This window comes from Ruegeria sp. L11 (assembly GCF_056531755.1).
Window position 1 is genome coordinate 1 of record NZ_JBQFMI010000003.1, and the last position, 226778, is coordinate 226778.

A 226778-nucleotide genomic window follows, 5' to 3' on the forward strand; every position below is an offset into this window, starting at 1 on the left:
AACCTCAACCTCAGATGCCCACCGTCTCTCCGGTGCGTCTCAACCGTCTTTCCAGTCCGTCAGGCCAACCTCAGTTGCGCCGGTGAAGGGGTATTTACGGATTAGGCTTCCGACCTGCAACCCCCATTTTGAAAAAACTTCACATTTCTCACAACGAATTTAATTAAATACAATAAATCAGTTACTTAGTGGTTGTTTCGCGATTTTCGTCGGCCATTTCAGGTGAGGGCTCATCAGAAGAAGAGGGTGAAATCTGCACTTTGGCTGGAATCGTCGACCCCGACAGCAAACGACGACATCGATATCTATCTTGAGTCTTTCGATCGGCGCGGGCGCACCCTTTCGCTGAATGTCGAAGATCACATGAAAACTGACTTCAGGTCACAATTGTTTTTTCACTCAATTGACGCAGTCTCAGGAAAGCCTGGCTCGGATGGCGAACAGCGGACCGGCGCAAAATGGTTCTGATAGTAGGAAAGCCAGCATGCAGTTCGACTATATCATCGTGGGCGGCGGGTCGGCAGGATCCGTTCTTGCAAACCGCCTTACCGAGAACCCGGCTTCACGCGTTTGCCTACTCGAAGCTGGTGGGAACGGAAACGGTCTGACAGTCAGGGTGCCGGCAGCTGTCGTGGCAGCCCTTCCGGGACGACCCAAAATCAACAACTGGGCTTTTGAAACCATACCGCAACGCGGGTTGAACGGACGCCGGGGATATCAACCCCGCGGTAAAGCACTGGGTGGTTCGAGCGCGATCAACGCGATGCTTTATGTCCGGGGTCAACGGCAGGATTACGATGGGTGGGCCGATCAGGGCTGCGACGGCTGGGATTGGGACAGTGTATTGCCGTATTTCAAACGGTCCGAGAATAATGAGCTTGGCGCGGACAGCTGGCATGGTGATAAGGGCCCGTTACAGGTGTCACAGCAAAAAGAACCTCGCCCGATCACCCGCGCGTTCATTGAAGCCGCGCAGCAACTCCAACATCGCCACACTGAAGATTTCAACCGAGGCGATAACGAAGGTGTCGGGCTGTATCAGGTAACGCAGTTCCATGATCCGGCAAAGAATGGAGAGCGGTGCTCGGCGGCTGCGGGCTACCTGTTCCCGATTGCCAACCGCCCGAACCTGACGGTCATTACACATACCCATGCGAAAAGGCTGGTCTTTCAGGGTAAGCGCGCAACCGGCGTTGTTTGTACGGTCCAAGGCAAAGAGGCAGACACAACCGTTACTGCCACGCGCGAAATTCTGCTATGCGCGGGCGCTTTGAAAACACCGCAACTGCTGCAAGTCTCAGGGGTTGGAGCAAGCGCTGATCTAGAACCGCACGGGATCGCTGTTCTCAACGAACTACCGGGTGTGGGGCGGAATCTGCAGGACCACCTCGACTTTACACTGACCTACCGGACCAAAGACACGAACAACTTTGGGATCGGCGCAACAGCGGCAGTGCGACTGCTGAAGCACATCCATCAGTGGCGCAAGACCGGTGTGTCAATGGCGGCCACTCCGTTTGCCGAAGGCGCGGCGTTTCTGAAAACCTCACCCGAGCTGGAGCGCCCGGATATCCAGCTGCATTTCACCATCGCAATGGTCGATGATCACGCCCGCAAACTGCATTACGGTTACGGGTACAGCTGTCATATCTGCAAGCTTCGCCCGGAAAGCCGGGGAACCGTTGGCCTGAGCAGCGCCGACCCAATGGCAATGCCTGTCATCGACCCGGGATTTCTTGCAGATGCACGCGATCTGGACACCATGATCAAAGGCGCGCGAATGACGCGAGACATCCTGCAAGCGCCAGCTTTGGCCAAATATCGGCATAAAGAGATGTTCGGAACCGATACGGCCAAATCTGACGCCGATTGGGAGGGGCATATCCGCGCCCGCGCCGATACGATCTATCACCCGGTCGGCACCTGCAAGATGGGTACCGACGATCTGGCGGTTGTGGATCCCGAACTTCGGGTGCGGGGGATTGAGGGGCTGCGTGTAGTTGATGCGTCGGTGATGCCAACGCTGGTGTCGGGAAACACAAACGCGCCAACAATAATGATCGCGGAAAAAGCCTCGGACATGATTAAGGCAGCCGCGCAGTAAAGAACCTACCGGTCCTTCATCAGCGCCTCCAACCCCACCCGGTAGTTCGGGTAGATCAATTCGACACCCAACTCATCCTTGATCCGGTCGTTTCGGACGCGTTTGTTCTCGTTATAAAAACTGCGCGCCATCGGTGTCAGATCGGCCTCGTCAAATGAAACCGCCGGGGGCAGAGGAAGCCCCTGCAACTCGGCGGCATACCCGATGACATCCTGTGGCGGGACAGGCTCATCGTCGCAGACATTGTAAACACTGCCCGGATTCGGCCTTGTCATCGAGGCTTGCAGAACCTGCGCAATGTCATCCACGTGGATACGCGAAAACACTTGCCCCGGCTTGATGATACGCCGCAGCCCACCGCGTGTGAGCTTAGAGAACGGCCCACGGCCCGGGCCGTAAATCCCTGCCAGACGGAAGATGTGAACAGGCAGGCCCGGCACAGCCGCCCATTGCTCTTCAGCCAGCATGCGCCACTTTCCACGCTTGGCGGTCGGTGTTGGCGGGGTGTCTTCGTCAACCCAGGCGCCCTGGTGATCGCCATAAACAGCCGTTGTCGATAAATAACCCACCCAAGTGAACTGACTTGCTCGTTTTCGGATCTCGTCGCCCAGCGCCGCCAGTACCGGATCGCCCGCCTCGCCCGGTGCCGTTGAGATCAGCAAATGCGTCACCCGATCCAGATTTGGAACCTCACCGGGCCAGATCAGCGGGTCCGCGCCAGAGGCACGTATCGCATCTGTGCCTTCGCCATCTCGTGTGGTGCCAAAAATCTGCCAGCCTTTCGGGGCAAGAATTCGGGAAAGGGCCTGCGCAGAATAGCCGTGGCCAAATGAGAAGAGTGTCTTGGTCATGCACCGTTGATGGGCTTCAGCGCATCGGGATGCAAGCGCCGCATGGACGCACTTGAATCGAATCTTCTGATGCGCCTTTCTGTGGATATGAGCAAAAAGAAACCAGACCTGCATTCTGCCTACGCGCTGAGCTCTCCGGACGATAACAAACGCCTTTATGCGGAATGGGCCGGGGACTATGACGACAGCTTTGCCGCGCGTGAGGATTATCAGCTTCATACCCATACCGCGCGGGCGTTTGTGGGCGCGGGCGGTCAGGGGCCGGTTCTGGATGTCGGAGCGGGAACGGGCCTGTGCGGCGCGGTGTTGTCTGGGCTTGGTGTTGGCCCGATTGATGCCACGGATATCAGTTCAGAGATGCTGGAACAGGCTATGCGCAAGGATATCTACCGGGACGCGATCGAGGCTGACCTGACCCATGGCATCCCGGTTCCGCCAGACAGCTATTCCGGCATCGTGTCATCTGGCACGTTCACACATGGCCACCTGGGTCCCGAAGTGTTGCCTGCGCTGCTTCGCGTCGCACGATCAGGCGCTACGTTCGCCCTGTCAATAAACGCCCGCCATTTCGAAAAGATGGGCTTCAAGGGCAAGCTGCACGAACTGGAACAGGACCAGATCCGCAACCTGACCCTGCCCGAGGTTCGCATCTATGGCGATCTTGCCGCAGGACCCAATAAGGATGACACGGCCTTCATTGCATTGTTCGAGCGGGTTTAGTCCCCGGACAGAACCAGCCGCGTCAAGTGTACATCTGCTTTTTGTAGGCCCTCGTGCGTGTCGTCGCCTCGGCTGAGCCATCGTGATAGGTGCCAAACCACTTGTCGAACGGAATTTCGGATGTGCCGTAGTTGCACTCGAAATACCTGTGGTGGAGCTGATGAAAAAAGTCGCCCGCCCGCGCGGCTTCGGTCTCACCGGCCTTTAGCTTCTCGAACCCAGAATGGGACAGTATCGGGCTGACCTGCTGGAACGAGCTGTGAAACAACACATGCAGCGGATGGGAAGGCACGATCAGGTGGATGAAATACGTCGTGAAATACAGCATGTTTTCATACCAGTGATTCGAAATCCCTGACCATGGCCCGGTATTGACATTGCGGTGATGGACCGCGTGCACATGTTTATAAAGCCTGGGATGATGTTCCAGCCGGTGCACCCAGTAAAAATGCAGACCGGACCACATGGGAATAAACAACATCCAAACCACGAACCACACCGGCGAGCTGGCCCAGGTAATCGTCGGAACCCAGCCATTTGCCATCGCCCAGAAGATGACCCACTGGTAAATGGTCGCCACCGTCATGGCGCTGCCCAGCGTCCACCAGATGTTATCCCAGACCTGATTGCGGAATGTGAATGTTCCGTTGTCCCGTGTCAGGTCCCTGCGATCAAACTTTTTGTACATCCCCTGCCCTTTGCGCATGTACAGCCACCAGTGCAGGCTTCCTGCCACCAGAGTTTGCGGCACCATGTTCAGCAACCAGATCCGAAACATCCATCCGGGCGCAAAGCTTTTCATCGTCTCTAACGCAGGAAAAAAGAACGCATAGGCGATGACGGCCAAGGTCATGCACAGGGTCAGGGCGGTGATTTGCAACCACGCTCCGCTGTACCATTTCAGCACGGCCGCCGGACGTGGTGGCCAACTGAACAGCGGGTTGAGACCCACTGGCCCGTCGGGGTGGTAATGCCAGCGGGCAGCTTCAGGGTCCTGCGTGGAATCTCGCATGTCGGTCACTCTGTCTTGCATTCAGGTTGCGTAATCCGAGCCTTCTGCATCGAGTATTGCCTTGATCTCTCGCAGATGCGCTTCGGCTTGACCGGGGTAGTCGTCCAGTTCCTGTGCTGTTTTCTCGGCAATTTCATCCGACAGCACCCGCAGGGGCAGGCCTGTTTGCAGTGCCCGGATGTATGTTTCGGCAGCGCGCTCGAAATAGTAGAGCCTGTTAAAGGTATCTGCAGGGTCGCTGCCAGTGATCAGAACCCCGTGGTTGCCCATGATCATGACTTTCTTCTTCGGATCAGCCAACATCCCGGCGCACCGCTCGCCTTCGCTTTCAAAAGCCAATCCGCCAAATTCTTCGTCAACAACGTAGCGGTTGTAGAAGGTCGCGGTGTTCTGGTCGATTGGCGGAAGTGTACTGTCGGCCAGTGACGCCAGAACAGTTGCGAAAATCGAATGCACATGCATGACGCAACGCGCGTGCGGGCAGTGGCGATGGATCGAGCCGTGCAGGCCCCAGGCCGTGGGATCAGGTGCGCCGGGCTGGGACATCACATCCGGATCGTTGGCGTTCAACAGCAACAGATCAGACGCGCGAATACGCGAGAAATGCGCCTGATTGGGGTTCATCAGGAACTGCGTCCCGTCTGCGTTCACAGCAAGACTGAAGTGGTTGGCAACGGCTTCGTGCATGTTCAGCCGGGCCGTCCAACGAAAGGTTGCGGCCATGTCCACACGTTCTGACCAATGATCGATGTTGGGACGAAGGTTGGTGAGACTCATGTGACGCGTCCTTTGGTATCTGCGAATGACCAAAGCCTGCATTTGGTCCGGCAATTTGACCAACGAAAAAAACGCAACTATTCCATTAGCTAAACTTATGCCGGAGTTATGTCGATGCAAAACAGGCTTCCCCCGCTTGGCTGGCTGCGCACATTCGAAGCCGCAGCCCGCCATCTGTCATTCACCGGTGCGGCGCGGGATCTGAACATGACGCAAAGTGCGGTCAGTCAGCAGATCAAATCGCTGGAAGGCCATCTGGGTCAGCCACTGTTCCTGCGACGCCCGAAGGCGCTTGAGCTGACAGAGGCCGGAATCACCTATTTGCCGGTGGTGCGCGAGGCGTTTCGGACACTGATACGGGGCACTCAGGCGGTAACTGGCGCGCAACAGAATGCGGTCCAGGTGCAGTGCAACATCAGTTTCGCCGTGAACTGGCTGGCCCCGCGTCTGCCATTATTTCAGGCTGAACACCCGGATGTTCAGCTGAACATCTTCACCGAGTTGTGGGAACCGCGCGAGATGGCTGAAGGCGCAGCAGTCGAGATCCGGTTTTCCCTTCGACCCTCAGATACAACCCGGACAGAGGTGCTGCGCTCTGAATATTACTATCCCGTCTGCGCGCCGGGATATCAGGTGTGCCTGCAAGACCTTCAGGAAAAACCTCTGTTCGACTGTTCCAACCTGTTGACCAACTGGGCGACGTGGGCTGAAGATCAGGCTCTGAATTGGCAGAATCCGCCTATTACCTACGCGACAACCTATCTGGTTTGTTTGTCAGCTGCGATGGCCGGAGGTGGCCTGTGCCTGGCCCATGACACCATCGCAGGTCATTTGATCGATCAGGGACGACTAGTCGCACCATTTGAGCATCGCGCCCCGATGCCCGAGGCGTATTATCTGCTGCTCTCCCCTCAGGCCGAGGACACGCCCGGAGCGGTTACCTTTGCGAACTGGATACGACGAGAATTCGGGTCCGAAACGTAAACCCGGACGGGTTCCTGCGCGCTGTCGGCACCTATGTCAGCTTTCGATGACTGAGTCGGGCAGATTTGCAGAATTGTGATCCGTCGGCAGTAGTAAAGAACCGGGGTTGCGCCCACGCGCGCATTCGTGAAAGTTGAGCCATGGAAAACACACCCTTCCCAACTTGGCCCGATGTCGCCCCCCGATTGATCGCAGTTGCTGCCGGACGTGAGGCAGCAGATATGGTAATAAAGGGTGGGACTTGGGTAAATGTGCACAGCCGCGAACTGCTGCCGAACCATTCAGTTGCAATCGCTGCAGGCCGTATTGCATTTGTCGGTCCCGACGCCTCGCATTGTACCGGACCAGAGACACAGGTTATCGACGCGCAAGGCCGCTTTATCCTGCCCGGCTTATGCGACGCGCATATGCACATCGAATCGGGGATGCTGACCCCTGCCGAGTTTGCCCGCGCAGTTATCCCCCATGGCACAACCAGTATGTTCACCGACCCGCACGAGATCGCCAATGTGTTGGGGCTGGACGGTGTGCGCATGATGCATGACGAAGCAATGATGCAGCCGGTCAACATCTTCACTCAGATGCCGTCCTGCGCGCCCTCTGCACCGGGGTTAGAGACGACAGGCTATGAAATCACCCCCGAAGACGTGGCCGAGGCGATGAATTGGCCCGGGATCATCGGCTTGGGGGAAATGATGAACTTCCCCGGCGTGATTCACGGAGATCCCAAAATGCTGGCCGAGATTGCGGCCACGCAGCGGGCAGGCAAGGTCGTCGGCGGACATTACGCATCCCCTGATTTAGGGCCTGATTTCGCGGCTTATGTGGCTGGTGGACCTGCCGATGACCACGAAGGCACCTGCGAAGCGGATGCCATCGCACGGGTCCGTCAGGGAATGCGGTCGATGATGCGGTTGGGTTCGGCCTGGTATGACATTGAAAGCCAGATTACCGCGGTCACCGAAAAAGGTCTGGATGCGCGCAATTTCATCCTGTGCACGGATGACTGCCACTCTGCCACGCTGGTCAATGATGGGCATATGAACCGCGTCGTGCGCCACGCGATTGCCTGCGGCTGTGACCCGCTTGTGGCCGTGCAGATGGCGACGATCAACACCGCCACGCATTTCGGTCTGGAACGCGAGATCGGATCGGTCACGCCGGGACGACGGGCAGACATCATCCTCAGCTCTGACCTGACCGAATTGCCGGTCGAACTGGTCATAGCGCGCGGGAAGGTTGTTGCGGAAAACGGGGTGATCAAGGTTGATTGCCCCCACCTGAACTGGCCCGACAAGGCACGTCGCACCGTTCATCTGAAGCAGGAACTGGCCGCGTCCGATTTTGAGATCGCGGCGCCGAAGGGTGCAAACAAGGTAAGGGCCAACGTCATTGGCGTGGTAGAAAACCAGGCCCCCACTAAAGCCCTGAAAGCCGAATTGCCGATAATCGGCGGGCTTGTTGAAGGTGAGGGTGACGTATGCCAGATATCACTGGTCGAACGACACCGGGCGACAGGGGGCGTCACCAACGCCTTTGTCTCGGGGTTTGGATATCAGGGAAAAATGGCCATGGCCTCAACCGTGGCGCATGACAGTCACCACATGATCGTCGTCGGCACCGACCGTGAACAGATGGCGCTGGCCGCGAACCGACTGGCCGAAGCGGGTGGCGGCATCACGATCTTCCGGGACGGCCAGGAACTGGCGATGGTCGAACTTCCCATTGCCGGTCTGATGTCCGACAGCCCGGCCGCTGAAGTTGCGGCCAAGGCGGACAGGATGGTTCAGGCTATGCAGGAATGTGGCTGCAATCTGAACAACGCGTATATGCAACATTCGCTACTGGCGTTGGTCGTCATACCGGAACTCAGGATCTCTGATCTCGGGCTGGTTGACGTGCGCACATTCGAAAAAATTGATCTTCTGGAACCCTTGGCATGACGACACTCCTGACACCTGAAGCCCTTTCACCAGAACAGTTCACCGATCCCGCAGCCGCAGTTGCGCGACTGGAGGAGCTTTACACTCAAGCAACGGAATTTCTGTGCGACAGCTTCTCGAAGGTACTGCAAGATGGTGCGCCAACTGCCAGATACAGAGCCTATTACCCAGAGATTCGCATAAAGACATCGACCTATGCACAAGTCGACAGCCGCCTGAGTTTTGGGCATGTGTCAGAGCCCGGCGTTCACGCTACAACCGTGACGCGCCCGGATTTGTTCCGATCCTACCTGACCCAGCAGATTGCCCTTTTGATCAAGAATCACGACCAACCGGTGACGATTGCAGCGTCGGATACACCGATTCCGGTGCACTTTGCCGTGGCAAATACGTCGGATCTGGTTGTGCCGCATCAGGGTGCGGCTGCTTTCACCCTGCGTGACGTGTTTGACGTGCCGGATCTGACCACCACGAATGACGACATCGTCAACGGTGTCCATGAAAATGAAGACGCCGTCGGGCCTTTGTCATTGTTTACTGCCCAGCGGGTCGATTATTCACTTGCGCGGCTGGCACATTACACAGCGACGGATGCCCGGCATTTTCAGAATCACGTTCTGTTCACGAACTATCAGTTCTATGTTTCGGAATTCGAAAACTACGCCCGCGAACAGTTGGCTGATCCCAGCAGCGGGTATACCAGTTTTATCTCGACCGGGAATGTCGAGATCACGCAGCCGGACGCAGAAATCGAGCAACCGCTGAAACTGCCGCAAATGCCAACCTATCATCTGAAGCGTGAAGATGGTTCGGGTCTTACTTTGGTGAACATCGGTGTCGGCCCGTCGAATGCGAAAACAGCGACCGACCATATCGCGGTTCTGCGCCCGCACGCGTGGCTGATGGTTGGCCATTGCGCCGGGTTGCGCAACACGCAGGCATTGGGTGATTTCGTTCTGGCCCATGCATATCTACGGGATGACAAGGTTCTGGATGATGACCTGCCGGTCTGGGTGCCCATCCCGCCCCTGGCCGAGGTTCAGGTCGCGCTGGAACGCGCCGTGGCCGAGGTGACAGAGCTGGAAGGGTATGAACTGAAGCGGATCATGCGGACGGGAACAGTTGCATCGGTCGACAATCGCAACTGGGAACTGCGCGATCAATCCGGACCGGTTCAGCGCCTCAGCCAGTCGCGGGCCATCGCGTTGGATATGGAAAGCGCCACAATCGCCGCGAACGGCTATCGCTTTCGCGTTCCTTACGGCACTTTGCTGTGCGTGTCGGACAAGCCCCTGCACGGCGAACTGAAACTACCGGGCATGGCGTCGTCCTTTTATACCACCCAGGTCAGCCGTCATTTGATGATCGGGATACGCGCCATGGAACACCTGCGCGGCATGCCGTTAGAGCGTCTGCACAGCCGGAAATTGCGTTCCTTCGACGAAACTGCCTTCCTCTGACGCAAAAAAGCAACGTTTTCCCCATATTTTTAGGGGTTTTTACGCTACTACTCGTTGTGTTTGATCACAATATCCCGTTACAGTTACGCGGTGAGGCCCTATAGATCGGGCACGTTAAGGAGACCAAGAAATGGCAAAACCTATGACAAAGACTCAGCTGGTTGCTGCTCTCGCTGAGGAAATGGGAACCGATAAGAAATCCGCGAACTCTGCGCTTGAGGCCATCACCGGCCTGATCACACGCGAAGTTTCCGCAGGTGGTGCAGTGACCCTGCCTGGCGTCGGCAAAATCTACTGCCGCGAACGCCCCGAGCGTCAGGTCCGCAACCCGGCAACCGGTGAAACCTTCACCAAAGAAGCCGACAAGGTTGTGAAAATGACCATCGCGAAAGCACTGAAAGACAGCGTGAACGGCTGATCTCAAGCGCTTGGAACCATGTAAAGGGGTGGCGGTTACGCGGCCCCTTTTTTGTGCCTGAGCTTCACATTTTAAAGCCTGCGCACATGTGTCCTAAGGCATCAGAGTTCTTATTCAGACTGTAAATATGGGCTACAATCCAACACCGGTTGTCCTTGGCACGTTTTTTACGGACAACCCTTTGATTTCCTGCTTGGCCCGCTAAATCCCAGTTCTATGGAACAGGATATAACCTTCACGCGACTGCCCCTCGTCTCGGCACCTGAGATACTGGCGCATATGAGAAATCCAATTCTTGCCGAACACATGCCTCTCCTGACGCAGGATTGGGATGAGGAAACAGTCGCCGGTTTCATTCACGCGAAAGAGTCGTGTTGGGCGCGGGACGGCCTAGGTCATTGGGCAATTCTGCACCGCGGACATTATGTGGGATGGGGCGGATTTCAAAAAGAAGGTGAAGAGTGGGATTTCGGGTTGGTCTTGAAGCCCGGTGCATTTGGACTGGGTGCAAAGATAGCACGTCAGGCCATCGCATTCGCAAAGCAGGACAATCGTATTCCGTTCGTGACATTCTTGCTGCCGCCTTCACGCACGAAACTGCGCGCAATGACCAAACTCGGCGCTTATTTTGTTGGGCAAGTAGACTACGCTGGCCACAGTTTCCTCAAATATCGTCTCGACACGAACTGAAGTGAACGACAAGGAATGAGGGCCGGATCGGGCAGTGCCCAAAAACGGCTGCGGGCCCCAATGTCGAGGCCCGCTTTTGGTTTGGTAGGTTCGAAACAATCAGTGAATCGTCTCAACCTTGTGGAAGTCCAGATCGCGATCTTCCGGCATGGCATCGATACTCATCACCTCTTTGCGCTTGGTGACCAGGATATAGACCACGCAAGCCAGGTAAAGACCGACTACGACGGCTCCGATCCACTGGATTTGCAACCACTGACTCTGGAACAGCAGCGTTAGCACAAACAGCAGCGCGACGTTGCCAGCGACATAGGTCGCCTTGCCAAACCGCTCGGCGGTCATGTTCAGGTTGTCCGTATAGAGCCTAATCAGCGAGTCCAGCGAGTTGATCACAAAGGTCACGCCCACGATTACCATCGCGATATTGGTGATGCCTGCGGTGCTGATGCCGTTCAGGTGATAGTAGTAGAGAACGGTGAACCAGATCCCCAGCGGGATCGACGGGAAGATCAACAACGCCGCCAGCAGCTGCCAGGTTTTCAAACCGCCCACAAAGCGCGAAGTAAACTGGCCAATCATGATTGACCACGCAAACCACCAGAACAAGTAGAAGGCATGATAATCGGTCAGCGGCAGGACAAATTTGTGCACATTGGTGAAATAGGCACCAATGTTACTGCCGGTTTCGATAAACCCGGTCATTCCCATGCCAGCGGCCGCCCACATACCCAGAATCAGTGCAAGGAACAGAAAGGTCGAACCGACCGACAGGATGCGCACATATTTCAAATCGGTCGACGAGTATGCTGCCGCCAGAATGACCACAAACACGATGACGTAGAAGGTGGTAACGACAGATTCTCCATCTCCGACCTCTGGCAGGTAGCCAGGCAGGTAGATCAGGAACAGGCTGGCGGTAAAGGCGCAGGTGCCGATAATGACGATGTTGTTGATCAGCTTGACCAGCGGAATCTCAAAGAAGTTCACGCGGGGTTCGATCACGCAGAAATAGAAGGCTGTCAGGAAGTAAAACGCCCAGATCAGAAATCCCCAGAAACCGAACTCGATCGCCAGTGGATTGGCAAAGGCATAGGCCGGATCTTCGGCATAGCCACCAAATTCTGTCAGCGGGAACATGATCAGGCCAACATCCAGACCGGACGTAAACAGGATCGCGATGAACGTGAAAAGGTGGACAGGTGTAACGCCAACGCAGCGCAGGTTCCACCACTTCACGACGAAGAACGCGACCAGGCCCAACGCCAGCAGAACGCCAAAAGAAAGAATGTATTCCAGAAGCACCGACAACCCTCCCTTGATATGTCAGATCCCGGAGCCGATAACTTTAATTGTTCAGTCAATCAATAAAAACATCCTCGTGACTTTCGTTGCATCACGGATGTGTCTTTTTTGACGCGCAGCGCTTGCGACCCATCGGAAAATCGGGGAAAGTCCGCGCAAAGTGACAGGGGGTCTCCATGGATCTGCGCGCCATAGCCATGGGGCTTACTTTTGCCCTGATCTGGTCGTCTGCCTTTACCTCGGCGCGGATCATCGTGGCAGACGCCTCTCCCTTGTTTTCGCTGGCTCTGCGGTTTTTGATCTCAGGGGGTCTGGGGGTTCTGATTGCCCGGGCGATGGGGCAAAGCTGGCACCTGACCCGGAACCAATGGCGGGCGACAATTCTGTTCGGTATCTGCCAAAATGCCCTGTATTTGGGTCTGAATTTCTACGCTATGCAAACGGTCGAGGCTTCGGTTGCGGCGATTATCGCGTCCACAATGCCCTTGTTGGTGGCGCTGGCAGGGTGGCTGATTTTCGGCGAGAAACTGCGCCCTCTCGGGATTTTGGGATTGTTTGCCGGATTCACCGGCGTCGCCCTGATCATGAGCAGCCGGATCAGTTCTGGTGTCGACATGTTCGGCATCGCGTTGTGCGGCATCGGAGCTTTGGCGCTGACCTTTGCCACCCTCGCGGTCCGCGGTGCGACTTCGGGCGGTAATTTCATGATGGTCGTCGGTCTACAGATGCTTGTAGGTTCAGCCATGTTGTTCGTGGCTGCTCCGATCTTTGAGGCCATCTACATCCACCCGACGCTGCCATTGGCCTTGGCGTTCACCTACACAACCCTGTTTCCTGGGCTGCTGGCCACGCTGATCTGGTTCCTTCTTCTGGATCGCATCGGCGCGATCCGCGCAGCCACGTTCCACTTCTTGAATCCGGTATTCGGTGTCACGATTGCGGCCATACTGTTGGGCGAGAAACTGGGCGCGATGGACGCAATTGGCGTTACAATCACGACATTGGGTATTCTTGCTGTACAGCTTTCACGCCAACCTGCCAGCAAAACGACTTCGGCCTAACACAAGGACCTCAGTGTATGCGTCTGACCGACCGCACGACTGTGAGAGCGCTTTGAAATATCGCTTTGCTTTCTGTACGGCAGCCCCCAGATAATGGCACAAACGTCAAATCAGCCGGAGGATCCATGACACGCTACACCAAAGACCCCACGGTTATTGCGGCGCTTTCGCCCGAAGAATTTCACGTCACCCAACGCAACGGCACCGAACGGCCGGGGACAGGCAAGTATTTGGGGAACAAGGAACCGGGTATCTACGTGGACATCGTGTCAGGCGAACCGCTGTTTGCTTCGACCCACAAATACGAATCCGGATGTGGCTGGCCCAGCTTTACCAAGCCGATCATCCATGAGCATGTGGAAGAGTTTCGCGACACGACACATGGTATGATCCGGACCGAGGTTCGCTCGAAACACGGCGACAGCCATCTGGGGCATGTCTTCCCCGACGGCCCGCGAGAACATGGCGGCCTGCGATATTGCATCAACTCGGCCTCGCTCAGGTTCATCCATCGGGATGAGATGGAGGCTGAAGGTTACGCCGAATTCCTGATCCACGTGGAGGAAATCCAATGACTGAACAACGTGCTGTACTGGCCGGAGGCTGCTTTTGGGGTATGCAGGACCTGATCCGCAAGCTGCCAGGCGTCTTGCGTACCCGGGTGGGCTACACCGGAGGCGATGTGCCCAACGCCACCTATCGCAACCACGGCACCCACGCCGAAGGGATCGAAATCTGGTTTGACCCATCGCTAATCAGTTACCGCGACCTGCTGGAATTTTTCTTCCAGATTCACGACCCGACCACGGTGAATCGACAAGGCAACGACCGAGGCATGAGCTATCGTTCCGCGATTTACCACGTCGATGAAGCCCAAAGAGCAACCGCCCTGGATACAATCGCAGACGTGAATGCCAGCGGCTTGTGGCCGGGAAAAGTCGTAACCGAAGTCGAACCCGTCGGCGATTTCTGGGAGGCCGAACCCGAGCATCAGGATTATCTTGAGCGTATCCCGAACGGATATACCTGCCACTTCCCGCGCCAGGACTGGGTTCTTCCCAAACGTGCCAGCGCCGCAGAATAATGCACCACCTGCCCGGCCCCTCTGAACGAGTCAGAGGGGCTAGCCCGCCGCAACCCGCGGTCGCCCGCTCGCCTCGACCGTGATCATTGCTTCGACAAACACATCATTGGCCTCGACCCGCGCGGTTTTGATGTCGCGATCCACGATCACCCGGATATCTTCTGCACCGGCTTCGCGCACCGCGCCTTCAGCTTCCGACCTCAGAACATTTTCCAGCAAAGCCAGCGCATCTTCTGATGCGGAAAAATCCTTGGGCCCGCCCTCGAGATGTACACGATACCGCCCTTCGGCAGGACTTGTCACCGTGCCCGTTCGCCGTAAGGTCAACCGCCCCACGACAGCGCCAATCGCATTGGCTACGCCCGCATGTTCCGGCAGTATCATCCGGCAGTGAAGCCGTTCACCAACCGCCGGGTAATAGCTGGGGGCAGATGCCCCAAGTCCCACAACATCAACGTTCAGGGCTGCGGTCAGCGACAACAAACCGCGATGCTGCGCCAATCCGCGCTGTGTCAGGATATGCCGCGCCAGCTCCTGTGGCGAAAGCCCGAAACTGTCTGGTTCCTCATCAAAAGCAGCCTCTAACAAGGTCAAACTGGTCTGTTCTGTCAATTGGTCCACGATCATCTGCGCCAGCGCTTCGGCGGAATTTGCCAACATATCTCCGGACCCGACCCGTTTGCGCGCGACCAGTTCAAGTGCCTTACGGGCGGCGTCCGCATCCCAGGCATCCACCCGCCCCAGTACATGGCTGGCATCCGACGGCGTCACGCCCGAGATCTGAATGATCCCGCGGTCCACCAACCGGGTCAATGCGCCGCTCTCCATTCGGGACCGAAGCAAGGAACCGATCGGCAGAACCTGATCTCCCAACCGCTCCAACAGGGCTTCTTCTCGCACATCTATACCGTCGTCACGTATTCCCGGCACGCGACGGGCAAAGCGCGTATCGTGCTCACCCACCGTCGTGGCCCGCAATTGCTCGTCCAGAACGGCATGGACGATCTCGGGCGCTTCCGAGGCGATCAGGGACACCGGAAGAACGCGGCGCGGCCCCAGAAAAACACCGCCCTGCAACCCCTCGGTCACGACATGCACCTGACTGTCACCTCCAAGGCCATGGGTGCGCATCGCAACTGCCTCGACCATTGTGCGGAACCCGCCCACCTGTGCCCCGGCCGAGTCTATCGCGGGCTTACCGTCACGGATCAACGCCACGTCAGTTGTCGTGCCGCCAATATCCGACACCAACGCAATCTCTGCGCCGGTCAACCAGCGCGCGCCTACAATTGACGCGGCTGGTCCGCTCAGGATCGTTTCAATGGGGCGTTCACGCGCCTGTTCAGCACTCATCAACGCCCCATCACCGCGCACGACCATCATCGGGGCCATTATCCCCAACTCGCGCAGCTGGTCCTGCGCACGCCCGATCAAACGATCGATCATCCCGATCAGCCGCGCATTCAACACGGCCGTCACGGCGCGTTTCGGCCCATTCAGCTTTGCCGACAAGTGATGCGAACATGTTACCGGAGCCCCGGTTCTTTCCGTAACGATCCGTGCGGCTTCCAGTTCATGCGCGGGATTACGGGTGGCAAACTGAGCGGCTATGGCAAAGCCAGAAATCCCTTTATGAGAGTCTAAAAACTGCTCCAGCGCGGCAACGTCCAATGGCGCAGCTTCGCTGCCAGAATGAGAATGCCCACCAGACATAACCAGGGACGGGTCCCCTTTTAACGCGTCCTTCAAACCGTGCTTTTCAAGGTCGCTGTCTTTGAATCCGATATAGATCAACGCAACGCGCCCGCCCTGCCCTTCGACCAAGGCATTAGTCGCCAATGTTGTGGACAAAGACGCCATTGAAATCTGATCCGGCGCAACTTTCGCCTGCTCCAGAACGGCAGAAATCGCCTTGCCCACACCAATTGCCAAATCCGCGCGTGTGGTCAGGGACTTGGCCGAGGCTATCACCTCTTTTTCATCCCGGATCAGTACCGCATCGGTATAGGTTCCACCCGTATCCACCCCCAAAGCCAGCGCCATCGGGTTCTCCTTACTGTTCGCTGCAGATTGGTGTAGCGATTGGGGCCGACACGTCCAGCCTGTTTGCGGCAATTATGAAAGTTGTTCCACCGCCCAACACGCTGCGTCGGCCACGGTTTCATCCGGGTCATCTGTCAATCTCTGGGCCGCAGCCCTCAGTTTCGACTGCCCCGAGTTTCCAATGGCATAAAGCACGTTGCGCACAAACCGGTCGCGCCCAATCCGTTTGATGGGTGAGCCAGAGAACTTCGCTCGGAACGAGGTATCATCAAGTGCCACCAGCTCTTCCAACGCAGGCGCTGCCAGATCTTCACGCGCGGCATAGCGTATGTCACTTGCGGCAACCGCAAACTTGTTCCACGGGCAAGCTGCCAGGCAATCATCACAGCCGTAGATTCGATTGCCCAGCTTTCCGCGAAGTTCAGGCTCTACAGGGCCTTTATGTTCGATGGTCAGATAGGAGATGCACCGCCGTGCATCCAATTGATACGGGCCTGGAAAGGCGTCCGTGGGGCAGCTGTCCAAACAGGCCCGACAAGACCCGCAGCGATCAATCTCAGCAGAATCAGCGGGTATATCCAATGTTGAAAAAACAGACCCTATAAAGGCCCAATTACCCCATTCCCGACTGACAAGATTTGTGTGTTTCCCCTGCCAGCCCAACCCGGCGGCCTGCCCCAAGGCTTTCTCTGGCACGGGTGCAGTGTCAACAAACACCTTAACCTCGCCGCCCGCCTCGGCAATCAGCCACCGCGCCAGACGCTTCAGTCGCTTTTTGACCAGATCATGATAGTCTTTGTTCTGCGCATAGACAGAAATCGCCCCGTGGCCGCGTTGCTTCAAGACGTCTGTCGGGTCATGTTCCGGCGTGTAACTCTCGGCCAGCATGATCACTGATCGCGCCTCGGGCCAAAGGGCTGCAGGATCACCGCGCCAATGCGTTCGTTCGGCCATCCATCCCATCTGCCCATGATACCCGGCACCCAGGTACGCGGCCAAACGCTCGGGAACTTCTGGAACATCCCACGGGCGGCAGACACGGCACGCAACAAACCCTTCTTCAAGGGCCTGTTGTACCAGCTTTTCCTTCAAATCAGATCCGCTCTTCATCTGGCCAAAAATATCCTCGGGGGGAATCGCGCATCTGCGCGATGGGGGGCAGACAGCCCCCCTGGCGCACCCTATCAGAAATCCAGATCAGCGTAATGGGGCGGCGGCCGGAAACCCGGCACCTGATCCGCCAGAATAGAGCGAAACGCAGGGCGTGATTTGATTTTCGCATACCAATCCTTGACCACCTGACTGCGGTTCCAATCCACGTCCGAGATATAGTCCAGCGAAGACAGATGCGCCGCTGCTGCGAAATCAGCCAATGTCATCTGGTCACCGGCCAACCACCGGCGGTGATCCAGCAGCCATGCCATATAATCCAGGTGGTACTTGATGGCCTTGGCACCCTGTTTGACGTTCTTGCTGTCCGGATAGCCCTGACCCGTCACTTTTTTGTTTACCCGTTCGTACAGCAGCTTCGACGTCACCTCATGGTGGAATTTGTCGTCAAACCAACCAACAAGGCGCCGCACTTCGTATCGGGCTTCGGGGCTTTTTGGCATCAATGGCGGTTCGGGACGGGTTTCTTCGATGTATTCGCAGATCGCTGCGCTTTCCGACATCATTTGTCCGTCCAGACGCAATACTGGTACTTTACCCGCGGGGTTACGGCGCAAAAAGTCGGGGTCCTGTTCCCAGTATCGCTCTTCGACAAGCTCAACCTCGATCTTCTTTTCCGCCAGAGACAGCCGAACCTTGCGGCAATATGGAGAGAGGGGAACATGAAACAGACGCGCCATGGGCTTCCAATCGAACCAGTGAGTACCCGACAGATTTAGCCTTGGCAGGCGACGGGTTTCAATCCTCGAAACAATCTGCGCGACCATCTGCGCGGATGGTGGCCGCCCCATCCAGAATAGATGCCGCCCGCCTGCGCGTTTGCGCCGTCGGGTCAGTGACCGATCTGTTGCGCGGTGACGGCAGAATGGCGGCAATCCGCGCCGCCTGAACTGGGGTCAGTTTTGAGGCGCTGGTGTTGAAATACCGTTGCGCGGCAGCCTCGACCCCAAAAACACCATTCCCGGTTTCGGCAACGTTCAGATAGACCTCGAGAATTCGCTGCTTGCTCCAGAAAATCTCGACCACAGGTGTGATCGAAGTTTCCAACACCTTGCGTATCCAACTGCGCCCTTGCCAAAGAAATACGTTCTTCACAACTTGCTGTGTAATCGTCGAGGCGCCGCGATTCCCGCCATCCTCAAGCGCATCGCGAATGGCCTCTACGTCAAATCCCCAGTGCAGGCAGAAATTTGCATCCTCTGCTGCCACGACCGAACGCGCCATGATCGGAGCCATGTCCTCGATCGGCACCCATTCGCGCTCAACCTTTCCCAAACGGCGCCATTCCGACCAGATCGTATGGGTTACGGGTGGGTTCACAACCGAATACAACAGGATTATCGCAAGCAAAGCTCCGGCAATTGCCGCAACCGCACGAGTCAGCCAACGGCGAATCTGACGCACCGTAGGTGTTTTTCTGCTGGATGCCTTGTTTTTCTTACCGCTTGATTTGCGGGCTGCTTTCTTCGCCATGCCTCAGCTATACGACGCGCGGTCCGGGTTTGAAACGGCCTAAATCGCGAAAGCGCGCGCTTCGCGCGGGTGAACAACCGGTCGTGCGGTTTCTACCGACATCGGATCATGACCTGCCAGTTCAGGGAACAAGTGCAGGACCTCGCTCTGCGTTTCGCGGTCCGAGGCCGACAACGCGTGCCCCGGATAATAGCTTTCGCTTTTGGCGCCATTGGCGATGACGATCTCGTGCTGCTTGAACAAAAGGTGGAAATACTCCACCTCGCCGCCTTCCACCCGGGTCACCGTTTTTCCATTGACCAGAGCATGTGCCGGAATCAGCGCTTCAGCGTGCCCAGACAAGTACGAGGCCCGCCAGTCTTCAACCAGCATCCGATGCTGAGGCGAAACAAGCAGCGGACGATCCAGGTCAAACACTCCGGCCTCAAACCGGATCGGGGCCAGCTTTCCTTCGGCCGCCACCACTGTACGCCCAACCCAGATCAAAGGCTGGGGGCCATGATCCACGGTCGTGACCAGATCGCCGACTTCAAGATCTTCTACCGCACGTTCGCCTTCCGGGGTCGCTATCATGGTGCCCGGCGTGAAACAGGGCGGACCCAGATTGCCGACATTCAGCGGCCCCTGTGTGTTGACGAAGGTGGCTGAAACAAATGTTCCCGGCTGCAGGACCTGGCCGTCTGTCGGTGTGAAAACCCGAGATCCGTCAGCCAGATAAAACGTGGTGCCGGTATAGGTTACGTTCCCGACGCCCGCCACGTTGATGGTAACAGTGTCCCCTGGCCAGGAATTCGTGACGTCCTGACCGTTGACGGTATCGCCGCTCGGTGCATCGATTTCGTTGTCATCATCTGCATCGATCAAAGTGAAGCTGCTAACAGTGACTGCCGTTCCCGCAGGTGGCGGGTTTGCTGGATCGAAAGTATAAAACTGATCCTGATACGGTGTTGGCATCCGGTTGCCCCTGTTTGCTTATCATCTGGCGCCTAGATCGGCCCATGATTGTCGCCTGAGTGTGAAGAAAGATTGGCGATTTTCGGATAAACGGGCAAGACCTGCACTGAAACGTCGTTAACATACGAACCCCGCGTGGTGCAAATGACACGCGGGGCTTTTAGAGACAATAGGTTTCGGCTTATTCCGCCGGAACTGCTTTGGCTTCAACACTCAGCGGGTGGCTGAGCTTGTTCAGCATCTCCTTCGGGCAAACCTGCAGGAAGTTGCCTTTTTCCACTTCCCAGTGCTGAAGAATGTCAGTGGCCTTGCGGCTTTGCGATTCAGCAGCATGGCGCATGATGAGCGATTTCAACTGCTCTTCCCAGTGATCCACAGTGACCGGGCAAGTGACCAGCGTTTCCCTATTCATCAGCGCCTCAGCCTTGCCTTCGGGATCATACAGATAGGCCATGCCGCCTGTCATGCCCGCGCCAAAGTTGGCTCCGATCGTTCCAAGGATAACGGCGACACCGCCGGTCATGTATTCACACCCGTTGGAACCGCACCCCTCGACAACAACCTTGGCACCAGAGTTCCGGACCGCGAACCGTTCACCGGCGCGACCGGCCGCGAACAGATACCCGTCGGTGGCGCCATAGAGCACCGTATTGCCAATGATCGTGTTGTCATCTGCTTTCAGCGGGCTGACCTGCGGTGGACGCACGACGATCATGCCACCGGACAGGCCCTTACCGACATAGTCATTGGCATCGCCCGACACTTCCAGCTTCAGACCGGGGGCCGCAAAAGCTCCCAGCGATTGCCCGGCCGAGCCTTGCAGTTTCACATGCAGATGGTCGTCCTGAAAAGTGTTCCGCATCCCGAAATTCCGCACAATATGGCTGGACACTCGGGTTCCAACGGTCCGGTGTGTGTTCTGCACGGCATAAGACAGCTGCATCTTCTCACCATCCTTCAGGAACCGGGCCGCATCACGAACGATTTCGGCGTCCAGCGTATCCGGCACCGCGTTGCGCTCTTTGTCGCGGTTGTAGACGATGTTATGTGCCCCATCGACAGTGATCAGCAGCGGGTTGAGGTCCAGATCGTCCAGATGAGCCGATCCCCGGCTGACCTGAGCCAACAGGTCGGCTCGGCCGATGATCTCATCGATTGAACGCGCGCCGAGGCTGGCCAGCAGCTCGCGCACTTCCTGCGCATAAAAGGTGATCAGGTTTACCACCTTGTCCGCATTACCGGTGAACTTGGCGCGCAGGGAGTCATCCTGCGTACACACGCCCACCGGACAGGTGTTCGACTGACACTGACGCACCATGATACATCCCATTGCGATCAGTGCGGCGGTACCGATGCCGTATTCCTCGGCCCCCATCATCGCGGCCATGACAATGTCGCGCCCGGTGCGCAGACCACCGTCGGTCCGCAGGGTGACGCGGTCGCGCAGGTTGTTCATCGCCAGAACCTGATGCGCCTCGGTCAGGCCCATCTCCCACGGCAGACCAGCGTATTTGATCGAGGTCGCAGGCGACGCGCCTGTACCGCCATTGTGACCCGAAATAAGGATAATATCCGCTTTCGCCTTGGCCACACCGGCAGCAATCGTGCCGACGCCCGAGGACGCAACCAGCTTGACCGTCACCTTGCAGCGCGGGTTGATCTGCTTCAGATCGTAGATCAGCTGCGCCAGATCCTCGATCGAATAGATATCGTGGTGTGGCGGCGGCGAGATCAGTGTCACGCCCTTGGTCGAATGACGCAGGCGCGCGATAAGGTCAGTAACCTTCATACCCGGCAACTGGCCACCCTCACCGGGTTTTGCACCCTGAGCGACCTTGATCTCAAGCTCCTCACACTGGTTGAGGTATTCAGCGGTCACGCCAAACCGGCCTGAAGCCACCTGTTTGATCTTGGCCGAAGGGTTGTCGCCATTGGGTTCAGGCACGAAATGTGCCGGGTCTTCGCCACCTTCGCCACTGTCGGATTTCGCACCGATCCGGTTCATCGCCACGTTCAGTGTCTTATGCGCTTCGGGCGACAATGCGCCCAGCGACATACCTGGTGTGACAAAGCGTTTGCGGATTGAGGTGATCGATTCCACCTCTTCGATCGGCACCGGCTTGCCCAGTGGTTTGAAATCCATCAGGTCGCGCAGATGGATCGGCGGGTTCGATTGCATCTTGGCAGAATACTGTTTCCACAGCTCATACGAGGCCTTGTTGCAGGCCATCTGCATCATGTGCATCGAGGTCGCTTCCCACGCGTGGGTCTCGCCCGATTTACGCGCCTTGTAGAAACCACCGATGGGCAGCACATCCAGCCCGCTGCTCCAGCCCTTGGCATGGATTTCCTCGGCCTTGGCCTGAATACCTTTGATGCCTATGCCCGAGATACGGCTGGTCATACCGGGGAAATACTCGGCCACCATGGCACGGCTGAGGCCAACGGCCTCAAAGTTCAGACCACCGCGATAAGACGAAATGACCGAGATGCCCATCTTGGCCATGATCTTCAGCAAGCCCTGATCGATCGCCTCGCGATAGCGCGCGACGTTCTCTGTCAGGGTTCCGTCCAACAAACCGCGGTCGATACGGTCAGCCAAAGAATCCTCGGCCAGATAGGCGTTCACCACAGTCGCGCCACAGCCGATCAGAACGGCAAAGTAATGCGGATCCACACATTCAGCCGAACGGACGTTCAATGAACAGAAGGTCCGCAAACCCTGACGCGTCAAATGAGAATGCACAGCGCTGGTCGCGAGGATCATCGGTATCGCAATCCGATCCTCGCCCGACCGCATATCAGACAAGACGATATGCCCGGCACCGGATCGCACCGCCTCTTCGGATTCGGCTCTGATACGGGTCAAAGCCGCGCTTAATGCGCCTTGACCAGCCTCGAAGGTACAGTCGATTTCCGCCAGCGGCGCATCAAAGTTCTCAACCAGCTTGTCCCATTGCGCGTTACCGACAAAGGGGCTTTCCAGAACCACGATCTCGGTCTGGCTGCTGTCTTCATCCAGCACGTTCTTGAGGTTGGCAAACCGGGTTTTCAGCGACATCACGCGGTATTCACGCAAGCTGTCGATCGGCGGGTTGGTCACTTGGCTGAAGTTCTGACGGAAAAAATGGCTGAGCGGGCGGTATTGTTTTGACAAAACAGCCGAGGGCGTATCATCACCCATCGATGCCAAGGCTTCCTTGCCGTCTTCCGCCATCGGAGCAAGGATTTGTTCCAGCTCTTCCACCGAGTATCCCGCAGCAATCTGGCGCTTTCGCAACTCGCCACCCGCAAAGATCGGCGCTTCGGCCACACCCGCAAGCGTTTCGTCCAGATCGTTTATCTTGCCAACCCATTCGCCAAATGGCAGCGCGCGGGCCAGTTTGTTCTTGATTTGGGTATCGCGGTACAGCTTGCCCTTTTTCATGTCGACCGCCAGCATTTGACCCGGCCCCAACGCGCCTTTTTCGGTCACTGTGGCTTCGTTGATCGGCACCATTCCGGCCTCGGATCCTGCGATGACAAGGCCATCGCCAGTCACAACGTACCGCATGGGGCGCAGTCCGTTCCGGTCCAGGCCGGCGCAAACCCAGCGTCCATCGGTCATCGCCAGCGCGGCCGGGCCATCCCATGGCTCCATCACCGAGTTGCAGTAGGAATACATGTCGCGCCACGCTTGCGGCAGCTCGACCGCCTGCTTGGACCAGCTTTCCGGAACCAACATGGTTTTCGCCATCGGGGCCGAACGTCCCGCGCGCACCAGCACCTCGAAAACCGAGTCTAATGCAGCAGAATCTGACGAACCACCCGCGATGATTGGCTTGATATCTTCAGCATAGTCACCAAAGGTTCCGCTGGCCATCCGGATCTCATGGCTTTTCATCCAGTTGACGTTGCCCTTGAGGGTGTTGATCTCGCCGTTGTGGGCCAGCATGCGGAATGGCTGCGCCAGCCACCATTGCGGAAACGTGTTGGTCGAATAACGCTGGTGGTAAATCGCGAATGCCGATTCAAAGCGTTCGTCCATGAGATCGGGATAGAATACAGCGACCTGTTCGGCCAGCATCATACCCTTGTAGATGATCGACCGGCAGGACAGCGACGCAAGATAAAGACCAGAGATACCCGACACCAAAGCCGCTTTTTCGATGCGGCGACGGATGACATAGAGCTCGCGCTCGAAAGTTTCTTCGTCCACACCCTTGGAGTTCGAGATCAGGATCTGCTCAATCTCGGGGCGGGTTGCGTTGGCCTTTTCCCCAAGGCAAGTCACATCGACCGGCACGTGTCGCCAGCCATAGATGTAGTAACCCATACGCAGAACTTCGCTTTCGACGATGGTCCGGCACCGCTCCTGCGCGCCGAAATCGGTGCGGGGCAGGAAAACCTGACCAACAGCAATCAGCTCATTCAGCTTGGGTTCATGACCCGTGCGGCGAACCTGATCATAGAAGAAGGGAACCGGAATCTGCACATGGATGCCTGCGCCATCGCCGGTCTTGCCATCCGCGTCCACGGCTCCACGATGCCAGATCGCTTTCAGGGCATCGATCCCGGCATCCACCACCTTGCGCGACCGTTTGCCATCCACGGACACAACAAGGCCCACACCGCACGAAGAATGCTCTTCTGCCTCGGAATAGAGACCATTTTCGGCCATCCACTTGCGTTTTGCTTCTTCTGCCCGCACCCAATCGGCATCATATTTGGTCATTGGCTGTCTCCTTCGTCAGAGGGGGAATACATGGCTTCGACCTCGGCTTTGGTCATTTGCCGACGTTCACCTGCGAACGCGTATCCCTCGGGCTTTTTGTCGATATAAAGTTCAAGTTTCAGCGGGTTACCTGTCGCATTTTCAAACAGGCCAGCCGCCATTTGTGTCTGTCCGTGCATCTCACCCGGCAGCGTGATCCGATACCAGAGCGAGGATCCGCAATCGCCGCAAAAAGCACGTTCTGCCCAGTCGGACGAGGTAAATGTCTTGACCGGGCCCAGCGCGGCATAGCCTTCTTTCGCCTGAAAGGTCACCAGCATCGAACTGGTCCACCGACGGCATTGATCACAGTGACACGCCCCCAGAGCATCCCGTACAGGGGTGGCGGTGACTGTGACCGCACCACACATGCATTGGCCTTGAAGTTCCGACATTTCGAACCCTCCTGAAAACTGGGGTTATTCCGCCGCCACGGCAGTTTTGGCGTTGAACCGGTCGATGATCGCGTCAGCGCAGTCGCGCCCGTCACGGATCGCCCATACGACCAGTGAGGCACCGCGCACGATGTCCCCGATCGCGTACACACCTTCCATTTCGGTTTCCCCGGTCTGGAATGCTGCCCTGACCGTTCCCCATCGGGTGACAGGCAAGTCGGGCTGCCCGAACAAGGTGGGCAGGTCTTCAGGTTCAAAACCCAATGCCTTGATCACCAGATCGGCGTCCTCGACATAATCCGCGCCTTCGATCACTTCGGGGGCCTGGCGACCAGATGCATCGGGCTGACCCAGACGCATCTTCTGCACCATCACGCCGGAAACCTTGTCGTCGCCCGTGAATCCCTTCGGTGCACTGAGCCATTCGAATACCACGCCTTCTTCCTCGGCGTTCTGTGTCTCGCGCTGCGAACCCGGCATGTTTGTCCGGTCACGACGGTACAGGCATTTGACCGATGTCGCGCCCTGACGGATCGACGTACGCACACAATCCATCGCGGTGTCACCACCACCGATCACGACAACCTTCTTGCCCTCGGCATTCAGCCGTCCGTTGTCGAAATCCTCAACAGTGTCACCAAAGCTTTTACGGTTTGATGCGGTCAGGAAATCGATTGCCTTCTCGATCCCGGCAAGACCACTGCCCGGCATGGACAGATCCCTCGACTTGTAAACGCCCGTTGCGATGATGATGGCGTCATGCTTTGCGTGAATTTCAGCGAATTTTGCGGCGTCCACGTCGCAGTTCAATACGAACTCGACACCGCCGTCCGCCAACAGGTCGTTACGCCGCTGGACGACTTCTTTTTCCAGCTTGAAGCCCGGAATGCCATACATCAGCAGACCACCCGCACGGTCGTAGCGGTCATAGACCGTGACCTGAACACCGGCCCGACGCAGCATGTCCGCCGCGGCAAGACCACCCGGCCCGCCACCGATAATGCCGACGCTTTCACGGCGCTCTGTCGCAGGGACCACTGGTTTGACCCAGCCTTTGTCCCACGCCGTGTCGGTAATGTACTTTTCGATCGTGCCGATGGTGACCGTTCCGTGGCCGGATTGTTCGATCACGCAATTTCCTTCGCACAAACGGTCTTGCGGGCAGATGCGGCCGCAAATCTCGGGGAAGGTGTTTGTCGCCTGGCTGGTTTCGTAAGCCTCTTCCAGCCGTCCGGTTGCAGTCAGCCGCAACCAGTCGGGAATGTTGTTATGCAGCGGGCAGTGCGATTGACAGTAGGGCACACCGCATTGACTGCAACGGCTGGCCTGTTCTGCTGCTTTCTCGGCAGCGAACTCGGCATAAATTTCGTTAAAGTCTTCTCTGCGGTCATTGGCGGCACGCTTTTCCGGCATGACGCGGTCGATCTGCACAAATTTCAGCATCGGTTGCTTGGCCACGGGTCAGACTCCATGAATTGGCTTGGTTGGATTTCTTTATGCGATGCGCAAACGGATGAAAAGTCATATATGCTGACCTATTGTGAGAATTTTTCACCCCCCCACTCGAAATCTGTGAATTCTTAAAGGAATTTTAGGTACGATTCGGACCTATATGAAGACTTTCCTTTTCCCCACCACCCTTATAGCCATACACCACATAAAAAACGTGGCGGCAGCACGGCAGGGCAGATGAGTCTTTTCCACCTGATTCTCGTGGCAATCATTCAGGGAATAACTGAGTTTTTGCCCATTTCGTCTTCGGGTCACCTGATCCTGCTGCCGAACTTGTCGGGCCTTCAGGATCAGGGTCAGGCCATAGACATCGCGGTGCACGTGGGAACCCTTGGAGCGGTCGTTCTGTATTTCTGGGCGGATGTGAAGCAGGCTCTTGCCGGGGTGCCGCGCGCCCTGACCGGCCGGACAGATACGCCGCAGGCCCGTTTGGCTCTTGGTCTGATCATTGCGACACTTCCAACCGTGATTGCAGGTCTGATTCTGCATCTGACCGGGTTAAGCGAGGCCATGCGTTCGATCGCTGTAATCGGGTGGACGATGCTGGGCTTTGGCCTGCTGCTTTATTGGATTGACCAGAAAGGCCCCCAAAAGAAAGAGGCGTCTGATTGGGGTATTCGCGATGCTTTCGTCATGGGGCTGTGGCAGGTTCTTGCGCTGATCCCCGGAACATCGCGGTCCGGGATCACCATTACAGGGGCACGTCAACTGGGCTATACCAGAGAAGACGGCGCGCGGATTGCCATGCTGATGTCAATCCCAACCATTCTGGCCTCTGGCACACTGCTTGCACTGGATGTGATACGCGACGCTGATGCGCAACTGGCCCGGGATGGGGCCATTGCCGCGGCATTTGCTTTTGTCTCAGCACTATTGGCGCTTAGCCTTATGATGCGACTGCTGCGCAGTGTCAGCTTTACGCCCTATGTGATCTACCGCGTCATTCTGGGCGCGGTATTGTTGTTCATGGCCTACAGCTGATCAGATACGCAGGTTTTTCGCCGAGTTCTGAATGTCGTCGTACTGCCCCGATGGGCGGAATTTCCAAAGATATTCCGGCAGCACCGATTCCAGAGTGGTCGGCGCAATGCCTAGGTCCGCAAAGGACTTGGCCCCGTCAGATACCACGTTGTCATGACGCAGATTCCTGACCTGATCGCGGGTCAGAATGTTGTTCGAGAACAGCTGGAAGCTGACGAATTTCGCAATATCCAGCACGCCCGCCATAATCCGGGCAGCAAAAAACGGCAGACCGACAATGATGCGCCGCCGGTGGATCACTTCAAGCATCTGCTGCATCAGGGCGCGGAAGGTTTTCACTTCCGGCCCGCCAAGCTCGTACACGCCCGGCTCTGCCTGCCCCAGAATACCTTTGACCGCTGCCTGGGCCACGTCGTCCACGTAGACGGGTTGGAATTTGGTCTCGGCACCAACCACTGGCAGGAACGGACCCATGCGGGTCATCCCGGCAAATCGGTTATAGAACTGATCCTCGGTACCGAAGATTACAGATGGGCGAAGGATCACCGCATCCTGTATGTGCTTCAGCACACCTGCCTCGCCCAGCGCTTTGGTCCGGGCATAATCGCTGGCCGCGTTTGCATCCGCACCGATGGCCGAAATATGCACCATTCGACCAATGCCCTGCTGTGCGGCCAGGCGTGCAATACGCTCGGCCCCTTCGGCCTGAACGACATCAAACGCGTTCTTGCCCAGTTCATTCAGCACACCTACGCAGTTCACCACGACATCGGCGCTCTGCATCGCCAGCGCGACCGAGGCGTCATCGCGGATATTGCACAGCACAGGCTCAACCTGTCCCACGACGCCATAGGGTTTCACGAACATGGCTTCGTTCGGGCGTCGTACAGCCACCCGCACACGCCACCCCTCACTCGCCATGCGTCGCGCGATGTAGCGACCGACAAATCCCGATCCGCCATAAATCGTCACCAGTTTCGACATGAGAGGGCTCCTGCTGAGAAATTGCGCTCTAGAACTAACGCTCGCAGGCCAGCCAAACAAGGCACTAATTCGCCGCGCCGGTCATGAAATACTCAGGCCAAAATCTCAGTTCGAAAACCGAATTCAAAAAACTTTCAAAATTCATTCAGAATCCGGTTGACGCCCCCCGCCAGTCAGCTTAAACGCCGCTCCACGACACCTGCCCAGGTGGCGGAATTGGTAGACGCGCTAGCTTCAGGTGCTAGTGTCCGTATGGACGTGGAGGTTCGAGTCCTCTCCTGGGCACCATTACTTCCCCAAAAATATATAAATTCCAAGAACTTAGCGGAAATTTCAGACCTGTAAAGGTGACACAAGAGGTGACGCAATGCCTCTAATCATCTTTGAAGCAGAAGCGATTCTGCTCATGGCTAGATACACTGAACAAAAGAACTCCAATGGTGTTTGGAAATTTCGTAGGCGTGTTCCCCAAGACGTTCGAAAGCACTACCCCAAGCTAAGCAAGCGAAACAAACTCAATTTTGCTCTCCAAACGAAAGACCCCAAGGAAGCGACTGTTCTGGCTCAGAGAAAAGTCACCGAACAAAATGGGTTCTGGAAAAGTGTCAGAAGGGCCGAAAGAGTATTTCAGGTTGATGGGAAAAGACCCAGAAAGCAGGCAGGAAATGGTCGCGCTCGAATAGTCTGCCTGACGTCAGACAGAGGTTGAAAATGCCCAGTCCGAGAACAAAAGGAGCACCATCATGGCGATGGCCGCGGGATTATCGATAAGGGCGGATATTTCTTTGGTGGCAAAAAGCGGCAACTTTCTTCTCCGTTGTTTTGCGACGGAAAAGTGTGCTCCTCAGCAACAGGTACTTTTGAGCACTGTCGTTGGAATGAATGCATACCCGGCAACATTGCAGATCGTTCAGACCTGAGTGGGTAACGCAGAGGTTCGAAATCTGGCAGGCGGTTGCCCGATCTCTTTCTTGAATGCGCGACTGAACGCTGCTTCCGAGGAATACCCACTCAGATCCGCGGCCTCGGCAACACTGACACCTTTCTCTACCAACGCGCTGCGGGCAATCTGCATACGCCATGCAGTCACATATTGCATCGGTGTGATCCCAAGCTTCTCGGAAAACCGCATTGCGAAACTTGTCCGAGACAATGCCGCCCTGTTGGCCAAAGAATCGACACTCCACTGCGCTGTCGGGTCGTTATGGAACGCCGTCAATGCGCGGGTAAGATGAACATCGGCGAAACCAGCGAGTTTTCCCCCTGTTCTGGCGGTATCTTCGATATGGCACCGGATAGCCTGCGCAAAAATCGCCTCTGACATCTTCAGCGCTATCAAATCACCTCCAAAACGGCCGAACCCTGCCTCGGACCCTATCACGCGCAACGTCGCTTCCAGCCAATCGCTGGCCTCGGCGCCATAATCCCGGATGACAATGCTTGGCGGCAATCGGTCAAGCAACAGATGCCTTGATCCTTCGGCTAGTGAAAAATGACCACAAATCAGCTGGTTCTCCATGTTGGGGTCGTTGCCGCCATACACCAGAACACCCTTACCATCATAGCCGGACCTTTCCAGCACGTCATCCAGCGGCAAGGCGTCTTCCGGGCCCGAAACACGACAATTCAACGTATGCGCCGCCCCGTGTGGAACCAGGACAAGATCGCCTTTGGTAAGGCGTAGCGCCCGATCTTCTCCCGCGACGCGCACCACGCACTCACCGCGATGTACATAGTGGAACCGGGCCACGTTCTGAAACGCCGGCACCTGGATCCCCCAGGGCTGTTCGCTAAGGCTGGTGCGGAAATACAGTGTCCCCTTGAGCGACAGGCGGGTCAGAATATCACTTAGCAGATCAAGCATGATTGCCGATATTACCAAGAGTTCGATATCTGTCTACATGTTCGAACGATAGGGCATGTCTTCTGGACGGCAGGTAATTCAAAGACAAGGCAAACTGTACGCATATCAGGGCTTCAATCAACTTTGGAGATTCCAGATGAAAACCGCTTTCCTTTCTGCTGCTCTTGTCGTCGTCGGCTATGCTGCTGTTGCAGATGAGAACAAGATGAACGATCTTGAGATCGCGCATACAGCGTACACTGCCGGTGAAATCGACATCCGCTATGCGCATCTTGCTCTTGCTGTGTCCGACAATAACGACGTTCGGGATTTTGCAAACACAATGATCCGTGATCATGCGGCCGTGAACCAAGCTGCTGGGGCGTTGATCCAACAACTGAATGTAACGCCCCAGGACAACGCCCTTAGCCAGGCCCTGGTTAAAGGTTCGGTCGAGAAACGCGATGAGCTGAGCGGGCTGCGCGGCAAAGCCTTTGATTGCGCCTACGCTCAGAATGAGCTCGCCTATCATCAGATCGTGAACAAAACGGTTGAGGACGAGTTCATCCCCAACACCACCGTTGAGCCGCTCACCAACCTGCTGCAGGATGCTCTTGCCACATTCAAACAGCATGAAGGCCACGCCGAACAGATGGTGTCTGGGCTGGATTGCGGCTGATGGCTGTACTGTCACGCAGAAAGTTTGGTGCCGTACTGGGTGCGGCACCGCTTACTCTTCTGGCTGGCGCACAGGTTGCGTCCGCCGGGGCAACCAGCCATCAGGTTTCCATTCGCAAATTCAAGTTCGCGCCTGAGAAACTCGAAGTTTCGGTCGGTGATGAGGTGATCTGGACCAATCTGGACATCGCGCCTCACACCGCAACGGAACAAAAGATGCAAGACTGGGACACCGGACCGCTAGAGCGGAACGAAAAGGCAGCCGTGGTATTCGACAAACCCGGGGTTTATACCTATTTCTGCGTGTTTCACCCGCATATGAAGGGGACTATCATAGTGAAAGATTAATCAGCGGCTAAACGCGGGGAACTGAGCGTCGCCGTGTTTTGATTTCTTCATCAGAGTCACCTCATTCACCCGTAAAAAACCTACGTCCAAACGCCCCAATTATTCGGTGAGATTTCCACCCGGCGCGTTTGGTAATACGATTACAGCAACATCAGACCACACTCATCACTCAGCAATCAGACACCCGCAGACGCGTGCCAGGCAAATGAGTATTCCAATGGCTTTACACCCGGCGTGCCTGTTCAACCCGCGGCCGAAGAATACGAAAAGCACACCTGCAAGAACGAGGGAGTGTCAGAGGCAGAGTATACGCGCGAAGTTGTCGTGATATTCGGTGGCGGACCAATTCCATTCCTATGATCCTGCTGTTTTGTCACGTTTTCCTTTTGGATTGAAATAACGCGTCGCACCCGAAGAAATCGCACGCCATTATGCGCGGCGCCTTCAGATGCACTGGTTGGTCACCGCAGGGTTATTGTGTTGAATTCGGGCCTTCAGGATGCTTTCTGCTTTGGCCTTCTTAAGAGGATTACGGGTCGATTTCCCCACGATCAGCTGGTGGGTGCGGTCTCTCAAATCACAGATTTGAATCGATGTTTCTGGATGCGATTTTGGGAAAAACGACTAAAAGTTCACGGTTGTTTACTCCACCAGCTTGGAATGCGTTGCCGACTTTGGCCCCAAGATTGTGGCCGGAAATTGGAGTAAATTTGGTTTATGTCTGCGTTTATGCCTCAATTTTGGCGACGGAGAGCGGCCGCTATTCAACTTATTGTTATATTGAAGAAAAATGTCGATCACAAAGGCGTTATACTCCGATTTCCGTGGCGGAACCCTTGGTACCCTACGCCCTGTTCAGTGATGTGAATTGTGGCGCGGCTTTGAAACCCAAGCCGTCTATGGCATTTGCCAAGCGAATCCCTACGCCGCCCGCATTCCGAGGCGTGATGGTGTTCGCAAAAGGGCCATTACGGTTCAGTCGCCGCTGTTACGACAGATGGGCCATGAATGCCTCGACCACACGCTCATACACATCGCGCTTGAAGGGCACGATTTCCGCGATCAGCTGGTCGGGCTCTTGCCATTTCCAACGGGTAAATTCCGGGTGATCAGTTTCAATGTTGATCTGATCGTCGGCGCCGGTGAAGCGCAGCAGGAACCATTTCTGTTCCTGCCCGCGATAGCGACCTTTCCAAATGTGGGGCACGATGTCATGGGGCAGGTCATAGGGCAGCCAGCCCTCGGTTTCGGCGATGATTTCGACCAGATCAGCCGTGACCCCGGTTTCCTCCCACAGCTCTCGCAGGGCTGCGTCGCGGGGATCTTCGCCCTTGTCCACACCGCCCTGCGGCATTTGCCAGGCGTCTTGTGGGCCGTCGTTTCGCATACCCACAAAAACCCTCCCCTCGGCATTCATCAGCATCAGCCCGACGCAGGGGCGATAGGGCAGTTTGGCGATTTCTTCGGGGGTCATGCGCGGCCTCATCGGGTTGTTCCGCCCACCTCTAGCAATCACCGGCGCCACAGCAAAGAGGGTGACGTGGGGTTTCGCGTGACAAAGTTGACGCGAACGTCAATCTAGCGGGCAAATTCTGGAGGGAGAGTTCCGCCATGACTGCGTACCCGAATATGCTGGCCCCGCTGGATCTGGGCTTTACCACGTTGAAAAACCGCGTGCTGATGGGCTCGATGCATACGGGGCTTGAGGAGACCGGCGACTGGAACCGGGTGGCCGAGTTCTATGCCGACCGGGCGCGGGGCGGCGTGGCCCTGATGGTGACGGGCGGGATTGGTCCGAACCTTGAAGGCTCGGTCCTGCCGGGGGCTTCGATGATGGTGAGCGACAAGGATGTGGCGCACCATTCCATCGTGACGCAGCGCGTCCATGAAGCGGGCGGCAAGATCGCAATGCAGATCCTGCATGCGGGGCGCTATGCCTATGGGCCGAAATGCGTGGCCCCCAGCCCGGTGAAATCGCCGATCTCTCCGTTCCCGCCCACTGAGCTGGATGAAGAGGGCATCGAGAAGCAGATCAGCGATATCGTCAACGCCGCCGCACTGGCGCAAAAGGCGGGTTATGACGGGGTCGAGATCATGGGGTCGGAAGGGTACTTCCTGAACCAGTTCCTTGTGACCCATACCAACAAGCGCACCGACCGCTGGGGCGGGTCTTATGAGAACCGGATGCGTCTGCCGATCGAGGTCGTGCGCCGCACGCGCGAGGCGGTGGGCACCGACTTCATCATCATCTACCGGCTGTCGATGATCGATCTGGTACCCAACGGCTCGACCCATGACGAGGTGGTGCAACTGGCGCAGGAGATCGAAAAGGCCGGGGCCACGATCATCAATACCGGGATCGGCTGGCACGAGGCGCGGATCCCTACCATCGCCACCAGCGTGCCGCGCGCGGCCTTTGCCTGGGTGACCAAGAAGCTGATGGGCAAGGTGGGGATACCGGTGATCACATCGAACCGGATCAACACGCCCGAGGTGGCCGAAGAGGTTCTTTCGACCGGCTGCGCCGACATGGTCTCGCTGGCCCGCCCGATGCTGGCGGATGCGGATTTCGTGGCCAAGGCGATTGCGGGTGAGGCCGCAAAGATCGCGCCTTGCATTGCCTGCAATCAGGCCTGTCTGGATCACACGTTCAGCGGCAAGCTGACCTCGTGCCTCGTGAACCCGCGCGCCTGTCATGAGACGGAGCTGGTGATTGAACCGGCTAAAACGCGCAAATCCATTGCCATTGTGGGGGCAGGCCCTGCCGGTCTGTCGACCGCAATGATCGCGGCCCAGCGCGGCCACGATGTTACCCTGTTCGACCGCGCTGATGAGGTCGGCGGGCAGCTGAACATGGCCAAGCAGGTGCCGGGGAAAGAAGAATTCTGGGGTCTTGTCGACTGGTACCGCACCATGATGGATGAACTGGGCGTGAAAGTGGAACTGAACCGCGAGGTAGGCGCAGATGACCTGACCGGCTTTGACGAGGTGGTCATCGCCACCGGTGTCAGCCCGCGTGATCCGCAGATACCGGGGCAGGATCGGGACAACGTGCTGAGTTACATCGACGTGCTGCGCGGCAAGGCTGAGGTTGGCAAGTCTGCTGCCGTGATCGGGGCCGGTGGCATCGGCTTTGATGTGTCCGAGTTCCTGCTGGAAGAGGGTCACAGCGCCACGACCGACCTGCCGCTATGGATGAAGGAATGGGGCGTGACGGACCCGGCTGAGCACCGTGCAGGGTTGGCGCCCGAGGGGCCGCAACCCAGCGCCCCCGCACGTCAGGTCACCCTGTTGCAGCGCAAGAAACAGGCGCATGGCAAGGGTTTGGGCAAAACCACTGGCTGGATTCACCGGGCAACGCTGAAGATGAAGAACGTCAATTTCGTGGGCGGCGTGAATTATGAACGCATCGACGATGACGGTCTGCATGTCAGCTTTGGCGAAGAGCGCGCAGACCCGACGGTGATCGCGGCCGATACCATTGTGTTATGTGCCGGTCAGGTGTCCGAACGGTCACTGGCGGACGCGCTGATCGAGCGGGGCATCACCCCCCATGTGATCGGGGGTGCGGATGTCGCCGCCGAGCTGGACGCCAAGCGCGCGATCAATCAGGGCACGCGGCTGGCGGCGAAGTTCTGATCGCCCCGGTTTAGCGTTTCCTAGTCGGACAGCGCGAGTTTTGCACCCAGTGCGCCAAAGGCCGTTGCAAAACTCCGCCTGATCCACTTCATCACCGTTGGACGGCGGATCACATAGTCGCGGGCCAGTGCTGCGCAGCCCCCGTATCCGACGAAGACAACAAAGGTCATGCCCATAAAGGCCAGTGCCAGCTGGATCAGCGCACCCCCTGCGTTCGCCGTGTCGGCTGGCAGGAACTGCGGCAGAAACGCCAGAAAGAACAGCGACAGCTTGGGGTTCAGCACGTTGATGAGCGTTCCCGTGATGGCAATCTTAAAACTGCTTTTCGCGGTCTTGTCGGCGGTGACATCCAAGGCGCCGCCACTCTTGAGGATGCCCCACGCCATGTAGAAAAGGTAAATGACACCAAGGTATTTCACGAGCTGAAACGCCACGGCACTGGTGTGCAGCAATGCGGCAAGCCCGACGATACTGGCCACGGCAGCGGGAACGATTCCCACTGTGCATCCGACCGCGGCAGCAACGCTGGCCCGGAAACCGCGGCCAAGGCCAACGGCCAGTGTGTAGATGACACCGGTGCCCGGCAGCAGCACGACGATCATGGAAGTGATGAAGAATTCCAGTGACATTCAAACCCCCTGCAAATGCGCGCAGGGTCGCGAACATCCGCAAAGATGTAAATACCGATCGGTCAGGGAACAGGGGTTACGGCCCGGTGTTGCCGTCGGACGGGGTGGTGAAACTTGGCTTTGCAAAGGGTTTTCGGGGTTCCGCGCCCCCGGCCAAAAGACCGACAAGGACGGAGACGGAGAAAACGGATTTCCTGACCCCTTCTGTGGTCACAAAAATGCCATTCTAAGATGAACAGAAACGAAGGATTGCGCGGAAAATGCAGTATCGCAGGGTTCGGGGCCGGTTTGGAAACCACTGTTTCTGCGTTTCTGATACGCAAACGATCCGATTCAAATCCCTGATATTATCCCATGTATGCCCCGATTCCGCCCAGATTCAGAGCGATAGTCGGGTTGGAAATCAAGATCTGGGGAACGAGAATGGACCGACTGACCGAAATGGAAGCCTTCGCCAATGTGGTGGACCAGGGTGGCTTCACCGATGCGGCCAAGAAGATGGGCATCTCCAAATCGGCCGTGTCCAAACACGTCTCGAGCCTCGAAGCGCGTCTGGGAGCCCGGCTGCTGAACCGCACCACGCGCCGGGTGTCGCCGACGGAAATCGGCCTGGCCTATTATGACCGCGCGCGTCGCGTTCTGAATGATGCGGGTGAAGCGGATTCGCTGGTCACATCGATGCAATCGGCTCCGTCCGGTCTGCTGCGCATCAGCGTTGCCACGGATTTCGGCGTAAATCACCTGTCGCCGGTCCTGTCCGATTTCCTGGCCGTCTACCCCGACATCACCGTGAACATGGTTCTGAACAACCGCTATGTCGAACTGATTTCCGAGGGATTTGACGTGGCCGTGCGCATCGGAGAGCTGGAAGACAGCACGTTGCGCGCCCGCAAGCTGACCGAAACGGTCAAACGCATGGTTGCCGCGCCCAGCTATATCGAACGGTTCGGGCGCCCGCAGAAGATCGACGATCTGAACGAACACAAGCTGCTGCACTATTCCAGCCAGTCGTCAGGCAATGTCTGGAAGCTGACCGCACCGTCCGGTGAAAAGCGTCAGGTGCGCACCGCGGGCTGGCTGAGCGTGAATGACGGCCAGTCGCTGCTGAACGCGGCCATCTCGGGGCTGGGGATCGCGTATCTGCCCAGCTATCTTTATGCCGAAGCGTTGAAGTCGGGGCGGGTTGTCGATGCCATGCCGTCCCTGCCGGACGAGGTACAGGGCATTTACGCCGTTTATCCGCCCGGCCGCTTCACACAACCCAAAGTACGGGCCTTCATCGATTTTCTGGTCGATGCATTCGAAGACAAAAGCCCGATGGATTGGTAGTTTCTCCCTGAAGACCAACCTTTGGCCCGCATGTCAAAGTGCGGGCCTTTTTTATGAACCGATCACCGTCAGGCCGATGGATCGCGCGGAAGAGCGTAGGCTTTCCATCAATACGTTCTGGCCCGGCGGCGGCGTTTCGGCATTGCGCGCCAGCAATGCGATATCGCGATTGGCATTGGGAATGGACAGCGGGCGCAGCCGTACTTCGTCGCGGTAAATGCCCTGTCTGCGGGCAAACAGATCCGGCAGTACCGCAACCCCAACCCCCGAGGCCGCCATCAAGACAATGGAATCAAGCGTTGTGCCTTCATATTCGTCCGAAACCACGCCACCGCACTCGGCTGCCAGCGCATAGACGATACGCGACAGGCGGTGGCTTTGGTCAAGGGTCAGGAACAGCCGGTTCTGCAAGTCGGCCGCTCTGACGCCCTGTGGGTCTTGTGCCAGAACGTCGTCAACGGCCACCGCGACCCAGAGGGGTTCGTTGAACAAACGGTGCTGCACGGTATTGGGGTGATCTTCGGGCGTTGACAGGATCAGATCAAACCGACCGGATTTCAGACCCTGTTCCAGATCGCGGGTGTTTTCCTCGCGCACGACAATGCGCAACCCCGGGCGCAGGCGGTGCACCTCTTTGATGGCTTGCGGCAGCAGGTACGGCCCGATCGAAGGCAAAACGCCCAGTCGCAACCTTCCTCCGACAGGCATATCGTTGGTCATGGCGTGGCGCAGGTCCTTGACCTCGGCAAGGATCTTTTGCGCGCGCGAGATGAACTCTTCCCCCTTTGTCGTCACCTGAATTCCGCCGCGGTTGCGGTCAAAGATCCGAACGCCAAGCTCTTGTTCTACGGTCGCAATTTGCGCTGACAGGCTGGGTTGGCTGACATTCAGCACCTCGGCGGCCAAACTGAACCGCCCGAGGCGGCTGACCGTGACGATGTATTCCAATTGGCGCAAGGTTGGACGCATTTCATAGCCTGAAACTATGTTAAACTTAAAAAGATAGTATTTGGCGAAATCAATTTTGCAAGGCACCTAGCCCTGAAACGAGGGATCAGGAGTCAAGTATGCCCGGAGTGATCGAGACGCTGTCCAGCAATCTGCTGGTGCCCACCATTTTGTTTTTTGCCCTAGGGCTTCTGGCGGCTTTTGTGCGCAGTGATTTGTCTATCCCGGCGGGCGCGGCCAAGTTCATGTCGCTTTACCTGCTGCTGGCCATCGGGTTCAAAGGCGGTGCCAGCCTGGCCGCGCATGGCATCCACCTGCAACTGTTCCTGACCCTGCTGGGCGGCGTGGCCCTGTCCTTTACCATCCCCTTCGTGGCCTTTGCCCTGCTGAGGGTTATGACACGGCTGGATGCGTTGAATGCAGCGGCGGTCGCAGGGCATTACGGCTCGATTTCGATTGTCACCTTTGTCACCGCCACCAGCCTGTTGGATCTGGTAGGTCTTGCCCATGACGGGTTCATGGTGGCGGTTGCGGCAGCGATGGAGGTGCCGGCCATTCTGTCGGCGCTGTGGCTGGCGCACAAGACCAGCGGCAATGGCGTCAAGGATGACAAGCTGTGGCGTGATCTGCTGGCCAATGGATCGATTGTGCTGCTGACCGGGGCGTTCCTGATCGGAGCCATAACCGGGGGTGAAGGCATGCAGATGATCGCGCCTTTCATCGTAACGCCTTTCACTGGCATCCTGTGCCTGTTCCTGCTGGATATGGGGCTTTCGGCTGGGCGCAGCCTGATCAGCAATCGCGACAAACTGTCGGTTGGCCTGTTCGCCTTTGGCGTATTGATGCCCCTGATCGGCGCGCTGATGGCCTGGGCCGTCGGTGCGGTGATCGGATTGCCGCAAGGCAGCCTGTTCCTATTCATGGTGCTGTCGGCCTCGGCGTCTTATATCGCGGTTCCGGCCGCCATGAAAATCGCACTGCCAAAGGCCGAGGCCGGGATTTATCTGACCCTGTCGCTGGGGGTGTCCTTTCCGTTCAACATCACGGTCGGACTGCCGCTCTACCTGTGGTGGGTCAGTTGACGAGCAAGACCGCCTCGACCCGGCGGTTCAGCTCGCGCCCTTCGGGGGTTGCGTTCGAGGTGAGCGGGGACAGATAGCCGACGCCCTGCGCCTCGATCCGGTCGGCGGCCACACCATGCGCATCAATCAGACGGGTGCGGACCGACTCGGCCCGGCTTTTGCTGACCGCGATATTGGCCTGCAACGCGCCGGTGTCATCGGTGTGCCCCACCAGCGCTAGGCGCATCTTGGGGTTTTCGGCCAGATACCCGGCCAGCAGGGTCAGAGAGGCGTATGTCCCTTCGCCCAACGCAACCTCACCGGTTGGGAAATGCAGATCGTCCAGTATCACGTGACCCGATGTTGCCAGCGCCTCAATCAGCCCGCCCGACCCCTCGACTGCCTGTTCGATCACGACCGGAACAGGGTCCGGTGCATTCTGGGGTGTGACGCGGATCATCTGGACATACCCGTCCGGGGGGTTGCGGCTGACCAACAGGCTGAGGGCAACAGGCCCCTTGGTGGCCGACAGGAAACGGTAATCCTGAATGGCGACATACATGTCCGGGGTCGGAACGACCTCGGTGCCAAAGCGGAAATCGAACCCGCCACAGGCGCGGGCATCACATTCGAACAGAATCTTGTAGCCCTGCGCCTCGATCTGGTCGCGCAGCGGGGTCAGAAGCTGAAGGGTTGTGCTTGAGCCCGCCTGAAGCCGCCACGTGTAGCGTTCAACCCGGCCTTCGAGGGTGTCAGCAGGCACCGCGCCATTCGCATAAGGCCCCGTTGGCAGGTCATAGCTGTCCAGCGGCGAGGTACGGTCGCTGATCTGGCGGGCGCTGGCTGGCAGGGTCAGGTCCTGCGCCAGAACCGGCCCCGCCAGCAGCGTGGCGATAAGGGCGGCTGATCGGATCATCGAAACTGCGCGTGATACTCGGGGTTGGGTACCATTGCCGTGGCACTGGCCACCCGGTTGGACATGTTGAAGAACCCGGCAACATTGGCGATGTCCCAGATGTCGCGGTCGGTAAAGCCTGCATCGCGCAGTTTCTGGCGGTCGGGCTCTTCGATCTCGGCGCTGGCGGTTGTCATTTTGGCGGCAAAGTCCAGCATCGCGCGCTGCCGGGGCTCGATCGGTGCAACACGGTAATTCATCACCAGCATCTCACCCAGTTGCGGGTTGCCCGAAAGCTGCCGGACCGCCGCGCCGTGTGCGACCAGACAGTAGAAGCACTTGTTGATCGACGATACGACCACGGCAATCATCTCGCGCTCCAGCTTGGACAGGCCGCTGTTGGCCAGCATCAGATCGTTATACATCGCCGTGAACGTGTTCAGCTTGTCGATATCGAAGGCGTTTGCCTTAAGCACATTCGGCACCATGCCCAGCTTTTCGACACAGATATCAAAATATTTCTGCGTTTCCGGCGGCAGCGGATCGACCATGGGCAGGTTCAGCGCGGTGGGCATGTCTTTCTGTGTCATGGCGACCCCTTTTGTTCAGACAAGGTGACGGTAATGGTATTCACTGGCGATCTCCATCCCGAGGGCGCAATAGAGACCATTGGCACCTTCATTGGCCTTGGTGCAGATCACACTGAAGGTTTGAGCGCCGTTGTCACCTGCCCAAATCGCCGCGGCGCGCATGGTCCACTGACCCAGCCCCTGACGGCGGTGCGCGGGCAGGATTTCAAGCGCATGCAGCATCGCGACATCGCCATGCATCGCCACGAAGGCTGCGCCGCTGGGTTGGTCGTTGTGGCGCAGCAGCAGACCGGTTTTGGGACCCTTCGCGCGCTCCATCACCGCCAGACGTTCGGGCCCGATCCCACCAGCTGCCCAGATTTCGCGCATGATTTCAAGCGGCTCCCAGACCGAAAACACCATGACCGGAGGGATCGGCTGATCGGTGAGGTGAGAGACGGGGCACGTATAGATGTTGACCGGATCAAGGATGTCATATCCCCGTTGCGCCAGCTTTGCATCCAGCGCCTCATCCCCCGGGCGCAGGCAGAAGATGGATTTCTGCCCCATGGCCTGCATCGCGGCCTCGGCCGCGTCGATATCTGCATCGCTGGCCCGGGCCAGCGCATTGGCCGCAGAAACACGCGAGCCGCCGCCCTGCCCTTCGCGCAGCTGAAACGGCCCCAGCCTGCGATACCGCGCGGCAGGCCATGTGCCGTCGACGATGTCCGCCCAGTCGCCTCTCAAAGCGCAAGCTCTTTCGCCAGACGGGTCATGGCCGCGTCAATCCGACTGCCATCGGTGCCGCGTACCACCACGTTGGCCCCAAAGGCCCCGTTGATCTGAAACGGATAGCAGCCGATGGACAGATCGCTGAAATCCTCGGCCAGCGCAGACAGGTTGGCGGCGATATCGCCTTCGCCCCGGTCCACGCGCAGGGTTTGCGACAGCAGGGGGCTGCCACCGGTCAGTGTGGGCAGGACGCTGGCGACCATGGCCTGAAACACCAGCGGCACCCCGGCCATCACATGCACGTTCTTCAGGGTGAAACCGGGCGCGGTCGAGACCGGATTGTCGATCAATGTCGCGCCATCCGGGATACGCGCCATCCGCAGGCGGGCGGCGTTCAGTTCCAGCCCGGATTTGTCGTAATGCGCCTGCAACAGCGCGCGCGCGTCGTCGCGAACGTCAATCGGGGTGTCAAAGGCGCGCGCAATGCAATCGGCGGTAATATCGTCATGGGTCGGGCCGATGCCGCCGCTGGTAAAGACGGTGTCGTGGCTGTCAGACAGCGCTTTGACCGCCGCTTCGATGGCGGGGGCGTCATCGCTGACGATGCGGACCTCTTTCAGATCGATGCCGTGTTTTGCCAGCTCCTGCGCCAGATAATGCATGTTTGCATCGCGGGTGCGGCCCGACAGGATTTCATCCCCGATCACCAGCATTGCTGCGGTTGGATTGGCCATGGCGCGGACTCCTCTTGATCGTCTTCAGGGGCAGGTATAGGCCGTGAGACATGCGTTTTGGAACCCCTCTTGTCCCCGCCCGCCTGATCCGTCGCTACAAACGCTTTCTGGCCGATTGCCGTTTGGAAGACGGGCACGAAGTGACTGCCCATTGCGCCAATCCGGGATCCATGATGGGGCTGGCCGAACCGGGCCAGTTGATCTGGCTTGAGCCCAATGACGACCCGAAGAAAAAGCTGAAATTCGGCTGGCGGCTGGTGGATCACGAAAACGGGCATTTCTCCGGGGTCGATACTTCCGTCCCGAACCGCGCCCTGCGGGCAGCGCTTGAGGCGCGCGAGATCCCCGAGTTGGCCGCTTATGACACCGTCCGGCCCGAGGTGAAATACGGGCAAAACAGCCGTATCGATTTCCTGCTGAGCGGCCCCGGCCTGCCAGATGCCTATATCGAGGTCAAAAGCGTGACGCTGTCCCGCCAGCCCGGTCTGGCCGAGTTCCCCGACAGCGTCACCGCCCGCGGCACCAAACATCTGGGCGAGCTGGCACAGACGGCAGCGCAGGGGCACCGGGCGATCATGCTGTACCTGGTGCAACGCACCGATTGCAACCGGTTCGCGCTGGCCGCGGATATCGACCCGGTCTATGCAGCGGCCTTTGAGGCGGCACAGGCGATGGGGGTAGAGCGGATGATTTGCGGGACGCGGATTTCGCCGGATGGAATCTGGTTGGCATCATCAATCATTCGTTGTGAAGAATTATAAGCTGCACCAAGCATTTGAATCCCACACAAAGGTATTTTCAAAGGACAGATCGATGTCGGCTCAATCTAACACCGAGAGTGAAAAGTTGGAAAAACTGGTTCGAACAACTTCGCTGACACTCATAGCCTTAGGCGGCGCTCCTGTCTTGACTCGATTTATTGGTGTACCTTTTGTTCCTTCTCCAACTTGGGTTTCTTGGACCTTTTGGCCAGCATGTGTAGTCGGCGCGCTTTCGGCGGCAATCGCACTTTGGGCAGTTCATCTCAGCCTGTCTGAAGGCATCCAGTTTTCGGCTTCATTGACAACATTCTTGGCCATATTGTTCATGCCAGTTGTCGGAGCATTTACGGGATTCTTAATTGTCGCGGCCACGACCCCGATGCTTTTATCTCTTCCATCCTTTCGAACAGTCGAAATAACCTTTGTTGTGAGCGATCCGGATATGGGGGGTCATCGACGTTGCCCCAGACCCGTCGCGCTAAAAGACACGGCGCGAGCGATTAATGTCATTTGTGATGTCCCAAAAGGTGTTCGCAGTAGACTGAGAACCGGAAGGCAAATTGTTCTGGTCGGTCCTGGCACCGATTTCGGCGTCTTTCCAACTCAGTATCACCTGCCTTGAAAGCCATGCTAAGCTTGGCAAGCATCCCCGTAAGAGCAAGTCCAAGAGTTTCTAACCCGAAACTCAGCGCCCTCTGGTACTTTCTGCACAAGCAGCGTAAAAGAAGTGCCGCGCGTAACATTTGGAGCTTTGCGTCGATGAAAGAGCATCGTGGCCGCCTGACCAAGGACGGTATCCGCATCTATGAACAGGGTGATTTTGCCGGGATGCACGCGGCGGGCGCTCTGGCGGCGCGGATTCTGGATGACATTGCCGCGCATGTCTTTCCCGGTCAGACTACGGGTGCGCTTGACGGGCTGATCACGCAGATGGTCGAGGATGCGGGCGCGACCTCGGCCACGATCGGCTATAAGGGGTATGAACACGCCAGCTGCATCAGTGTGAACCATGTGGTCTGCCACGGTATTCCCGGTGACAAGAAGCTGAAGGATGGCGATATCCTGAACATCGATGTGACCGTCATCGTGGATGGCTGGTTCGGTGACACCTCGCGCATGTATGTGGCGGGCAAGCTGCCGCGCAAGGCCGAGCGTCTGATCCAGGTAACCCATGACGCGCTGTTCAAGGGCATCGAGATGGTCAAACCGGGCAACACGTTCGGCGATATCGGCCATGCCATTCAGGCCTATGTCGAAGCGCACCGGATGAGTGTTGTTCGCGACTTTTGCGGGCACGGTCTGGGCCGCGTGTTCCACGCACCGCCGAATGTGCTGCATTATGGCCGCCCCGGCACAGGCGCGGTTCTTGAGGAAGGCATGTTCTTTACCATCGAGCCGATGGTCAATCTGGGCCGCCCCGAAACCAAGACGCTGGCCGATGACTGGACCGCTGTGACCCGCGACAAGTCGCTGTCGGCACAGTTCGAGCATTCGGTGGGCGTAACGGCAAATGGGGTCGATATCTTTACCCTGTCACCGGGCGGCAAGTTTCACCCGACCTATTCGTCCTGATCGGCGACCTGTTCGCGCAGGAGTTTCAGCAGCATCGTCTCAGCCCCCCAAGGGGTAACCGCATCGTGGATGAACACCGGCGCGCGCAGGGGGTTGGGGTCAGGTTTCGTCGTAACCTCGGCGTCGCGGGAGACTGTCCAGACAAAGGGTGTCAGAGCATGGTCCATGGCTGCACCCTAGCACAGTTGGGGGTCAGAGTCCCAACAGCGGGTGCGCCTGTGACATATCCGTGATCACCTCGGCCCCAAGATCGGCCAGCCTGTCACCACCGCCATGCGGCGCGTAGGCCAGACAGCGCATATTGGCCCGGATTGCGGCCGTAACGCCATTGTGGCTGTCTTCGATGACCACAGGGGCCTGTGCGCCAAAATTCTCGGCCGCCAGTTGGAACATCTTTGGATCAGGCTTGCCGGTGCCAAGCACATGGGCCGAGAACATCACATCTTTGAACCGGTCCCAAAGCCCGTTCTGGCCCAGCGTGATCTGCATCTTGTCCGGACTGCCGTTTGAGGCCACGCAATAGGGGATGCCCCGCTGATCCAGCGCCGCAAGCAGGTCCGCGACACCAGATACCAAAGGCACACCGGCGCGCAGGCGGTCGTAGGTTTCGGCATAGACCTGATCAATCCAGTCTTCGGGAAGATCAGCGCCCATCGCACGCGCCTTGTCGCGCACCCCGACCATGGTTCCGCCCACAAACAGGGACATGCATTCGGGCAAGGTCAGGTGCAGGCCATAGCCCGCCAGATTGTCCGCCAGCACCTGGTTCGAGATCACCTCGCTGTCGACCAGAACGCCATCGCAATCGAAAATGACCAGATCATGCACTTTGATCACCGTTCCGCATCAATGAAATATACGTGTCGCCATATTTGCGGCTTTCGTGCAACGTGAACCCGGCCGGAGCCTGCATCCGTGAGTTTTCTTCCCAAACCAGCAGCGCATCATCCGCGATCCAGCCATTGGACAGCGCGGCAATGGCTTTCTGACCCATGGCCTTGCCATAGGGCGGGTCCAGAAAGATCAGATCGTAGGGTGCGCCCGGATTTTCGCCCAACCGGGTTGCATCCCGGCGGATCAGGTCGGTGCGCCCGGCACTGCGGGTCAGGTCGATATTCTTGCGGATCAAACCCTGCGCCACGCGCCCGTCATCGACGAAGGTGACATGCGCCGCGCCGCGTGACAGTGCTTCGAGCCCGAGCGCCCCGGTGCCAGCAAACAGGTCCAACACGCGCAGGCCGTCGAAATCGATCTGATGGACCAGCACGTTGAACAGGCTTTCGCGCACCCGGTCGGTGGTCGGGCGCAGATGTGCGCCCGCATCGCCCTTGCCGATGGGGGTCAGGGCGCGACCGCGGAACTCTCCGGCGATGATCCTCATGCCTTGAGCAGCGGTTTAAGGTCTGCATCCGGGTCAGCCACGACGGCCGGGTCTGCCGTTTTTCCCATCTCGATCAGGCGCTTGCCAACCATATAGGCGCGCGGATCGTTCATCGCGTCGACCGCAATCAGCTTGTCACCGTTGTAATACCAGAAGGATACGGTCTGCCCTTCGCCCTGCCGCGTCACCACGCGGTCATATCCGGTGTTCAGGCCCGCGATCTGAAGCTTGACGTCGTATTGATCCGACCAGAACCACGGGGTTGCCACATAATCCTTGGCCGCGCCCAGCATGTTCTGGGCCACGATCTCGGCCTGATCAATGGCGTTGGGGACGCTTTCCAGACGGATGCGGCCTTCGCCATGCGGAAAAGAGGCGCAATCGCCAGCCGCCCAGATCGACGGGTCGGACGTGCGGCCATGGGCGTCGGTCCTGATGCCGTTATCCAGTTCCAGCCCGGCCATCTCGGCCAGCTGGGTCGCGGGTGCAATGCCGACGCCAACCACTACAAAATCAACGTCCAACTTTGTGCCGTCGGTCAGAACCGCGCCGGTGACCTTGCCGTTTTCGCCGATCAGACGATCCAGCCCGACACCCTCGCGGATGTCAGCGCCGTATGCACTGTGCAACGCGCGGAAATAATCGCTGGTCTCGGGCGCTGCGACCCGTTGCAGGATACGGTCGGCCATTTCAATCAGAGTGACCTTGACGCCGCGCTTGGCGCAGACAGCGGCAGCTTCGAGCCCGATATACCCGCCGCCCACGATCAGCGCGCGGGCGCCTTCGGTCACTTTGGGCTCCATCTCGTCGATATGGGCCAGATCGCGCACCACATGCACACCGTCCAGATCGCCACCAATCGCGGCAGGCAGGCGGCGCGGGTCCGATCCGGTGGTCAGCGCCAGTTCGTCGTAAGAGATAACCTCATCCCCCAGCGTGACCGTTTTGGCCTTGGGGTCGATACCGGTGACGCGCTGACCCAGACGCAGGGTGATGTTGTTTTCCGTATAAAAACTTTCAGGCCGCAGGAACAGACGCTCAAGCTCCATCTCGCCCAGCAGATAGGCTTTGGACAGGGGCGGGCGCTGATAAGGCAGATGCGGCTCGGCCCCGATCAGAGTGATTTCACCCTCAAACCCGTCCTTGCGCAGACGGGCCACCAAAGACGCGCCTGCCTGCCCCGCGCCGATCACGACAATATGGCTCATGCTTTGCCTACCCCGCAGTTTTCAAGTGGTCACCGTGTTCAGACCACCTATATTGCGGCTAAGCCCAATTCTGCAAATCCAAACGACAGGAGCTGAATAATGATTTCAACAGGAGATACCCTGCCCGAAGCAACGCTGATCCAGATGGGTGCGAACGGGCCGGAAGAGGTGCGGATTTCAGACAAGACCAAAGGCCGCAAGGTGGTGATCTTTGCCGTGCCGGGGGCCTATACCGGCACCTGCACGACCGCCCATGTGCCCAGTTTCATCCGCACAAAGAAACAGTTTGACGCCAAGGGCGTGGACGAGATCCTGTGCCTTTCGGTCAATGATCCGTTTGTGATGCAGGCGTGGGGGCAATCCACGGGCGCGACCGAGGCGGGACTGACCATGGTATCGGACGCGGCGGCAGAGTTCACCAAGGCCATCGGCATGGATTTCGATGCGCCGCCAGTGGGGCTTTTCGCGCGGTCCAAGCGATATGCAATGCTGGTCGAGGATGGCAAGGTCACGGTGCTGAATATGGAAGAAAACCCCGGTGCCTGCGAAATTTCCGCCGGAGAAGGCCTGCTGGATGTGATCTGATTTTGATCGGCCCCGGTCCGACCGGGGCCTTTCGCCGCCAATTTAACTTGAAGCACCGCCCCAGAGCGCGAATACTTGGCGTATTCATACGGGGAGTTTTTTCATGAAACTTAACGCGTTCTACCTATTACTGTCCGGCGCAGCCCTTTTGGCGGCCTGTGGACCGGCCCCAACCCCGCAACAGCAAGCTGCACGCCAGCACGAAATTGCCTGTCTGGGCGGAACGTTGGGCGGGGCGCTGATCGGGGGCGCAATCGGCAACCAGTTTGGTGGCGGATCGGGCAAGACGATCCTGACCGCAGCGGGCGCTGCCGCTGGCGGCATCGAAGGTCAGAGATTCGCGTGCTGAGGAGGTCGATATGAAACAGTTAAGCCTGGTGATATTCATGGTGGCTTTGGCCGGTTCGGGTCACGCCGAAAGCGTGGCTGAACTGCACGAAAACGAGTTGAAGGCCATCGACGCCAACAATGACGGGTTCCTGTCCAAAGACGAGTTCGATGTTTTCTCGGATTATGCCTTTCAGACGATGGACGAAGACAGGAACGGTACTCTGGGTCAGGCCGAGGCCAAGCCGTTCATGGACATCAAACTGTTCCGCAACGCTGACCGAAACGGCGACAACGTAATCTCAAGACCTGAATTTGACACTCAGATGGGCGCGGATTTCCAGTCCGCCGATCAGGACGGGAATGGTCAGCTTGATTAATGGCAGGAGCATGAGATGAACAAATGGCTCGGTTTGACAGCGCTGGCGCTGGTTGCGGCCTGTGACGTGCCGCAGGCCCCGTTGGTGACAGGCCCGGACGGGCAGGCCCGCATTCAGATCAACCTGTCTGGCCTGACCTGCTATGAAACCAAGTGTCTGGATATCAACCCGGCCGCGCGCAGTGTGCGCCAGATCGGAAACAAGACCACGGGTATTCCAAGAGCGATTGACGTCAGCGACGGCACTGTCACGCCTGCCGAGTTCCGGCAGATGGGCACTGCCGCATCGCTGGCTGGCGGTGAAGGGTCAGGCCGCAACGACCGCTAGCACAGACTGTCCATCTTTCGGGCCAGTTTGGCATCCAGCGAGGACAGGCCGCCCACATCATGGGTCGACAAGACAACCTCGACCGTGCGGTAGACATTGAACCATTCGGGATGATGGTTCCACTTCTCGGCCCAGATTGCCACCTGTGTCATCCAGCCGAAGGCATGGACGAAATTGTCGAAAATGAAAGTCTTGGTGATCGCATCGCGGCCTTCAACCATGGTCCAACCGTTTTTGAACAGCGGATCCAGCAGCGGGCCACGGGTTTCGGTCGACAAGAGTTCGGTCATTGCTGTTCCTCCGGGTTCGATTTCCTGAACGGGCCGTAATCCGTCAGAATCTCGATCTCTTCTTCCACTGCGTGGCCTTCGGCGTCCAGATATTTCTTGACCGCATCAGCAAAACCCGGATCGCCGACCCAATGCAAGCTATGCGTGCGTGTTGGCAGGTACCCTCGCGCCAGCTTGTGTTCGCCCTGTGCGCCTGCCTCGACCCGGGCCAGACCGTGAGCAATGGCAAAGTCGATTGCCCTATAATAGCACAGTTCGAAATGCAGGCAGGGATGATGTTCGATGCAGCCCCAATAGCGCCCAAAAAGGGTTTCCCGGCCGATAAAGTTCAACGCACCCGCAATGGGAAAGCCATTCCGTTCTGCCATCACAAGGGCCATGTCATCTGCCATCGTGTCCTGAGCAATATCAAAGAACTGCCGCGTCAGGTAGGGTGAGCCCCATTTGCGCGATCCGGTGTCCTGATAGAACCGCCAGAACGCGTCCCAGTGTTCGGGGCGCAGCTGGTCACCGGTCAGAGTGCGGATCCCGCCGCCAAACCCACAGGCCTGCGCGCGTTCTTTCCGGATAGTTTTGCGCTTGCGCGACGACAGCGCGCTCAGGAAGTCGTCGAAATCTGAATAGTTATCGTTCCGCCAGTGAAACTGCTGCGATCGGCGCAGCATCAGGCCCATCTGTTCACCAGCAAGGGCTTCGTCTTCGGTACAGAAGGTCACGTGAAGGGACGAAACCCGGTTGTCAGCCGCAAGCTGCACCGCCCCCTGAACCAGCGCCGACATGCCGATCCGTTCATAGCCCGGACGCACCAGAAACCGCCGCCCGGTTGCCGGGGTGAACGGCACCGCGATTTGCAGTTTGGGGTAATACCGCCCGCCCGCGCTTTCATAGGCATGGGCCCAGCTGTGATCGAAGATATATTCACCCTGGCTGTGCGATTTGGCATACATCGGGGCCGCCGCGATCAACATCCCGTCATGATAGGCGGTCAGGTATTGCGGCTGCCAGCCGGTGCCACGCCCGACCGAGCCGCTGTCCTCCAGCGCCAGCAAAAAGCGATGTGTGGTAAAGGGACCAAGCGGCCGCCCGCCATCGGCAGCTTCGGGGCAGGCGCAGGCATCCCACTCTGCCTCTGAAATCTGCGACAGAGCGCCCAGTACCTGAATCTCGATCTGTGCCTGATCCATATGTCCTCCGCGCCTGTCCTTTATCTGTGACCGCACGGAGGGGGTTCAAGTCGAATGCGCGGCCAAATAGCCTTCGAAGGTCACATTGTCGGCAACCTTGCGGGCTTCTGCCTCTTGTTCGGGCGACCGGATTGTCCAACACAGGATCGGCACGCCCCGCGCCTTGAGTTCCGCCACGCGGGGGCGCGACAGGTCTGCGGCTTCGTGGCTGATGAAACTGGCGCCGACACGGTCGAAATCCGGGATATCGCGCAAGTGATCGCAGACGCTTTGCGGCAAAAGCTCGACACTGGGCTCATACGCGCAGGTCGTGATCCCGCGCGGCAGATGCGGGGCCAGCCGCGCCAGTTCAGCGACCGAGTTGGGATTGAAGGACATCAGGGCCACCGGGCCTTTGTAGCCCTGCAACGCGCGTACGGTGTCGCGTTCAAGCGCGCCCACCTTCGTGCCCATCGCCCCGTCCTGATCCTTTAATTCGATCAGCAACGGCACCCGGCCCGCGACAATTTCCAGCACATCATCCAGTGTCGGAATGCCGTCATCCCCATGCAGAAGCGGCGTGCCAGAGGCGGCCAGTGCCGTGACCTGCTGAATGGGGCCCGACTGCCCGGTCAGACGGGTCATGTCATAATCGTGAAAGACCATTGCCTGGTCGTCCGATGTCAGTTGAAGATCGATCTCGATCCCGTAGCCAGCTTCAATCGCGGCACGAATTGCCGCCCGGCTGTTTTCCGGGCGGTTCTTGGTAATGTCGTGCAGCGCCCGATGCGCAATCGGGGCCTGCAAAAACACATCTGGTAGGGGCGGCGTCATTCGATTTCGAAAATGCCTTCGATCTCGACCGCGACACCCAGCGGAAGCGACGCCGCGCTGACGGCGGAACGCGAATGGCGACCGGCATCGCCCAGCACCTCGACCAGAAAATCGGACGCGCCGTTGATCACCTGCGGCTGTGCCGTGAATTCAGCGGTCGAGTTCACGAATCCGGTCAGCTTGATCACGCGGACCAGCTTTTCGATATCGCCGCCGCAAGCCGCCTTGACCTGTGCCAGCAGGTTGATCGCGCAGACACGCGCCGCCGCAGCCCCGGCTTCGACATCCAAGTCATCGCCCAGTTTTCCGGTGATCAGCTTATCAGTCTTCGAGATCTGGCCAGATACATAAAGGATGTTGCCGACACGCACGAAAGGCACATAGTTGGCCGCAGGCGCGGGCGCGTCTTCCAGCGTTACACCGAGGCTTTCCAGTTTGGCAGCGATGCTCATTGCGAGGGTCCTTCCCTAAATTCAACTCTGCGGGACGCTAACCGGGAAGCACGGATTGGGAAAGACGGAAACCGGTAAATTTCGGCCTTCCTGCGATCTGAGCGTATCTTTACTGAAAATTCACTGTTGATCGACGGTCACTTTACCCCACCGTGATGAACAGGTTACACGCAAGGTGTTTCATTTAAGACCTGAAACGACTATGTGACTGCAACTTGTGCCGCTCCGGCACGTGGATTTTGGTGGATTATTGATTGAATGTCCGGCAGGCGCATATGCCGGGCCATTTAGGAGAGACAAAGATCGTGTCGAGCAGATTTCGCCTGAAACACCTTGTTTTACTGTCGCTCATGGCCGTTGTGTCCGCCTGTGCAACCACGCCGCCCGAGGGTGCCTCGCGCAGTGACGTGTTTGACCCGTATGAAAATGCGAACCGGGGAATTCACAAGTTCAATCTGGGTGTTGACCGGTTTCTGTTCCGGCCGGCCTCGAAAGGCTATGTCAAAATCGTTCCTGACCCGATGGTCACCAGTTTCAGCACTTTTGCCGAAAACATCTCGCTGCCCGGTCAGGCTGTTGACTACCTGCTTCAGGGCAACCCGAAACAGATGGGCAACGCCCTGCTGCGCTTTGTGATCAACATGACCGTTGGTGGCTTTGGCCTGTCTTCGCCCGCTGATGAGCTGAACCTGCCACCGGTGGACACGGATTTCGGTGAGACCCTGCATGTCTGGGGAGTGGGTGAAGGCGCTTATATCGAGCTGCCATTCTATGGCCCGTCGACCCAAAGGGATGCGATTGGGGTTGTGGTCAACCTGTTCTCGAACCCGATCAATTTCAGCCCGACCCGCCCCACCGACAACCTTGGCGTCTACGCCGAGATCGTACGGCGCATGGGAGATCGGGGCCGGTTCTCGGACACTGTCGATTCCATTCTTTACGAAAGTGCTGACAGCTATGCGCAGGCCCGCCTGATCTATTTGCAAAACCGCCGCTTCGAACTGGCAAGAGATGACGAAGACGCCTATCTGGACTTGTATTCTGACCCCTATGCCGAAACCGGAACGGACCCGGTCAGGGACCCCTATCTTGACCCCTACGAGGACCCCTATGCCGAATAACGCGTTGAACCGCCGTCATTTTATCGCAGCCGGGCTGGCGCTGGCAGTGCTACCCGTACCTGCCTTTTCCCAGACCGAGGCCGCCGCCAAGGCGCTTGTGACCAGCGTGGTTACCGACATCAACCGGGTGATCGAGTCGGGCAAGTCCGAAAAAGCGATGCTGCGCGATTTCGAAAAGATCTTCGCTCAATATGCCGACGTGCCGATCATGGCGCGCTATGCGCTGGGTGCGGATGCCCGCTCAGCCAGCCCGACCCAGCTGAAACAGTTCACCGCTGCATTTCAGGGTTATATCTCGCGCAAATACGGCCGCCGTTTCCGCGAGTTCATCGGCGGTGAGGTCGATGTTCGCAATGCCCGCAGGATCAAGGCCGGGTTCGAGGTTCGCACGATGGTCAAGCTGCGCGGATCAGCCCCGTTCGATGTGACGTTCCTTGTTTCCGACAAATCCGGCCGCGACAAGTTCTACAACATGTTCATCGAAGGCGTGAATCTGTTGCTGACCGAACGCACCGAGATTGGCGCTATGCTCGATGCCCGCAAAGGCAACCTGAATCAGCTGATCACGGACCTGAAAAAGACGGGTTAAGCCGGTTCCGGCGCAAATGAGCGCCGGAAAACGCGTTTTCTGTGCAATTCTGAAGGGCCAGGCTTGTCTGGCCCTTTTTCGTGAGGGTCCCCTTGGGCAAATCTAGGGCATGTAGCTGCGCACCAGCGCGCCTGCGACCAAACCCCACCCGTCAGCGATCACGAAAAACGCCAGCTTGAACGGCAAAGACACAATAGCAGGTGGCACCATCATCATGCCCATCGACATCAATACCGCCGCAACCACAAGATCGATGATCAGAAAGGGAAGGAAGATCAGGAACCCGATCTGAAAGGCGCGCGCGATCTCGGACAGCATGAAAGAGGGCATCAACACCGATAAGGGGGCCTGGGCAGACAGTTCGATCGCGTCACCGCCGGGGCGCAGGGCCGCCATTGCGTAAAACGTATCGGAATCCAGCCGGTTGGCCATGAAGACGCGAAACGGCTCTAACGCGCGTTCCAGCGCGGGCTCAACCGCCATGGTTTCTTCCATCATCGGGCGTATGCCCGCGGTCCAGGCCTCGGTGAACACCGGGTCCATGATGAAATAGGTCAGAAACAGCGCAAGACTGACCAAAAGCATATTCGGCGGTGATTGCTGCAGGCCAACGCCCTGCCGCAGGATCGACAGCACGGTGATCAGAAACGGGAAACAGGTGATCATGATCGCCAGACCCGGAGCAACGCTGAGCACCGTGATCAACAGGATCAACTGGATGGTGCGGGCCGAGATCGAACCGCCTTCGCCCAGCGACAGGGTCACATCCTGAGCCGCCGCCATTGACGGCAAGGTCACCACCACAGCCAGACCCAGCCAGATCACATAGCGCATCAGCCGATTCCGTTTTGCAGATCTGCAATCTCGGTCAGGCGCACGGCCAGTTGCCCCGCCTGATCGCCCTCCATCTCCTCAAGCACCCCGCGTGCCACCAGCTGATCCCCGACATACAGGTCGACCGGGTCCTCGATCCGCTTGTCCAGGGTCAGCACCGCGTTCTCACCCATGTTCAGCAAATCCCGGATCAACGGGCGGGCGCGGCCAACCGAAACGGTCACTTCAATCGGAACCGTTTCGAAAGGATTGGGTTTTTCGGTTTTCGGGAACTGGGTGTCATTCATTGGACAAAGCCTTTCTTGCCTCAAAGACGTATGCGTCAAATGCCTGTGCAATGGTGGACAGCAGGGCCGCGCAATCAATCTCGCGCCGGCTTGTGCCGACCTGCAATCGCGCCTGTCCAGGCGCCAGGCCAGGGTCTTCGATGACTCGCGGTGCGGAGTGCAGGGTCTGCGGCAGCAGGGATTGCACGGCTTGCGCGCACCCTTCCGGCACCATAATTTGCATCGGTTGTTCGATTTCGACGCGCGCCATCTCGCAAAGTTGTTCGACGATCCGGGCGGCCAGCCCGCGTTCGACCATGTCAGGCAATACGGTCTGAACCAGGCTTTCGAACATCGGTTCCAGAGACAATGTCATCCGGTTAAGCGCCTCGTGATAGGTGAAGGACATATCCTCAAGCGAACCCGCCAGTTCAGCTGAAACGCGGCCGCGGTTCTGTTCCTGCGCCTGCGCGGCATCCTCCCAACCGGCGCCGTACCCGCTTTCGAACGCGGCAAGGCGTTGTTCCTCAAGCGCTTCCTCGTCCAGATACAGAACTGCTCCGGCGCTGGTTCGGGTGGTGAAATCCTCAAGCAGATGAGCGATGGACATCACACGCGCTCCTCACCTTCTTCAAGCCAACTGCGCAGGATCTCGACCGTTTCTTCCTGTTTGTCGCCGATCATTGCGCGCAACCGATCAACCGGGTCCCCGATGGCACTGACCCCAAGCACGGGAACGGTCCCTTGTTGGGGCAGTGGCGTGAACTCTGCCGTTCCGTCCGCCGCGATTTCACCGGTCAGGACCGACGGGGGCGGAGCCCCCCCCTCCGCAGCTGGCAACATCGCCGGGACCATCGCAGGTTTCATCAGGATCGGACGGATCACGAACAACGCCAGCACCAGCGACACCAGCGCCAACGCTGCCATCTGGATCAGTGACATGGCGTCCAGATGGATGTTTTGCCAAAGCGAAGAGGAAACCAGCGTGCCTTGTGGCGCGACCGTCGGTAAATCCAGCGATTTCAGAGTGATGACATCCCCGCGCGCGGCGTCAAATCCCACAGCCGAGGCCACCAGCTCTTCAAGTGCGTCGAGTTCCGTCTGCGGCAGCGGTGTGAAGGATTCAGCGCCCGAGGCATCCACCGCCCGCGTTCCGTTGACCAGAACGGCAACCGTCAGGCGTTTGATCGCACCGGGGGCGGTGTGCACCTCCAGCTCGGTTTCGGAAACCTCGTAATTCACCCTCTCCCGTGTCTGGGTCGCGGTCGAATTCGATTCGTCCCCCCCCGCGCCATCGCCGTCGGGCAGATTTGAGGCCACGGTGACATCGGCTGACTGGTTGCGCGCGCTGTCGGAGCGTTCCTCGACATCTGTACTGATCGCCACCCTGCCCTTGGGGTCAAAGCGCCGCTCACGCAGGGATTCTGTCCTGGTTTCAGTATCGACAGAAACCTCGACAACGGCATTTCCCGTACCAACGCGTGCTTCGACCAGACGCAGAACCCGTTCCCGCAGCTGCCGCGCCTTGTCATCTGCCGTGTCAGCGGCCACGGCGGTGTCCTGCCCGCCAATCACGGACCCGTTCGAATCGATCACAGTCACGCTTTCAGGCGACAGACCACTAACGGCCGAGGCGACAAGAAACCGGATGGCCTTGGCCTGATCACCGGTGATATCGCCCCCCGAGGGCACCAGATAGACCGAAGCTGTCGGTGCGACGCTGCGCTGAAACGGATTGGCAGAGCCATTGGCGATATGAACGCGGGCCTGGCTGACATGCGGGCTGCCCACGATCGTGCGCGCCAGTTCCCCCTCTTTCGCGCGCCAGTAGGCGGCATCAAACATCTGGGATGTGGTGCCGAAGCCGTTCAGCGAATCCAGTAATTCATAGCCCTTGTTGCCGTTGGCCGGCAGACCTTCGCTGGCCAAAGTCATCCGCAGCTCGTCCCGCTGTGCGCCAGAGACGTAAATTGATCCGCCCCGAATCTCGTAGGCCACGCCACGCTGATCCAGCGCACGCACGATATCCCCGGCGGCCCCGCTTTCCAGACCCGCGTAAAGCAGGGTCATCGACGGCGCTGTCGCAAGGCGCGACATTCCGAGGATCCCGAGAAACACCAGCACAACCGCACCGGCAACGACGATTTGTTTACGCCTGTCCAAACTTGCCCAGACAGTTCCGATCTGCTGCACGCTCACCTCCGACTCGCCGACATTCTGCCCGGCGCGTCCTCTGTTTGGACGATTGCCCTTAACAATCGGTTAGTCCCTGCAAGGTTATGACAGGGCAGATCACAGGAATGAGGACGTCATGACAGACGCAGCGGCTGAACAGGCGGAAACCCCGGAAAAGAAGGGGAAAAAAGGAATGATCGTCGGGGTGATTCTGGCCATCGCCGGTGCCGCCGGTGGGTATTTCCTGACCTCGTCCGGGCTGCTGCCGCTGGGAAACAAGGCCGAGAAGGCGGAAAGCCATGAAGTGGACAAGGATGAACCGGCCAAGGCGTTGGCGGATGTTGCCTTTATCGATTTGCCGCCGGTGATCGTTTCGGTGAATTCCGGCGGCGCGCGGCATCTGAAGTTTCACGCACAGCTTGAGGTTAACGCCCCGTACATGACTGACGTGGAAAAAATGCGGCCGCGAATCATGGATGTCCTGAACGGGTACCTGCGGGCCGTCGAATTGAAAGATCTTGAAGATTCACTGGCGTTGATGCGCATCCGGGGCCACCTGCTGCGCCGCATCGAGATTGTCGTTGGCGAAGGTCGCGTGCGCGACGTGCTGGTGATGGAATTTGTTCTGAACTAGGAGGCGAAATTGGAGCTGATTGCGGATATTTTGCTGGTCGCCGGCGCTATGGGTGCGGGTCTGTATTGTTTTGTGCTGTCGCGCCGTCTCAAGCGTTTTGCCGATCTTGAAAAGGGCGTCGGCGGCGCGGTGGCGGTGCTGTCGACCCAGGCGGAAGAGCTGCGGAGATCACTGGATGATGCGCGCAATGCCTCTGATCAGTCGGGCGATCAGCTTAGGGCACTGACGGCGCGCGCCGAAACGGTGGCACAGCGGCTGGAACTCATGATGGCGTCAATGCATGATGTTGTGCCTGAAAAAGACACTGATCCCCAACCCGAGGCAGAGGTTTCCGCGACAAACACCACCGCCGAAGTGCCGGAGGACGTGAAGCACGAAGACAAGCCCGAGCCGCAGACCAGCGAAGCCGCTGCGCCCGAAGAAAAGACACGCGTACCTGAGGGGCTGATGTTCTTTCGGCATGACCGCAAGCAAGGCGAGGCGCAGATATGAGCCGTCCGCGGATCAACACTCCCAACGCACGGCCCCGCGGAGGTGTACTTGCCGTGATCTCATTGCTGATGATCGGCTCGGCTGCCATCCGCATCGGGCTGGAAGCCGGACCCGCCTTTGCCAAACCTGCGAAACCTGAAGCGGAACACGATGAACCCGCCCCGTCCGACACCCGTGACATGCAGGTTCTGCTGACCGAGCTTCTGCGCCGGGAAGAACGTGTCAAACAAAAGGAAGACACGCTGCGCGAGCGGGAAAACGCTCTGGAAATCGCGGGTCAGGCTATCGAGATGCGCATGGCCGCGCTTGAGGAGGCCGAGGAGTCGTTGCGCACCACTCTGGCGCTGGCGGACAGGGCGGCGGAAAACGACCTGACGCGCCTGACCGATGTCTATCAGAACATGAAGCCGAAAGACGCGGCCGCGCTGTTCGAAACCATGGACCCGACCTTTGCCGCCGGGTTTCTGTCACGCATGTCACCGGATGCGGCAGCCGGGGTTCTGGCGGGGCTCAGCCCGGAAGCGGCCTATACGATCAGCGTTGTCATGGCGGGCCGAAACGCCTCGGCCCCGCAGGAATAGCCGCCAGTTTTTGCCGCGGTTGCAACACACATAGCCGGAGATCTCAGATGATTGGAATTGTTGGAATTGTCGTCATTTTCGTGATGGTCTTCGGCGGCTATCTGGCCGCTGGCGGCAAGATGACCATCATTCTGAAATCGCTTCCGTTTGAAATGATGATGATCGGTGGTGCCGCGGTTGGTGCCTTTTTGATCAGCAACGACATCGGTGGCGTGAAACACACGATCAAGGACATGGGGAAGGTCTTTAAAGGCCCGAAATGGAAGCCCGAGGATTACCGCGACCTGTTGTGTCTGCTGTTTTCCCTCATCCGCATTGCCCGCGCCAATCCGGTAGAGGTGGAACAGCATATCGAAGACCCCGGCAGTTCTGACCTGTTTTCGTCCTACCCCAGAATTCAAGCCGACAAGGAAGCGGTTGATCTGATTTGCGACACGATGCGATCGGCAGCAATGAATTACGACGATCCGCATCAGGTCGAAGAGGTTTTGGAAAAGCGGATGGAAGCGAATTTCCACCATGCCCTGCATTCGAGCCACGCCTTGCAAACCGTGGCCGACGGCCTGCCCGCGCTTGGAATTGTCGCCGCCGTTCTGGGGGTAATCAAGACAATGGGGTCCATTGATCAGCCACCGGAAGTACTGGGCAAACTGATCGGCGGTGCCCTTGTGGGTACCTTTCTGGGTGTCTTTCTGGCCTACGGTCTGGTTGGTCCCTTTGCGGCCAAGCTGAAATCCGTGGTCGAGGAAGACAACCACTTCTATCAGCTGATCAAGGAAGTTCTGGTTGCAAACCTGCACAACCACAATGCCGCCATGTGCATTGAGGTCGGACGCCAGAACACACCAACGCATAACCGCCCCGGTTTCTCTGAGCTTGAGGATGCGTTGAAAGAGCTTAAACGGACCGCAGCATGAGGCAAATCGGGATACTGGTTGCAGCATTGATCACGCTTGCAACGGCCGCAACCTCTGAAGAGGTGACTGTGCGGTCCGGTGAACATGAGGGCTACACCCGGCTGGTTTTCAACGTTCCACCGGATACGGGCTGGGTTCTGAGCCAGCGCAAGAACGGTGCCGAGCTGGCAATTGACCTGAAGGGTGTCACATTTCAGACGGGTTCGGTGTTCGGGCGGTTGACATCGGATCGGCTGGCCGCGCTGTCGCAAGCGCAACCCGGCGGGGCGCTGGAGCTGGAATTCGGGTGCAACTGCACCGCGTCGGCGTTCCTGTTTCGAAGCTCGATGATCGTTCTGGACATTGCGCCAGCTATAGCTCTGCCGCCCTTGCTTGCGGATATCCCTCCGCCGACCCGAAAAAATCCGGCAGCGCCGAAACCTGCCCGCCCGGAACACAAGCTTCTTTCCCAGCTGGACCTGCCGCTTTTGACCGGGAAGACGCAAGGGATCAGGGATCAGTTGTCGACCCGTCTGGTGCAAGGGGCGGATCGTGAGCTGCTGGACCTGAATCTGGCACCTGTCGGACCGCGCCGTTCTGCCTCGTCCGAGGCCGTGACGCTGTTACCCGGATTGACATCGAACATCCGCGTGACCTCGGTTCTGGATGATCTGCAGGACATTCTGAACTCTGGTTTGCAGCAGATCGACAACAACCCGGTTTGTATCTCAACGGCTGAACTGGGGTTCACGACATGGTCCGGGACGCGCCCGTTTCCAGAGCAGGTGTCCGCCTTGCGCACCGCCCTGTACAAAGAGTTCGACCGTCTTGACGCGGAAAGTGCGCTGAAATTGGCAAAGCTCTATGCCTATAACGGCTTTGGGGCCGAGGCGCTGAAGGTTTTGCAGTTATTGACCCCCCCACCGGATGAGGCTGGCCGTGTTGAAGGGATTGCACGGCTGGTGGATGAGCGGCCAGCACAGGTGCCAAATCCGTTCAGGGGCCAGCAACGGTGCAACAGCGACGTCGCACTTTGGGCCGTGCTGTCCGAAGGTCAACTGGCACCTGACGCACCTCTTGAAGCCATCGAACACAGCCTTGCAAAGCTGCCTGAGCATCTTCGCCGCCACCTTGGCGCGCGGCTTTCGGACATCCTGACAAACTCGCAGGAACTGGAGGCCGCGCGCAGGATCATGCGTTCGGTCGACCGGGTTGAACAGAACCCGTCCCCGAACGCCACGCTGGCCCGGGCTGGCGTCGCCGAAGCCGAAGGCGACAGCGCCCTTGAAGAGGCGCTGCTGACCAAGGTCACGACCTCGGCCGGGGCCAAGAGCGAAGCGCCGGTGGCTTTGGCGCGGCTGGTGGAAAAGCGGTGGTTCGACCGCAAGACCGTGTCCTCCAAGGAACTTGAACTGGCCGCGTCTTACGCGATCGAATTCCGGCGATCCGATCTGGGCCCGATGATGAACCGCACCTATGCGATTGCTCTGGGTCTGAGCCAGGATTTCGACAGCGCATTCGATGTGATCCAATCTTTGCCAGACGGCCCGGACAGCAACAGCGCCATCAATCGTCACCTGCAATTGCTGGCGGAGCGATCCGACGACCTTACCTTTTTGCGTCAGGTTACGCTGGTGCAGCAGTCAGGTCACATGGCGGCGCTATCCACGGATACCGCGATTGTACTGGCCGAACGCCTGGCCGTGCTTGGCTTTGCCGACCAGGCCGTTGCGCTGACAAACAGGCCTGAAGATCAGGCCCGGCGGTCAGAGCGTGCCCGTCTGCGCGCCCGCGCGGCCTTGCTGTCGGACCGCCCGCAACAGGCCATGCTTGAGCTGGCCAATGATACCTCGGACGAGGCGCTCGTCCTGCAGGCGCAGGCGTTGGACAAGGTGCAGGACTATGCGGCGGTGGCCGAACTCATGCAGAACCGCGGGCAACAGGAAGAAGCAAACCGATACCTATGGCTGGCCGGGTTACCGGAGGAAAGGATTGGGCCCTCTGACGGAAAGTACGCAAGCCTCAACCAAACCTCCGAGGCCCTTTTGGCCCCGCCGGTTCGCGTGTCAGGCAAGCCGTTGGCGGATGCGGGAAGCCTGCTGGAGGACAGTCTGGCAACGCGTCAGAGGATCGTCGAAATGCTGAACACGGTCAGGGGGGAGTAAGGTTTCCCAGCCGACCAGACCAGTTGCACGGATCGATGCAGGCGGGACGGGGCGCGGTTCACGGTTCTGGTGAATCAAAAATCAGCGGTGTCAGGTCTGCATACCGCGCGCTTTTGTCCGGCCAGCCAAGTATCACTTGACGGATGCGGTCGGCACGATCCTGTCCAAGCACGGGGGCCGCAAACTGCGTATACTTGGCGATGACATCGTCCCGTGACATGGGGGCCTCGGGGCCGCCGCGGGCATGAATATCCCCGGATTTCAGAACACGGCCACCCGTTGTCGTGATCGTGACGTCTGCCCAGCGCCCTTCGGGAAACCGGACGCTGTGGTGTTCGCTTTCCGCGACCGTGATACGGGACATCAGATTGGCGACCGCAGGATCAGACAGGCCAGACCCTGAGATATGTTCAACGCCGATGCGCCCGTAAACAGCCTGAACTGCCACGGCAAATGGCAGGGAATACTGCGCTTGCGAGGTTGTTTCGGGCAGCCCCGCAAAAAGGCAGGCCGCCTGATGAAAGCTGTTGATATGCAACGCTTCGATCTGCGCGCTGGTCAGGTCATGCGCGATCATGACAGCGCGCACGCCATCAATCGCGGCATGGGCCCAGCGACAGATCGGATAGGGTTTCACGTATTGATGTTCGACCTGCCAAAAGGTGCCCAGATCATTCCAGTAGGGTGTGACCTCTTCCGCCTCGATGGTGATGGCGGGCGCACCGGTAAAGCCGCGTTCGGCCAGAACAGCGGCGGAAAGCCCTACCATCGCGCCCCAGCCCGACCCGTCATGCAGCATTGTGGGGTTGGCAATCTCGCGCATCATCTGGCTGCGTGGACCGTGATATTCGGCAATTCCCATCGCCTGCCGCATCTGGTCGACAGAAAATCCGCGCAGGCGCGCCGCCATCGCAACCACGCCAAGCGCGTTCCAGGCACCGGATGTGTGGTAATCGCTGACACTGGCGTGCAGCGATAGGCCCGCGCGCCCGGCCACCTCGTACCCGGTAACGACCGCCGCCAAAGCCTCGGGTCCGGTCAGGTTCGGGCAATGTTCGGCCAGTGCGGTCAGCGTTGGCAACACAACCACCCCGATATGGCCCTTGGTTGGGTTGTATCCATCGTGACCATCCAGATTGTCGGTCTGCGTGGCGGCGGCATAGGCGGCACCCGCCATGCTGACGGTACGGCCATCGAATAGCATCCGTGCGCCATATGCAGGATCCGTGCTGGCATAAAGCAATGCCGCCGTGTCCCGCGCGATCACGCCTGCCTGCATCGGGCCGGATGCGATCAGGATCCCCATCGTGTCGAGCATCATCAGCGCCGCAGCCTCTAGTGCGCTTTCAGGCATGTCCGAGACCGCGCGGGTCAGCGTGAAATCGGCAACCCTGGAAAATGTATTTGTCTGCGGGTTATGCGTCATGAGAGCTCTCCTGTCGGGCGGGGCCGGTACAGGAAAGTCAGCCACAGGTAAGGGCGGGCTGGTACTCTGTTCCCGACGCCAAATGTCGGGAACAGAGGAAAACGAACGAAGAAGAGGCCCTAGTAAGGGGCTTCGACGACATTCATGGAAACGTAGACCGTTTTCATTTCCGAAAAATGGTTGATCGCCAGCTTCGAATTCTCGCGTCCGACACCCGACATTTTCGATCCGCCGAACGGGGCTTCGACCGGGGCAAGGTTATAGGTGTTGATATAACAGGTTCCCGCCTCGAACCCGGCCACAACACGGTGCGCGCGGGTCAGGTCATTGGTGAAGACGCCTGCGGCCAGACCAAATTCGGTGTCATTGGCACGGGCCATGACCTCGGATTCCGTGTCGAAATCCAGCACCGACATGACGGGGCCAAAGATTTCCTCGCGCGCGATGGTCATGTCATCGGTCACATCAGCAAAAACGGTTGGCTGCATGTAGAAACCGCCGCCTTCGATCCGGTTGCCGCCAAAGACTAGCCTTGCGCCCTCGGCCCTGGCTTTGTCGACGTAGCTCAGCGCGATGTTCAACTGGTTTTCGCTGACCATCGGACCAAAGCTGACGTCCTCGTCCAACGGATCGCCGATTTTGGCATTGGCCAGACGTTCGGACAGGCGTTTCAGGAAGGCATCCTTGATCCCTTTTTGCACAAAGACGCGGGTACCGTTGGAACAGACCTGGCCCGATGAATAGAAGTTGCCAAGGATCGCGCCGGACACCGCGTTTTCGATGTCGGCATCGTCAAAGACGATCATCGGAGATTTGCCGCCCAGTTCCATGGTCACGTGCTTCATACCGTCAGCCGCCGCGGCATAAACCTTGCGGCCTGTCGGCACCGATCCGGTCAGCGAGACCTTGGCTGCACGCGGATCGGTGACCAGTGCGGCCCCCACGTCGCCATAGCCCTGAATCACGTTGTAGACACCCTTGGGTGCACCTGCCTCGACCAGAATTTCGGCCACTTTCAATGCTGAAAGGGGCGTGGTTTCCGAAGGCTTGAAGACCATTGTGTTGCCGCAGGCCAGCGCCGGGGCACCTTTCCAGCAGGCAATCTGCGTGGGATAGTTCCACGCCCCGATGCCGACGCAAACACCCAGCGCCTGACGGATGGTGTAGACGAAATCGCCACCGCCCAGCGGAATATGCTCGCCGGTCAGAGAGGCGGCCAACCCGCCGAAATATTCCAGCGCATCTGCACCCGATGTGGCATCTGCCACCGTGGTTTCCTGAATCGGTTTGCCGGTGTCATGGGTTTCCAGAACCGACAGGTCGTAGTTGCGGTCGCGCATAATGTCGGCCGCGCGGCGCAGAATGCGGCCGCGTTCTGTTCCGGTCAGTGCGGCCCAAGCTGCCTGAGCGGTTTTCGCGCTGTTCAGAGCCTTTTCTACAATCGCCGGTGTCGCCGAATGCAGACGGGCAATCACCTCGCCGGTAGCGGGGTAGATCACGTCAATGGCCGCGCCATCGGTATCCTCGACATAGGTGCCGTCGATGAAATGGCTGGCCTTGGGCTGAAACTTCATACCGTGTCCTTTTCGCTCGACCCCGTCCGGGCGGGGCATTTGGTCATTTTGAATCGGCCCTAATGGTTATTGACTGGCCAGTCAATAAAATCATCCAAGCGGCAAGGTCACGCCTGCCACCGCGCACAAATCTTGAAATTCTTTGGTTAATGTTCTATATATGTTCCACACAGTCAGAGGACAAACCGATGACCCAGCACATGCGCCACGCGGCCCTGAACGGGCCAAACAATGACTACCACCTGCTTCCGGTAACAGACCGGCAGATGCGATATGCGCGCGCCATTGCCGAGAAATCAGCGCTTGAGATCCCGGTCGAAGTTCAACGTGACAGGCGATTGTTGTCCGACTGGATTTCGGCCCACAAATCATGTGGCACCTCGCAATTCGACAATTACCCGACGGGCAAGCAGGTGGCGTTCGCTGAACGGATTTCACGCAGCAAGCGTCGCCCGATCCCGTCCGAGTGTTTTCGAGACAAGAAAATGATGTCCCGCTGGATTGACCACAACAGATAACCCTTATTTAGGGTCTTCTGGCGCATGATTGCGGGTATATAGCGCAACCGCAGCCGCAACAAACATTCCCAGCAGAATGTAACCGGTCACAGCCTCGGACACGGCAAGCCCGCGGCACAGGCCGGTCGGGGACATGTCGCCATACCCGACCGTGGTGAAGGTGACATATGAGAAATACAGGACATCCCCCGGACCCTGCGCCCCGACCACACAATTATCGTTGTACCCAAAAGCTCCGTAGACGGCGGCGAACAGGAACGGGACGACCTGGATGAATGACACACCCATCAGGAACAAAAGCCGTCGCGGCGATGTAACCTGGGTCATGTAATACCAGGATTGCGACACCAGCCAGATCAGCAGGCCAACCGACGCGATTGTTCCGATCATGTCACCCGCAGCGGTTTCGTTAAGACGCGATAGCCCGAACCAGGCAAGAAAACTTGTCAGAACCAGCCCCAATGCAGCAATCAGGGTCGATTTCCATTCTTCCAGAGTTGTGGGTTTGCGGTGCATGAACGCCCTCTCAGCCTAGTCTGACGGTGATCATCCGACCTAAAGCAAGGGCCTGCAACCCGCTTTCAGTCCTGCCGCAAATGCGGCTCGCCCCGCTTGCGCGCAAGCACTATCTGCTTTTGCCGTTCACGAAAGCGCATCTTGTCAGCCTCGGAGGTCTCGTCGATGCATTGGTGACAGGACACGCCATGTTCATATTCGGGGCGTTTCATATCCTCGGGCAGGATCGGGCGACGGCAGCCATGGCACAGCTTGTGCGGCCCTTCAACAAGGCCGTGGCCAACCGAGACGCGGTTGTCGAACACAAAACATTCACCCTGCCACGAGCTGTCTTCGGATGGCATCTCTTCAAGATAGCGCAGGATGCCACCTTTGAGGTGATAGACATCATCTACCCCCTGCCCCAGCAAATAATTGGTGGACTTCTCGCACCGGATGCCGCCGGTGCAGAACATGGCAACGCGTTTGTTGTGAAAGCGGTCCTTGTTCGCCTCCCACCAGGCAGGAAATTCGCGGAAGCTGGCTGTTTCAGGGTCTATTGCGCCTTCAAACGTGCCGATCGCCACTTCGTAGTCATTGCGGGTATCGATCACCACGACATCGTCCGAACGGATCAGATCATTCCAGTCCTGCGGATCGACATAGTTGCCGACACGGGCGCGCGGATCGACATCCGGCTGACCCATGGTCACGATCTCTTTCTTCAGGCGCACCTTCATCTTGCCGAAAGGCGGATGGTCCGAGGTCGCCTCTTTCCACTCCAGATCCGAGCAACCGGGCAAGGCCCGGATATGTGCCAATACCGCATCGATCCCGGCGCGTGGACCTGCGATGGTGCCGTTGATACCTTCCTGCGCCAGCAACAGCGTTCCCGTGACGGACTGCGCGCGGCACAGATCAAGCAACGGTTCGCGCAGTGTGACGGGGTCTGGGAATCGGGTAAAGTGATAGAGGGCAGCGATCGTGTACATATGCGCGATCTACCCCCGCAAACCCGGAGTCGCAAGGGATTGCATTGACGCCCCGGCCCCTGCCCCCTACCGATAAGGCAGTTATACGGAGGCCGCCATGACCCATGCCCTGCTTGTCATCGATGTCCAGAACGATTTCTGCCCGGGCGGTGCCTTGGCAGTGGCCGGAGGAGACGAAATCGTCGCGTCTATCAATACCATGATGGAGGAGTTCGACGCCGTGATCCTGACGCAGGACTGGCATCCGGCGGGGCATTCTTCCTTTGCCAGCTCGCACAAAGGCAAAAACCCGTTCGAGCTGATCGACATGCCTTATGGCCCGCAGGTGCTGTGGCCGGACCATTGCGTTCAGGGCTCAAACGGTGCTGCGTTTCACCCCGAGTTGCGCACTGATGGTGATTTGATCCTGCGCAAGGGGTTCCGCAGTGGCATCGACAGCTACTCCGCGTTCTTCGAAAATGACCATCAGACGCCAACAGGCCTGAAAGGCTATCTTGAGACCCGAGGCATCACCCGTTTGACACTGGTTGGATTGGCGACCGATTTCTGCGTTCACTATTCGGCTGTAGACGCTGCCCGGTTGGGATTCGATGTCACAGTCCGGATGGATGCCTGCCGCGCGATTGACATGGACGGATCACTGGCTGCCGCCGAGCAGGCCATGCGCGACGCCGGTGTTACGCTGACCTAAGGGGTCGCCCCGGCAGCCGCCAGCAGTTTGATCGTCACAAACAAAACAACGGCCAGCCCAAACGCCAGCCCGATACGCCCCGAAATAGAACGCCGACGGTCCGAAACAGGCTGCTGTGGCTGTGGCGGTGGTTTGCGCACCTGACGCGTGCGCACGATCCCGGCCATGGGCTGCGCCATCCGAATGTAATTCAGAAAATCCCACAGGTTGAACTCGCCGCAATATTCCCCCTGAACGCCGCGCGATTTTATGTTCTCAAACAGAGAACGCAGAATCCTGACCCGGTCCACCTGATCTTCGGCCGGAAACACACCGGGCACGATGCCGCTGTTCCGCGACTCGAGGCTGAACCCGGCATCCAGGAAAATCTTGCGGATTTTCGGCGATGTTCCCCGTAGCGCATCTGCTGTTCTGATGTCGCGAAACACCGCACACACCTGGCGTTCCACGTCAGAGTCTGACCCCAGCTTTTCCGGGTCAATTTCGTTCAGTGCTACATTAACAATATCAAAATCGTACTCGAGACCCATTCACAAACTCAGTTTCGTCTTTCCATCCCCTTCTCTCACTAACCGGCGAAAACAATGCACAATATGCCCGTATTGTGACGTCATGCTGGCATTGTCACCAAATCAGCGACTCTTGCCATTCCCGTTGTCGATTGATCTAACTACGGAAATCGCAGGAGTTCCCCATGGTCGACATCGCGACCCGCGTCTACAATCATAAATGGAAGATTGACCCGATTGTCCGGTCTTTAATCGACACAGACTTCTACAAACTGCTGATGTGCCAGTCAGTGTTTCGAAACAAGCCCCAAACAAATGTGGTGTTTTCCCTGATCAACCGGTCGAATCACGTGCCTTTGGCCCGTTTGATCGATGAAGGCGAGCTGCGGGAACAGCTGGATCATATCCGCTCGCTTAGTCTCAGCCGGGGGGAAAGCACCTGGCTACGGGGCAACATGTTCTATGGAAAACGCCAGATGTTCCGTTCCGATTTCATGGAATGGTTCGAGAATATGCGCCTGCCACCCTACCACCTTGAACGCAAAGGCGATCAGTATGAACTGACCTTCGAAGGCAAATGGCACGAGGTCATGTTGTGGGAAATTCCGGCGCTGGCGGTGCTGATGGAACTGCGCTCGCGTGCGGTGTTGAACGACATGCGCCGGTTTGCGCTACAGGTGCTATATGCCCGCGCGATGACCCGCGTATGGGAAAAGATCGAAAAGCTGAGCACGATCAACGGTCTGGGTATCGCCGATTTCGGCACACGACGACGGCATTCCTTCCTGTGGCAGGATTGGTGCGTGCAGGCGATGATCGAAGGGCTTGGCCCCGCGTTTACCGGAACCTCAAACTGCCTGATCGCGATGCGGCGTGAGGTTGAGGCCATCGGCACCAACGCGCATGAGCTGCCGATGGTCTATTCCGCGCTGGCCGACACCGATGCCGAACTGGCGCAGGCCCCTTATGACGTTCTCAGCGATTGGCATGACGAACATGACGGCAATCTGCGCATCATTCTGCCCGATACCTACGGCACCAAGGGCTTTCTGGACAACGCGCCCGACTGGCTGGCGGGCTGGACCGGTATTCGCATCGACAGCGGTGATCCGGCCACCGCCGCCGAGGTGGCCATCGACTGGTGGAAAGCGCGCGGTGAAGACCCGACCCAGAAACGGATCATTTTCTCGGACGGGTTGGATGTGGACAAAATCCAGGAATTGCATGCGCAGTTTGCTGACCGCACCAAAGTATCCTTTGGCTGGGGCACCTTGCTGACCAACGATTTCCGCGGTCTGGTTCCAAATGACGCGCTGGCACCGTTCTCATTGGTCTGCAAAGCCGTATCCGCCAATGGACGCCCGACGGTAAAGCTGTCGGACAACCCGGAAAAGGCGATGGGCCCGAAGGACCAGATCAAACGCTATAAGCGGGTGTTTGGCGTTGGCGCTCAGGAGGCGATCGAGGTGATTGTCTAAGCCAAGGCACAATATCAAACACTTAACCTCAATTCATATGATGCCGGGACTAAACGACTACAGACTGGCGTCGGCGGGATCGGCGATATGGTTTTCGAGGTATTGCAGCACGATGTTTTCGGTGATGGCGCCGTTGGTGGTTGAGAAATACCCCCTGCCCCAGAACCGGCGTCCACAGTAGCGACTGCGCAGCGCGGGAACTTCCCGTTGCACTTTGTGAGACGAACGGCCCTTCATCTTGCGCACCAGACCCGAGATGGCAATCTTCGGCGGCACCGACACGAACAAATGCACGGGGTCGCTCAACAACACCCCGCGCAAGATGTCGACCTCGTTCTCGTGGCAGACCTGACGGACGATGGCGCGCACCCGCAGGCGCACCGCACCGGTCAGCACCTTATAGCGATACTTGGTCGACCAGACGATATGGTACGGTGATAGAAAACGCAGTGCTTGCCAATATCATAACACGATTCTCCGCACTGAATCGGGCCCGACCGGAAGTCGAAGGGTTTGCGTCAAAGCGTGGATACTGAAACTTGTGGTGCCGCTGAAGGGACTCGAACCCCCGACCCCATCATTACGAATGACGTGCTCTACCAGCTGAGCTACAGCGGCGCCTTGAGTCATCCGGATCTGGTCTCTGCCGGATGAGATGGCTCATTTAAACTGTCAGCCTGAAGCCTGCAAGACCAGTTGTGTCCGTTCGGGCCTTTCCTCTCTCTTCACCAGATGTTGTCGTCGAGGTATTGGGCCAATGATAAATCCAATGAGGCGAGCTTCCAGTTTGTGAAATTTTTGTAACGACGCAAAAGGCGTTTTGACTTCATACCTATAATTCCATATTTCATGAAATATGGCAGAAAAGATAACCGACCAGCTGGCCATCCTTGGCCACCCACAACGTATCACTGTGTTTCGCATGTTGATGCGAAGGTACCCTGACACTGTTCCGGCGGGGGAAATGGCGTCGGAATTGGGGATCAAACCCAGCACCTTATCGAACTATCTCAATGCGTTGCAGCGGTCTGGGCTGGTCAAGCAGGAACGCTCCGGGACGTCACTGCTCTATTCGATTGAGATGAAGAACGTGCAGCACATGTTCGATTTCCTGCTCGTGGATTGCTGTCGCGGTCGACCCGATCTTAGCGTGCCCTTGGCCAAAGGACGCGAGCCCATGGCCGACCGAAAGTTCAATGTGTTGTTCATTTGCGTGGGTAATTCTGCCCGGTCGATCTTTGCCGAATCCCTTTTGCGGGATATCGGCGGGGATCGGTTCAATGTGTATTCGGCCGGCATACGACCGTTTTCCGAACTCAACCCGTTTGCAATTCGGGTTCTGCAAGACAAGGGGCACGATACTTCGGCGCTCCGCTCAAAGAATGTATCCGAGTTCTCGGGGTCGGGCGCGCCTGAAATGGATTTCGTCTTTACGGTCTGCAATCAAGCTGCGAACGAAGAATGCCCCGCCTGGGAAGGCCAGCCGATCAGCGGTCACTGGGGCATGGCGGATCCAGTCAAGACAGAAGGCTCCGATGCCGAGAAAAGCCTGGCCTTTCAAAACGTGTACGGCGCGCTGAAGCGTCGGATTCAAGCCTTTACATCGCTGCCGATTGAAAGCCTGGACCGGATCGCACTGCAATCCGCCGTTGATGAAATCGCGCGATCGCCACTTGAGGATGCACCATGACGACTTACGCTTTGAACGGCCTTGGCCGAATGGGGAAACTGGCCCTGAAGCCACTCTTGGAACAGGGGGCAAAGATTGCCTGGATCAACGATGCCGTCGGCGACCCCCAGATGCACGCGCATCTGTTGGAGTTCGACACCGTGCATGGGCGATGGGAAGCAGAATTCAGCTTTGATGCCGACAGCATCACTGTGAATGGAACCCGCCTGCCGTTCATCGGCACGAAAGACCTGAACACCCTACCGCTGGATGGCGTCGACGTCGTGATCGACTGTACGGGCGTGTTCAAGACCGAGGCCAAGCTGGCCCCGTATTTTGATGCCGGGGTGAAGAAGGTCGTCGTCTCGGCCCCGGTCAAAGACGGCCCGACGGCCAATATCGTTGTCGGTGTGAATGACGGCACATACGACCCCGCGACTCATAAAATTGTGACAGCGGCCTCGTGCACAACGAATTGCCTGGCGCCGGTGGTCAAGGTGATCCACGAGAATCTAGGGATTCGCCACGGGTCGATGACCACGATCCATGACGTGACCAACACGCAAACGATCGTTGATCGGCCCGCAAAAGACTTGCGGCGCGCACGGTCGGCCCTCAACTCACTGATCCCGACCACGACCGGCTCGGCCACGGCCATCACTCTGATCTATCCGGAACTCAAAGGTCGTTTGAACGGCCATGCGGTTCGGGTGCCGTTGCTGAACGCCTCGCTCACCGATTGTGTGTTCGAGGTTGAGCGTGAAACCACAGTGGAAGAGGTCAACACTTTCTTCAAAGCCGCTGCCGAGGGCGAACTGAAGGGCATTCTGGGTTATGAGACCCGCCCACTGGTATCCACCGATTACACCAATGACAAACGCTCCTCGATTGTCGATGCGCCCTCGACCATGGTGATAAACGGGACGCAGGTGAAAATCTATGCGTGGTACGACAATGAGATGGGCTATGCGCATCGCTTGGTGGATGTGGCGCTGATGGTCGGGTCCTCGCTGTGACCCAGCGGCCCGAAGGACTGTCGGCTTATGTCGCGGTCACGGCGGCCTATTGGGCCTTCATGCTGACTGACGGGGCGCTCAGGATGTTGGTGCTGCTGCACTTTCACACCATGGGCTTCACGCCGGTTCAGCTGGCCTATCTGTTTGTGCTTTACGAGATTGCTGGGATCGTCACAAACCTGGCCGCAGGCTGGATTGCCGCCCGGTTCGGGTTAACTTCCACCCTTTATGCGGGATTGGGGCTGCAGGTGGTGGCGTTGCTTGCCATGACGCAGCTTGATCCGCACTGGACCGTTACCGCCTCGGTCAGCTTTGTGATGATGGTGCAGGGGGCAAGCGGAGTGGCCAAGGATCTGGCCAAGATGTCGTCGAAATCTTCTGTTAAGCTGCTGGCCCCGGCCGAGGGCGGAGGGCTGTTTCGGTGGGTCGCGGTGCTGACCGGATCAAAAAACGCCGTCAAAGGGCTGGGTTTCCTGTTGGGCGCGGCCATGCTGGCCACGTTGGGATTCATGACGGCAATTCTGGCCATGGCGGCGGTTCTGGCACTGATCCTGTTCGCAGTTATTCTGTTCATGCCAGCGGGCCTGCCGAAGGGGCGAAAAGGGGCGAAATTCTCGGAAATATTATCAAAATCCGCCAATGTGAACTGGCTATCCGCAGCGCGCGTCTTTCTGTTCGGCGCCCGCGATGTCTGGTTCGTGGTCGGCATCCCGATCTATTTCTACGCCGTCCTGTCGGATGGCACCGACGACGGCAACCGTTCCGCGTTCTTCATGATCGGAACATTCATGGCGCTGTGGGTCATCCTCTATGGCGCAGTGCAGGCCTACGCGCCAAAGATCCTTCGTGCGGCGGATCGAACCGAAGGCGATTTGATCCGCGCGGCACGTAATTGGGCGATTGTCCTTTTCTGCGTTCCTGCGGCTCTAACATTGGCCGTATCGCTGTCAAATGGGCCTGAAACCTGGCAGACCATAACGCTTGTGGCTGGGCTGCTGATCTTCGGAGCAATATTTGCGGTGAATTCATCGCTGCATTCCTATCTGATCCTGGCTTTCACCCGGTCCGAACGCGTGACAATGGATGTCGGATTTTATTACATGGCAAATGCAACAGGCCGGCTGATCGGCACGGTTCTGTCCGGCCTGACTTATCAGATCGGAGGATTGCCAATGGTCCTCGGCACCGCGTCCGTAATGTTGGCCCTTGCTGCGCTGACTTCAGGCCAACTGACAGACCAAACCTCCGACGCACTGACGTGACCGTTTTTGAACGATACCTCACAGACTGAATCGCCCTCGCCATGATTGGTGGCGATCTGATCGGCGGGGCTGCGCAAGGTTATAGAAAATCGAACGGCGCGAATTTTACATGTTTCGGCATATGCCTTCGCAATGTTCAGTAAACCATGACGACACCGCTGGCCGCTGAATCCCGGTATCCGATATATTATCCTGTATTTTTGGTGACCCCGGCAGGATTCGAACCTGCAACCTGCCCCTTAGGAGGGAGTTATTCATCTTTGATTTCCTTCTTTGTTTTCCGTTTCTTAAGTGATTTTGGCTTTGCCGCTTGTACAGGCTTCGTACGAAAACGCGCCCTGATGGCGGCTTCGTCGGTCTCTGCATGGGCATAGATACGCATCGGCAGATTGGGATCTTACCACCGCCCTGCCCTGGCTGCTGTCACTGGGTCAACGCCCTGCCGGACCACCAGTTCTGTGAAAAACCCATGCCTCCCGGCGGGGTGCGCCGAAAGGTATGGAATGCCCGCACGCTTGCAGATCGTCTTCCAGCGGTTGTTAGAGCCGGTCGAGCTGCCGTAACCAAAAACACGGGGAGACAGGAGCTGTCCGGTTTTCAGGTTCTTGGGCCGCTTCGGCTGCAAGGCCTCAAGCTCAGCCATCATTTCGGGAGAAACTGCAATCCAGCTTTCGGCATGGCCTTTCTGAGCCTTGATACGAACCTCGCAGGTTTCGGGTCTCAGATCGTCCGGCTCAATTGAAATCGCCTGGTCAATGCGCGCTGCCGTCTCAAACATGAAGCGCGCCATCGCGGCATTGTAGGGATCGGCCGCCGCGCAAAACGCCTCGATCCATTCGCGCGTTGCCGGGATGCGCTCAACTCGGCTGGTTTTCTGCCTGCGCTGATCTTGGGCAATCCGCTCGAACTTGTCATACCGTTTAACCCGCAGGAGTGGCGTCCCCTTGAATTCGTGCGCGTTGTTGATGACCGCGCGCGCCGGAGTCACGATCTCGCGCCACCAAGTATCTGTGCAAGCCTTCGGTTTCAGTTTGGGTCCAAGGCTCTTGAGTAGCGCCCCCGTGATCGCACCGAGAGGCAAGTCCCCGATTTCTTCCAGTATCGGCAGGAGCTGCTTCGCCGTTTGGGGCGACTGGAGATAAATCTCAACGGCGTCAGCAAATCGCAAGGTGTGTTCTTCGCCGATGACATGCTTACGGATCTGAAGTTCCGTTTCATCCCTTATCCAGTCCCTTGCGCCAGCCTCAGTAGTCGCTCGCGTGCTTTTGCGATATGGACCAGCGATCGGTCGACCGTTGTATTCGATCCAGCCCTTGACCCAGTAGACCGATCCGCGTTGGTAGGGTTCGAGCGGCATCCTTGGCTCTCCATCAAAATTCTGTCGAGTTGCGATGGGGTGATAATCATCGCATTTCCAATCTTGAATCGTGCACCCAGCCGATTTGCCTTCTCTCGCAGCGTTCGTTCGGTAATCCGGATCCCACGGCTGACCAACACCTCGACCCACTGGTCCGGTGTCTTGCCCGTTGCCAGTATTTCCGAACCGAAAGAGGAGCCGGGCGCACAATTCATCTTTATTGGCCCGTCGCTTTTTGTGACGACTTGATCAGCGCTTCGAGGTGCTCGGGTGTCAGCAACATCAAACGACCGATCTTGTAGAAGTTCCCGGTCCTGTGCGCCTTTTCCCGGATAAGCCGGGGCGAAGCATGCACGCCGTGTTCGCGCAAGCTCACGCTCCACGCCTCTGGTGTCTGACTCTGCGTTAGAAGCTCCGACATTTCTCCACCTGCAATCTTCGTAAACTCTTGCAAGAAGTTGCAGGCCATAGGTAAGAAGTCACGCGACAGTACAAATATTCTACATTTTCGGAACATATGTTCCGAAATCAGGAGTGCCATGCCGTTTGTTCCGCAGAAACCGCCTACACCTGAAGAAGAAGAGCAGGCCAAACGCGAGCGAATGAAGCAAGATTTGCTCGATTACAGGCGGGCATATCATTCCCCTGTGTCGCCTCTGCACGAAAACTTGCGAACCCTTCGAATCAACCGACAGCTAAAGAAACAGGATATGGCTGATCTGATGGGGATCACGCCGCGCACATATTATACCTATGAAAGTGGCGCGCGGCCTGTTCCTTCAGACTCACTTGCTAGGCTCGCAACCATGATCGACGTCGATCTGGATATGCTCCTAATGGGACGTTCTCTCAAGCCGACACCACAGATCATTGAGAGTGCAATCGACGACCTCATGAAAATCCTTGAGTTTCTGGATCGCGAGTATCCAACCATGGATTGGAAGACCCGGATGAAAGTTGCTCGACATGCCGTCATGGCTGATACAGGTGACTGGCCCCGCGTGGATCCCGAGATGATCCGTGGATCAGTTAAAGTCCTTACCAGGTACAAATTTCATCCGGAAAATCTCCCCCAACCACCTAATCCTGACGACTACGGCGATGATGATCGACCGCACGGTTATGAACGGGACATGGCTGCCTGGCAGGCCATTGTTGATCAAGATCTTGGAGACGACACCTAAGGCTTCAGCAGCGTCCAAGCCTCAACGCCGAACCCCTCGGCCACCCGATACAGGTTGTCGATCGAGATGTTCTGTTCCGAGCGCTCGACCGCGCTGAGATAGGTTCGGTTCAGCCCGGCCTCGTTCGCCAGATACTCCTGCGACCAGCCACGCTCGGCGCGCAGCTTGCGCATATTGCGCGCGACGATGTCTCGCAGGGGGCTCTTGGGCGTCGTTTTCATGCACAATGCTATTGTGCTTTGACGCTTTTAACTCTACCTGTTTTAACATACATTCGACGAGTTGGAGAGTACCCATGCCCCAATGCCCCCACTGTATGACCGAGATCCACGAAGAGGCACGGGTTTGCCCGTCCTGCGGCGCAAAGAAGGGCGTTCTGGGCGCGGGGTTCACTGGGCGCGACCTGAAGGTTCGGGCTGGTATCGTGGCGGCGATTGGCCTGCTGCCGCTCCTCGTCGGGCTTGGCTTTCTTGTCACAGGCGACGTCATTGGCTTCATGCTGCTGGGTGGGCTTGCCGCCATACCTTTCGCCATCGCTGCCGGAATCTTTGTCGCATCGGAGGGGCGCGAAAAATGGTATCGCTGAACCTTCACGATCCGGACGGCGTGCAGCGCCGCTTGCTGGCCTTTCTTGTCCAGTTCACCGCGCCACAATGGGTTACGCAGACCCAGACCAACGCCACGATTGAGGATCAGGAACGCGCCGCAGGGATGCTGGACCTCGTTCTGGATATCCTGCTCGATGCGCAGCTCGGGCTGGAGGCCGATCTGGTTCCTGCCGATCAAGAGCAATTCTGGCACAGCCCGCGCTGTATGCACGCGCCGGAAACGGGGGCGCAATTCGATATCCGCGTGGGTGCGCGCGGCGGCTATGGTCTGCGCGTCACGGCGGGCAACGCTGTGTTCACCGATGACGCAATAAGCTTTGAGGCCCTGACCATGGCACTGCGCAGCTTCGCTGCCCTGCACCGCGAGGCCACCGCATGAGCGAGCAGAAGCACACCTCTTTCTACATCAGCGCCGAGGGCTACAAGGCTCTGCGGCTGGAGGCGATCAAACGCGGCCTGTCGATGAGCCAACTCATCGCCCGCGCGCTGGCCGATGCGGGGTCGATATTCCGGCAGAGGATTTGAAGAAATGAAAACGCTGTTCACCGCCGCGCTGATCGCGCTCGCCAGCCCTGTCATGGCCGGGGGCTTATATTTCGAGGCATCACTGGAAGGCGGGGCCGAATTCTGGACCTTCACCAATGCGACGGGCGATGTCAGCCCGCGCCGCCAGACGGGGGATGAAATCTGGCTCATACGCTCGGACGAGGTGAGCGAGCTGGGGCCGGACGGGGCCTGCACCTTTGACAACTGCGCCGTGAAGGTGCTGCCAGGCGGGCAAGTTCCAGAAGCGCGGGAACGGGTGCAGCTCACCTTCTCGAACGGCGAGATGCTGGACTTCGAGGCGCGCGGCGGCGAGATTCTGTTCGACAACTATTCCGCCGCAGGCATGGGCGCGACCGCGCTGTTCGTCGAAAACATCCGCGCGGCGGAATGGGCCGAAGTCGGCTTTGGCGGGCTGGCGCACAGGTTCAGCCTTGCCGGATCGGCTAAGGCGCTGGATGCAATCAGGGTGTATCTGCAATAGGCGTGCGATGGAGATATAGGGCGATAGCACTATCACACGATCAAATGAGGGCGCGGTATGGCGCGGTTTCTGGTCTGGAGCGACCTGCATGACGAATTTTGGGGCGGCTTCGACCTGCCTGACCTGTCCGCGCCGGTAGACGGGGTTCTGATCGCGGGCGACACGCACACGCGGGGACGGCATCTGCAAATCCCCGCAAGGGCGGCACGGAAGTATGGCTGCCCGGTCGTGGTGATCTGGGGCAATCATGAACCCTATGGCTCGGTCTGGGCGGAACTGTTGACCGAGGAGGAGCGCCAGCTTACCGAACTGCGCGCCGAAGGCCTCGACGTCCGCGTTCTGCATGGGGCCGAGACCGAAATCGCGGGCGTCCGTATCATCGGCGCGGCGCTCTGGACGAATCCGCAACTCTATCCAGAGTTCGACGACCTCGCGCGGATCATGGTCTCGGCCTACATGCAGGACTACCATGCCATTCACACCGCGCCCGATACCCGCTTTACCATCGACGACATGCTGGAACGTCATGCGCAGGACAAAGCTGCAATCCTCGCCGCCCTGCGTGCCCCATATGATGGCCCGACCGTAGTTATGACCCACCACCTGCCGCTGCGCGAACTGACCACCCCGTGGCGCACCATCGGCGGCCACGAGAAGCGCGCGATGAACAACGGGTTTGCCTGCGACCTCTGGGACGAGATCCGGGGCTTCGACATCGACACATGGATTTGGGGGCACAGCCACGAGGGAGAGAGCCGGAGATTCGAAAGCGACCACGGACCGATCCGCTTTGTCACGAACCAGCGGGGATATCCAGGTGAGGAGGTGGCGTTCGATCCGGCCTTTGTGCTGGAGGTCTGAGAGTGTCAGGATAGGGCGATAGCGCTATCCCGCTGCCGCATGATCGCTTCGAGCCTATTTTGTCGGATGCTGCGTCGTGCATGAATGTCTGGCTCCAATGCAAGCAGGATGCGTTGCTCTCCGCAAAAAAGTTGCGAACGGTAGTCTTGGGCTTTCTTTACCAATTGTGAATAGAACATTTCCGGCACGCTTTCGGAGATTCCATGCAACACAGTTTCAGCCACTTCTTAAGGCACGGCGGTGATGGCAAGTACGAGATCGCGCAGCGACACGGTCATCTGATTGGCCGCCGCGTAGGATTATCGCTCAAGTCGACATTTCCTAACTACACAGCTCTACGGGCCGATTTCAGCGAACGCCTCGACCAGGTGATCTCCGAAAACACTCGGATGCTTCTGAACGCGCTGACCCCGCCTGACACAGTGCCAATTGTCTCCGAAGCTGAATTGCGGGATGTGTCAGATGCAAAGTCAGAAGCGCTCGACGCCTGGGACTCGCGCCTTGAGATAATTTTCGGCGAATACCAAAACCATCCGCAACGGTTGCGGCCACTGCGCACAGACATGGAAGAACGTCTCGTTCGGGCTTTTGCGGGAGTAATAAATCGGCTTCGGCAGGAAAGCTTGGGGATTCAGCAATACATCTGGCGCTCGCGAGATGATGCCAAGGTGCGCGACAGCCATGCGGCCTATGACGACCGCGTTTTCCGCTGGAACAATCCACCGGAGGGCGGGTATCCCGGCGAGGCACACAATTGCAGGTGCTATGCCGAGCCAGTGTTGCCGGGCGTTCAGAGCAATGTGGTACTCGCTGACTTTGCACCCACGGCAAATGGTGTCCCCGCTCTCGATCTGACGGAGGCGATGCGTGGCTTGCGCGCTCTGACGGGCGTCGGCGCGGCGCTTCTTGCGTCTGATGCGCTGCAAAACTGGACGCAAGCCATGCGTGATAGGCGCGTGGACGATGCTGGCGCGCGACTGGGGGTCGATGTAACAACTGTAGAAGGTCGCCTGGCGGCGACAGCCTATGCCCTCGTGCAGGAAGGGATTAGCACCGGCGAGTATCCGGTCCTGCCCAAGACCCCCGAATTCGCACGAATAGGGGCCGAAGCGGCAGCGCTTTATGAGTTGCTAAATCCCGGCACCATTCTTGATACGGGCGTTGGCGGTGATCCCGCGAAACAGCGCGCTTTGCAGGATTTCATCGCAGCCGCCGGGGCAGCGTTCGCGCGCGGTGAACTGCGGCTTCAGGATGGGGAACTGGCGCAAGGCTGGGTCGAAGTCTTTCCTGAGCTTGCGGAGGATGAACGCCGCTTGGGGCAACTGCCGGGCTTCACTCCGGAACGGGTCGAGCAATGGCTTGAAACCTATCCGATTGAAGAGCTTGGCCTGCCGAACCACACCGGATCGCCAATTCCTGATGATCCGACCGACAACATTGTCTCAACGCCGATCCCGGAAGAGGCGGGGCCGAATATTGTCGAAGCCCGACCTGGGGCCACAACGACACCTGGCGGCAACAGAATTCTGCCCCACGGTGGCAAAGGGGGCGGGCGAGAATATATTGGCCTCAAAGGCCACGATGTTGAGCAAATTGACGAGATCATCGCCAATCCTCGTCCAGATCTGAGTGGTATCGTTGAAGGGCGCGGCAGATACAAAGGGCAGGATATGACCCTGTTGACAGGCCAGGATGGCCATTGGGTTCTTCTTGACCCCGATGGTAACGTCTTCGCTGTAAGCAATCGTAATCTGCCGCTTGGGCACAAAGAGAACCAACCGGACGACATCATCCGTCCTCTGGAGGAGCAATGAATACACGGTTTGAAGACCTGATAGAGCAGGCACAAACAGGGGCAGGCACTGAATGGATTTCCGAAGCCGAGCTTCTGGACTTCAACGAATATCTTGCCACGCGCGGCTTTGGCATTTCAAGAATGGAGGTCGCACAGGCAGCCGGTGGGACCGTCAAGCGAAATTTCGGCTACGGCATCTTGCCTGCCCCAATCGGCGACGACTCCGAACACTGGCTCAATCATTTCGATCCCCAACGTTCCGCCGCATATGTTCGCGAAACTGTTCAGTTTGCCAAAGAAGACGGCGCCCTGTTCGACTACAAGGTTTGGGCCGAGCAGCCTTAAATCACCGAGAAGCTTGGTCAAAAAACATACGTTTCTGCCCTGCCAACCCTGAGCCGCCATTGGTGCGATCGCAGAGAAACGAGGCTTTGTCTGCATTTCTGCCGTCTAACACTTCTAGCTGGGCTGATCTTTGAAGCTGCACTTCCGCCAACTGAACTGCCACTATGATGCTTTTGGGGACAAGCGCTGACGCCCGCCAGAAACCCCACAATCGCTCGATCCTTGGCGTCTCGCTCATGTAGATTTTCCGGCTCCCGTTGCACACACCGGCCCTGCCTGACATCGCCCCCCACATGGCAGGGATAGCGACTGCCGCCCCGTAGGGGTATGGGCTTAAGCGGAGCACTCAAGTTCGCCTGTCCGCAAACAAAGCCACCTGATTTCGTCGTTTGTTCTTGATTAAGGTGACTCATGTAGACATTGTGTCAGAAAAATTCCCAGAGGGGCGATGACACATGCAGGCTGACTTTTCGACTCTACTGGCGCAGGCCGGATACACTGTGCCAGAGGCCGCGCGCGTGCTTGGCTATTCTGAAGGCCACATCTATCGCTGGAAGCGCGGTGAGGAAATCCCCCGTGAAAGCGTGATCCGCCTGCTGAACATGGAGATCGAGCGGCGGCGCGATACGGGCGATGCGGAAAAGACCTTTACCTTCATTGATCTCTTCGCCGGGATCGGCGGGCTGCGGCGGGCTATGGAGAGTGCGGGCGGGCGCTGCATCTTCACCTCTGAATGGGACAAGTACGCCCAGCAGACCTATATGGCGAACTTTCCCGACAACCGGCTTCCGGTGGGCGATATCCGGGAAGTCGACGCCGAAGACATCCCCCGGCATGACGTTCTGGCTGCGGGCTTTCCCTGCCAGCCCTTCTCGATCGCCGGTGTGTCCAAAAAGAATGCGCTCGGCCGCGCGCATGGCTTTGAGGATGAAACCCAGGGAACGCTCTTCTTCGATGTGCTGCGCATCCTGATGCATCACCGCCCTGCGGGTTTCATGCTGGAAAACGTCAAGAACCTGAAAAGCCACGACAAGGGCCGGACCTTCGAGGTGATCCGCCGCAAGCTGACCGAGGAGCTGGGTTACACGCTGGAGACCCGGATCATTGATGCCGGGCATTTCGTGCCGCAGCACCGCGAGCGGATTGTGATGGTCGGCTTCCGTGAAGCGACCGGGTTCAGCTTTGATGACGTGCAACTTCCGACTTACGGCACCAAACGGATGCGCCATATTCTGCATCCCGAGAATGGCACGGAACAGCCAGAGGGCCATTTCACCGTTGGGTCGGATGCGGTGGTCAGCGACAAATACACCCTGACCGACAAGCTCTGGGCCTATCTGCAAGGCTATGCCGCAAAGCATAAGGCCAAGGGAAACGGTTTCGGCTTTGGCATGGTGGACGGGGACAGCATCTCGCGTACGCTTTCGGCCCGCTATTACAAGGACGGCTCTGAAATTTTGGTCAGCCGGGGTGAAGGCAACAACCCGCGCCGCCTGACGCCACGCGAATGTGCGCGCCTGATGGGCTACCCGGATGACTTCCGGATCCCGGTCTCGGATACGCAGGCCTACAAACAGTTCGGCAACTCGGTCGCGGTGCCTGTCTTTGCCGAGGTGGCAAAGGTGATGGCTCCGCACATCCTCGCGCTGACGAGAGCTGAACCGCTCAAAAAAGTTGGCTGACGTTCACGACAACAAGACCCGCAGCCGGAATATGGTGGCGATCCGTGGCGCTGATACCAAGCCTGAAATGCTGATTAGGCGCGGGCTTTATGCCCGTGGTTTTCGTTATCGGCTCCATGATCGAAAACTGCCGGGTAAGCCGGACATCGTGCTGCCAAAGCACCGTGCCCTGATCTTTGTGAATGGCTGCTTCTGGCATGGCCACGACTGCCCGCTCTTTCGATGGCCCGCAACGCGGAAGGAGTTCTGGCGCACGAAGATCACCGGCAACATCGAGCGGGACGCCCGGAATATCGACATGCTGATCGCGTCAGGCTGGCGTATCGCGATTGTCTGGGAATGTGCGCTGAAGGGACGTGGCAGGTTGTCGCCGGAGGTGGTGATTGACTCCCTGGCCCGATGGATATGTTCTGGTGACCAAAGGCTGACTCTTGAAGGCCTGAACACGAAAACAGGCGATTTGAGTTGAGCGAGCAAGGTATTTTCGATTTTGAGGGTGAAGGCGGCGGGCAGGCTGGGCTTCTGACGGACCTTCTGAGCCGGGCCGAACGGGTTCTGGTCAAGAAGCTTTCGAACAATGACCGGGACTGGGCGCGCTATGCCAACAAGCACCAGGCTGGGGTCTATATCCCGGCGGAACAGCGCGAGGGCGGGTTCTTTCCGCCGCTGGAGGTCAAGGCGCGCAAAGACCCGGATGCGGCCCCGATCCGGGAGGCCTGGTTCGAAACGCTCTGGCCGCAGGCTTCGGGCGATGCGCAGGCCAAACGCACCCGGATTGTGCATTACACGAGCAAGGGCCCTGAGACGCATATGACGCGCCTGCCGAAAGAGTGCTTTGAGCAGCTTTCGCCAGCCTCTTTCCTCGTGATGGGGCGGTATCGGCAGGGTGAAAACACCGTCTATGAATGCCTGACCATCGATTCCGCCAGCGATGAAGCCGACCTGCTACTGATGCATCTCGATATCACGCCGGATTTTCTGATCGGTGAGTTTGAGCCCGCCGTGATCCGGGCACGGGAACAAGACCGCGTTCTGGACTTCGCGGAAGAGCTGATCGCGGCCTGGAAGGCCGGTACGATCGTCGAATTCGGCCGCTCTCGTGCGACCATGCCTAAACCCCTGGAACTGGCCGGGCTGGCGCGCGCCCGTTACCTGGAAATCCACGGTCTGGACTGCCTAGATCCTTTTGCCATCGAGCGCCCCGGTGATGCGCTCCGTGAAATCAGCCGCAGCATCGAGTGGGATATGTTCCGCGACTTCCAGCGCCGCGAGCGGGCTGTCGAGCTGGTGCGCATCGTCTTGGGTGACAAGCCACGCGACATGACCGTCGCAGAGATCATCCGGCAGCTGATCAATGAACTGCCCCGGATTGACGCGCTGATGCTGTCTGCCAGCCAGCAGCGGAAATCACGGGCGGGCTATTCCTATGAACACCATATCGAGGCGATGCTGAGCGGCGGGAAGATCCCCTTCGAAAAGCAGGTGGTCATCGAAGCGAAGAAGCGCCCCGACTTCATTCTTCCCTCGCTGGCCTTCATCAGCAGCGGTGAAGTCCTCGCCGCGACAGGCCTGATACTGAGCGCCAAAACCACCCTGCGCGAACGCTGGAAACAGGTCGAGCGTGAGAAGGGTGAACGCAGGCTGTATCTCACCACGGTCGATGAGAATATCGCGGGCAACGCCATTCAGGACATGGCGGGCATCGGCGTCCAGCTCGTAATCCCCGAGAGCCTGATGGACGCCAAAGAAACCGAATATGCCGGGCACGCGAATGTGCTGACCTTCCGGCGGTTCTGCGATGAAGTGGTGCAGCCGAACTTGGCGGTTTGGGCGTAGTGCGATGGCCGGTTGTTTAGGCATGAAGGGCGGGAAGACGTCAATCGCTGCAAACGCATGAGAGCCGGTAGGCATCCAAGGGCACGGCACTCTGGAGGACGGGCCAGGATCAAAACTAGGCACCAAGGCCTCCGAGGTTGCATCTCAAGGCAAGTGAACGGCCCACCACCCACTATTTAATTTCCAACGCCCACTGTGAATTCATAAAGCGAATAGTCAGACATGTGAAGACTGACAGGGCCCTTGGCGGTTGAGCGCGGCTACCCACCCGCATGACAAGCATATATACAGACACCAGCGCAGCAATTCCTGCGCGGGAGAAACCGATATAATGAAACTTACACGCATTGAAATCTTCAATTTTCGCAAGTTGCGGCGCGCCCGTCTGGACCTTTCGGACAAGCAGACGCTGCTCGTCGGGGCCAACAACAGCGGCAAGACATCGGCCATGAAGGCGCTGCGCAATTTCCTCAAGGATCGCGGCGGTATCGACTCGCGTGATGTTACAGCCTCCAACTGGGCCGCGATCGAACAAACCGCTAGCGCCTGGACAGAGGAGGCTGAGGCGGATCTCAGCCCGCTCCTGGCTCAGCTTCCGTTCCTCGACGTCTGGCTCCATGCTGACACGTCAGAGTTGCACCATGTCGCGCATTTGATCCCAACACTTACCTGGACTGGCGGTCTGCTGGGCGTGCGCCTGCGCATGGAGCCAAAGAAGGGGGCGGACATCAAGGCGCAGTACCTGGCTGCGCGAGAGGCCGCTCAGACGCTACGACCCGGCGGCGCAACGGCCGACGGCTTCGCGCTTTGGCCACGCGACTTTCGGGAATTTCTGGACAAGCGCCTGAAGGACCTGTTCGAGCTCAACGCCCATATTTTGGACCCTGCGAGCTTCACCACGACAGGGCCGGTGGAGCCAAATCCCCTGCCGCCCTTGTCGGAGGGGATCGGTGCGAACCCATTTGCTGGCCTCATCCACATTCGTGAGATCAACGCGCAACGCGGTTTCGCAGATGCAGGAGACAGTAAGGGCGACGACGATGAGCCGAGGAACGCAACCAGCCGGAAGATCGCCAGCCAGATACAGCCTTATTTTCGCAAACATATCGACCCCGAAACAGACCCCACGCCGAACGACATCAAAGCGCTCAAAGCCATCCATGATGCCGAAACCACCTTCAATGCCCGTCTCAAGGATGGTTTCGCCGATGCCATCAAGGAACTGGAAAATCTTGGCTACCCCGGCGGACTTAACAATCCGAAACTCTCCATTGCCACGCAGATCAAACCCGTTGACGGACTCGATCACCCGGCGGCCGTGCAATACGATATCTCTGGCAACGCATCTGGGGTGAAACTGCCTGAAAGCTACAACGGCTTGGGCTTCCAGAACCTGATCTCCATGGTTTTTCAGCTCATGCGTTTCCGGGATGACTGGATGCAGGTGGGCAAGTTCAAATCACAGGTGGTGACCCCGGACGACAGGGGCATCGAACCCCTGCAACTGGTGCTGATTGAGGAGCCGGAGGCGCATCTGCATGTTCAGGTGCAGCAGGTCTTCATGGCTAGGGCACATAAGGTGCTGCGCAACCATGAGGATCTGGAGAGGGAGGACTCGGCTTTTACCACGCAACTGGTGGTGAGCACCCATTCGGGCCACATTGCGCACGCCGCTGCGTTTGATGAGTTGCGCTATTTCAAGCGCGAGCTACCCGGTAACGGAGTTGTGCCTACGGCCAGTGTGGCGAATATGACGGGGCTCTTTGGCGCGGACACACAAACCCGTCGCTTCGTGACGCGCTATCTGCTGAGCACACATTTTGACCTGTTCTTCGCCGACGCCATCATCGTGATCGAGGGCGCCGCGGAGCGGATTCTGCTGCCGCATCTGATCCAGCATCACTACCCTGACCTGGCTGCGGCCTATCTATCCTTCCTAGAGCTGGGGGGCAGCCACGCGCACCGCATGCGTCCCTTGATCGAGGCACAGGAGGTGCCGACGCTGATCATCACCGATCTCGATGCCGTGGCGAAGGTCGACAAAGACGGAAAGACTGTCACGCAATCGGCCCGACCACGCTCGGGAGCGGCTCAAATCACCGTGAACCACGTGCTGAAAACCTGGCTCCCCGGAATCGTGGAGATCGATACGCTAATGGCCGCGCCGCCGAATACGCTCTGTCATACCGATGCCACCCGCCCAATCGCCGTCGCCTACCAGACCCCGCAAGAGGTGACGCAGGGTGCGCAGACCCAAGCCATCACGCCCATCACGTTTGAGGATGCTCTTGTTCTGGCCAATGCGGAGACCGTGACGGACGCAGCAAAGGCAGGGTTCGCTTGCCGCATGACTCGTGCTTTTGCGAAATCCATCACCGCAGAGCCCACGCCTGAGGACCTTGCCACGGCGCTCTTTGATCGATTGGCAAAATATCCGGAGAAGGCCGCCTTTGCCCTGGATCTTCTATACATCGAAGACATCAAAGAGTTGCGCGCGCCCCCCTATATCGAGAAGGGCTTGATCTGGCTCGCCGACACACTGACGGGCGGGGAGGGCGCGGCGTGACAGACGTGACCGACGACAACCGCGATGCTGACGCTGACGCGACGATCCGCGCGTGCCTGTCCCTCGATAAGCCACGCAGCTTCTTTCTCTTTGCCGGGGCGGGATCTGGAAAGACGCGATCTCTCAAGGAGGCACTTGAGGGATTGGACGCACAGACCCTGACCACCTTGCGCAAACACAGCCGCAAGATTGCCGTCATCACCTATACTAACGCCGCCGCAGATGAGATCACACGCCGCGTCAAGGCCGATCCGGTGTTTCAGGTGCAGACTATCCACAGTGTCGCCTGGTCGCTGATCGAGGGGCGCACAGCTGATATTCGGGGCTGGCTAGAAAGCAACCTGCGGACAGAAATTGCCAAGATCCAGGCAGCCCATGCGAAGGGCCGGGCGGGCAACGCCCATGACGAACGCGTCAGGAAGATGGCCTCCAAGACAAAGCGGCTGGAGCGCCTGGCCGAGATCCGCACCTTCACCTACGCGCCAGAAGGGGACAATTTCGGCCGCGATGCGCTTCAACATACCGAGGTAATTGCGCTCGCCGCGCATTTCCTGACCGAAAGCGAGACGTTTCAGAACATCGTTCTGGCGCGCTACCCGTTCATCCTGATCGACGAGAGTCAGGACACGATGAAACCGTTGATGGAGGCGCTTTTGACCTTCGAAGCGCGCCATCGCGGCCGCATCGTCTTGGGGTTGCTCGGGGACACGATGCAGCGCATTTACACCGATGGTTTGCGCGATCTCGACAAACGGGTGGGGGATTTCGCGCAACCGGCCAAACAGATGAACCACCGCAGTCGCGCGCGGATCGTGGACCTGGCGAATGCGATCCGGCGCGACGATGATGGCCGCCAGCAGCGGGCGCGCGCAGACAAGCCGGGGGCACCGTGCGTGTCTTTCTTGCGCCAAGCGAGGGCACGGATCGCGCAGCCTTCGAAGCCTCCGCCCGAGCGGAAATGGCCCGCATCACCGGAGATTCCGCGTGGCAGAACGCGGAGGCGATCAAGACCCTCACGATTGAGCGTCACATGGCCGCCGCGCGTCTTGGTTTCAGTGAGCTGTTTGAGCCGCTGAGCAAACCCGACAAGCTCAAGGACGGGTTTCGCGACGGTACCTTGCCCGCGATGCGGCTTTTCACCCACCGGGTCTTGCCTTTGGTGACGGCACAACGGAATGGGGATGCCTTTGCCGCGATGGCAGTGCTGCGCGACGGCTCACCGCTGGTCGACAAGCGAGATATCCGGGCAGGGCGCGCGGGCCAAGCCACTGGCCTCGACGTGGCACGGGCAGGCGTCGCGGCGCTGAAGGCGCTGTTTGAGGGCGAACGGGATCCGAGTTGTGCCGAAGTGTTAGCGGTCGTGGCCGAGCACCGGCTGTTCCCGATTCCCGACCAGCTTCGGCCCTGTTTGCCGGACGGCAGTCCCGTGGCTCAGGACATGGCCGACATCCTTGCCGAGCTTGGTTCCTTCTTTGACGAGCTGGACCAGACCGCGTCCAAGGCCACACCAGCCACCGACACCACTATCACCAAGGCTTGGACGCTGGCGCTTGGTGCCCCGTTTTCCCAGGTGGCGCGCTACCTCGCCTATGTTGAAGACCGCAGCCCCTATGGCACCCACCAAGGGGTCAAGGGGCTCGAATTTGCCCGGGTCATGGTGATCGCCGATGACGCCCACACGCGCTTCAAGGGGCTTGCTTCCTACGATACACTGTTCGAGGTGAAGCCCCTTGGGTCAACCGCGCAGAAGAAAGCAGACAACGGTGAGGAAACCACGATCGAGCGCACACGCCGCTTGCTCTATGTCACTTGCACCCGTGCTGAAGAGAGCCTCGCGCTTGTGCTCTATTCCGAGGTCCCCGACACGATCCGCACGTTCCTGAGCTCCAACGGATGGACGGCCGAGGACGAGGTCGTGATGGCTGCGGCCGACGGAACCTATCAGGAAGCTTCAGTGCAACGCTGAACCAGTTCTGTAGTGACCGCTTTGGGCTAACAGGATTCAGAATTGCCAAGCAAAGCGTCTACAAATCTAGGGACACCTCATTGCACCCATCGTGCTTCTTGCGCTTTCTATGGTTTGTACCCATCTTCGGTGTATGGACCTAATATACCCAATAAATTTCGTCGGCCACGATGAGTGGATAGACAGTGGATACGAACCCAAACTGGCGCATGGCGACGTCGTCACTCGCGACGGTGAAGTTCTCGGAAGCTGGCGAGTCGTAGATTACGACTCCAAAGACGAATATTCGAGTGGGCGCTTTGAGTTCATCTTGAACGGGGCAAGTGCGGTGAAATTCTCTGAGGATTTTGCGATGCTCGATGTCCGGACCAGCCGTGGGTTCACGTTATCAAACCTGACAAGAGCAATCCGCGCATGGCACCAAAATGAACAGCAATGAGAATTGGCCCACGTTTGCTTGCCTTGGTTGGGGGTCATTGATCTGGGAGCCTGGAGGCCTGCCCATTTCGCACGAATGGCACGGAGACGGACCAGACCTGCCGCTTGAATTCGCGCGAAAATCAAAGGATGGCCGCATGACACTTATTGTGTGTAAGCAGGGTACTCTGTGTTCGACACTTTGGAACACTTTGTCATCTACATCGCTAGATGAAGCGCGCGAGGCACTTGCCGAGCGCGAAGGCCTTCCAAGTACTAAGAATGCAGCATTTTGGACTGGTTCTGGCTCATCTGGTCACCATGGTGCGGAGCTTGTTGGGGCTTGGGCGAATAAACGTGGCTTCGCGGGCGTCGTATGGACTGGTCTTCCCCCAAAATCACCAGTCACGGATCAGAACGACGACCATCCGTCAATTGAGGATGTCATCTCGCATCTTCGCGGTCTCAAGGGAAACTCTGCGGTTCGGGCCGAAGAGTACGTTCGCAGAGCTCCAAACCAGATTTCGACTTCATACCGAGCTCGCATTATCGAAGAGTTCGGTTGGAACTGACTGATCCATCGTAGAATTCCAAACCAAGGTCGGCTCTAAAGACGCTGCAATGCCGCATCGGTTGGCAAGGCCAATGTCCTCAATTGGTCGTTCATGAAATTGCGAGCCGGTGACGGGCAGGTACGAAAGGCGGCGAGAACTGTTCTACGGATCATTCATCGCTTGTGTGGGCGGGTTGTGTGCCAATGGGCTGGCGCCTCGCTGACAGGCTGGGTTCAGGGGCGCAGCGCCTGATCGACATTTTGCGGGTGGGTGCGTCAGCAGCCGGGCCCCGCAAAATAATATTCGGTCACCAATACTTAGCGAGAACCACGAAGTTGGATCATGATGGATCAACTTAGGTCATTTTCCCGACCCCGATATCAGTCTGACGTGAAACGAAACACAGCCTTGGATTGTGGCGGGTCAGACACCGCATTCTGGGGGACTAGCGCGGCAACACCAAGCGCACGGTCGAGATCTCGCCGCGCTGAGGCTTCGATGTCGCGCCACGCTGGGGTTGCTTCAATTGTCCCCGCCAGAGTGTCAGGCCGTGAGGGCCAGCCGAACATCCGCTGCGCCGTGCGGGCGATCCGGTCTGCCAGTTCTTCCCACCGGAACCAGCGGGGTATCGCGGCGGCCAACCGGCTGGTCCAGTCCGTCACCATTGCCAGCATGTCGCGAAACCTCTCCGAAAGGCTGACACCCGGAGAGTCTGCGCTCAACGCATCGAGCCCCTCAAGAATGATCGGATCGACGCAGGCATGAAGTGCCGCGTTTTCATCGGCGTTTCGGGCCGGATAGCCACGCGGGTCTGTCCGGCGATCCAGACGCGCCAGCAGACGTTCATCTGTTTCTGCGACAGCAAGTGCGCTGATCAAACCTTCCGCTGCCAACCTCTGCCCAAGTTCAGCTTCTTGCAGCCACTGCGCAGCCGAGCGCTGTGAAGCGGCCAGCTCGCGTGCTTCGGCCTGCTCGGCCCGATCGTTGGCTGACGTCGCGCGTCGTTCTGCTTTTTCCGCATCCTTCAGGAGTGCGATACGGTTCTGCTCAGCCTTCCAGGTTGTCCTGTCTAGGCGGCGGCGCTTTGGCCCGGTGCGGGCCTGCCCGTGTTTTGATCCGACCTCGCTGTGATAGCGATCCTGCCAAGTGCTCATCACCCTCCGATAAGATCGCGATGGCGATCCTGACCAGCGATTCCTTATGTGCTCGTCCTGGGCAACGTGCCCTTCATGGCACAGCTTTGAATTCATGCGCGGGTTGGCGTCTGAGATCAGGGGCAAGGCGAGAATATGCAGGTGCGGATGAGACTCATCGCGGTGTTCGACGATCGTCATGACTTCGAGGCTGTTCGCCTCTGCATCGCGCTTGGCGAAGGCAATCACGGCTTCGCGCCACGCCTGATATTCTTCATTATCCGCGTCTTCGACGGTATCGGGATAGCTGAACACCGATGCCACCAGAACGTGCGTATCGACACGGATCCCGCGCAGTTCGGCCTTCTGGTCGGGGCATTGCTTGCGCAATTTTCTTAAGACCCGGTTCTGCTCGGCCACGCGTGCCTCGATCATGCCAATCAGGTCGCGCGGCTGCATCCCTTCTAGGATGCCGGGAGGCTGAGGGCATGGAACATACGGACAAGCACCCTCCAGCCGCTCAAGCTCTTCGATGATCGAGCGAACGGACCTGCTCTTGGAATTACCTTTCTGGCTGTAGGTTTGCTTATGGGCGAAGATAGATTTTCCCGTTACTGGCGGCACGTCAGTCATGGCACCCACCTTTAGCGAAAGCGATCAGTTCACCCAGCAGCCGGTCAAGAACGGCACTTTGGCGTGCTTCGCTCCGCACCATGCTGATGAACGCCGCAGCAGTATCCCTCACCCGGTATTTATCAGAGCGCCCAGCATTGTGATCGGCCACCAAAAGGCACAGAGCTGCCCTCGATCCGCCCAAAATCTCGCACTGGCGCTGCCAGATACCCTGCGCGATACCGATCTGACAGCCGCGCTCCCGCGCCGCCAGCTTAAGGCTTCGCCATGTTGCTGATCCCCCTGGCTCACCCATCGCGTAAAACTCAATAAGCTCACGAAACTCCAGGCCAGCCAGTCGCAAAGCAAGCGCGGGGCTGACGCGCACCGGCCGCGCTTCGCACTGCTTCTCAGCCCTACAGGTTTTATTGATATTTTCTTTACTTGTATTGGGTGGGGGTGAAATGTCGCACTGGTGGGGCTTTTCACCCCTACGGACTTCCGCAGAAAAATCTTCCCAGACCTCTTCCAAGGCTTCGGCCACCTGCTTCAGGCGCTCGAAGCTCTGAATGGTAGACGGGCGGCGGTTCGGCAGGATTTCTTCAGCGGCCTTTATTGCACCCTCGAAGCACAGCCTGCGAATGTCTCCGAACAGCTTTTTGATCCGGGCGCGCAGCCGTTCGGCCTCCTCCTCTTCAAAGGTCGCCATTCGAGCCGCCGCCTGAATCTCGGCGGCACGCGCAATCAGGGGCGCGAGGTTGATCCCGAATTCGTGGCCGATCCTGCCATCTCTTCGGGAGCCTACGCGGCGACTGTGATCGGAAGCTGATTTCGCCAGAAAGCCCCGCTCAATTAAACTAGCCTCGATCCGTGCGACCTGCCGCCGGTCAAGCCCGGCCTGCGATGCGGTTTTCGTTATCGAAATCCAGAAACCGCAAATCCGGCCAGCAACGTAATCTTCATCCATTATGTTGGAGATCGCGACCTTCAGATAGGCGATTGCGCCCTTGCTGAGTCCGAGCTGCCGCCGGGCTCTCTCGATCAATCCAAAGAACTGCCAGCGCGTCATGCCCTCCGGGAGGCCACCATGCGTAAGATGCTGCGTCATGACAGCACCTCTTTTCTGGACGGCATCTCTCTGGTGATGCTATAAGCGTCGGGAAAGTCGGATACTTTCACATGCACTTTGACCCCGGTTTCGGTTGCCGCCGAGCCGGGGTTTTCATTTGGGCTGCACCTGGCCGCAGCAGCGTGAAGAGCGGATATCTGTACAGGTTTTGTACAGACGAAGCCCGGATTCCGTCCGAAATGGACCGGAAAATCATGCAAACTGCTGCATGAAGCTCCAAGGTTAATCCGGCAGTCATTTGATTTTAAATAAGAATTTGGTGACCCCGGCAGGATTCGAACCTGCAACCTGCCCCTTAGGAGGGGGCTGCTCTATCCAGTTGAGCCACGGGGCCGTGCCAGGCTCTCTGTAACCGGGATTTTCCGGGTTGTCATCGCCTTTGCACAATTGTTGTACACACTGACCTGTTCACGCTACCATCGGACAAAACAACAACGCAGGTGCCTCCCGTGAACAGTGAAACCAAACGCCCGCTTACCCTTCGTGATGTGTCCGAGGCTTCCGGAGTATCCGAGATGACGGTAAGCCGGGTTCTGCGTAACCGGGGGGATGTGTCTGACGCCACCCGCACCCGCGTTCTGGCCGCCGCCAAAGAGCTTGGCTATGTCCCCAACAAGATCGCGGGCGCATTGGCGTCCAGTCGGGTTAATCTGATCGCGGTGATCATCCCTTCGCTTTCGAACATGGTCTTCCCCGAGGTGATGACGGGCATCAACCAGGTGTTGGAAGACACCGAATTGCAACCCGTGGTCGGGGTAACCGATTATCTGCCCGAGAAAGAGGAAAAAGTGCTGTACGAGATGCTCTCGTGGCGGCCCTCTGGCGTGATCATTGCGGGGCTTGAACATACCGAAGCTGCGCGCGCCATGCTGGATTCGGCGGGTATTCCAGTGGTCGAGATCATGGACACGGATGGCAAGCCGGTGGATGCGATGGTGGGGATCTCACACCGCCGCGCGGGGCGCGAAATGGCGCAGGCAATCCTGAAGGCCGGATATCAGCATATCGGTTTCATGGGCACCAAGATGCCACTGGATCACCGCGCACGGAAGCGGTTCGAAGGCTTTACCGAAGTTCTTGGCAAACACGGGATCGAGATCGAGGATCGCGAGTTCTACTCCGGTGGATCGGCCCTGGCCAAGGGGCGCGAAATGACCCAGGCTATGCTGGAACGCTCGCCCGAGCTGGATTTTCTGTATTACTCGAACGATATGATCGGGGCCGGTGGTCTGCTGTACCTGTTGGAACAGGGTATCGATATTCCGGGACAGATCGGCCTGGCAGGCTTTAACAATGTCGAGCTTTTGCAGGGCCTGCCCCGAAAACTCGCGACGATGGATGCCTGTCGTCTGGAAATCGGCCGTCAAGCTGCCCAGATCATCGCCGAACGTCTGGAAAATCCTGATACCGAGATCGAGACACGCGTTACTCTGACCCCCACGATCAGTTATGGTGACACGCTGAAACGGCGATGAACACATCCCTGAAAAGGCTCGACAACCGGACGGCACGAGCCATCTTCATGGACCGACACGCGTTGGGTGAACAACCCTCGGGCTCGGCCAAAGGTTCCGCGCTTCTGGACCTGATCCACCGGCTTGGGTTCGTTCAGCTTGACAGCATCAACACCGTTGCCCGTGCCCACGACATGATCCTGTTCTCGCGCCGGCCCGCCTATCGCAGCGCCAATCTTAAAAGGCTCTATGAAAGGGACAATGCGCTATTCGAGCATTGGACGCATGACGCGGCGGTCATTCCGATGGAGTTCTATCAGCATTGGCATCTGCGCTTTCAGCGGGATGCGGATATGTTGAAGGCGCGGTGGAAGAACTGGCGGCGGGATGGGTTCGAACAGCAGTTTGACACAGTGCTGCAACACATCCGCGACCATGGGGCGGTGTCGTCCTCGGATGTTGGCAAGGATGAAAAGAAGGGCTCGGGCGGGTGGTGGGACTGGCACCCATCGAAAACCGCGTTGGAGTATCTGTGGCGCTCGGGTGCCCTCACTGTCGTCGGTCGGGATGGGTTCCAGAAACGCTATGATCTGACAGAGCGCGTGATTGAAACACATCTCTGCCCCGGCAGCACGCCCTGTGATGCCGAGGCGACGCTGGATTGGCTGTGCAACGCCGCATTGGACCGCCTGGGATTTGCAACATCCGGAGAGTTGGCGGCTTTCTGGGACACCGTCAGCGCGGCTGAGGCAAAAGACTGGTGCGCAGCGGCGCTGGAAAGTGGCGACATTGAAGAAATCGAGGTTACCTGTGCCGATGGGCGCTTGCGCAAGACATTCGCACGCCCAGATCTGACGGCCGAAGTACCGCAGCCACCAGGCCGCATTCGCGTGCTCAGCCCGTTTGACCCCATGCTGCGCGACCGCAACCGGGCCGAGCGGCTGTTCGGCTTTCATTACCGCATCGAGGTTTTCGTCCCCGAGGCCAAACGAACTTATGGATACTACGTTTTTCCGCTGCTCGAAGGCGACCGTATGATTGGCCGTATCGATATGAAGGCCCACCGCGATCGTGATCTGCTGCACGTCAAAGCGCTCTGGCCCGAGCGCGGGTTGCGCTGGTCAGATGCCCGTACCCGACGCCTGAACGCCGAGCTGGACCGGGTGCGGCGACTTGCTGGTGTGGAACATGTAACGTTCGCCAAGGACTGGCTGAAAGAACCTATTTAGGGTCTATTCTGCGTCTGACAGAGTCAACTTGACCGGCTCCAGCCCATCAATCTCACCTGTCAGAACATCCCCTGCAACGACTGGGCCAACACCAGCCGGTGTACCGGTCAGGATCAGGTCACCGGGGCGCAGGCGGTAAAAGCCGGACAGGTGCATGACAATCTCGTCGATCTTCCAGATCAGCTCCTCCAGGGTCGCGTTCTGGCGCAACTCTCCGTTTACGCTTAGCTGAATGCGTTTGTCATCCTCCGGGATCCAGTCGGCAGCTGGCGTCAACGGGGCAAAGACCGCTCCGTTTTCTACGTCCTTTCCCAGATCCCAGGGCCGCTGCTTGTTGCGCTCGCGGATTTGCAGATCACGGCGCGTCATATCCAGGGCGCAGCCATAGGCATAAACGGCTTCCCACGCCTGCGCACTGGTGGCGCGAAACACGGGCTTTCCAATGGCCAATGCCAATTCCATCTCATGATGGTAATTCTGGGTCCCGGCAGGATAAGGAACCGTCGCACCCGAGAGTACGGCGTTCGGGGCGGATTTGGTGAAGTAGAAAGGTGCCTCGCGATCCACCTCATTCCCCATTTCTGCGGCATGGGCGGCATAATTTCGACCGACGCAGAAGATCCGTCCAATGGGATATCCGGCTGCCGCGCCGACAACGGGGATGGTGATCGGGTCCGGAAGCGAAAAAAGGCTGTTTGGCATGATAATCCCTGAAGGTTGCGTAGCTGCCATATTACGTCTGCCAGACCCTCCAGCAAGCCCGGAAAACACGCTGTATTTCGCCAATCTCGAAGTGGTGTTTCAGCGTGAAACGGCTCAATTCTGACCTGATTGACTGACGCCGTGTCAAAAATTGGTTTCATCAGTTTTTATGGTCTCACCAGTACACAAACAGGTCGAAACAACTCTTGGCTCAGTCAAAAGCCGGGCAAAATCCTCAGGTAGTCAGGACCGCTCCGATTTCGGTGCGGTGCCAAAATTCAGAACAGCAGCTTTGGTAAAGCATTTCACCAAAGTGACGTCGGCAAACCATAGGCTGACCCATTTACCGGTCGGCAACTGCCTAAATCAGTTTCGGAGAGTATAGGTGCAAGGCCCCTCCCCCAAGGGCCGAAAGACCCTGTTCAGAGCCACATTATAGGCTTTTCATATACTCCGAAGCACAGGCCGGACCGTCAGGTTTGACGTAACCGGTCTTGGGCCAGGCACCAACGACCAGTCCGGGTCTGGCCGCCCCGTCGGAGACTCCCCCTACAGTTTCCGGCGGGGTCACTGCCGACGACACCGGATGCAGTGCCAATAATCAGGATTCGAGGTCCTTCAACTCGTTCAGCAGATCCAGCAGTAACTCATGCTTGTCCGGTCCAAGCTGAGATCGAATACGTTCCGCCTGTGCCGTGCTTGCAGCCAGATTGGCACGAATGATCTGAACCCCTTTTGTGCTGATCTCAACAACCTGACGCCGTCGGTCTGCCGGATGGCTGCGCCGCGTGATCAGTCCGCGGGTCTCCAGCTTTTGCAGAATGCGTGTCAGGCTTGGCAGCAGCAGGCAGGCGCGATCAGCGATATGGGTCGGCTCTTGCGGGCCTTCTTCGTTCAACACCCGCAACACGCGCCACTGCTGTTCCGTGACGCCAGCGTCAGCCAGCATTGCTCGAATGGGTCCCATAACCTTTTCCCGCGCACGCAAAAGCGCAATGGGCAAAGATCGCGACGTCAGAGGGAGATCGTCGGTCATAGAAAAATTATCACCGAAATCCGGGATATAAGCAAGCAACCAGACACACGGCAGCAGCGCCCACACCCGTATTCGCACGTTATGCGAGCCGATTTCAGGCTGGACAATTAGGAACGACCGTTGATGATGCGACCGAGGTCCATTTCATGTCCTTCTCACCTGCACCGGCTCAAATATGAGGTTTCAGCATGTCAGCCCCAAAGAATATGTTTAAACAGGCTCTAATAAAGGGTGAACAGCAGATTGGTTGCTGGATGAGCTTTGCTGAATCCGTCACCGCCGAGATCATGGGAACCGCGGGTTTCGATTGGCTGGTGATCGATGGTGAACATGCGCCAAATGATATCCGCTCGATCCGGGATCAACTGACAGCTTTGGCCAGCAGCGCATCTCATCCCGTTGTGCGGGTCCCTGTTGGAGAGACCTGGATGATCAAGATGGTTCTGGATGCCGGTGCCCAGACAGTGCTGGTTCCAGTCGTTGAAAGCGCCGCGCAGGCGCAGGATCTGGTCCGTGCCTGCCGTTATCCGCCGGACGGGGTGCGGGGTGTTGGTGCAGCGGCATCGCGCGCCACGATGTATGGGGCGACAAGCGACTACATCCAGACCGCAGATCAGGAAATCTGCCTGTTGTTGCAGGTGGAAACCCGCGCCGGAGTGGCCGCGTTGGATGACATTCTTCAAGTCGAAGGTGTGGATGGCGTTTTCATCGGTCCCGCTGATCTGTCAACCGACATGGGGTACAAGGGCAACAGCGCCGCACCCGAGGTGCGCGAGGTCATCGCGGACGCCCTGGCCCGGATCAAGGCCGCAGGCAAAGCGCCGGGCATCCTTGCCACCAATGACGAAGCACGTCAGGCCTATCTGGACATGGGCGCCCAATTTCTGGCGGTCGGCATTGATGTGATGCTGCTGGCACAGGCGGCACGCGCGCTGGCCGCGCAGTGGAAACCATCCTAAACAGTCAATTGCGCATGGCCGCAGCGGCCTGCGCATAGCCGCCCGAGGCTCCATCAACAAAATGCACATGGTCATCCCGTGTGGCCGAGGGGACGATACATGTCATCATCGCCTCGTCCTGTGCGTGCAAACCGTATCTGATTTTCCCACGGCGACGCGCCTCTTCAAGCAGGTGTTCGATTTGGCGCAATGTGTCCGGATCGCAGTCGAGCGTCATTTTCAGCCCGTCATCAAACTTTCGGTAATCGGCATTACTACTGACCATATGTCTGTAATGGTCCGGCTCAAAGCGTCCCATCCGCAGGCCAGTTTTGAACAATACCGCGATCAACAGGTTTTGAACCAGTAGGACGAGCTTGTGCAAAATCACATGACGCCCGTTGCGCGACACATGTGCGTCGATGTCAAGGCCGGGTGGAGGCCATGTCATGGGCGGACCCTTTTCCGACACCGGATGGCCAGCACGCTCAAGCGCTTCCGACGCGGACAAGACGGATTGCGCAAGATCGGCAAAGTCCCGTTCGGTTGCTGACGGTGTGGGCTGTACGACCAGTGAAACGATCTGACCGTGACGGGCCGGGCTGTTGGACCACCTGCAAGAAAGGCCTGTCAGATCCGGCTGCGCACCTGGCCCTGCGGGTGTGACCATATTTTGCCCGGCTTTCATCCCGGCCTCGGCCCAGGCCAGACCGCCGCCGGAAAACATGGCGTAATCCACTCCGGCAGAGGGTGCATAGCGCGCAACACGCAGATCCTTACCCGCTTTGCGAATATCAGCCACCGACACCAGCGCCGCCCGTAATGGCATGGAGAACTCTTCATCCGCCCAGCGCCGCAAATCCGCCAGCGTAGTCCGGGCGGTTTCAGCTTTTCCGGGTGGAACAGCAAACCCAGCCCCATCGCCGCCAAAGACGTATGGAAACAGCGCGCCGTCCATTGCATTGATCATGGCCGAAATTACCGCAGCGCCCACAGTATTGACGGTCTTGTACCGGCCCCGCGCGATTTCGCCTGTTGAATCGACAATGTCAGCAACACCCAGAACCCAATCATCGGGCAGTTTTGAAAACTGTGCGGGGTCTGCCAGGCGGGTAAAATCGCGCTGCAAGGGAAGGTTTTCGTAAAATGTGAACTGGAGGTCTTTCATGCTCCCCCTCGGAATCAATGTTTTGACAAAGATAGCCGGAAGGCGAGCCATGTCCTGACTTTGAAACATAATACACAGGCTTGTGCGTTGCATCACGGCGTGCCAAGCATTTTCCTCGGACGAGCAGGAAAGGGCTGAAGATGCAGGCAGGTTTGGTGGTTTTATGCCTGGGCTATGTGCTCAGCCAATTTTTCCGCGCTTTCCTTGCGGTTCTCAGCCTGGATCTGGAACGTGATATCAGTGCCATGCCCGAAGATTTGGCCTTTGCTTCCGGTCTTTGGTTTATTGTATTCGCCGTCATGCAGATCCCGGTCGGATGGGCGCTGGACAGGATTGGTCCCCGCCTCACGTCCGCCGCGCTGCTTCTGGTGGGCGGGGCAGGTGGAGCGGCGGTTTTTGCAGCCGCAACAACGCCCCTGCACATCAGCATAGCCATGGGCCTGATCGGTGTCGGGTGCTCTCCGGTCCTAATGGCCTCCTACTATATCTTTGCGCGTGAATACCCCCCGGCGCGGTTTGCCACATTGGCCGCCGTGATGTTGGGCGCAGGGTCCGTTGGAAATCTGGTGGCTTCTTATCCAACCGCGCTTGCCGTGGAATGGATGGGGTGGCGCGCAACGATGGTCGGGCTGGCCACAGTGTCCGCCGCAATCGCATTGGGCCTGTGGCTGACTGTTCACGACCCGGCGAAGGTCGAAACAGAACACAAGGGATCCCTGCTGGATCTGCTGAAGGAGCCTGCCCTGTGGCTGATCCTGCCCTTGATGCTGGTTGCTTACGCCCCCTCTGCTGCGCTGCGAGGGCTTTGGGCCGGGCCTTACCTGAACGATGTCTTTGGCTTAAGTGCCACTCAGATCGGCACTGCAACGCTGATCATGGGTGCGGCTATGATTGCGGGCACTTTTGTCTACGGACCGCTGGACCGCGTTTTTGGTACCCGGAAATGGGTGGTTTTCGCTGGCAACGCACTGGGCGCAGCTGCGTTGGGCTTGCTCTGCTTGTGGATCGAGGATGCAACATGGCTGTCTGTCCTGCTGATGGCCGTAATCGGCTTTACCGGTGCCAGCTTTCCGGTCATCATGGCCCATGGTCGGGCCTTTGTGCCTCCGCATCTGGTGGGGCGTGGTGTGACATTGCTGAATCTTTTCGGCATCGGCGGCGTTGGCATTGCTCAATTCGTCACCGGACGTATTCACGCAGCCACCGTGCAAGACGGATCAACGGCACCCTACACCGCAATATTCGGGTTTTTTGCGGTCACCCTTGCCATTGGTTGCGTGATCTATCTATTCAGCCGGGATAGTGTGGATTGACGCAGCCATCAGGAGAGCCTGTTGAAAGACCCCATTGTCATAGCCCCAAATCTAAAACGTAGACTTTCGGGCGTAACAGCGACCATCGCACGGCTGGTTCCGCTGCAGGCGCAATGGATCGACATCGCCGCCACTGGACCGGGTCTGCCCGCCGACACGCCGCACATCCCGCTGGGTCGACTGCCTTTCCTGTCGCGTCGTAAAAGGCGGGTCTGGCACGCACGCCGCAACACCGAGATGTTGCTGGGGCTCATCCTGCGCGATGTGTTCCGGTTAAAGCTCAAAATGCTGTTCACAAGCGCGTCCCAAAGGCCGCACACAGGCTATACCAAATGGCTGATCGGAAAGATGGATGCGGTCGTTGCAACCTCGCGCAAAACCGCAGGGTATCTTGAGCGAGACTCGCAGGTGGTGATGCATGGCATCAACCTAGAAGACTTCGTTCCGCCTTCAGACAAGGCCGCCGTCCGTGCTCGGCTGGGGCTGCCGGATGGGGTACTGTTAGGGTGTTACGGCCGTATTCGACACCAAAAAGGCACGGATGCCTTTGTCGACGCCATGATTGACGTGTGCGGGCGGTTCGACGCAGTGTCAGGCATCGTCATGGGCCGGGCAACCGAGAAACACACCGCCTTTCTGGCCGAACTGAAGGATAAGGTCGCAAAGGCTGGCTTGTCGGATCGCATCCTTTTCAAGCCCGAGGTGACCGTAGATCAGATTGCTGAATGGTATCAGGTTCTGGACCTGTTTGTTGCGCCACAAAGGTGGGAGGGATTTGGTTTGACCCCACTCGAAGCAATGGCCTGCGGTGTTCCGGTTGTAGCCACAGATGTCGGTGCGTTCTCCGAGATCATTACTGATCCATCCTTTGGCAAGGTGGTGGCCCCCGATGATGTTCCCGCCTTGGTCGAGGCGATTGCCCAGATGCTGAAATGCAATGATTCCCTGTCACAAGCGGGTCAGGCATCCCGCACCCATGTCGAGCAGAATTTTGACATTCAGGGCGAAGCAAAGACGCTGGTTGCGCTATATGAACGACTTTTGAACGATTGAACCGCTTGAATTCAGCATCAGTCGTTGAAAACCCCGCTGATAGCCCTTTTTTCTTCGCCGCAACGCGGCTATGAACGCGCGTCCTTAACTTTGGAGACATGAAATGGGCTATCGCGTCGTAGTCGTCGGCGCCACGGGCAACGTGGGCCGCGAAATGCTGAACATTCTGGCTGAACGCCAGTTCCCGGTTGATGAACTTGCCGCCCTGGCAAGCCGTCGCTCGCTGGGTACCGAAGTAAGCTTTGGCGACAAGACCCTTACGACCAAAGATCTGGACACGTTTGATTTCACCGGCTGGGACATGGCGCTGTTTGCCGTGGGTTCCGAGGCGACCAAAGTCTACGCCCCCAAGGCAGCTGCGGCGGGTTGTGTGGTGATCGACAACTCGTCGCTCTATCGCTATGACCCGGACATTCCGCTGATCGTGCCGGAATGTAACCCGCAGGCGATCCACGACTACAAGAACAAGAACATCATCGCCAACCCCAACTGCTCGACAGCGCAGATGGTTGTCGCGCTGAAGCCGCTGCATGACCGCGCCAAGATCAAGCGCGTTGTTGTGTCGACCTATCAGTCAGTTTCGGGTGCCGGCAAAGAGGGCATGGATGAGCTTTGGGATCAAACCAAGGCCGTCTACAACCCTACCACCGAGGTCGCCCCGAAGAAGTTCCAGAAACAGATCGCCTTCAACGTCATTCCGCAGATCGACGTCTTCATGGAAGACGGCTCGACCAAGGAAGAGTGGAAGATGGTTGTCGAGACCAAGAAGATCGTCGATCCTTCGATCAAGGTCACTGCAACCTGCGTCCGCGTTCCGGTCTTCGTCGGCCATTCCGAAGCCGTGAATATCGAGTTCGAAGAGTTTCTGGACGAAGACGAAGCCCGCGATATCCTGCGCGAAGCGCCGGGCATCATGGTGATCGACAAGCGCGAAGCGGGTGGCTACGTCTCGCCCATCGAATGCGCAGGCGACTTTGCCACATTCATCAGCCGCATCCGCCAGGATTCGACTATCGAAAACGGTCTGAACCTGTGGTGCGTCAGCGACAACCTGCGCAAGGGTGCCGCCCTGAACGCGGTTCAGATCGCCGAACTGCTGGGCCGTGAGGTCCTGAAAAAGGGCTGACAATCCAGCCTTTGCAAAAACTAAAAAAGAAACCCGCTGTTTGATCAGCGGGTTTCTTTTTAGAAAGCCAAACTTGCGGAACAAGACTGGCTTTGTGCATCAAGCATTTGGAATGTTGATAATATATTCAAACTACAATATTCAACTTTTCTGATCCGATAAAGCGTTGGACTTACTAAAACACTATCTCGGTTAATTAAATGGTGAACCGCCGTGGCTCGAGCCTTTTTCGATAAGCTAGAAGCAATCTTACGTCCAACTCCCAAAATCCGTATCGAAAATTTCGAGCGCGACCCAAAAGTAAGCTACGTCTCATCTAATAGCCCATTGAGCCAAGGCCCGTTAGGTTCAGAAATCGCTCGAACAGGACGCCTAAACTCGAATGAGTTTGCCGCCTGCATTGAAGAACTCAATCTTCCTCATACTCACCATCGCAAGTATTGGGAGCTGGCTTTCATTTTACAAGCTTTGCGCGAACGCGACCTACTCCAGCCCGGAATCAAGGGCTTGGGTTTCGCAGTTGGTAAGGAAAGAATCCCTGCCTACCTCGCAGCGAAGGGCTGCGAAGTTCTAGCGAGTGATCTGGCTGACAACAACAAGGGTAATGAAGGTTGGGAGACAACTGGCCAATGGAGCGCATCAGTCGAAGATTTACTTTTCTCTGAGATCTGCTCAAAGGAATTATTTAAGAAGAGCGTCAAATTTCGCCCCATTGATATGAACGATATTCCCAGCGATATCTCAGGGTACGACTTTACCTGGTCCACGTGTTCTTTCGAGCACTGCGGTTCTCTCGAACTCGGAGTTCGTTTTTTGGAGAAACAGATGGACTGCCTGCGTCCCGGTGGGGTCGCTGTGCATACAACGGAATTCAACCTATCATCAAACACCCGGACGTCAAAAGGCGGAAAGACCGCAATCTATCGCCTACGTGACATTGAAGATGCTGTGAAACGCCTTCAATCCAAAGGACACAAAGTGGAGCCGTTGGATATTCGCTTAGGCGACGATCCACTTGATTTAACCGTGGACAGGCGCAAAGGGGATCCAAGACAGTACTCTGGCACCAAGCACATGCGATTGCTGATGAAGGGGTACGTTACAACTTCTATAGGCTTGATAATCACTAAGTCTACAAAGCCAGTGCTGCGTTAGTTTAAGAAACGCGCAATGAAATTGTGTTGAATAGACCCGAGAATTTTCGGCACCTCGGGTGGCAACCGTTAATCAGAAAGCAAGGACGACAAAACCTTGCATCTGGGCTCGAAGCGGACCTCCGGTAACTTACACAGACCCACTTTCATCACCCGTTCCTCTCTAGTGGAACCTTTAGGCTCATCAGTCCGAACGAAATGTTCAAATACCGGTCCTGAATTCGGAACATTCCCCCGACCAGTTGACAAATTCAGGCGTGCTTGCCAGCTAAGCACGGATCTGAACGCAACGGATGAGACAGAGCAGACAACAGGTGGTGCCCTGCACAGGGCATCAGAGGCAGAGCATGGGAAATTCGACCAAACGCAGAATTGGAAGATACCTGATCTTAGGATGTACAGGCATTCTGGTTGGGCTTATCCTCATCGGGTTTACCGGGCAATTCCTGGCGGTCGGAGATTCCTTTGCGCTTTTCCGCCCACAAGCCGGCGTTCTGCTTTTGCCGTGTGCCGCGATCCTGCTGTATATGCGCGCCAGATACCTTGCTTTGGTCACCCTGGCCTTTGCCGCCGTTGCTGTCGGATCAATCGCAACCAGTTTCGCCGCCCCGCCCAAGGACTGCGACGGTCCGTGTCTGACCCTGTATCAAAAGAACCTTATGAGCCGGGCGTGGCCCCGGTATTCGCTGGCCGACGACATCATTGAATCCGATGCTCAGATCGTGACGTTGCAGGAAGTCTCGAGTCACAACCGTGAATACATGAGCAACCTGTTCGAGCATTACCCCGAAAAGGTGATCTGTGAGTTTCGTCCCGAACAAAACGTTGCCATCCTGACAACTTTGCCGATTGTCGAAGGGTCCGGGTTCTGCCTGAAAGGTTATGGTCTTGTCGGAATACAAGTCGAAGCCCCGGACGGGTCTTTGGTCTGGATCGTATCGATCCACCTGAACTGGCCTTTTCCTTATGACCAATCAACCCAAAGCCGGATCATTGCGGAACGCATTGCGGATCTGGATGGCCCGGTTCTGATAGCCGGGGATTTCAACATGGTTCCTTGGGGTGCAAGCGTCCGGCGGATAGCGGCGGCAGCAGACAACCAGAGTTTTGGGGCCGTCCTGAACACTCATGATCTTGGCAGCTGGCACCTACCGTTGCCAATCGACAACCTTTTGCTCCCGAAGGGAACAACCGGAACAGTCGAACTGCGCCCGTTCATGGGATCCGACCATTTCGGCAAATTCGCGCGGTTTCGTTTGGATTGATCCGCGAGGCCCCCGCTGCCTTGGTGGACATACCAGAACGTATGTCGCGATCCCAAGAAGGGTCTAGGTGTTATTTTCGATCAGCACTTTCAGATTATTCAACCCCCGCTCGTAATCGCCGCCAACCCATTTATCCATCATCACCCCCATCCAGCGGGACATGGGGTTGAGCCCCAGATCGGATTCGAACCCCCAAGTCACATTGGTTGAGTCACCATCGGGTTTCAGAGTGAACGAAGCCGACGCCGTGCCCATCTGCCCAAAGTCCAGATCTGTTTTGACCAGTTGATTTTCCACGCTTTCGACGATTTCCTGCGACCCCGTACCGACCTGTGCGTGATCCGAGCTCCAGTTCAACTTGTTACCGACACCTTCCTCGGGGCCACTGTAGCTTAGTTTCGTCTCCGGATCGCGTGACAGCCAGGGTGACCATTTCTCGGTCGCTTGCATGGAATTCACAAACGGAAAGATCACTGCGGCCGGGGCGTCGATGGTGATGCTGCGGGACACTTCCGCCTTGCCGGACAACACGTAAGAGACTGCGATGAACAGTAAAACAAGGAGGCACAACCCTGCGAGAAATCGCTTAAGCATCTTCATAGCAAGCTCCAAATTCAAACGTCATGAATGGAGTATACGAAATAACGGCTCTGAATCAGAGCCGTATTCCTCATCGTTTATTCACTATGAACTGTCGTCAGACCGGAACGAATTTCTTCTGTATGGGGTCGAAACTCTCTAACCCGCCAGCGCCGATATCGGTCCACAACCCGTGCAGGCTCAGGGTGCCCTGTTCGACCGCTGACGAGATGAACGGGAACGTCATCAGGTTTTCAAGAGACGCAACAACCGACTGGCGTTCCAGCTGCCGGGCTTGTTCGAGGCTGTCTTCGATATCAGCGACAAGTTCGAATTTTGGTTTCAGAATGTCCATCCAGCGACCGACAAAGCTTTCCTTTGCGTCCAGTTGCGGCGCCTGACCCTTGCACATGTCGATACAGCCCTGAACACCACCGCATTGCGAATGGCCAAGAACCATCAGATGCGCAACCTTGAGAGAAGTGACGGCGTACTCGATTGCTGCGCTGGTACCGTGATGATCGCCGTCCGGCGCATAGGGAGGCACCAGATTGGCGATATTGCGGTGGATAAAGAAATCGCCCTGATCCGCACCGAACATCGAAGTCACATGGACCCGGCTGTCGCAGCAGGAGATCACCATCGCCCGGGGCCGCTGCCCTTCATCTGCCAGCCGCTTGAACCAGACCTGGTTTTCCGAATACGTGGTCGCTTTCCAGCCGTGATACCGCGTGACCAGATAGCTCGGCAAAGGTTTGGCAAATTCCATTACGGTGTCCCCGTTCTTGTCGCTGATCGATCCTCTAAACCGAATTCTAGGAAAATTCGAGCAATTATCCGATTTCTCTGCAAGGTTTTGCAAAGGAATTTGCCACCAGTATCAAACCTGCGCCGTGGGGGCGTCAGAATTAGGGTGAATGTGGTGGAAAAAATAATCACGCTTGAACACAAGGAATCCGTCCGTCTGGATTCGGATCAATTAAGTGGCCTTTACCGTCAACTGGGCGACAAGAACGCGCTGGATGTGCTGTGCCGCACCATCGAAGAACTGGCAGTGCGCCTGTCGAACTGCGAACGCTTTTGGCGTCAGCGCAAGTGGGCCGACCTGCGCAAATGCGCAAGGTCGCTGGTCGCGATTTCCGAACAGGTCGGGATGACGGTTCTGGCCAGGGTTGCAGGGGACGTGGCGCAGGCCGTCGATGCCGGTGACGCGGTAGCAGCAGGCGCAACGCTGGGACGTCTGATCCGCGTTGGTGAGCGGTCATTGACAGCCGTCTGGGATCAACAGGATCTTTCCGTCTGACAGGGGTTGCGGGCAGATTATGCGCGGCTAGTCTGTGCACAGAAACAATCTGCCGAGGCGCCCATGACACTGTCCTTCGCCCCATCCTCTGACCCTTCCGTACCGCTTCATGTGATCGCGCAGCCGGATTTGGACGGCTGGCTTCTGGATCAGCCCGAGCGCGTGCAGTCCTGGGTCGCAGCAAACGGGTTTTCCGGTGCGCTGGGGCAGGTCCTGCTTGTGCCAGCCACGAACGGCGCAATTGAATTCGCGCTGGCCGGTTACGGAACCGAAGAAAAACGTGTGCGCAAACGGTTCCCCCTTGCCGCGGCGGCCATGGCCCTGCCGGAAGGCACCTACGGCATTGCTTCGGGCATTCCTGCGGATTTATTGGAGATGGAGTGTCTTGGCTGGCTGATGACCGCCTATGCTTTTGATCGATACGCGTCCCAGACTGGAGGGTCAGCGGCATTGATTGCACCTGACGGCATCAACGCCGCCCGTATCGAAGCCATGGCAAATGCCGAGGCTCTGACGCGCGATCTGGTCAACACGCCCACTTCGGACATGGGGCCGGATCAGTTGCAGCAAGCGGTCGAGGTTCTGGCGGATGAATTCGGCGCGTCTTGCAACGTGATCACCGGCCATGCGCTGCTGGACCAGAACTTTCCCATGATTCACACGGTAGGGCGGGCCGCGGAACAGGCCCCCAGGCTGATCGAGCTGAACTGGGGCACTAGTGGCCCCAGACTGACACTGGTGGGCAAAGGTGTATGTTTCGATACCGGCGGGCTGAATTTGAAACCGGGCGCATCCATGGGCCTGATGAAAAAAGACATGGGTGGCGCGGCCAATGTGTTGGGACTGGCCCGGATGATCATGGCGCTGGACCTTCCCCTGCAACTGCAGGTTCTGATCCCGGCCGTTGAAAACGCGGTATCAGGCAATGCCTTCCGCCCCGGTGATATCCTGACCTCACGCAAGGGTCTGACCGTTGAAATCAACAACACCGACGCCGAAGGGCGTCTGGTTCTGGCTGATGCGCTGACTTTGGCGGATGAAGGGAATCCCGATCTGGTGATCTCGATGGCAACGCTGACCGGTGCGGCGCGCGTGGCCGTGGGCCCTGATCTGGCACCGTTTTACACCGACGACGAAAGCTGCGCCGTGGCCTTGACACAAGCGGCCAAAACGTCTGCTGATCCGGTCTGGAGAATGCCCTTTCACACACCCTACGAGGCGATGATCGAACCCGGCATTGCCGATCTGGACAATGCCCCCTCGGGCGGGTTTGCCGGGTCTATCACCGCCGCGCTGTTTCTGCGCCGGTTCGTAGGGTCCAGCCGCTATATCCATTTTGACATCTACGCGTGGCAACCCAGCAATGAACCCGGCCGCACAAAAGGCGGTCTGGGTCAGGGAACACGCGCAGTGCTGTCGGCCTTACCGGAGGTATTGGGGTTATGACGGATCACAGATTGCTCCCCTTCAACGGACGAGTAGCGCATTCATCGTTGAAAGGTCATATCGACGCTGACGATTTCACGGATGGTGAAACATATCGTATCCAATCGGTTGTGCGGGACGTTCTGGACAAACCCAATGGTAGCCGGCGGTGCCAAATGGTGTGTGGAGAAGTATTCATCATCTTGGAACGGACGCAGAACCACCTGTTCGGGTTTCGCGAAAAAGATGGCTATGTTGGGTGGGTGCGACAGGAAATAGAAAGACGGCCACTTCAGCCAACGCACCGCGTTTCCGTGCCTAGAGCAGTTTCATTGGAACACCCCGATGTGACCAAGAACGCGAACGAACGGATTCTGCCTTTTGCCGCTGGTGTAGAATACTGGCCACGCCGTGATTCAGAACGCGAAAACACCATTCGTTCGACCGGGTGGGTTTGCGTGAAAGAAGAGGGCCACATTCCAACACCGCGGTACATTCGCGAAACACAGCTGGTCGAAAAAGACTGGCTGGGTTCTGATCCTGCAGCCATAGCAGAACAGTTTCTTACGACCCCTTACATCTACGGTGGCGATACCGGGCTTGGACTTGACTGTTCGGGACTGATTCAAATCGCTTTTCATTCTTGCGGATTACCCTGCCCTCGCGATAGCGACATGCAAGCAGAGTTCTTCAAGCCAATCTCAAAACCCGAGCTTCGCCGTGGTGATCTGGTGTTTTGGAAAGGTCACGTAGGCATGATGCTGGATCAGGACACGCTTCTGCATGCAAACGCACATCACATGGCTGTTGCCAAAGAACCTTTGGACGACGCTATTTCTCGTATCGGCCGAAAAGAGTTCGGGGCTGTAACAGGATATGGGCGACATCCTGCGTCTTAGGCTCTAATCCGGGTTTACGGCCCGGATGAGCTTGCGTTCCAGCACCCGCAGTACCGCGCGCAGATCATGGCCGCGTTTCAGGATGCGGCCATCCATACCTATGACTGAGTACATCCCCTGCCGGGACTTCAGGCGTGGGTGCTTTTCGACGCGGTAGATCGGGTGCTCTGCGGTGCGCCGGAAGATCGAGAATACCGCCATGTCGCGCAGGTTTGAGATACCATAGTCTCGCCACTCTCCGGCGGCGACCATCCGTCCATAAACGGACAGGATTTGCGACATCTCATGCCGGTCAAAGGCCACGGGCATCTGCGCTGCGTTTGCCGAAAACCGGTTAGGAGGCTGCATGTTCATACCGCCAGCCTTGCCGGAAATCATGTTTGAATCAAGCCTGATGCGCTGTTGCCCGGCTTTTACAACACAAGTGTTACCGTCGACCAACTTGACGGCAGATCAGGATTACCGGCAGCAGGCCGACCGCCAGAATGACCAGCGACGGCACGGCGGCGCCCTCAAGCCTCTCATCCGAGGCAAGCCTGTACGCCTGTACGGCCAGTGTGTCGAAGTTGAACGGGCGCATGATCAGGGTGGCAGGCAATTCCTTCATCACGTCCACAAAGACGATCAACAGCGCGGTCAGCAGCGACGGCGTTAAAATGGGCAGGTGAACGCGCCGCAATGTTCCCAGCGGGGTTTGCCCCAACGAGCGGGCCGCGGCATCCATATTGGCATGAACCGTGCTTTGACCCCCCTCATATGCGCTGAGCGCGGCGGCAAGGAATCGCACCATGTAGGCGGCGACCAACAGCCAGATTGAACCGGTAACCAACAACCCCGTGGACACATCGAATGTCTGCCGCATCCAGGCATCCAGCGCGTTGTCAAAGCTGGCGAAAGGTACAATCAAACCGACTGCGATGACGCCACCGGGCACGGCATATCCCAGCCGCGCCATGTAGGCCGTCGCCGACGACGCGCGCCCGGGTCTCAGACGTTGAAAGAACCCGACACAGATCGCCGCAAAGACAGTGACGACCGCGGCCGTGCCAGCAAGGGTCAGCGAGTTCTGGATGAAACCGATATAGCGCCGCGACAGCAGGTTCTGTTCCGATTCCAAACCCATCTCGACCAGTATGATAACGGGCAACAGAAACCCGAAAATAACGGGTATCGTACATAACAGGAATGCCGCGACGGCGCGAAGACCGGTCAGGTGTTCCGCCGGTTGGGCAGCATGTTTCTTTCCGGCCTGATAGTATTTTGCCTTACCGCGCTGGGTGCGTTCGGCCACAGCCATGATCAGTGCAAAGACAAGCAGGCACCAGGCCAGCTGCGCCGCCGCCGCACGGTCGGCCATTGAAAACCAGCTGGTGTAAATCCCGGTCGCAAAGGTCTGCACACCGAAATAAGACACGGTTCCGAAATCGGCGATGGTTTCCATGATGGCCAGAAGCACACCACCGGCAATTGCCGGGCGCGCCATCGGCAGCGAGACGCGCCGAAACGCCAGCCATGGATTGTTGCCCAGCGCCCGAGCAGCCAGAAACGCCGAAGCACTTTGTTGCAGGAACGCAGCCCGCGCCAGCAGGTAGACATAAGGGTACAGCACCAGAATCAGCATCACCGCAGCGCCCCCGGTCGAACGGATTTCAGGGAACCAATAGTCGCGCGGCCCCCAACCCGTTACATCCCGCAAAGTGCTTTGAACGATACCCGGATGATCCAGAATAAAGGTGTACGCATAAGCAAGCACATATGCCGGAAAAGCCAAGGGCAAGACCAGCGCGATCTCAAGGATCCTGACACCGGGAAAGCGGGTCATCGTCACCAGCCAGGCAGCGCCCGTGCCGATACTGAACGTACCCGCCGCGACCAGCACCACAAGGATCAGGGTCGTCACAGTATAGCTGGGCAGCACCGTTTCCATCAGGTGCGAGATCGTATCTGTCCCGCCCGTCACTGCCGCCAGAACCACGGCCACCATGGGCAACAAGCATGCGGCAGCCACAAGATAAGCAACTGCGGCCAACAGCCGTGTGCCGCGTACACCGCGATTGCGTGATCCGTTTTCTGAATAGTCGATCTGGGCCATTATCCCGGCTTTTGATTGGCAAAGGCTTAGGGTACGCCTTTAATCGACCAAAATGCTCGGAAACACCAGTGCGTCGGTCAACAAATCTGCGGCACAAACTGCCGCAGACCTGTTATTCACCACTATTCGTAGACGCGCTGATCCTCGATCACCAACCCGTCTTTGGGCAGCGAGCCGGGGGCGACGACTTCGATTGCGCCTTTCAGTTTCAGCACTTCGGCCACCGATCTGGCATATGCCGTATCATCCCCGCCTGTGCTTTCGATCTGGACAGTCATCGAATCCATCTCGCCCTGACGGGTGGCGATGACACGAGCCTTGACGATTTCCTCATGCTTGTCGACCAAAGCGGCAACCTGTTCCGGACGCACGAACATACCTTTGATCTTGGTCGTCTGATCTGCACGCCCCATCCAACCTTTGATCCGGGTGTTCGTGCGACCGCAGGGGGAAATCCCCGGCATCACGGCGGAAAGGTCGCCTGTCGCAAAGCGGATCAGCGGGTAATCGGGGTTGAGAGAGGTCACCACGACCTCACCCACCTCACCCGGTGCCACCGGAGTTCCGGTTCCAGGTGTCACAATCTCGACAATCACGTGCTCGTCGATGATCATCCCGTCGATCGCGGCGCTTTCATAAGCAATATTGCCCAGATCCGCTGTCGCGTAACATTGCAGGCACGAGATACCCCGGTCGGCGTATTCCTGTCGCAGAGACGGGAACAAGGCCCCACCTCCAACGGCGGCTTTCGAGAAATGCAGTGAAACGCCCATCTCATCGGCTTTGTCCAGAATGACCTTCAGGTAATCCGGCGTTCCTGCATAGGCCGTACAGCCAACATCGCGGGCGGCAGTCACCTGCAACTCGGTTTGTCCGGTCCCTGCGGGCAGAACAGCCGCGCCAACAGCCCGTGCGCCATTTTCAAAGATCATACCGGCCGGCGTCAGATGATACCCAAAACAGTTCTGGACGATGTCCCCTGCGCCAACGCCCGCGGCATTCAGGAAACGGCCCATGCGCCACCAGTCGTGATCAGTGCTGCCCGGCTCATAGATCGGCCCGGGCGACTGGAACACATGATGGAAATGCCGCGCGGGTTTTACCGTAAATCCGCCAAACGGGGGGCGTTTGGCCTGTGCCCGGGTCAAATCCGATTTCCGCAGAACGGGCAATGTCGGCAAATCTTCTGCTGACTTTACCTTATTAGTGTCTGATTCTGACAAATGCGACGCAAATCCAGGGGCCGACATCGCGCGTTTGATCTGCTCCACAAGTGCCCCGGCCTGATCTGAGGCGCGTTCGTCTGCCGAGCGTGTTTCGAGTGCGTCGAAATAGGTCATCGCCATATCCTCCATCCGCTCACAGCCACCTTTTGCGACGACGATAGGACCGCACATCACGAAAGCTTTTGCGGCCCTCGTCGGACATACCCAGATAAAACTCTTTCACATCCGGGTTTTCGCGCAGGTCAGCGGCCGGGCCATCCATCACGACACGCCCGGATTCAAGAATATAGCCGTAATGCGCAAAGCGCAGGGCGACGTTGGTGTTCTGCTCTGCCAGCAGAAAGGACACGCCCTCTTTTTCGTTGAGGTCCTTCACGATACTGAAAATCTCTTCGACCAACTGCGGAGCAAGACCCATTGAGGGTTCGTCCAGCAAAATCGTCTCGGGCCGCGACATCAACGCCCGCCCCATGGCAACCATCTGCTGTTCACCACCCGAAGTATAGCCTGCCTGCGACCGGCGGCGTTCCTTGAGCCGGGGGAAATATGCGTAAACCATCTCAAGATCCTGCTGGACCGCAGCCGCCCCGTCTTTGCGGGTGTAGGCGCCGGTCAGCAAGTTTTCTTCGACGGTCAGGTGCTCGAAACAGTGGCGGCCTTCCATCACCTGAATGACACCCTTTTCAACCAGATCGGCCGGATCGCTTTCATGCACGTTCTGGCCGCGATACTTGATCGAACCTTTGGTGACTTCTCCGCGTTCGGAATGCAGCAGGTTCGAAACGGCCTTGAGCGTGGTTGTCTTGCCCGCACCATTGCCGCCCAACAACGCTGTGATGCCGCCCTTTGGAACGCTCAGGCTGACGCCTTTCAACACGAGGATCACGTGGTTGTAGATCACCTCGATATTATTGACCTCAAGCAGGGTTTCCGCCTGCACGTCAGTGGTTTGTGCCGCATCCAGCATCAGCGCGTTTCCTCATGCCTGCCCGTTCCGGGGCTGTTCGTGAGGAGCGGCAGGTGACCCGCCGCTCCGGTTGTCTGAACGCCCCGGATCACATCCGTGGCGCAACATGCCTTACTCGCAACGTGGCGAGATGCTGTTTTCGGTTGCGTAGGCACCGGAATCTTCTTCGATCAACGCGCCGATAACTTCGGCATCTGTCGGTTTGAAGTCCTGTACCGGATTCCAGGCGCCAGTCGCCGCATCCCACTGAACAACACCGACAAGGCCGGGGCCGCCGTGGTTTTCGCAAGAGACCGAGAATTCAGGGCCGAACCCGGACATGCCAAGCGCTTCCATCTTGGCGTTGGTCATTTCCAGTGCTTCCATGCCGTCGCGCATCATCGACGCGTCGATATCAGCGGTTCCGTGCATCGCCTGCGCCGTTTTCACAGCCTCGGCTGCCAGCATGGCGGCGTAAAGACCACGGTTATACTGAACTGTACCCAGCTGATCGCCGGCACCCGCAGCCTTGCCCGAGTCAACGACGTACTTTTTCAGGTCGTCATAGACAGGATAGTCCATGCCAAGGCCGGTAAAGGTCAGCGCCTTGTAACCGGTCGCTTTTTCGCCAGCAGGCTGAACGTCGAATTCCGCGCCAGACCACCAGACACCAATGAAGTTTTCCATCGGGAAACGGATGTTGGCCGCTTCCTGAACCGCAACCTGGTTCATGACGCCCCAACCCCACATGATGACATAGTCAGGCTTTTCACGGCGAATTTGCAGCCATTGCGACTTCTGCTCCTGTCCTGGGTGATCAACCGGCAGCAAGGACAGCTCATACCCATGCTTTTCAGCCAGAGTTTCCAGCGTCCGGATCGGTTCCTTGCCGTAAGCAGAATTGTGATAGACCAGCGCAATCTTCTTGCCGCTCAGGTCACCGCCATTTTCATCCAGCAGATAGTTGATCGCACCGGACGCACCGTTCCAGTAGTTGGCCGGATAGTTGAACACGTGGCTGAACACTTTGCCGTTCGCAGCCGAGGTCCGGCCATACCCCATCGTGTGCAGAGGAATGCCGTCTGCGGTCACTTTGGGGATCAGCTGATAGGTGATACCGGTCGACAGCGGCTGATACACCAGCGCGCCTTCACCTTTGGTGGATTCATAGCATTCCACGCCTTTTTCGGTGTTATACCCGGTTTCGCATTCGATCACGTTTGCTGGTACACCGCCAATGCCACCGTCCCGCTCGTTCAGAAGAGTGAAATAGTCGGCGTAACCGTCCGCGAATGGAATACCACCGGCCGCATAGGGCCCGGTTCGATAGCTGAGCGACGGGAACACAAGATCCGCCATCGCAGGTCCTGCCGCCATCAGGGCGCTCAGCGCCACGGTTGCCAGTTTCTTGTTCATCGGGTGTCTCCTCCCTTGATTGATCCGATATTGAGTTCGGGCTTGATCACCCGTCTTTATGATTGGGCCAGCCCTCAGTGCGGGAACGGCCAGAGTCTGAGTTTCTCTTTCGCAACGCGCCACAACTGTGCCAGACCGTGGGGTTCCAGGATCAGGAACATGATGATCAGCGCGCCCACGATCACCAGCTGAAGATGGGCAACGATATCGGTCGGCCAACCCAGAAGATCGACGCCAACCAGTTTGAGCAGAACCGGCAGCAGCACGAGGAAGGCCGCCCCGGCAAAAGATCCGAAAATCGAGCCTAATCCGCCGATAATCACCATAAACAGCACCAGGAATGACTTCTGAATGCCGAATGCTTCGCCCACCTCGACCGCGCCGAGATAGACGGCAAAGAACAAGGCCCCTGCGATGCCCACAAAGAACGAGCTGACAGCGAAAGCGCTGATCTTGGCTTTCAACGGGTTCACCCCGATGATTTCGGCGGCGATATCCATGTCGCGGATCGCCATCCATGTCCGCCCGGTCGTGCCGCGGGTCAGGTTGCGCGCAATAATCGCGCTGAAGGTCAGGAAGATCAGGCAGAACAGGTAGGTCGCCCAGGCCGGGGCGTTCGGGCCCGAGATGATGATGCCGAACACGTCACGCTCGGGCGCGTTGATCTGACCCGAGGCCGAGTAGTTGTAAAACCACGGCACCCGGTTGAAGAGCCAGACCAGAAAGAACTGTGCCGCAAGCGTGGCCACCGCCAGATAGAACCCCTTGATCCGCAGGGAAGGCAGGCCGAACAAGACGCCTACAATCGCTGTGATACCACCAGCCAACAGGACATGAATGAACATGCTGACATCTGGAAATGCGGTCATCAACTTGTAGCAGGCATAAGCACCCACCGCCATGAAACCGCCTGTACCAAGGCTGACCTGCCCGCAATAGCCCACGAGTATGTTCAATCCGATCGCCGCGATGGCATAGATCAGAAAGGGCAGCAGCAGGGCGTTTGCCCAATAGTCGTTGATGATGAACGGAATGATCCCAAACGCCACCGCCAGAACGACATAGTACCGGTACCGGTCGAACTTGATCGGGAAAGTCTGGCTGTCATCCACGTAGGAGGTTTTGAAATCTCCGGCCTCACGATAGAACATCTGTTACTTTCCCCATTCTTCCTGCGCCCGGTTTCGGGTCGCGGCGTCCAGCTGGCTGGACCCTTTGGCATATCCGCTCGCCTCAGAGGCGCGCACCAGTTTCAGGTAGGCCAGAACACCCATGATCAGACCGGCAAAGGCCAGGATCGCGGCAATCGTCAACTGGCTGTCAGTCAGGTCATTCGAGGTCAGCGCGATATAGCCAAAGGCCCAGAACCCCGCCCATGCGATCACGTTGATGATGGCGATCAGCTTGGTCATGCGTTACACCCTCTCAATGATCTTCTCCCCAAACAGACCCTGCGGTCGGAACACCAGAAAGATCAGCGCCAGCACATAGGCGAACCAGTTTTCGGTCGCGCCGCCGACCAGCGGGCCAATCGAGAATTCGAACAATTTCTCGCCTACTCCGATGATCAGACCGCCGACGATGGCACCGGGGATCGATGTGAACCCGCCCAGCATCAACACCGGCAGCGCCTTGAGCGCGATCAGCGACAGCGAGAACTGTACGCCCGATTTGGTGCCCCACATGATCCCCGCGACCAGCGCCACGAACCCGGCCACCGACCAGACCATGACCCAGATGAAGTTGAGCGAGATCCCGACCGAAAGTGCCGCCTGATGGTCATCCGCCACCGCGCGCATGGCCCGGCCCTGCTTTGTGTACTGGCTGAAGGCCACCAGTGCCGCCACCAGAAGCGCCGCAATCACGGTTGCCACGATGTCGAGGTTGTCGATGAAGAAGCCATAGCCGAAGATGTTAAAGGTGACCTCGTCTATCCACAGGTTGATGCCCTGCGGCAGACCCACATCCAGCGTCTTGATCTCGGAGCCCCACATCAGGTCGGCCACGCCTTCAAGGAAATAGGCCAGACCGATCGTGGCCATGAACAGGATGATCGGCTCCTGCCCAACCAGATGCCGCATGACAAAGCGCTGCACACACCAGGCCAGCAGAACCATCACGCCCATTGTCAGGATGATCGCCAGCAGGGCGGGGATGTTCCAGCCGAAGTTATAGACATGAGTGCCGAAGGTCGCGTTGATCAAATGCGCGAAAGGCACCTGCCCGTTCATGATCCCGACCAGTGTCATCGCCGCAAACAGGGCCATAACCCCTTGCGCGTAATTGAAAATCCCGGATGCCTTGTAGATCAGCACAAAGCCCAGCGCGACCAGCGCATAAAGCACCCCGGCCATCAGACCGTTAAGGATGACCTCCGTGGCAAAAATTAACTGCTCAGGCATATGTGCCTCCCCGGATATCTGCTTTGGTCTCAGTCATGGCTGACCCCCAGATAGGCGTCGATGACTTCCTGATTGTTGCGCACCTCGTCGGGTGTACCGTCACCAATCTTCTTGCCGTAATCCATCACGACCACGCGGTCGCTCAGGTCCATCACCACGCCCATATCGTGTTCGATCAGGGCGATGGTGGTGCCGAATTCGTCATTCACGTCGAGGATAAAGCGGCTCATGTCCTCTTTCTCTTCGACATTCATGCCCGCCATCGGTTCATCCAGCAGCAAGAGCTTTGGCTCTGCTGCCAGTGCGCGAGCCAGTTCGACGCGTTTTTTCAGGCCATAAGGCAAGCGCGCAACGGGCGTCTTGCGGATGTGCTGGATTTCAAGGAAATCGATGATCTTCTCGACCGCCTCACGGTTTTCAACCTCTTCCGCCTCGGCCTTTCCCTTCCACCACGCCTGCTGGAGGATGTTGGTCTGCATGAAGTTCAAGCGCCCGGTCATGACGTTGTCCAAAACACTCATCCCCTCGAACAGGGCGATGTTCTGGAACGTCCGCGCGATTCCCTGCTGCGCCACCTCAAAGGGGCGCATGGGCGGGCGTTTTGATCCGTGGAACCAGACCTCGCCCTCCTGCGGGACATAGAACCCCGAGATAACGTTCAGCATCGACGATTTCCCGGCCCCGTTCGGCCCGATGATGGCGCGAATCTCACCCTCGCGAATATCGAACGAGATATCCTTGATGGCCACGACGCCGCCAAAGCGCAGGGTGATGTTCTTCATCTCCATCACCACGCCGCCGATCTTGCGACCGTCTTCGGTGACATATCCTTCGGCGTTATCCAGCATCAGTCACTCCCTGACTTGCGCAAAAACGGGATGGCGGGCGTGGCGATGGCCGCAGGTCGCGCGTTGCTATGGCGGCCCTCATTCCGCTGCCACCTTGTGCTGCGCAACCGGTACAACCGGCGCGTCCACGATTTTCAGCGTCGCGCTGATCGCTCCCTTGCGCCCATCTTCATAGGTCACTTCGGTCTTGGTCGACACGCTTTCGGACCCGTCATAAAGCGCCGCAATGATGTCTTGGAACTTCTCTTCGACAAACCCGCGCCGCACTTTCCGGGTGCGCGTCATCTCACCATCATCAGCGTCCAGTTCCTTGTGCAGAACGACAAAGCGATGCACCTGGCAACCGGACAGCATTTCATCAGCTGCTACCGATTTGTTGACCTCTTCCACATGCGCCTTGATCGTCTCTAACACACGCGGATGCCCGGCTAGTTCCTGATAGGACGCATAGGCCACGTTGTTACGTTCCGCCCAGTTGCCGACCGCCGTCAGGTCAATATTGATGAACGCCACGCAGCGATCCTTGCCGTTTCCGAACAGAACGACCTCGAGAATATCGGGGTAGAATTTCAGCTTGTTCTCGACATATTTCGGCGCGAACATGGACCCGTCGGCCATTTTGCCCACGTCCTTGGCGCGGTCGATGATCCGCAGATGGCCGCTGCTTTCCTCGATAAATCCGGCATCACCCGTTGCCACCCAGCCTTCGGCATCTTTGGTCGATGCCGTGGAATCCGGGTTGTTGTAATATTCGACAAACACGCCGGGCGAGCGGTAGTGGATCTCGCCCTTGTCGTCGATCCTGATCTCGACATCCGGCGCGGGAACGCCAACCGTATCGGCCCGAACCTCGCCATCCGGCTGTACGGTGATGAAAACGGTTGCTTCGGTCTGACCATAAAGCTGTTTCAGGTTGATGCCCAAAGATCTATAGAAATCAAAGATTTCCGGTCCGATCGCTTCACCCGCTGTATAGCCAACCCGGAACCGGCCATAGCCCAGCGTATCCTTGAGCGGCCCATAGACCAGCAGGTTACCCAGCGCGTATTTCATCCGGTCGCCAAAGCCGACGGGTTTGCCATCCAGCAACTTGCCACCCACCTTTTTGGCATGCGCCATGAAGTGATGGAACATGCGCTGCTTCAGCTTGCTCGCATCCTCCATCCGGATCATTACATTGGTCAGCTGGCTTTCAAACACGCGCGGCGGGGCGAAGAAATAGGTCGGCCCGATTTCGCGCAGATCGGTCATCATCGTGTCGGCGCTTTCCGGGCAGTTTACGCAGAACCCGCACCAATAGGCCTGACCGATGGAAAAGATGAAATCCCCGACCCATGCCATTGGAAGGTAGGAAAGGATATCTTCATCTCGGGTCAAATGGTCGAAGATCGCCGAGTTCTTGGCGCTTTCGATCACGTTGCGGTTCGACAGAACCACCCCCTTGGGCTTGCCCGTTGTGCCCGAGGTATAAAGCATGACGCAGGTGTCGTTATAGGTGATCTCAGAGATGCGCGTGTCCAGCTCTGCATCAAGCCGCTGATGTCCTGCCTGACCTTCGGCCATGAGGTCTTCCAGCGCGTTCATCTGGCTGTGGTCGTATTTCCGCATCCCACGCTTGTCGGTGTAGAGGATGTGCTTGATCTGGTGCACTTTTTCCTGAATCTCGATGACCTTGTCGACCTGTTCCTGATCACCGCAGACGACATATTTCGCGCCGCAATGCTCCATCACATAGGTCATCTCTTCGGCGACTGCGTCCTGATACAGAGGCACCGGAATTGCACCGACCATCTGTGCTGCGACCATGGTCCAGTAATGTGCTGGCCGGTTGCGTCCGATCACGGCAATATGGTCACCGCGCTCAACGCCAATTTCAAGAAATCCAAGGGCGAGCGCGCGAATTTCCTTGGCCGCTTCAGCCCAGGTCCAGCATTGCCAGATCCCAAATTCTTTTTCCCGATAGGCCGGGGCATCCCCGAACTGGGTCGCGTTGCGGTGTAGAAGCGCCGGAAGGGAATGCAACCCTTCGGCGCCCGACTGCGTCTGAGCCAATCTTTTTCTCCTCCCCATCCGGCCTCCTCAAAGCCGGAAATGGCGGATCCGGGAAAGCCCCCGGATGCCAGTGCCCCGATTTGGGACACTCGCACGATCAGCGTCAACTTTTTCCTGATGTTTTCTCAATTCTTACGAATTGTAACAGGTGCAGAGGGGTGATGTTACGTTTTGTACAATATGAACATGTCGGGCTATTGAACGGTTATGCGCTGCACAGGTTGTTATGCGGGTTCGACGAACAGGACGAAAATTGCGAAGAGGCACAACCAGAAGAGAGAGCAACTGCGCCATCTATTAATCTCAGAACGACGCGAAAATTGTCTCTGAAATCACAAACCTGCAACAACCACAGCTTCCGTTTTTCGCCACGGATAGCTGGACATTACCTGCTATCTATTCAAAGTGAGGCGACTTACAATTCATTTGAGGACAGAAGGTTGGGACTCAGGCGATTTTTCAGGCGGCATTTTCGCGCGCAAACTCATACTCCAGCGCAAAATCAGGAATACCAAGCAGGTGCCGGGCACCCTCTTTACAACTATGTTTGCGATTTTCCAGCTTTGGATCTAATTCGTGAGTTCGCCGAACCCAATCCGAAAGCAACAGACGGGGTGGTGACCAACTTTCTTGGCGTCAGAATTGAACCACGTGTGATGTCCAGCATCCTGGAACCCCTGGCAGGCAAGGTAGAACCTATTCCCGATCCGGGCAATTGGCATGCCGACATCGCAGAATGGGCGGCAACGCTTCTGTCTGTGAAAGAGGCCTCAGGTACTTACCGGATTATTGAACTTGGTTGCGGTTGGGGATGCTGGCTAAACAATATGGGCTTCGTCGCCAAAAAGAGAGGATTGAGTGTCGACCTGATCGGTATCGAAGGTGACAGCTCTCATCTGGAAAACGCCGAGCGCACGTTTCAACTGAACGGCTTCAACCCAAGTGAGTACCGCCTTGTCAATGGGGTGGCCGCCAGCAAAGAAGGCATCGCGCTTTTCCCAAAATACGAAGAGGCGCACGAAAACTGGGGCGCAGAGCCGATTTTCTATCCGGACGAAAAGGTTCTGGCCGAATCCCGCGCCAAAGGTGACTATACAGAGCTGAATTGTTATACGCTTGAAACCCTGTCTAATGGCGAAGCTGTCGATCTGCTACACATCGATATTCAGGGCTCGGAGCTGGACTTTGTGCAGAGCAACTTCGACGGCATAGAAAATCTTGTAAAGCGCGTGTTTATCGGAACGCACTCTCGCTATCTTGAAGGCGCTTTGCAGGAGTTTTTCCTGACAAAGGGATGGACGCTCGAAATGGACCGCCCCGTGATTCACAGGTTGATCGAAGGTCGGCCACAGATCGAAATTGATGGCGTGCTGCTGTTCAAAAACCCGAACCACGACAAGCTACCGCTTCATTGACAGAAATGCGGTTTGCGTCTGGCGTTTGGCGCTATTGGTTTCTTGTGACGGTGCGGGAATGCCGCGCCGTCCGATGACCGTCTGTATTTAGCAGCCGCATCATCTTTTACATTATACAGATATCCAGATTAGCTTTGACCTATAAGTGGTATCCGGTAGCCTTGGGCTTTACCGTACCAAACAGGTCCTGTGTGCAGCAGGGACGCCGGACCGGCAAACAGAATTCGACCTTCGGCAGGTTGGCGCGGTTACTGATACTTAGCTTTTAATGCTGCTTTTTTAAAACGACCAACAGATGTTGAGCGCAACGTGTACAGCAACCCCAAAAGTTTCGTGTTCAAGGGCATTGTCTTATCGCGGTAAACGAGACTTGCCTCATAGGGCTTGTTGGCGTCGCAAAGCTCAATGATTTCACCTGCGGCCAAAACCATCTCTTCCATCAGGGTTTCTGCGGCTTCCGCCTTGCTTGCCTCATCCTCGGAAATTGTTTTGTCTCTTTGGGACTTTCGCCGGAAATCCACAATGGCAGCGGGCACGTATTCAGTGACCCGATTTCTGAATCGCGTCACGTCAGAGCCATTGGCCTGAGTGCCGTCCGATTTGGTGTAGGAGTTGTAATCACCGTATAGGGCCAGGATCGTGCTCGTCTGGTGAAACAAAAGATCTTGCCGTGCAAAATCGAGTTCGACATAGCGATCAATTCGGGCCTGCTCTTCGATCATGACCGATACTGCAGTCTTCGCATCATCTGCTTTGGCACTATGAACCGCCAAAACAAATAAGGCCAAAATCAAAACAATCCTGGACACCCAAAGCTTTCCAACTCGACTTGCAATCATAACGAGGTACTCCTTCACCATTGAGAAAGCACTCGAACACTACCACAAATCGGCAAATAAATCCGCCAAGCCGAAATTCGGGCCGTTAGCGCCTGACGCCTTTTGAGCCCCTACAACCAATCCCGCAGGATCGGGATCAGGGGCACATCCGCGGCCGGCATGGGGTAATTGCGCAGGTCATTTGCGCGGACCCATTTCAGCGCCTGCCCCTCTTTCGACTGTGGGATGCCCTGCCATTTGCGGCAGGCGAACAGAGGCATCAGCAGGTGGAAATCATCATAGCTGTGGCTGGCGAAGGTCAGGGGGGCGAGGCACGAGGCCCAGGTATCGATGCCCAGCTCCTCGTGCAATTCGCGGATCAGGGCGGCCTCGGGGGTTTCGCCGGGTTCGATCTTGCCGCCGGGAAACTCCCAAAGACCGGCCATGGATTTACCCTCGGGGCGTTGGGCCACCAGCACCCGGCCCTCGATGTCGATCAGGGCGACAGCTGAAACCAACACGGTTTTCACGAGCGGTAATCCGCGTTGATCTCGATATATCCATGCGTCAGATCGCAGGTCCAGACGGTGGATTTGCCCGCGCTCAGGCCCAGATCAACGGCGATGACCAGATCCTGACCTTTCATATAAGCGGCGGCTGCGTCTTCGCTGTAATCGGGGCTGACCCAGCCTTTTTCGGCCACAAGGATGTCGCCGAAAGAAATGCTCAGCAGGTCGCGATCCGCCGCGGCACCGGATTTACCGATGGCCATGACGATACGACCCCAGTTCGGGTCTTCGCCCGCGATGGCGGTTTTGACCAGCGGAGAGTTGGCGATGGCAAGGCCGTGGATCTTGGCGTCAGCGTCTGTTGCGGCCCCTTTTACGCGGATTTCGACGAATTTCGTGGCACCTTCGCCATCGCGCACCACTTGCTGGGCCAGATCCAGCATCACGGCTTCCAACGCCTCGGCGAAAGCCGCGTTGCCGGTGGCGTCCACACCCGAAGCGCCGGTGGCGCACAGCAGCAGGCTGTCCGAGGTGGATGTATCGCTGTCCACGGTGATGCAGTTGAACGTCCGGTCTGTCTGCGCGCTCAGCATCGCCTGCAACGCTGATTGTTCGACCTGCGCGTCGGTGAAGATATAGACCAGCATCGTCGCCATATCTGGCGCAATCATGCCCGAACCCTTTGCAATCCCCGCAATAGAGACTGTTTTGCCATCAATTTCGACCTGCGCCACGGCCCCTTTCGGGAAGGTGTCCGTGGTCATGATCGCGCGTGCGGCGTCTTCGATCGCGTGACGGCTGAGACCCGCCTTCAGCGTTTCAAGCTTGGCAATGATGCGGTCATGAGCCAGCGGCTCACCAATCACGCCGGTGGAGGAGGTAAAGACCCGCTCGACCGGAACACCTGTCGCCTTCGAGACGGCCTGCGTCACCTCGGCCACCGAGGTCTGACCATAATGCCCGGTAAAGGCATTGGCATTGCCCGAGTTCACCAGGATCGCCGCCGGGCCATCGCTGGGCCCGCCGATCTTGTCCTGACAATCCAGAACCGGGGCGGCACGCGTGGCTGAACGGGTAAAGACCCCGGCCACAGATGTGCCCGGGTCCAGCACGGCCAGCATGACATCGGTGCGGCCCTGATATCGCACGCCCGCCGCGACGGTGGCGAACCGCACACCGTCAATTGCAGGCAAATCAGGGAAGGACGCTGGCGCCAGCGGCGAAACCTTGGTGATCTTGGCCACGGGGATTACTCCTGAATCAGGTCCAGCTGGCGCAGGACTTCGGGTCCGGCACCTTCCAGAGCGGGGCGGTCGATCTGGGCCTGCTGTGTCAGTTCATCGATGCGCGCCTGAATGGCGTCCTGCTGAACAGTTTGCGCAAGCTCTTCGCGCACGGCGTCCAGCGCGGGCGCTTCGGTTTTGCGCTTGTCGTTCAGCTTGACCACATGCCAGCCGAACTGCGTCTGAACCGGGTCGGACACCTGCCCTTTTTCGAGCGCGACCACGGCTGTTTCGAATTCCGGTACCATCTGGCCCTTGCCGAACCAGCCCAGAGCACCGCCATTGGGGCCGGACGGGCCGGTGGAATGCTCGCGCGCGAGCTCGGCGAAATCGGCGCCGTCATCAAGCTGCGCCTTGAGGTCGTTGGCCTGTTCTTCGGTCTCGACCAGAATGTGGCTGGCATCGAATTCGTCTTCACCCGCGAAATCGTTGTACTGCGCGTCGTAGGCTGCCTGAATGGCCTCGTCCGTGACAACGGTATCGGTCAGGGCTGTGACGGTCTGAACCGCCAGAAGAGAGCGTTCTTCATTTTTCAGCCGCAGCGTGTTCAGTTTGTTCAGCCCGTCCTGCTGTTGCCCCAGCAATTGCTGCTGGATCAGCTGTTCCAGCACGAAGTCGTACAATACATCATCTTCGGCTTGCTGGTATTGCGGCGGCAGGGCGGCAACGGTTGCGATCACGTGACCCAAAGTGATCTCATCCCCGTTCACACGCGCCACCACGGTGGAAGCATCCGGCTGTGTTTCGGCGGCCAGCGGCAGGGCCATCATGGCGGTCAGAGCCAGCGATGGCAGAAAAGTGAGGCCTTTGGGCATTGAATCATCCTATTTCCTTGCCGCGGCAGGGCGCAGCGTTGACACTCTGGAACCTGCCGCTTACATCGCTTTGAAGCCTTGGACAGGGCCGCCTTTCACCCCCCGTATCTATGGGTTGCGCGCAAGGTGGGCAAGCCTGTCAAAAACCAAGACAAGAACAGATCCGCTGGAGTGAACATGCTGGGACTCGGAACGCTCGCCAAAAAGGTGTTCGGAACACCGAACGACCGCAAGATCAAGGCGACCCGCCCCCTGATCGAGAAGATCAACGCGCTGGAACCCGAGTTCGAGAAAATGTCCGATCAGGGCCTGATCGACAAGACAGAAGACCTGCGCAAACGCGCGCTGGATGGCGAAAGTCTTGACGATCTGCTGCCCGAAGCCTTTGCCAACGTGCGCGAAGGTGCCCGCCGCGCGCTGGGGCTGCGCGCCTTTGACGTGCAGCTGATGGGCGGTGTTTTCCTGCATCAGGGCAACATCTCGGAAATGAAGACGGGTGAGGGCAAGACACTGGTCGCGACCCTACCGGCGTATCTGAACGCGCTGACCGGCAAGGGCGTGCATGTGGTCACGGTGAACGAATACCTGGCCAAGCGCGACGCGGAATGGATGGGCAAGGTGTTTGCTGCCGTGGGCATGACCACCGGCGTGATCTGGTCGGGCCAGCCTGACGCGGAAAAACTGGCCGCCTATTCCTGCGACATCACCTATGCCACCAACAACGAGCTGGGTTTTGACTATCTGCGCGACAATATGAAGGCCGATCTGGAACAGGTTTACCAGAAGCACCACAATTTCGCGATTGTGGACGAGGTCGATTCGATCCTGATCGACGAGGCGCGGACGCCGCTGATCATCTCGGGCCCGGCGCAGGACCGCTCGGACCTGTATACCGCCATCGATGCGCTGATCCCGAGCCTGACCGACGAACACTACACGCTGGACGAAAAGGCCCGCAACGTGACCTTCACGGATGAGGGTAACGAGTTTCTGGAGCAGCAACTGTTGGCTGCCGGCCTGATTCCCGAAGGCCATTCGCTGTATGACCCGGAAAGCACGACCGTTGTGCATCACGTGAATCAGGGTCTGCGCGCGCACAAGCTGTTCCAGCGCGACAAGGATTACATCGTGCGCGACGGCAATGTTGTTCTGATCGACGAATTCACGGGCCGCATGATGCCGGGCCGCCGCTTGTCCGAGGGCCTGCATCAGGCCATCGAAGCCAAGGAAAACGTGCAGATTCAGCCTGAGAACGTGACGCTGGCCAGTGTGACCTTCCAGAACTATTTCCGCCTTTACGACAAGCTGGGCGGCATGACCGGGACCGCCCTGACCGAAGCAGAGGAATTTGCCGAGATTTACGGCCTGGGCGTGGTCGAGGTTCCGACCAACAAACCGATTGCCCGTGTGGACGAGGATGATCAGGTCTATCGCACCGCCATGGAAAAATATGGCGCGATGATCGAAGAGACCAAGAAAGCCCAGGAAAAGGGCCAGCCGGTTCTGCTGGGGACCACGTCGATCGAGAAATCGGAACTGCTGAGCCAGATGCTGACCAAGGAAGGCATCGCCCATAACGTTCTGAACGCCCGCCAGCACGAGCAGGAGGCGCAGATCGTCGCCGATGCGGGCCGTCTGGGCGCGGTGACCATCGCCACCAACATGGCCGGTCGCGGCACCGACATTCAGCTGGGTGGCAATGTCGAGATGAAGGTGCTGCAAGCGATGGCGGACAACCCCGAGGCTGATCCGTCGGAGCTGCGCGCCGCAGAAGAGGCGCGCCACGCGGAAGAAAAAGAAAAGGTTCTGGCCGCAGGGGGCCTTTATGTGATGGCGTCCGAACGCCATGAAAGCCGCCGCATCGACAACCAGCTGCGCGGCCGTTCGGGCCGTCAGGGCGATCCGGGCCGTACAGTGTTCTACCTGAGCCTTGAAGACGACCTGATGCGCATCTTTGGCTCGGAACGGCTGGACAAGGTGCTGACCACGCTGGGCATGAAAGAAGGCGAGGCGATCATTCACCCGTGGGTGAACAAGTCGCTGGAACGCGCGCAGTCCAAGGTCGAGGGCCGCAACTTCGACATGCGCAAGAACGTACTGAAATTCGATGACGTGATGAACGATCAGCGCAAGGTGATCTTTAGCCAGCGCCGCGAGATCATGTCGGCCAATGACCTGTCCGAGATCGTCTCGGATATGCGCGAGCAGGTGATCGACGATCTGATTGACGAATACATGCCGCCGAAATCCTATGCGGATCAGTGGGATACCGACGGTCTGCATGCGGCGATCAAAGACAAGCTGACCATCGATGCACCGGTTCAGGACTGGGCTGCCGAAGAAGGTGTGGATGACGAGCATGTGCGCGAGCGCCTGATCAAGGCCGCGGATGAGATGATGGCCCAGAAGGCGGTTGCCTTTGGTCCCGAAAACATGCGCAACATCGAAAAGCAGGTGCTGTTGCAGACCATCGACAGCAAATGGCGCGAGCATCTGCTGACGCTGGAACATCTGCGCTCGGTCGTGGGGTTCCGCGGCTATGCCCAGCGCGATCCGCTGAACGAATACAAAAACGAAAGCTTCCAGCTGTTCGAATCCATGCTGGACGGTTTGCGGGAAACCGTGACACAGCAATTGTCGCGCGTGCGTCCACTGACCGAAGAAGAGCAGAAGGAAATGCTGGCGCAGATGGCGGCGCAACAGGCGCAGGCCCAGCAGGCCGTGGACAAGGCCGCAAGCCAGGCCGAGGCCAAGGCCGAAGCTGCGGCGTCAGGCGATGCGCTGCCGGGGTTTGACGAGAGTGATCCGTCAACCTGGGGTAACCCGTCGCGAAACGACCTGTGCCCCTGCGGATCCGGCAAGAAGTTCAAACACTGCCACGGCAGATTGACCTGACGTTAACACCCTTTAATCACAATGAGTCCGTCTCGCGGCCACAAATTGGCCGCGATTGGTGGCGAGAGTGCAAGCTGCTCCTTCAACTGGGGAGGGTGTCTTGTTTGTAGTTCGCAACTACGTAACCATGTGCGGAACGGTCGCTTGTGCCCTGGGCATAGGCTATCTGATGCAGAACGGACCGGCTGCGCAGCAGAACCGCGCGCAGGGCGGTGTCGATGTGGCCTCTGTTGCCGATCAGTCTTCGATTCTGTCGGGACTGGACAGTATCGCTCTGACTTCGGCCACCGTATCAGATGCCGATCCGGTCACTGTTACACCGGCACCCCGCGCTGTACCCACTGCCCCCAAGACATCGAACTGCCGGATCAGCGCGCACGCAAACGCAGCACCCGGTGCCTTGGCACACTTGTCGCTGAAAGCGCCCTGCCACAAGAACGAGCGGATTGAAATTCACCATAGCGGCCTGACTGTTAGCCAGATGACGGATGCCAGCGGCGCGCTGGACATGGCGATCCCGGCCCTTTCGGAATACGCGATCTTCCTGTTTTCCTTCGAAGATGAAACAGGCACTGTCGCCACCACTCACGTTCCCGAAATAGCCGGTTTTGATCGTGTTGTCTTGCAATGGCAGGGTGATACCGAGCTGCAGATTCATGCGCTGGAATTTGGTGCCAGCTATGGCGCGGATGGCCATGTCTGGGATGACGCATCTGCCGAAGGCGCCGGTAAGGTTATGCGTCTGGGTCAGTCCGGTTCCGGTGTGACGCAGAATATCGAAGTGTATTCTTTCCCGGCCAGTACGTCGGATCAGTCCGGCACGATTGACCTGACCGTCGAGGCCGAAGTGACCGATGCAAATTGCGGCCACACGCTGAACGTGCAGTCGCTGGAGTTGTTGTCGGACCGCCGCCTGCGGTCGCGCGACATGTCCGTGACTCTGCCGGATTGTTCGCGCGCAGGCGAGTTTCTGGTGTTGAATAATCTGCTCTCAGACCTGACAATCGCGGCAAAGTAATCCGCAGGCAGGCTTGAACCTCTTATGACATTTTTCCGTGTGGCGGTGGCTGCGCTGTTTTCCGTGACGGCGGCGACCGGTGCTTTTGGGCAGGACATCACACTGACCTCGCATGATGGCAAGGTCGAAGTGACTGGCAATCTGCTGAGCTTTGACGGTGAGTTCTATCGCGTCGATACGCAATTCGGGACGTTGACCGTGGATGGTTCTGGCGTCACATGCGAGGGCCCCGCCTGCCCCAACCTGATCGATTTCGTCGCCGAGGTGCAGTTTTCCGGATCATCGGTGATGGCCGAAACGGTGCTGCCCGCCCTGATCATCGGCTTTGCCCGTCAGGAAGACCTGACCGCGACCCCCGCCCGCGTGGATGAGGACACCTTTGTTTACGAGCTGCATCAGGCAGGCCGGTCGGCGCCGCTGGCACGGTTTTTCTTTGACGTGGGCACCACCGATCGCGGGTTCAGTGACCTGATCGCGGACCGGACGGATATCGTGATGGCGCTGCGCGAGATGCGCGAGGCCGAGCGGGAGGCTGCCGAGGCTGCGGGGTTGGGTGATCTGAAGCGCGCCCGTCGGTCGCGGGTCATTGCACTGGATGCCATGGTCCCGGTCGTGGCCCCCGACAGCGTTATGCGGCAGATTTCTCTGGCGGACCTGGCCCGCATTCTGTCCGGAGAGATCAGCAACTGGGCGCAGCTGGGTGGGCCGGATGCCCCTATTGCACTGCATGTGCCAGAGGCCGGGTCGGGTCTGGCGCAGGCGGTCGAGGATCAGGTTCTGAAAACCGCCGGTGTGGACCTGACCGATACGGCGATCCGCCACAATCGCATACATGACCTGACCGCGGCCGTGGCAAAGGATCCGTTTTCCATCGGGGTCGCCAGCAAGGCATCGGCCCGTGGCACCCGCGCTTTGCCGTTGACCGGCGGGTGCGGGCATCCGCTGGCCGCGACCCGCCAGTCGATCAAGACCGAAGATTACCCGCTGAATATGCCCATGTTCCTGTATCTGCCGGAACGTCGCCTGCCCCGGATTGCGCGGCAGTTTCTGGCCTATAGCCAAAGCCCCGAGGCGCAGATGGCCATACGTGATGCAGGATATGTAGATCAAACGGCTGAAACCCTGCCGGTTGGCGTGCAGGGGGACCGGCTTGCCAATGCGGTCGTCACTGGTGGAACTGAGGTCGGACTTGAGGAGTTGCAGCGCATGATCAAGACCCTGCGCCCCTTGTCGCGCCTGTCCCTGTCGGTTCGGTTCGAACCCGGATCGTCCCGTCCGGACGCGCAGTCACGCGCCAATATTCAGCAACTGGCGCAAATGCTGGACGCGGGTACGTTGCAGGCACGCAAGGTTGTGTTTGCAGGCTTCAGCGATGGGGACGGGGGTGCCGTTTCAAATGCCCGCATCGCCCTGAGGCGCGCGCAAACCGTGCGGAACGCGGTTATCGCCGCGCTTGAAGCCCCGATCCCTGACAGTATCGCGGTTACCGCCGAAGGGTTTGGCGAGGCGATGCCCATGGCCTGCGACGACACCGAATGGGGCCGCAAGGTCAACCGGCGGGTCGAGATTTGGGTGCAGTAGCCGCTAGAGATACCCTTCGGAACGAAAGCTGAGCTCGGTCGATTTGCCGATGATCAGGTGGTCATGCAGCGTCAGCCCCAGGGCGGAACAGGCATCCTGTATGCGGTTGGTCATGTCGATGTCCGACTGTGACGGCGTTGGGTCGCCCGAAGGATGGTTGTGCACCAGGATCAAGGCCGAGGCATTCAGCTCCAGCGCCCTTTTGGCCACTTCGCGCGGATAGACGGGCACGTGATCCACGGTGCCTTTGGCCTGTTCCTCATCCGCGATCAGGACGTTCTTGCGATCCAGATAGAAAACGCGAAATTGCTCGGTCTCGCGATGCGCCATTGTTGTATGGCAGTAATCCAGCAGCACGTCCCAGCTGGATATCACGTGCCGTTGCATCACCCGCGCCCGTGCCATCCGATGCGCGCAGGCTTCGAGGATTTTCAGATCGGTGATGACCGTGTCACCAACGCCCTTGATCTGACGCAGCCGTTCTTCGGGCGCGGTCAACACGCGGTTGAAATCGCCAAAGGCATTCATCAATGCCCGCGCCAATGGTTTCACATCTTGCCGCGGGATGGACCGGAACAAAACCAGCTCCAGCAACTCATAATCCGGGATCGCTGCGGACCCGCCCGCCATGAACCGTTCGCGCAGCCGCTTGCGATGGTCTTTGATGTAGGAGGGTAACCGACCATTCGGCAGCGGCTGCGCTGGCGCTTCGTCCGTATCAAACAGCATGGGGGCTTCGGCAAAGGCGTCCTGTGTCATGCGTTTACCCTGACGCAGAATCACTTTCCGAAAGGTTAACGCACCTCTCCTGCCATACGCACGGTGGCGCGGCGGACAATCATGTGCAGAAGGATCGAAAACACGCCCAGCGTCAGCATCGCCGCAAACATCAGGTCCGTCTTGGCGCGGCCATTGGCCAGCAGCATCAGATATCCCAGACCTTGCGATGAACCGACCCATTCACCGATCACGGCACCGATCGGCGCATACACCGCCGCAAGCCGCATCCCCGAGGCCAAAGACGGCAACGCCGCAGGGATACGGATATGCCACAACACTGCGCGCTTGCCGGCCTGCATCGTGCGCGCAAGGTCCAGATACCCCTGCGGTGTCCGCATCAAACCGTCAAAAAAGGACGACGTGATCGGGAAGTAGATGATCAGGACCGCCATCGCGACCTTGGACAACAGGCCATAACCCAGCCACAGGGTCAGCAACGGGGCCAGCGCAAAGACCGGCAGGGCCTGCGTGAACACCAGCATTGGCTGCACCAGAACCCGTGCGACACGGGAATTGGCCAGCTGCAATGCGGTGACAACGCCAAGTAGCGTGCCGCAGGCAAGGCCGATAATGACCTCAATGGCTGTGATCCAGGTATGTTCTGCAATCAGCCAGCGGTTCTGCCACCAGGTTTCAGCAACCACCGCGGGGCCGGGCAGGATGAACTTTGGCAATCCGGTCAGGGTCACGATCCCCTGCCAGATGGCAAGGGCAAACAGGGTTGCTGCCAGAACAGAGAGGGACTTCATACCCCGCCCTCCCGCAGCAGCCGTAAAAGCGCGCCTTGTGTTTCCAGCGTCTGCAGATCATCCACGCTGCGCGGGGCCGGAGCAACCGGCGGGTCGCACGGTGTCAGCCCGTGTTGTGTCATGACGACGATGGATTGCCCCAGACGCGCGGCCTCGCCCGGATCGTGGGTTACCAGAAGGACAGTGCGGTCTTTTAGCGCCTCGGCGGCCAGATCCTGCATATCGGCACGGGTTCGGGCATCAAGGGCGGAAAAGGGTTCATCCAGCAACACGATCGGTCGGTCTTCCATCAGGGTGCGGGCCAGTGCCACGCGCTGGCGCTGCCCACCCGAAAGCTCGGGCGGTTTCTTGGTCATATGGTCCTGCAACCGCATCCGCTCGATCAGGCGGTCGCGCCGGTCAAGGTCAACTTTCTCGCCCCGCAGCCGCGCGCCCAACGAGACGTTCTGCGCAACACTCGCCCAAGGCAGCAACAGGTCGTCCTGCGCCATATATGCAACCCGGTCTGAAACCGGCTGGCCATCGCTGGCGGTGATCCGGCCCGAGAATTCAGCCCCGGTTTCCAGCCCGGCAATCAGCCGCAAGACCGTAGTTTTGCCAACACCCGATCCGCCCAGCAGACAGGTCCACGCCCCGGCGTCAAGCGTCAGGGTCAGCGGTGCGAACAGAGTTGCACCGTCGATCGTGGCTGTGCCGCTGATGGTCAGATCGGGCGCCGGGGTCATGGGGTCAGACCCATCTGCCAGAAGTTGACCTCCAATTCCGTGGCCGTGCGGAACGTCCGGCACAAACGATCCCAGCGGGGCGAAGACTGAAAATCCGCCCCGATCCGCCTTGTTAGAGCCGAATCCAGCAACTCGCCCACGGCGGCGCAGGCGTTCTGATAGCCCTCGTCCGCATAGGTATCGATCCAGCCGCGATAGGATGTTGATGTTGCCTCCGCAGACAGGCGGGCACCAATCTCACCATATCCCATGACGCAGGGTGCAAGTGCTGCCAGAAGATCCAGCAGATCGCCGCTATAGCCCGCCTCGAGAACAAAGCGGGTATAGGCCAGATTCTCAGGCCGTTCAGGCGTTGCAAACAGGTCTGCCTGCGAGATGCCTTCTGCTTCGCAAATGCCGATATGCAGCTTCATCTCTTCGCTGATCAGGCCGTTCACGGTACGCGACGCCGCCAGCATTTCAGCATGTGTTTCCGATTTCACCACGGCCAGCGCCCAGGCGCGCGAGAAGTGGATCAGGAACACGTAATCCTGACGCAAATAGTGCAGGAACGCCGGGCGTGGCAGCGTGCCGTCTTTTAGTGCTTCGACAAAAGCGTGGCGGGTGTAATCCCGCCACGGCCCCTGCGCCGCATCGCGCATCAGCGCAAAGGCTTTGCCATAATCGCTCATTGCGCGGTGACGTCGATGGCAATGTCGCTGACGGGCAGGACAGTGTCGATCATGCCGCTGTCGTTCAGGAACGCCTCGAACCGGGCATAACGGCCAGCGTCAAACCCGGCGGGACGCAGGGCAAAGCGCGGCAGCGTGTCGACCCATGCGCGCGCGTTCAACTCGTCCTGCAACTCGGGTGAGGTGGCCGAGAAGACCTCCCAGCTTTTTTCCGGGTTGTTGACGATGTACTGAGTCGCTTTTTCGGTCGCGGCCAGGAAACCGGCGATCTTGTCTTTGTCCATCGTATCGGGGTTGGCGACGTAGATCAGTTCGTCATAAGACGGCACGCCTTCTTCCTCGATATAGAAGCAGGTGCCGGGGCGACCTTCGATATCCATCTGGTTCAGTTCGAAGTTGCGATAGGCGCCAATCACCGCGTCCACCTGACCGGTCATCAGCGAGGGCGAGAGTGAGAAATTCACGTTGATCATCTCAACATCATCCAGCGCGACGTCGTATTTGCCAAGCACGGTGCTGAGGATGGCTTCTTCCACACCGGCGACGGAAAAACCGATTTTCTTGCCTTTGAGATCAGCAGGCGATTTGATCGGGCCGTCCTTCAGAACCAGCAGGCAGTTCAGGGGCGTCGCGACCAGCGTGCCGACCCGTTTCAGCGGCAGCCCTTCGTGGATCTGCAAATGCAGTTGCGGCTGATAGGATACTGCCAAATCCGCTTGACCAGCGGCCACCAGACGTGGCGGTGCGGATGGGTCGGCGGGGGCAACGACTTCGACCTGCAACCCCTGCTCGGCAAAGTAGCCGTTTTCCTGCGCCACGATGATGGGCCCATGGTCGGGGTTGATAAACCAGTCCAGCAGGACGGTCATCTTGTCTTCGGCCCAGGCTGGCGCGGCGGCCAGAAGGGCAAAGGCTGTCATCAGCTTTTTCATATCTCACGTTTCCTTTTCTCAGGAGGTTGAGGCCGCGACGAGGACAATCTCGCCCGGCCAAATCGGTTGGATTTTCTCGGCAGCGCGCCATGCGCGCAGCCCGGTGGCACAGCAAAGAGCAAGGCGTTGCCCTTTTTTAGAGTCTATTATTTGAATTTCTTCGGGTGAAATGCGCGTCGCATTCGGGTGAGCTGGAACCGGCGCTTCGTCCGGGTCACGCAGTTCGACAATCTGGTCTGTCTCCTTCAACTGACTGGCAGAGAGAAAGCGGAAACAGCTGTTCGGTTCCGGCGCGTCATCAAAACGAAACCCGGTGCTGCGCAGGGTTCGCGCATCATATTGCACCATCTGCCCAAGCGGGGACGGGTCAAGCCGCAAGATCAGGTTCAGCGCCATCTGCGCCTGCATGGACCCGATCACACCGACAACGGGGCCTAGAACACCCGCCGTGGCGCAGCTTGCGCCGCTATCCGGCGCATCGGGGAAAACGGCTCGCAGAGAAGGCGCGCTGCCGCAGAAGCCGCCCACATAACCCGAAAGCCCCAGTACCGAGGCGCTGATCAGTGGCTTGCCTTGTGCCAGACAGGTATCCGACAGCAAATAACTGACCGCATAGCTGTCGGCACAATCCAGAATGATATCTGCCTGCGACACCAGATCGGGCGCATTTTCCCCTGTTAGAGCCATTTTCTTGGCAATCACATCGATTTCGGCATTCAACGCACGGCATCGGTCAGCGGCGCGTTCGGCCTTTGACAGCCCGCAATCTTCTTCTGAAAACAATGTCTGGCGATGCAGGTTCGACAGATCGACGATGTCACCATCGACAATTGTGATATGCCCCACACCGGCCCCGGCCAATAGCGGCAGCAGCGGCGCGGCCAGACCACCTGCGCCGACCACCAGAACACGGGCCGCAGTCAGGCGAGCCTGTCCTTCAGCCCCAACCTCGGGCAGCAGCGTCTGGCGGGCGTACCGGTTCATCTCGTGACCTCGATCCAAGCACGCACCCGCGCTTCGGGGTCGGCGTTCAGCGTGATGTCCGTGACAGCCGAGACAATGTCGGCCCCGGCAGCCAGCACCCCCGCTGCGCGCTCGACGCTCATGCCGCCAATGCCGACCAGAGGAATGTCGCCAACCCGCGCCTTCCATTCGGTCACGCGGGGCAGGCCCTGCTGATGCCATTTCATCTTTTTCAAAATGGTCGGATAGACCGGGCCCAACGCCACGTAATCGGGGTCTATGGCCAGAACCCGCTCAAGCTCATCATCGTCATGAGTGGAAACACCCAGCTTTAGACCCGCTTTTCGGATGGTTTTCAGGTCGGCATCATCCAGATCTTCTTGCCCCAGATGAACCCAGTCACAACCCAGATCGATGGCCTGCTGCCAGTAATCGTTGATCACCAGAACCGCCCCATAGTCGCGGCACAGATCGCGCGAGGCGGCAATCTGATCGCGCACCACTTCAACCGGCTGATCCTTGATACGCAGCTGCACCAGTTTGACACCCAGGGGCAGCATCTGCCGCAGCCAGTCCGAGTGATCGAAGATCGGATAGAAACGGTCCAGCGTCATGACAGGAAGGCCTTTCCAACAACAGGGGTCGAAGGTTCGGCCATATCGCGTGCCTCGATCGGGTCTGCCTGATGGGCCAGTTGTCCGGCATGGATTGCCTGCGCCATCGCCTTGGCCATCAGAACGGGGTCACCGGCACGGGCCACAGCGGTGTTCAGCAGAACGGCATCATAACCCAGTTCCATCGCATGGGCCGCGTGGCTGGGCAGGCCGATCCCGGCATCCACCACCAGCGGCGTGTCAGGGAACTCGGCCCGCATCGACCGCAGGGCGTATTCGTTGTTCAGCCCGCGCCCGGACCCGATAGGCGCCCCCCACGGCATCAGCACTTCGCACCCCGCTTCGAGCAGGCGTTCGCCCACGATCAGATCATCGGTGGTGTAGGGAAACACCTCAAACCCGTCTTCGGTCAGGATGCGCGCGGCCTCGACCAGCTGGAACACATCCGGCTGCAAACTGTCGGTGTGGCCAATCAGTTCCAGCTTGATCCATTTGGTATCAAACACTTCGCGCGCCATATGGGCTGTGGTCACCGCCTCTTTCACCGTATGACAGCCAGCCGTATTTGGCAGGATCAGTACACCCAGTTCACGGATCATCTGCCAGAATGTCTGCCCCGCGCCGGATTCCCGCCGCAGCGATACCGTTGCAACCGCCGCACCGCTTTCGCGAAAGGCCTGTTCCAGAATGGCGGGGCTGGGATATTGGGCGGTGCCCAGCATCAAGGGGTTCGGCAGTTCGATGCCGTAGAACGTTCGCATCCTCAGCCCCCCTGCATCGGTGCGACAACTTCGATCCGGTCGCCATCGGTCAGTTTGTGCCCAATACGTAGGCTTGACGGCACGAAATCTTCGTTCACGGCGGTGGCCACACGGCCTGAGAAGCCGCATTCCAGCAACAGATCCGACAGGGTTTCCGCGCGCACATCGCGCGTCTCGCCGTTAAGCACGATCTTCATCGACCATCTCCGAATGTGTGTTGTTCAATGCCAGATCAGCGACACCCCGCGCCAGTGCAGGGGCCAGCAGATAGCCATGGCGATAAAGCCCGTTGGCATAAATTGTCCGGCCCAATCGCCGGATACGCGGCAGGTTGTCCGGGAAAGCAGGGCGCAGATCGACACCGATCTCCAACACCTCGGCCTCGCCAAAGGCCGGGTTCACGGCATAGGCCGCGCTGAGCAGTTCCAGCATCGAGCGGGCGGTGATGCGGCTGCTGTCCTCGGATTCGATCATGGTTGCGCCCAGCATGTAGACGCCATCCCCGCGCGGAACGATGTAGAGCGGCATCCGCGGATGCAATAACCGCACCGGGCGCGAAAGGGTCACATCGGGGCAACGAAGAACCAGCATCTCACCCTTCACGCCGCGCAGGTCGTGCAGATATTCGCGCGCGTGCAAACCCCGGCAGTCTATGGCGTTGTCCAGTTGCGCCGGAGCCAGCTTTCGGTGGAATTCCACGCCAGCGCCTTGCAGGTGACGATGCAGATCGCGCAACGCCTGACGAGGATCAAGGTGCGCTTCGTTTTCAAAATACAGAGCTTTACCGAACTTGCTCAGATCAGGCTCTAATTCGCATATTTTCGCCCGATCAACCTCGCTGTACCCTTCGGTTCGGCGCGCAAACCGGCGCAGGTCAGGCAGGTCACGCGCGTTGGCAACAACAAGGGTTCCACGTCTGTTTACCTGCGTTCGCTGCGTCCACCATTCGATTGCTTCCTGCCCCAGCCGCAGCACCGGTTCTTCGGCATTTTCGTACTCACACCAGGGGGCCAGCATCCCCCCGGCCCACCAGGAACACCCATGCGGGCCGGGCGGGCCGCCCGGATCGAAAACCTGCACCTTTGCGCCGCGTGACACAAGCTCGCTGGCCACGGCCAGACCCGCTACGCCCGCACCTATGACCGACCAGAGTGTCATGCGGGCCAGAGCCGGTGGAAATGGTGCACAGGTCCGTGCCCGGCACCAATCTTCAGTTCATCCGCCCGCGCGATGGCCCCTTGCAGATAATCATGCGCCTGCGCGACCGCATCTCTCAGCGGCAGGCCCCTGGCCAGACCGGCAGCGATCGACGACGACAGGGTGCAGCCGGTTCCGTGGGTGTTTCTCGTATTCTGACGCGGGGCCTGAAACGTGGCCACGATACCTGAGGGTTCGACCAACAGATCGTGGCAGACATCGCCCGACCCATGCCCGCCCTTCATCAAGACCGCACCCGCGCCCAGATCGCACAGGGCCTGGCCTTGTGCGGCCATCTCGTCCGGTGATTGCGCCGGTGTCGCATCCAACAAACATGCCGCTTCCGGCAGATTGGGCGTCAGCACAGTCGCTGCTGGCACCATCACTTCGCGCAGCGTCCGAACCGCTTCCTGCGCCAACAGCGCATCCCCGGATTTTGCGATCATGACGGGATCAAGAACAACGGGCCCTTTGAACGTTTCCAGGCCTTGGGCCACTGTGTGAATGATCTCTGGCGTGGCAAGCATACCGATCTTAATGGCCTTCACGTCCAGATCGCTCAGCACCGCGTCGATTTGAGCGGCAATGACATCCAGCGGAACCCCATGCACCGCAGTGACGGCTTGCGTGTTCTGCGCCGTAATGGCGGTAATGACGCTTGCGCCGAATACACCCAACGCCGACATCGCTTTCAGATCGGCCTGAATCCCGGCGCCTCCGCCGCTGTCAGACCCTGCGATGGTCAGGGCAATTGCCGCCATGTCGTTGCTCCATCTTCTTTGGGCAACGAGGTAGGGAAAACGTCTGTGTTCATAAGACCGTTCCCTACGCCGGAATTGCCCGGATCAGGTTCGATGGGTTAGCGCGGTTGCGCCTCTCAGCCCTGATACGGGCACCCCAACGGTTGTCGCGGACAATTTCAGGGTCGACGGTCGGAATCAAGACCCAATTTGGCAAATGCATTGCCACTTTTGGTCATATGATAAGGCCAATTGAGTGTCTTTGGGAAGTGTTTTGCGAGGCTCTGCCTCGCGCTCCGGGATATTTAGAGCCAGATGAATAAAGGATCCCTGCTTCATCTGGCCGGAAATATCCCGGGGGAGGCGCCCGGAACGGGCGGCGGGGGCAGAGCCCCCGGGGTAACCCTGGTTGTCAGCTTTTCATGCCGTCCCAGAAGGATTTGACGGATGAGAAAAAGCTTTTTGATTCCGGGTGGTTGTCTTCGCCCAGATCATCAAACTCGCGCAGCAGTTCTTTTTGGCGGCTGGTCAGGTTGACCGGGGTTTCAACCGCCAGTTCGATGAACATGTCGCCAACACCGCCGCCGCGTAGTGCGGGCATGCCTTTGCCGCGCAGGCGCATTTGCCGGCCCGACTGGCTGCCTGCCGGGATTTGCACCCGCCCACGCCCGCCATCGATTGTCGGAACCTCGATCGATCCGCCCAGCGCAGCCTTGGCCATGCTGACCGGAACGCGGCAATAGAGGTTTACGCTGTCGCGTTCGAACAATTTGTGATCAGACACTTCCACAAAGATGTAGAGATCGCCCGGAGGGCCACCGCGCATTCCGGCCTCGCCTTCACCTGCCAGACGAATACGGGTACCGGTTTCGACACCAGCGGGAATGTTGACCGACAAGGCGCGATCTTTTTCGACGCGACCTGCACCCTTACAGGATTTGCAGGGGTTCTTGATGATCTGGCCCAGACCCGAACAGGTGGGGCAGGTTCGTTCGACTGTAAAGAAGCCCTGCTGCGCCCGCACCTTGCCCATGCCGGAACAGGTGGGGCAGGTTGTCGGCTCGACCCCGCCCTCTGCACCGGTTCCTTCGCAGGAGGAACAGGCCACGGCTGTCGGTACATTGATGGTTTTCTGCTGGCCCGAGAACGCCTCTTCCAGCGATACGCGCAGGTTATAGCGCAGGTCCGAGCCGCGCGCGGCGCGTCTGCCGCCGCCACCACGTTGCCCGCCCATGAAGTCGCCGAACAGGTCGTCGAACACATCCGAGAACGCGCTGGAGAAATCGCCCTGCCCAAAGCCGCCGCCAGGCCGGCCACCGCCGCCCATGCCGTTTTCGAACGCCGCATGGCCAAAGCGGTCATAGGCCGCCTTTTTGTCGGCATCGCGCAGCACGTCATAAGCCTCGTTGGCTTCCTTGAACTGCGCCTCGGCATCCGGATTGTCCTTGTTGCGGTCCGGATGCAGCTCTTTGGCTTTCGTGCGAAAGCCTTTCTTGATCTCATCCGCCGAAGCGCCCTTGGACACGCCGAGCACTTCGTAATAGTCGCGTTTTGACATCAGTATTTCCTTCTGCCTCAACGTAAATAGGCCGGCCCGGCATCCGGACCGGCCTACATTGGCCCGGTTACCCGTTAGTTACGCTTGTCGTCGTCCAGATCTTCGAACTCGGCATCGACGATATCGTCTTCACCTGGTGCGGCATCTGCTGCGACAGGCTCGTCCTCGGCCTCTTCGGACTGCGCCTTGTAGATGGCCTCACCCAGCTTCATCGCCGCTTCGGTGACGTTCTGGATGCCAGACTTGATCTTGTCGGCGTTGTCAGTTTCCAGCTCGTCCTTGAGTGCGGCGATGGCCAGTTCGATGGCTTCGATCGTGGTCGGGTCGACCTTGTCGGAATGCTCTTCCATCGACTTTTCGGTCGAGTGGATGAGGCTTTCCGCCTGGTTCTTGGCATCGACCAGCTCGCGGCGTTCCTTGTCGGCTTCCGCGTTCTCTTCGGCGTCCTTGACCATCTTTTCGATGTCTTCGTCGGACAGACCGCCCGATGCCTGGATTGTGATCTTCTGTTCCTTGCCGGTGCCTTTGTCCTTGGCCGAAACCGAGACAATGCCGTTGGCGTCGATGTCAAAAGTCACCTCGATCTGGGGCATGCCACGCGGTGCGGGCGGGATGTCTTCGAGGTTGAACTGACCGAGGATCTTGTTGTCCGCAGCCATTTCACGCTCGCCCTGGAACACGCGGATGGTCACGGCGTTCTGGTTGTCCTCGGCGGTCGAGAAGACCTGAGACTTTTTCGTCGGGATCGTGGTGTTGCGGTCGATCAGGCGGGTGAACACGCCACCCAGCGTCTCGATGCCCAGCGACAGCGGGGTCACGTCCAGCAGAACCACGTCCTTGACGTCGCCCTGAAGAACACCGGCCTGAATGGCGGCACCCATGGCAACCACTTCGTCCGGGTTCACACCCTTGTGCGGCTCTTTGCCAAAGAACTTCGTGACCTCTTCGATCACTTTCGGCATCCGGGTCATACCACCGACCAGAACAACCTCGTCCACGTCAGCAGCCGACAGACCGGCGTCTTTCAGAGCAGCCTGGCACGGCTTCATCGACTTCTTGATCAGATCACCGACCAGGGATTCCAGCTTGGCACGGGTCAGTTTCATGACCATGTGCAGCGGCTGACCGTTCGAACCCATCGAGATGAACGGCTGGTTGATCTCGGTCTGCGAGGTCGAGCTGAGTTCGATCTTGGCTTTTTCGGCGGCTTCTTTCAGACGCTGCAAGGCCATCTTGTCAGCAGACAGATCGACACCGTGTTCCTTTTTGAACTCATCCGCCAGGTAGTTGACGATGCGCATGTCAAAGTCTTCACCACCCAGGAAGGTGTCGCCGTTGGTCGATTTGACCTCGAACAGGCCGTCGTCAATTTCCAGAATGGTCACGTCGAAGGTACCGCCACCAAGGTCATAGACTGCGATGGTTTGGGTTTCCTGCTTGTCCAGACCATAGGCCAGAGCGGCAGCTGTCGGTTCATTGATGATCCGCAGCACTTCCAGACCGGCGATTTTACCGGCGTCTTTGGTGGCCTGACGCTGTGCGTCGTTGAAGTATGCGGGAACGGTGATGACCGCCTGCGTGACTTCCTCACCCAGATAGCTTTCCGCGGTTTCCTTCATCTTACCCAGAGTGAAGGCCGAAATCTGGCTTGGGGAGTATTTTTCACCGCGGGCCTGAACCCATGCGTCGCCATTGCCACCATCAACGATGGTATAGGGCACCATTTTCTTGTCTTTTTCGACTTCGGCATCATCCACACGACGACCGATCAGGCGCTTGACGCCAAAGATCGTGTTGTCGGGGTTGGTGACCGCCTGACGCTTTGCAGGCTGACCGACCAGTCGCTCATCTTCAGTGAAGGCGACGATCGAGGGCGTGGTCCGCGCCCCTTCGGCGTTTTCGATAACCTTCGGCTGCGAACCGTCCATGATGGCCACGCACGAGTTTGTGGTCCCGAGGTCAATCCCGATTACTTTTCCCATTTTTGCAATCCCTTTCTCTTCAAGGCGATGTCTCGACGACAGGACCCGTTTCGGCATCCCGCCCCCGATCTGATGTGCGCGACAGCACTACCATCGCGCGTCCCGGCGTATATAAGGGCGAGACCAGAGGCCTGCAAGCACCGTAGAACGCAGGTTTTAGGGATTCTGATGCCTTTTTTGGCAAGGAATTGGAAAGGATTGGGGTTTCCGGAATGGCGCGATTGGTTTTGCGGGGGTTCGATATCAGGAAAGGTTATCTTGATCCTGCGGCCCAGTCGCGGGTGATCGCGGATTTGCGCCCGATTCTGAAAGCCGCGCCCCTGTTCCGACCGGTTACTCCTTCGGGCAAGGAGATGTCGGTTCGGATGACCTCGGCAGGCGATCTGGGTTGGGTGACCGACAAGGCGGGGTACCGGTATCAGGATCAGCACCCCAAAGGTGGTGACTGGCCGGAAATCCCCGCCGCCATTCTGGATATCTGGCGCGATCTGGTCAGCACCGAGCGAGCGCCCGATTGCTGTTTGATCAACTACTACGGGGAAGGCGCAAAAATGGGCCTGCACCAGGACAAGGACGAGGCAGATTTTTCATGGCCCGTCCTGTCGGTTTCGCTGGGTGACGATGCCTTGTTTCGGATTGGCAGCACGACGCGCGGCGGCAAGACCGAGTCGATCTGGCTGAGCTCGGGGGATGTTGTTGTCATGGGCGGTCCGGCGCGGCTTGCCTATCATGGTGTGGATCGGATCAGGTTCGGATCCTCGCGCCTGTTGCCCAAAGGCGGGCGCATAAACCTTACGCTGCGGGTCGCGCGCTAGCGGCGCGCATTCCAGCTTTTCGAGACGTGCTGACGGGTAAAGAATTCACCCATAAGACCGATCATCAACAGGGCGATTCCAACCCAGGCCGCGTATTCCCAGCTGGTGTTTCTTGGATAATAGTTGCGGAACACGAACCCGCGGGTCTGGTCGATGATGTGAAACAGCGGGTTCCAGGCAAACATCATCAACAGCCCGCCACCCAATGCGTTCGCAATGAACATCTTGCCGGAAAACACCATGTTCAGACGGCGATATATATTGGTTAGCATCGAAACGGTCGTCGGGGCCCACGGTTTCAACGCCATGAACACAAGCCCCACCGCGCAGCCGGTAAACCAGGCCAACACCAGCATTGCGAAGGCGCCGCCGGGGTTCTGCACCTCAAGCGGAGCAACCGCGACGCTGTAGACGAACAGGATGATGAACATGGCCAGCAGGAACTTATAGAAAGTGCTGAAGGCCGCCGCGAGAATCGTGACCATCACGTTCATCGGCGAATGCAGCATCATTGGGTTATTGGAGGATCCAACCCCGGAAATCGCGCCGATCGATTGTATGTGCAACATGAACGGGAACACGCCCGACAGGACATACAGCAGAAATTCGCCCCTGATCCTGGCGACCCCGCCCCGGCCCATCAGCGACATCAGCAGATAGAACGTGACCATCATCACCAGCAATTGCACAACGTTGAGCAGGATCGCGATCACCGCATTCGGATGCTGCGCGCGCACGTTCCGCACCACCGCGTGGAACACCAGTTCCGCAGTCGTCAGTGCACCGCCCAGCAGCGTTTGATTGCGCTTGTAATAGAACACTTAAAGGGTCTTTCCTGCCTCGTCGTCCCTAACCTGGCATGAATATCTTGCCGTTCGGTAACCGTCGCATCATAAGTCGGTCACGAGTTTGGATCAACAAACCACAGGAACGGAGCATTTTTGTGACCTACGACGCGCTTATTCCCGTCATCCGGCGTCTGGCCCTTGAGGCAGGCGACAGGATCATGGAAATCTATGAGGCAGACGATTTCGACGTCAAAGTCAAATCAGACTCCAGCCCTGTGACCGAAGCGGATGAGGCAGCCGATGCGCTGATTTCAGCCGGGTTGCGTCAGGCCTTCCCCGATATCCTGCTGATCACCGAAGAACAGGCCGCCTCGCATTCCGAAAAGGGGGATACCTTTCTGATTGTCGATCCGCTGGATGGCACCAAGGAATTCATCAACCGCCGTGGCGATTTCACCGTCAACATCGCGCTAGTCGAGAACGGAACACCGACACGGGGCGTGGTCTATGCCCCGGCGCGGGGCCGCATGTTCTATACGCAGGCCGATGGTCAGGCAGTCGAGGAAACGGGCGCGTTTGACAAGGATGCACCCGGCACCCTGACCCCAATATCAGTCTCTAACCCGGACAATTCCGCGCTTTTGGTCGTGGCCTCAAAATCGCACCGGGATCAGGCCACCGAGGATTACATCAACAAGTATCAGGTCAAGGACAGCAAAAGCGCTGGATCGTCTCTCAAGTTCTGTCTGGTTGCGACGGGCGAGGCGGATCTTTATCCGCGGGTCGGGCGCACGATGGAATGGGATACGGCGGCAGGGCACGCGGTACTGGCCGGGGCCGGAGGCCGGGTTGTGCGGTTTGACGATCACGCGCCACTTGTCTATGGCAAAGAGGGCTATGCGAACCCGTTTTTTATCGCGTACGCTCCGGGTGTTAAGCTGAAGGAGGCCTGATGTCAGTTCTGATCGCCATCCCCGCCCGCTATGCCTCGACCCGGTATCCGGGCAAGCCTTTGGTGCCGCTGACCGGCGCGACCGGCGTTTCGATGACACTGATCGAACGGTCCTGGCGGGCGGCCACTTCTGTTGCGGGCGTGGACCGGGTTGTGGTCGCAACCGATGACGACCGCATCCGCGAACTGTCCGAAGGCTTTGGCGCCGAGGTGGTGATGACCTCGGAAAACTGCCAGAACGGCACCGAACGCTGCGCCGAGGCGCACAAGGTTCTGGGCAGCGGATATGACATCGTGGTCAACCTTCAGGGCGATGCACCCCTGACACCGCATTGGTTTGTCGAAGACCTGATCACAGGGCTGCGCGCGGCACCCGACGCTGGCGTAGCCACACCCGTCCTGCGTTGCGACGGGGACGCTTTGAACAGCTTGCTGAACGACCGAAAACATGGCCGTGTTGGCGGAACAACCGCCGTGTTCGGGCGCGACAACAGCGCGATGTATTTCTCGAAAGAGGTCGTGCCCTTCACGTCAGAAACCTTTGGCGGGGATGAACCCACGCCGGTGTTTCACCATGTCGGCGTCTATGCCTATAGGCCTGATGCGTTGGCGGCCTATCCGGGCTGGCCAACAGGCCCTCTGGAAAAGCTGGAAGGTCTTGAACAGCTCAGGTTCATGGAAAATGGCCGCAAGGTTCTGTGCGTCGAGGTTGACGCCAAGGGCCGTCAATTCTGGGAGCTGAACAACCCGCAGGACGCGCCCAAGATCGAAGAGATGATGGCGGCGATGGGGCTGGAGTAGCCGGTTTTGCCCATGACGCCCCGCGGTTCCCATATCTCGATAACAGGCAATCTGGTTCCAAAGGACGCTTCATGAAACCAATCCTCGTGACCGGTGGTGCCGGATATATCGGGTCGCATGCCTGCAAGGCGCTTGCGCAGGCGGGTTATGTTCCCGTGACCTACGACAATCTGGTCACCGGCTGGCAGGATGCGGTGAAATACGGGCCGTTTGAACAGGGCGACCTGTTGGACCGGGCACGCCTGGACGAGGTATTTGCCAAGCACAAGCCGGTTGCGGTGATGCATTTTGCGGCCCTCAGCCAGGTGGGCGACGCGATGCGGCAACCCGGGCTGTACTGGTCGAACAATGTTACCGGATCGCTGACGCTGATCGAGGCCGCGGTTGCGGCGGGCTGTCTGGATTTCGTGTTCTCGTCCACATGCGCCACCTTTGGCGAGCATGACAATGTGGTGCTGGACGAGGCCACCGCCCAACACCCGCTGAACGCCTATGGTGCATCAAAGCGCGCGATCGAGGACATCCTGAGGGATTTCGAAGCGGCCCATGGGCTGCGCCATGTCATTTTCCGGTATTTCAACGTTGCTGGTGCCGATCCCGAAGGCGAAGTGGGCGAGTTTCACCGGCCTGAAACCCATCTGATCCCCCTGATGCTGGATGCGATTGATGGCAAGCGCGAGGGTTTGACCGTTTTTGGCACCGATTACGAAACGCCCGACGGCACATGTATTCGCGATTATGTCCATGTCTGTGATCTGGTCGACGCACATGTTCTGGGGCTGGGCTGGTTGGAACAGGGTAAAGAAAGCCGTGTTTTCAATCTGGGTACCGGCTCGGGGTTTTCCGTGCTTGAAGTGATCGAGCATTCCAAATCCGTCACCAACCGCCCGGTCCCGTATTCGGTTGGTGCCCGACGGGCGGGCGATTGCACCAAGCTGGTGTCCGGCTCTGTCCGCGCGCAAACCGAACTGGGGTGGAAGCCGAAAAGGTCAACGTTAGAGACGATGATTGCGGATGCCTGGCGCTGGCATCAGAACGGCCACTACGAGAAATGAGGCCCCGGTGACGTCCAATACGGTTCAGACACTTCCTGATATCGGTTGGCGACAGGAATACCGGTTGCGCTGGAAACGGCGACGCCTTCTTTGGCGTTCGATGCGCAGCCGCCATCAACTGACCTGCCTGAAAGATCAGACAAGCAGGATACAGTGCAACGACATTCTGGCCTTTACCACCTTGCGGAATGAAATCACCCGCCTGCCCTGGTTCTTCCACCACTATCGCCAGCTGGGTGTGAGCCATTTTCTGATCGTCGACAACGGCAGCGATGACGGCTCGGCTGAATTTCTGCAGGATCAACCGGATGTGTCCCTTTGGCAGACCCGGTCCAGCTATCGCGGATCACGCTTTGGGCTGGACTGGCTCAGCAGGCTACAGATGCGATACGGCCATGGCCATTGGTGCCTGATGGTCGACGCGGATGAGCTGCTGGTTTATGCCCGGCACGACCGCCATTCCCTGCATGAGCTCACAGAATGGCTGGACCGGCAGGGGCGGGCCGGGTTTGGCGCATTGATGTTGGATCTGTATCCAAAGGGGCCGTTGGGCGGCCAAACCTATGACCCGGACACGGACCCGACCAAGGTGCTGAACTGGTTTGACGCAGGCCCGTATCGCGCGCAGCGGCAAAGCCCGATGGGAAACTTATGGGTTCAGGGCGGCGCACGCGAGCGGGTGTTTTTTGCCCAAACGCAGCAGCGATCCCCGACGCTGAACAAGATCCTGCTGATGCGCTGGTCGCGGCGATATGCCTATGTAAACTCGTGCCATTCCGCCCTGCCCCGCCGCCTGAACGCAGTGTATGACGGGCCAGCCGGCGACACCCCGTCCGGCGTTCTGCTGCACACGAAATTTCTGCCGGACATTATTGAAAAATCTAAAACTGAAAAGCTGCGCCGCCAGCATTTTCATGACCCGAACCAGTTCGCTGCGTATTACGATCAGATACTCAATCAACCAGACATGTGGACCCCCCAATCGGTGCGCTATACCGGCTGGTCGCAGTTGCTGGAGCTGGGGCTGATGCGTGACGGCGGCTGGTGTTGAAAACAAATCCAAAGGGATCAACGGCACCTTTACCACTTCCGGGATTTAAAAAAGTTGCTTCAGAAGAGGTAGAAGTGGCATAAACCGACAACGTCCTGTCGCACCAGCGGTCGCGGCGGGTTCGGGGAAAGCTCGCGTCATAATAAAGGTTGGGCAGTCGCGTGAGCCTGTTTGATTCATACAAGATGAGATTGCGGCGCAAGCGCCGTATTCTGCGCTGCCTCAGACGTCGGCGCGAACTTAAGCCCGCCAGCAACAACACGTCTGCCATCCGCCGTGACGATATCCTGTTGATGAGCGTTGTGCGTAACGAGAAAATTCGCCTGCCCTATTTTCTGGAATATTACCGCAAACTGGGCATCGACCATTTTCTGTTCATCGACAATGACAGCGATGACGGCAGTTTCGAATTCCTGAAAGAGCAGGCCGATGTATCGGTCTGGCGGACGACAACCAGCTACAAACGTGCAAGCTATGGTCTGGACTGGTCGAACTACATTTTGCGCAAATACGCGCATGGACATTGGGTTCTGAGCGTCGACCCGGATGAGTTTTTTATCTACCCCTTTTGCGACACCCGCCCGATCCGCGCCCTGACAGACTGGCTGGACGGAAGTGCCGTACGCAGCTTCGGCACCATGCTGATCGACATGTACCCCGAAGGACCCGTGGATGCCGAAACCTATCGCGAGGGGCAGGATCCCTTTGAGATTGCGCGGTGGTTCGATCCGGGGAATTACACGATCACCAAGAACCCGGATTACAAGAACCTGTGGATTCAGGGGGGTGCGCGGGCGCGTGTGTTCTTTCGCGACAAGCCATCCAAAGCCCCGGCACTGAACAAGATCCCGCTGGTCAAATGGGATCGCCGGTATGTCTATGTCAGCTCGACCCACTCGCTTTTGCCGCGCGGGCTGAATCAGGTGTACGACGAATGGGGTGGGGAAAAGGCCAGCGGCTCGTTGCTTCATGCCAAGCTGATTGACACCCTTGGCGACAAGGCGCGCGAAGAATTGCAACGCGGCCAACACTATGGCGGCTCGGGTGAATACGAGGCCTATGCCAAACAGCTTGAAGACAAACCCGTATTCTGGTGCGAGTGGTCCGAGGCCTATATCAACTGGCGGCAGCTTGAGATTCTGGGCCTGATGTCAAAAGGAAACTGGGCATGAGCGGTCTGGGCATCGTCATGCTGGTTCATACCTCGCTGGACCGGGCCGAACAGGTGGCGCGCCATTGGACCGCTGCCGGATGCCCGGTTGTGATCCATGTGGATCGCAAAGTACCGAGTGAAGAATACGCGCGATGTGTTGCATCCTGTTCGGACAATCCCCGGATCGCATTTTCCGACCGGCATCAATGCGACTGGGGCGGGTGGGGCATCGTTGCTGCTTCACAAAGCGCGTCCGAACTGATGCTGGAGCGGTTTCCGGAAACGCGCCACATATTCCTGTCGTCGGGGGCCTGCCTGCCGCTGCGCCCGGTTCAGGAGCTGATCGATTACCTGGCCGACCGGCCTCGTGTCGATTTCATCGAAAGCGCGACAACGTCTGATGTCAGCTGGACAATCGGCGGGTTGGATCATGAGAGGTTTACGCTACGGTTCCCGTTTTCCTGGCGAAAACAGCGCGGATTGTTCGACGCATATGTAAAGCTTCAGCGCGCGGTCGGGTTTCGCCGGAAAATCCCCGACGGTTTGGTCCCGCATATGGGCAGCCAGTGGTGGTGCCTGACCCGTCAAACACTGTCTGCCATTCTGCAGGACCCCAAGCGCAAACAATATGACAGCTACTTCCGCCATGTGTGGATTCCGGATGAAAGCTATTTCCAGACATTGGCGCGGCTGTATTCCACACATATCGAGAGCCGATCCCTGACCCTGTCCAAGTTTGACTATCAGGGCCGCCCGCACATTTTCTACGACGATCATCTGCAATTGCTGCGGCGATCAGACTGTTTTGTTGCCCGCAAGATCTGGCCCCGTGCGGAACGGCTGTATCAGGCGTTTCTGACCGATCAGGCCAGTGCGATGAAACCGGCAGAACCCAATCCCGGCAAGATTGACCGCGTGTTTTCCAAGGCGGTCGAGCGGCGGACAAGGGGGCGTGACGGGCTGTACATGCAAAGCCGGTTTCCCCGGCACGGCAGTGAAAACGGCCTTACCTCGTCACCCTATTCCGTATTTCAGGGCTTTTCCGAACTGTTTGAAGATTTCGAAGAATGGCTGGCCGCGGCCACTGGCACACGCGTGCACGGGCATCTGTTCGGACCCGAGCGTGCGGAATTTGCAAAGGGTGAAACCATTACAAACGGTGCGCTCAGCGATTGTGCTTTGCTGCGGGATTACAATCCGACGGCCTTTCTGTCGAACCTGATCTGGAACACACGCGGCGAACGCCAGTGTTTCCAGTTCAGCCCGCGCGACACGCAGGACATCAACTGGTTTCTGGCGCGGGACAAGAATGCGCAAATCTCGGTCATCACCGGGGCCTGGGCAATTCCGCTGTTCCGGTCGAACCTGAACTTCTCGGACATCCGGAGCGAGGCCGCGCGTCTGCAACAGATCGAAACCAAACAGCTTGAGGTTTTGACCTCGGTCTGGACCAAGGCGCGGATGCGCAGCTGGTCGCTGGCCGATTTCCTTGAAGCGCCGATGGAGCCCCTGCAGACAATCCTGGACGAGATTGGCGCGCATCAGTCCAGCCACCTGACAGAAGCGCCTACAATGGTCGATCTGTCCGGCTTCGGGAAGTTCCTGCAAAACCTCAAGAACCAGGGTATGCACCCTTACCTGATGGGCGATTTTCCTTCGGACGATGTGTTCGGCCGTCAGACGAAACCCTATCGCAAACCCTATCTGGTGCAGTAATCACCCATGCCAGCCAATTTTAACTACTTCGTTGTTCTGGCTGCCATGCGCACAGGGTCGAACCTTCTTGAGGCCAATCTGAACGCGCTGGAAGGGGTTTCCTGCCATGGCGAAGCCTTCAACCCGCATTTTGCCGGCAACCTGAAGTCCGATACCCTTCTGGGTCTGTCGCTGGAAGACCGCGACGCAGATCCGATGCGGCTGTTGAAGGCAATCAGGTCGGCACCGGGCGACTTGAACGGTTTTCGGTATTTCCAGGACCATGACCCACGCATTCTGAAGCCAGTGCTGAACGATCCACGCTGTGCCAAGATCATTCTCACACGCAATCCGCTGGACAGTTTTCTGTCCCTGAAAATCGCACGCGCCACGCAGCAATGGCTGCTGAAGAACGTGAAGCGCCGCGTCGATGCCCAGGTTGCATTCGACGGCGCTGAGTTTTCTGAGTATCTCGATCAGCTCCACAGCCATCAAGACATGTTGCGGCAGCATTTACAGAAGACCGGTCAGACTGCCTTTTTTATCACCTATGACGACCTGGCCGAGTTGGACGTTCTGAACGGTCTGGCCGCATGGCTGGGGGTTGAGGCGCGGCTGAGCAAGCTGGACGACACTCTGAAACCGCAAAACCCGGCACCTGCCGTATCGAAGGTCACCAACCCCGATGAGATGCAAGACGCCCTGTCCAGGCTGGACAGGTTCGGATTGCACCAGCCCACCCGTTTCGAGCCAAACCGAGGGGCGGCGGTACCGCAATATATCGCCGCAGCCAGATCAAATTTGATGTATTTGCCCATTCGCGGCGGAATAGAGCCTGTTATCGCGCAATGGATGGCCGAGCTGGATGGCTGTTCTGCGGACGATCTGGTCACAAACCGGAACCGCAAGGAAATCCGCGCCTGGATGCAAGACCACCCCGGACACCGGAAGTTCACCGTGTTGCGCCACCCGCTGGCACGGGCGCATTCGGCGTTTTGCCAGTACATTCTGGATACCGGGCCTGGCAGTTACAAGATGGTTCGCAATTACCTGCGCAACCGTCTCGACCTGCCGATCCCCGGGCAAGTGCGCGACACCAATTACTCGGTCGAACAGCATCGGGATGCGTTTCTGGCGTTCCTTGGATTCCTGCGCATGAACCTCAACGGTCAGACGCCGATCCGCGTTGACGGGACGTGGTGCAGCCAGTCCCGCACGCTGGATGGCATTGCCAGCTTTCTGATGCCGGACCTGATTCTGCGGGAAGAAGAGCTGACCACGGCGCTGCCGGATCTGGCCCGCTCAACAGGCCACCCCAATCCGCCTGCGCCCGGCCGGTGCGTGCCGGATGTTCCGTATAAGCTGGGTCAGATCTATGACGAACAACTTGAAGCGCTGGCATCCGAGACCTACCAGCGCGACTATGAAATTTTCGGGTTTGGAGCGTGGACGCCTTTGCCCCCTAAGGGCGCAGGGTGATCAGCGTCCCCCGGTTGACCATCGCATAGATTTCCTCGATCTCTTCATTCTTGACCGCGATGCATCCAGCTGTCCAATCCGGTGTTTTCTTGGCGCGTTTGAACTCGGATCGCAGATTGGGCTGCCCGTGAATGAAGATGTCCCCGCCCGGATCAACCCCTGCTGCTTTGGCCTTGGCGATATCCTGAGAGTTGGGATACGAGATGCCTAGCGACAGGTGATAGCGGCTGTTGGGGTTGTGGCGATCGATCAGGTAACTTCCTTCGGGCGTACGACCGTCTCCGCGTTTGGTTTTGGTACCGTTTGGCGCAAACCCCAGATCCACATCATATTCCTTGAGGATTTCTTCATGGTGCAACAAATAAAGTTTGCGCGCGCCCTTGTTGACCACCAGCGAGGTGACCTCGGGGCCATCATAAGTCAAAAAATTTGGACGGGCTGATGCACAAGCCGATAGGCCCAGCGTTGCTACCGCCCCCAATCCGAATGCTCGACGATCCATGTTTCACTGCCTGCTTTGTTTTTTGGGGCTTATTATGCCAAAAAATGCGAAAACTGAAATCACTTTTTGATGTTCAAGTTTCCTGTCAGGTGACGCTCGATGCTCTCCAACCGTTCCAGAACCTCATCACGATACGCGTCTGTTTTGACCTCATCCTCGGCATGATGCGCATCCTGCATGGAATTCACGATCAGACCCACCAATAGGTTCACCACCGCAAAGGTTGTGACCATGATGAAGGGGACGAAGAACAGCCAGGCATAGGGATAAACCTCCATCACCGGGCGGACGATCCCCATCGACCAGCTTTCAAGCGTCATGATCTGAAACAGTGTATAGGCCGACAGGCCAAGATCGCCGAACCAATCCGGGAAGGTTGCCGAGAACAGCTTGGTTGAGATCACGGCACCGATATAGAACAGAATTGCCATCAGCAGGAACACACTGGCCATTCCCGGCAGGGCCGAGATGAACCCTTCAACCACCCGGCGCAGTCTTGGCGCAACGGAAATCACGCGCAAAACCCGCAGGATTCGCAGGGCCCGCAGAACCGACAGGCCTCCGGCGCTGGGAACAAGCGCAATGCCGACGATCAGGAAATCGAAATTGTTCCAGCCGTTTGTGAAAAACCTGCGTCCGGTCGCGGTCAGCTTCATGGCGATTTCCGCCACAAAGATCGCAAGGCACAGCTTGTCCAGCATCACAATCAGCGGTCCGGCGGCTTCCATCAGGGTCGGCGACGTCTCCATCCCCAAAAGCACTGCGTTAAAGATGATGACAGCCGTTATGAATTGCCCGAATGCGGGCGCTTCGATGATGTTCAGCAAACGCTGTCTGAAACCCATGGGTCGCTTTCTCCTGTTTGATCAAGATGCGGCGTTCAGGGTAAACCGCGCAGCAAGTTCCGTATGTGACGACCATCGAAACTGGTCAACGACCTGCACCCATTCAAGGGTGTAGCCTGCGTTAACCAGTATTTTTGCATCGCGCGCGAAGGTGACGGGGTTGCACGACACATAGGCAATCACCGGGCGTCTGGCCTGTGCCAGCTCGGCCACCTGTGCCTCGGCACCGGCGCGGGGCGGGTCCAGAACGATTGCATCAAACGATTTCAGTTCATCCGGCATCAATGGACGACGGAACAGGTCGCGGGCCTCGGTCGTCACGCGTTTCAGACCTTGCGCCCTGCGCCAGCCCTGATCCAGCGCCTGCACCATGTCCGCGGCACCTTCGACCGCGTGAACCTCGGCTTTTTCTGCCAGAGGCAATGAGAATGTGCCGCTGCCCGCAAACAGGTCAACAATTCGTTTCGCACCCCGTGTTGCCTCGGAAACGGCCTGTAATAGAGCCTGTTCTCCGTCCTTGGTCGCCTGAAGGAAGGCACCGGGTGGTGGCGTGACGGCGGCGGCCCCAAAGCGCTGAACCGGAGCGTGGCGCATGGCGATCACTTCACCATCCCAGCTGAGCCGCGCCAGACCGTGATTTTCGGTCGCTTGCGCGAGTGCCAGTTCCAGCGGCCCATCCAGGGGCTTGCCGCCCTTGACGGCCACATCCAGCCCGCCTTCGGACAGGGTGAGCGTGACGGCCAAGACGCCCTTGCGGCTGCCGCCCAGAACCGCCAGCGCCTCGGCTGCGGGAATGGCGGCGATCAGGGCCGGGTCAAGCAATAGGCAATCCGGGATTTCGGTGATCGTATCCGATGCACGTCCATGGAACCCGGCCAATGTGCCTTTCTTGGTCCGCCTGACGGCAATCGTGGCGCGTCGGCGTGAGTGTTCGGGAGATGTGTGTATCGGACGCATCGGCGCCTCAACCCCCTGCGCGGACAGGGCGTTGCGGACAATGCTCAGCTTCCAGTCGGCGACAAACACGTCGGAGGCGTGTTGCAGCTGACAGCCACCGCAGGCTTTGTAATGGCGGCACGGGGCTTTCACCCGGACATCAGACGGTACTTCGACGCGGATATCGGTCAGCACCTGATCAACAAGGGTGCCGCTGACAACCTCACCCGGAAGGGTGCGCGGAGCGTAAACGGGCCCATCAGCGATGCCGTCGCCCTGATGGCCGAGCCGGGTGATTGTGTATTTCTGCGTCATGAGGGGCCTGATAGCCGGGCTTTGGGTTCAACAAAACCCTTATTCGGCAGCTTCCGCCTGAATGAAACCACCAGATTGCCGATGCCAGAACCGGGCATAAAGCCCGCCCTGATCCAAAAGATCCTCGTGCGTTCCGGTTTCCACGATTTGCCCCTGATCCAGAACGATGATCCGGTCCATCTCGCTGAGCGTCGACAATCTGTGGGCGATGGCCAGAACGGTTTTGCCCTGCATCACCCGATGAAGCGCCGATTGAATCGACGCCTCGACCTCGGAATCAAGGGCTGAGGTTGCTTCGTCCAGAACCAGAATTGGCGCATCCTTGAGAATGGCGCGTGCAAGGGCGATCCGTTGCCTTTGGCCACCGCTGAGCTTTACGCCACGCTCGCCCAGATGAGCGTCATAGCCGGTGCGGCCATGGCCATCCTTGAGGCTCAGGATGAAGTCATGCGCTTCGGCCTTGATTGCTGCTTCGATCAACTCGGCCTCGGACGCGTCCGGGCGACCATAGAGGATGTTTTCGCGGGCGGACCGGTTGAACATCGCCGTTTCCTGCGTGACCATGCCGATCTGGCGGCGCAAACTGTCCTGCGTGACCTGCGACACGTCCTGCCCATCGATGCAAATAGCGCCATTTTCCCTGTCATAGAGCCGAAGAAGCAGCGAAACGAGCGTTGATTTACCCGCCCCTGAGGCGCCGACAATCCCCAGCTTCTCGCCCGGTTTCACAGTCAGCGTCAGGTCCGTAACACCGCCCACATCCCGGCCGTATGCAAAACTGACATCTTCAAACGAGATGGATCCTTCGGTCACATCAAGATCCTTCGCGCTGCGCGCATCTTCGACCCTGTCCCGTCTGGCCAGCGTCTTCATCCCGTTTTCAATCTCGCCCACATTGGCATAGAGGCCCATCAACGTGAAGCTGACCCATCCGGTCATCTGCGAAATGCGAACCGACACCGCGCCCGCAGCAACGATGTCACCTGCGGTTGCCATTCCGAACTGCCATAACCACAGCGTCGCCCCCAGCAGGAGAACAGGCAGAATGCCGGCAAGCGCCATCAGGACGAACCGGAAACTGGCCGACAGCTTGCCGAACGCCAGTGATTTTTTCCGCAGCTCGACCATTGAATGCCGCGCGGCCTGATCTTCGAAATCCGAGTGTGCAAAAAGCTTGACGGTTTTGATGTTGGTGATCGTGTCAACCACCTGCCCCGAAACCATCGCCCGCGCCCCAGCGCGTGCGGCCGAGCGCATGCGAATACGCGGAAGGTACCAGCGCACAAGCAGGAAATAGACCACCAACCAGGCCGCAAAAGGCAGCATCACCAAAGGATGAATAGACCCTAACAAAAGCAAAGAGCCCACCAGCGACGCCAATGCAAACACTATCGCACTGATCGTTTCGGACACGACCGAGGCCATGGCGTTCGACGTTTGCATCTGTTTCTGGGCGATGCGCCCGGCGAAATCATCGTCGAAATAGGTGACAGACTGGCCCAGCGTCCAGCGGTTCAGCTTGGCCAGCACCAAAGGCGTGATGTTGGGCATCACGATATAGTTGTTCGAAATTGAAGACAGCCCAAACAGGATCGGGCGCAGCAGCATGAAGAACACCACCGCCCCAAAGATCATCCACATATTCCCGGCGGTCATGAAATGCTCGGGCCCGCTGGATGTTGCCACATCGATCACACGCCCCAGAATCCATGCTGTTCCAGCCTCCATCGCGCCAGCCAGCGCCGAAAAGAACGCGGCGACAAACAGCATGGGCCAGGCGCCCGAAAGGCTCCAGCGAATGAACGCCCCCAATGTCTGCGGCGGGGGCGTTTCAGTGGTCCTGAACGGATAGATGAGATCGGCAATCTTCATTCAGCGGCCTCCGGGTTCATGAAGCCGCCAGATTGCCGCGCCCAGAACTGCGCGTAAAGGCCGCCCTGCGCCAACAGATCAGAATGCGCGCCCTCTTCGACGATGCGGCCCCCGTCCATCACCAGAATGCGATCCATCTGCGCAATGGTGCTGAGCCGGTGGGCGATGGCGATCACGGTTTTGCCCTGCATCATGCCGTAGAGCGTTTCCTGAATTGACGCTTCGACCTCGGAATCCAACGCCGATGTCGCCTCATCCAGCAAGAGGATTGGTGCGTCTTTCAGGATCACCCGGGCCAGCGTTACCCGCTGCCGCTGACCACCAGACAACTTTACGCCCCGCTCACCCACATGCGCGTCATACCCGGTGCGCCCCTGCGGATCTTGCAGGTCAAGGATGAACGCATGCGCTTCGGCCTGTTTGGCTGCGGCAATCATCTGCGCCTCGGTCGCGTCCGGGCGGCCGTAAAGGATGTTGTCGCGCACAGACCGGTGCAGCAGCGCACTGTCTTGCTGGACCATGCCGATATGGCTGCGAAGGCTGTCCTGTGTGACACCCGCAATGTTCTGATCATCGATCAGAATGGCACCGCGTTCGATGTCATAGAACCGCAAAAGCAGCTTTACCAGGGTCGATTTCCCGGCACCCGACCGCCCAATGAGACCGACCTTTTCGCCGGGCTGAATGGTCAGGTTGATGTGGTCAAGCCCACCGGCCTCGCGCCCGTAATGGTGCGAGAGATCCCGGATCTGAATTTCACCCCTGGTCAACCGCAGGGGTTTGGCTTCGCGCGCGTCAAGCAGGTCGATGGGCTGGGCAATGGTCTCCATCCCCTCGGCCACGATACCAAGCTGGCGGAAAAAGCTGGTCAGCGCCCACATGATCCATCCGGTCATGGCGTTCAGGCGCAGGGTCAGCGCGGTTGCTGCCGCAACGACGCCAACCGAAGCGGAACCCTGCATCCACAAGGCAATTGCCCAACCCACGACACCCACGATCAGCACCCCGTTCAGGGTAACCAGAACCGCATCCATGATGGTGAAAATCCGCATCTCGATCTGGAATGTCCGGCGGGTTTCCTCGATCGCTTCACGGGCATAGTCCAGCTCTTGCGGGCCATGGGCGAACATCTTGACGGAATGAATGTTGGTATAGCTGTCTACGACGCGGCCCGTGACGGTTGACCGCGCATCGGATGCCGCCTTGGACGCCGGCCCGACACGGTGAACAGTCCAGCGCACCAGCATCGCGTAGAACGCAAACCAGACCAGCAGCGGGATCAGCAGGCGCGCATCCGCAGCATAAAGCAGGATTGCCGCCCCGATCAGGTAAGCCAGTGAAAAGGAAATCGCGTCAAAGACCTGAAAGATCACCTCACCCGCCGCGGGCGGTGTCTGCATGATCCGGTTGGCAATCCGTCCGGCAAAATCATTCTCGAACCAGCCAACCGACTGACGCAGAACGTGCTTATGGGCGCGCCAGCGGATCAGAGTGCCAAAGTTCGGCAGGATCGTGTTGTTCAGGATCAGTACGTCGACCAGATGCAACAAAGGGCGCAGAAACAGGACAAAGGCCGCGATCAACAGCAGCTCGGTCCCGTGGTTCTGCCACACCTCGGTTGGTGTGCCACCCAACAGGTCGACGACACGACCCATATAATAGATCAACCCAATCTCGACACCGGCGACGATAATGGAAATCAGCGCAGCCCAGACAAACACCCGATAGAACGGGCGCGAATAGTCCAGCAGAAACGGCCACAGCCGGGTCGGCGGCGCGTCAGCCTCATGATAGGCGACAAAAGGGTCAACAAGGTTTTCGAAATAGCGAAACATGGAGTGTGCTCCGATTGAGCAGAGATAAAGACGTGCGAAGACAGATGGCGCCTGAACACCACCCTTTACGGGGCAAGTGTCCCGGCTTTAGCCGAACCAGATCCCGTAATACATTCGCATTCCTCCATCCATGTGACGGGCGCACCTAACCACAATGGACCAAAGTTGTCATCCCCTTTTGAGACTAAACATTAACTTGCAAGCAAGTCCTCGCGCGACAGCGCAAAACCCGACGCGATCCACCGGCTTTCAAGCTCGGCCAGCTTTTGGCCCAGCGCCGGTCCGGTAAACCCGGGGATCAGGTCTTTGGCTTGTATCGGGAAACGCGCGGCTGCGCCTGCGTGCAGGTCCTGTCTGAAGCTTTCGGACCAGGGCTGTTCAAAAAAAGCGCACCGCAAAAGGGTTTTGTTCAAACCGCCTTCGTCACCATACCGATAGCCCAGTTCAGCCACGCTGGTGGTTGACTGCGCTTCGCTCCGCATTCCGGTCAGGCGTTGCAGTTGCGAACGGCTCAGGCGCAGGGTTGCGGCGTCTTCGGGTGTCGCGATGGCCGCCAGTCGGCGCACGGGGTTCGGTTCGGCACCTGCCGCATGTTCCAAAGCGACCAGAGGAGCCAGTGACCGGTCATCCGCACCCGACAGCAATTTTGCCAATACGCCCGTGCTGCGCATCGTCGCAATGGCTGGGGCCGGATCAGGCGCGCCCAGCAGCTTCAGCAGTTCCGCCCCGACGCGTTCCCGCGACAACGAGGTCAGCCCGTCAAGATTGGCACCAATGGCAGCCAGCGCGTCCGGGTCGAAACCGGCATCCGGGTCACCATACCAGGCGTGAAACCGGAAATAGCGCAGTGACCGCAGATAGTCTTCGCGAATGCGGTCCTCAGGCTCACCGATGAACCGCACCCGCCGGGCCTGAAGGTCGGGAAGCCCGTTAAGCGGGTCTAACACAGAGCCATCGGGCCTTGCATAAAGTGCATTCATGGTAAAATCGCGCCGCGCAGCATCTTCTTCGACGTGATCGGAAAAGGCGATGACGGCGCGGCGACCGTCGGTTTCGACGTCACGCCGGAAAGTGGTGATCTCGTGCGGGATACCGGCACTGACCACTGTAATCGTGCCATGGTCGATACCGGTGGGGATGGCCTTGAGGCCGGCAGCCTGCGCCATCTCGACAACCCGTTCAGGCCGGGCATCAGTGGCAATGTCGATATCCGACACCGGCGCGCCCAGCAGTGCATTGCGCACGCACCCACCCACAAAAAGCGCCTGCGCCCCGGATGAGGTCAGGGCGGCGCATACCTTTTGGGTCGCCGGTTCGCTGACCCAAAGCTCCTCAATCTGCATCATTCATTCACCCGCGCTGCAAGCCCGCGCAATATGCGGGCCGTCGCACCCCATATGTAATAAGGGCCGTACGGAACTGTGTAATATCTGCGTTTCTGGCCGCGCCAACGGCGCGATTCAACCAGATAATTCTTGGGATTCAAGAGATGCGCAAGGGGGGTCGAAAAAACTTCGTCGACTTCGCCGGGTTCCGGAACAGGTTGAAATCCCTTTCGAAGAATGGCCACCACGGGTGTGACCGTGAATGAGGTGACAGTTTCATGCGTCGGCAGGTAACCTAGGATTTCGGGAAGGTCCGCTGGAAGGCCGATCTCTTCCTGTGCTTCGCGCAGGGCCGTTGCCGTGACATCCGCATCCCCTTCGTCCTGTTTGCCGCCGGGAAACGCGATCTGACCCGGATGATGCTTGAGGGCCGACGACCGTTTCGTCAGGATCACCCGAGGGGTTTCATCCGCAAGCGAGATTGCAACCAGAACCCCCGCCGGGCGCAGGCGGCGGCCGGGTGGCAGGACTGTATCCGGGTTCAGGTCAAAATCGCTTGACCCGTGACCGGGACGGCGCAGCGCCGTCCGGATCTGTTCAATCGGGTCAAGCACCCTTGCGGTCTTCGGCTTCAAAGCCAACCGTTGACGGATCGAGCACATAGTGTGCGCCGCAGAACTGGCAATCGGCGGTGACCTGACCTTCGGGCGTCGTCATCTTTTCGAGGTCCTTTGCCGAGTAGATCGACAGGCTCTGCCGTACCCGGTCTTCGGAACAGGTGCAGCCAAACTGCACGGACTGCGCATCATAGACCCGTGGCTGTTCTTCGTGGAACAACCGGACCAACAAATCAGTCGGCGCAATCGAAGGACCGATAAGCTCAAGATCCTCGACTGTGTCCAGCAGGATATTGACCCGGCCCCAGTTTTCGCCCTCTTCGCCGTCGACCAGATCGCTGGCGGTCAGAATCTCGCCATTGCCTTCCCCCGAGGCGGCGAATGGCGAGGCTTTGGGCATATGCTGCAACATGATACCACCGGCACGCCAGTGTTCATTCACGCCGGGCTCGGTCGATTTGCCAAAGCTCAGTGAGAACCGGGTTGGCAGCTGTTCGGACTGCGCAAAATAGGCCTCGGCGCAGGCGCTGAGAGAGGCCCCGGTCAGCGGCGTGATACCCTGATAGGGCTGCGTGCCTTTGCCCTGATCTATCATGATGGCAAAGTACCCCTCGCCCACTTGGTCGAAGGGTGTCGCATCTGTCAGCCGGTCACGGTCAAAGCTGGCATAGGCCCGGATCTGCGCCGGCTGGCCTTCGGCCTTGGGTGCGTAATAGTCGGTCGCAATCATGCGCACAGGCCCCTTGGATTGCACCTGCAACGACAGTTTCCAGCGCAGCGCAACCGTCTGCCCGATCAATGCGGTCAGCAGGGCCATCTCGGCCACCAGCGCCTCGACCTGTTCGGGGTAGTCATGCTGCTTGAGGATGCCATCCAGCACACCATCCAGACGAGCCACACGGCCACGCATATCCGATACATCGAGTTGAAAGGGCAGGACGGTATCGTCCCACGCGATTTTCGTTCCAAGAGACATGGGGTTTCCTTACGCGCCACAGGTTGGCATACCGGCACCATATAGGTCGAACAGATTGGGTTGTAAGGGGCCATACATGATCAGGCGGTTCGGTGAAACCCCAGAGCCGGGGCGGAAATACACGCGACGTGTCGGTGTGTACGCACTTTTGCCCCGCAGAAGTCACCTTTTGCTGACCTGCCAGACCGAGCCAGGACCCGACCTGCAATTGCCCGGCGGAGGTATTGATCCGGGCGAATCACCAATTACCGCCCTGCACCGCGAAGTCTTTGAAGAGACCGGGTGGCTTATTGCGGCCCCCCGACGGATCGGCGCCTTTCGGCGCTTCACCTTTATGCCGGAATATGACCTGTGGGCCGAGAAGGTCTGCCTGATCTATCGCGCCCGCCCCGTGCGCCGCATAGGCCCGCCGACCGAAGCGTTTCACGAAGCGCTGTGGATGGAAACCGCCGACGCCGTCTGTTTACTGGGAAATGGCGGTGACCGGCACTTTGCCGAAATACACCTCGGCTCGCTTTAAGGTCCGTTATACTCAAAAAAGACGGCCGAGACATCATCTCCGATACCGTCTTTGGGTGACATCACTTGCGTCAAACGCCAGAACATATCGTCCAGAAACTCTGACCCGCCCCTTTCCGACATGCTCTGTTGCGCCATCTGACGCAAACCGTCTTCTTCCAGCAAACCGCCGCCAGCCAGTTGGCATTCGGTAAACCCGTCCGAGTACAGCAGCAGCTTGTCGCCGTGCTGCATCTGCGTCTCGATTTGTTGAAAGCGCGCATCTTCGATCAATCCTATGGGCAAGCCTCCGTCACCAAGAAACTCGGCGCGGCCACCCTGCCGCAGCAGCAGCGGGTGCGGATGCCCGGCCTGCACCATTTTCAGATGCCCGTTGCGCAGGTCGACGATGGCGTAGATCATCGTAAAATACTCTTCGATACCTTCATCGGCCATCAGCCGGGAATTGAGCGTTTCAGCCACATGTTTCGGTGGCAGAAGTGCGTAAAACTTGTCGAACCTCCGCTCCATTGCGACGTTCTGATCGAAATGCTTGCTGGACAGATACCCCCCCAATCGCGCCGTCATCATGGCCGAGGTGATGCCATGCCCGGATACGTCGATGCTGTAGAACCCAAGCCGGTTCACCCCGGGCGAGAACATCCCCACCAGATCACCGCCGATATGACCACAGGGTTTCAGCAACAAACTGACCCGCGATTTGCCGAATGTCCGGGTCAGTTCGGGAACCAGCGATTCCTGAATTTTCCGCGCCTGCATCAGGTCCTTGTCGATCGCGTCATGCGCCAGCCTGAGTTCCTCGAGCGCGGATTCGATCAGGCGGTTCTTCTGTGAGAGCTCGCGCTGCATGTCCAGAATGCGCGCACCAGCTGAAATCCGGGCGCGCAATTCGTCCGCCTCAAGCGGCTTGATCAGAAAATCGTCGGCCCCGGCATCCAGACCGCGCGCGACCTCCTGCTTTTCGCTTTTGGATGTCAGAAGGATGAAATAGCTGTATTGATCCGTTTCCAAAGCCCGAAAGGCACAGCAGAATTCAAGCCCGCTCATCCCCGGCATGACCCAGTCGCTCAGCACAAGATCGGGCGGATTATCGACGCAAAGCGCCAAAGCGGCATGGCCTGTATCGGCCTCGATCACCTCGAACCCCCATTTCCTGAGCGAGGCCACCAGAATGCGCCGTTGCAGGCGGCTGTCATCCACGACCAGCACCGTGCGGATCGCGCCGAAATCCAGATCAGGTCTGGTTTCCTCAAAACTCGCCCCCGGCACCATTTACCCTTTTCTCTGATGAGTTTCGTCACTTATGGCGAACCTATCGCCGACAGATTTAACATCCGGTGAAGAGTGACGATTGCCGAAGAGTGGCCCCGTTAACCTGCTTTTTACCGGGCGCGTCTATTCAGAACCATGACCATTCATTAGCTGGTGTACATCATGATCCACTGGGCCAGAGTCAGACAATTGCGGGATGAAGTCGGCCCCGAGGAATTCGATGAGGTGGTCGAGATATTTCTGGAAGAAGTGCAGGACGTGATCACCCGCCTGCGCCGCGACACCAACCGGGCCGAGTTGGAGCAGAACCTGCATTTCCTGAAAGGCAGCGCATTGAGCCTGGGGTTCGATCAATTCTCGAAACTCTGCCAGGATGGGGAACGGCAGGCGGCGGCAGGGCAAGGGGCCGAGGTTGATCTGCCAGCGCTTTTGGCCGTTTTCGACAGCTCGAAAACCGTGTTTGAAGCTGAGCTGAATGAGAAACTGAGCTAGATCACGAACTGTGCCAGCGTCTCGTCCTCGGTGATGTCGGTATAGGTGAACCCTGCATCGTCCAGATGGGCAAACAGGCGCATAAAGTTTTCCGGCTTGCGGGTTTCGATCCCGATCAGAACCGAGCCGAAATTGCGCGCCGATTTCTTCATGTATTCGAACCGGGCGATATCATCCTCGGGGCCGAGAATATTCAGGAACTCTTTCAGGGCGCCGGGTCGCTGCGGCAGGCGCAGGATGAAGTACTTTTTCACACCGGAATACCGCTGCGCACGTTCCTTGACCTCGGGAAGGCGTTCGAAATCGAAATTGCCGCCGGATGTCAGGCAGACCACGGTCTTTCCGCGCACAAAGCTTTGGATATCGCCTACTGCCTCGATCGCCAGCGCCCCCGCAGGTTCCAGCACGATGCCTTCGACATTCAGCATCTCGATCATGGTGGTGCAGATACGGTCCTCGGACAGGACCAGAACGTCCGACAGGTGACGTGATTTCAACAACTCGAACGGCTTTTCACCGATCCGCCCGACCGCCGCGCCATCGACAAAGGTATCCACATGATCCAGCGAAACAGGATGCCCCGCCGCCAGGGCTGCGCGCAGACAGGCCCCTCCGGCCGGTTCGACGAACAGGCAATGGGTGCGGTCCCCGAACCATGTGGCGACACCGGCGGACATGCCGCCTCCACCCACGGGAAGCACAACGTGATCGGGCGCACCGCCCATCTGCCTTTCGATTTCAACCGCCAGCGAGGCTTGCCCTTCGATCACATCGGCATCGTCAAAAGGCGACAGGAAATATCCGCCCTGCTGTACGCACCACGCCTGAGCGGCAGCAAGCGTGTCATCGAAATAGTCACCGATCAGATGAATCTCGACGTTATCCCCGCCAAATATGCGGGTTTTCTGGATTTTCTGCTGCGGAGTGGTAACCGGCATGAAGATCACGCCCCGGACGCCCAGATGCTTGCACATGAAGGCCACGCCCTGCGCGTGATTGCCCGCGCTGGCACAGACGAACAGGTCCTGCCCCTGCTGCTTGCGCATGGCGTTAAAGGCACCGCGGATCTTGTAGGAGCGCACCGGGCTCAGGTCTTCGCGCTTGAGCCAGATATCCGCCCCATAACGGTCGGACAGGTGGGCATTGCGCTGCAACGGCGTTGCCGGGAAGACAGAGCGCATCGCCTCTTCGGCGGCGCGGGCGCGGGTCATGAAGTCGGTCATGCCCGCCTCCCTGCCCCATCAGCGTGATAAGGGCAAGGAATACATATGTGTACGGGCGTCAGCGTAGTTCGCGCTTCTCGACGACAAAACCGTAAAGGGCCGTCATGATGCTGACGCCCAGCATGAGCAGAAACCATTGCGCAACTAGGAAATAGACAAAGCTGCCTATGATTGGGGCCAGAGGTGTATGTAGCAACAAATTCGGTATTGCTGTAAGAACTCCAACACAAAGTGCGGCAACAAAAATCGGCTTAGAGAACTCTTTGGTTTTGCGCCACGAATCTGGAACTTTCATAAATTCCCCAACTGCCGCAGCCAGTAACACGAGCGAAAGCCTAAACGAAATGTACGAAATGACGACACCAAGCAAAAAACCAAGAAAGGTGCCGTCATCAGTTGACACCCCGCCATCATAAAAAACGGCTGCAGGTACCAGAAAAATAAAAACAGCGACAAGACTCAGTAGAATGCTCAATGGGATAATCCGAAGAAATGCGCCGCCATAGGCCCACATACGGTCTCCGTCCCATACTGGCCACGCGAGATGTGGTTCAACGTTCTGAAGTACGTAACGATGCCAGCCTACGGCAACCCAAACCAGTACGATCAAATAGAGGACTGCGAGTACAAAGCCAGCTAGAGACACGCCCAACATCGGAGAGAGTTTATCGGTCTCCGGCAAACTTTCCGTCTGAAAAATAGTCAAAAAAATAGAATGCGGTGCCTAAAACAAGAAACGGAAAAAAGCTTAATCTCAACGCGACTGATATGTTGTCCAAAAGCATTAATACCGCATGCCTAAAAATCTTGTAGCCCAGCATCCTAAAACTGCCCTCTCAACCAATCCTTGTTCTCTTTCCCTCCGTTTCACCTCATTTCCCGGCCTTCGTCAACGCGCACCAACTTGCCCCCGCGTCCAAAACCCGCTAGGGGCCAATCGTTCTACGCATAAAGGGAAGTCAGATGTCCGCGCCCAAGAAAGTTGTTCTGGCCTATTCCGGTGGCCTTGATACCTCGATCATTCTGAAATGGCTGCAGACCGAGTATGGCTGTGAGGTCGTGACCTTCACCGCCGATCTGGGTCAGGGCGAGGAACTGGAGCCCGCACGCCAAAAGGCCGAATTGCTGGGGATCAAGCCCGAGAACATCTATATCGAGGATATCCGCGAGGAGTTTGTCCGCGATTTCGTCTTCCCGATGTTCCGTGCCAATGCGCAATATGAAGGGCTGTACCTGCTGGGTACCTCGATCGCACGGCCGCTGATCTCGAAACGTCTGGTTGAGATTGCCGAGGCCACTGGTGCTGATGCTGTTGCCCACGGCGCAACCGGCAAGGGCAACGATCAGGTGCGGTTCGAACTGGCGGCTTACGCGCTCAACCCAGACATCAAGGTCATTGCACCGTGGCGCGAATGGGATCTGACCAGCCGCACCAAGCTGCTGGAATTCGCCGAGCAGAACCAAATTCCGATTGCCAAGGACAAACGCGGTGAGGCACCGTTCTCGGTTGATGCAAACCTGCTGCACACCTCATCCGAGGGCAAGGTTCTGGAAGACCCCGCCGATATGGCGCCCGACTATGTCTACCAGCGCACCGTCCACCCCGAAGACGCCCCGAATGAGCCCGAATTCATCGAAATCGGTTTTGAAAAAGGCGACGCCGTCAGCATCAACGGTGAGGCGATGAGCCCAGCTACAATCCTGACCAAGCTGAACGAATATGGCGGCAAGCACGGTATTGGCCGTCTGGACCTGGTCGAAGGCCGGTTCGTGGGCATGAAGTCGCGCGGTATCTATGAGACACCCGGTGGCACCATCCTGCTGGAAGCGCATCGTGGCATTGAATCCATCACCATGGACCGCGGCGCGATGCACCTGAAAGACCAGCTGATGCCGCAATATGCGGAACTCATCTATAACGGTTTCTGGTACAGCCCCGAGCGTGAGATGCTGCAAGCCGCCATCGACAGATCGCAAGAGCATGTCACCGGCACCGTTCGTGTGAAACTGTACAAAGGTCTGGCCTCGACCGTGGGCCGCTGGTCGGATCATTCGCTGTACTCTGAGGCACATGTGACCTTCGAAGAGGATGCAGGTGCGTACGATCAGAAAGATGCGGCAGGCTTTATCCAGCTGAATGCGCTGCGTCTGAAACTGCTGGCTGCGCGCAACAAGCGCCTGTCCAAGTGATCGACGACGACGATACCGACGACGAGCTCGATATGTTCATCGAGGCGCAGGACACGGTTTGGGCCGATGTCCTGCGCGAACTTGAACAGGGGCAGAAAACCAGCCACTGGATGTGGTTCGTGTTTCCCCAACTGGCCGAGCTGGGCCAGTCCCATATGGCGCAGCTTTACGGCATTGAAGGTCTGGACGAGGCGACACGCTATCTGAACCACCCGGAACTGCGCGACCGGCTTAGGCAGGCGGCCTCGCTGATGCTGCTGCACACGGGGCGCGATGCCCGCGACATTCTGGGCGGAATTGACGCGAAAAAGCTGCGGTCTTCGATGACATTGTTTTCATCTGTGGCAGATGCTCCGCCCGAGTTTCGTGCTGTATTGGACGCCTTCTATGGCGGTAAGCCTTGTGACCGGACGGTTCAGATCCTCGGCGCATCGTGATCAGAAGTTCCAGTTGGGTCAGCCTTGCCTGTTCGGCACCTGACGCATTACGCATTCGGAAACCGTGAAAGGACCCCGAATGCTTCAGGACATCGCCGATGGAATTCAAAAAGGGCTGAACGGCAAAAGCTTTGACGGTTCGCTCAAATTCGATTGCGGCGCGGACGGTGTGATTGTTCTGGCGGACAATCAGGCAACGACGCAGGATCGGGACACGGATTGCACAATCCGCATCTCGCAGGAGAACCTGACCAAGCTGTTGACCGGAAAGCTGAACCCGATGACCGGCGTTGCTTTGGGCAAGCTCAAGATCTCGGGCAATATGGGTGTTGCGATGAAGCTGGGGCAACTGCTGGGCTGAGTTTACTGCAAAGCTGGCCTTTGTCCCAGGCCAGCCAGACCGGCGGTCCCGCCCGCGGTGTACCGCCGTTCCCCATCGGGATACCTATCGCGCATGATCCGTCGCAAATGAACGGTGGTTTCGTCCGCCTTTCAAGTGGGCCGTTTACGCGTGATCGCAGACGATAAACTCGTCTCACCAGCGCGTGACATTGCATGACAGGCAATTGCAAGGGGGTCGAACCCGCGTCAATCTCATCTTAAAAGGAGACCTGACATGATGCGGACTGCTTATTTTGAAACCGTCAGACCAGCCCTTCTGTTTACACTGATTGCATTGGCTGCACTGTTGCGCGCGCTGCCCGCCCCGGCTGCAGGAACCGAAACGCTGACGGTGGCTGGCGGGTGTTTCTGGTGCGTGGAATCCGATTTCGAATCCGTGCCCGGCGTAATCGGGGCGGTGTCAGGGTACACCGGTGGCACATCCGCGGATCCGACATATGATCAGGTTTCAAAAGGGGGAACCGGCCACTACGAGGCGGTTCAGATCACGTTCGATCCGGCGCGGGTCTCTCGCGCGTCACTTCTGAACATGTTTTTCCGCTCGGTTGATCCGACAGACGCAGGTGGCCAGTTCTGCGATCGGGGCGACAGCTATCGAACTGCGATATTCGTCTCTAACACAGGCGAAAAGGCGTTGGCAGAACAAGCCATAGCAGACGCACAGCAAGCGCTGGGCCAGACCATTGTCACCCCGGTTCTGAGCGCAGGACCCTTTTACCCCGCCGAGGCGTATCATCAGGATTATTACAAAGGCAACAAACTGGTCCTTACCCGCTTTGGGCCAAAGCGCCAGCACAACGCCTACAAAGCGTATCGCAAAGCCTGTGGTCGTGACGCGCGCGTCAAGCAGCTTTGGGGCGGGGATGCCCCATTTGCAGGGTCCTAGTCAAAGGATGCGTCACGCACTTCTTTCAGATCGGGAATGACATCCGCAGTTCCGTGCCGCATGACCATCAGGGCTGCGGCGCGGTTTGCCTGCAAAATGGCCTGCTCCATTGGCATTCCACGATCCATGCCTGCCAGCACGTAGCCGGTGAAGGTGTCGCCTGCCCCTGTGGTATCCACCGCCCGCACCTTATGCGCGGGAAACTCGACCGGATCGTTGCCCTGCTGCAAGTACCTCGCGCCTTTTGAGCCGAGGGTAACGATGACATGCCGAACGGGCAGATCAGCGATGCTCAGACCGGTTTCCTGACGCAGTTGCTCGGCCTCCACCTCATTCAGGATCAGGAAATCCAGATAGGGCAGAACGCCCTGAACGGCCGGTGCCTGAAACGGGGCCGCGGCATAACAGACGGTCAGGCCAAGCTTGCGCCCCAGCTGCGCCGCTTCGACCTGGGCATTGGTTTCATTCTGCAAAATCAGCAGATCACCGGTGTTTGCCGAGGCCAGCGCCTGCCCCAGATGGGCAGGTTCCAATGCGTGATTGGCCCCGGGATACAGGATAATCAGGTTTTCACCCTCGGCATCCACCGCAATGATGGCGTGGCCCGTGGGAACATCCACCTCAGAGATATGGCGCGTATCCACACCATATTCTGTCAGTCGATCCTTGGCCCAGCGCCCATCGGGCCCCACGGCACCAATGTGACTAACGCGTGATCCCGCACGCGCAGCGGCCACCGACATGTTGGCCCCCTTGCCGCCCAGGAACCGATCCAGCCCGCGGGCGGCCAGAGTTTCCCCCGGCGCAGGCAAATGCGGCAGGTCATAGACCATATCCGCGTTGATCGAGCCGAGATTCCAGATCGTCATGACTTATCCGATGTCGCAAGAGGCCAGAATGGCCATGTTCAGAATATCGTTCGCAGTCGAGACGGTCGAGCAGATCTGGATCGGCTTGTCGATGCCTGACAGGATCGGGCCGATCACGGTCGCTCCGCCCATTTCCTGCATCAGCTTGGTCGAGATTGATGCCGAATGCCGGGCCGGAACGATCAGGATATTCGCCGGACCGGTCAGGCGCGAGAACGGATAGGCTGCTTGCTGTTCGATGTTCAGGGCGACGTCCACCGTCATTTCACCCTCGTATTCAAAGTCGACGCCGCGCCGATCCAGAACAGCCGGGGCACGGTGCATCTTTTCAGCACGTTCTGACACCGGATAGCCAAAGGTTGAGAAGCTGACAAAAGCCACGCGCGGCTCCAGCCCCATATGCCGGGCAACTGCGGCCGAACGCTCGGCAATATTCGCCAGATCGTTTTCGTCGGGCCATTCATGTACCAAAGTGTCGCCAATCAGGACAATCCGGCCCTTATGCAGCAAAGCTGTCACACCGGCAGCACCGTTGGCCGCATCTGCATCAAACACATGGTTGATCCGGTCGAGCACATGCGCGGACTTGCGGGTTGCGCCAGTGACCAGACCATCACCATGCCCGTGGGCCAGCATCAGCGAAGAAAACACATGGCGGTCCCGTGCAGCCAAACGGTGAATGTCTTTGCGGTCAAACCCCTTACGCTGCAGGCGCTGATACAGGAAGTTCGAATAGGTTTCGAGATGCGTGGTATTGGCGGCATTCACGACCTCGATTTCACGCACAGCGTCGCCCAGGCCCGTTGCTTCCAGTTTGGTCTTCACATCGTCCGGCCGACCCACCACAAGTGCCTTGCCGAAACCAGACCGCTGATACATGACCGCTGCGCGCAATACCCGGGGATCGTCGCCCTCGGCGAAAATCATGCGGCTTTGCGCCTGACGCGCACGGGCGTTCAAACCGCGCAGGATACTGGCGGTCGGGTCCATCCGGGATTTCAGGCTCAGCTCATACGCGTCCATATCGATGATCGGACGGCGCGCGGCACCGGTGTCCATCCCCGCCCTTGCAACGGCCGGTGGAATGCGATGGATCAAACGCGGGTCGAATGGGGTGGGGATGATATAGTCCCGCCCAAAGGTCAGCGACTTTCCATAGGCCATGGCGACCTCATCCGGCACATCCTCGCGCGCCAGATTTGCAAGTGCGTGGGCGCAGGCGATCTTCATCTCATCATTGATGGCGCGTGCGTGAATGTCCAGCGCGCCGCGGAACAGGTAGGGGAAGCCCAGAACGTTATTCACCTGGTTTGGGTAATCGCTGCGTCCGGTAGCAACGATCGCATCCACGCGAACCTCGTGCGCTTCTTCCGGAGTAATCTCGGGGTCGGGGTTGGCCATCGCAAAGATGACAGGATTGTCGGCCATGCTGGCAACCATATCCTGCGTGACCGCGCCTTTCACCGAAACACCCAGGAACACATCCGCCCCCTTCATCGCGTCTTCCAATGTGCGCAAGTCGGTCGTGATCGCGTGGGCCGATTTCCACTGGTTCATGCCCTCTGTCCGGCCCTGATAGATCACGCCCTTGGTATCGCAGACAATGCAGTTTTCATGCCGTGCGCCCATTGCCTTGAGCAGTTCGATACAGGCAATCCCCGCGGCACCTGCACCATTCAGAACGATTTTCACGTCCTCGATCTTCTTGCCCGAGATATGCAGCGCGTTCAGCAGGCCCGCAGCACAGATCACGGCCGTGCCGTGCTGGTCATCGTGAAAGACGGGGATGTCCATCTCTTCTTTCAGGCGCTGTTCGATGATGAAACACTCGGGCGCCTTGATGTCTTCCAGATTGATGCCGCCAAAGGTCGGCCCCATCAGGCGCACCGCACGGCAGAATTCATCCGGGTCTTCGGTGTCCAGCTCGATATCGATCGAGTTCACATCGGCGAACCGTTTGAACAGGACCGATTTGCCTTCCATCACCGGCTTCGAGCCCAGCGCACCAAGGTTACCAAGGCCCAGCACTGCCGTTCCGTTCGAGATTACGGCCACGAGGTTGCCCTTGTTGGTATAGTCATAAGCCGTTTCCGGGTTTTCCGCGATGGCCTCGCAGGGAACGGCCACACCCGGACTGTAGGCCAGCGACAGATCACGCTGCGTTGTCATGGGGACGGTGGCCTGCACCTCCCACTTGCCGGGGGTGGGGTCCAGGTGAAAGGCCAATGCCTCTTCTTTGGTGATCTTCGCTTTGGGCATCTTAAATGTCGGTTCCATGACTTCAGGGCTGACGCCTCATAGCGCAGGCGAGCGCGCGCCTCAACGGGAATACTTTTCGCCTTTCGCTGCAGGGGCCGGGTTTGTAAGGTCACGACCGGAAAACGCCAGAAGGGGGCCGCTTTTGTCCACAGTCACGCCAATGATGGCGCAATACCTCGAAATCAAAGAGGCCCACGCGGATGCCCTGCTGTTTTATCGCATGGGTGATTTCTATGAGATGTTCTTCGAGGATGCCGTCAACGCTGCCGAGGCGTTGGACATCGCCCTGACCAAGCGCGGCAAGCACAATGACGAAGACATCCCGATGTGCGGCGTGCCGGTGCATTCGGCCGAAGGATACCTTCTGACCCTGATCCGCAAGGGTTTTCGCGTTGCGGTCTGCGAACAGATGGAAAGCCCGGCTGAAGCAAAGAAACGAGGCTCTAAATCGGTCGTAAAGCGCGATGTCGTGCGACTGGTCACGCCCGGAACACTGACCGAGGACGCATTGCTTGAGGCGCGCCGGCACAACTTTCTGGCTGCCTATGCCGAGGTCCGGGACGAGGCCGCGCTTGCCTGGGCTGATATTTCGACGGGCGCGTTTCACGTGATGCCCCTGACCTCGGTCCGGCTCAGCCCCGAGCTAGCCCGTCTTGCGCCCTCCGAACTGATCGTGGCCGATGGGGCGCAGGAAAAGCTGAACGAAACGCTGCTTGATCTGGGGATTTCACTGACCCCGGTCGGGCGCGCCAGCTTCGACAGCACGGCGGCGGAAAAGCGCATCTGCGGGCTGTTTCACGTGGGTGCCTTGGACGCGTTCGGCAATTTCGGCCGCGCCGAAGTGTCCGCGATGGGCGCGCTGATCGACTATCTGGAGATTACGCAAAAGGGCAAACTGCCCCTGCTGCAAACGCCGCTGAAAGAATCTGAGGATCGGGTCGTTCAGATCGACGCTGCAACGCGCCGCAATCTGGAACTGACCCGCTCGCTGTCCGGCGGACGCGCAGGATCGCTTCTTTCTGTCGTTGACCGGACCGTTACCCCCGGTGGCGCGCGATTGCTGGAACAGCGGCTTTCAAGCCCTTCTCGAAATCTGGATGTGATCCATGCCCGGCTTGACGCAGTCAGTTTCGCCGCTGGTGACAGCCTGATCGCGTCTGATCTGCGCGAAGCCTTGCGCAAAACCCCGGATCTGGACCGCGCCCTGTCGCGTTTGTCATTAGAACGCGGCGGGCCTCGTGACCTGACAGCCATTCGCAATGGCCTGACCCAGGCGGCCACGATTGCCGAAATCTGCACCGGTCAGGATTTACCGGTGTTGCTGGCAACCGCGCTTCAGAACCTTGTTGGTTTCGATGACTTGCTGACCTTGCTGGACGAGGCGTTGGTGGCCGAGCCCCCGCTTCTGACCCGCGACGGAGGCTTTATCGCGCCAGGTTTTGACGCTGAACTGGACGAGGCCCGCACCTTGCGCGACGAAGGCCGGTCCGTCATCGCCGGGTTTCAACGAAATTACGTCGAACACACCGGCATCACCTCGCTGAAAATCAAGCACAACAACGTGCTGGGCTACTTCATCGAAACCACGGCCACCCATGCCGAAAAGATGCTGAACACACCCTTTAGCGAAACCTATATCCATCGCCAGACGACAGCCAATCAGGTGCGGTTTACAACCGTCGAACTGTCCGAGATCGAAACGCGTATCCTGAACGCCGGAAATCTGGCGCTGGAGATTGAAAAGCGGCTCTATCAAAGGCTTTCTGGCGCTATCTTGGACCTCGCTTCCCGATTGAATCAAGCCGCCCGCGGGCTTGCCGAACTGGACGTGACGACCGCCTTGGCTGATCTTGCGCGGGGTGAAAACTGGTGCCGTCCAAGGGTTGATGCCTCTCGCGCATTCAATGTGCAGGGCGGTCGACACCCGGTTGTGGAACACGCCCTCCGGCAGCAAAGCGGCGATGCATTCATTTCCAATGATTGCGATCTGACCGTCGAAAACGGCGCAGCGATATGGTTACTGACGGGTCCGAACATGGCCGGTAAGTCAACCTTTCTGCGCCAGAACGCCCTGATCGCACTGCTTGCCCAAATGGGCAGCTATGTTCCGGCCGAAGAGGCGCATATTGGCGTCGTCAGTCAGCTGTTCAGCCGCGTCGGAGCCTCGGACGATCTGGCGCGGGGGCGGTCGACCTTTATGGTCGAGATGGTCGAAACCGCCGCCATTCTGAATCAGGCCGATGACCGTGCATTGGTGATCCTGGACGAAATCGGTCGCGGTACCGCCACCTATGACGGCCTGTCCATCGCTTGGGCCACATTGGAACACCTGCACGCGGCCAACAAATGTCGCGCATTGTTTGCCACGCATTATCATGAGCTTACTGCTTTGGCCGGTAAACTCGAAGGTGTCGATAACGCCACCGTAGCGGTCAAAGAGTGGGATGGCGAAATCATCTTCCTGCACGAGGTTCACAAGGGCGCGGCTGATCGGTCTTATGGGGTGCAGGTTGCGCAGCTGGCCGGTTTACCTGCTTCTGTCGTCGAACGTGCCCGGGTGGTTCTGGACCAGCTTGAAAAAACCGAACGCGAAGGCGGCAAGCAAAAGGCGCTGATTGACGACCTGCCGCTGTTCTCGGCAGCCGCGCCGCCACCCCCGCCCGCACCGAAAACCTCGCCGGTGACCGAGATGCTGGAGGGTGTCCTGCCCGACGAACTGACCCCGCGCGAGGCGCTGGATCTGATCTACAAATTGAAAGAGGCGGCCAGATCCTGACCGCCCTTCATCTTTTCAAAAATACTCTCGCCGAAGGCTTGGCTTTGAAAAGCCAATCAGCTTGCTGGCGTTGAAGAGACCCCGACCTGAGCCGGACGCAACAGTCGGTCGTGCAGCATGAAACCTTCGGCGGACACCTGGATGATGTCCCCTGCCCGCGTGCCCGGGACCGGGGCCTCGAACATTGCTTCGTGCACATTCGGATCAAACCGGTCACCAACCTGGGGTGTAATCACTTCGATCCCGTGTTTCTGGAACACATCCTTCAGGGCACGCATGGTCAGTTCGACGCCTTCCAGCAGTCCGGCGGCAACCTCTTTCTGCTCGTCGGTCGCGGCCTCAAGCGCGCGCTTCATGTTGTCGTAAACAGGCAGCATATCGCGGGCCAGCTTGGAACCGCCATACTGCTCGGCATCGCGGCGCGCCTTGTCACCGCGTTTGCGCGCGTTCTCGGCGTCGGCAAGCGCGCGCATGAATTTGTCTTTATACTCATCCCGCTCAGCGCGCAGCTCGTCCAGCTCCAACGCCTCGTCACTGATCTCAGTAAACTCCTCGGCCAGCTCTTCCGCTTCTGCCGCCATGATATCGTCCAGAAAATCTTCGTTCTTGGGCTCTGCCATCTCTTACCCTCTAGCTCCGGTCGGATATCAGCTTGCCGACCAGTTGCGCCGTATAATCCACGATCGGCACGATCCGTCCATAATTCAGACGCGTGGGTCCGATGACCCCGACCGCACCGATTATCTTTCGATCAGCGTTCATATATGGAGACACCACCAAAGAGGAACCCGAAAGTGAGAAAAGTTTGTTCTCAGACCCAATAAAAATGCGCACACCCTCGCCGCCTTCCGTCAATTCGAGGAAATCCGCGATGTCGCGCTTGCGCTCCAAATCATCAAACAGGCTGCGAATACGCTCCAATTCTCCGGCCTGACCGGGTTCGTTCAACAGATTCGCCCGCCCCCGCACGATCAAACGGGCCGAGTCGGCTCCGTCTCCGTCCCAGGCCGCCAGCCCACTTTCCACCAGCTCGCGCGCCAGCGCATCTATTTCCTGCTTGCGCGCCTGAATCTGTTTCTGCATCTGACGGCGCACTTCACTGAGCGTGCGCCCCTCGATCAGCGCATTCAGAAAATTCGCAGCCTCGCGCATCGAACTGGGCGTCTGGCCGGGCGGCGGTGTGAACAGGCGGTTTTCAACATGGCCGTCAGAAAAGACCAGCACCACCAAAGCCTTGTCATGCCCTAACGAGACAAACTCGATATGTTTGATTTCGGCTTCATGCTTTGGCGTCAGAACCAGCGACGCACCTTGTGTTACGTGTGACAGAGCTGACCCGACCCGATCCAGCATTCCGCCAACATCACCCGTGTTAGAGCCTAAAGTCTCTTCCAGTTTTTGCTTGTCGTCGACGCCCAGATCGCCAACCTCAAGCAAACCGTCCACGAACATACGCAGTCCTTGCTGCGTCGGTACCCGACCCGCGCTGATATGCGGGCTGTCCAGAAGACCCAGAAACTCAAGGTCCTGCATCACGTTGCGCACGGTTGCGGCACTGACTTTTTCAGACAGGGTACGCGTCAGGGTGCGGCTTCCAACCGGCTCTCCGCTTTCCAGATAACTTTCAACGATCAACCGGAACACCTCGCGCGACCGGTCGTTCATCTCGTCCAGAATTTTGCTCGCTTCACTCATGCGTTTTCCCCTGCTGGTTCATCATTAAATAGCAGGCAAATGAAAGGTCAATCGGGGTTGCATCGTAACGCTGCGGGGCGGTATCCCCAACCCAGCAAACAAAGGATTTCCCATGCGACCCTCTGGAAGAGACTTAAGTGAAATGCGCGCCGTTTCAATTGAAACGGGGTTCACCAAACATGCCGAAGGTTCCTGCCTGATCAAAATGGGCGATACACATGTTCTGTGTACCGCTACGATCGAAGATCGCGTACCCCCTTTCATCAAGGGTTCGGGGCTAGGCTGGGTCACCGCCGAATACGGTATGCTGCCCCGCGCCACCAATACTCGGATGCGGCGTGAAGCGGCCTCGGGCAAGCAAGGCGGGCGTACGGTGGAAATCCAGCGCCTGATTGGTCGCGCCCTGCGCGCCGGCGTCGACCGGGTTGCACTGGGCGAACGTCAGATCACCGTTGATTGCGATGTGATCCAGGCCGATGGCGGCACCCGCTGTGCCTCGATCACCGGCGGCTGGGTTGCGCTGCGACTGGCCGTCAACAAACTGATGAAAGCAGGTGACGTGATTTCAGATCCGCTGGTTGATCCGGTCGCCGCCGTGTCCTGCGGGATCTATGCGGGCCAGCCTGTGCTGGACCTTGACTATCCGGAAGACAGCGAGGCCGGTGTCGACGGCAACTTTATCATGACCGGATCAGGCAAACTGATCGAGGTCCAGATGAGCGCCGAAGGTTCTGTTTTCAGCCGCGCCCAGATGGATCAGCTGGTGGATTTGGCGGAAAAAGGCGTTGCCGAGCTGGCCGCAGCCCAGAAAGCCGCCACCGCATGACCCGTAAGTTTGACAGCGACAGGCTTCTGGTCGCGACCCACAACAAAGGCAAGCTTGAGGAGATGGCGCATCTCCTCGAACCTTTCAGCGTGACGGTTGTGGGTGCGGCGGACATGGACCTGCCCGAACCGGAAGAGACCGAGGACACCTTTGTCGGCAACGCCCGGATCAAGGCCCACGCCGCCGCAAAGGCCACCGGGCTGCCTGCCCTGTCAGACGATTCTGGAATCACCATCGACGCGCTGGACGGCGCGCCGGGTGTTTATACCGCCGATTGGGCCGAAACCGCCAACGGTCGCGACTTCCTGATGGCGATGACCCGCGCCCATTCTGAGCTTGAGGCAAAGAACGCCCCCCATCCCCGCACAGCGCAATTCCGAAGCACACTGGTGCTGGCCTGGCCTGATGGGCATGATGAAGTGTTTGAAGGCATTGCCCCCGGTCATCTGGTCTGGCCCATCCGCGGCGAAGGTGGATTCGGCTATGACCCGATGTTTGTTCCCGAAGGATACGACATTACCTTTGCCGAGATGGATCGCTGGGAAAAGAACAAGATCAGCCATCGCGGTCGCGCGGTTGAGAAGTTCGTGAAAGGCTGCTTTGGCGGATGATTGGCGCAACGGGGGCTTTGGCCTGTACGTGCATTGGCCCTTTTGTGAGGCCAAATGCCCCTATTGCGACTTCAACAGCCATGTTTCCAAGTATATCGATCAAAAACAATGGCTTACCGCCTATCTGAGCGAATTGCGGCGCTCGGCCGTCGAAACCCCGGATCGGGTGCTGAACACGATCTTTTTCGGTGGTGGAACCCCGTCGCTGATGGACCCGGAAACCGTTGCTGCCGTGATTGACACCGCCCGCGCCCTGTGGCGGCCCGCCAATGACATGGAAATCACTCTCGAGGCCAATCCCGGTTCGGTCGAGGCCGGACGGTTCGCGGCCTATCGTGACGCAGGCGTCAACCGGATCTCGATGGGCGTGCAGGCGCTCAACGACGAAGACCTGCGCCGATTGGGGCGAATTCACACTGTGGCCGAGGCACGCGCCGCCTTTGACATCGCCCGTGATTGTTTTGAACGGGTGAGCTTTGACCTGATCTATGCCAGGCAACACCAAACGTTGGACGCTTGGTGGGCCGAGTTGAACGAAGCGCTGTCCATGGCCGTAGATCACCTGTCCCTGTATCAGCTGACAATCGAAGAAGGCACGGCTTTTGGCGATCGTTATGCTGTCGGAAAGCTGCGCGGCTTGCCTGAAGATGACAGTGCGGCCGACATGTACCTTGCAACACAAGAGATTTGCGAGAAACACGGCCTGCCCGCCTATGAGGTGTCCAATCACGCCCGCCCCGGTGCAGAGTCGCAGCACAATCTGGTCTATTGGCGTTACGGAGATTATGTCGGCATTGGTCCCGGTGCCCATGGGCGAATTACTGTGGGTGGTCAAAAACACGCGACCGAGACCCATCTGAACCCGCAGCGTTGGGTTGACGCCGCCGCGAAGGGTGACGGAGAAAAGAAGCGCTATGTCCTTTCGCCTGAAGATCAGGCGAACGAATACCTTATGATGGGTATGAGGATTTCAGAAGGACTAGATATAGATAGGTGGGAGGCTCTGTCAGGCCGTCCACTTCCAGACGAAACCGTGGACCATCTGGTCGGCATTAATATGATTGAACGTGATAACAACAGACTCAGAGCAACACCAGCGGGGCGCGCCGTGCTGAATGCTGTAATCCGGGAATTGATGGGCTAGATATGCAGTATCTTTGGGCGGGGCTGGGATTGCTTTGCGTTGCGATGGCCGCGATTGGGGTTGTTCTGCCTCTTCTTCCAACGGTTCCGTTTTTGTTGCTGGCAGCGTTTTTCTTTGCGCGATCCTCTTCACGGTTGCACAACTGGCTTCTGTCGCACCGGATTTTCGGGCCAATGATACTGGATTGGCAGAGTTCGGGCGCAATACGCCCGGCCGCAAAGAAGGCAGCAACCCTGTCGGTCGCCGCCGTTTTAGGAGTGTCTTTGCTCTTATCCGTTCCGCCCTTCGTGCTGATCCTTCAGGTCATTGTTCTGGGCGGCGTCCTGATATTTATCTGGACGCGCCCTAACGGCTGAGCTTTGCACAAAGATCGTCAAGCTGATCCAGGTTTTCATACGTCAGAACAACCTGACCGGATTCCGTTCCCGCCTTGTGGTTGATCGAGACTTTCATGGCCAAAATAGCGGACAGGTCTTTTTCCAGCGCGCGCGTATCAGCATCTTTTCCGGCATCCAGATTTCTGGATCTGGGAGCAGGTCGTGCAGTGTCGCCCTGCTGCTGTTTCTTGACCAGCGCTTCGGTCGCGCGCACAGACAAACCATCCTTGACGATCAGTTTTGCCATTTCCGAGGGATTTTCCGCCGTAATCAGCGCCCGCGCATGACCAGCCGATAATTTCCCTTCAATTACAAGAGTTTGCACGTCAATTGGCAGAGACAAAAGCCGCAACAGGTTCGCAATATGGCTGCGGCTTTTCCCCAAAGCCTCAGCAAGCTTTTCCTGCGTGTGGCCAAAGCGATCCATCAACTGCCTGTATCCGGCGGCCTCTTCCACCGCGTTCAGATCAGCGCGCTGGATGTTTTCGATGATCGCAACTTCCAGTACCTCGGTATCATCGAATTCGCGCACAATCACAGGGATCTCGTGCAGCTGCGCCATCTGAGCAGCCCGCCACCGGCGTTCACCAGCGACGATTTCGTATTCTCCGACCCCTGTTGGACGTACGATCAAGGGTTGGATGATACCTTTTTCCCGAACCGACGCGGCAAGCTCATCCAATTGTTCGGGCTGAAATGTGCGTCGCGGCTGATTTGGGTTTGCCTTCAGCTTTTCAATCGGAACCTTCAGATCAGGTCTGCGCACGTCAGATGGTACTCGGTTGCCCGCCTCTGGATTAACGTCCGCCATGAGTGCGGATAATCCGCGGCCCAACCCTCTGGATTTCGCTTTCCTGGTGCTCATGTCGGCCTCCTCTCCACCGCTCATGCTGCGGTCTTGTTGTTCTTATGCATGATCTCACGGGCCAGATGCCGATACGCCATCGCACCAAGTGATCCCGAGTCATACTGCAATACCGGCAGCGCATAGGATGGTGCCTCGCTGACCCGCACATTCCTGGGTATCTTTGTTTTAAAAACCATCTCGCCCAAATTGTCACGCGCATCCTTTTCGACCTGGCGGGACAAGTTGTTGCGGTTGTCATACATGGTCAACACAACACCTTCGATTCTCAGGTCTGGATTCGCGGTTTGCCGAACCTCCCGAATTGTCAGCATCAATTGCGAAAGACCCTCCAGCGCAAAGAACTCACTTTGCAGCGGCACTAGGACAGAATGGGCGGCAACCATCGCGTTTACCGTCAAGAGGTTCAGTGACGGCGGGCAATCAATCAGGATGAAATCCAGCTCAAACGCGTCCACCGCCGTCTGACGCAGCGCATCATGCAAAAGATAGCTGCGTTTTTCGTTGGAAATCAGCTCGATATCCGCCGAGCTCAGGTCAACCGTTGCAGGGACAACCAAAAGGTTCTCGATCTCCGTCTCTTGAACCACTGCCTCCAAAGGCGCGTCGTCCAGAATGAGGTCATAAGTGGTCCAATCCCGATCTTCGACCCCTAATCCGGTGGATGCGTTCCCTTGTGGATCGAGGTCAACCACCAATACCCTGCAACCAGCTTCGGCCAGTCCTGCCGCCAGGTTGATCGCTGTGGTTGTTTTCCCTACTCCGCCCTTCTGATTGGCAACCGCAATTATCCGGGGTCCGGACGGTCGAGACAGATCAACCACGTGATACTCCTTTGATCTTAAGGATAACGGCCTGAGGTTCAGTTAAACTTGTAATGGCCTCAGCATCGAATTTCCATTCCTCACGCGCTTCTTCCAGCTCTTTTTTCCAGTTTGCACCTTTGGGCAACAGCGCGGTCCCGTTTTCACCTAAATGCCTGTCACAAAACGATAACAATATACGCAAATCCGCCAGCGCGCGCGCCGAAACGATGTTTGCGCCGAGGGGTTCAACCACCTCAATCCGCTTGGAAATCACTTTACACGACACGCCACATTCACGGGCAACGTTGCGCAGAAATGCCGATTTTCGCTGGTCGCTTTCCACAAGAGAGAAACTGGCAGCCGGAACTTCCTCGGCCGCAATAATGGCGCACACCATTCCGGGGAACCCGCCGCCACTGCCAAGGTCCACCCAGGTTTCAAACGATTCAGCGCATCGAAAAACCTGGACAGAATCCAGAATATGTCGGTCCCAGATGAATTCCAGACTATTGCGCGAAACAAGATTTATCCTGGGGTTCCAGCGGTTCACCAGATCAACATAGATTTTCAGACGCTCAAATGTTTCACGTGAAACATTCAAGCCATCAAACTTGGAATAATCGACCGTCATGCCTGGCGTGCTCGTTGATCCCGGCGCAATTTCGCCAGAACAAGGGTCAGGGCAGCCGGAGTAACCCCCTCGACACGGCTTGCTTGCGCTATGTTCGACGGCTTGACCTGCGACAGTTTTTGCTTCATCTCAGAAGACAGCCCGTCCAAGCCAAAATAGTCAAACTCACGTGGGATAACATAGGATTCATCCCGCTTCATGGCCTCAACATCGCGCTTTTGCCGATCGATATAGTTTGCGTAAAGCGCGTCGCGTTCGATTTGAAGCCGGATCGCCACGTCTACATCTTGTAGATCAGGTATCAGAGGGAACAAGTCCTCGAAGGATGTATCCGGAAATGCCAGAATCGCCATTCCATCTCGGCGGTTTCCATCCTGGTTGACGTTGATCCCTGCCGAAAGAACTTCCTTGGGTGTGTATGTGCGTGCCGTCAACTTGGATTTCGCCGCATCAAGCTGGCTCATTTTCTTTTCAAAATGTGCCTGTCGCTTCTCTCCGACACAACCAAGTTCCAACCCAATCGGTGTCAACCGTTGATCGGCATTGTCTGCGCGCAAAGACAGACGGAATTCAGCTCTGGAGGTAAACATTCGATAGGGCTCTGCCACACCACGGGTCGTCAGGTCGTCTATCATCACGCCGATATAGCTGTCTGATCTAGTGAAAATGACCGGTTCGCGGCCCAGTACATCCAGCGCCGCATTGAGGCCGGCGACCATCCCTTGTGCTGCGGCTTCCTCATATCCTGTGGTTCCGTTGATCTGCCCTGCCAGATATAGTCCCGGAACGTCGGGTAGCGACAAGGACGCGGTTAAGATACGAGGGTCCACATAATCATATTCAATCGCATAGCCCGGTTGCAGAATATTTGCCTTTTCAAGCCCTTTGATCGACCGAACATATTCCAACTGCACGTCCTGAGGCAGTGACGTTGAAATACCGTTGGGATAAATCGTGTGGTCATTAACGCCTTCGGGTTCAAGAAAAACCTGATGCGAATCCTTATCTGCAAAGCGCACAATCTTGTCTTCGATCGAAGGGCAATATCTTGGACCTATGCCGTCGATATGGCCACCATACATCGCCGATTTTGAGAGGTTTGCTTCGATGATCTCATGCGTCTTTGCATTGGTGTGTGTAATACCGCAGGAAATCTGAGGCGCGACAACCGATGTTGACAGGAAAGAAAACAAGGTCGGGTCCTCATCCCCGTCTTGTTTTTCCAAACCCGACCAGTTGATCGTACGCCCATCCAGACGCGGCGGTGTGCCGGTTTTCAAGCGCCCCAGCGGAAGGTTATAGCTATCCAACCTCTCGGCCAGTTTTATTGACGGGCGATCTCCCATTCGCCCACCAGCCCGTGACACGTCGCCGATATGGATGACGCCGCGCAGGAAGGTTCCGGAGGTCAGAACAACGGCTTTGGCGTAAATTTCCGACCCATCTCCGAGCACGACACCGGCGACACGGTGTCCATCCATCAGAAAATCTACAACCTCCCCAACGATAACGGACAGGTTTTCCTGATTGCTGATTTCGTTTTGCATCGCCGCCCGGTACAAGGCGCGATCAGCCTGCGTTCTGGGACCCTGAACAGCCGGACCTTTTCGCCGGTTTAACAGTCGAAACTGAATACCAGCCTGGTCAGCGACACGGCCCATTACACCATCTAGCGCGTCAATCTCTCGTACCAGATGTCCCTTCCCCAACCCGCCGATGGCCGGGTTGCAGGACATGACCCCGATATCGGTCGCGGATAATGTCACCAAAGCGGTTTTCGCACCCATCCTGGCAGCGGCGTGCGCAGCCTCCGTACCGGCATGACCAGCCCCAACCACGATGACATCAATGTTTGAATGTTTCACGTGAAACAATCCTTATTTTCCCAAACAAAAGCTGGAGAAGATTTCATCCAACAGTGTTTCGACATCTATTCTGCCAACCAGAGATTCAAGTCCCCGTATGGCGGTTCTTAACTCCTCCGCAGCGATATCATACAGGTCCGGGCCTGATTCCAGAACCGTGATCGCAGCAGCAAGTGAATCCGATGCCTTATTCATCGCAGCGCGGTGGCGCTCACGCGTGGCAATACCATGTGTTGTGGTTCTATCACTCAAGACCCACGAAATCTGGTCTACAAGCGCGTCAATCCCCTGTCCTGTCTTTCCTGAAACACCTTCAGCAGCGCCCTCTCGCAAGTCCGCTTTGGGTAGAACGTGGATATCGCCATCCTGCATGGCCACACTCAGATCTTCCGGTGCTTCAGCCAGGAAAACGCGCAGGTCCGCCGCATCTGCCCGTTTTCGAGCCAGCTCGATCCCAAGATTTTCGACATGATCTTCGGTATCCCGCAACCCGGCCGTATCCAGCAATGTCACCGGCAAACCAGCCAGATCCATTCGAACCTCGATCACGTCCCGGGTCGTGCCTGCGTATTCCGAAGTAATCGCAGCCTCGCGCCCCGCAAGCGCGTTCAGCAGGGTTGATTTTCCTGCATTGGGAAGACCGACAATAGCCACTTCAAATCCGGTACGAATACGCTCGGCGATCTTTACCCCATCAGCTTCTCGACGAAGATCTGCCAGAACTCCGCTTGTCAAACTACGGACTTCCGGCGTGACGTCAGTGGGGACGTCTTCATCAGCGAAATCTATGACCGCTTCCAGCAACGATGCCGCGCGGATCAAATCGCGCCGCCAGCGCTCGGCCAGCGTGCCAAGCTCACCGGCCAGAATGGTTTGGGCCTGCTTACGCTGTGCCTCGGTTTCCGCGTCAATCAGATCTGCCAGGCCTTCGACCTGTGTCAGATCCATCTTGCCATTTTCAAGGGCCCGGCGTGTAAACTCACCCGGGTCCGCCAGTCGCAGCCCATCGGTGTTCGACAAACAACGCAGAACCGCATTGACCGAGGCCGTGCTGCCGTGGATCTGAAGTTCTGCCACGTCTTCACCGGTGAAACTTGCCGGTGCCTGAAATGTCAGAACCAGACCATCATCTAGATGTGATCCATCCTGATCCCGCAGGGTGCGCAAGACCATTCCCCGCTTGGGCAGTTCCGCGCCGCACAGATATGCGGCTGCGGAATGCGCTTCGGGGCCAGAGAGGCGAATGACCGCCACCCCTGCTTTGCCTTGCGCGCTGGCCAAGGCGAATATCGTATCCATTCGAAGGCCTCGCTGGGGTCTAAGACCTGTGTCAGGTGTTCATCGAATCGAAGAACTCGCCGTTTGTCTTCGTCTGTTTCAACTTCGACAACAAGAACTCGATTGCGTCGGTGGTGCCCATCGGATTGAGGATACGGCGCAGAACGAAGGTCTTGGCCAGATCGCCCTTGTCGACCAGCAGGTCCTCTTTCCGAGTACCGGATTTAAGGATGTCGATCGCCGGGAACACGCGTTTGTCTGCAATCTTGCGGTCCAGAACGATTTCCGAGTTACCAGTACCTTTGAATTCTTCAAAGATCACCTCGTCCATCCGGCTGCCGGTATCGATCAGCGCGGTGGCGATAATGGTCAGCGATCCGCCCTCTTCAATATTCCGGGCCGCACCGAAGAAACGCTTGGGCCGCTGCAACGCATTCGCATCCACACCACCGGTCAGAACTTTACCCGAGGACGGAACAACGGTGTTAAACGCCCTACCAAGTCTTGTGATCGAGTCGAGAAGAATAACAACATCTCGTTTATGTTCGACCAAACGCTTGGCCTTTTCAATGACCATCTCCGACACGGCCACGTGACGCGTTGCGGGCTCATCGAAGGTTGACGACACAACCTCACCCTTAACCGAGCGCTGCATGTCGGTCACTTCTTCCGGGCGTTCGTCGATCAGCAGGACGATCAGATAACACTCCGGGTGGTTCTGTTCGATCGAATGCGCGATGTTCTGCAGGATCACGGTTTTACCGGTCCGCGGCGGTGCCACGATCAATGAACGCTGACCTTTACCGATCGGCGCAACCAGATCGATCACGCGCGCTGACTTATCCTTGATGGTGGGGTCTTCGATTTCCATCTTCAGACGCTCATCCGGGTACAGAGGCGTCAGGTTGTCGAACAGGATCTTGTGCTTGGCCTTTTCGGGATCTTCAAAGTTGATCATGGTGACTTTGGTTAGCGCGAAATAACGCTCATTCTCATCCGGCGCCTTGATCTCGCCTTCGACCGTGTCCCCGGTCCGCAATGAGTGCAGACGGATCATATCGGGCGAGACATAGATATCATCAGGGCCCGGCAGATAGTTCGCCTCGGGCGAGCGCAGAAAGCCGAACCCGTCCTGTAGCACTTCCAGTACGCCATCACCGCCGACGGTCCAGCCATCATCGGCACGTTCGCGCAGAATCTGGAACATCATTTCGCCCTTACGCATAGTCGAGGCGTTTTCGATCTCCAGCTCTTCGGCCATGGCCAGAAGGTCTTTGGGGCTTTTGGCTTTCAGGTCGGCCAGATTCAGGGATTCATTGGACATGATACATACCTTCACCGCTAAGAACGCGGCTTGAAGTGGAATTTCAGTACGGAAAATACGCCGCCCGGACGGGCGTGTTGTGATCTACATAAGCGCAGCGCCGTTCGGAGTCAAACAGGCGTTCAGAACTTCAGAATGACCGCCAGAACGATGGCAACCATCAGAATGGTAGGAACCTCGTTCATCATGCGATACTGCCGCCCAGTGAGCTTATTCTGGCCTGCCAGGAAATCCTTCCTTCGGGCCATAAGCCAATGGTGGAACCAGGTCATCGCGATCACGCCCGCACCTTTGACCCAGGGCCATGCAAAATCCCATCCGACGATCCCCGGTGTGAACACCATGATCAGCCCGCATACCCAGGTTACAACCATCGCGGGGCGCATGATCACCCGCAGCAGCTTGTCTTCCATTTCAAAGAAGATGTCTTGCGCGCCCTCTACGGTCTGCGCTTTTTCGACGTGATAAACAAACAGTCTGGGTAAGTAGAACAAGCCGGCCATCCATGAGATCACGGCCATGATATGTAATGACTTCACCCACGGGTAAATCGTGAAAAGAAGGTCTGTCATGCCGGCTCCGAACGTTGTTCGGAACTCTCCCTAATAAAAAAAAAAGAAAAGAAAAAGGATGATGGTTTTGTAGGGTACCAAAAATCCGTGGATTACTTTCTTACCCTAGCGTTTTCCCCAAGGGGACAGAATATCTGAGATCGCCAGTGATTCTGTTGATATAAATAAATTGTTATCTAAATCAATAAGTTAATATTGAATCATCGTATCTGATCTGTGGATAACCCGATGGGTATCGCTGGATAGATCTGTTATCCCAAGAGTTGGAGTTATCCTTGTCCCGACAGGATGAGATTTGAGCGACTCGGGGATCTTTGCCACAAAATTCCCGGGGTTGCGTGTCAACCGGAAAACCATACAAAACACTCCAGAACTCTCATCAATTTGCACACGGGGTTTTCCACATGTCTGTCCCCATTCTATTGGCCTCGGGATCTGTTATTCGCGCGCAATTGCTAAGGAACGCAGGTGTGCCGTTTGCAGTTCAAACGGCGCGCGTGGATGAAGAGGCGGTCAAAAGGGCGTTGCTGGCAGAGGATGCCTCACCACGCGATATTGCTGATACGCTGGCTGAGATCAAAGCGCGTAAGGTCAGCGACAAGAACCCCGGCGCCATGGTGATCGGGTGTGATCAGGTGCTGGATTTCGAAGGGCTGCTGCTGTCAAAGCCCGAAACCCCGGAACAGGCGCTGGCCCAACTGAAAGCCATGCGCGGCAAGCGGCACATGCTTTTGTCCGCAGCTGTGATCTATCAGGATGGTGAACCGATCTGGCGGCATGTGGGGCAGGTGCGTTTGCGGATGCGGGCCAGTTCCGATGCCTATCTGAAAGACTATGTTGCGCGGAACTGGGACAGCATTCGCCATGCCGTCGGAGCCTACAAGCTGGAAGAAGAAGGCGTTCGCCTGTTCGCCACCATTGACGGCGACTATTTTAACGTTTTGGGTATGCCCCTGTTAGAGCTTCTCAATTTTCTGGCTGTCAAAGGGATGATCGAGCAATGACGGACAATCGGGTTCCTTTGGCCGGAGTGATTGGGCATCCCATCGGGCATTCGCGCTCACCCAAGCTGCACGGGCATTGGTTAAAGACCTATGGGCTTGCCGGGCATTATATCCCGATGGACGTCGCCTCTGCTGATCTGGAGACTGTGCTGCGAACCCTGCCCAAAGCGGGCTTTGTCGGGGCCAACGTGACCGTTCCGCACAAAGAAGCGGCGTTGAAGATCGCAGATCACGTTTCTGACCGTGCAACCGTGATCGGTGCTGCAAATACGCTGGTGTTCCGAACTGATGGTTCGATCCACGCAGATAACACCGACGGGTACGGGTTTATGGAAAACCTGCGCAGCGGCGCGCCTGACTGGAATGCGAAAGATGGCCCGGCGGTTGTGTTTGGTGCCGGGGGCGCTGCCCGTGCCGTATTGCAGGCTTTGTCTGATGCCGGGGTGCCGGAAATCCTGTTGACCAACCGGACACGCGCCCGCGCGGATCATCTGAAGGAAGAATTCGGCCAACGCATTCGAGTTATCGATTGGGTTCAGGCGGGGAATGTCATTGAAAATGCTGAACTTGTGGTCAACACAACTTCATTGGGGATGCAGGGCCAGCCAGAGCTGCGCGTGCCGTTGGACGGGTTGCAGCCCGGTGCCGTGGTAACGGACCTGGTCTATGCCCCGTTGAAAACCCGCCTGCTGCAAACTGCCGAGGAGGCCGGATGCACCACAGTCGATGGTCTTGGGATGTTGCTGCATCAGGCCGTTCCCGGATTTGAACGCTGGTTTGGTGTCCGCCCTGAGGTAGACGCAGATACGCGCGCGGCGGCTTTGGCATGAGTTTTGCGCTTGGCCTGACAGGCTCAATCGGTATGGGGAAAAGCACCACAGCGCAGATGTTCGTTGAAGAAGGGTGCGCATTGTGGGATGCGGATGCGGCGGTGCATCGGCTGTATGCCATTGGTGGAGCAGCGGTTGAACCAATGCGGGCAGCCTTTCCCGATGCGATACGTGATGGGGTGGTTAGCCGAAACGCGTTGAAACGGATCATCGCGGATGACCCGGCCACGTTGAAAACGATTGAGGCGATTGTGCATCCACTTGTCGCTGCTGACCGCGCAGAATTTCGCGAAAGCGCAACAAGCGACATTTTGGTGTTCGATATTCCACTTTTGTTTGAAACGGGCGGGGATGCAGCAATGGATGCCGTGGCCTGCGTTTCGGTCCCGGCCGAAGACCAAAAGCGGCGCGTTATGGAACGGGGCACGATGACCGAGGCGCAGTTCGAGCAAATCCGCGCCAAACAGATGCCGAACGATGAAAAATGCGCACGGTCGGATTTTGTGATCGTGACCGATACTCTGGACCACGCCCGCGCGCAGGTGCAGGATGTGGTCAGGCAGATACGGGCGGGGATGGCACATGCGTGAGATTGTACTGGATACCGAAACCACCGGGTTTGACCCCGAAAGCGGGGATCGGATCGTGGAAATCGGCGCCGTTGAGCTGTGGAACCACGTTGCCACCGGTGAAACCTATCACGTCTATATCAACCCCGAACGCTCGATGCCGGAAGAAGCGTTTGGCGTGCATGGTATTGGTCCCGATCTGCTGGACACCCCGCGCCCGCCGGAAAAGGGCGAAGTGACGCTGAAAGACAAGCCGGTCTTTGCAAAGGTTGGCCATGGGTTTCGCGAATTTGTTGGCGATGCGCGGTTAGTGATCCACAACGCCTCATTCGACATGAAGTTCCTGAATGCCGAGCTGAAATGGATGGGTGCCCCGCTTATCCCGATGGAGCAGGCGTTGGATACACTGGCAATTGCCCGTAAACGGTTCCCCGGCTCTCCGGCGTCACTGGATGCGCTGTGCCGTCGCTTCAATATCGACAACTCGAACCGTGTGCTGCACGGCGCGTTGCTCGACTCGGAAATTCTGGCCGAGGTTTATCTGGAATTGATCGGTGGACGGCAGCCTGATTTTGGTCTGTCGACATCCACATCTTCTGCGGACGGAGGCAGCGATGATTGGCGAGCCACACCGCGCAGCAGGCCATTACCATCCCGGATCACCGAGGATGAACGCGCAGCACATGAAGCTTTCGTTGAAAAACTGGGCGAGAATGCCTTGTGGACCCGCGCCTGATCCGGTCAGGCACGGGTCAAAACCTTACGCGTCGGCTTTTTGGGCTTGTTCGGCCTGACGGCGCATCAACTCGTTGCGATAGAGCGCGACGAAATCGATATTGTCCAGGTTGACCGGCGGGAAGCCGCCATCGCGAGTTATGTCGCTGACGATGCGGCGCAGGAACGGGAACAACATGCGCGGGCATTCGATCATCAGGAATGGGTGCAGCTGATCTTCCGGCACACCTTCCACGTGGAACATACCGCAATAGTCCAGTTCGCACAGGAACAGAATGTCATCCATGCCTTTGGCTTTGGATGTCAGGTTCAGCTTGATCGAAACTTCGAACTGATGGTCCGCCGCGCGTTTTTTGGCGTCCAGATTCACCTGAACGGCGATTTCGGGTTGTACGTCTCCGGAAACGCCCTTTTGCGCCATCACGTTTTCAAAGGACATATCGCGGATGAACTGCCCCAGAACACGCATCTGAACCTCCGGGGCGGCTTGGGCCGCAGTGTTTTCTGCAGCGTTTTCTTCGGCCATGGATCTACTCCAAAAATGAAATTCGCCACTGCTTAGCAAGTTGGGCGCGGCACCTCAATGCTGGTGGGGGCCTTCCACCCATTTCGAAGGCTTCGAGGGGTCTTTTTTTGGCCGAACTTCGGTGAATTCCCCATCGATGATATCGCCCTGATCGAACGGGTTCCCCCGGGTTTGATGTCCGGGGCCCGGCCCCATCTGGAACTGGGTCACGGTAACCTTGGATTTCAGATACCGGAACACGGCGATGCGGACACCGGGAACTAACAACGCAAAACCAACGGCATCAGTGAAAAAGCCCGGTGTCAGCAACAAAGCGCCCGACAACAGGATCATTGCCCCGTGGGCCAGCGGTTCGGTCGGATCGTCCAATTCGGCAAAGGACCGTTGCAGCTGTCCAAGCGCCATGCGACCTTGTGTCCGCACCAAAACCGTGCCCAGAACCGCGGTCAGCACTACGATGGCAAGTGTCGGCCACAACCCAATCAAACCACCAACCTGAATAAACAGCGCGATTTCGATTATGGGCACCAACAAAAATGCCAAGAACAGATACATTTGCGTTATCCTTTCCCTTAGGCCGGGCTGTGGACTTGCCACTCACTGTCACCTACATAGTGGCATGAGGCCGTGTATACAAAGTCGCGGCGTTGAAAAGAGAATGAAATGAGCGACAACCCTATGATCCAGCTCCTGGTCCTGGCCGGAATTGCCATCTTCCTGATCCTACGCCTCAAAAGCGTATTGGGCACGCGTGAAGGATTTGAAAAACCGCCTGTGCAGCAACAGCCTGAAGCCCATAAATCGCGCCGCGGTTTCGAGGTGATCGATGGCGGCCCGGATCATGACATTACCGACCATGTCGCCGAAGACAGCGAACAGGCGCAAACACTGGCTGCGATGAAACGGGTCGAGCCCGGTTTTTCGGTCAGTGAGTTCGTTCAGGGTGCGCGCGGTGCGTATGAGATGATTGTGATGGGGTTTGAAAGGGGTAATCTGGATGAAATCCAGCCTTTCCTGTCGGAAGAAGTGTTCGAGACTTTCGTTTCGGTCGTGGCAGCGCGTGAAGATCAGGGCCTGACCATCGAGGCTGAATTCATTGGCGTACGGGAAACCACCCTGACGGATGTGAAATTCGACAAGGATACGAACCAGGCCGAAATCACAATGAAGTTCGTGGGGGAGCTGACCTCGGTCGTTCGGGATCGCGGAGGCGATATCGTGGAAGGCAACCCGAATTCCGTGAAGCGCCAGAAAGACAGCTGGACCTTTGCTCGCGTCATGGGCAAGGACGATCCGAACTGGCTGCTTGTCGCCACGGACGCATGATTGCAACGCTTCGGTCGCTTTTTCTGGTGGGTGCAATGACCATCGCCAGCGCTGCCGAAGCCGAGGCAACGCGATCCATACTGTCGTTTGACGATCTGCAGGGCTGGGCCGAGGACGACCACGGCGCGGCCCTTTCCGTATTTCTGAACACGTGCGGTGATCTGGATGACCCGGATTGGCGCGCCTTGTGTGGTGTGGCCAGAACATATGAACCGGATGCCGCCCGCGCCTTTTTCGAGTTATTCTTCCGCCCTGTTCTGGTCGAGGATGACAAAGAGGGCCTGTTTACCGGCTATTTTGAACCCGAGCTTGACGGCGCGCGCACCCGGACAGACCGTTTCAAATACCCGATCTACAAGATGCCGCCCGAAGCCCGTGCCGAAGGACCATGGCTGAGCCGTCGTGACATCCTGACCGGTGATGTGATGCAGGGCCGCGGGCTAGAGATCGCCTGGGTTGACGACCCTGTCGAGCTGTTCTTTCTGCAAATTCAGGGCTCGGGGCGCATTCGATTGTCGGATGGTGGTGCGCTGCGGGTTGGATTTGGTGGTGCGAATGGTCACCCCTATCGGTCGATTGGTGTTGAGCTGGTGCGACGCGGGGTTCTGGGTGCGCATGAGGTCAGCGCCCAGATGATCCGTGCCTGGGTGCGCAAAAACCCCGAGGCCGGTGCCGAGTTGCTGCTTCACAACCCGTCATACGTTTTCTTTCGCGAAGTCTCACGCGTTGCCCCCGAATTTGGACCTTTGGGGGCGATGAACCGGTCGATCACGACAATGCGCTCGATTGCGGCAGACCCCGCCTATACGCCGTTGGGCGCACCTGTTTGGGTGGAAAAGGACGGTGAAAACCCGTTGCGACGGCTTATGATCGCGCAGGACACGGGCGCGGCCATCAAAGGCGCGCAGCGCGCCGACATCTTTTTCGGAACCGGTGAAGAGGCCGGGCAGGCTGCGGGCAGGCTGAAAGATCCGGGTCGGATGGTTCTGTTGCTGCCTATTCAGCGCGCCTATGCCCTGTTGCCGGATGAATTCTGATGACACGGCGCAAACTGACAACCGACGAGATCGAGCTATGGCGCAAGGTCACCAAACAGGCCGAGCGACTGCATCCGGACAGTCCGCAGAGTGTCCATCCGACCACCCTGCCGAAGCCCAGACCCAGAAAAACACCAAAACCCCGGTTTGAGGTGTTTGAGCTTGGTCAGAACCTTCAGCCGAAACCTAATCCAAACGATCTGAAGCCATCGGTGACGGATGCGCTGCGTGCCGCGCCTGTTCAGATGGATATCAAAGCTTTTGGCCGGATGAAACGCGGTAAGCTAAAGCCCGAAGGCAAGCTGGATCTTCACGGTATGCGGGTTGATACGGCCCATCCTGCGTTGATCCGCTTTATCCTGAGCGCACAGGCACAAGGTAAGCGACTGGTTCTGGTGGTAACCGGCAAAGGCAAGGACCGCGACGAACCCGGCCCGATCCCCACCCCGCGCGGCGTTCTGCGCAATCAGGTGCCACATTGGCTGTCCATACCGCCGTTGGCGCAGGCGGTGATGCAGATCACGCCAGCGCATATCAGCCATGGCGGCGACGGTGCTTATTACGTCTATCTCAGGCGAATGCGCTAAAAGTCCCGACGGGCGCGGGAAATTCCGGTTCGGACCAGAACGCAAACCAGCACGAAAAACACCCCAACCCAGATGAACTGAGTGTTCAGCGAAATACCAAGGTCAATTAGAACGCCGGTCAGGCCGGGGCCGATGGCCGATCCTAGAACCATGACAGCCGCGGCCATCGCCTTGATCGCACCGATATGTCGGGTTCCGTAGAATTCGGCCCAGAATGCGCTGGGCAACGTGCTGTTTGCCCCAACGGTCAAAGCCAGGAAAACCAGCCCAAGGGTTGCGCCGCCGATTGAATTGGTTGTGCCCAGAATGACGAACCCAAGTGCGATCGGAAGCTGATAGTAGGGCATGATCCGGGCGGTTCCCCATTTATCCAGCGCCCAGCCAGATGCAAACATGGACAGCAGGGATATTCCGGTAAAGATCGGAAATAGCGCCACCAGCTGGATATGCTGCCACCCCTTCACATCAGCCAGATAAACCTGATGAAAGAAAAACGCGGTGATAAATGCGGATGGCCCAAGCACTGATGGCACCATGAACCAGAACAGGGGATGGAACAGAGCGTCCCGGCGGGTCCAGTGTTTTCCCTGCATTCCCGATGCTGAAAACGCGTTGGCGAGGCTTTGTGGAGTTCTCTCTTCTCGTAGCAGCCGCATCAGAACCGGAATACCCAGCGCCGTGATGCCCGCCGCGGCAACCCACAGCCAACGCCAATCCAGATAAACCATGGCGCCAACAAAGATCAGCGGCAGCAACGCCTCACCAAGCGCATAGCCGGTGGACGCTATGGAAAGCGCTTTGCCCCGCGTAACCGTGAACCAGCGCGCCATTGCGACCACGGCAAGATGCGTGCTCATCCCCTGCCCAAATAACCGCAACAAAAAGATCACCAACGGCAACAGCAGTAGCCAGGTGTTCAGCGCCATTGCAATCGCGGCCAACGCCAGTCCCGCCAGCACAACCGGGCCCAAAACCCGTACGCGGAAGATATCCGTCAACCCTCCGGCCCAGATCATCACGACGGCGGACAGGGTCGTGCCTAACGTGTACAGCCCACCCCATGCGCCGTGGCTGAGGCCAAATTCCGAGCGAATTTCACCAGCAAAGACCGAGATGAAAAAGGTCTGCCCGAAACTGGACAGAAATGTCAGCAGAACGCCGGCCCCAAGCCAGGTCGCGTTGTCCGCAAGAAACCGGTGCAGGGAAACCCGCGTCACGGATTACTTACCTGGGCCTGGCCGGTTTCAGTCAGCACGATTTCTGTGGCGCCAGCAGGATTGCGCTGGCTTGGCGGCACGAGAATGTCGATCCCGCGCCGGTCATCGCGCCCAAATGTTTCGCTGACCCGGCGCACAGAGCGGAGGATAGTCAATAAGGCCGGAGAAGTAGCAGCCACAAAGTGGGAGGATTCCGCATCGCTGTTGAAGGCAGTCGTATCCAGGATTTCAATCGGATAATCGGACAGCTTCTCGGCCGATCCGATATTGCCAAGCCTTTCACCATCGGCGGTTCCCCTCAACCGGCCGGAGACGTTCAGGACCTTGTCTTTCTTGGACACCATCAGGACAAAAGGATCAGGAGGATTTTTGATACTGTTCATCTGCGACCGAAAAACATCCACATCCAGATCGGGCGATATCAGAATAAGGCCTTCCAGATTTCGCTTTGCCCAGCCCGGCTGTTTCAGTTCGGTTTGCCGTATCATCTCCATTGCCAGCGCGCCGCCCATTGAATGCGCCACAAGGGCTACTCGCTTGACCCCCATGGACTTGAGTAGACGAATGGTTTCTTCCAGCCCATCACGGGCAAACAACATACTGTCCAGATCATAGGCATAACCATAGCCTGTCGCGCGGCTGGGCCATGAATAGACAAGGATTTGACCGGGAATGCCGATATCATGCGACAGCTGAGCGGCCCGGAACAATGTCTCTGTCTGAGTGGAGTTATAGCCGTGCACAAAAATAGTAACTTCCTCGGCCCCACTCAGCCTGTCTTTCAGCTGTTGCGGCCCGCTTAGCTGATCTACCTCTGCCAGCACGAACTGTTTTCTAGGGTCAGGGTTTGCATAGGAGAATTTAAGGCTTCCCGGTGAACGCCCCGGTGGTATCGACACGGTGGTTTCCAGAAATTGCAGGCGTTCTGCGCGGCGGAATCCATACGTGCCATCGGGCTCGCGCGCACGCGTCGTGGCCGCAAAAACCGTTTCGGGAGTTCCGATTTCCAATGCTGATGGAAGCGTTTCGGATACAGTCCGGTCAACACATGCCGCCAGCACGACCGGACACAGAATGAAGATTAAAAAACGCAGCACGGACAGCCCCCGGAACCAATTGCCGACACGCTATCTTATTCTAATCCCGCGTCCAGCACGGCGACGCGAAAAAGCGGCAGAAACTGGCCCGAGCGGTTACAATCTGTAACAGACCGTATTCGTACGGAACCGATCTCTGCCGGTGCTGTTGGACCTAGACCTCCGTATCCTCGTCCTGTTCCTTGTGCGGCATTTCTTCGATCAGGCGGGTTTCCAGCAATTGCCCGTTCCGATACAGGATCGGATAGGCCACTGCGGCGATGTGGCTGTTAAATTCACGGAACGCGCGCAGGGTTTCCAGGTGGATATCGCTGGTCTCAAAGCTTTCCGTACTGCCGTGCTGCAAGCGTTTGAGGTGGCGTTTGCGGCTGTCACGCTCGGCCCGTTTGATTTCGGTTTTCTCAAGGCTCAGCAGACGGGCGCTTTCCAGATCATCCGAGATCAGAACGTTTGAGGCCAGTTTGAGGTTGGCGAGGATGCCTTCGTGCATCTCAACCAGTTCCGACCAGCCCTCTTTCGAAAATGAAGCGCCTTTCTTCCGCATGTCGCCCGCCAGAACAGTCAGCCGCTTGGCAACAACGTCGCCCGCGGTTTCCAGCCGGATTGCGTATTCCATCAGGTCGCGCGCCACTTTTGCGTTCTGCTTTCCGAATGTCTCCTCGGGAATGGCGGCCACGAATTTTCGAATACCCGACAGGCAGTCGTTCACATCTTCGTCCATGTCCCTTACGGCGCGTATCTGGTCCTTGTCGCCGCTGCGGTACAATTCCAGTGACGGGCGGAACATCGACTCGACCAGATCGCTCATCCGCAGCAGTTCACGCTTGAGGCTGGACAGCGCCTGAGACGGGCTGCCGGCGGTGCGCACATCCAGCGCGCTGGCCGGGCGACCTGCCTGGGCCAGCGCATTCGCAGATTTCGGGTCCGGAAAAAACTGCTCGAACGGCGCGCGCAATCGCCCGCAGAACGGCAGTGCCAGCAACAGCAACGAAGCATTGAACGCCAGATGCGCATTGACCAGCATCTGACCGCCCTGCAAATCCCCCAGAACACCGGCACGCAGTGCCGCAGTCGCTGCGAAAAGGGTGACAATCGCCCAGCTGCCGCGCAAGACCAGGTTGGCAAAGGGTATGCGCCTGGCAGGCATTTCCATCCCCCTGCTCAGCCAAACAGGTATGAAAGCTGAACCGAAATTGGCCCCCAATACCAGCGACAGCCCGGCAGCAAATGGGATTGCGCCGATCTGGACCAGCGTCACACACATCAGGATCGCCGCGACCGAGGAATGCATAACAAAGGCCAGCGCGCCGCCGACCAGAAACGCTGTAATATAGTCGCGCGCCAGATACTCGGCGACGGCAGGTAGAAAGGCACTGTCCCGGATCGGGTCCATGGCTTCGCGCAAAAAGCGCAATGAGATCAGGATGAACGCAATCCCCATCAGGATGCGCCCCAATTGCCGGGGCTTCTTGGCCTCGGTCTTGACAAACAGATACCCACCAACCGCCAGAAGCAATGGTATCAGCCAACCCAGCTGGAACGACAAAACCTGAATGATCAGCGCCGAACCGAGATCAGCGCCCAGCACGATTGCAAGGCCGGTGGGAAAGGTCAGGAACCCCCCAGCAGCAAAACCCGATGTCAAAAGGGCAACCGCTGCCGAGCTTTGCAGAACCACCGCCATTACAATGCCGACCATTGACGCCTGTGCATAATGGCTTTGGCCCGTCATGAGGCGCTGGAACGAAGCCCCATAGCTGCGCTCGATCCCTGTGCGGACCATCCGCACTGCGTAAAGTAGCAGCATCGTGGCTCCGGCCAGGCTGATGAGAAAGCTTACTATCGCCATGATCCTACCCGTTCACCAAATCCAGCATCTCCCCGTGCAGTTCGGGTGTTGCCGCTGAAATCACCCGGCCGTCAGAGTTCAGGTCAAGCGGCCGACCCTCCCAATCTGTCATCACCCCACCCGCAGCTTCTACCACGGCCATCACTGGCAGGTAGTCATAGGGCTGAAGGTCATAGTCGATCACAGCATCAACATGGCCCGCCGCCAGAAGGGCATGGGGGTAGCAATCATAGGCGAACCGTCTGGTCTGTCCAGACTGCATCAGCCTGTTGAATAACGCCGGATGATCGCGATAGATCTTGTCCCCCTCGTTTACAAAAAGAATGGACTGATCCAGCCGTGTTTGGGCCGAAGTCGTGATCTCACGGCCATTCAATGTGGCGCCCCGGCCAACAACGCCGGTAAAAATTTCATTTATCGCTGGCATGCCAATCACGCCGATATCCGGTTTACCGTCAACCAGATGCCCCAACAGAAATCCAAACAGCGGATGCCCGGACAGGAATGACCGGGTTCCATCGATCGGGTCGATGATCCAAACCTGGCGACAATCCTGACCCTCGAACCCATGTTCTTCGCCAAAGACGCCGTGATCGGGGAAATGCTGTCCAAGATAGGCGCGAACCTGTGCTTCAACACCCTTGTCGGCCTGTGTCACCGGGCTTTCGTCCGACTTGAACTCAACCCCCAGCGCGCCACGAAAATACCCCCGCGCTGCTTCGCTGGCCAGGTCAGCTATCTTTACCGCATGAGACAGCAGGTCGGTGCTTTCATCGGTCTGTGACGTCTTTGGATTCAGCATTTGTTTCTATCCTGTTTAACGATGATTGCGATCCCGGAGCGGTTACAAATCAGGAACGACCATTTGGCGGTCTCGTCTCGATCTCATCTCAACACATCCCACAATAATCCTACAAATCAACAAATACTCAAACAAAAAAACCCAAATATCCACGCTTTCACAAAAGTATGTGGATTTTGAAACATGATTCGATTCTCAGAACATGCAGACAAAGGCTGGCTACACGCAAACAGGCGCACCCAAAGGCCAGAGGGTTGTGACGAAAACAAGAGTGAGCTCCTGTGGACGTTCCGGCCCCTACACACTTGAAGACAAAGATTTAACTTATCCAGTAAACAAGTTTCCGGGATCGTGCCGCCTTTAGCAGCATTTCGGCGCTGAGCAAAACCGCGACCGCCGAAAGCCATGATTCCGAAGACCGACTGCAGACAGTTAAATACACTGAAATCTATCTAATGAATTGTCATGGAATACACTTCTAGGTAACGCGATCCAGCTATCTGAATTAAGGTCAGCGGTTCCAGGGTTGGCTAAGGTCTCTACATTTCGCTTATCCAGTGATCACTGTAAAGCGGGCCCAGGTCTCGGAGGGTCAGCGTCTTGCCCGACGACAGATCGATAACAGGCTTATCCAAAATAAGTTCTGCACGATCGAGCCCGCGAAAAAAGGACATTGCCATATTCTCATCCCGCGAGTCCCGATGCCGGGATGGCCATGCGCGATATGTATCAAGTTTTGATGTGATATGTGAGGCGAGGTCATCACGTACAAAAAATGCGTTCACGCCGGCCGAGTTTGTTCCGACAAATTGATACCCTTTCGCAGCGGCCAGCATTTTGAACGCACCCAGAGATGCACCATAATACTGGCCTGAATAATGTGCCGAGAAACGTTCGAAGCCCGGATCGTAAGGGACAGTCAGATTATGCAAATCACCAAAGATCGCGTTGTATTCAACAATCAGTATCGCCGGAGATACGGAGCTAATCGCATCCAGCACCCAATAGTCGTTGCCGTCAATATCGACACTAAGAATGCCAATTTCGCCCGACAGATCGTGCTCGATCAGCAGAGTGTCGATATTTTCCGCAGTAATAAAGGCTTCAACGGGCGTTATGTCATTGAAGACGTGGATTGGATCTGCCCGAACATACGCAATATTCGCGGCTGACCCATCCATGATCAGACCGCGCCACCCCCTGTGGCGCACCAAAAAGCGCGTATTCGCTTCGGTATAGTTTTCAACTCCAAACTCAACAAAGACGCGTGGTATGCTTGGCAGTTGCGAGACCAACCATTCGATAATGCCATCTTCCCCGAATTGAGAATGGATGCGGAATTCTGCGTCGGCGATACATTTAAGCCTTTCCATCGCCTGAACCTGCCGGGCGGCAACCTGCCCAGTGGCCAGCAGTAACCGTTCCTGGCGCTCCGCAATTTCAGCGAGATGAGCTGCAGTCATCTGCGGGGCCGGCGCAGACAAATGCAGCGTTTCGGAAGAATGCAAGAAGCGCGATAAGACCCGACGCAGTTTCACGATAGGTTTCCGTAGTTGAATTGTAACAATGGCATCAAGAGCCTGTAAGATTTGGCATCAGCAAAAGATCAGTATGCGGAGAACCGGCCTTGGACTCGCCTTGCCGCAATGCCTCGTACATCTGATCAAGCGCATCAAGAGATAGCTGGTTTAGGCTATTCGGGTTAGATGTGCCAAGATCAATGACCCGGATATCGTCGCGTGATGCGATTGCGTCGCGTAACATTTTGTAACCCCCGGAACGCTCAAGACCATAGGGCCAAAACTCAAGCACAACCGGGCAACGCATTGTGGCCATTCTTTTTGCACAGGCCAGCACGTGACCTTCATGCCCTTGCGTATCGATCCAAATCAAATCGGGCCCGTCTTCAGGCAGCAGGCCATCCTCGACTAAACTGTCAAAGGTCCGAACCGGCACATCCTGAAGGATCCAATCGCCCTCATCATGTAGATTATTCGCGATGTCGCCTGAGACGCGAAGGCGATGGTCTCCGAAATTGGAAGGCGAGAGCTCCATCTGCATCGTGCCGTTTCTGTCCGATACTGCCATTTGGTGGCAGGACACCTTGTGATCTACCTCATGCAGGAATGTGTTAGCGCGCAAAAGTCGAAAGTTTTGCGGGTCTGGTTCAAAAGCGATAACGCGGTCAAAACCACGCCGTGCCGCATGGATCGAATGGGAGCCGATATTCGCTCCGATATCCACGAAACATGACGTCGCGATTTCATGCCCATTTTGGGCAAGAATCTGCATTACATCATCAATGGCGCGCTCCTGGAACTGGCCAGTCTGACGAAGAGACCCGCCAATCACGGAATCATTTCGGTGGGTTATCCAGTGCCCTCCTTCGGCACCGCGCGACATGACGAGTTCCGAGTTTTGCACGAAGGGTTCGGGTGAAGCCCATTTTGTTGTCGAGATTTCAGCCTCCCCTGAAAGGAAAGTTGCCCCGTTGCCATCGTCTTCTGAGGATTTAGGTGCTGCGTTCAAGCGTTGGCTCGTCGGCCAGTGTAGCGCCAGATATTCCGGGCTTGCCATCCATTGCTGGAATTGGCGCCGAGGAGATCCGTCGTGATTCAATACCCACCTACGAAATATCCCGCGCGGCTTACCGCTCGCGTGGAAGAGCAGCCTCCGCAATGTCCGGACTGGACGCCCGTTCGTTGTGCGGAACAGCTTTTTTTCAAGCGCTCCGCGCTTGGGTTGAACTTGGGTCATTGTGTGCGTTCTTTGCAGTTGCATGATATCATCGCGAAGGCTCGACACTTCCGTGGCGAGAGGTGGAACGTTGCCCAGCGCCCGGTGAATCTCTGATAATGCTCTGTCAAACCGGTAGACACCTTGGATCAGGTCCATCCCAATTCGAAGCGAAAACGCCTCATCCAGAGCACCGATCTCTGGTCCATCAACCTGTGCTACCACTGCATAATCAAGCGAAACATCTGTGAAAAGACTGATCAAATGAGCAGCTGTTTCCTCTCTTGGCTCACTGCCCTGCAAACGAAGAATCACGTTGCGCTCGAACCCGACATGCTCGGTGAGAAAACTGGTTAACCCCGGAGGCAGCGGTCGCAAGTGCGTAGGGTCAAGATGAAAATTGACCAAGCTAACAAGTGGATTTTCCGGATTGGGTGTTTCCAAAATCAAAAGCCCACCAGGGCGCAAAACACGGTGCGCCTCTGTTACCAGTTCGCGAATATCGTCAAAAGGCAGATGCTCGATCAAATGAAATGCGGACACTAGGGCAAGCGCGTTGTCTGGCAGCGCTTTCAACGCCGGCAGAGCCTCCATCTGTTCAACCGCCAGACCTTTTTGGTGAGCGATATCAAGCATCCCTTTGTCGATATCGACGCCACGTGCACTCAGGCCAGCCTCTTCCAGAATTTCCAGCCATTCACCTCGACCGCATCCCAGATCAAGCGCCTGTGCGTCCCCTTTCTGAGCGGCAAGTGGCGACAGGAAGGGTTGGTATACTCGCAAACGCTCTCGAATAAGAGAAGGATCGCCACGAAATCGTGCCTCGAAATCGCGATAGAAGGTGTCAGTCATACTCCGTACTTTCACATTTGCATGGTTTTGTCCGAGATGATCGCGCTTTTCTCGGATATTTACCTGATTGTTAGTACAAGTCAGGACAGAGGTCATCCCGTTTCTGGCTCGGAAATCACGCGTTCCTTCGCGTTACGTATTAGGTCAGAGGATCTGCCAGCTTAGGTGTGATCGGCGAAGGATCAAAACACCCTTAATCTGATATCACTCTGACCCCAAGCCGTTCTGGATAAGAAAGTAGACGGCCATAAACGGTGATGTGATTCAGAGATCCAATCACCTTTTCCTGCAGTTCATATACAATCCAGTTGGCGATGGTATCCGGATGCTACGGCCGATTGTTCTGCCAAGAACCTCTGGCGGCGGCAATCGAGATGCTTCAGGTCACTCCTTCAGCATCCATTTCAGCGTCTCTTCCAGAGTGTGACGGATGCCGATCGGGATCAGGTTTTCCAGAAGTGTGGGATCGCCCATCAGAACCTTGATTTCTTGTGCACGCATAAAGGCAGGATTAGACACCACCTCGATCTCATGGCCGGTTATGGTTCGGCACATGTCCAGAATCTCTGCCAGCGCGGTTGCTTTACCGGAGCAGATATTCACGGTTTCACCTTCGGGCGCGTTTTCCAGAAGCAACCTGTATACTCGCGCAACATCGCGTACATCGGAAAAGTCCCGCGCGACATCCAGGTTTCCCAATTCTATCTGTGGCTGCTTACGCCGGAAATGAGAAACGATCTTGGGAACAAGAAACTTGGGGTCCTGGCCAAGACCGGTATAATTGAATGGTCGGGCAATAACGACAGGAAGACGGTCGTTATACAGCCGGGCCATGTGCTCCATTGCAAGTTTTGAAACCGCGTAATCGTTAACAGGTGCCGGGGGGGTAGATTCCCCTATGGATGGCACGGCGGCGTTACCATAGATATTCGCGCTACTGGCCAGAACGACGGCTTTGCGGCCATGTCCGGTGTTGGCAAGCGCTTCTAGTAAGCACCGCGTCCCCATTAGATTGACCTGATAAAAGCTCTCGGCGGTTCCGTGTGCCACAAATGCGACCCCTGCCAAATGCAGCACCGCGTCCGGAGCGACATGGGTAATGACCTGCTCTAGACCCGATGAATCTGTCAAATCTGCTTCCAGATATTGGGAATCAGGCTTGGGGGCCGGATTTGTTCCGGTGCCCCAAACGTCCCACCCTGCTTCTGCAAGCTCTATTGCGGCATAGTGTCCGGTAAAGCCATAGCGTCCGGTAATCAGAACTCGGGGTGCCGGCATCAAAAGGACACACCCTTTTCGTTACGTGCAAGATCCGCCTCAACCATCATCTGGCAGAGTTCCTCCAAAGATGTTGTCGCCTCCCAACCAAGCTCTTGTTTTGCCTTGCTCGCGTCGCCAATCAGCAAATCCACTTCAGCAGGGCGATAGAATTTGGGGCTAATCCTCACAAGAACACGGCTGCCCTCGGCGTCCACCGCCACTTCTTTCTCACCTTCACCTTCAAAACGCAGCTCGATACCCGCGCTCTTGAAAGCCATGGCGACAAAATCCCGCACTGTCTCGGTGCGACCGGTCGCCAGTACAAATGTATCGGGTTCATCAGCTTGCAGCATACGCCACATGCCATCCACGTAGTCCCGGGCAAACCCCCAATCGCGCTTTGCGTCAAGATTGCCCAGCTCAAGGCAATCAAGTTGACCCAGTTTGATTTTGGCAACCGCGTCAGTGATTTTGCGTGTTACGAACTCCAACCCTCGCAAAGGGCTTTCGTGGTTGAACAGAATGCCTGAGCTGCCGAATATATCGTAGCTTTCTCGATAATTGATGGTCATCCAATGCGCGTATAGTTTGGCAACACCGTAGGGGCTGCGCGGCCAGAACGGAGTCGTCTCGCGCTGCGGTACTTCCTGAACCTTGCCGAACATTTCGGAAGTGGAAGCCTGGTAGAACCGGATTTTGGGGTTCACTATTCTGATAGCTTCCAGCAAATAAAGTGCGCCAACGCCGGTGATCTGTGCGGTTGTGTGCGGTTGTTCAAACGAGACGCCCACAAAGCTTTGAGCCGCCAAGTTATAGATCTCATCCGGTTCCACCTTCTGAATAAGCCGGATCATTGTCCCCATGTCAGTCAGGTCGAGTTCCGACAGATCCAGATTGGGATGGTTACGAATACCAAGCTCTTCAATGCGCCAGAAATTCGTGGAAACAACCCGACGGAAGGTCCCCACGACGTTATAACCCTTGTTCAGCAACAGCTGAGCGAGATAGGCACCATCCTGTCCTGTGATACCTGTGACGATTGCAGTTTTTGTCACTCTAAATCCCTTTCCGTTTTGTCTCTTGCCTGTCAGAAAATCCTCGCCGACATGAGCAATGCTTTTTTGTCTACTTAGTCGTGCGTGCAAGACCGCTTTAGTATTAGTTTGCTTAAACAGGTCAATTCAAAGTTCCGCATTAGAGTTGAAACCTGAGAACCCAAGCACTGGACCATAAGCGCGGATATTTTGACGAAAGACTGGGCCTGCGCTAAGCCTTAACACACATCAATATGCATCGGTTTAGTTAGGTGCGTACATAGCCCGCCCCATATCACGAGCCACATCTGACCAACTGCGCAGTGGCGCAGTTTTGATTTTTTCTTCCAGTTCTGAACGGTGGGCAGCGTTATTGAGCCTTAAGACGGCCTCGCCGATGCTTTGGACGCTCATTGCATCACAATATTCAACAAGATCCATTCCTACTTCGACGAGCGAGCTATTCTGGGCGACTACGGCCGTTTTTCCGTAGGCCAGCGCCTCGCCCACGGGCAGGCCCCATCCCTCGTAAACACTCGGCATCAGCACGAACTGGCAGTTCTTGTAAAGGACACCAAGCTCCTCATCTGTTGGTCCGTCAACCATGCTTACATAGCCGTAAATATCGCCTGTCCCCTCCAATAGGTTATCGAACTCGTCTGTAAGCCAGCCTTTGCGGCCGGCAAACACAAGCTTAGGCAGATCAACATGGCCCTGATCAACAAGGTACTTCCACGCCATCGCGGTGCGCCAGATATTCTTACGCGGTTCGACCGTACCAACACAAAGCGCATAAGGCTCACCAATAATTTTCCGCAGGTGGACACTTAGCTGGCTGGCGTCTTCAAGATGGGGGAAAGCGTCGAACGAAATCCGCGAAGACACGGGCCCTTGTTTCTGGGCATTCTCGTCTTCGAGCCCAATCTTGGACAACCCCGCCTGCGCCAAGGGAACAGCGGTCGCATTTCTCTGGATATCGTGTGCTTGAAAAAAGCGTAAAAGATCCTGCCGGGTCGCCTCAGAGATTGTCATGTAGCGGCTTGTGTACTCCCGACTGTCTAAAAGCCAGTCATAAAATACATAAGGCATGCTTCCAGCTGTAAACTGTGGTGCCACGATAGGGATCAGATCGTACACCAGCGAATGTACTTCCATCCCATTCGCTTTCGCCTTTTTGAACGCCTGAGTGTGGCGCGCCAGCCAACTGCTGTCCAGAAGCACAAGATGGTCACCTTCTATTGCCACATCGAACAAAGGTTGCTCGGTTCGGCGAGACCCCGAGGTTTCGACTGGTGCTTTCTTCCGCCGGGCCGCGCGCCACATCTCTGATGACATGTCCTTTTTTCGAAATACGGACTCTCTTCTGAGAAAGCTCATCACATCCAATTTGGTGCGGTGGAAGAAATACTTTGCTGGGCGGTTCCGGTACCCGTCCAACATTGGAAGATTTGAGCGCGCGGATTTCCAAGGATAGAAAATCTGCCGCAGCTTAGCTGGCGACGTAAGGGTTTCTCGACCCATTTCCTCCAGAAGCAAACAGCGCTGAACACCGGAGTTTGCATCGCACCAACAAAGGTAAACAAGCTTTGGATCGCTTAGTTTAGAAAACTCTGAGATCAACTCAACAACAACACGCTGAATGCCCGAGTAGCGATCAACTTTTTTGATATAGTCGATTAGTCCTGAGATATCGAAGAATACTTTTTTGCCATCTTGGTTAAACGTAGGGGCGTTCATAGCTTACTCTCCATGCAGTCTGCCAGATGAAGTGGTCTCATCTTCTTGGATTGTTTCGCAGTAATACCGAAGTGTACTGATTTTAAGGGCTTTTGCGACTAACTCGACTTCATGAGCAAGTAATCGCGCTTATCTGGAAAATTGAGGTTCACACAACAGAAGGGCTGACTCTTGACGGCGAGTGTGGCGTCTGCCTGACAGAATGCCGAGTAATGCTGAGACCTGCGCACAGCGCCGAGGTCGATTGGACCAAAACCACGTGACATTTTAGAGGGGAATTGCCAGGCATGACAGTCCTTTCGAAGTTTATGGGCTCTATTGCCGGGATGGGTAACGGTCCCGTTAGTCCAGTCTTTGCAATACCGCTTGCACGTCCGCTGCAACGTTCGACCAAGTGCGAAGCTGCGGTTTATGCGCAGCAATGCGTGCGCGAAGGTTCTGAGCGAACTCCGGATCTGTCAGCAGCCTTGTGATATGGTTTGCAAGTTGATCAGGCCGATCTGGATCGAAATAGACACCAAGATCTCCGCACACTTCTTTCAGAACCGCCGCAGTAGAGCAAAGCGCTGGTGTACCGAACCACAAGGCTTCACCGGCGGGTAAACCCCAGCCCTCCATTCGGCTAGGCATGACAAGTGCCAAAGCATTCTTGTACAGGTTTACAAGGTCTGTCTGATTGGGGTTCTCGCGGAAGACCACGTGCTCACGGATCGTTGTGCATTCGTCTGATTGCAGATAGGTGCTTGTTTTGTGACGCAACGCCCCTGCCAGAACCAAAGTGGGTACGTCTTTCCCGTCACGCTTCAGAATGCGCAATGCTTCGAATACGACATCCAGGTTCTTGCGGCCCAGCATCGATCCAACTGTCATGATATATGGATTATCCGGAATATCTTGCTCGGATTGCTCGGTTCCCTCGGGGCATTCATGAACCAAGGGGACTGCGTAGACCTCTGGCGCTTCCGGCAGAACACCTTTTTCGGAGAAGTCCAGAACTTCCTGTCGCGTAAATTCGGAGTTTGTTAACAGCGCCTTGGCGCGGGAAACCAGCAGTTGGTTATCCCCTATGAAGTTACGCGGGAAACTTGCCAGCTGGTGTTCAAAATCGTGCATGGGGATCATGTCATGCAGCAATGGAATGATATCGCAAGACACCCCTTTACGATCCAGAGTGCACAGGATTTCAACGATCAACTTGGGCCGCCCACAACTCACCAACGTCTTTCCAGACATGTCGATGGGCGTCATGTCTGGGGCTATCGCCTCCCAGGCTTTGCGGTTTCTGCGCCCGACCAGCGGTCTGACGGCCGCCAGCACCAGATCCCTCATAATTGACTTGGTGTAGTGGTGACTGCGCACGCGCAATTGCCGGATACCGATTGGAACGTTCAGGTCAACGCCACCATCTGCTCGTATGGTTGGGAATACTTCTAGAAGTTCATTATGACCCTGCGAGAAAACGGCGAACTTGACGGACGCGTCCTGTTTTCTGAGCTCAGCGCCAATCTCGGCAACGACCCTGGCGATCCCGTAATAACGCAGCTTACCGGTCGAGGCTAAAAGCACCTCGGTCAGGTCATAGACAACCTGCCGCTTCTTGGCTGCATTGAGATCGTTTTCCATTTCCGTTTTCCTTCGGCCACCCGGTCAGTCTAAAGCGGTTATCCAACCGTGTCCTAGACCCTGGAATAGACGTCCTCATAGCGGATGATGTCATCTTCGCCCAGATAGCTTCCGGTTTGCACTTCGATCAGCACCATTGGAACCTTGCCTGGGTTTTCCATGCGATGCACAGCGCCAAGCGGAATGTATACGGACTGGTTTTCAGTGACCAGCTTGACGTCGTCATCGACGGTCACCTTCGCGGTTCCCTCAACAACAATCCAATGTTCGGACCGGTGGTGATGGCTTTGTAGCGATAGTGCTGCGCCGGGGTGTACATGAATACGCTTGACCTGAAAACGTCCGCCAACCACCAGGCTTTCAAACCAACCCCACGGGCGGAAATCCTTGGGAAAAATGGTGGCCTGGCTTGCGCCCTTGACTTTGAGCGCCTCGACAGCCTTCTTCACGTCTTGCGCACGGGATTTGTCCGCCACCAAAACCGCGTCGGATGTAGCCACAGCGATTATGTCCTTCAGGCCGATGCCGACCACTTCCAAATTACCCGCCTCAGAACGCAAAAGCGTGTCATTACAGTCTATTGAGGTCGCATTACCTGTGGCCACAACTCCGTTGTCATCCGGTCCCGCCTCACGCCAAACCGAACCCCAGTCACCCAGGTCAGACCAGCCAGCAGAAAATGGAACAACGCTCAGGTTGTCGGCCTTTTCCATCACCGCATAGTCGATCGAGATATCTTCGGCCTGCTTCCAGGCCTCTGGGTCCAGCCGTAGAAAACCCAAATCCGTTTTGGCAGCTTCGCAAGCGGCCCGGACCGGAGCCATCAGTGTCGGGGCGTGGGTTTCAAAAGCGGCGATGACGTCACAGGCCCTGAAAAGGAAAATGCCACCATTCCACAGATGCTTGCCGTCGGCCAGCATCGCAGAGGCGGTTTCAACATCTGGTTTCTCGACAAAGCTGTCGAGTTTGACAGGAGCGGTGCCCTCCGGTGCTCCAGCCAGTTTAAGATAGCCATAGCCGGTCTCGGGCCTATCCGGTGTTATCCCAAAGGTTACCAACTGCCCGGCTTGGGCTGCTGGAATACCTGCAGCCACGGCTGCACGAAAGGCGTCAGCATCAGGTACAACATGGTCGGAGGGCTGAACCAGCAATAGGGCTTCGGGGTCGGACTTTGCCACATGGAGGGCTGCCGCCAGAACCGCCGGCGCGGTGTTGCGCCCCTCAGGTTCAATCAGAATCGTGCCTGGATCAATGCCAGCCGCCTGCAATTGTTCAGTCACGATAAACCGGAAATCAGATCCGGTCACCACTACTGGTGCATCATAGTCCGACCCTGACACGCGCCGGGCCGAGGATTGAAACAGGGTCTCGTCCCCGGTGATCGCTGTAAACTGCTTGGGATAGGATTTCCGGGACAGCGGCCAAAGACGGGTGCCAGAACCACCGCAAAGAAGAACAGGAGTGATGGACACGATCAGATAACCTTTGCCAATAAATGCAAGTGCCTAGTGTCAACTTAAGGGCGCAATTTCAAGGTTGTTCCACTACCACTGGGTACGTTTTGGCGAAAAAACGCTAAACACCTGCCCCCTGAGACCGCATTGTCCAGGCATTTCGGCCTCAATTTCCCAGTTGAGGTTCGATCGCCACGTGCCTCCAACGTGGCGTGCCTCAGACAAACCGCCACGCTTCCAGTTGGCAAAAGGGAAAAGCGGCAGTATCGGACCCGAGCAGCTACAAAACGTAACGGCTCAAATCTGCTGATTTGGTCAATTCACCCAGATTGTCGTCCACGAATTGTGCGTCGACAGTTATTTCTGTTCCGGCCCTGTCTGGTGCAGTGAATGACAGCTCTTCAAAGACCCGCTCCATGACAGTATAAAGCCGCCGCGCACCAATGTTTTCAATGCTCTGGTTCACGTCGGCTGCGATCCGTGCCAAGGCGGCAATACCATCCTCGGTAAACCCAACAGTGACCTCTTCGGTGGCCATAAGGGCCGTATACTGACGGGTCAGTGCGTTGTCGGTTTCGGTCAGGATGCGCACGAAATCCTCCTCGGTCAGCGCGCGCAGCTCTACCCGAATGGGCAGACGGCCCTGCAACTCGGGCAGGAGGTCTGACGGTTTGGCGATATGGAACGCACCGGATGCGATGAACAGGATGTGGTCGGTTTTCACCGGACCGTGTTTTGTCGAGACGGTTGTGCCTTCGATCAGGGGCAGCAGGTCGCGCTGTACACCTTCGCGACTTACATCACCACCACGCGCTTCTGTGCGGGCGCAGACCTTGTCAATCTCGTCCAGAAAAACGATGCCATTCTGTTCCACCGATTCCAATGCGGTGCGGGTGACCGTCTCATCGTCCAGCAGCTTGTCGGCCTCTTCCCCAATCAGCACGTCATAGCTTTCGGCGACAGTAAGACGTTTCCTGACAGTACGCCCGGCAAACGCCTTACCGAAGATATCACCCAGATTCATCATCCCCATCTGACTGCCTGGCTGTCCCGGAATGTCGAACATCGGCATCGGGTTTGAACTGTCCGCGACGTCCAGTTCGATGACCGTCTCATCCAGTTCACCCGCCTTGAGCTTTTTGCGGAACATCTCTCGTGTGCCTTCACGGGCATCCGTACCAGCGATGGCGTCAATCACGCGGTCTTCGGCGGCTTGATAGGCTTTGGCCTTGACGTCTTCGCGCATGAATTCCCGTGTTTGTAGAATGGCGGCATCGGCCAGATCGCGAATGATTTGTTCCACGTCGCGACCGACATAGCCAACCTCTGTGAACTTCGTGGCTTCGACTTTGATAAAGGGTGCGCGCGCCAGCTTGGCCAGACGGCGGCTGATCTCGGTCTTGCCAACACCGGTGGGGCCGATCATCAGGATGTTCTTTGGATACACCTCTTCGCGAATATCGTCCGGCAACTGCTTGCGGCGCCAGCGGTTGCGCAGGGCAACGGCCACAGCGCGCTTGGCATCCTTTTGCCCGATAATGAATCGATCCAGTTCCGAGACAATCTCGCGCGGGGTCAGGTCGGTCAAAGGGCAATCCTCTCGGTCGTATTTGCGTGATGCGGTCTAGGTAATCATGGCTTTGATGAAAACAAGCAAACCGCGGGTCTTGGCCGCGTTGGTTAACAATGCCTCATGCGGTTTGCAAATCCTTTGCTTGGGGAAAACACGAACCCTCTGTTACGGTTGCGTCAGGGTTACGAGCGTCAGGAGCATACAGAATGACGAAGATTGCCAAGATTACCCTGTTGTTTGTGGTGTTTGTGGATCTGATTGGGCAAGGTCTGGTCTTTCCCATCATCAATTCGTTGATCATGGAAACGAGCTCGGGTTTTCTGCCGGAAAGCACGCCAGTGGGCCGTAGGCATTTTTACTATGGTCTGGTGATCGGATGCTTTTTCCTGTCGTGGTTTCTGGGTGTTGTTTATGTCTCGAAAGTGTCTGACTCGATCGGGCGAAAGAATGCGCTGCTGGTCTGCCTTGGGGGGGCGTTGGCCGGATATGCGCTGACCATTGTGGCGCTTTATCTCAATAACCTGCTTCTGCTGATCGTCGGCCGTTCGATTACCGGGTTCACTGCGGGCAATCAGCCCATCGCGCAGGCAGCGATGATCGATGGCAGCACTGACGCGTCTGACCGGGACCGAAACATGGGCTACATCGTGACAGGTGTCAGCTTTGGCCTTGTCGGCGGGCCGATCATCGGCGCGGTTTTGTCGGATTCGGCGCTGTTTGGCGGCTTTGCCACGCTGAAAACCCCGTTCTATGGCGCGTTCGTGTTGGTGTTGATCGCGATTCTTCTGGTGCTTCTGTTTTTCAAGGACACCCGAACCAAGCGCGAGCCCTTTGTGTTTCGTCCCCGCGATATTACCGACAGTCTGATCGCAGTTGGCGAACACCCTTTGGTTCTGAAAATCTTGCCGGTCTATTCGTTTTTCATGATCGCCAATGTCACATTCTACGTGTTTGTCGACAATTTCCTGACCAGCGCATTCGGGTATGGGGTCATCGGGGGCAGCGTGGCGATGGTTGTCATCGGTGTGGCGTTGGCCTTTTCCAGTACGTTCCTGGTGAAGCCTGCTCAGGAAAGGTTCAGCAAACACGCGATCATTTACACGTCGCTTGTGGTGATGGTCATTTGCGGGTTTGCCTTTGCCTTCAGCCCAAGCGGTGTATTCAGCTATGTCCCCGTGTTTTTCTTCTATTTCCTGTTCGGCATCGCCTATCCAACGCTGTTGGGCCTGTTCTCCTCAAGCGTGAGCGAGGCGGATCAGGGCTGGGCCATGGGCGTGGCCACCGCCGTGTTCTGTCTTGCGGGGGGGATCATGTCATTGATCGGTGGCGGGTTGATGAGCATCGATATCCGCGTGCCCTATTACATCGTGATCGTAGCGGCGGTCCTGGGGCTGGTCGGCATGCACCGTCGATGGAAAGGCAAAGAGATCAAGGCGCTTTTAGCCTGAGATCGTCTCAACCGTCAGGTTGCCATTGGTGTAGACGCAGATATCTGCTGCGATGGCCATGGATTGCCGGGCGATGTCTTCTGCGGATTTGTCGCTGTCCATCATGGCACGCGCGGCGGCCAGAGCGAAATTGCCTCCCGACCCGATGGCAGCCACATTGTGTTCGGGTTCCAGAACGTCCCCTGCCCCGGTGATGACAAGAAGATCTCTGCCGTCTGTCACGATCAGCATCGCCTCAAGCTTTTGCAGATACTTGTCGGTGCGCCAGTCCTTGGCGAGTTCAACCGAGGCGCGGGCCAGTTGACCGGGCGTAGCCTCAAGCTTGGCTTCGAGCCGTTCCAGCAATGTGAAGGCATCCGCTGTCGATCCGGCAAAACCTGCCACGACCTCGAACCCTCCGGGAGACAGGCGGCGCACCTTGCGCGCAGTGCCCTTGATCACGGTTTGACCCAGACTCACCTGACCGTCGCCGGCAATGACGACATGACCGTCCTTCTTGACGCCAATGATCGTTGTGCCGTGCCAACCGGGAAAGTCGTTATCTGCCATGATCGTCTCCGCTTTTGCTGGCGGTATATATGGGCCGGACCGGTTGTTGGCGCAACCCATTGCCAAACTGCCCAAAAGATATGCAAAAAATGCAATTCGGGGTTACCGGACCAGCAATTGTGAGTCCGGCCAAGCGGTACTAGATGAGGCTCACAACCGACGACGGGTCGGCTGTTTCTTCAATAAGGACTGCGCACATGGCAACTACAGCTAATATTCATGCGCCGCTCGGAGCAGCTACCATCCTGCACGTGGCGGACGTTTTCATCAATGCATTCGACAATGTTGTCGCATGGAATGAAGCCCGTAAAACACGGAACCTTCTGTCGGAACTCAGCGACACGCAGCTGGACGATATCGGTCTGAGCCGCGCGGATATCGCAAAAATCTGATCCAACCGACAGATCGCCAAACCGAACCAGCCGCCCGGATTTCCGAGCGGCTTTTTCGTTGCTCAGCTCTGGACGTATTTCCCGGCAAGATCGGGCAAAAAGGCCTCGACCGCAGCAGTTGCAATGACGTGCAGAGTGCCAGTCTCTTCATCAGCGACATCCAGACCACCTTTGATCGCGCGAACCTCGGCCCGGCCTCGCGGCAAGTCGGCAGCAACCAGCTCGCAATTCACCTGTTCCGGATTCTGAACGCCGATTGTCACGCGCACGCGCATTTCGTTGTGATCGATCCCCAGCTTTGAAAACAACGTGATGGATGAATGATGCAGCGCGTCCTGTACCGCGCGGCGGGCTGCTTTGGTATAATCCTGACCATAAAGGTCATTGCCAGTGCCCATTTCCAGGATGATCCGCTTTTCACTCATTGCGCCGGGTCCATGTCGAAAGAAACGATCAGTGCGGCGTTGGCGATGACCGTGTGGCCGTCGCCATGCGGTTTTTCGATGTCCAGCCCACCCTTTGTGACAGTAATGTTGGGCTGGCCATAAGGGAAAACGGCTTTGAGGGCGTCGGTATCCACTTGATCCGGCTGCTGCACGCCGATCTCGGCATCGATGATCATCGCCTCTTTCGGGAAACCAAACAGCTCGGCCATATTGACCGAGTTGTGCCACAGCGCGTCTCTGATCGCCCGCAGCGACGCCTCGGTATAGTCCATCCGGCGCAGGGATGTGCCCATCCCGAACTCTACAAGAACGCGCGTTTTTGCCATTGGCTTCCCCGCTGCTTCAACAAAAAAGGCGCCCCGATCTGAGACGCCTTTCGAACAATCTGTTATCGCCAGATCAGATGGATTCGTCGATCCAGCTTTGCAGCGCGGCTTTGGGGGCAGCGCCTGCGCGGTTCGATACAACCTGACCGTCCTTGAAGATGAACAGCGCCGGAATGCCGCGCACGCCCATGGCGGCGGCAGAGTTCGGGTTGTTGTCCACGTCCACCTTAGCGATCTTGACCTTGCCGCCATATTCGGCGGCCAGCTCTTCCAGTGCCGGACCGATCTGCTTACAGGGTCCGCACCATTCGGCCCAGAAATCCACTACAACTGGAACGTCCGAGTTCTTGACTTCGGCGTCAAAGGTTTCGTCGGTGACGGCTACGGTCGACATATTATGTCTCCTGAATGAAATGCGCTTGGGTTGTGAAGGTAGGGGCGGCAGTAGGTAAGGTCAAGATATCTGGGTGCAGCCCAGGGCATCCGTCACAAGATCGTGTGGCAGCCACATAAGATTTGCCGTTCTTGTCCAAAGGATTGCGGTGCGTATCTTATGGTTTGGATAGATCTGCGACAGGGCCTGCGCATACGCGCCCATTTGGCGAAGCAACCCTTCGGGGCAATCTTCGACCCGGTTCGGAACGGTGGCATTTGATTTGAAATCAATTACATGGACTTCGGTGTCTGTCACGATCAGGCGGTCGACAATCCCATACATTCGCTGCCCGTTCAGGTCGGCAGTAACAGGTATTTCGGCCAATGTGTCCGGCGTGAAAATGTGTCGCAGGCTTTCGGATGTCAGCACGCCTGTGACTTCGGTCAGCAATGCGTTCTGATCCTCGTGCCCCATGTCGGGCAGCAGGCGGGCGCAAAGCTCTGGCCAGTGGTCCTGTGTGACTTTGGGCAGATGCTCAAGCAGCAGGTGCACGCGGGTTCCGCGCAGTTTGGCAGCGTCTTCATCCAGACCAGCGTCACCCGGCAACGCCTTGGCACCACCCAGATCCGAAGGGCTGATAGAGGCCGCCGGTACAACTGGTTCTGGTGCGGGGTGCAGGAACATGTCGGGCAGTTCTGCATGTTTGGCCGATGCGTGTGACTGCTCGACCAATGGCAACCCATCCCAGTCTCCATGGGACAGCCGACGTTTATCTGAACCAGGCAGTTGCGTTGCCCCGGCCTTTTCCATCGCCGCTTCGACCATCTGGTACCAGCTGTTGCCATCTTTACCCAAATCACCCGCCGCCGCCACGATCAGCCACTTTTCAGCCCGTGTTAGAGCCACATATAGCAGGCGAAGCCGTTCGTTTTCCTCGCGGGTGCGCGCCTCTGACCGGGCGTGAGTGATCAGGTTTGGCGATTGGTCTGCCGAAACCTTCCACAGCGGTGTCCCGTCTGCCACCATAATTTCGGCGTCGCGTGGCGGTTGACGTTTGCCGGTATCCGGCAGAATGACGATCGGAGCCTCCAGACCTTTCGAGCCGTGCACCGTCATCACCCGGATCATATTTCCGACCCCGCTCATCTGTCGTTTGATTTCCAGATCGTCGGTCTGCATCCAGACCAGAAATCCCGTCAGGCTGGGGATATCCGTCCGCTCGTAGGCCAACGCCTGCGACAGCAGGGCATTGATACCGTCTTCTGCCTCGGGTCCCAGTCGGCCCAACAGGTTTCGCCGCCCGTCATGTCGGGTCAGAATGCGTTCGATCAGGTCATAGGGGCGCAGAAAGTCGATCTGGCTGCGCAGATCGTTCAGCACGGCCAGGGTTTTGGGGAAATCGTCGGCGCGTCTGCGCAAAGCAGCCCACAGGAATTGCTCCTCCCGCCGATGGGCCAGATCGAAAAGCTGCTGCTCGGACCATCCGAACAGTGGGGATTTCAGAACCGTCGCCAGAGACAGGCTGTCTTCGGGCGTGGCCAGAAAGCTAAGCAGCGCAGCCAGATCCTTGACCGCAAGTTCGGCACCCACTTTCAGCCGGTCCGCCCCGGCGATGGGAAGCCTGGCAACCTTGCAGGCGCGAATGATTTCGGCAAACAGGTCGGACCGGCGTTGCACAAGGATCAGAAAATCACCCGGTTGCACTTTGCGTCGAACAAACTGGCCCTGTGTGTCCCCGTCTTCAGGGATCGTTTCGCCGCCATCGATCATTTTTTTGATCGTCTCAGCCACCCGTTCGGCCAGAATAACGGTATGATGCCGCGATCCGGGCCGGTCCACCGGATCGGTCCAATCCCCCTCTTCCGCGTCTTCGACTTTCTCGACGACGGGCCAAAGATCAACCCGACCAGGCAAATCGGATTTGAAGGCGCGGTGCTGGCTTTCCTTCTGAAATCCTGCATCGGCGCGGTTCTCAAAAAGCGTGTCGACCAGAGACAAGATCGCGCTGGAGGATCTGAATGAATATTCCAGCGTCGAATCCCACAGTTTAGAGCCTGATTCAGCGAGTTTTCGGTCAAACTCTTCCTGCATCCGGTCAAAAGCCTGCGGGTCGGCGCCCTGAAAGGAATAGATCGATTGCTTTTTATCGCCGACCACGAAAATCGTGCGCTCGACCCCTGATCGGGCCCCTTCCCCACTGGTGAATTCCTGAGCCAGTTTTTCGACCACATCCCATTGATCGGGGCTGGTGTCTTGCGCTTCGTCGACAAGAATGTGGTCGATACCCCCGTCTAGACGGTACAGCACCCATTCGGCCACCGCCGGGTCATTCAGAACCTGACGTGCGCGCAGGATCAGGTCGTCGAAATCCAGCCACCCCCGCAACTGCTTGCGGCGTTCATATTCCGGTAGAAATGCAGCGGCAAAGCGGTGCAAAACGGCGGTTTTCTGGGCGGCAACCAGCGCCAGTCGGCGTTCACGCGCGGCCTCGACCCGCAGCATGAGAGCTTCGAGTTGAGGCATCCGGTCCGCCAGCGCACCTTCGCGAAGGGGTTTGGTGGGAAAGCCGTTGATCTTGGCGGTAAACGGTTCTTTTGCGCCTTTTCCGGTCAGCAGCACGTCTTCCAGCATGGGCAAGTGAGCCAATCGTGCGTCGGTGAACCCTGCCAGCCTTGCCGCAGCCTTGGCATTATTGCCTCCACTTTCGAGCAATACGGGCAGCATTGATTGGATCAGCTGGACCTCACCACCCTGAAAAACGCTTTGGAACAACGCATTATCGTCGAAATGCGAGGGCAGTTCGAAGCGTTGCAGAAGATCAGACCAATCCAGTTGCTGCGCGAACAGGTTGCGTTTCTGGGTGATCGCCGCAGTCAGCTTGTCAAAGCCTGTATCGGTGACAAACCGGGCCACGTCTTCGATCAGCCCGGCCTGCGGGCCTTCTGCAAAATCTTCAACAATTTCTTCCCTTAGCAAAGCTGCCGCACGGTCTTCCATTTCCGAAAACTGCGGGCTGACCCCGGCCTCGAGCGGGAAACGACGCAGCAACGAGGCGCAGAAAGAGTGAATTGTCTGAATCTTCAAGCCACCCGGCGTCTCAATGGCGCGGGCAAACAGGGTGCGCGCTTGGGCCAATCGATCTGAATCGATGGTGCCAGTCACGCCCAGTTCGGCCAGGTCCTTTTGCAGCCTGGCATCTTCCAGCATGGCCCATTTGCCAAGACGGTCAAACAACCGGTTCTGCATCTCGCTGGCAGCGGCTTTGGTATAGGTCAGGCAAAGAATGTGCTGCGGTTGGACGCCACCCAGCAGCAGGCGCGCCACCCGATCGGTCAGAACCCGTGTCTTTCCAGACCCCGCATTGGCGGCCAGCCAGGTCGAGGCATCTGGTCGCGCGGCCTGCACCTGCCGTTCGGTTGCTTCGTTGCGCGCGCTCATGTCAAATCCTCGGGGCGCGTTTCGGCTGTCCGGTCCCACTCGCCGAACCTGGCCAGATGATCATAGTCACCGATATCCGTATCCTTGTGTAGCATTCGGCGGGACGAATACCCCTGATCAGATTCTAAATAAGCCGAAATCAGCTCTTTCAGCTCGGCTAGAACCTTGTCGTCGGGTTCTTTCAGCAGCGGCGCGGGCACCTCTTTATAGGCACCACCCATCCCGATGAAGATCGCCTCTGCCACCGCCATCGGGTCAAGCCCTTCGATACCGCCCTGCTCGGCCATTGCGGCCTCGATCAGCAATTGCTTGTCGAATTTGGACTGCTGGCTTTCTGTCGGAGGCGCGCCGGTTTTATAGTCGATGATCCGCAAGGCCCCCCGGCTGTTGTGATCGATCCGGTCGGCGCGCCCTGTTATGGTGAAATCCAGCGGGTTCAGCACCAGCTTCATCGCCGCTTCAAAGGCCACTGGCCCGCCATCACCCCGGCGCGAAAGTTCGGCGCTGATAAAGTCGTCTGCGATCCGTTCCAGTCGCGCAAGCCACAGGTGCCGCGCCGTGGGCCAGGCGACATGCTGCTCCAGCAATGCGTGCGCGCGCTTCAGGAAATTCTCACGCGTCAGCAAGGCGTTGTCGAGCACGCTATCCTTGACGAAATGTTCGAGGATTTCGTGGATTACGATCCCCCGCAGCAACGCGTCGGGTGCCTGGACAAGCGGGTCGAGAGGATTCAAACGCAGCACATGCTTGGCATAGATGGCATAAGGATCGCGAATTAGCCGCTTGATTTCCGTTACTGACAGGTGACGTGGACGCGCGGCAACTGGCGGGCGCGGGGATGGGCGTTGCGCGGGGTCAATGCGCGGCGCGTCTTCCAGAGCGTCGGACCAATTCAGCCAGTTTTGGCCACGGGCGCGCATTTCGGCCAGCGCTTGGGGGCCACCCTGCTCAGGCAGGCCTTGCAACAGGTTTGTCAGCCGGTTCACCCAACGGGACGGCACCGTTTCCGCATCGTCCGAGCGGGTTGCGCGGGTTAGCCAGACCTCGGGCGCGCCGATGGCCTGTTGAAAATCATGCGCCGACAGGCCAATCCGCCGTTCTGGCAGCAACAACCCCGCTTTGTCACGCATCTGCCGGTTCAGCCAGGGGTCAGGAGCCGGAGCTTCTGGCCAACTGCCTTCGTTCAATCCGCCAAGGATCAACAGGTCCGCACCTTGTACCCGCGCTTCGAGTGTGCCCCAGATCATGATATGCGGATGTGGCGCGTCGCGGTCGCGGACCTCTTCCCCTGCAAGCAACGCGCCCAGAAGATCGGCAAAATCATGGGCTGTCATCGGCCCGCCATGTTGCGCCTCATCCCTGAGGGAATTCAGCACTGCCAGCGTTTTTTGACCCGCGTTCTTGTCCCAAAGCGTGCCGGTTTCACCTGCACTGCCGGCCGAGATCGCCTCGGCAAGTGTTGTGAGCCGATCTACCCAGTCGGAAAGCGCCAACTCGCCACTGATCTGTTGATCGCAGAAGTGGTGAACAACCCAGTGGGCCCAGCTTTCGGGGGCTTCTTTGCGTACTGCAAATGCTGCGAGGCTGGTGCCATCCGGAAATGGCGGGCCATTGCGGCGCAGGTCCAGTTCCAGATCACGCGTGTGCAGCAAATGGTTACCGCGTTCACTGCCGTCATGGCACAAAGGGTGTTTTAGCAAGGTAAGCAGCGCCTCGCCCTCCAGACGGCGCGTGAACAGACCAGCCACATGTCGCAGAAACCGGCCCGGAGGCGAGAGTTGCAGCGGCAGGCCGGCGCTGTCATCCGCCAGAATGTTCCACCGGTCCAGCGCGGCGCTGACCTGACGGGTCAACATGCGATCGGGCGTGATCAGGGCGGCGGTCTGACCGGTTTCAGCAGCCTGTCGCAGGCGCAGGGCAATGGCCAAAGCCTCGTCCCGCGGTGATTGCGCCTCGACCAGTGTCAGGTCTTTGGTTGCGCCGAGTAGATCAGCCAGTTTCGGGCCTTCGCTCATCCAGGCATCGGTGATCGGGGCCGGGCGCAAAGCCAGGGAAACCAGACGGTTACGGGCAGGCGAGGGGGCGTTCAGGTCTGTCCAGGGGGTGATCTGGCCGGGTGACAGGCCCAGCCCGCGCATCAACTTGCGAAACCGGTATTGCGGATGATCTTCCGAAGTCAACGCATCATCCAACCCTTCCCAAACGTGATCCGGCTGGTCGAAATCGTATCCGGGCAGTACCAGCGCCCCTTGCGGCAAGCGCGCGACGGCGTCCATCAGCATCAGCGTGGTGCCGCGCGAACCGGTTGACCCGGCCAGAATAACCGGATGCAGGGGGGGATCGGTTTGCCAGCGGGCGATCAGGTTTTCGACCACGCGACGTTGGCGGGCCTGCGCGTCCATCACCTGCGAGCCCGTGTCAATGAAATGATCTGCGATACCGATAAAGGTCTGAGCCCGCGCCCAATGGCCGGACATGTCGCTGACATCCAGCCCCCGGATCGTGTCCGGTGACACACCTTCGCCCTGCATTTCGTCGATCAGCGCCGCCAGACTTTCGGACAGGTCAAAAACCGACGACCGCGCGGCCAGATCCGGTTGTTGTTCCAACAATTTGGCCACCAGCTGCGTCAGTTCCAGACGCCGCCGAAGGGGCGGAATGGCAGGTGGAATATGCGCCAGATCAGCGCTGTCCCCCAGATCGGTTAACAGCGAGATGCGGGGCAGCAGGCAAGGTGGCCCCTGATTGAACAGATCACGTACGCGCCGCTCCATGCGTCGCGTGTTCAACACCAGTTCCACCCGCGCCAAAGCCTCGGGCGGACCTGAACAACGCCGCTTCAGACCGTCGACCAACGCCTTGGGGAAATCCGTACCGGGTGGAACAGCGAAGACGCGGGGAAGGGGTTCGGGGTCAAACATCGGCCAGCAAATCCTCGGCCAGAGCGATCCCATCAGGGTGACCCACATCACACCAGCGCCCGGGATACTCGATGCCGAACAAACGCCCCTGGCCGTGCATCTGGTTCCAAAGCAGATTCAACGAAAACGCCGGCTGCGAGATGGCGTGCAATCCTTGTGTCTTGAGGATCTGCGCGCCCCCGTAAACCAAGCCGGGCCCACGCGTGATCCGCCCCGCCTGATCAGCGGTAAAATCACCGGGCCCGTCGTGACCTATGGCCTGCGCAGTTGGAACACACATCAAAAGCGCATCCATGCGGGCCGGATCCCATGCGTTTTGCAGCAGTTTCAATGGATTTGGGCCGGACCAGATTGCGTCGGTATTCAGGGTGAACACTGGGTCGGTTCCCAGCAATGGCAGGGCTGCGCGCAACCCGCCGCCGGTTTCCAGGATCTCCGGCTCCTCCCGCGATATCAGAATGCCTTTGGGCCCGAGATGCGCGTCGAGCTGATCGGCGTGGTAATGCACGTTTGCAACTGTGCGAACAGGGCCAAGGTTGTCGACAAGATCCAGCGCATGGTCGATCAGGGGGCGCCCGGACACTTCGATCAGCGGTTTGGGTCGGTCCTTGGTCAACGCGCCCATACGGGTGCCAAATCCGGCGGCAAACAACATTACGGCAAAGGGTGATCCGGTCATTGCGGCCTCAGCCTGGCCAAATTCTGAGGTGTTGGTCGGGGCAGAGCGTCGTGCAGTAGCGAGGCCACGGAAACAAGGGCAGGGTGTTCCAGATCCCGCATGAGGTGCGACCAGACCGCCGGGATCATGTCCAGATATTGCGGCTTGCCGTAATCGGTTGCCAGTCGCGAAAAACCGCCAAGGATGCGAAGATTTCGCTGCGCGCCCAATACACTGTACGCGGTCCGAAACTCGTGATCATCCATACCTGACCCTGCAATATAGCGGTTGATCATCTGCATTTCTGTTCCGACCGAAACATCGCGGCGAATGTCCTGAAGCAAGGACACCAGATCATAGGCGGGGTGCCCCAGCATGGCCAATTGGAAATCCAGCAATCCGACGCGCCTTAAGCCGTCGCGCTCGGGCAGCCAAAGAAGGTTTTCCGCGTGATAGTCCCTTTGAATGACAACTTTGTACCCAGAGGTTTCTCGGTGCAGAATATCGGCAAACCGAAGTTCGAACCGGTCCAGAACGTCCTGATCAACATTGCCCTGAATTCCAGCAGCATATCTCGTAAGCGCCAGCGTCGCCAGATCCGTCATCAGGGCCGGGTCGTAGGACGGTAGCGACAATAATGGGGCCTGATGCAGGTGAAGCAATACGTCTGTTGCGGCCTCGTACAAAAAGCGTTCTTTGGACGGGTCTTTTTTCAGAACACGTGCAAACAGATCATCACCCAGATCTTCCAGCAGCAGAAATCCATATTCAGCGTCTTCTGCGTAAATCTCGGGCGCACTCAGGCCAATCGAACGCAGATACTCAGCAACACGCACAAACGATTCGACGCTTTCGCCCTTGTCTGGTGGCGCATCCATCAGGACAGCCGTTCGCCCACTGACCGGATCGGTAACACGTTCGTACCGGCGGTTCGATGCGTCGCCGGCCAGTGGTGCACGCGTTGCCCCGGCCCAAGGAGTTTGTGCAATAAGGGCCTCTGCCAGGACTGTCCTGTTTGTCATCCTGCACTCTCCAGCTTTTTTACCCATTTCGGATCGGTCCATGACAAGGACACGTGGCGGGTATCTTCTGTGTCAGGGTCTGTTTCGAAGGCCAGCTTTAACGAAGCGGCAGGGGCTAGTGCGCCCAGCTTTTCCGGCCATTCCACAAGGCAGATTGCTGTGTCAAAGGCATCGACCAAACCCAGTTCATCCACTTCCTCTAACGCGTTCAGCCGATAAAGATCGCAGTGCCAGATCTCACCGGCAGGGGTGTCATAGGTCTGAACCAAAGTGAATGTGGGTGACGGCACATCTTCCGGTTCAGGCATAAGTGATTGAATGAGGCTGCGTGCGAAATGCGTCTTGCCGCTGCCGATTGCACCACTAAGCAACAGGACATCCCCATCACTGAGCGAATACCCGACACGGGTCGCAAAATCTGCGGTTTCATCGGGCGATCTGAAGGTCAGGGTTTGGGGGGGCGTCGTCATGGCGCCACAATGACGTTCTGCCCAATCGGCTGCAACCCCGGTTCAGGCGCTGATCTGTTCCAACGGGGCGGTTTTTGTCAGAAGATCCACGGGTGCAAACCGCACGATCGTCGCACCGTTATGAACCGGTGAAACCGTGCAGTCCAAAGTGATGCCCGACCGCATCCGGATTTCAGCCGTCCACTCCGCCCGGTTATCCCGCATTTCGACGAAATCCCGGATCTCTCCCAGAATCGGCGTAGCAACACAATGCTCCTGCCACCGCCGCGTGACATCGGTGACCGTGTCGTTCTGAAAGCCGATTTCCTGTGCGTCGCCCCAAAGTTTTTCGTAGGCGTAGTTGGTAAGGGCCAGGGTGCCATCATCGGCAAATACAGCGATTGCATCGGCCAGCTTGTCCAATATGGATTGCATAAGATCCATCTCGGACCGGAAGCGGCGCGTCAACGTGATTTCTGCCGTAATATCTTCGAACAGAAACGCAACAGCCCCGTCGGGGTGCGGCCTGCCGCTTACAGAATAAACCGAGCCAGAGGGAAGCGACCATGTTTCGTGGTAATTGCCGCCCTCGGCCGCTTCGAGCAGGTCGTTCATCTGACGCCGCCATGTACGGTAGTTCTTGGGCTCTGGCATCATGTGCTGATCCCTTAGCCGGTCGAAGAAACTGCTGATATTCGGGCGGCAACTGAGGAAATCCGGCGGCAACGTGGTCAGATCAATCAGGGCCGGGTTGAACAGCGCCAGTTGCCGGTTGCGATCGAAAATGGCCAGGCCGATCGAAAGTTGAGCAAACGTCTTGGTCATGGTCTGCACGAACTTGCGTTGCGCGGTTTCCGCTTCGACAATGGCGTTGATGTCTGTGGCGTAACATAACCGCCCGTCTTCCTGTTCGATCTGCGTCAGGTCGAACCACAACTTGCTGTTGGTCCCAGTCACATCTACCGAAACCCTTGATTTTCCAAGCGACGGCGCATCAGAGGTGCCCGGAAACAGCGGGGCAGTCAGATCGGCATCCTGACCACGCGCCCGGCGAACAAGCGTGACATAAGCCGCATTGCACCATTGCACCTGGCTGTTGTGATCCAGCAACCATACTGGATAGGGGGCCTGTTCCATGGCCAAACGGCTCGGTTCACTCAGCGTGCTTGACCCAGTCGGAGGTACTCTGGCCGGTTCGTGCAGACGCACGCGGACAATCCCGTCGATCCATTCACACACGACTTCGCGTTCGACTGTGCAATCAATGGCCGAGATTACCAGTACATTTTGATCACGAACCTTTTCGGGTGTTTCGGGGAAGGTGGGGAAATCCCTTTGCAGCAGGCGGCGCAAGTCCTGCCAGCTTCCAACATGTTCGAACCCGGCAAGCGCGATATCGGAGTGGCTGATCAGGTGATCACCATCAAACAGGAATACCGCATCGAACAGGGATGTTGTCGAAAACAAACCAAAGACATCGTCGCGTTGCGTCTGGCGTGGCAATAACCACTGCACGGCAAAGCATCCCGATACCAGGCTGATCGCGGCCAGAATGATCCAGTCGGCCATGAATATCCCCAAGGTAGAACAAACCCCGGCTGACTATGGGCAGGATAGGTTAACGGCTCCTTAACTCATACTTGAATGCGTTTGTTGGAACCGGATGGAACCGGCGTGTCACCCTTTTGCGCGTCAATCAGGTTGCGCGGCCACGAGACTTTGACGATCGCGCCTGTCCTGTCCTTGTGATCAGTCAGATGCTGATACGGATCCGTGCCATTTGCGAATTTCAGCTCGGCACCGCTGCGTTCCAGCAACGTTTTTGCGATGAACAGTCCCAGTCCCATGCCTTCGTATTCCGGCCGGGTTCGCAGGTCGGCTTCGGCCCGTCTGCGGCGCATGAAGGGATCACCTATGCGTCCAATCATGTGCGACGGGTAGCCGCGCCCGTCATCCATGATGCTGACGGTGATCCTGCTGTCTGTCCATTCGGCTTCGACCCAGACATTGGCGCGGGCGAAATCCACGGCATTCTGGATCAGGTTGCGGAGCCCGTGAATGATCTCGGGCTTTCGCAGGATCGAGGGTTGCAGCACGTCTCCGCCCTGCGTCGGGCCTTCGGAAAAATGAACGACCTTGCCCCGGTCAACATGCGGTTCGGCGGCTTCGTTCACCACCGTCGAAAGCGGAGCCTGCCGCAAATGCAGGTCATCTTTTCCGGCACGACCCATATCGCGCAAAATGTCGCGGCACCGATCAGCCTGCTCGCGGATCAAGGCGGCGTCTTCCTTGAGGTCGGGGCGGTCGTCCAGCTCTTCGATCAGTTCCGCACTTGTCAGTTTGATCGTGGCCAAGGGGGTGCCCAACTCGTGCGCGGCAGCGGCGACCACGCCACCCAGATCGGTCAATTTTTGCTCGCGGGCCAGCGCCATATGGGTGGCAGCCAGCGCTTCGGACATGGATTGAACCTCGGAACTGACGCGGTGAGAATAAGCACCGATAAAGACGATGGCGATAATAATAGCCGCCCAGTTGCCAAACAGCAGGATTTCCGGAATGTCCAGAAACACTCCGATGTTGGTCCGCAGCGGCAGGTGGAATTCCGCCAGCAGAGTGGTCAGAACAATCGCAACAGCCCCGACAATCAAGGTCGACCGTGTGCTCATCACATTGGCGGAAATCGTGACCGGCCCCAAAAGCAGAAGGGCAAAGGGGTTGTTCAGACCGCCCGTCAGATACAACAAGATCGACAGTTGCAGCAGATCGAACAGAACCATCAGGAAGTTTTCGAACTCGGACATCCGCTTGTTCTGTGGAAACAACAGAATGGCAGTCAGGTTACCCATGACCGAGATCCCGATGGCCAGATAGCACAGGCCCAGTTCCAGCTGCACGTGATAGTATTGCTGGGCCACGGTGATGGCGGTGATCTGACCAAAAATGGCAACCCATCGCAACAGGATCAGGGTGCGCAGGCGGATCCAGCTGCTGCGTTCCTGGCCGCGCCAAAAAGTCTGATTGGAATCTGCCATCGGTCGCTTATGTCCTGTTGCAAAGGCTGGTCATCTTGATAGGTGTCCCGGCCGGAACGATCAACAACCCCTTGCGACCGGAAAACCGAAATGACCCGCCTATACGCAATTCTTGCAACTCTCGTTCTGGCTATTGGCCTAGGTGCGATGTGGCTTTTGACGCGTGGGGGCGGATCCGGCGACCAGTTTGCACAGTGCCGATCCGGGCAGATCGCCGGGGGGACCGCTGCTATCGGCGGGCCGTTTGAACTGGTGAATGGCAAAGGTGAGACGGTGACCGACAAAGACGTGATCACCGAACCCACACTTGTCTATTTCGGATACACATTCTGCCCCGATGTCTGCCCGTTTGACATGTCCCGCAATGTTGAGGCCGTGGATATCCTGAACCAGCGCGGACAGTCGGCCACTGCGCTGTTCATCTCGATCGATCCCGAACGGGACACGCCCGAGGTTGTGGATGATTATGCCTTTAACTTAGGCGGCAAAACGATTGCCTTGACCGGTTCACCCGAACAGGTCAGGGCGGCGAGCAAGGCTTACAAGACCTATTACAAGGCACAGGATAAAAGCGACGAATTCTACCTTGTTGACCATTCCACCTTCACCTATCTGGTGACGCCCGAACATGGTTTCCTTGAATTCTTCAAGCGCGATGACACGGCCGAACAGATGGCGGACAGGGTCGGGTGCTTTCTGGACCAGGCAGCGCATTAACAAGGTTGTTTGACCTTTGTTTCTGCGCTGCTATTACTCATGTTTAAGCCAAAGGCATGAAATAGCGGAAAGACCTAACATATGGCAGACAGTTCTCAGCTTGATATCGGCCCTGACAAATCCTTGCTTTTGGTGGATGATGACGAGCCGTTCCTGAGACGTTTGGCCAAGGCCATGGAAAAGCGTGGGTTCGAGGTTGAAACCGCAGGATCCGTCGCCGCAGGCCGCGCAATTTCCACCGCCCGCCCACCGGCTTACGCGGTTGTTGACCTGCGACTGGAGGATGGCAACGGTCTGGATGTGGTTGAGGTTTTGCGCGAAAAGCGCCCTGACAGCCGGGTCGTGGTTCTGACCGGGTACGGGGCGATTGCGACTGCGGTTGCTGCCGTAAAAATCGGCGCAACCGATTATCTGTCGAAACCCGCCGACGCCACCGACATCACCAATGCGCTGCTGGCCAAGGGTGACGAATTGCCCCCGCCGCCGGAAAACCCGATGAGCGCGGACCGCGTGCGTTGGGAGCACATCCAGCGGGTTTATGAGCTGTGCGACCGGAATGTCAGTGAGACCGCACGGCGGCTGAACATGCACCGCCGGACCTTGCAGCGGATACTAGCGAAACGCAGCCCGCGTTGAGACTATAACCTAATCACCGCAAAAAACCCCACTCAGCGTCACTGAAGGGAACACTTTATTTCAGCGCAAAGCTGCTGTGTCAGGTGACGATAACCGATTGGATTGGGGTGTAGGCCGTCCGATGTCCACTTGTCGATGTTATCACTATACCCGGGAGGGGAGTTGAGAAACGTGCAGTTTCCCATCTCCAAGCAAGCTTGTTGTGCTGCAATGTTGTAGGTGGTTCGAAACGTTTCGTTTTCGATAGTCCAAGTTTCGCTTGCGACAGGCAGAACGGCACGCCAGATCAATCTGTCTACGGAGGTGAACACATCCGCTAACTGCTTAACATATTTCGGAATCTCCTCCAGAGGTGTGTCGTTCAGGGCGTCATTAACCCCAACACCCAAGTACCAGACCGGAACATGAGTGATGAGCTCCGGGTGTACCCTTGCTATTAAGCCTTGGGTTGTGTCCCGACTGATTCCCAGATTCAATGCGTTTGAAACGATGTTGCTGGTTAGCCATCCCTCGATGATGGAATCACCAATAAATGCGATTTGAATATTCGGTGACGCTAGAGCTTGGGAAATCGGTCGTTTGTGCAGCCACACCATTGTCTGATAGTGTTTAGTTTCTGTGACGGGAGTATGCGCTCCGGTAAGCTTGCGTACTGTCTTCGCCAGATACCCAGTTCTGATCAACACGGCTGCTAGCGCCAGGATCAGCACCAAATTTGTTGCAAGCAAGATCCGGTTCCCAATCGG

222 protein-coding genes, 3 tRNA genes, 2 pseudogenes and 1 riboswitch (1 of these 228 running past the window's edge) are annotated in these 226778 nt (G+C 57.7%); of the genes and pseudogenes, 100 read left to right on the forward strand and 127 right to left on the reverse strand.

Annotation, left to right across the window (positions count from 1 at the left end):
- Positions 1-484: 484 nt before the first annotated feature.
- Complete coding sequence (locus tag ACR0CE_RS08165) at positions 485-2104, forward strand: GMC family oxidoreductase (RefSeq protein WP_480831840.1); 1620 nt, start codon at positions 485-487, stop codon at positions 2102-2104.
- Positions 2105-2109: 5 nt separating this feature from the next.
- Here ACR0CE_RS08165 and ACR0CE_RS08170 read toward each other — a convergent pair whose 3' ends face one another.
- A complete protein-coding gene (locus ACR0CE_RS08170; protein WP_480484604.1) occupies positions 2110-2955 on the reverse strand; it encodes an SDR family oxidoreductase in 846 nt (281 codons plus the stop codon).
- 87 nt (positions 2956-3042) lie between these two features.
- On the opposite strand from ACR0CE_RS08170, the gene ACR0CE_RS08175 reads away from it, so the two are divergent.
- Entirely contained in the window at positions 3043-3675 is a 633-nt protein-coding gene (locus ACR0CE_RS08175; RefSeq protein ID WP_480487107.1) for a class I SAM-dependent DNA methyltransferase, read from the forward strand.
- A gap of 22 nt (positions 3676-3697) precedes the next feature.
- Here ACR0CE_RS08175 and ACR0CE_RS08180 read toward each other — a convergent pair whose 3' ends face one another.
- Together ACR0CE_RS08180 and ACR0CE_RS08185 are read right to left on the reverse strand one after the other, a co-directional pair.
- Entirely contained in the window at positions 3698-4687 is a 990-nt protein-coding gene (locus ACR0CE_RS08180; protein ID WP_480547266.1) for a sterol desaturase family protein, read from the reverse strand.
- A gap of 21 nt (positions 4688-4708) precedes the next feature.
- Complete coding sequence (locus tag ACR0CE_RS08185) at positions 4709-5464, reverse strand: class II aldolase and adducin N-terminal domain-containing protein (protein WP_480487096.1); 756 nt, start codon at positions 5462-5464, stop codon at positions 4709-4711.
- 114 nt (positions 5465-5578) lie between these two features.
- Between ACR0CE_RS08185 and ACR0CE_RS08190 the strand changes: the two genes are divergently transcribed.
- From ACR0CE_RS08190 to ACR0CE_RS08210, 5 genes are all read left to right on the forward strand, one after another.
- Positions 5579-6448 carry a LysR family transcriptional regulator gene (locus ACR0CE_RS08190; protein ID WP_480487094.1) on the forward strand — a complete coding sequence of 290 codons (870 nt, stop codon included), beginning with the start codon at positions 5579-5581 and terminating at the stop codon, positions 6446-6448.
- Positions 6449-6588: 140 nt separating this feature from the next.
- On the forward strand, positions 6589-8391 hold the full coding sequence (gene ade, locus ACR0CE_RS08195; RefSeq protein ID WP_480831843.1) for an adenine deaminase: 1803 nt from the start codon (positions 6589-6591) through the stop codon (positions 8389-8391).
- Complete coding sequence (locus ACR0CE_RS08200) at positions 8388-9851, forward strand: AMP nucleosidase (RefSeq protein ID WP_480831845.1); 1464 nt, start codon at positions 8388-8390, stop codon at positions 9849-9851. Before ade ends, ACR0CE_RS08200 begins: the two co-directional genes overlap by 4 nt.
- A gap of 130 nt (positions 9852-9981) precedes the next feature.
- Complete coding sequence (locus ACR0CE_RS08205) at positions 9982-10269, forward strand: HU family DNA-binding protein (RefSeq protein ID WP_117871130.1); 288 nt, start codon at positions 9982-9984, stop codon at positions 10267-10269.
- A 216-nt stretch (positions 10270-10485) separates the two neighbouring features.
- Positions 10486-10959, forward strand: coding sequence for a GNAT family N-acetyltransferase (locus ACR0CE_RS08210; RefSeq protein WP_480487088.1), 474 nt, complete (start codon positions 10486-10488; stop codon positions 10957-10959).
- A gap of 99 nt (positions 10960-11058) precedes the next feature.
- On the opposite strand, the gene ACR0CE_RS08215 is transcribed toward ACR0CE_RS08210, so the two are convergent.
- Positions 11059-12255: a BCCT family transporter gene (locus tag ACR0CE_RS08215; RefSeq protein ID WP_480538561.1), complete on the reverse strand. Its 1197-nt coding sequence runs from the start codon at positions 12253-12255 to the stop codon at positions 11059-11061.
- A 182-nt stretch (positions 12256-12437) separates the two neighbouring features.
- On the opposite strand from ACR0CE_RS08215, the gene ACR0CE_RS08220 reads away from it, so the two are divergent.
- From ACR0CE_RS08220 to msrA (ACR0CE_RS08230), 3 genes are all read left to right on the forward strand, one after another.
- Positions 12438-13322: a DMT family transporter gene (locus ACR0CE_RS08220; protein WP_480538264.1), complete on the forward strand. Its 885-nt coding sequence runs from the start codon at positions 12438-12440 to the stop codon at positions 13320-13322.
- A gap of 125 nt (positions 13323-13447) precedes the next feature.
- A complete protein-coding gene (gene msrB / locus ACR0CE_RS08225; RefSeq protein ID WP_267363147.1) occupies positions 13448-13897 on the forward strand; it encodes a peptide-methionine (R)-S-oxide reductase MsrB in 450 nt (149 codons plus the stop codon).
- Positions 13894-14406, forward strand: a complete 513-nt coding sequence (msrA, locus tag ACR0CE_RS08230; protein ID WP_209598908.1) for a peptide-methionine (S)-S-oxide reductase MsrA — start codon at positions 13894-13896, stop codon at positions 14404-14406. Before msrB ends, msrA (ACR0CE_RS08230) begins: the two co-directional genes overlap by 4 nt.
- A gap of 39 nt (positions 14407-14445) precedes the next feature.
- Here the strand turns inward: msrA (ACR0CE_RS08230) and ACR0CE_RS08235 are convergent, their stop codons facing one another.
- From ACR0CE_RS08235 to ACR0CE_RS08270, 8 genes are all read right to left on the reverse strand, one after another.
- Complete coding sequence (locus tag ACR0CE_RS08235; protein ID WP_480831848.1) at positions 14446-16449, reverse strand: hydantoinase/oxoprolinase N-terminal domain-containing protein; 2004 nt, start codon at positions 16447-16449, stop codon at positions 14446-14448.
- A gap of 72 nt (positions 16450-16521) precedes the next feature.
- Positions 16522-17559: a tRNA epoxyqueuosine(34) reductase QueG gene (gene queG / locus ACR0CE_RS08240; protein ID WP_480831850.1), complete on the reverse strand. Its 1038-nt coding sequence runs from the start codon at positions 17557-17559 to the stop codon at positions 16522-16524.
- Between the two features lie 74 nt (positions 17560-17633).
- Positions 17634-18299, reverse strand: coding sequence for an FtsZ-binding protein FzlA (fzlA, locus tag ACR0CE_RS08245; RefSeq protein ID WP_267363152.1), 666 nt, complete (start codon positions 18297-18299; stop codon positions 17634-17636).
- 58 nt (positions 18300-18357) lie between these two features.
- Entirely contained in the window at positions 18358-19092 is a 735-nt protein-coding gene (gene mtgA / locus ACR0CE_RS08250) for a monofunctional biosynthetic peptidoglycan transglycosylase (protein WP_480484594.1), read from the reverse strand.
- A gap of 39 nt (positions 19093-19131) precedes the next feature.
- Positions 19132-20046, reverse strand: a complete 915-nt coding sequence (locus tag ACR0CE_RS08255; RefSeq protein WP_480487081.1) for a Hint domain-containing protein — start codon at positions 20044-20046, stop codon at positions 19132-19134.
- 181 nt (positions 20047-20227) lie between these two features.
- On the reverse strand, positions 20228-24760 hold the full coding sequence (gene gltB / locus ACR0CE_RS08260; RefSeq protein ID WP_480831852.1) for a glutamate synthase large subunit: 4533 nt from the start codon (positions 24758-24760) through the stop codon (positions 20228-20230).
- Complete coding sequence (locus tag ACR0CE_RS08265) at positions 24757-25194, reverse strand: GFA family protein (RefSeq protein WP_480506932.1); 438 nt, start codon at positions 25192-25194, stop codon at positions 24757-24759. Before ACR0CE_RS08265 ends, gltB begins: the two co-directional genes overlap by 4 nt.
- A gap of 24 nt (positions 25195-25218) precedes the next feature.
- Positions 25219-26652 carry an NAD(P)-dependent oxidoreductase gene (locus tag ACR0CE_RS08270; protein WP_480506931.1) on the reverse strand — a complete coding sequence of 478 codons (1434 nt, stop codon included), beginning with the start codon at positions 26650-26652 and terminating at the stop codon, positions 25219-25221.
- A gap of 231 nt (positions 26653-26883) precedes the next feature.
- On the opposite strand from ACR0CE_RS08270, the gene ACR0CE_RS08275 reads away from it, so the two are divergent.
- Positions 26884-27687: an undecaprenyl-diphosphate phosphatase gene (locus ACR0CE_RS08275; protein ID WP_480831855.1), complete on the forward strand. Its 804-nt coding sequence runs from the start codon at positions 26884-26886 to the stop codon at positions 27685-27687.
- Here ACR0CE_RS08275 and ACR0CE_RS08280 read toward each other — a convergent pair whose 3' ends face one another.
- Entirely contained in the window at positions 27688-28671 is a 984-nt protein-coding gene (locus tag ACR0CE_RS08280) for a complex I NDUFA9 subunit family protein (protein ID WP_480831857.1), read from the reverse strand.
- A 201-nt stretch (positions 28672-28872) separates the two neighbouring features.
- On the opposite strand from ACR0CE_RS08280, the gene ACR0CE_RS08285 reads away from it, so the two are divergent.
- From ACR0CE_RS08285 to ACR0CE_RS08295, 3 genes are all read left to right on the forward strand, one after another.
- A tRNA-Leu gene (locus ACR0CE_RS08285) sits at positions 28873-28959 on the forward strand.
- 118 nt (positions 28960-29077) lie between these two features.
- Positions 29078-29380: a DUF6538 domain-containing protein gene (locus ACR0CE_RS08290; RefSeq protein WP_480832152.1), complete on the forward strand. Its 303-nt coding sequence runs from the start codon at positions 29078-29080 to the stop codon at positions 29378-29380.
- Positions 29381-29414: 34 nt separating this feature from the next.
- The gene (locus ACR0CE_RS08295; protein ID WP_480831859.1) at positions 29415-29591 is read left to right on the forward strand and encodes a hypothetical protein; all 177 of its coding nucleotides are present in this window, start codon (positions 29415-29417) and stop codon (positions 29589-29591) included.
- Here the strand turns inward: ACR0CE_RS08295 and ACR0CE_RS08300 are convergent.
- On the reverse strand, positions 29582-30535 hold the full coding sequence (locus ACR0CE_RS08300; protein WP_480495906.1) for an AraC family transcriptional regulator: 954 nt from the start codon (positions 30533-30535) through the stop codon (positions 29582-29584). The two genes, ACR0CE_RS08295 and ACR0CE_RS08300, sit on opposite strands and share 10 nt — an antisense overlap.
- Positions 30536-30671: 136 nt before the next feature.
- Here ACR0CE_RS08300 and ACR0CE_RS08305 point away from each other — a divergent pair, with 136 nt between their 5' ends.
- Both ACR0CE_RS08305 and ACR0CE_RS08310 read left to right on the forward strand, forming a co-directional pair.
- Positions 30672-31193: a DUF4142 domain-containing protein gene (locus ACR0CE_RS08305; RefSeq protein WP_480556396.1), complete on the forward strand. Its 522-nt coding sequence runs from the start codon at positions 30672-30674 to the stop codon at positions 31191-31193.
- Positions 31193-31540: a cupredoxin domain-containing protein gene (locus tag ACR0CE_RS08310; protein WP_480487070.1), complete on the forward strand. Its 348-nt coding sequence runs from the start codon at positions 31193-31195 to the stop codon at positions 31538-31540. The genes ACR0CE_RS08305 and ACR0CE_RS08310 overlap by 1 nt, the downstream gene beginning before the upstream one ends.
- A 988-nt stretch (positions 31541-32528) precedes the next feature.
- On the opposite strand, the gene ACR0CE_RS08315 is transcribed toward ACR0CE_RS08310, so the two are convergent.
- Positions 32529-33014, reverse strand: a complete 486-nt coding sequence (locus ACR0CE_RS08315) for an RNA pyrophosphohydrolase (RefSeq protein WP_480773098.1) — start codon at positions 33012-33014, stop codon at positions 32529-32531.
- Positions 33015-33151: 137 nt separating this feature from the next.
- Here ACR0CE_RS08315 and ACR0CE_RS08320 point away from each other — a divergent pair, with 137 nt between their 5' ends.
- On the forward strand, positions 33152-35179 hold the full coding sequence (locus tag ACR0CE_RS08320; RefSeq protein ID WP_480831861.1) for an FAD-dependent oxidoreductase: 2028 nt from the start codon (positions 33152-33154) through the stop codon (positions 35177-35179).
- Between the two features lie 20 nt (positions 35180-35199).
- On the opposite strand, the gene ACR0CE_RS08325 is transcribed toward ACR0CE_RS08320, so the two are convergent.
- Positions 35200-35808 (reverse strand): LysE family translocator, encoded by a 609-nt coding sequence (locus ACR0CE_RS08325; protein ID WP_480831864.1) that lies wholly within the window; start codon positions 35806-35808, stop codon positions 35200-35202.
- Between the two features lie 423 nt (positions 35809-36231).
- On the opposite strand from ACR0CE_RS08325, the gene ACR0CE_RS08330 reads away from it, so the two are divergent.
- Positions 36232-37137, forward strand: a complete 906-nt coding sequence (locus ACR0CE_RS08330; protein ID WP_209505110.1) for a LysR family transcriptional regulator — start codon at positions 36232-36234, stop codon at positions 37135-37137.
- Positions 37138-37188: 51 nt separating this feature from the next.
- Here the strand turns inward: ACR0CE_RS08330 and ACR0CE_RS08335 are convergent, their stop codons facing one another.
- The gene (locus ACR0CE_RS08335) at positions 37189-38106 is read right to left on the reverse strand and encodes a LysR family transcriptional regulator (RefSeq protein ID WP_480484577.1); all 918 of its coding nucleotides are present in this window, start codon (positions 38104-38106) and stop codon (positions 37189-37191) included.
- A 98-nt stretch (positions 38107-38204) separates the two neighbouring features.
- Here ACR0CE_RS08335 and ACR0CE_RS08340 point away from each other — a divergent pair, with 98 nt between their 5' ends.
- A complete protein-coding gene (locus ACR0CE_RS08340) occupies positions 38205-39167 on the forward strand; it encodes a sodium-dependent bicarbonate transport family permease (protein WP_480487060.1) in 963 nt (320 codons plus the stop codon).
- Here the strand turns inward: ACR0CE_RS08340 and ACR0CE_RS08345 are convergent.
- From ACR0CE_RS08345 to ACR0CE_RS08360, 4 genes are read right to left on the reverse strand one after another with little or no spacing between them, the layout of a single operon-like run.
- Complete coding sequence (locus ACR0CE_RS08345) at positions 39160-40062, reverse strand: OmpA family protein (RefSeq protein WP_480487058.1); 903 nt, start codon at positions 40060-40062, stop codon at positions 39160-39162. The two genes, ACR0CE_RS08340 and ACR0CE_RS08345, sit on opposite strands and share 8 nt — an antisense overlap.
- Complete coding sequence (locus tag ACR0CE_RS08350) at positions 40059-40631, reverse strand: peroxidase-related enzyme (protein ID WP_209505114.1); 573 nt, start codon at positions 40629-40631, stop codon at positions 40059-40061. Before ACR0CE_RS08350 ends, ACR0CE_RS08345 begins: the two co-directional genes overlap by 4 nt.
- A gap of 15 nt (positions 40632-40646) precedes the next feature.
- Entirely contained in the window at positions 40647-41357 is a 711-nt protein-coding gene (locus ACR0CE_RS08355) for a GNAT family N-acetyltransferase (protein ID WP_480547226.1), read from the reverse strand.
- Positions 41354-42076, reverse strand: coding sequence for a competence/damage-inducible protein A (locus ACR0CE_RS08360; protein WP_480474277.1), 723 nt, complete (start codon positions 42074-42076; stop codon positions 41354-41356). The genes ACR0CE_RS08355 and ACR0CE_RS08360 overlap by 4 nt, the downstream gene beginning before the upstream one ends.
- A 50-nt stretch (positions 42077-42126) precedes the next feature.
- Between ACR0CE_RS08360 and sfsA the strand changes: the two genes are divergently transcribed.
- The 3 genes from sfsA (at position 42127) to map (ending at position 44409) form a co-directional block, all read left to right on the forward strand.
- Positions 42127-42837 (forward strand): DNA/RNA nuclease SfsA, encoded by a 711-nt coding sequence (gene sfsA, locus ACR0CE_RS08365; protein ID WP_480831867.1) that lies wholly within the window; start codon positions 42127-42129, stop codon positions 42835-42837.
- Positions 42838-42889: 52 nt separating this feature from the next.
- Positions 42890-43459, forward strand: coding sequence for a hypothetical protein (locus ACR0CE_RS08370; RefSeq protein ID WP_480831869.1), 570 nt, complete (start codon positions 42890-42892; stop codon positions 43457-43459).
- Between the two features lie 137 nt (positions 43460-43596).
- A complete protein-coding gene (gene map, locus ACR0CE_RS08375; protein WP_209598440.1) occupies positions 43597-44409 on the forward strand; it encodes a type I methionyl aminopeptidase in 813 nt (270 codons plus the stop codon).
- Here map and ACR0CE_RS08380 read toward each other — a convergent pair.
- From ACR0CE_RS08380 to ACR0CE_RS08395, 4 genes are read right to left on the reverse strand one after another with little or no spacing between them, the layout of a single operon-like run.
- Positions 44397-44576, reverse strand: coding sequence for a hypothetical protein (locus tag ACR0CE_RS08380; RefSeq protein WP_480506529.1), 180 nt, complete (start codon positions 44574-44576; stop codon positions 44397-44399). The genes map and ACR0CE_RS08380 overlap by 13 nt on opposite strands.
- A gap of 25 nt (positions 44577-44601) precedes the next feature.
- Positions 44602-45237: an HAD family hydrolase gene (locus tag ACR0CE_RS08385; protein WP_480832154.1), complete on the reverse strand. Its 636-nt coding sequence runs from the start codon at positions 45235-45237 to the stop codon at positions 44602-44604.
- Positions 45230-45790 carry a 16S rRNA (guanine(966)-N(2))-methyltransferase RsmD gene (gene rsmD, locus ACR0CE_RS08390; protein ID WP_480773092.1) on the reverse strand — a complete coding sequence of 187 codons (561 nt, stop codon included), beginning with the start codon at positions 45788-45790 and terminating at the stop codon, positions 45230-45232. The genes ACR0CE_RS08385 and rsmD overlap by 8 nt, the downstream gene beginning before the upstream one ends.
- Entirely contained in the window at positions 45787-46998 is a 1212-nt protein-coding gene (locus ACR0CE_RS08395) for an NAD(P)/FAD-dependent oxidoreductase (RefSeq protein ID WP_480773091.1), read from the reverse strand. Before ACR0CE_RS08395 ends, rsmD begins: the two co-directional genes overlap by 4 nt.
- Before the next feature lie 99 nt (positions 46999-47097).
- On the opposite strand from ACR0CE_RS08395, the gene ACR0CE_RS08400 reads away from it, so the two are divergent.
- From ACR0CE_RS08400 to ACR0CE_RS08415, 4 genes are all read left to right on the forward strand, one after another.
- Positions 47098-47583: a peroxiredoxin gene (locus tag ACR0CE_RS08400; protein ID WP_209598443.1), complete on the forward strand. Its 486-nt coding sequence runs from the start codon at positions 47098-47100 to the stop codon at positions 47581-47583.
- 103 nt (positions 47584-47686) lie between these two features.
- Positions 47687-47932, forward strand: coding sequence for a glycine zipper 2TM domain-containing protein (locus tag ACR0CE_RS08405; protein ID WP_209598444.1), 246 nt, complete (start codon positions 47687-47689; stop codon positions 47930-47932).
- A gap of 10 nt (positions 47933-47942) precedes the next feature.
- On the forward strand, positions 47943-48290 hold the full coding sequence (locus ACR0CE_RS08410; protein WP_480831872.1) for an EF-hand domain-containing protein: 348 nt from the start codon (positions 47943-47945) through the stop codon (positions 48288-48290).
- Positions 48291-48305: 15 nt separating this feature from the next.
- The gene (locus ACR0CE_RS08415) at positions 48306-48617 is read left to right on the forward strand and encodes a hypothetical protein (protein ID WP_480538291.1); all 312 of its coding nucleotides are present in this window, start codon (positions 48306-48308) and stop codon (positions 48615-48617) included.
- Here the strand turns inward: ACR0CE_RS08415 and ACR0CE_RS08420 are convergent.
- The 4 genes from ACR0CE_RS08420 to ACR0CE_RS08435 are packed head-to-tail and all read right to left on the reverse strand — an operon-like array spanning position 48614 to position 51356.
- Positions 48614-48907 carry a 4a-hydroxytetrahydrobiopterin dehydratase gene (locus ACR0CE_RS08420; protein WP_209505128.1) on the reverse strand — a complete coding sequence of 98 codons (294 nt, stop codon included), beginning with the start codon at positions 48905-48907 and terminating at the stop codon, positions 48614-48616. The genes ACR0CE_RS08415 and ACR0CE_RS08420 overlap by 4 nt on opposite strands.
- Positions 48904-50091 carry a GNAT family N-acetyltransferase gene (locus tag ACR0CE_RS08425; protein WP_480831874.1) on the reverse strand — a complete coding sequence of 396 codons (1188 nt, stop codon included), beginning with the start codon at positions 50089-50091 and terminating at the stop codon, positions 48904-48906. The genes ACR0CE_RS08420 and ACR0CE_RS08425 overlap by 4 nt, the downstream gene beginning before the upstream one ends.
- Positions 50092-50136: 45 nt before the next feature.
- Positions 50137-50904, reverse strand: a complete 768-nt coding sequence (locus tag ACR0CE_RS08430; RefSeq protein ID WP_480474298.1) for a glycerophosphodiester phosphodiesterase family protein — start codon at positions 50902-50904, stop codon at positions 50137-50139.
- Entirely contained in the window at positions 50901-51356 is a 456-nt protein-coding gene (locus tag ACR0CE_RS08435) for a RidA family protein (RefSeq protein WP_480474299.1), read from the reverse strand. Before ACR0CE_RS08435 ends, ACR0CE_RS08430 begins: the two co-directional genes overlap by 4 nt.
- 350 nt (positions 51357-51706) lie before the next feature.
- Here ACR0CE_RS08435 and ACR0CE_RS08440 point away from each other — a divergent pair, with 350 nt between their 5' ends.
- Both ACR0CE_RS08440 and ACR0CE_RS08445 read left to right on the forward strand, forming a co-directional pair.
- Complete coding sequence (locus tag ACR0CE_RS08440) at positions 51707-52477, forward strand: MlaA family lipoprotein (protein WP_480484606.1); 771 nt, start codon at positions 51707-51709, stop codon at positions 52475-52477.
- On the forward strand, positions 52467-53066 hold the full coding sequence (locus ACR0CE_RS08445; RefSeq protein ID WP_480484563.1) for an MlaC/ttg2D family ABC transporter substrate-binding protein: 600 nt from the start codon (positions 52467-52469) through the stop codon (positions 53064-53066). Before ACR0CE_RS08440 ends, ACR0CE_RS08445 begins: the two co-directional genes overlap by 11 nt.
- 102 nt (positions 53067-53168) lie before the next feature.
- Here ACR0CE_RS08445 and fliP read toward each other — a convergent pair whose 3' ends face one another.
- The 4 genes from fliP to fliF are packed head-to-tail and all read right to left on the reverse strand — an operon-like array spanning position 53169 to position 56359.
- A complete protein-coding gene (fliP, locus tag ACR0CE_RS08450) occupies positions 53169-53900 on the reverse strand; it encodes a flagellar type III secretion system pore protein FliP (RefSeq protein WP_480831877.1) in 732 nt (243 codons plus the stop codon).
- Complete coding sequence (locus ACR0CE_RS08455) at positions 53900-54187, reverse strand: FliM/FliN family flagellar motor C-terminal domain-containing protein (protein ID WP_267364617.1); 288 nt, start codon at positions 54185-54187, stop codon at positions 53900-53902. Before ACR0CE_RS08455 ends, fliP begins: the two co-directional genes overlap by 1 nt.
- Entirely contained in the window at positions 54180-54776 is a 597-nt protein-coding gene (locus tag ACR0CE_RS08460; protein WP_480831879.1) for a FliH/SctL family protein, read from the reverse strand. Before ACR0CE_RS08460 ends, ACR0CE_RS08455 begins: the two co-directional genes overlap by 8 nt.
- On the reverse strand, positions 54776-56359 hold the full coding sequence (fliF, locus tag ACR0CE_RS08465; RefSeq protein WP_480831881.1) for a flagellar basal-body MS-ring/collar protein FliF: 1584 nt from the start codon (positions 56357-56359) through the stop codon (positions 54776-54778). Before fliF ends, ACR0CE_RS08460 begins: the two co-directional genes overlap by 1 nt.
- Before the next feature lie 118 nt (positions 56360-56477).
- On the opposite strand from fliF, the gene ACR0CE_RS08470 reads away from it, so the two are divergent.
- From ACR0CE_RS08470 to ACR0CE_RS08490, 5 genes are read left to right on the forward strand one after another with little or no spacing between them, the layout of a single operon-like run.
- The gene (locus ACR0CE_RS08470) at positions 56478-56975 is read left to right on the forward strand and encodes a flagellar basal body-associated FliL family protein (RefSeq protein ID WP_480831883.1); all 498 of its coding nucleotides are present in this window, start codon (positions 56478-56480) and stop codon (positions 56973-56975) included.
- 9 nt (positions 56976-56984) lie between these two features.
- A complete protein-coding gene (locus ACR0CE_RS08475; protein WP_480831885.1) occupies positions 56985-57467 on the forward strand; it encodes a DUF6468 domain-containing protein in 483 nt (160 codons plus the stop codon).
- Positions 57464-58048, forward strand: coding sequence for a MotE family protein (locus ACR0CE_RS08480; RefSeq protein WP_480831887.1), 585 nt, complete (start codon positions 57464-57466; stop codon positions 58046-58048). Before ACR0CE_RS08475 ends, ACR0CE_RS08480 begins: the two co-directional genes overlap by 4 nt.
- Before the next feature lie 47 nt (positions 58049-58095).
- Entirely contained in the window at positions 58096-58965 is an 870-nt protein-coding gene (gene motA, locus ACR0CE_RS08485; RefSeq protein WP_480831889.1) for a flagellar motor stator protein MotA, read from the forward strand.
- A complete protein-coding gene (locus ACR0CE_RS08490; RefSeq protein WP_480831891.1) occupies positions 58962-61109 on the forward strand; it encodes a hypothetical protein in 2148 nt (715 codons plus the stop codon). Before motA ends, ACR0CE_RS08490 begins: the two co-directional genes overlap by 4 nt.
- A 58-nt stretch (positions 61110-61167) precedes the next feature.
- Here the strand turns inward: ACR0CE_RS08490 and ACR0CE_RS08495 are convergent, their stop codons facing one another.
- Both ACR0CE_RS08495 and betB read right to left on the reverse strand, forming a co-directional pair.
- Positions 61168-62535: an MmgE/PrpD family protein gene (locus ACR0CE_RS08495; RefSeq protein ID WP_480831892.1), complete on the reverse strand. Its 1368-nt coding sequence runs from the start codon at positions 62533-62535 to the stop codon at positions 61168-61170.
- Between the two features lie 119 nt (positions 62536-62654).
- Entirely contained in the window at positions 62655-64109 is a 1455-nt protein-coding gene (betB, locus tag ACR0CE_RS08500; protein WP_480831894.1) for a betaine-aldehyde dehydrogenase, read from the reverse strand.
- 188 nt (positions 64110-64297) lie between these two features.
- Here betB and ACR0CE_RS08505 point away from each other — a divergent pair, with 188 nt between their 5' ends.
- Complete coding sequence (locus ACR0CE_RS08505; RefSeq protein WP_480518051.1) at positions 64298-64627, forward strand: hypothetical protein; 330 nt, start codon at positions 64298-64300, stop codon at positions 64625-64627.
- Between the two features lie 3 nt (positions 64628-64630).
- Here ACR0CE_RS08505 and ACR0CE_RS08510 read toward each other — a convergent pair whose 3' ends face one another.
- The gene (locus ACR0CE_RS08510) at positions 64631-65143 is read right to left on the reverse strand and encodes a potassium channel family protein (RefSeq protein WP_209505145.1); all 513 of its coding nucleotides are present in this window, start codon (positions 65141-65143) and stop codon (positions 64631-64633) included.
- 65 nt (positions 65144-65208) lie between these two features.
- On the reverse strand, positions 65209-66114 hold the full coding sequence (gene trhO, locus ACR0CE_RS08515; RefSeq protein WP_480487027.1) for an oxygen-dependent tRNA uridine(34) hydroxylase TrhO: 906 nt from the start codon (positions 66112-66114) through the stop codon (positions 65209-65211).
- Between the two features lie 97 nt (positions 66115-66211).
- On the opposite strand from trhO, the gene pncA reads away from it, so the two are divergent.
- Positions 66212-66805 carry a bifunctional nicotinamidase/pyrazinamidase gene (gene pncA / locus ACR0CE_RS08520; RefSeq protein WP_480487026.1) on the forward strand — a complete coding sequence of 198 codons (594 nt, stop codon included), beginning with the start codon at positions 66212-66214 and terminating at the stop codon, positions 66803-66805.
- Here pncA and ACR0CE_RS08525 read toward each other — a convergent pair.
- Complete coding sequence (locus ACR0CE_RS08525; protein ID WP_480484547.1) at positions 66802-67335, reverse strand: hypothetical protein; 534 nt, start codon at positions 67333-67335, stop codon at positions 66802-66804. The two genes, pncA and ACR0CE_RS08525, sit on opposite strands and share 4 nt — an antisense overlap.
- A gap of 164 nt (positions 67336-67499) precedes the next feature.
- On the opposite strand from ACR0CE_RS08525, the gene pncB reads away from it, so the two are divergent.
- A complete protein-coding gene (gene pncB, locus ACR0CE_RS08530; protein ID WP_480831898.1) occupies positions 67500-68792 on the forward strand; it encodes a nicotinate phosphoribosyltransferase in 1293 nt (430 codons plus the stop codon).
- 57 nt (positions 68793-68849) lie between these two features.
- On the opposite strand, the pseudogene tnpA reads toward pncB, so the two are convergent.
- Together tnpA and ACR0CE_RS08540 are read right to left on the reverse strand one after the other, a co-directional pair.
- Positions 68850-69280 (reverse strand): annotated as a pseudogene (tnpA, locus tag ACR0CE_RS08535) (IS200/IS605 family transposase).
- A 54-nt stretch (positions 69281-69334) separates the two neighbouring features.
- Positions 69335-69410: transfer RNA gene (locus ACR0CE_RS08540), tRNA-Thr, on the reverse strand.
- 238 nt (positions 69411-69648) lie between these two features.
- Here ACR0CE_RS08540 and ACR0CE_RS08545 point away from each other — a divergent pair.
- Genes ACR0CE_RS08545 through arsJ form a run of 3 tightly spaced genes read left to right on the forward strand, consistent with a single transcriptional unit; the run spans position 69649 to position 72739 of the window.
- Positions 69649-70482: an arsenate reductase/protein-tyrosine-phosphatase family protein gene (locus ACR0CE_RS08545; protein WP_480831900.1), complete on the forward strand. Its 834-nt coding sequence runs from the start codon at positions 69649-69651 to the stop codon at positions 70480-70482.
- Complete coding sequence (locus ACR0CE_RS08550) at positions 70479-71477, forward strand: ArsJ-associated glyceraldehyde-3-phosphate dehydrogenase (protein WP_480831902.1); 999 nt, start codon at positions 70479-70481, stop codon at positions 71475-71477. Before ACR0CE_RS08545 ends, ACR0CE_RS08550 begins: the two co-directional genes overlap by 4 nt.
- Entirely contained in the window at positions 71474-72739 is a 1266-nt protein-coding gene (gene arsJ, locus ACR0CE_RS08555) for an organoarsenical effux MFS transporter ArsJ (RefSeq protein WP_480831903.1), read from the forward strand. Before ACR0CE_RS08550 ends, arsJ begins: the two co-directional genes overlap by 4 nt.
- Positions 72740-73136: 397 nt before the next feature.
- Here the strand turns inward: arsJ and ACR0CE_RS08560 are convergent, their stop codons facing one another.
- Entirely contained in the window at positions 73137-74096 is a 960-nt protein-coding gene (locus ACR0CE_RS08560) for a tyrosine-type recombinase/integrase (protein WP_480831905.1), read from the reverse strand.
- Between the two features lie 217 nt (positions 74097-74313).
- Positions 74314-74517 (reverse strand): hypothetical protein, encoded by a 204-nt coding sequence (locus ACR0CE_RS08565; RefSeq protein ID WP_480831907.1) that lies wholly within the window; start codon positions 74515-74517, stop codon positions 74314-74316.
- Positions 74518-74635: 118 nt separating this feature from the next.
- On the opposite strand from ACR0CE_RS08565, the gene ACR0CE_RS08570 reads away from it, so the two are divergent.
- Positions 74636-75280: a helix-turn-helix domain-containing protein gene (locus ACR0CE_RS08570; protein ID WP_480482374.1), complete on the forward strand. Its 645-nt coding sequence runs from the start codon at positions 74636-74638 to the stop codon at positions 75278-75280.
- On the opposite strand, the gene ACR0CE_RS08575 is transcribed toward ACR0CE_RS08570, so the two are convergent.
- Positions 75277-75501, reverse strand: a complete 225-nt coding sequence (locus tag ACR0CE_RS08575; RefSeq protein ID WP_456036516.1) for a helix-turn-helix domain-containing protein — start codon at positions 75499-75501, stop codon at positions 75277-75279. The genes ACR0CE_RS08570 and ACR0CE_RS08575 overlap by 4 nt on opposite strands.
- A gap of 95 nt (positions 75502-75596) precedes the next feature.
- Here ACR0CE_RS08575 and ACR0CE_RS08580 point away from each other — a divergent pair, with 95 nt between their 5' ends.
- The 14 genes from ACR0CE_RS08580 (at position 75597) to ACR0CE_RS08645 (ending at position 88405) form a co-directional block, all read left to right on the forward strand.
- A complete protein-coding gene (locus ACR0CE_RS08580) occupies positions 75597-75866 on the forward strand; it encodes a hypothetical protein (RefSeq protein WP_480831909.1) in 270 nt (89 codons plus the stop codon).
- On the forward strand, positions 75854-76267 hold the full coding sequence (locus ACR0CE_RS08585; RefSeq protein ID WP_480831911.1) for a hypothetical protein: 414 nt from the start codon (positions 75854-75856) through the stop codon (positions 76265-76267). The genes ACR0CE_RS08580 and ACR0CE_RS08585 overlap by 13 nt, the downstream gene beginning before the upstream one ends.
- Entirely contained in the window at positions 76264-76413 is a 150-nt protein-coding gene (locus tag ACR0CE_RS08590; RefSeq protein ID WP_480831913.1) for a hypothetical protein, read from the forward strand. The genes ACR0CE_RS08585 and ACR0CE_RS08590 overlap by 4 nt, the downstream gene beginning before the upstream one ends.
- Before the next feature lie 4 nt (positions 76414-76417).
- The gene (locus ACR0CE_RS08595; RefSeq protein ID WP_480831914.1) at positions 76418-76915 is read left to right on the forward strand and encodes a hypothetical protein; all 498 of its coding nucleotides are present in this window, start codon (positions 76418-76420) and stop codon (positions 76913-76915) included.
- 57 nt (positions 76916-76972) lie between these two features.
- Positions 76973-77776, forward strand: coding sequence for a metallophosphoesterase (locus ACR0CE_RS08600; protein ID WP_480831916.1), 804 nt, complete (start codon positions 76973-76975; stop codon positions 77774-77776).
- Positions 77777-77979: 203 nt separating this feature from the next.
- On the forward strand, positions 77980-79590 hold the full coding sequence (locus ACR0CE_RS08605) for a phage minor head protein (RefSeq protein ID WP_480831918.1): 1611 nt from the start codon (positions 77980-77982) through the stop codon (positions 79588-79590).
- On the forward strand, positions 79587-79916 hold the full coding sequence (locus ACR0CE_RS08610; protein ID WP_480538313.1) for a hypothetical protein: 330 nt from the start codon (positions 79587-79589) through the stop codon (positions 79914-79916). The genes ACR0CE_RS08605 and ACR0CE_RS08610 overlap by 4 nt, the downstream gene beginning before the upstream one ends.
- 455 nt (positions 79917-80371) lie before the next feature.
- Complete coding sequence (dcm, locus tag ACR0CE_RS08615; protein WP_480831920.1) at positions 80372-81598, forward strand: DNA (cytosine-5-)-methyltransferase; 1227 nt, start codon at positions 80372-80374, stop codon at positions 81596-81598.
- On the forward strand, positions 81591-82067 hold the full coding sequence (locus ACR0CE_RS08620) for a very short patch repair endonuclease (protein WP_480831922.1): 477 nt from the start codon (positions 81591-81593) through the stop codon (positions 82065-82067). Before dcm ends, ACR0CE_RS08620 begins: the two co-directional genes overlap by 8 nt.
- A complete protein-coding gene (locus ACR0CE_RS08625) occupies positions 82064-83434 on the forward strand; it encodes a type II restriction endonuclease (RefSeq protein ID WP_480831924.1) in 1371 nt (456 codons plus the stop codon). Before ACR0CE_RS08620 ends, ACR0CE_RS08625 begins: the two co-directional genes overlap by 4 nt.
- Positions 83435-83765: 331 nt before the next feature.
- Positions 83766-86000: an ATP-dependent nuclease gene (locus ACR0CE_RS08630; RefSeq protein WP_480831926.1), complete on the forward strand. Its 2235-nt coding sequence runs from the start codon at positions 83766-83768 to the stop codon at positions 85998-86000.
- On the forward strand, positions 85997-87076 hold the full coding sequence (locus tag ACR0CE_RS08635) for a UvrD-helicase domain-containing protein (protein ID WP_480831928.1): 1080 nt from the start codon (positions 85997-85999) through the stop codon (positions 87074-87076). Before ACR0CE_RS08630 ends, ACR0CE_RS08635 begins: the two co-directional genes overlap by 4 nt.
- On the forward strand, positions 87031-87966 hold the full coding sequence (locus tag ACR0CE_RS08640) for a P-loop NTPase family protein (RefSeq protein WP_480831930.1): 936 nt from the start codon (positions 87031-87033) through the stop codon (positions 87964-87966). The genes ACR0CE_RS08635 and ACR0CE_RS08640 overlap by 46 nt, the downstream gene beginning before the upstream one ends.
- Positions 87967-88099: 133 nt before the next feature.
- On the forward strand, positions 88100-88405 hold the full coding sequence (locus tag ACR0CE_RS08645; RefSeq protein WP_480831932.1) for a hypothetical protein: 306 nt from the start codon (positions 88100-88102) through the stop codon (positions 88403-88405).
- Positions 88406-89317: 912 nt separating this feature from the next.
- On the opposite strand, the gene ACR0CE_RS08650 is transcribed toward ACR0CE_RS08645, so the two are convergent.
- The 3 genes from ACR0CE_RS08650 to ACR0CE_RS08660 form a co-directional block, all read right to left on the reverse strand.
- A complete protein-coding gene (locus tag ACR0CE_RS08650) occupies positions 89318-90703 on the reverse strand; it encodes a plasmid recombination protein (RefSeq protein ID WP_480482402.1) in 1386 nt (461 codons plus the stop codon).
- Entirely contained in the window at positions 90696-91790 is a 1095-nt protein-coding gene (locus ACR0CE_RS08655) for a helix-turn-helix domain-containing protein (protein ID WP_480831934.1), read from the reverse strand. Before ACR0CE_RS08655 ends, ACR0CE_RS08650 begins: the two co-directional genes overlap by 8 nt.
- A 278-nt stretch (positions 91791-92068) precedes the next feature.
- Positions 92069-92145 (reverse strand) — tRNA-Arg (locus tag ACR0CE_RS08660).
- Positions 92146-92260: 115 nt separating this feature from the next.
- On the opposite strand from ACR0CE_RS08660, the gene ACR0CE_RS08665 reads away from it, so the two are divergent.
- Both ACR0CE_RS08665 and ACR0CE_RS08670 read left to right on the forward strand, forming a co-directional pair.
- Positions 92261-93286 (forward strand): LacI family DNA-binding transcriptional regulator, encoded by a 1026-nt coding sequence (locus ACR0CE_RS08665; RefSeq protein ID WP_267366879.1) that lies wholly within the window; start codon positions 92261-92263, stop codon positions 93284-93286.
- Positions 93283-94494 (forward strand): winged helix-turn-helix domain-containing protein, encoded by a 1212-nt coding sequence (locus ACR0CE_RS08670; protein ID WP_480831936.1) that lies wholly within the window; start codon positions 93283-93285, stop codon positions 94492-94494. Before ACR0CE_RS08665 ends, ACR0CE_RS08670 begins: the two co-directional genes overlap by 4 nt.
- 3 nt (positions 94495-94497) lie before the next feature.
- Here ACR0CE_RS08670 and ACR0CE_RS08675 read toward each other — a convergent pair whose 3' ends face one another.
- Both ACR0CE_RS08675 and hpaR read right to left on the reverse strand, forming a co-directional pair.
- A complete protein-coding gene (locus tag ACR0CE_RS08675) occupies positions 94498-95196 on the reverse strand; it encodes a fumarylacetoacetate hydrolase family protein (protein ID WP_480831938.1) in 699 nt (232 codons plus the stop codon).
- A gap of 601 nt (positions 95197-95797) precedes the next feature.
- A complete protein-coding gene (hpaR, locus tag ACR0CE_RS08680; protein ID WP_209506956.1) occupies positions 95798-96232 on the reverse strand; it encodes a homoprotocatechuate degradation operon regulator HpaR in 435 nt (144 codons plus the stop codon).
- Between the two features lie 188 nt (positions 96233-96420).
- On the opposite strand from hpaR, the gene ACR0CE_RS08685 reads away from it, so the two are divergent.
- On the forward strand, positions 96421-97191 hold the full coding sequence (locus tag ACR0CE_RS08685) for an HpcH/HpaI aldolase family protein (RefSeq protein WP_480831940.1): 771 nt from the start codon (positions 96421-96423) through the stop codon (positions 97189-97191).
- Positions 97192-97195: 4 nt separating this feature from the next.
- Here the strand turns inward: ACR0CE_RS08685 and ACR0CE_RS08690 are convergent, their stop codons facing one another.
- Positions 97196-98338, reverse strand: a complete 1143-nt coding sequence (locus tag ACR0CE_RS08690) for a DUF3095 domain-containing protein (RefSeq protein WP_480831942.1) — start codon at positions 98336-98338, stop codon at positions 97196-97198.
- A gap of 140 nt (positions 98339-98478) precedes the next feature.
- Here ACR0CE_RS08690 and ACR0CE_RS08695 point away from each other — a divergent pair, with 140 nt between their 5' ends.
- The 5 genes from ACR0CE_RS08695 to ACR0CE_RS08715 all read left to right on the forward strand — a co-directional run bounded on the left by ACR0CE_RS08695 (position 98479) and on the right by ACR0CE_RS08715 (position 104249).
- Complete coding sequence (locus tag ACR0CE_RS08695) at positions 98479-99651, forward strand: MFS transporter (RefSeq protein WP_480482416.1); 1173 nt, start codon at positions 98479-98481, stop codon at positions 99649-99651.
- Positions 99652-99672: 21 nt separating this feature from the next.
- A complete protein-coding gene (locus ACR0CE_RS08700) occupies positions 99673-100704 on the forward strand; it encodes a glycosyltransferase family 4 protein (RefSeq protein WP_480831944.1) in 1032 nt (343 codons plus the stop codon).
- Between the two features lie 103 nt (positions 100705-100807).
- On the forward strand, positions 100808-101830 hold the full coding sequence (locus tag ACR0CE_RS08705) for an aspartate-semialdehyde dehydrogenase (protein ID WP_267367255.1): 1023 nt from the start codon (positions 100808-100810) through the stop codon (positions 101828-101830).
- Between the two features lie 213 nt (positions 101831-102043).
- Complete coding sequence (locus ACR0CE_RS08710; RefSeq protein ID WP_480482420.1) at positions 102044-102985, forward strand: class I SAM-dependent methyltransferase; 942 nt, start codon at positions 102044-102046, stop codon at positions 102983-102985.
- 346 nt (positions 102986-103331) lie between these two features.
- Positions 103332-104249 carry an endonuclease/exonuclease/phosphatase family protein gene (locus ACR0CE_RS08715; RefSeq protein ID WP_480773074.1) on the forward strand — a complete coding sequence of 306 codons (918 nt, stop codon included), beginning with the start codon at positions 103332-103334 and terminating at the stop codon, positions 104247-104249.
- A 63-nt stretch (positions 104250-104312) separates the two neighbouring features.
- Here the strand turns inward: ACR0CE_RS08715 and ACR0CE_RS08720 are convergent, their stop codons facing one another.
- Together ACR0CE_RS08720 and ACR0CE_RS08725 are read right to left on the reverse strand one after the other, a co-directional pair.
- On the reverse strand, positions 104313-104849 hold the full coding sequence (locus tag ACR0CE_RS08720) for an SRPBCC family protein (protein WP_480831945.1): 537 nt from the start codon (positions 104847-104849) through the stop codon (positions 104313-104315).
- 97 nt (positions 104850-104946) lie between these two features.
- Positions 104947-105597: a carbonic anhydrase gene (locus ACR0CE_RS08725; RefSeq protein WP_267363919.1), complete on the reverse strand. Its 651-nt coding sequence runs from the start codon at positions 105595-105597 to the stop codon at positions 104947-104949.
- A 144-nt stretch (positions 105598-105741) separates the two neighbouring features.
- On the opposite strand from ACR0CE_RS08725, the gene ACR0CE_RS08730 reads away from it, so the two are divergent.
- The 4 genes and pseudogenes from ACR0CE_RS08730 to ACR0CE_RS08745 all read left to right on the forward strand — a co-directional run bounded on the left by ACR0CE_RS08730 (position 105742) and on the right by ACR0CE_RS08745 (position 108455).
- A complete protein-coding gene (locus ACR0CE_RS08730; protein WP_480622696.1) occupies positions 105742-106131 on the forward strand; it encodes a hypothetical protein in 390 nt (129 codons plus the stop codon).
- 63 nt (positions 106132-106194) lie between these two features.
- Complete coding sequence (locus ACR0CE_RS08735; RefSeq protein WP_480831947.1) at positions 106195-107577, forward strand: leucyl aminopeptidase family protein; 1383 nt, start codon at positions 106195-106197, stop codon at positions 107575-107577.
- Positions 107574-107816, forward strand: a pseudogene (locus tag ACR0CE_RS08740) (hypothetical protein); the annotation flags it as partial. The gene ACR0CE_RS08735 and the pseudogene ACR0CE_RS08740, both read left to right, overlap by 4 nt.
- Positions 107817-107888: 72 nt before the next feature.
- The gene (locus ACR0CE_RS08745; protein ID WP_480832156.1) at positions 107889-108455 is read left to right on the forward strand and encodes a C40 family peptidase; all 567 of its coding nucleotides are present in this window, start codon (positions 107889-107891) and stop codon (positions 108453-108455) included.
- A gap of 3 nt (positions 108456-108458) precedes the next feature.
- Here the strand turns inward: ACR0CE_RS08745 and ACR0CE_RS08750 are convergent, their stop codons facing one another.
- The 10 genes from ACR0CE_RS08750 to ACR0CE_RS08795 form a co-directional block, all read right to left on the reverse strand.
- Complete coding sequence (locus ACR0CE_RS08750; protein WP_209598949.1) at positions 108459-108809, reverse strand: DUF2794 domain-containing protein; 351 nt, start codon at positions 108807-108809, stop codon at positions 108459-108461.
- 73 nt (positions 108810-108882) lie between these two features.
- Positions 108883-110547 (reverse strand): ABC transporter permease, encoded by a 1665-nt coding sequence (locus tag ACR0CE_RS08755; protein WP_480831950.1) that lies wholly within the window; start codon positions 110545-110547, stop codon positions 108883-108885.
- A 122-nt stretch (positions 110548-110669) separates the two neighbouring features.
- Entirely contained in the window at positions 110670-111887 is a 1218-nt protein-coding gene (locus ACR0CE_RS08760) for a phenylacetate--CoA ligase family protein (protein WP_209507011.1), read from the reverse strand.
- A 19-nt stretch (positions 111888-111906) separates the two neighbouring features.
- Positions 111907-112740: an ABC transporter ATP-binding protein gene (locus ACR0CE_RS08765; protein WP_209598951.1), complete on the reverse strand. Its 834-nt coding sequence runs from the start codon at positions 112738-112740 to the stop codon at positions 111907-111909.
- Positions 112741-112851: 111 nt separating this feature from the next.
- Positions 112852-114135, reverse strand: coding sequence for an ABC transporter substrate-binding protein (locus ACR0CE_RS08770; RefSeq protein WP_267363927.1), 1284 nt, complete (start codon positions 114133-114135; stop codon positions 112852-112854).
- 74 nt (positions 114136-114209) lie between these two features.
- Complete coding sequence (locus ACR0CE_RS08775) at positions 114210-115286, reverse strand: branched-chain amino acid ABC transporter permease (protein ID WP_480482437.1); 1077 nt, start codon at positions 115284-115286, stop codon at positions 114210-114212.
- A 3-nt stretch (positions 115287-115289) separates the two neighbouring features.
- Positions 115290-115547, reverse strand: a complete 258-nt coding sequence (locus ACR0CE_RS08780; protein ID WP_209506939.1) for a hypothetical protein — start codon at positions 115545-115547, stop codon at positions 115290-115292.
- Between the two features lie 3 nt (positions 115548-115550).
- Positions 115551-116537 (reverse strand): branched-chain amino acid ABC transporter permease, encoded by a 987-nt coding sequence (locus ACR0CE_RS08785; RefSeq protein ID WP_209506938.1) that lies wholly within the window; start codon positions 116535-116537, stop codon positions 115551-115553.
- A gap of 29 nt (positions 116538-116566) precedes the next feature.
- On the reverse strand, positions 116567-117385 hold the full coding sequence (locus ACR0CE_RS08790) for an ABC transporter ATP-binding protein (protein ID WP_209506937.1): 819 nt from the start codon (positions 117383-117385) through the stop codon (positions 116567-116569).
- Positions 117386-117463: 78 nt separating this feature from the next.
- Complete coding sequence (locus ACR0CE_RS08795) at positions 117464-119437, reverse strand: AMP-binding protein (protein ID WP_480831952.1); 1974 nt, start codon at positions 119435-119437, stop codon at positions 117464-117466.
- A gap of 161 nt (positions 119438-119598) precedes the next feature.
- Between ACR0CE_RS08795 and ACR0CE_RS08800 the strand changes: the two genes are divergently transcribed.
- Positions 119599-120852 (forward strand): class I SAM-dependent methyltransferase, encoded by a 1254-nt coding sequence (locus ACR0CE_RS08800; RefSeq protein WP_480831954.1) that lies wholly within the window; start codon positions 119599-119601, stop codon positions 120850-120852.
- Positions 120853-121100: 248 nt separating this feature from the next.
- Here ACR0CE_RS08800 and ACR0CE_RS08805 read toward each other — a convergent pair whose 3' ends face one another.
- The 4 genes from ACR0CE_RS08805 to ACR0CE_RS08820 all read right to left on the reverse strand — a co-directional run bounded on the left by ACR0CE_RS08805 (position 121101) and on the right by ACR0CE_RS08820 (position 124277).
- The gene (locus ACR0CE_RS08805) at positions 121101-121712 is read right to left on the reverse strand and encodes a hypothetical protein (protein ID WP_480831956.1); all 612 of its coding nucleotides are present in this window, start codon (positions 121710-121712) and stop codon (positions 121101-121103) included.
- A gap of 89 nt (positions 121713-121801) precedes the next feature.
- On the reverse strand, positions 121802-122200 hold the full coding sequence (mutT, locus tag ACR0CE_RS08810; RefSeq protein WP_209506934.1) for an 8-oxo-dGTP diphosphatase MutT: 399 nt from the start codon (positions 122198-122200) through the stop codon (positions 121802-121804).
- The gene (gene argJ / locus ACR0CE_RS08815) at positions 122197-123423 is read right to left on the reverse strand and encodes a bifunctional glutamate N-acetyltransferase/amino-acid acetyltransferase ArgJ (RefSeq protein WP_480831958.1); all 1227 of its coding nucleotides are present in this window, start codon (positions 123421-123423) and stop codon (positions 122197-122199) included. The genes mutT and argJ overlap by 4 nt, the downstream gene beginning before the upstream one ends.
- Before the next feature lie 5 nt (positions 123424-123428).
- The gene (locus tag ACR0CE_RS08820; RefSeq protein WP_480486985.1) at positions 123429-124277 is read right to left on the reverse strand and encodes a peptidylprolyl isomerase; all 849 of its coding nucleotides are present in this window, start codon (positions 124275-124277) and stop codon (positions 123429-123431) included.
- Between the two features lie 177 nt (positions 124278-124454).
- Between ACR0CE_RS08820 and secA the strand changes: the two genes are divergently transcribed.
- From secA to ACR0CE_RS08835, 3 genes are all read left to right on the forward strand, one after another.
- Positions 124455-127172, forward strand: a complete 2718-nt coding sequence (gene secA, locus ACR0CE_RS08825) for a preprotein translocase subunit SecA (RefSeq protein WP_480831960.1) — start codon at positions 124455-124457, stop codon at positions 127170-127172.
- Positions 127173-127272: 100 nt separating this feature from the next.
- Complete coding sequence (locus ACR0CE_RS08830; protein ID WP_480831961.1) at positions 127273-128190, forward strand: hypothetical protein; 918 nt, start codon at positions 127273-127275, stop codon at positions 128188-128190.
- 24 nt (positions 128191-128214) lie between these two features.
- Entirely contained in the window at positions 128215-129771 is a 1557-nt protein-coding gene (locus tag ACR0CE_RS08835; protein WP_480831963.1) for a phosphate ABC transporter substrate-binding/OmpA family protein, read from the forward strand.
- Between the two features lie 3 nt (positions 129772-129774).
- Here the strand turns inward: ACR0CE_RS08835 and radC are convergent, their stop codons facing one another.
- The 13 genes from radC to dnaK all read right to left on the reverse strand — a co-directional run bounded on the left by radC (position 129775) and on the right by dnaK (position 141443).
- Complete coding sequence (gene radC, locus ACR0CE_RS08840) at positions 129775-130530, reverse strand: RadC family protein (RefSeq protein WP_480831965.1); 756 nt, start codon at positions 130528-130530, stop codon at positions 129775-129777.
- 35 nt (positions 130531-130565) lie between these two features.
- Positions 130566-131300 carry an ABC transporter permease gene (locus tag ACR0CE_RS08845; RefSeq protein ID WP_480831967.1) on the reverse strand — a complete coding sequence of 245 codons (735 nt, stop codon included), beginning with the start codon at positions 131298-131300 and terminating at the stop codon, positions 130566-130568.
- Complete coding sequence (locus ACR0CE_RS08850) at positions 131297-132025, reverse strand: ABC transporter ATP-binding protein (RefSeq protein ID WP_480831969.1); 729 nt, start codon at positions 132023-132025, stop codon at positions 131297-131299. The genes ACR0CE_RS08845 and ACR0CE_RS08850 overlap by 4 nt, the downstream gene beginning before the upstream one ends.
- The gene (tenA, locus tag ACR0CE_RS08855) at positions 132022-132696 is read right to left on the reverse strand and encodes a thiaminase II (protein ID WP_480831971.1); all 675 of its coding nucleotides are present in this window, start codon (positions 132694-132696) and stop codon (positions 132022-132024) included. Before tenA ends, ACR0CE_RS08850 begins: the two co-directional genes overlap by 4 nt.
- Entirely contained in the window at positions 132693-133628 is a 936-nt protein-coding gene (locus ACR0CE_RS08860; protein WP_480831973.1) for an ABC transporter substrate-binding protein, read from the reverse strand. Before ACR0CE_RS08860 ends, tenA begins: the two co-directional genes overlap by 4 nt.
- 18 nt (positions 133629-133646) lie before the next feature.
- The gene (locus tag ACR0CE_RS08865; protein ID WP_480831975.1) at positions 133647-134612 is read right to left on the reverse strand and encodes a HesA/MoeB/ThiF family protein; all 966 of its coding nucleotides are present in this window, start codon (positions 134610-134612) and stop codon (positions 133647-133649) included.
- Entirely contained in the window at positions 134609-135205 is a 597-nt protein-coding gene (locus ACR0CE_RS08870) for a thiamine phosphate synthase (RefSeq protein WP_480482463.1), read from the reverse strand. Before ACR0CE_RS08870 ends, ACR0CE_RS08865 begins: the two co-directional genes overlap by 4 nt.
- Complete coding sequence (locus tag ACR0CE_RS08875) at positions 135202-135966, reverse strand: thiazole synthase (protein ID WP_480474355.1); 765 nt, start codon at positions 135964-135966, stop codon at positions 135202-135204. The genes ACR0CE_RS08870 and ACR0CE_RS08875 overlap by 4 nt, the downstream gene beginning before the upstream one ends.
- 2 nt (positions 135967-135968) lie before the next feature.
- A complete protein-coding gene (gene thiS / locus ACR0CE_RS08880) occupies positions 135969-136163 on the reverse strand; it encodes a sulfur carrier protein ThiS (RefSeq protein WP_480494004.1) in 195 nt (64 codons plus the stop codon).
- Positions 136147-137124: a glycine oxidase ThiO gene (thiO, locus tag ACR0CE_RS08885; protein ID WP_480831978.1), complete on the reverse strand. Its 978-nt coding sequence runs from the start codon at positions 137122-137124 to the stop codon at positions 136147-136149. Before thiO ends, thiS begins: the two co-directional genes overlap by 17 nt.
- Positions 137121-137924 carry a bifunctional hydroxymethylpyrimidine kinase/phosphomethylpyrimidine kinase gene (thiD, locus tag ACR0CE_RS08890; protein ID WP_480831980.1) on the reverse strand — a complete coding sequence of 268 codons (804 nt, stop codon included), beginning with the start codon at positions 137922-137924 and terminating at the stop codon, positions 137121-137123. The genes thiO and thiD overlap by 4 nt, the downstream gene beginning before the upstream one ends.
- Before the next feature lie 44 nt (positions 137925-137968).
- A riboswitch (TPP riboswitch) is annotated at positions 137969-138073 on the reverse strand.
- 242 nt (positions 138074-138315) lie between these two features.
- A complete protein-coding gene (gene dnaJ / locus ACR0CE_RS08895; protein WP_209598968.1) occupies positions 138316-139461 on the reverse strand; it encodes a molecular chaperone DnaJ in 1146 nt (381 codons plus the stop codon).
- 74 nt (positions 139462-139535) lie between these two features.
- The gene (gene dnaK, locus ACR0CE_RS08900; protein WP_480831982.1) at positions 139536-141443 is read right to left on the reverse strand and encodes a molecular chaperone DnaK; all 1908 of its coding nucleotides are present in this window, start codon (positions 141441-141443) and stop codon (positions 139536-139538) included.
- A 212-nt stretch (positions 141444-141655) separates the two neighbouring features.
- Between dnaK and ACR0CE_RS08905 the strand changes: the two genes are divergently transcribed.
- Positions 141656-142258, forward strand: a complete 603-nt coding sequence (locus ACR0CE_RS08905; protein WP_480554325.1) for an alpha-ketoglutarate-dependent dioxygenase AlkB family protein — start codon at positions 141656-141658, stop codon at positions 142256-142258.
- Here ACR0CE_RS08905 and ACR0CE_RS08910 read toward each other — a convergent pair.
- On the reverse strand, positions 142255-143079 hold the full coding sequence (locus ACR0CE_RS08910; protein WP_267364436.1) for an ABC transporter permease: 825 nt from the start codon (positions 143077-143079) through the stop codon (positions 142255-142257). The genes ACR0CE_RS08905 and ACR0CE_RS08910 overlap by 4 nt on opposite strands.
- 122 nt (positions 143080-143201) lie before the next feature.
- Here ACR0CE_RS08910 and cysQ point away from each other — a divergent pair, with 122 nt between their 5' ends.
- From cysQ to ACR0CE_RS08945, 7 genes are all read left to right on the forward strand, one after another.
- Complete coding sequence (gene cysQ, locus ACR0CE_RS08915; protein WP_209506913.1) at positions 143202-143999, forward strand: 3'(2'),5'-bisphosphate nucleotidase CysQ; 798 nt, start codon at positions 143202-143204, stop codon at positions 143997-143999.
- Complete coding sequence (locus ACR0CE_RS08920; protein WP_480831984.1) at positions 143999-144799, forward strand: 3-deoxy-manno-octulosonate cytidylyltransferase family protein; 801 nt, start codon at positions 143999-144001, stop codon at positions 144797-144799. Before cysQ ends, ACR0CE_RS08920 begins: the two co-directional genes overlap by 1 nt.
- Before the next feature lie 71 nt (positions 144800-144870).
- Positions 144871-145854: a UDP-glucose 4-epimerase GalE gene (gene galE, locus ACR0CE_RS08925; RefSeq protein ID WP_480831985.1), complete on the forward strand. Its 984-nt coding sequence runs from the start codon at positions 144871-144873 to the stop codon at positions 145852-145854.
- A 7-nt stretch (positions 145855-145861) separates the two neighbouring features.
- Positions 145862-146905 (forward strand): glycosyltransferase family 2 protein, encoded by a 1044-nt coding sequence (locus tag ACR0CE_RS08930; RefSeq protein WP_480831987.1) that lies wholly within the window; start codon positions 145862-145864, stop codon positions 146903-146905.
- A gap of 185 nt (positions 146906-147090) precedes the next feature.
- Complete coding sequence (locus tag ACR0CE_RS08935; RefSeq protein WP_480831989.1) at positions 147091-148077, forward strand: glycosyltransferase family 2 protein; 987 nt, start codon at positions 147091-147093, stop codon at positions 148075-148077.
- Positions 148074-149774 carry a DUF5927 domain-containing protein gene (locus ACR0CE_RS08940; protein ID WP_480831990.1) on the forward strand — a complete coding sequence of 567 codons (1701 nt, stop codon included), beginning with the start codon at positions 148074-148076 and terminating at the stop codon, positions 149772-149774. Before ACR0CE_RS08935 ends, ACR0CE_RS08940 begins: the two co-directional genes overlap by 4 nt.
- 6 nt (positions 149775-149780) lie before the next feature.
- The gene (locus ACR0CE_RS08945; RefSeq protein WP_480831992.1) at positions 149781-151232 is read left to right on the forward strand and encodes a nodulation protein NodH; all 1452 of its coding nucleotides are present in this window, start codon (positions 149781-149783) and stop codon (positions 151230-151232) included.
- Here ACR0CE_RS08945 and ACR0CE_RS08950 read toward each other — a convergent pair.
- The 8 genes from ACR0CE_RS08950 to hslO form a co-directional block, all read right to left on the reverse strand.
- Positions 151216-151734 (reverse strand): L,D-transpeptidase family protein, encoded by a 519-nt coding sequence (locus ACR0CE_RS08950; protein ID WP_480831994.1) that lies wholly within the window; start codon positions 151732-151734, stop codon positions 151216-151218. The genes ACR0CE_RS08945 and ACR0CE_RS08950 overlap by 17 nt on opposite strands.
- Before the next feature lie 59 nt (positions 151735-151793).
- Entirely contained in the window at positions 151794-152579 is a 786-nt protein-coding gene (locus tag ACR0CE_RS08955; RefSeq protein ID WP_480831996.1) for an ion transporter, read from the reverse strand.
- 21 nt (positions 152580-152600) lie between these two features.
- Positions 152601-153830, reverse strand: a complete 1230-nt coding sequence (locus ACR0CE_RS08960) for a class I SAM-dependent RNA methyltransferase (RefSeq protein ID WP_480831998.1) — start codon at positions 153828-153830, stop codon at positions 152601-152603.
- 39 nt (positions 153831-153869) lie between these two features.
- Positions 153870-155702, reverse strand: a complete 1833-nt coding sequence (locus ACR0CE_RS08965) for an ABC transporter ATP-binding protein (RefSeq protein WP_480831999.1) — start codon at positions 155700-155702, stop codon at positions 153870-153872.
- On the reverse strand, positions 155699-157537 hold the full coding sequence (locus ACR0CE_RS08970; protein ID WP_480832001.1) for an ABC transporter ATP-binding protein: 1839 nt from the start codon (positions 157535-157537) through the stop codon (positions 155699-155701). The genes ACR0CE_RS08965 and ACR0CE_RS08970 overlap by 4 nt, the downstream gene beginning before the upstream one ends.
- 191 nt (positions 157538-157728) lie before the next feature.
- Positions 157729-158883, reverse strand: a complete 1155-nt coding sequence (locus tag ACR0CE_RS08975) for a CCA tRNA nucleotidyltransferase (protein ID WP_480832003.1) — start codon at positions 158881-158883, stop codon at positions 157729-157731.
- Positions 158880-159476: a CoA pyrophosphatase gene (locus ACR0CE_RS08980; protein WP_480832005.1), complete on the reverse strand. Its 597-nt coding sequence runs from the start codon at positions 159474-159476 to the stop codon at positions 158880-158882. Before ACR0CE_RS08980 ends, ACR0CE_RS08975 begins: the two co-directional genes overlap by 4 nt.
- Positions 159469-160455, reverse strand: a complete 987-nt coding sequence (gene hslO / locus ACR0CE_RS08985) for an Hsp33 family molecular chaperone HslO (protein WP_480832007.1) — start codon at positions 160453-160455, stop codon at positions 159469-159471. Before hslO ends, ACR0CE_RS08980 begins: the two co-directional genes overlap by 8 nt.
- 76 nt (positions 160456-160531) lie before the next feature.
- On the opposite strand from hslO, the gene ACR0CE_RS08990 reads away from it, so the two are divergent.
- Entirely contained in the window at positions 160532-160975 is a 444-nt protein-coding gene (locus tag ACR0CE_RS08990; RefSeq protein WP_209506899.1) for an NUDIX hydrolase, read from the forward strand.
- Here the strand turns inward: ACR0CE_RS08990 and ACR0CE_RS08995 are convergent.
- Entirely contained in the window at positions 160972-162246 is a 1275-nt protein-coding gene (locus ACR0CE_RS08995) for a PP2C family protein-serine/threonine phosphatase (protein ID WP_480832010.1), read from the reverse strand. The two genes, ACR0CE_RS08990 and ACR0CE_RS08995, sit on opposite strands and share 4 nt — an antisense overlap.
- A 162-nt stretch (positions 162247-162408) precedes the next feature.
- Between ACR0CE_RS08995 and ACR0CE_RS09000 the strand changes: the two genes are divergently transcribed.
- Entirely contained in the window at positions 162409-162738 is a 330-nt protein-coding gene (locus ACR0CE_RS09000) for an Hpt domain-containing protein (protein ID WP_480832012.1), read from the forward strand.
- Here ACR0CE_RS09000 and ilvA read toward each other — a convergent pair.
- Both ilvA and ACR0CE_RS09010 read right to left on the reverse strand, forming a co-directional pair.
- Entirely contained in the window at positions 162735-163961 is a 1227-nt protein-coding gene (ilvA, locus tag ACR0CE_RS09005) for a threonine ammonia-lyase IlvA (RefSeq protein ID WP_480832014.1), read from the reverse strand. The genes ACR0CE_RS09000 and ilvA overlap by 4 nt on opposite strands.
- Before the next feature lie 58 nt (positions 163962-164019).
- On the reverse strand, positions 164020-164667 hold the full coding sequence (locus ACR0CE_RS09010) for a hypothetical protein (protein ID WP_480832016.1): 648 nt from the start codon (positions 164665-164667) through the stop codon (positions 164020-164022).
- A gap of 257 nt (positions 164668-164924) precedes the next feature.
- Between ACR0CE_RS09010 and ACR0CE_RS09015 the strand changes: the two genes are divergently transcribed.
- From ACR0CE_RS09015 to msrA (ACR0CE_RS09030), 4 genes are all read left to right on the forward strand, one after another.
- Positions 164925-166151, forward strand: a complete 1227-nt coding sequence (locus ACR0CE_RS09015) for an argininosuccinate synthase (protein WP_480482512.1) — start codon at positions 164925-164927, stop codon at positions 166149-166151.
- Positions 166152-166183: 32 nt separating this feature from the next.
- On the forward strand, positions 166184-166588 hold the full coding sequence (locus tag ACR0CE_RS09020) for a DUF1810 domain-containing protein (RefSeq protein WP_480506947.1): 405 nt from the start codon (positions 166184-166186) through the stop codon (positions 166586-166588).
- Positions 166589-166667: 79 nt separating this feature from the next.
- Complete coding sequence (locus tag ACR0CE_RS09025) at positions 166668-166949, forward strand: SCP2 sterol-binding domain-containing protein (RefSeq protein WP_480482514.1); 282 nt, start codon at positions 166668-166670, stop codon at positions 166947-166949.
- 255 nt (positions 166950-167204) lie between these two features.
- Positions 167205-167876: a peptide-methionine (S)-S-oxide reductase MsrA gene (msrA, locus tag ACR0CE_RS09030; protein ID WP_480587018.1), complete on the forward strand. Its 672-nt coding sequence runs from the start codon at positions 167205-167207 to the stop codon at positions 167874-167876.
- Here the strand turns inward: msrA (ACR0CE_RS09030) and ACR0CE_RS09035 are convergent.
- Both ACR0CE_RS09035 and ACR0CE_RS09040 read right to left on the reverse strand, forming a co-directional pair.
- Positions 167873-168745, reverse strand: a complete 873-nt coding sequence (locus ACR0CE_RS09035) for a ribokinase (protein ID WP_480832019.1) — start codon at positions 168743-168745, stop codon at positions 167873-167875. The genes msrA (ACR0CE_RS09030) and ACR0CE_RS09035 overlap by 4 nt on opposite strands.
- A gap of 3 nt (positions 168746-168748) precedes the next feature.
- Positions 168749-171004, reverse strand: a complete 2256-nt coding sequence (locus ACR0CE_RS09040; RefSeq protein WP_267363735.1) for an NADP-dependent malic enzyme — start codon at positions 171002-171004, stop codon at positions 168749-168751.
- Between the two features lie 160 nt (positions 171005-171164).
- Between ACR0CE_RS09040 and mutS the strand changes: the two genes are divergently transcribed.
- A complete protein-coding gene (gene mutS, locus ACR0CE_RS09045; RefSeq protein ID WP_480832158.1) occupies positions 171165-173780 on the forward strand; it encodes a DNA mismatch repair protein MutS in 2616 nt (871 codons plus the stop codon).
- A gap of 56 nt (positions 173781-173836) precedes the next feature.
- Here mutS and ACR0CE_RS09050 read toward each other — a convergent pair whose 3' ends face one another.
- The gene (locus ACR0CE_RS09050; RefSeq protein ID WP_480482518.1) at positions 173837-174400 is read right to left on the reverse strand and encodes a nucleotide exchange factor GrpE; all 564 of its coding nucleotides are present in this window, start codon (positions 174398-174400) and stop codon (positions 173837-173839) included.
- A gap of 10 nt (positions 174401-174410) precedes the next feature.
- A complete protein-coding gene (gene hrcA / locus ACR0CE_RS09055) occupies positions 174411-175475 on the reverse strand; it encodes a heat-inducible transcriptional repressor HrcA (RefSeq protein WP_209506888.1) in 1065 nt (354 codons plus the stop codon).
- Between the two features lie 112 nt (positions 175476-175587).
- On the opposite strand from hrcA, the gene rph reads away from it, so the two are divergent.
- Genes rph through ACR0CE_RS09075 form a run of 4 tightly spaced genes read left to right on the forward strand, consistent with a single transcriptional unit; the run spans position 175588 to position 178412 of the window.
- The gene (gene rph, locus ACR0CE_RS09060) at positions 175588-176301 is read left to right on the forward strand and encodes a ribonuclease PH (protein ID WP_267363729.1); all 714 of its coding nucleotides are present in this window, start codon (positions 175588-175590) and stop codon (positions 176299-176301) included.
- Positions 176298-176912 (forward strand): RdgB/HAM1 family non-canonical purine NTP pyrophosphatase, encoded by a 615-nt coding sequence (gene rdgB, locus ACR0CE_RS09065; protein ID WP_480832022.1) that lies wholly within the window; start codon positions 176298-176300, stop codon positions 176910-176912. Before rph ends, rdgB begins: the two co-directional genes overlap by 4 nt.
- A complete protein-coding gene (hemW, locus tag ACR0CE_RS09070; protein WP_480832024.1) occupies positions 176902-178056 on the forward strand; it encodes a radical SAM family heme chaperone HemW in 1155 nt (384 codons plus the stop codon). Before rdgB ends, hemW begins: the two co-directional genes overlap by 11 nt.
- A gap of 2 nt (positions 178057-178058) precedes the next feature.
- Positions 178059-178412 carry a YbaN family protein gene (locus ACR0CE_RS09075; RefSeq protein WP_480482526.1) on the forward strand — a complete coding sequence of 118 codons (354 nt, stop codon included), beginning with the start codon at positions 178059-178061 and terminating at the stop codon, positions 178410-178412.
- Here ACR0CE_RS09075 and ACR0CE_RS09080 read toward each other — a convergent pair.
- The 7 genes from ACR0CE_RS09080 to ACR0CE_RS09110 form a co-directional block, all read right to left on the reverse strand.
- Entirely contained in the window at positions 178402-179298 is an 897-nt protein-coding gene (locus ACR0CE_RS09080; RefSeq protein ID WP_480832026.1) for a ParB/RepB/Spo0J family partition protein, read from the reverse strand. The two genes, ACR0CE_RS09075 and ACR0CE_RS09080, sit on opposite strands and share 11 nt — an antisense overlap.
- A 20-nt stretch (positions 179299-179318) precedes the next feature.
- The gene (locus tag ACR0CE_RS09085) at positions 179319-180122 is read right to left on the reverse strand and encodes a ParA family protein (protein WP_209506882.1); all 804 of its coding nucleotides are present in this window, start codon (positions 180120-180122) and stop codon (positions 179319-179321) included.
- Positions 180115-180735, reverse strand: coding sequence for a 16S rRNA (guanine(527)-N(7))-methyltransferase RsmG (gene rsmG / locus ACR0CE_RS09090; RefSeq protein ID WP_480832027.1), 621 nt, complete (start codon positions 180733-180735; stop codon positions 180115-180117). Before rsmG ends, ACR0CE_RS09085 begins: the two co-directional genes overlap by 8 nt.
- A complete protein-coding gene (gene mnmG, locus ACR0CE_RS09095; protein ID WP_480832029.1) occupies positions 180732-182600 on the reverse strand; it encodes a tRNA uridine-5-carboxymethylaminomethyl(34) synthesis enzyme MnmG in 1869 nt (622 codons plus the stop codon). Before mnmG ends, rsmG begins: the two co-directional genes overlap by 4 nt.
- Before the next feature lie 12 nt (positions 182601-182612).
- A complete protein-coding gene (gene mnmE, locus ACR0CE_RS09100) occupies positions 182613-183899 on the reverse strand; it encodes a tRNA uridine-5-carboxymethylaminomethyl(34) synthesis GTPase MnmE (protein WP_480832030.1) in 1287 nt (428 codons plus the stop codon).
- A 31-nt stretch (positions 183900-183930) separates the two neighbouring features.
- Positions 183931-185202: a transcription termination factor Rho gene (rho, locus tag ACR0CE_RS09105; RefSeq protein ID WP_267364726.1), complete on the reverse strand. Its 1272-nt coding sequence runs from the start codon at positions 185200-185202 to the stop codon at positions 183931-183933.
- Positions 185203-185324: 122 nt separating this feature from the next.
- Entirely contained in the window at positions 185325-185774 is a 450-nt protein-coding gene (locus ACR0CE_RS09110; protein WP_480486911.1) for a CopD family protein, read from the reverse strand.
- A gap of 404 nt (positions 185775-186178) precedes the next feature.
- Between ACR0CE_RS09110 and ACR0CE_RS09115 the strand changes: the two genes are divergently transcribed.
- Genes ACR0CE_RS09115 through dnaQ form a run of 4 tightly spaced genes read left to right on the forward strand, consistent with a single transcriptional unit; the run spans position 186179 to position 188913 of the window.
- Complete coding sequence (locus tag ACR0CE_RS09115; protein ID WP_480832032.1) at positions 186179-186778, forward strand: Maf family protein; 600 nt, start codon at positions 186179-186181, stop codon at positions 186776-186778.
- Complete coding sequence (locus tag ACR0CE_RS09120) at positions 186775-187608, forward strand: shikimate dehydrogenase (protein ID WP_209506875.1); 834 nt, start codon at positions 186775-186777, stop codon at positions 187606-187608. The genes ACR0CE_RS09115 and ACR0CE_RS09120 overlap by 4 nt, the downstream gene beginning before the upstream one ends.
- Complete coding sequence (coaE, locus tag ACR0CE_RS09125; RefSeq protein WP_480832035.1) at positions 187605-188198, forward strand: dephospho-CoA kinase; 594 nt, start codon at positions 187605-187607, stop codon at positions 188196-188198. The genes ACR0CE_RS09120 and coaE overlap by 4 nt, the downstream gene beginning before the upstream one ends.
- Positions 188191-188913: a DNA polymerase III subunit epsilon gene (dnaQ, locus tag ACR0CE_RS09130; RefSeq protein ID WP_267364721.1), complete on the forward strand. Its 723-nt coding sequence runs from the start codon at positions 188191-188193 to the stop codon at positions 188911-188913. The genes coaE and dnaQ overlap by 8 nt, the downstream gene beginning before the upstream one ends.
- A gap of 24 nt (positions 188914-188937) precedes the next feature.
- Here the strand turns inward: dnaQ and secB are convergent, their stop codons facing one another.
- Both secB and ACR0CE_RS09140 read right to left on the reverse strand, forming a co-directional pair.
- Entirely contained in the window at positions 188938-189438 is a 501-nt protein-coding gene (gene secB, locus ACR0CE_RS09135; protein ID WP_480832036.1) for a protein-export chaperone SecB, read from the reverse strand.
- Positions 189439-189492: 54 nt separating this feature from the next.
- On the reverse strand, positions 189493-189993 hold the full coding sequence (locus ACR0CE_RS09140) for an FxsA family protein (protein WP_480832038.1): 501 nt from the start codon (positions 189991-189993) through the stop codon (positions 189493-189495).
- A 108-nt stretch (positions 189994-190101) separates the two neighbouring features.
- Between ACR0CE_RS09140 and ACR0CE_RS09145 the strand changes: the two genes are divergently transcribed.
- From ACR0CE_RS09145 to ACR0CE_RS09155, 3 genes are read left to right on the forward strand one after another with little or no spacing between them, the layout of a single operon-like run.
- Positions 190102-190764 (forward strand): Tim44/TimA family putative adaptor protein, encoded by a 663-nt coding sequence (locus tag ACR0CE_RS09145; RefSeq protein ID WP_209506870.1) that lies wholly within the window; start codon positions 190102-190104, stop codon positions 190762-190764.
- Positions 190761-191801, forward strand: a complete 1041-nt coding sequence (gene mltA / locus ACR0CE_RS09150; protein ID WP_480832040.1) for a murein transglycosylase A — start codon at positions 190761-190763, stop codon at positions 191799-191801. Before ACR0CE_RS09145 ends, mltA begins: the two co-directional genes overlap by 4 nt.
- A complete protein-coding gene (locus tag ACR0CE_RS09155) occupies positions 191801-192388 on the forward strand; it encodes a Smr/MutS family protein (protein WP_480538398.1) in 588 nt (195 codons plus the stop codon). Before mltA ends, ACR0CE_RS09155 begins: the two co-directional genes overlap by 1 nt.
- Here ACR0CE_RS09155 and ACR0CE_RS09160 read toward each other — a convergent pair.
- The 12 genes from ACR0CE_RS09160 to hslU form a co-directional block, all read right to left on the reverse strand.
- Positions 192385-193605 carry an MFS transporter gene (locus ACR0CE_RS09160; protein ID WP_480832042.1) on the reverse strand — a complete coding sequence of 407 codons (1221 nt, stop codon included), beginning with the start codon at positions 193603-193605 and terminating at the stop codon, positions 192385-192387. The two genes, ACR0CE_RS09155 and ACR0CE_RS09160, sit on opposite strands and share 4 nt — an antisense overlap.
- On the reverse strand, positions 193602-194702 hold the full coding sequence (locus ACR0CE_RS09165) for an alpha/beta hydrolase (RefSeq protein ID WP_480482558.1): 1101 nt from the start codon (positions 194700-194702) through the stop codon (positions 193602-193604). Before ACR0CE_RS09165 ends, ACR0CE_RS09160 begins: the two co-directional genes overlap by 4 nt.
- 154 nt (positions 194703-194856) lie before the next feature.
- Entirely contained in the window at positions 194857-196551 is a 1695-nt protein-coding gene (locus ACR0CE_RS09170; protein WP_480832044.1) for a Na/Pi cotransporter family protein, read from the reverse strand.
- Between the two features lie 4 nt (positions 196552-196555).
- Positions 196556-197353, reverse strand: a complete 798-nt coding sequence (locus ACR0CE_RS09175; RefSeq protein ID WP_480546082.1) for an inositol monophosphatase family protein — start codon at positions 197351-197353, stop codon at positions 196556-196558.
- Between the two features lie 539 nt (positions 197354-197892).
- Positions 197893-198891 carry a hypothetical protein gene (locus tag ACR0CE_RS09180; protein WP_480832046.1) on the reverse strand — a complete coding sequence of 333 codons (999 nt, stop codon included), beginning with the start codon at positions 198889-198891 and terminating at the stop codon, positions 197893-197895.
- Between the two features lie 34 nt (positions 198892-198925).
- Positions 198926-200941, reverse strand: coding sequence for an FkbM family methyltransferase (locus ACR0CE_RS09185; RefSeq protein WP_480832048.1), 2016 nt, complete (start codon positions 200939-200941; stop codon positions 198926-198928).
- A 384-nt stretch (positions 200942-201325) separates the two neighbouring features.
- On the reverse strand, positions 201326-202219 hold the full coding sequence (locus ACR0CE_RS09190) for an NAD-dependent epimerase/dehydratase family protein (protein WP_480482568.1): 894 nt from the start codon (positions 202217-202219) through the stop codon (positions 201326-201328).
- A complete protein-coding gene (gmd, locus tag ACR0CE_RS09195) occupies positions 202219-203256 on the reverse strand; it encodes a GDP-mannose 4,6-dehydratase (protein ID WP_480486890.1) in 1038 nt (345 codons plus the stop codon). The genes ACR0CE_RS09190 and gmd overlap by 1 nt, the downstream gene beginning before the upstream one ends.
- Before the next feature lie 243 nt (positions 203257-203499).
- Complete coding sequence (locus tag ACR0CE_RS09200; RefSeq protein WP_480832050.1) at positions 203500-204972, reverse strand: glycosyltransferase family 4 protein; 1473 nt, start codon at positions 204970-204972, stop codon at positions 203500-203502.
- A gap of 342 nt (positions 204973-205314) precedes the next feature.
- Positions 205315-206595, reverse strand: coding sequence for a glycosyltransferase family 4 protein (locus tag ACR0CE_RS09205; protein ID WP_480832052.1), 1281 nt, complete (start codon positions 206593-206595; stop codon positions 205315-205317).
- Between the two features lie 53 nt (positions 206596-206648).
- On the reverse strand, positions 206649-208067 hold the full coding sequence (locus tag ACR0CE_RS09210) for a mannose-1-phosphate guanylyltransferase/mannose-6-phosphate isomerase (protein WP_480482576.1): 1419 nt from the start codon (positions 208065-208067) through the stop codon (positions 206649-206651).
- 262 nt (positions 208068-208329) lie between these two features.
- The gene (gene hslU, locus ACR0CE_RS09215; RefSeq protein WP_480474422.1) at positions 208330-209637 is read right to left on the reverse strand and encodes an ATP-dependent protease ATPase subunit HslU; all 1308 of its coding nucleotides are present in this window, start codon (positions 209635-209637) and stop codon (positions 208330-208332) included.
- Between the two features lie 191 nt (positions 209638-209828).
- On the opposite strand from hslU, the gene ACR0CE_RS09220 reads away from it, so the two are divergent.
- Positions 209829-211070 carry an MFS transporter gene (locus tag ACR0CE_RS09220; RefSeq protein WP_480832054.1) on the forward strand — a complete coding sequence of 414 codons (1242 nt, stop codon included), beginning with the start codon at positions 209829-209831 and terminating at the stop codon, positions 211068-211070.
- On the opposite strand, the gene hslV is transcribed toward ACR0CE_RS09220, so the two are convergent.
- Positions 211062-211619 carry an ATP-dependent protease subunit HslV gene (gene hslV / locus ACR0CE_RS09225; protein WP_480474424.1) on the reverse strand — a complete coding sequence of 186 codons (558 nt, stop codon included), beginning with the start codon at positions 211617-211619 and terminating at the stop codon, positions 211062-211064. The genes ACR0CE_RS09220 and hslV overlap by 9 nt on opposite strands.
- A 197-nt stretch (positions 211620-211816) precedes the next feature.
- Here hslV and ACR0CE_RS09230 point away from each other — a divergent pair, with 197 nt between their 5' ends.
- Complete coding sequence (locus tag ACR0CE_RS09230; RefSeq protein ID WP_209505251.1) at positions 211817-212011, forward strand: DUF1127 domain-containing protein; 195 nt, start codon at positions 211817-211819, stop codon at positions 212009-212011.
- A gap of 62 nt (positions 212012-212073) precedes the next feature.
- Here the strand turns inward: ACR0CE_RS09230 and ACR0CE_RS09235 are convergent, their stop codons facing one another.
- The 10 genes from ACR0CE_RS09235 to regB all read right to left on the reverse strand — a co-directional run bounded on the left by ACR0CE_RS09235 (position 212074) and on the right by regB (position 224679).
- Entirely contained in the window at positions 212074-212436 is a 363-nt protein-coding gene (locus ACR0CE_RS09235; protein ID WP_480832056.1) for a Lin0512 family protein, read from the reverse strand.
- The gene (locus ACR0CE_RS09240; protein WP_267366143.1) at positions 212433-212783 is read right to left on the reverse strand and encodes a Lin0512 family protein; all 351 of its coding nucleotides are present in this window, start codon (positions 212781-212783) and stop codon (positions 212433-212435) included. Before ACR0CE_RS09240 ends, ACR0CE_RS09235 begins: the two co-directional genes overlap by 4 nt.
- A 73-nt stretch (positions 212784-212856) precedes the next feature.
- Entirely contained in the window at positions 212857-213177 is a 321-nt protein-coding gene (gene trxA, locus ACR0CE_RS09245) for a thioredoxin (RefSeq protein ID WP_209505247.1), read from the reverse strand.
- Between the two features lie 60 nt (positions 213178-213237).
- Positions 213238-216597 (reverse strand): double-strand break repair helicase AddA, encoded by a 3360-nt coding sequence (gene addA / locus ACR0CE_RS09250; protein WP_480832058.1) that lies wholly within the window; start codon positions 216595-216597, stop codon positions 213238-213240.
- A complete protein-coding gene (gene addB / locus ACR0CE_RS09255) occupies positions 216594-219518 on the reverse strand; it encodes a double-strand break repair protein AddB (protein WP_480832060.1) in 2925 nt (974 codons plus the stop codon). Before addB ends, addA begins: the two co-directional genes overlap by 4 nt.
- Complete coding sequence (locus tag ACR0CE_RS09260) at positions 219511-220197, reverse strand: nucleotidyltransferase family protein (RefSeq protein ID WP_480832061.1); 687 nt, start codon at positions 220195-220197, stop codon at positions 219511-219513. The genes addB and ACR0CE_RS09260 overlap by 8 nt, the downstream gene beginning before the upstream one ends.
- Complete coding sequence (locus tag ACR0CE_RS09265) at positions 220194-221198, reverse strand: aminoglycoside phosphotransferase family protein (protein WP_480832063.1); 1005 nt, start codon at positions 221196-221198, stop codon at positions 220194-220196. Before ACR0CE_RS09265 ends, ACR0CE_RS09260 begins: the two co-directional genes overlap by 4 nt.
- Positions 221195-221668 (reverse strand): tRNA (adenosine(37)-N6)-threonylcarbamoyltransferase complex ATPase subunit type 1 TsaE, encoded by a 474-nt coding sequence (gene tsaE / locus ACR0CE_RS09270; protein ID WP_480546089.1) that lies wholly within the window; start codon positions 221666-221668, stop codon positions 221195-221197. Before tsaE ends, ACR0CE_RS09265 begins: the two co-directional genes overlap by 4 nt.
- A 42-nt stretch (positions 221669-221710) precedes the next feature.
- Positions 221711-223216 (reverse strand): PAS-domain containing protein, encoded by a 1506-nt coding sequence (locus ACR0CE_RS09275; protein ID WP_480832065.1) that lies wholly within the window; start codon positions 223214-223216, stop codon positions 221711-221713.
- A gap of 65 nt (positions 223217-223281) precedes the next feature.
- Entirely contained in the window at positions 223282-224679 is a 1398-nt protein-coding gene (gene regB / locus ACR0CE_RS09280) for a sensor histidine kinase RegB (protein ID WP_480496378.1), read from the reverse strand.
- A 90-nt stretch (positions 224680-224769) separates the two neighbouring features.
- On the opposite strand from regB, the gene ACR0CE_RS09285 reads away from it, so the two are divergent.
- A complete protein-coding gene (locus ACR0CE_RS09285; RefSeq protein WP_267366429.1) occupies positions 224770-225396 on the forward strand; it encodes an SCO family protein in 627 nt (208 codons plus the stop codon).
- A gap of 81 nt (positions 225397-225477) precedes the next feature.
- Positions 225478-226032, forward strand: a complete 555-nt coding sequence (locus ACR0CE_RS09290) for an ActR/PrrA/RegA family redox response regulator transcription factor (RefSeq protein WP_050604676.1) — start codon at positions 225478-225480, stop codon at positions 226030-226032.
- A gap of 38 nt (positions 226033-226070) precedes the next feature.
- Here ACR0CE_RS09290 and ACR0CE_RS09295 read toward each other — a convergent pair whose 3' ends face one another.
- Positions 226071-226778 carry the 3' portion of an SGNH/GDSL hydrolase family protein gene (locus ACR0CE_RS09295; RefSeq protein WP_480546093.1) on the reverse strand. 15 nt of this gene lie beyond the right edge of the window, so only the last 708 of its 723 coding nucleotides appear in the window; its start codon lies off the right edge, out of view; its stop codon occupies positions 226071-226073.

Coding starts and splice junctions, on each gene's coding strand:
- ACR0CE_RS08165 (WP_480831840.1), top strand. CDS start 485: ATGCAGTTCGACTATATCATCGTGGGCGGCGGGTCGGCAGGATCCGTT.
- ACR0CE_RS08170 (WP_480484604.1), bottom strand. CDS start 2,955: ATGACCAAGACACTCTTCTCATTTGGCCACGGCTATTCTGCGCAGGCC.
- ACR0CE_RS08175 (WP_480487107.1), top strand. CDS start 3,043: ATGAGCAAAAAGAAACCAGACCTGCATTCTGCCTACGCGCTGAGCTCT.
- ACR0CE_RS08180 (WP_480547266.1), bottom strand. CDS start 4,687: ATGCGAGATTCCACGCAGGACCCTGAAGCTGCCCGCTGGCATTACCAC.
- ACR0CE_RS08185 (WP_480487096.1), bottom strand. CDS start 5,464: ATGAGTCTCACCAACCTTCGTCCCAACATCGATCATTGGTCAGAACGT.
- ACR0CE_RS08190 (WP_480487094.1), top strand. CDS start 5,579: ATGCAAAACAGGCTTCCCCCGCTTGGCTGGCTGCGCACATTCGAAGCC.
- ade (WP_480831843.1), top strand. CDS start 6,589: ATGGAAAACACACCCTTCCCAACTTGGCCCGATGTCGCCCCCCGATTG.
- ACR0CE_RS08200 (WP_480831845.1), top strand. CDS start 8,388: ATGACGACACTCCTGACACCTGAAGCCCTTTCACCAGAACAGTTCACC.
- ACR0CE_RS08205 (WP_117871130.1), top strand. CDS start 9,982: ATGGCAAAACCTATGACAAAGACTCAGCTGGTTGCTGCTCTCGCTGAG.
- ACR0CE_RS08210 (WP_480487088.1), top strand. CDS start 10,486: ATGGAACAGGATATAACCTTCACGCGACTGCCCCTCGTCTCGGCACCT.
- ACR0CE_RS08220 (WP_480538264.1), top strand. CDS start 12,438: ATGGATCTGCGCGCCATAGCCATGGGGCTTACTTTTGCCCTGATCTGG.
- msrB (WP_267363147.1), top strand. CDS start 13,448: ATGACACGCTACACCAAAGACCCCACGGTTATTGCGGCGCTTTCGCCC.
- msrA (WP_209598908.1), top strand. CDS start 13,894: ATGACTGAACAACGTGCTGTACTGGCCGGAGGCTGCTTTTGGGGTATG.
- ACR0CE_RS08235 (WP_480831848.1), bottom strand. CDS start 16,449: ATGGCGCTGGCTTTGGGGGTGGATACGGGTGGAACCTATACCGATGCG.
- queG (WP_480831850.1), bottom strand. CDS start 17,559: ATGAAGAGCGGATCTGATTTGAAGGAAAAGCTGGTACAACAGGCCCTT.
- fzlA (WP_267363152.1), bottom strand. CDS start 18,299: ATGGCGCGTCTGTTTCATGTTCCCCTCTCTCCATATTGCCGCAAGGTT.
- mtgA (WP_480484594.1), bottom strand. CDS start 19,092: ATGGCGAAGAAAGCAGCCCGCAAATCAAGCGGTAAGAAAAACAAGGCA.
- ACR0CE_RS08255 (WP_480487081.1), bottom strand. CDS start 20,046: ATGCCAACACCGTATCAGGATCAGTTTTATACTTTCGATCCAGCAAAC.
- gltB (WP_480831852.1), bottom strand. CDS start 24,760: ATGACCAAATATGATGCCGATTGGGTGCGGGCAGAAGAAGCAAAACGC.
- ACR0CE_RS08265 (WP_480506932.1), bottom strand. CDS start 25,194: ATGTCGGAACTTCAAGGCCAATGCATGTGTGGTGCGGTCACAGTCACC.
- ACR0CE_RS08275 (WP_480831855.1), top strand. CDS start 26,884: ATGAGTCTTTTCCACCTGATTCTCGTGGCAATCATTCAGGGAATAACT.
- ACR0CE_RS08280 (WP_480831857.1), bottom strand. CDS start 28,671: ATGTCGAAACTGGTGACGATTTATGGCGGATCGGGATTTGTCGGTCGC.
- ACR0CE_RS08290 (WP_480832152.1), top strand. CDS start 29,078: ATGGCTAGATACACTGAACAAAAGAACTCCAATGGTGTTTGGAAATTT.
- ACR0CE_RS08295 (WP_480831859.1), top strand. CDS start 29,415: ATGGCGATGGCCGCGGGATTATCGATAAGGGCGGATATTTCTTTGGTG.
- ACR0CE_RS08300 (WP_480495906.1), bottom strand. CDS start 30,535: ATGCTTGATCTGCTAAGTGATATTCTGACCCGCCTGTCGCTCAAGGGG.
- ACR0CE_RS08305 (WP_480556396.1), top strand. CDS start 30,672: ATGAAAACCGCTTTCCTTTCTGCTGCTCTTGTCGTCGTCGGCTATGCT.
- ACR0CE_RS08310 (WP_480487070.1), top strand. CDS start 31,193: ATGGCTGTACTGTCACGCAGAAAGTTTGGTGCCGTACTGGGTGCGGCA.
- ACR0CE_RS08315 (WP_480773098.1), bottom strand. CDS start 33,014: ATGACCCCCGAAGAAATCGCCAAACTGCCCTATCGCCCCTGCGTCGGG.
- ACR0CE_RS08320 (WP_480831861.1), top strand. CDS start 33,152: ATGACTGCGTACCCGAATATGCTGGCCCCGCTGGATCTGGGCTTTACC.
- ACR0CE_RS08325 (WP_480831864.1), bottom strand. CDS start 35,808: ATGTCACTGGAATTCTTCATCACTTCCATGATCGTCGTGCTGCTGCCG.
- ACR0CE_RS08330 (WP_209505110.1), top strand. CDS start 36,232: ATGGACCGACTGACCGAAATGGAAGCCTTCGCCAATGTGGTGGACCAG.
- ACR0CE_RS08335 (WP_480484577.1), bottom strand. CDS start 38,106: ATGCGTCCAACCTTGCGCCAATTGGAATACATCGTCACGGTCAGCCGC.
- ACR0CE_RS08340 (WP_480487060.1), top strand. CDS start 38,205: ATGCCCGGAGTGATCGAGACGCTGTCCAGCAATCTGCTGGTGCCCACC.
- ACR0CE_RS08345 (WP_480487058.1), bottom strand. CDS start 40,062: ATGATCCGATCAGCCGCCCTTATCGCCACGCTGCTGGCGGGGCCGGTT.
- ACR0CE_RS08350 (WP_209505114.1), bottom strand. CDS start 40,631: ATGACACAGAAAGACATGCCCACCGCGCTGAACCTGCCCATGGTCGAT.
- ACR0CE_RS08360 (WP_480474277.1), bottom strand. CDS start 42,076: ATGGCCAATCCAACCGCAGCAATGCTGGTGATCGGGGATGAAATCCTG.
- sfsA (WP_480831867.1), top strand. CDS start 42,127: ATGCGTTTTGGAACCCCTCTTGTCCCCGCCCGCCTGATCCGTCGCTAC.
- ACR0CE_RS08370 (WP_480831869.1), top strand. CDS start 42,890: ATGTCGGCTCAATCTAACACCGAGAGTGAAAAGTTGGAAAAACTGGTT.
- map (WP_209598440.1), top strand. CDS start 43,597: ATGAAAGAGCATCGTGGCCGCCTGACCAAGGACGGTATCCGCATCTAT.
- ACR0CE_RS08380 (WP_480506529.1), bottom strand. CDS start 44,576: ATGGACCATGCTCTGACACCCTTTGTCTGGACAGTCTCCCGCGACGCC.
- rsmD (WP_480773092.1), bottom strand. CDS start 45,790: ATGAGGATCATCGCCGGAGAGTTCCGCGGTCGCGCCCTGACCCCCATC.
- ACR0CE_RS08395 (WP_480773091.1), bottom strand. CDS start 46,998: ATGAGCCATATTGTCGTGATCGGCGCGGGGCAGGCAGGCGCGTCTTTG.
- ACR0CE_RS08400 (WP_209598443.1), top strand. CDS start 47,098: ATGATTTCAACAGGAGATACCCTGCCCGAAGCAACGCTGATCCAGATG.
- ACR0CE_RS08405 (WP_209598444.1), top strand. CDS start 47,687: ATGAAACTTAACGCGTTCTACCTATTACTGTCCGGCGCAGCCCTTTTG.
- ACR0CE_RS08410 (WP_480831872.1), top strand. CDS start 47,943: ATGAAACAGTTAAGCCTGGTGATATTCATGGTGGCTTTGGCCGGTTCG.
- ACR0CE_RS08415 (WP_480538291.1), top strand. CDS start 48,306: ATGAACAAATGGCTCGGTTTGACAGCGCTGGCGCTGGTTGCGGCCTGT.
- ACR0CE_RS08420 (WP_209505128.1), bottom strand. CDS start 48,907: ATGACCGAACTCTTGTCGACCGAAACCCGTGGCCCGCTGCTGGATCCG.
- ACR0CE_RS08425 (WP_480831874.1), bottom strand. CDS start 50,091: ATGGATCAGGCACAGATCGAGATTCAGGTACTGGGCGCTCTGTCGCAG.
- ACR0CE_RS08430 (WP_480474298.1), bottom strand. CDS start 50,904: ATGACGCCGCCCCTACCAGATGTGTTTTTGCAGGCCCCGATTGCGCAT.
- ACR0CE_RS08435 (WP_480474299.1), bottom strand. CDS start 51,356: ATGAGCATCGCTGCCAAACTGGAAAGCCTCGGTGTAACGCTGGAAGAC.
- ACR0CE_RS08440 (WP_480484606.1), top strand. CDS start 51,707: ATGGCCGTTGTGTCCGCCTGTGCAACCACGCCGCCCGAGGGTGCCTCG.
- ACR0CE_RS08445 (WP_480484563.1), top strand. CDS start 52,467: ATGCCGAATAACGCGTTGAACCGCCGTCATTTTATCGCAGCCGGGCTG.
- fliP (WP_480831877.1), bottom strand. CDS start 53,900: ATGCGCTATGTGATCTGGCTGGGTCTGGCTGTGGTGGTGACCTTGCCG.
- ACR0CE_RS08455 (WP_267364617.1), bottom strand. CDS start 54,187: ATGAATGACACCCAGTTCCCGAAAACCGAAAAACCCAATCCTTTCGAA.
- ACR0CE_RS08460 (WP_480831879.1), bottom strand. CDS start 54,776: ATGTCCATCGCTCATCTGCTTGAGGATTTCACCACCCGAACCAGCGCC.
- ACR0CE_RS08470 (WP_480831883.1), top strand. CDS start 56,478: ATGACAGACGCAGCGGCTGAACAGGCGGAAACCCCGGAAAAGAAGGGG.
- ACR0CE_RS08480 (WP_480831887.1), top strand. CDS start 57,464: ATGAGCCGTCCGCGGATCAACACTCCCAACGCACGGCCCCGCGGAGGT.
- motA (WP_480831889.1), top strand. CDS start 58,096: ATGATTGGAATTGTTGGAATTGTCGTCATTTTCGTGATGGTCTTCGGC.
- ACR0CE_RS08490 (WP_480831891.1), top strand. CDS start 58,962: ATGAGGCAAATCGGGATACTGGTTGCAGCATTGATCACGCTTGCAACG.
- ACR0CE_RS08495 (WP_480831892.1), bottom strand. CDS start 62,535: ATGACGCATAACCCGCAGACAAATACATTTTCCAGGGTTGCCGATTTC.
- betB (WP_480831894.1), bottom strand. CDS start 64,109: ATGAAGTTTCAGCCCAAGGCCAGCCATTTCATCGACGGCACCTATGTC.
- ACR0CE_RS08505 (WP_480518051.1), top strand. CDS start 64,298: ATGACCCAGCACATGCGCCACGCGGCCCTGAACGGGCCAAACAATGAC.
- ACR0CE_RS08510 (WP_209505145.1), bottom strand. CDS start 65,143: ATGCACCGCAAACCCACAACTCTGGAAGAATGGAAATCGACCCTGATT.
- trhO (WP_480487027.1), bottom strand. CDS start 66,114: ATGTACACGATCGCTGCCCTCTATCACTTTACCCGATTCCCAGACCCC.
- pncA (WP_480487026.1), top strand. CDS start 66,212: ATGACCCATGCCCTGCTTGTCATCGATGTCCAGAACGATTTCTGCCCG.
- ACR0CE_RS08525 (WP_480484547.1), bottom strand. CDS start 67,335: ATGGGTCTCGAGTACGATTTTGATATTGTTAATGTAGCACTGAACGAA.
- pncB (WP_480831898.1), top strand. CDS start 67,500: ATGGTCGACATCGCGACCCGCGTCTACAATCATAAATGGAAGATTGAC.
- ACR0CE_RS08545 (WP_480831900.1), top strand. CDS start 69,649: ATGGCAGAAAAGATAACCGACCAGCTGGCCATCCTTGGCCACCCACAA.
- ACR0CE_RS08550 (WP_480831902.1), top strand. CDS start 70,479: ATGACGACTTACGCTTTGAACGGCCTTGGCCGAATGGGGAAACTGGCC.
- ACR0CE_RS08560 (WP_480831905.1), bottom strand. CDS start 74,096: ATGCCGCTCGAACCCTACCAACGCGGATCGGTCTACTGGGTCAAGGGC.
- ACR0CE_RS08565 (WP_480831907.1), bottom strand. CDS start 74,517: ATGTCGGAGCTTCTAACGCAGAGTCAGACACCAGAGGCGTGGAGCGTG.
- ACR0CE_RS08570 (WP_480482374.1), top strand. CDS start 74,636: ATGCCGTTTGTTCCGCAGAAACCGCCTACACCTGAAGAAGAAGAGCAG.
- ACR0CE_RS08575 (WP_456036516.1), bottom strand. CDS start 75,501: ATGAAAACGACGCCCAAGAGCCCCCTGCGAGACATCGTCGCGCGCAAT.
- ACR0CE_RS08580 (WP_480831909.1), top strand. CDS start 75,597: ATGACCGAGATCCACGAAGAGGCACGGGTTTGCCCGTCCTGCGGCGCA.
- ACR0CE_RS08585 (WP_480831911.1), top strand. CDS start 75,854: ATGGTATCGCTGAACCTTCACGATCCGGACGGCGTGCAGCGCCGCTTG.
- ACR0CE_RS08590 (WP_480831913.1), top strand. CDS start 76,264: ATGAGCGAGCAGAAGCACACCTCTTTCTACATCAGCGCCGAGGGCTAC.
- ACR0CE_RS08595 (WP_480831914.1), top strand. CDS start 76,418: ATGAAAACGCTGTTCACCGCCGCGCTGATCGCGCTCGCCAGCCCTGTC.
- ACR0CE_RS08600 (WP_480831916.1), top strand. CDS start 76,973: ATGGCGCGGTTTCTGGTCTGGAGCGACCTGCATGACGAATTTTGGGGC.
- ACR0CE_RS08605 (WP_480831918.1), top strand. CDS start 77,980: ATGCAACACAGTTTCAGCCACTTCTTAAGGCACGGCGGTGATGGCAAG.
- ACR0CE_RS08610 (WP_480538313.1), top strand. CDS start 79,587: ATGAATACACGGTTTGAAGACCTGATAGAGCAGGCACAAACAGGGGCA.
- dcm (WP_480831920.1), top strand. CDS start 80,372: ATGCAGGCTGACTTTTCGACTCTACTGGCGCAGGCCGGATACACTGTG.
- ACR0CE_RS08630 (WP_480831926.1), top strand. CDS start 83,766: ATGAAACTTACACGCATTGAAATCTTCAATTTTCGCAAGTTGCGGCGC.
- ACR0CE_RS08640 (WP_480831930.1), top strand. CDS start 87,031: ATGGCCGCCGCGCGTCTTGGTTTCAGTGAGCTGTTTGAGCCGCTGAGC.
- ACR0CE_RS08645 (WP_480831932.1), top strand. CDS start 88,100: ATGGACCTAATATACCCAATAAATTTCGTCGGCCACGATGAGTGGATA.
- ACR0CE_RS08650 (WP_480482402.1), bottom strand. CDS start 90,703: ATGACTGACGTGCCGCCAGTAACGGGAAAATCTATCTTCGCCCATAAG.
- ACR0CE_RS08655 (WP_480831934.1), bottom strand. CDS start 91,790: ATGACGCAGCATCTTACGCATGGTGGCCTCCCGGAGGGCATGACGCGC.
- ACR0CE_RS08670 (WP_480831936.1), top strand. CDS start 93,283: ATGAACACATCCCTGAAAAGGCTCGACAACCGGACGGCACGAGCCATC.
- ACR0CE_RS08675 (WP_480831938.1), bottom strand. CDS start 95,196: ATGCCAAACAGCCTTTTTTCGCTTCCGGACCCGATCACCATCCCCGTT.
- hpaR (WP_209506956.1), bottom strand. CDS start 96,232: ATGACCGACGATCTCCCTCTGACGTCGCGATCTTTGCCCATTGCGCTT.
- ACR0CE_RS08685 (WP_480831940.1), top strand. CDS start 96,421: ATGTCAGCCCCAAAGAATATGTTTAAACAGGCTCTAATAAAGGGTGAA.
- ACR0CE_RS08690 (WP_480831942.1), bottom strand. CDS start 98,338: ATGAAAGACCTCCAGTTCACATTTTACGAAAACCTTCCCTTGCAGCGC.
- ACR0CE_RS08695 (WP_480482416.1), top strand. CDS start 98,479: ATGCAGGCAGGTTTGGTGGTTTTATGCCTGGGCTATGTGCTCAGCCAA.
- ACR0CE_RS08705 (WP_267367255.1), top strand. CDS start 100,808: ATGGGCTATCGCGTCGTAGTCGTCGGCGCCACGGGCAACGTGGGCCGC.
- ACR0CE_RS08715 (WP_480773074.1), top strand. CDS start 103,332: ATGGGAAATTCGACCAAACGCAGAATTGGAAGATACCTGATCTTAGGA.
- ACR0CE_RS08720 (WP_480831945.1), bottom strand. CDS start 104,849: ATGAAGATGCTTAAGCGATTTCTCGCAGGGTTGTGCCTCCTTGTTTTA.
- ACR0CE_RS08725 (WP_267363919.1), bottom strand. CDS start 105,597: ATGGAATTTGCCAAACCTTTGCCGAGCTATCTGGTCACGCGGTATCAC.
- ACR0CE_RS08735 (WP_480831947.1), top strand. CDS start 106,195: ATGACACTGTCCTTCGCCCCATCCTCTGACCCTTCCGTACCGCTTCAT.
- ACR0CE_RS08750 (WP_209598949.1), bottom strand. CDS start 108,809: ATGAACATGCAGCCTCCTAACCGGTTTTCGGCAAACGCAGCGCAGATG.
- ACR0CE_RS08755 (WP_480831950.1), bottom strand. CDS start 110,547: ATGGCCCAGATCGACTATTCAGAAAACGGATCACGCAATCGCGGTGTA.
- ACR0CE_RS08760 (WP_209507011.1), bottom strand. CDS start 111,887: ATGACCTATTTCGACGCACTCGAAACACGCTCGGCAGACGAACGCGCC.
- ACR0CE_RS08765 (WP_209598951.1), bottom strand. CDS start 112,740: ATGCTGGATGCGGCACAAACCACTGACGTGCAGGCGGAAACCCTGCTT.
- ACR0CE_RS08770 (WP_267363927.1), bottom strand. CDS start 114,135: ATGAACAAGAAACTGGCAACCGTGGCGCTGAGCGCCCTGATGGCGGCA.
- ACR0CE_RS08775 (WP_480482437.1), bottom strand. CDS start 115,286: ATGTTCTATCGTGAGGCCGGAGATTTCAAAACCTCCTACGTGGATGAC.
- ACR0CE_RS08780 (WP_209506939.1), bottom strand. CDS start 115,547: ATGACCAAGCTGATCGCCATCATCAACGTGATCGCATGGGCGGGGTTC.
- ACR0CE_RS08785 (WP_209506938.1), bottom strand. CDS start 116,537: ATGCCTGAGCAGTTAATTTTTGCCACGGAGGTCATCCTTAACGGTCTG.
- ACR0CE_RS08790 (WP_209506937.1), bottom strand. CDS start 117,385: ATGCTGGATAACGCCGAAGGATATGTCACCGAAGACGGTCGCAAGATC.
- ACR0CE_RS08800 (WP_480831954.1), top strand. CDS start 119,599: ATGTTACGTTTTGTACAATATGAACATGTCGGGCTATTGAACGGTTAT.
- ACR0CE_RS08805 (WP_480831956.1), bottom strand. CDS start 121,712: ATGGTGAAGGAGTACCTCGTTATGATTGCAAGTCGAGTTGGAAAGCTT.
- ACR0CE_RS08820 (WP_480486985.1), bottom strand. CDS start 124,277: ATGCCCAAAGGCCTCACTTTTCTGCCATCGCTGGCTCTGACCGCCATG.
- secA (WP_480831960.1), top strand. CDS start 124,455: ATGCTGGGACTCGGAACGCTCGCCAAAAAGGTGTTCGGAACACCGAAC.
- ACR0CE_RS08835 (WP_480831963.1), top strand. CDS start 128,215: ATGACATTTTTCCGTGTGGCGGTGGCTGCGCTGTTTTCCGTGACGGCG.
- radC (WP_480831965.1), bottom strand. CDS start 130,530: ATGACACAGGACGCCTTTGCCGAAGCCCCCATGCTGTTTGATACGGAC.
- ACR0CE_RS08845 (WP_480831967.1), bottom strand. CDS start 131,300: ATGAAGTCCCTCTCTGTTCTGGCAGCAACCCTGTTTGCCCTTGCCATC.
- ACR0CE_RS08850 (WP_480831969.1), bottom strand. CDS start 132,025: ATGACCCCGGCGCCCGATCTGACCATCAGCGGCACAGCCACGATCGAC.
- tenA (WP_480831971.1), bottom strand. CDS start 132,696: ATGAGCGATTATGGCAAAGCCTTTGCGCTGATGCGCGATGCGGCGCAG.
- ACR0CE_RS08860 (WP_480831973.1), bottom strand. CDS start 133,628: ATGAAAAAGCTGATGACAGCCTTTGCCCTTCTGGCCGCCGCGCCAGCC.
- ACR0CE_RS08865 (WP_480831975.1), bottom strand. CDS start 134,612: ATGAACCGGTACGCCCGCCAGACGCTGCTGCCCGAGGTTGGGGCTGAA.
- ACR0CE_RS08870 (WP_480482463.1), bottom strand. CDS start 135,205: ATGACGCTGGACCGTTTCTATCCGATCTTCGATCACTCGGACTGGCTG.
- ACR0CE_RS08875 (WP_480474355.1), bottom strand. CDS start 135,966: ATGCGAACGTTCTACGGCATCGAACTGCCGAACCCCTTGATGCTGGGC.
- thiS (WP_480494004.1), bottom strand. CDS start 136,163: ATGAAGATCGTGCTTAACGGCGAGACGCGCGATGTGCGCGCGGAAACC.
- thiO (WP_480831978.1), bottom strand. CDS start 137,124: ATGACACTCTGGTCGGTCATAGGTGCGGGCGTAGCGGGTCTGGCCGTG.
- thiD (WP_480831980.1), bottom strand. CDS start 137,924: ATGGCGGCAATTGCCCTGACCATCGCAGGGTCTGACAGCGGCGGAGGC.
- dnaJ (WP_209598968.1), bottom strand. CDS start 139,461: ATGTCAAAACGCGACTATTACGAAGTGCTCGGCGTGTCCAAGGGCGCT.
- dnaK (WP_480831982.1), bottom strand. CDS start 141,443: ATGGGAAAAGTAATCGGGATTGACCTCGGGACCACAAACTCGTGCGTG.
- ACR0CE_RS08905 (WP_480554325.1), top strand. CDS start 141,656: ATGGCGCGATTGGTTTTGCGGGGGTTCGATATCAGGAAAGGTTATCTT.
- ACR0CE_RS08920 (WP_480831984.1), top strand. CDS start 143,999: ATGTCAGTTCTGATCGCCATCCCCGCCCGCTATGCCTCGACCCGGTAT.
- galE (WP_480831985.1), top strand. CDS start 144,871: ATGAAACCAATCCTCGTGACCGGTGGTGCCGGATATATCGGGTCGCAT.
- ACR0CE_RS08935 (WP_480831989.1), top strand. CDS start 147,091: ATGAGATTGCGGCGCAAGCGCCGTATTCTGCGCTGCCTCAGACGTCGG.
- ACR0CE_RS08940 (WP_480831990.1), top strand. CDS start 148,074: ATGAGCGGTCTGGGCATCGTCATGCTGGTTCATACCTCGCTGGACCGG.
- ACR0CE_RS08945 (WP_480831992.1), top strand. CDS start 149,781: ATGCCAGCCAATTTTAACTACTTCGTTGTTCTGGCTGCCATGCGCACA.
- ACR0CE_RS08950 (WP_480831994.1), bottom strand. CDS start 151,734: ATGGATCGTCGAGCATTCGGATTGGGGGCGGTAGCAACGCTGGGCCTA.
- ACR0CE_RS08955 (WP_480831996.1), bottom strand. CDS start 152,579: ATGGGTTTCAGACAGCGTTTGCTGAACATCATCGAAGCGCCCGCATTC.
- ACR0CE_RS08960 (WP_480831998.1), bottom strand. CDS start 153,830: ATGACGCAGAAATACACAATCACCCGGCTCGGCCATCAGGGCGACGGC.
- ACR0CE_RS08965 (WP_480831999.1), bottom strand. CDS start 155,702: ATGAAGATTGCCGATCTCATCTATCCGTTCAGGACCACTGAAACGCCC.
- ACR0CE_RS08970 (WP_480832001.1), bottom strand. CDS start 157,537: ATGTTTCGCTATTTCGAAAACCTTGTTGACCCTTTTGTCGCCTATCAT.
- ACR0CE_RS08975 (WP_480832003.1), bottom strand. CDS start 158,883: ATGATGCAGATTGAGGAGCTTTGGGTCAGCGAACCGGCGACCCAAAAG.
- hslO (WP_480832007.1), bottom strand. CDS start 160,455: ATGTCTCTTGGAACGAAAATCGCGTGGGACGATACCGTCCTGCCCTTT.
- ACR0CE_RS08990 (WP_209506899.1), top strand. CDS start 160,532: ATGATCAGGCGGTTCGGTGAAACCCCAGAGCCGGGGCGGAAATACACG.
- ACR0CE_RS08995 (WP_480832010.1), bottom strand. CDS start 162,246: ATGGTGCCGGGGGCGAGTTTTGAGGAAACCAGACCTGATCTGGATTTC.
- ACR0CE_RS09000 (WP_480832012.1), top strand. CDS start 162,409: ATGATCCACTGGGCCAGAGTCAGACAATTGCGGGATGAAGTCGGCCCC.
- ilvA (WP_480832014.1), bottom strand. CDS start 163,961: ATGACCGACTTCATGACCCGCGCCCGCGCCGCCGAAGAGGCGATGCGC.
- ACR0CE_RS09015 (WP_480482512.1), top strand. CDS start 164,925: ATGTCCGCGCCCAAGAAAGTTGTTCTGGCCTATTCCGGTGGCCTTGAT.
- ACR0CE_RS09020 (WP_480506947.1), top strand. CDS start 166,184: ATGTTCATCGAGGCGCAGGACACGGTTTGGGCCGATGTCCTGCGCGAA.
- ACR0CE_RS09025 (WP_480482514.1), top strand. CDS start 166,668: ATGCTTCAGGACATCGCCGATGGAATTCAAAAAGGGCTGAACGGCAAA.
- msrA (WP_480587018.1), top strand. CDS start 167,205: ATGATGCGGACTGCTTATTTTGAAACCGTCAGACCAGCCCTTCTGTTT.
- ACR0CE_RS09035 (WP_480832019.1), bottom strand. CDS start 168,745: ATGACGATCTGGAATCTCGGCTCGATCAACGCGGATATGGTCTATGAC.
- ACR0CE_RS09040 (WP_267363735.1), bottom strand. CDS start 171,004: ATGCCCAAAGCGAAGATCACCAAAGAAGAGGCATTGGCCTTTCACCTG.
- mutS (WP_480832158.1), top strand. CDS start 171,165: ATGATGGCGCAATACCTCGAAATCAAAGAGGCCCACGCGGATGCCCTG.
- ACR0CE_RS09050 (WP_480482518.1), bottom strand. CDS start 174,400: ATGGCAGAGCCCAAGAACGAAGATTTTCTGGACGATATCATGGCGGCA.
- hrcA (WP_209506888.1), bottom strand. CDS start 175,475: ATGAGTGAAGCGAGCAAAATTCTGGACGAGATGAACGACCGGTCGCGC.
- rph (WP_267363729.1), top strand. CDS start 175,588: ATGCGACCCTCTGGAAGAGACTTAAGTGAAATGCGCGCCGTTTCAATT.
- rdgB (WP_480832022.1), top strand. CDS start 176,298: ATGACCCGTAAGTTTGACAGCGACAGGCTTCTGGTCGCGACCCACAAC.
- ACR0CE_RS09075 (WP_480482526.1), top strand. CDS start 178,059: ATGCAGTATCTTTGGGCGGGGCTGGGATTGCTTTGCGTTGCGATGGCC.
- ACR0CE_RS09080 (WP_480832026.1), bottom strand. CDS start 179,298: ATGAGCACCAGGAAAGCGAAATCCAGAGGGTTGGGCCGCGGATTATCC.
- rsmG (WP_480832027.1), bottom strand. CDS start 180,735: ATGACGGTCGATTATTCCAAGTTTGATGGCTTGAATGTTTCACGTGAA.
- mnmE (WP_480832030.1), bottom strand. CDS start 183,899: ATGGATACGATATTCGCCTTGGCCAGCGCGCAAGGCAAAGCAGGGGTG.
- rho (WP_267364726.1), bottom strand. CDS start 185,202: ATGTCCAATGAATCCCTGAATCTGGCCGACCTGAAAGCCAAAAGCCCC.
- ACR0CE_RS09110 (WP_480486911.1), bottom strand. CDS start 185,774: ATGACAGACCTTCTTTTCACGATTTACCCGTGGGTGAAGTCATTACAT.
- ACR0CE_RS09115 (WP_480832032.1), top strand. CDS start 186,179: ATGTCTGTCCCCATTCTATTGGCCTCGGGATCTGTTATTCGCGCGCAA.
- ACR0CE_RS09120 (WP_209506875.1), top strand. CDS start 186,775: ATGACGGACAATCGGGTTCCTTTGGCCGGAGTGATTGGGCATCCCATC.
- coaE (WP_480832035.1), top strand. CDS start 187,605: ATGAGTTTTGCGCTTGGCCTGACAGGCTCAATCGGTATGGGGAAAAGC.
- dnaQ (WP_267364721.1), top strand. CDS start 188,191: ATGCGTGAGATTGTACTGGATACCGAAACCACCGGGTTTGACCCCGAA.
- secB (WP_480832036.1), bottom strand. CDS start 189,438: ATGGCCGAAGAAAACGCTGCAGAAAACACTGCGGCCCAAGCCGCCCCG.
- ACR0CE_RS09140 (WP_480832038.1), bottom strand. CDS start 189,993: ATGTATCTGTTCTTGGCATTTTTGTTGGTGCCCATAATCGAAATCGCG.
- ACR0CE_RS09145 (WP_209506870.1), top strand. CDS start 190,102: ATGAGCGACAACCCTATGATCCAGCTCCTGGTCCTGGCCGGAATTGCC.
- mltA (WP_480832040.1), top strand. CDS start 190,761: ATGATTGCAACGCTTCGGTCGCTTTTTCTGGTGGGTGCAATGACCATC.
- ACR0CE_RS09155 (WP_480538398.1), top strand. CDS start 191,801: ATGACACGGCGCAAACTGACAACCGACGAGATCGAGCTATGGCGCAAG.
- ACR0CE_RS09170 (WP_480832044.1), bottom strand. CDS start 196,551: ATGGCGATAGTAAGCTTTCTCATCAGCCTGGCCGGAGCCACGATGCTG.
- ACR0CE_RS09175 (WP_480546082.1), bottom strand. CDS start 197,353: ATGCTGAATCCAAAGACGTCACAGACCGATGAAAGCACCGACCTGCTG.
- ACR0CE_RS09185 (WP_480832048.1), bottom strand. CDS start 200,941: ATGACTGACACCTTCTATCGCGATTTCGAGGCACGATTTCGTGGCGAT.
- ACR0CE_RS09190 (WP_480482568.1), bottom strand. CDS start 202,219: ATGCCGGCACCCCGAGTTCTGATTACCGGACGCTATGGCTTTACCGGA.
- ACR0CE_RS09200 (WP_480832050.1), bottom strand. CDS start 204,972: ATGAACGCCCCTACGTTTAACCAAGATGGCAAAAAAGTATTCTTCGAT.
- ACR0CE_RS09205 (WP_480832052.1), bottom strand. CDS start 206,595: ATGGAAAACGATCTCAATGCAGCCAAGAAGCGGCAGGTTGTCTATGAC.
- ACR0CE_RS09220 (WP_480832054.1), top strand. CDS start 209,829: ATGACGAAGATTGCCAAGATTACCCTGTTGTTTGTGGTGTTTGTGGAT.
- hslV (WP_480474424.1), bottom strand. CDS start 211,619: ATGGCAGATAACGACTTTCCCGGTTGGCACGGCACAACGATCATTGGC.
- ACR0CE_RS09230 (WP_209505251.1), top strand. CDS start 211,817: ATGGCAACTACAGCTAATATTCATGCGCCGCTCGGAGCAGCTACCATC.
- ACR0CE_RS09235 (WP_480832056.1), bottom strand. CDS start 212,436: ATGAGTGAAAAGCGGATCATCCTGGAAATGGGCACTGGCAATGACCTT.
- ACR0CE_RS09240 (WP_267366143.1), bottom strand. CDS start 212,783: ATGGCAAAAACGCGCGTTCTTGTAGAGTTCGGGATGGGCACATCCCTG.
- trxA (WP_209505247.1), bottom strand. CDS start 213,177: ATGTCGACCGTAGCCGTCACCGACGAAACCTTTGACGCCGAAGTCAAG.
- addA (WP_480832058.1), bottom strand. CDS start 216,597: ATGAGCGCGCGCAACGAAGCAACCGAACGGCAGGTGCAGGCCGCGCGA.
- addB (WP_480832060.1), bottom strand. CDS start 219,518: ATGTTTGACCCCGAACCCCTTCCCCGCGTCTTCGCTGTTCCACCCGGT.
- ACR0CE_RS09260 (WP_480832061.1), bottom strand. CDS start 220,197: ATGACCGGATCACCCTTTGCCGTAATGTTGTTTGCCGCCGGATTTGGC.
- ACR0CE_RS09265 (WP_480832063.1), bottom strand. CDS start 221,198: ATGACAAACAGGACAGTCCTGGCAGAGGCCCTTATTGCACAAACTCCT.
- tsaE (WP_480546089.1), bottom strand. CDS start 221,668: ATGACGACGCCCCCCCAAACCCTGACCTTCAGATCGCCCGATGAAACC.
- ACR0CE_RS09275 (WP_480832065.1), bottom strand. CDS start 223,216: ATGGCCGACTGGATCATTCTGGCCGCGATCAGCCTGGTATCGGGATGC.
- regB (WP_480496378.1), bottom strand. CDS start 224,679: ATGGCAGATTCCAATCAGACTTTTTGGCGCGGCCAGGAACGCAGCAGC.
- ACR0CE_RS09285 (WP_267366429.1), top strand. CDS start 224,770: ATGACCCGCCTATACGCAATTCTTGCAACTCTCGTTCTGGCTATTGGC.
- ACR0CE_RS09290 (WP_050604676.1), top strand. CDS start 225,478: ATGGCAGACAGTTCTCAGCTTGATATCGGCCCTGACAAATCCTTGCTT.